The organism is Streptomyces sp. NPDC086549, assembly GCF_044746205.1.
In the GTDB taxonomy this organism is placed as follows: domain Bacteria; phylum Actinomycetota; class Actinomycetes; order Streptomycetales; family Streptomycetaceae; genus Streptomyces.
On sequence record NZ_JBIVBS010000001.1, the window covers coordinates 168,818 to 394,649 of the forward strand.

Annotated in this window: 207 protein-coding genes, 1 tRNA gene, 3 pseudogenes and 2 riboswitches (2 of these 213 cut by a window edge); of the genes and pseudogenes, 77 read left to right on the forward strand and 134 right to left on the reverse strand. The window is 71.0% G+C overall.

Features of this window, described 5'->3' with window-relative positions:
- On the forward strand, positions 1–645 hold the 3' portion of the coding sequence (gene hrpB / locus ACIPSA_RS00785) for an ATP-dependent helicase HrpB (protein WP_402627097.1). It extends 1,884 nt beyond the left edge of the window; the window shows 645 of its 2,529 coding nt (coding positions 1,885–2,529); its start codon lies off the left edge, out of view; it ends in the stop codon at positions 643–645.
- Here hrpB and ACIPSA_RS00790 read toward each other — a convergent pair.
- From ACIPSA_RS00790 to ACIPSA_RS00800, 3 genes are all read right to left on the reverse strand, one after another.
- On the reverse strand, positions 635–1,627 hold the full coding sequence (locus ACIPSA_RS00790) for a DUF3068 domain-containing protein (RefSeq protein ID WP_402627100.1): 993 nt from the start codon (positions 1,625–1,627) through the stop codon (positions 635–637). The genes hrpB and ACIPSA_RS00790 overlap by 11 nt on opposite strands.
- A gap of 25 nt (positions 1,628–1,652) precedes the next feature.
- The gene (locus ACIPSA_RS00795) at positions 1,653–1,787 is read right to left on the reverse strand and encodes an SPW_0924 family protein (RefSeq protein WP_402627103.1); all 135 of its coding nucleotides are present in this window, start codon (positions 1,785–1,787) and stop codon (positions 1,653–1,655) included.
- Positions 1,788–1,930: 143 nt separating this feature from the next.
- Positions 1,931–3,664: a lytic transglycosylase domain-containing protein gene (locus tag ACIPSA_RS00800; RefSeq protein WP_402627106.1), complete on the reverse strand. Its 1,734-nt coding sequence runs from the start codon at positions 3,662–3,664 to the stop codon at positions 1,931–1,933.
- 307 nt (positions 3,665–3,971) lie between these two features.
- On the opposite strand from ACIPSA_RS00800, the gene ACIPSA_RS00805 reads away from it, so the two are divergent.
- Complete coding sequence (locus ACIPSA_RS00805; RefSeq protein WP_402629403.1) at positions 3,972–4,829, forward strand: DUF4184 family protein; 858 nt, start codon at positions 3,972–3,974, stop codon at positions 4,827–4,829.
- Here ACIPSA_RS00805 and ACIPSA_RS00810 read toward each other — a convergent pair.
- The 3 genes from ACIPSA_RS00810 to ACIPSA_RS00820 form a co-directional block, all read right to left on the reverse strand.
- The gene (locus ACIPSA_RS00810) at positions 4,750–5,157 is read right to left on the reverse strand and encodes a hypothetical protein (protein WP_402627108.1); all 408 of its coding nucleotides are present in this window, start codon (positions 5,155–5,157) and stop codon (positions 4,750–4,752) included. The two genes, ACIPSA_RS00805 and ACIPSA_RS00810, sit on opposite strands and share 80 nt — an antisense overlap.
- 523 nt (positions 5,158–5,680) lie before the next feature.
- Complete coding sequence (polA, locus tag ACIPSA_RS00815; RefSeq protein WP_402627110.1) at positions 5,681–8,407, reverse strand: DNA polymerase I; 2,727 nt, start codon at positions 8,405–8,407, stop codon at positions 5,681–5,683.
- A complete protein-coding gene (locus tag ACIPSA_RS00820; protein ID WP_402627113.1) occupies positions 8,347–8,997 on the reverse strand; it encodes an ATP-binding cassette domain-containing protein in 651 nt (216 codons plus the stop codon). Before ACIPSA_RS00820 ends, polA begins: the two co-directional genes overlap by 61 nt.
- A 324-nt stretch (positions 8,998–9,321) precedes the next feature.
- On the opposite strand from ACIPSA_RS00820, the gene ACIPSA_RS00825 reads away from it, so the two are divergent.
- From ACIPSA_RS00825 to ACIPSA_RS00855, 7 genes are all read left to right on the forward strand, one after another.
- Complete coding sequence (locus ACIPSA_RS00825; protein ID WP_402627116.1) at positions 9,322–11,601, forward strand: FdhF/YdeP family oxidoreductase; 2,280 nt, start codon at positions 9,322–9,324, stop codon at positions 11,599–11,601.
- A 49-nt stretch (positions 11,602–11,650) separates the two neighbouring features.
- Positions 11,651–12,142, forward strand: coding sequence for a PaaI family thioesterase (locus ACIPSA_RS00830; RefSeq protein ID WP_402627119.1), 492 nt, complete (start codon positions 11,651–11,653; stop codon positions 12,140–12,142).
- A gap of 1,188 nt (positions 12,143–13,330) precedes the next feature.
- Positions 13,331–14,542, forward strand: coding sequence for a branched-chain amino acid ABC transporter substrate-binding protein (locus tag ACIPSA_RS00835; protein WP_402629405.1), 1,212 nt, complete (start codon positions 13,331–13,333; stop codon positions 14,540–14,542).
- Between the two features lie 109 nt (positions 14,543–14,651).
- Entirely contained in the window at positions 14,652–15,590 is a 939-nt protein-coding gene (locus ACIPSA_RS00840) for a branched-chain amino acid ABC transporter permease (RefSeq protein WP_402627122.1), read from the forward strand.
- 5 nt (positions 15,591–15,595) lie between these two features.
- Entirely contained in the window at positions 15,596–17,374 is a 1,779-nt protein-coding gene (locus ACIPSA_RS00845) for a branched-chain amino acid ABC transporter permease (protein ID WP_402627125.1), read from the forward strand.
- Between the two features lie 6 nt (positions 17,375–17,380).
- Positions 17,381–18,361: an ABC transporter ATP-binding protein gene (locus ACIPSA_RS00850; protein WP_402627128.1), complete on the forward strand. Its 981-nt coding sequence runs from the start codon at positions 17,381–17,383 to the stop codon at positions 18,359–18,361.
- On the forward strand, positions 18,358–19,074 hold the full coding sequence (locus ACIPSA_RS00855; RefSeq protein WP_402627130.1) for an ABC transporter ATP-binding protein: 717 nt from the start codon (positions 18,358–18,360) through the stop codon (positions 19,072–19,074). The genes ACIPSA_RS00850 and ACIPSA_RS00855 overlap by 4 nt, the downstream gene beginning before the upstream one ends.
- A gap of 71 nt (positions 19,075–19,145) precedes the next feature.
- Here the strand turns inward: ACIPSA_RS00855 and ACIPSA_RS00860 are convergent, their stop codons facing one another.
- Positions 19,146–19,799, reverse strand: a complete 654-nt coding sequence (locus ACIPSA_RS00860; protein ID WP_402627133.1) for an ANTAR domain-containing response regulator — start codon at positions 19,797–19,799, stop codon at positions 19,146–19,148.
- A 102-nt stretch (positions 19,800–19,901) separates the two neighbouring features.
- Here ACIPSA_RS00860 and ACIPSA_RS00865 point away from each other — a divergent pair.
- Positions 19,902–19,974, forward strand: a tRNA-Leu gene (locus tag ACIPSA_RS00865).
- A 105-nt stretch (positions 19,975–20,079) separates the two neighbouring features.
- Positions 20,080–20,835, forward strand: coding sequence for a transcriptional regulator (locus ACIPSA_RS00870; protein WP_402627135.1), 756 nt, complete (start codon positions 20,080–20,082; stop codon positions 20,833–20,835).
- A 7-nt stretch (positions 20,836–20,842) separates the two neighbouring features.
- Here the strand turns inward: ACIPSA_RS00870 and pyk are convergent, their stop codons facing one another.
- From pyk to ACIPSA_RS00885, 3 genes are all read right to left on the reverse strand, one after another.
- A complete protein-coding gene (gene pyk, locus ACIPSA_RS00875; protein ID WP_402627138.1) occupies positions 20,843–22,279 on the reverse strand; it encodes a pyruvate kinase in 1,437 nt (478 codons plus the stop codon).
- Positions 22,280–22,428: 149 nt separating this feature from the next.
- Positions 22,429–23,019, reverse strand: coding sequence for a maleylpyruvate isomerase N-terminal domain-containing protein (locus tag ACIPSA_RS00880; RefSeq protein WP_402627140.1), 591 nt, complete (start codon positions 23,017–23,019; stop codon positions 22,429–22,431).
- Positions 23,020–23,037: 18 nt separating this feature from the next.
- Entirely contained in the window at positions 23,038–23,721 is a 684-nt protein-coding gene (locus ACIPSA_RS00885) for an SIMPL domain-containing protein (RefSeq protein ID WP_402627143.1), read from the reverse strand.
- Positions 23,722–23,871: 150 nt separating this feature from the next.
- Here ACIPSA_RS00885 and ACIPSA_RS00890 point away from each other — a divergent pair, with 150 nt between their 5' ends.
- A complete protein-coding gene (locus tag ACIPSA_RS00890) occupies positions 23,872–25,677 on the forward strand; it encodes a bifunctional metallophosphatase/5'-nucleotidase (RefSeq protein WP_402627146.1) in 1,806 nt (601 codons plus the stop codon).
- Positions 25,678–25,729: 52 nt separating this feature from the next.
- Here the strand turns inward: ACIPSA_RS00890 and ACIPSA_RS00895 are convergent, their stop codons facing one another.
- From ACIPSA_RS00895 to ACIPSA_RS00930, 8 genes are all read right to left on the reverse strand, one after another.
- On the reverse strand, positions 25,730–26,116 hold the full coding sequence (locus ACIPSA_RS00895) for a hypothetical protein (RefSeq protein WP_402627148.1): 387 nt from the start codon (positions 26,114–26,116) through the stop codon (positions 25,730–25,732).
- A 4-nt stretch (positions 26,117–26,120) separates the two neighbouring features.
- A complete protein-coding gene (locus tag ACIPSA_RS00900) occupies positions 26,121–27,845 on the reverse strand; it encodes a TFIIB-type zinc ribbon-containing protein (RefSeq protein ID WP_402627151.1) in 1,725 nt (574 codons plus the stop codon).
- A 51-nt stretch (positions 27,846–27,896) separates the two neighbouring features.
- Positions 27,897–28,184 (reverse strand): hypothetical protein, encoded by a 288-nt coding sequence (locus tag ACIPSA_RS00905; RefSeq protein ID WP_402627154.1) that lies wholly within the window; start codon positions 28,182–28,184, stop codon positions 27,897–27,899.
- Positions 28,185–28,189: 5 nt separating this feature from the next.
- Entirely contained in the window at positions 28,190–28,918 is a 729-nt protein-coding gene (locus ACIPSA_RS00910) for a VWA domain-containing protein (RefSeq protein ID WP_402627156.1), read from the reverse strand.
- Between the two features lie 93 nt (positions 28,919–29,011).
- On the reverse strand, positions 29,012–30,076 hold the full coding sequence (locus ACIPSA_RS00915) for a hypothetical protein (protein WP_402627159.1): 1,065 nt from the start codon (positions 30,074–30,076) through the stop codon (positions 29,012–29,014).
- A gap of 32 nt (positions 30,077–30,108) precedes the next feature.
- Positions 30,109–31,074: a protein phosphatase 2C domain-containing protein gene (locus tag ACIPSA_RS00920; protein ID WP_402627162.1), complete on the reverse strand. Its 966-nt coding sequence runs from the start codon at positions 31,072–31,074 to the stop codon at positions 30,109–30,111.
- A 423-nt stretch (positions 31,075–31,497) separates the two neighbouring features.
- On the reverse strand, positions 31,498–32,910 hold the full coding sequence (locus tag ACIPSA_RS00925; RefSeq protein ID WP_402627165.1) for a lysine N(6)-hydroxylase/L-ornithine N(5)-oxygenase family protein: 1,413 nt from the start codon (positions 32,908–32,910) through the stop codon (positions 31,498–31,500).
- Positions 32,907–34,268 carry a pyridoxal phosphate-dependent decarboxylase family protein gene (locus ACIPSA_RS00930; RefSeq protein WP_402627168.1) on the reverse strand — a complete coding sequence of 454 codons (1,362 nt, stop codon included), beginning with the start codon at positions 34,266–34,268 and terminating at the stop codon, positions 32,907–32,909. Before ACIPSA_RS00930 ends, ACIPSA_RS00925 begins: the two co-directional genes overlap by 4 nt.
- Before the next feature lie 208 nt (positions 34,269–34,476).
- Here ACIPSA_RS00930 and ACIPSA_RS00935 point away from each other — a divergent pair, with 208 nt between their 5' ends.
- Positions 34,477–35,028 (forward strand): GNAT family N-acetyltransferase, encoded by a 552-nt coding sequence (locus tag ACIPSA_RS00935; RefSeq protein WP_402627171.1) that lies wholly within the window; start codon positions 34,477–34,479, stop codon positions 35,026–35,028.
- Between the two features lie 414 nt (positions 35,029–35,442).
- Here the strand turns inward: ACIPSA_RS00935 and ACIPSA_RS00940 are convergent, their stop codons facing one another.
- The 5 genes and pseudogenes from ACIPSA_RS00940 to ACIPSA_RS00960 all read right to left on the reverse strand — a co-directional run.
- Positions 35,443–36,279, reverse strand: a complete 837-nt coding sequence (locus tag ACIPSA_RS00940) for an NAD(P)H-binding protein (RefSeq protein ID WP_402627174.1) — start codon at positions 36,277–36,279, stop codon at positions 35,443–35,445.
- A 134-nt stretch (positions 36,280–36,413) separates the two neighbouring features.
- Complete coding sequence (pepN, locus tag ACIPSA_RS00945; protein ID WP_402627177.1) at positions 36,414–38,906, reverse strand: aminopeptidase N; 2,493 nt, start codon at positions 38,904–38,906, stop codon at positions 36,414–36,416.
- A gap of 56 nt (positions 38,907–38,962) precedes the next feature.
- On the reverse strand, positions 38,963–39,505 hold the full coding sequence (locus tag ACIPSA_RS00950) for a two-component system response regulator (RefSeq protein ID WP_402627179.1): 543 nt from the start codon (positions 39,503–39,505) through the stop codon (positions 38,963–38,965).
- Between the two features lie 139 nt (positions 39,506–39,644).
- Entirely contained in the window at positions 39,645–39,995 is a 351-nt protein-coding gene (locus tag ACIPSA_RS00955; protein WP_402627181.1) for a chorismate mutase, read from the reverse strand.
- Between the two features lie 11 nt (positions 39,996–40,006).
- Positions 40,007–40,324 (reverse strand): annotated as a pseudogene (locus ACIPSA_RS00960) (helix-turn-helix transcriptional regulator); the annotation flags it as partial.
- On the opposite strand from ACIPSA_RS00960, the pseudogene ACIPSA_RS00965 reads away from it, so the two are divergent.
- A pseudogene (locus tag ACIPSA_RS00965) lies at positions 40,261–41,202 on the forward strand (beta-galactosidase); the annotation flags it as partial. The pseudogenes ACIPSA_RS00960 and ACIPSA_RS00965 sit on opposite strands and share 64 nt — an antisense overlap.
- Before the next feature lie 110 nt (positions 41,203–41,312).
- The gene (locus ACIPSA_RS00970; RefSeq protein WP_402627184.1) at positions 41,313–42,194 is read left to right on the forward strand and encodes a hypothetical protein; all 882 of its coding nucleotides are present in this window, start codon (positions 41,313–41,315) and stop codon (positions 42,192–42,194) included.
- 75 nt (positions 42,195–42,269) lie between these two features.
- Here ACIPSA_RS00970 and ACIPSA_RS00975 read toward each other — a convergent pair whose 3' ends face one another.
- The gene (locus ACIPSA_RS00975; RefSeq protein WP_402627186.1) at positions 42,270–43,175 is read right to left on the reverse strand and encodes an SDR family oxidoreductase; all 906 of its coding nucleotides are present in this window, start codon (positions 43,173–43,175) and stop codon (positions 42,270–42,272) included.
- A gap of 1 nt (position 43,176) precedes the next feature.
- The gene (locus ACIPSA_RS00980; protein WP_402627189.1) at positions 43,177–43,935 is read right to left on the reverse strand and encodes an SDR family oxidoreductase; all 759 of its coding nucleotides are present in this window, start codon (positions 43,933–43,935) and stop codon (positions 43,177–43,179) included.
- Between the two features lie 101 nt (positions 43,936–44,036).
- Here ACIPSA_RS00980 and ACIPSA_RS00985 point away from each other — a divergent pair, with 101 nt between their 5' ends.
- From ACIPSA_RS00985 to ACIPSA_RS01000, 4 genes are read left to right on the forward strand one after another with little or no spacing between them, the layout of a single operon-like run.
- Complete coding sequence (locus ACIPSA_RS00985; protein ID WP_402627191.1) at positions 44,037–44,780, forward strand: enoyl-CoA hydratase family protein; 744 nt, start codon at positions 44,037–44,039, stop codon at positions 44,778–44,780.
- Complete coding sequence (locus tag ACIPSA_RS00990) at positions 44,781–45,629, forward strand: CoA transferase subunit A (RefSeq protein ID WP_402627193.1); 849 nt, start codon at positions 44,781–44,783, stop codon at positions 45,627–45,629.
- Positions 45,629–46,369: a CoA-transferase subunit beta gene (locus tag ACIPSA_RS00995; protein WP_402627196.1), complete on the forward strand. Its 741-nt coding sequence runs from the start codon at positions 45,629–45,631 to the stop codon at positions 46,367–46,369. Before ACIPSA_RS00990 ends, ACIPSA_RS00995 begins: the two co-directional genes overlap by 1 nt.
- On the forward strand, positions 46,369–47,418 hold the full coding sequence (locus tag ACIPSA_RS01000; RefSeq protein WP_402627198.1) for an NAD(P)H-dependent flavin oxidoreductase: 1,050 nt from the start codon (positions 46,369–46,371) through the stop codon (positions 47,416–47,418). Before ACIPSA_RS00995 ends, ACIPSA_RS01000 begins: the two co-directional genes overlap by 1 nt.
- A gap of 54 nt (positions 47,419–47,472) precedes the next feature.
- On the opposite strand, the gene ACIPSA_RS01005 is transcribed toward ACIPSA_RS01000, so the two are convergent.
- The 3 genes from ACIPSA_RS01005 to ACIPSA_RS01015 are packed head-to-tail and all read right to left on the reverse strand — an operon-like array spanning position 47,473 to position 50,121.
- Positions 47,473–48,630, reverse strand: coding sequence for an acetyl-CoA C-acetyltransferase (locus ACIPSA_RS01005; protein WP_402627201.1), 1,158 nt, complete (start codon positions 48,628–48,630; stop codon positions 47,473–47,475).
- A gap of 42 nt (positions 48,631–48,672) precedes the next feature.
- On the reverse strand, positions 48,673–49,308 hold the full coding sequence (locus ACIPSA_RS01010) for a TetR/AcrR family transcriptional regulator (RefSeq protein ID WP_402627204.1): 636 nt from the start codon (positions 49,306–49,308) through the stop codon (positions 48,673–48,675).
- Positions 49,309–49,335: 27 nt separating this feature from the next.
- The gene (locus tag ACIPSA_RS01015) at positions 49,336–50,121 is read right to left on the reverse strand and encodes an SDR family oxidoreductase (protein WP_402627206.1); all 786 of its coding nucleotides are present in this window, start codon (positions 50,119–50,121) and stop codon (positions 49,336–49,338) included.
- A gap of 72 nt (positions 50,122–50,193) precedes the next feature.
- Here ACIPSA_RS01015 and ACIPSA_RS01020 point away from each other — a divergent pair, with 72 nt between their 5' ends.
- Both ACIPSA_RS01020 and ACIPSA_RS01025 read left to right on the forward strand, forming a co-directional pair.
- On the forward strand, positions 50,194–51,333 hold the full coding sequence (locus ACIPSA_RS01020) for an acyl-CoA dehydrogenase family protein (RefSeq protein ID WP_402627209.1): 1,140 nt from the start codon (positions 50,194–50,196) through the stop codon (positions 51,331–51,333).
- Positions 51,333–52,298: an acyl-CoA dehydrogenase family protein gene (locus ACIPSA_RS01025; RefSeq protein WP_402627211.1), complete on the forward strand. Its 966-nt coding sequence runs from the start codon at positions 51,333–51,335 to the stop codon at positions 52,296–52,298. The genes ACIPSA_RS01020 and ACIPSA_RS01025 overlap by 1 nt, the downstream gene beginning before the upstream one ends.
- Here ACIPSA_RS01025 and ACIPSA_RS01030 read toward each other — a convergent pair.
- Positions 52,273–53,925, reverse strand: coding sequence for a cytochrome bc complex cytochrome b subunit (locus ACIPSA_RS01030; RefSeq protein WP_402627214.1), 1,653 nt, complete (start codon positions 53,923–53,925; stop codon positions 52,273–52,275). The genes ACIPSA_RS01025 and ACIPSA_RS01030 overlap by 26 nt on opposite strands.
- Before the next feature lie 74 nt (positions 53,926–53,999).
- Positions 54,000–54,722, reverse strand: coding sequence for a vWA domain-containing protein (locus ACIPSA_RS01035; protein ID WP_402627217.1), 723 nt, complete (start codon positions 54,720–54,722; stop codon positions 54,000–54,002).
- A 96-nt stretch (positions 54,723–54,818) separates the two neighbouring features.
- Here ACIPSA_RS01035 and ACIPSA_RS01040 point away from each other — a divergent pair, with 96 nt between their 5' ends.
- Positions 54,819–55,721 (forward strand): rhomboid family intramembrane serine protease, encoded by a 903-nt coding sequence (locus tag ACIPSA_RS01040; RefSeq protein ID WP_402627220.1) that lies wholly within the window; start codon positions 54,819–54,821, stop codon positions 55,719–55,721.
- An 11-nt stretch (positions 55,722–55,732) separates the two neighbouring features.
- Here the strand turns inward: ACIPSA_RS01040 and ACIPSA_RS01045 are convergent, their stop codons facing one another.
- Both ACIPSA_RS01045 and ACIPSA_RS01050 read right to left on the reverse strand, forming a co-directional pair.
- Positions 55,733–56,758: a glycoside hydrolase family 113 gene (locus ACIPSA_RS01045; protein ID WP_402627223.1), complete on the reverse strand. Its 1,026-nt coding sequence runs from the start codon at positions 56,756–56,758 to the stop codon at positions 55,733–55,735.
- A 35-nt stretch (positions 56,759–56,793) separates the two neighbouring features.
- Entirely contained in the window at positions 56,794–58,593 is a 1,800-nt protein-coding gene (locus tag ACIPSA_RS01050; RefSeq protein WP_402627226.1) for a DUF2334 domain-containing protein, read from the reverse strand.
- A 494-nt stretch (positions 58,594–59,087) separates the two neighbouring features.
- On the opposite strand from ACIPSA_RS01050, the gene ACIPSA_RS01055 reads away from it, so the two are divergent.
- The 3 genes from ACIPSA_RS01055 (at position 59,088) to ACIPSA_RS01065 (ending at position 62,255) form a co-directional block, all read left to right on the forward strand.
- Complete coding sequence (locus ACIPSA_RS01055; RefSeq protein WP_402629408.1) at positions 59,088–60,287, forward strand: glycosyltransferase; 1,200 nt, start codon at positions 59,088–59,090, stop codon at positions 60,285–60,287.
- Between the two features lie 97 nt (positions 60,288–60,384).
- The gene (wecB, locus tag ACIPSA_RS01060) at positions 60,385–61,548 is read left to right on the forward strand and encodes a non-hydrolyzing UDP-N-acetylglucosamine 2-epimerase (protein ID WP_402627229.1); all 1,164 of its coding nucleotides are present in this window, start codon (positions 60,385–60,387) and stop codon (positions 61,546–61,548) included.
- Positions 61,545–62,255 (forward strand): family 16 glycoside hydrolase, encoded by a 711-nt coding sequence (locus ACIPSA_RS01065; RefSeq protein ID WP_402627232.1) that lies wholly within the window; start codon positions 61,545–61,547, stop codon positions 62,253–62,255. The genes wecB and ACIPSA_RS01065 overlap by 4 nt, the downstream gene beginning before the upstream one ends.
- Before the next feature lie 124 nt (positions 62,256–62,379).
- On the opposite strand, the gene ACIPSA_RS01070 is transcribed toward ACIPSA_RS01065, so the two are convergent.
- From ACIPSA_RS01070 to ACIPSA_RS01080, 3 genes are all read right to left on the reverse strand, one after another.
- On the reverse strand, positions 62,380–63,843 hold the full coding sequence (locus tag ACIPSA_RS01070; RefSeq protein ID WP_402627235.1) for a glutamate synthase subunit beta: 1,464 nt from the start codon (positions 63,841–63,843) through the stop codon (positions 62,380–62,382).
- Positions 63,836–68,428 (reverse strand): glutamate synthase large subunit, encoded by a 4,593-nt coding sequence (gene gltB, locus ACIPSA_RS01075; protein WP_402629410.1) that lies wholly within the window; start codon positions 68,426–68,428, stop codon positions 63,836–63,838. Before gltB ends, ACIPSA_RS01070 begins: the two co-directional genes overlap by 8 nt.
- A 380-nt stretch (positions 68,429–68,808) precedes the next feature.
- Positions 68,809–69,540 (reverse strand): VIT1/CCC1 transporter family protein, encoded by a 732-nt coding sequence (locus ACIPSA_RS01080; RefSeq protein WP_402627238.1) that lies wholly within the window; start codon positions 69,538–69,540, stop codon positions 68,809–68,811.
- A gap of 228 nt (positions 69,541–69,768) precedes the next feature.
- On the opposite strand from ACIPSA_RS01080, the pseudogene ACIPSA_RS01085 reads away from it, so the two are divergent.
- From ACIPSA_RS01085 to ACIPSA_RS01115, 7 genes and pseudogenes are all read left to right on the forward strand, one after another.
- A pseudogene (locus ACIPSA_RS01085) lies at positions 69,769–70,794 on the forward strand (ADP-ribosylglycohydrolase family protein); the annotation flags it as partial.
- Positions 70,773–72,089, forward strand: coding sequence for an ADP-ribosylglycohydrolase family protein (locus tag ACIPSA_RS01090; RefSeq protein ID WP_402627241.1), 1,317 nt, complete (start codon positions 70,773–70,775; stop codon positions 72,087–72,089). The pseudogene ACIPSA_RS01085 and the gene ACIPSA_RS01090, both read left to right, overlap by 22 nt.
- A gap of 8 nt (positions 72,090–72,097) precedes the next feature.
- A complete protein-coding gene (locus tag ACIPSA_RS01095; protein ID WP_402627244.1) occupies positions 72,098–73,273 on the forward strand; it encodes an ADP-ribosylglycohydrolase family protein in 1,176 nt (391 codons plus the stop codon).
- A complete protein-coding gene (locus tag ACIPSA_RS01100) occupies positions 73,261–74,697 on the forward strand; it encodes an ADP-ribosylglycohydrolase family protein (protein WP_402627247.1) in 1,437 nt (478 codons plus the stop codon). Before ACIPSA_RS01095 ends, ACIPSA_RS01100 begins: the two co-directional genes overlap by 13 nt.
- Positions 74,694–75,587, forward strand: coding sequence for a ribokinase (rbsK, locus tag ACIPSA_RS01105; RefSeq protein ID WP_402627250.1), 894 nt, complete (start codon positions 74,694–74,696; stop codon positions 75,585–75,587). Before ACIPSA_RS01100 ends, rbsK begins: the two co-directional genes overlap by 4 nt.
- Positions 75,584–76,780, forward strand: coding sequence for a CaiB/BaiF CoA transferase family protein (locus ACIPSA_RS01110; protein WP_402627253.1), 1,197 nt, complete (start codon positions 75,584–75,586; stop codon positions 76,778–76,780). The genes rbsK and ACIPSA_RS01110 overlap by 4 nt, the downstream gene beginning before the upstream one ends.
- The gene (locus ACIPSA_RS01115) at positions 76,777–77,589 is read left to right on the forward strand and encodes an HpcH/HpaI aldolase/citrate lyase family protein (protein ID WP_402627256.1); all 813 of its coding nucleotides are present in this window, start codon (positions 76,777–76,779) and stop codon (positions 77,587–77,589) included. The genes ACIPSA_RS01110 and ACIPSA_RS01115 overlap by 4 nt, the downstream gene beginning before the upstream one ends.
- Before the next feature lie 118 nt (positions 77,590–77,707).
- Here the strand turns inward: ACIPSA_RS01115 and lgt are convergent, their stop codons facing one another.
- From lgt to hisI, 11 genes are all read right to left on the reverse strand, one after another.
- Positions 77,708–78,679 carry a prolipoprotein diacylglyceryl transferase gene (gene lgt, locus ACIPSA_RS01120; protein ID WP_402627259.1) on the reverse strand — a complete coding sequence of 324 codons (972 nt, stop codon included), beginning with the start codon at positions 78,677–78,679 and terminating at the stop codon, positions 77,708–77,710.
- Between the two features lie 96 nt (positions 78,680–78,775).
- The gene (locus tag ACIPSA_RS01125) at positions 78,776–79,552 is read right to left on the reverse strand and encodes a DsbA family protein (protein WP_402627262.1); all 777 of its coding nucleotides are present in this window, start codon (positions 79,550–79,552) and stop codon (positions 78,776–78,778) included.
- A gap of 90 nt (positions 79,553–79,642) precedes the next feature.
- Positions 79,643–80,461: a tryptophan synthase subunit alpha gene (trpA, locus tag ACIPSA_RS01130; RefSeq protein ID WP_402627265.1), complete on the reverse strand. Its 819-nt coding sequence runs from the start codon at positions 80,459–80,461 to the stop codon at positions 79,643–79,645.
- Positions 80,458–81,741: a tryptophan synthase subunit beta gene (gene trpB / locus ACIPSA_RS01135; RefSeq protein WP_402627268.1), complete on the reverse strand. Its 1,284-nt coding sequence runs from the start codon at positions 81,739–81,741 to the stop codon at positions 80,458–80,460. Before trpB ends, trpA begins: the two co-directional genes overlap by 4 nt.
- A gap of 59 nt (positions 81,742–81,800) precedes the next feature.
- Positions 81,801–82,049, reverse strand: coding sequence for a tryptophan biosynthesis modulator TrpM (gene trpM / locus ACIPSA_RS01140; protein WP_402627271.1), 249 nt, complete (start codon positions 82,047–82,049; stop codon positions 81,801–81,803).
- Positions 82,050–82,071: 22 nt separating this feature from the next.
- Positions 82,072–82,881: an indole-3-glycerol phosphate synthase TrpC gene (trpC, locus tag ACIPSA_RS01145; RefSeq protein ID WP_402627274.1), complete on the reverse strand. Its 810-nt coding sequence runs from the start codon at positions 82,879–82,881 to the stop codon at positions 82,072–82,074.
- A 119-nt stretch (positions 82,882–83,000) separates the two neighbouring features.
- Positions 83,001–83,450 carry a DUF2752 domain-containing protein gene (locus ACIPSA_RS01150; protein WP_402629413.1) on the reverse strand — a complete coding sequence of 150 codons (450 nt, stop codon included), beginning with the start codon at positions 83,448–83,450 and terminating at the stop codon, positions 83,001–83,003.
- Between the two features lie 85 nt (positions 83,451–83,535).
- Positions 83,536–83,799, reverse strand: coding sequence for an HGxxPAAW family protein (locus ACIPSA_RS01155; RefSeq protein ID WP_402627277.1), 264 nt, complete (start codon positions 83,797–83,799; stop codon positions 83,536–83,538).
- Positions 83,800–83,988: 189 nt separating this feature from the next.
- A complete protein-coding gene (locus ACIPSA_RS01160; protein WP_402627279.1) occupies positions 83,989–84,627 on the reverse strand; it encodes a TIGR02234 family membrane protein in 639 nt (212 codons plus the stop codon).
- 53 nt (positions 84,628–84,680) lie between these two features.
- Positions 84,681–86,168: an anthranilate synthase component I gene (locus tag ACIPSA_RS01165; RefSeq protein ID WP_402627282.1), complete on the reverse strand. Its 1,488-nt coding sequence runs from the start codon at positions 86,166–86,168 to the stop codon at positions 84,681–84,683.
- A gap of 11 nt (positions 86,169–86,179) precedes the next feature.
- Positions 86,180–86,572 (reverse strand): phosphoribosyl-AMP cyclohydrolase, encoded by a 393-nt coding sequence (hisI, locus tag ACIPSA_RS01170; protein WP_402627284.1) that lies wholly within the window; start codon positions 86,570–86,572, stop codon positions 86,180–86,182.
- 82 nt (positions 86,573–86,654) lie between these two features.
- Between hisI and ACIPSA_RS01175 the strand changes: the two genes are divergently transcribed.
- Both ACIPSA_RS01175 and ACIPSA_RS01180 read left to right on the forward strand, forming a co-directional pair.
- Positions 86,655–87,290, forward strand: a complete 636-nt coding sequence (locus ACIPSA_RS01175; protein WP_402627287.1) for a TIGR03085 family metal-binding protein — start codon at positions 86,655–86,657, stop codon at positions 87,288–87,290.
- Positions 87,291–87,330: 40 nt separating this feature from the next.
- Positions 87,331–87,738 carry a VOC family protein gene (locus tag ACIPSA_RS01180; RefSeq protein WP_402627289.1) on the forward strand — a complete coding sequence of 136 codons (408 nt, stop codon included), beginning with the start codon at positions 87,331–87,333 and terminating at the stop codon, positions 87,736–87,738.
- A gap of 3 nt (positions 87,739–87,741) precedes the next feature.
- On the opposite strand, the gene ACIPSA_RS01185 is transcribed toward ACIPSA_RS01180, so the two are convergent.
- The 12 genes from ACIPSA_RS01185 to hisD form a co-directional block, all read right to left on the reverse strand.
- Positions 87,742–88,989, reverse strand: coding sequence for an MFS transporter (locus ACIPSA_RS01185; protein ID WP_402627292.1), 1,248 nt, complete (start codon positions 88,987–88,989; stop codon positions 87,742–87,744).
- 23 nt (positions 88,990–89,012) lie between these two features.
- On the reverse strand, positions 89,013–89,600 hold the full coding sequence (locus ACIPSA_RS01190; RefSeq protein ID WP_402627295.1) for an ArsR/SmtB family transcription factor: 588 nt from the start codon (positions 89,598–89,600) through the stop codon (positions 89,013–89,015).
- A 128-nt stretch (positions 89,601–89,728) separates the two neighbouring features.
- Entirely contained in the window at positions 89,729–90,103 is a 375-nt protein-coding gene (locus ACIPSA_RS01195; protein WP_402627297.1) for a Fic family protein, read from the reverse strand.
- A complete protein-coding gene (locus tag ACIPSA_RS01200; protein ID WP_402627300.1) occupies positions 90,100–90,318 on the reverse strand; it encodes a hypothetical protein in 219 nt (72 codons plus the stop codon). Before ACIPSA_RS01200 ends, ACIPSA_RS01195 begins: the two co-directional genes overlap by 4 nt.
- Positions 90,319–90,385: 67 nt before the next feature.
- Positions 90,386–91,141, reverse strand: a complete 756-nt coding sequence (gene hisF, locus ACIPSA_RS01205) for an imidazole glycerol phosphate synthase subunit HisF (protein ID WP_402627303.1) — start codon at positions 91,139–91,141, stop codon at positions 90,386–90,388.
- The gene (locus tag ACIPSA_RS01210; protein ID WP_402627308.1) at positions 91,138–91,542 is read right to left on the reverse strand and encodes a RidA family protein; all 405 of its coding nucleotides are present in this window, start codon (positions 91,540–91,542) and stop codon (positions 91,138–91,140) included. The genes hisF and ACIPSA_RS01210 overlap by 4 nt, the downstream gene beginning before the upstream one ends.
- A complete protein-coding gene (gene priA / locus ACIPSA_RS01215) occupies positions 91,539–92,264 on the reverse strand; it encodes a bifunctional 1-(5-phosphoribosyl)-5-((5-phosphoribosylamino)methylideneamino)imidazole-4-carboxamide isomerase/phosphoribosylanthranilate isomerase PriA (protein ID WP_402627311.1) in 726 nt (241 codons plus the stop codon). The genes ACIPSA_RS01210 and priA overlap by 4 nt, the downstream gene beginning before the upstream one ends.
- Positions 92,261–92,902: an imidazole glycerol phosphate synthase subunit HisH gene (gene hisH, locus ACIPSA_RS01220; protein ID WP_402627314.1), complete on the reverse strand. Its 642-nt coding sequence runs from the start codon at positions 92,900–92,902 to the stop codon at positions 92,261–92,263. Before hisH ends, priA begins: the two co-directional genes overlap by 4 nt.
- Positions 92,899–93,063, reverse strand: a complete 165-nt coding sequence (locus ACIPSA_RS01225) for a hypothetical protein (RefSeq protein WP_402627317.1) — start codon at positions 93,061–93,063, stop codon at positions 92,899–92,901. Before ACIPSA_RS01225 ends, hisH begins: the two co-directional genes overlap by 4 nt.
- A 3-nt stretch (positions 93,064–93,066) precedes the next feature.
- On the reverse strand, positions 93,067–93,660 hold the full coding sequence (gene hisB, locus ACIPSA_RS01230; protein ID WP_402627319.1) for an imidazoleglycerol-phosphate dehydratase HisB: 594 nt from the start codon (positions 93,658–93,660) through the stop codon (positions 93,067–93,069).
- Positions 93,657–94,766 carry a histidinol-phosphate transaminase gene (locus ACIPSA_RS01235; RefSeq protein ID WP_402627322.1) on the reverse strand — a complete coding sequence of 370 codons (1,110 nt, stop codon included), beginning with the start codon at positions 94,764–94,766 and terminating at the stop codon, positions 93,657–93,659. The genes hisB and ACIPSA_RS01235 overlap by 4 nt, the downstream gene beginning before the upstream one ends.
- Positions 94,763–96,088, reverse strand: coding sequence for a histidinol dehydrogenase (gene hisD, locus ACIPSA_RS01240; RefSeq protein WP_402627325.1), 1,326 nt, complete (start codon positions 96,086–96,088; stop codon positions 94,763–94,765). The genes ACIPSA_RS01235 and hisD overlap by 4 nt, the downstream gene beginning before the upstream one ends.
- Positions 96,089–96,264: 176 nt before the next feature.
- Here hisD and ACIPSA_RS01245 point away from each other — a divergent pair, with 176 nt between their 5' ends.
- The 4 genes from ACIPSA_RS01245 to ybaK all read left to right on the forward strand — a co-directional run bounded on the left by ACIPSA_RS01245 (position 96,265) and on the right by ybaK (position 100,329).
- Positions 96,265–97,842, forward strand: coding sequence for an oxidoreductase (locus tag ACIPSA_RS01245; protein WP_402627327.1), 1,578 nt, complete (start codon positions 96,265–96,267; stop codon positions 97,840–97,842).
- Between the two features lie 139 nt (positions 97,843–97,981).
- Positions 97,982–99,064, forward strand: a complete 1,083-nt coding sequence (locus tag ACIPSA_RS01250) for a hypothetical protein (RefSeq protein ID WP_402627330.1) — start codon at positions 97,982–97,984, stop codon at positions 99,062–99,064.
- Positions 99,065–99,073: 9 nt separating this feature from the next.
- A complete protein-coding gene (locus ACIPSA_RS01255) occupies positions 99,074–99,814 on the forward strand; it encodes an LON peptidase substrate-binding domain-containing protein (protein ID WP_402627333.1) in 741 nt (246 codons plus the stop codon).
- 11 nt (positions 99,815–99,825) lie between these two features.
- On the forward strand, positions 99,826–100,329 hold the full coding sequence (ybaK, locus tag ACIPSA_RS01260) for a Cys-tRNA(Pro) deacylase (protein WP_402627335.1): 504 nt from the start codon (positions 99,826–99,828) through the stop codon (positions 100,327–100,329).
- A gap of 250 nt (positions 100,330–100,579) precedes the next feature.
- Here the strand turns inward: ybaK and ACIPSA_RS01265 are convergent, their stop codons facing one another.
- The 4 genes from ACIPSA_RS01265 to ACIPSA_RS01280 all read right to left on the reverse strand — a co-directional run bounded on the left by ACIPSA_RS01265 (position 100,580) and on the right by ACIPSA_RS01280 (position 104,448).
- Complete coding sequence (locus tag ACIPSA_RS01265) at positions 100,580–101,233, reverse strand: AAA family ATPase (RefSeq protein WP_402627338.1); 654 nt, start codon at positions 101,231–101,233, stop codon at positions 100,580–100,582.
- 34 nt (positions 101,234–101,267) lie between these two features.
- Complete coding sequence (locus tag ACIPSA_RS01270) at positions 101,268–102,077, reverse strand: ABC transporter permease (RefSeq protein ID WP_402627340.1); 810 nt, start codon at positions 102,075–102,077, stop codon at positions 101,268–101,270.
- Between the two features lie 74 nt (positions 102,078–102,151).
- Positions 102,152–103,126 (reverse strand): ABC transporter ATP-binding protein, encoded by a 975-nt coding sequence (locus ACIPSA_RS01275; RefSeq protein WP_402629415.1) that lies wholly within the window; start codon positions 103,124–103,126, stop codon positions 102,152–102,154.
- A 104-nt stretch (positions 103,127–103,230) separates the two neighbouring features.
- Positions 103,231–104,448, reverse strand: a complete 1,218-nt coding sequence (locus ACIPSA_RS01280) for an NYN domain-containing protein (RefSeq protein WP_402627342.1) — start codon at positions 104,446–104,448, stop codon at positions 103,231–103,233.
- Positions 104,449–104,672: 224 nt separating this feature from the next.
- Between ACIPSA_RS01280 and ACIPSA_RS01285 the strand changes: the two genes are divergently transcribed.
- Positions 104,673–104,852 carry a hypothetical protein gene (locus tag ACIPSA_RS01285; RefSeq protein WP_402627345.1) on the forward strand — a complete coding sequence of 60 codons (180 nt, stop codon included), beginning with the start codon at positions 104,673–104,675 and terminating at the stop codon, positions 104,850–104,852.
- Positions 104,853–104,949: 97 nt separating this feature from the next.
- Here ACIPSA_RS01285 and dnaE read toward each other — a convergent pair whose 3' ends face one another.
- Positions 104,950–108,486 carry a DNA polymerase III subunit alpha gene (gene dnaE / locus ACIPSA_RS01290; RefSeq protein WP_402627347.1) on the reverse strand — a complete coding sequence of 1,179 codons (3,537 nt, stop codon included), beginning with the start codon at positions 108,484–108,486 and terminating at the stop codon, positions 104,950–104,952.
- Between the two features lie 212 nt (positions 108,487–108,698).
- On the opposite strand from dnaE, the gene ACIPSA_RS01295 reads away from it, so the two are divergent.
- The 4 genes from ACIPSA_RS01295 (at position 108,699) to ACIPSA_RS01310 (ending at position 113,452) form a co-directional block, all read left to right on the forward strand.
- Complete coding sequence (locus ACIPSA_RS01295) at positions 108,699–110,024, forward strand: DUF2252 domain-containing protein (RefSeq protein ID WP_402627350.1); 1,326 nt, start codon at positions 108,699–108,701, stop codon at positions 110,022–110,024.
- Between the two features lie 78 nt (positions 110,025–110,102).
- Positions 110,103–110,792, forward strand: coding sequence for a hypothetical protein (locus ACIPSA_RS01300; RefSeq protein WP_402627353.1), 690 nt, complete (start codon positions 110,103–110,105; stop codon positions 110,790–110,792).
- 66 nt (positions 110,793–110,858) lie between these two features.
- Complete coding sequence (locus ACIPSA_RS01305) at positions 110,859–111,698, forward strand: thioredoxin domain-containing protein (RefSeq protein WP_402627355.1); 840 nt, start codon at positions 110,859–110,861, stop codon at positions 111,696–111,698.
- A 92-nt stretch (positions 111,699–111,790) separates the two neighbouring features.
- Complete coding sequence (locus tag ACIPSA_RS01310) at positions 111,791–113,452, forward strand: alkaline phosphatase D family protein (protein WP_402627357.1); 1,662 nt, start codon at positions 111,791–111,793, stop codon at positions 113,450–113,452.
- A 7-nt stretch (positions 113,453–113,459) separates the two neighbouring features.
- Here the strand turns inward: ACIPSA_RS01310 and ACIPSA_RS01315 are convergent, their stop codons facing one another.
- Positions 113,460–114,029, reverse strand: a complete 570-nt coding sequence (locus tag ACIPSA_RS01315; RefSeq protein WP_402627360.1) for a dienelactone hydrolase family protein — start codon at positions 114,027–114,029, stop codon at positions 113,460–113,462.
- Between the two features lie 119 nt (positions 114,030–114,148).
- Here ACIPSA_RS01315 and ACIPSA_RS01320 point away from each other — a divergent pair, with 119 nt between their 5' ends.
- A complete protein-coding gene (locus ACIPSA_RS01320; protein WP_402627363.1) occupies positions 114,149–115,252 on the forward strand; it encodes a mechanosensitive ion channel family protein in 1,104 nt (367 codons plus the stop codon).
- A 9-nt stretch (positions 115,253–115,261) separates the two neighbouring features.
- Here ACIPSA_RS01320 and ACIPSA_RS01325 read toward each other — a convergent pair whose 3' ends face one another.
- From ACIPSA_RS01325 to ACIPSA_RS01350, 6 genes are all read right to left on the reverse strand, one after another.
- Positions 115,262–116,002, reverse strand: coding sequence for an SDR family NAD(P)-dependent oxidoreductase (locus tag ACIPSA_RS01325; protein ID WP_402627366.1), 741 nt, complete (start codon positions 116,000–116,002; stop codon positions 115,262–115,264).
- A gap of 120 nt (positions 116,003–116,122) precedes the next feature.
- A complete protein-coding gene (locus ACIPSA_RS01330; RefSeq protein WP_402627369.1) occupies positions 116,123–117,709 on the reverse strand; it encodes a Na+/H+ antiporter in 1,587 nt (528 codons plus the stop codon).
- A gap of 88 nt (positions 117,710–117,797) precedes the next feature.
- The gene (locus tag ACIPSA_RS01335) at positions 117,798–118,265 is read right to left on the reverse strand and encodes a GNAT family N-acetyltransferase (RefSeq protein ID WP_402627371.1); all 468 of its coding nucleotides are present in this window, start codon (positions 118,263–118,265) and stop codon (positions 117,798–117,800) included.
- Positions 118,262–119,206 (reverse strand): RluA family pseudouridine synthase, encoded by a 945-nt coding sequence (locus tag ACIPSA_RS01340; RefSeq protein ID WP_402627374.1) that lies wholly within the window; start codon positions 119,204–119,206, stop codon positions 118,262–118,264. Before ACIPSA_RS01340 ends, ACIPSA_RS01335 begins: the two co-directional genes overlap by 4 nt.
- A 52-nt stretch (positions 119,207–119,258) precedes the next feature.
- Positions 119,259–119,870 carry a signal peptidase II gene (gene lspA, locus ACIPSA_RS01345; protein WP_402627376.1) on the reverse strand — a complete coding sequence of 204 codons (612 nt, stop codon included), beginning with the start codon at positions 119,868–119,870 and terminating at the stop codon, positions 119,259–119,261.
- A 67-nt stretch (positions 119,871–119,937) separates the two neighbouring features.
- On the reverse strand, positions 119,938–121,215 hold the full coding sequence (locus ACIPSA_RS01350; protein ID WP_402627379.1) for a TraR/DksA C4-type zinc finger protein: 1,278 nt from the start codon (positions 121,213–121,215) through the stop codon (positions 119,938–119,940).
- 603 nt (positions 121,216–121,818) lie between these two features.
- On the opposite strand from ACIPSA_RS01350, the gene ileS reads away from it, so the two are divergent.
- Positions 121,819–124,956 carry an isoleucine--tRNA ligase gene (gene ileS / locus ACIPSA_RS01355; RefSeq protein ID WP_402627382.1) on the forward strand — a complete coding sequence of 1,046 codons (3,138 nt, stop codon included), beginning with the start codon at positions 121,819–121,821 and terminating at the stop codon, positions 124,954–124,956.
- A gap of 69 nt (positions 124,957–125,025) precedes the next feature.
- Here the strand turns inward: ileS and ACIPSA_RS01360 are convergent, their stop codons facing one another.
- The 17 genes from ACIPSA_RS01360 to rsmH all read right to left on the reverse strand — a co-directional run bounded on the left by ACIPSA_RS01360 (position 125,026) and on the right by rsmH (position 143,713).
- A complete protein-coding gene (locus ACIPSA_RS01360) occupies positions 125,026–125,229 on the reverse strand; it encodes a hypothetical protein (RefSeq protein ID WP_402627385.1) in 204 nt (67 codons plus the stop codon).
- A 289-nt stretch (positions 125,230–125,518) separates the two neighbouring features.
- Positions 125,519–126,745: a DivIVA domain-containing protein gene (locus ACIPSA_RS01365; RefSeq protein ID WP_402627388.1), complete on the reverse strand. Its 1,227-nt coding sequence runs from the start codon at positions 126,743–126,745 to the stop codon at positions 125,519–125,521.
- A gap of 52 nt (positions 126,746–126,797) precedes the next feature.
- Positions 126,798–127,082 (reverse strand): YggT family protein, encoded by a 285-nt coding sequence (locus ACIPSA_RS01370; protein WP_016435858.1) that lies wholly within the window; start codon positions 127,080–127,082, stop codon positions 126,798–126,800.
- Positions 127,083–127,144: 62 nt separating this feature from the next.
- Entirely contained in the window at positions 127,145–127,786 is a 642-nt protein-coding gene (locus tag ACIPSA_RS01375; protein ID WP_402627391.1) for a cell division protein SepF, read from the reverse strand.
- Between the two features lie 128 nt (positions 127,787–127,914).
- On the reverse strand, positions 127,915–128,634 hold the full coding sequence (locus ACIPSA_RS01380) for a YggS family pyridoxal phosphate-dependent enzyme (protein WP_402627394.1): 720 nt from the start codon (positions 128,632–128,634) through the stop codon (positions 127,915–127,917).
- Positions 128,635–128,640: 6 nt separating this feature from the next.
- Positions 128,641–129,372, reverse strand: a complete 732-nt coding sequence (gene pgeF / locus ACIPSA_RS01385; protein WP_402627397.1) for a peptidoglycan editing factor PgeF — start codon at positions 129,370–129,372, stop codon at positions 128,641–128,643.
- On the reverse strand, positions 129,369–130,568 hold the full coding sequence (gene ftsZ / locus ACIPSA_RS01390) for a cell division protein FtsZ (protein ID WP_402627400.1): 1,200 nt from the start codon (positions 130,566–130,568) through the stop codon (positions 129,369–129,371). The genes pgeF and ftsZ overlap by 4 nt, the downstream gene beginning before the upstream one ends.
- 279 nt (positions 130,569–130,847) lie before the next feature.
- Positions 130,848–131,642, reverse strand: coding sequence for a cell division protein FtsQ (gene ftsQ / locus ACIPSA_RS01395; RefSeq protein ID WP_402627403.1), 795 nt, complete (start codon positions 131,640–131,642; stop codon positions 130,848–130,850).
- Positions 131,643–131,989: 347 nt separating this feature from the next.
- Positions 131,990–133,081: an undecaprenyldiphospho-muramoylpentapeptide beta-N-acetylglucosaminyltransferase gene (gene murG, locus ACIPSA_RS01400; protein WP_402627406.1), complete on the reverse strand. Its 1,092-nt coding sequence runs from the start codon at positions 133,079–133,081 to the stop codon at positions 131,990–131,992.
- A gap of 6 nt (positions 133,082–133,087) precedes the next feature.
- A complete protein-coding gene (gene ftsW / locus ACIPSA_RS01405; RefSeq protein ID WP_402627408.1) occupies positions 133,088–134,452 on the reverse strand; it encodes a putative lipid II flippase FtsW in 1,365 nt (454 codons plus the stop codon).
- A gap of 73 nt (positions 134,453–134,525) precedes the next feature.
- Complete coding sequence (gene murD / locus ACIPSA_RS01410; RefSeq protein WP_402627410.1) at positions 134,526–135,986, reverse strand: UDP-N-acetylmuramoyl-L-alanine--D-glutamate ligase; 1,461 nt, start codon at positions 135,984–135,986, stop codon at positions 134,526–134,528.
- Positions 135,968–137,038 carry a phospho-N-acetylmuramoyl-pentapeptide-transferase gene (mraY, locus tag ACIPSA_RS01415; RefSeq protein ID WP_402629417.1) on the reverse strand — a complete coding sequence of 357 codons (1,071 nt, stop codon included), beginning with the start codon at positions 137,036–137,038 and terminating at the stop codon, positions 135,968–135,970. Before mraY ends, murD begins: the two co-directional genes overlap by 19 nt.
- Positions 137,038–138,444 carry a UDP-N-acetylmuramoyl-tripeptide--D-alanyl-D-alanine ligase gene (gene murF / locus ACIPSA_RS01420; protein WP_402627413.1) on the reverse strand — a complete coding sequence of 469 codons (1,407 nt, stop codon included), beginning with the start codon at positions 138,442–138,444 and terminating at the stop codon, positions 137,038–137,040. Before murF ends, mraY begins: the two co-directional genes overlap by 1 nt.
- Before the next feature lie 4 nt (positions 138,445–138,448).
- Complete coding sequence (locus ACIPSA_RS01425) at positions 138,449–140,104, reverse strand: UDP-N-acetylmuramoyl-L-alanyl-D-glutamate--2,6-diaminopimelate ligase (protein ID WP_402627415.1); 1,656 nt, start codon at positions 140,102–140,104, stop codon at positions 138,449–138,451.
- A 40-nt stretch (positions 140,105–140,144) separates the two neighbouring features.
- A complete protein-coding gene (locus ACIPSA_RS01430; RefSeq protein WP_402627418.1) occupies positions 140,145–142,124 on the reverse strand; it encodes a peptidoglycan D,D-transpeptidase FtsI family protein in 1,980 nt (659 codons plus the stop codon).
- Between the two features lie 5 nt (positions 142,125–142,129).
- Complete coding sequence (locus ACIPSA_RS01435) at positions 142,130–142,714, reverse strand: septum formation initiator family protein (protein ID WP_402627421.1); 585 nt, start codon at positions 142,712–142,714, stop codon at positions 142,130–142,132.
- Positions 142,715–142,756: 42 nt separating this feature from the next.
- Positions 142,757–143,713 (reverse strand): 16S rRNA (cytosine(1402)-N(4))-methyltransferase RsmH, encoded by a 957-nt coding sequence (rsmH, locus tag ACIPSA_RS01440; protein ID WP_402627424.1) that lies wholly within the window; start codon positions 143,711–143,713, stop codon positions 142,757–142,759.
- A 423-nt stretch (positions 143,714–144,136) separates the two neighbouring features.
- Between rsmH and ACIPSA_RS01445 the strand changes: the two genes are divergently transcribed.
- The 4 genes from ACIPSA_RS01445 to ACIPSA_RS01460 all read left to right on the forward strand — a co-directional run bounded on the left by ACIPSA_RS01445 (position 144,137) and on the right by ACIPSA_RS01460 (position 149,902).
- The gene (locus ACIPSA_RS01445) at positions 144,137–144,685 is read left to right on the forward strand and encodes a beta-class carbonic anhydrase (RefSeq protein ID WP_402627426.1); all 549 of its coding nucleotides are present in this window, start codon (positions 144,137–144,139) and stop codon (positions 144,683–144,685) included.
- 237 nt (positions 144,686–144,922) lie between these two features.
- Positions 144,923–145,963, forward strand: coding sequence for an AAA family ATPase (locus ACIPSA_RS01450; RefSeq protein ID WP_402627428.1), 1,041 nt, complete (start codon positions 144,923–144,925; stop codon positions 145,961–145,963).
- Positions 145,963–147,327, forward strand: coding sequence for a DUF58 domain-containing protein (locus ACIPSA_RS01455; RefSeq protein ID WP_402627431.1), 1,365 nt, complete (start codon positions 145,963–145,965; stop codon positions 147,325–147,327). Before ACIPSA_RS01450 ends, ACIPSA_RS01455 begins: the two co-directional genes overlap by 1 nt.
- A 190-nt stretch (positions 147,328–147,517) precedes the next feature.
- Positions 147,518–149,902: a DUF3488 and DUF4129 domain-containing transglutaminase family protein gene (locus ACIPSA_RS01460; RefSeq protein ID WP_402627434.1), complete on the forward strand. Its 2,385-nt coding sequence runs from the start codon at positions 147,518–147,520 to the stop codon at positions 149,900–149,902.
- Between the two features lie 98 nt (positions 149,903–150,000).
- Here the strand turns inward: ACIPSA_RS01460 and ACIPSA_RS01465 are convergent, their stop codons facing one another.
- From ACIPSA_RS01465 to ACIPSA_RS01475, 3 genes are all read right to left on the reverse strand, one after another.
- Positions 150,001–150,393, reverse strand: a complete 393-nt coding sequence (locus ACIPSA_RS01465; protein ID WP_402627437.1) for a DUF3040 domain-containing protein — start codon at positions 150,391–150,393, stop codon at positions 150,001–150,003.
- Between the two features lie 278 nt (positions 150,394–150,671).
- Positions 150,672–151,493, reverse strand: a complete 822-nt coding sequence (locus ACIPSA_RS01470) for a methyltransferase (RefSeq protein WP_402627439.1) — start codon at positions 151,491–151,493, stop codon at positions 150,672–150,674.
- Positions 151,494–151,701: 208 nt separating this feature from the next.
- Positions 151,702–152,265, reverse strand: a complete 564-nt coding sequence (locus ACIPSA_RS01475) for an SAV_6107 family HEPN domain-containing protein (protein ID WP_402627442.1) — start codon at positions 152,263–152,265, stop codon at positions 151,702–151,704.
- Positions 152,266–152,473: 208 nt separating this feature from the next.
- On the opposite strand from ACIPSA_RS01475, the gene ACIPSA_RS01480 reads away from it, so the two are divergent.
- The 4 genes from ACIPSA_RS01480 (at position 152,474) to ACIPSA_RS01495 (ending at position 158,053) form a co-directional block, all read left to right on the forward strand.
- Positions 152,474–153,310 (forward strand): ATP-binding cassette domain-containing protein, encoded by an 837-nt coding sequence (locus ACIPSA_RS01480; protein ID WP_402627445.1) that lies wholly within the window; start codon positions 152,474–152,476, stop codon positions 153,308–153,310.
- A complete protein-coding gene (locus tag ACIPSA_RS01485; RefSeq protein WP_402627448.1) occupies positions 153,282–155,366 on the forward strand; it encodes a YhgE/Pip family protein in 2,085 nt (694 codons plus the stop codon). The genes ACIPSA_RS01480 and ACIPSA_RS01485 overlap by 29 nt, the downstream gene beginning before the upstream one ends.
- Before the next feature lie 61 nt (positions 155,367–155,427).
- Positions 155,428–156,057 carry a TetR/AcrR family transcriptional regulator gene (locus ACIPSA_RS01490; RefSeq protein WP_402627451.1) on the forward strand — a complete coding sequence of 210 codons (630 nt, stop codon included), beginning with the start codon at positions 155,428–155,430 and terminating at the stop codon, positions 156,055–156,057.
- A gap of 487 nt (positions 156,058–156,544) precedes the next feature.
- Positions 156,545–158,053, forward strand: coding sequence for a phytoene desaturase family protein (locus ACIPSA_RS01495; protein ID WP_402627454.1), 1,509 nt, complete (start codon positions 156,545–156,547; stop codon positions 158,051–158,053).
- A gap of 38 nt (positions 158,054–158,091) precedes the next feature.
- On the opposite strand, the gene ACIPSA_RS01500 is transcribed toward ACIPSA_RS01495, so the two are convergent.
- From ACIPSA_RS01500 to ACIPSA_RS01520, 5 genes are all read right to left on the reverse strand, one after another.
- Positions 158,092–159,045 (reverse strand): hypothetical protein, encoded by a 954-nt coding sequence (locus tag ACIPSA_RS01500; RefSeq protein ID WP_402627457.1) that lies wholly within the window; start codon positions 159,043–159,045, stop codon positions 158,092–158,094.
- Positions 159,046–159,101: 56 nt separating this feature from the next.
- Positions 159,102–160,025 carry a methylenetetrahydrofolate reductase [NAD(P)H] gene (metF, locus tag ACIPSA_RS01505; RefSeq protein WP_402627460.1) on the reverse strand — a complete coding sequence of 308 codons (924 nt, stop codon included), beginning with the start codon at positions 160,023–160,025 and terminating at the stop codon, positions 159,102–159,104.
- A 154-nt stretch (positions 160,026–160,179) separates the two neighbouring features.
- Positions 160,180–160,833, reverse strand: a complete 654-nt coding sequence (thiE, locus tag ACIPSA_RS01510) for a thiamine phosphate synthase (protein ID WP_402627463.1) — start codon at positions 160,831–160,833, stop codon at positions 160,180–160,182.
- 281 nt (positions 160,834–161,114) lie between these two features.
- The gene (locus ACIPSA_RS01515; protein WP_402627465.1) at positions 161,115–161,480 is read right to left on the reverse strand and encodes an Rv2175c family DNA-binding protein; all 366 of its coding nucleotides are present in this window, start codon (positions 161,478–161,480) and stop codon (positions 161,115–161,117) included.
- 64 nt (positions 161,481–161,544) lie between these two features.
- Entirely contained in the window at positions 161,545–162,777 is a 1,233-nt protein-coding gene (locus ACIPSA_RS01520; protein ID WP_402627468.1) for an NAD(P)/FAD-dependent oxidoreductase, read from the reverse strand.
- A gap of 144 nt (positions 162,778–162,921) precedes the next feature.
- A riboswitch (TPP riboswitch) is annotated at positions 162,922–163,033 on the forward strand.
- Here ACIPSA_RS01520 and thiO point away from each other — a divergent pair.
- The 6 genes from thiO to ACIPSA_RS01550 all read left to right on the forward strand — a co-directional run bounded on the left by thiO (position 163,031) and on the right by ACIPSA_RS01550 (position 168,800).
- A complete protein-coding gene (thiO, locus tag ACIPSA_RS01525) occupies positions 163,031–164,215 on the forward strand; it encodes a glycine oxidase ThiO (protein ID WP_402627471.1) in 1,185 nt (394 codons plus the stop codon). Its footprint overlaps the riboswitch before it by 3 nt.
- Positions 164,212–164,412: a sulfur carrier protein ThiS gene (thiS, locus tag ACIPSA_RS01530; RefSeq protein ID WP_402627474.1), complete on the forward strand. Its 201-nt coding sequence runs from the start codon at positions 164,212–164,214 to the stop codon at positions 164,410–164,412. Before thiO ends, thiS begins: the two co-directional genes overlap by 4 nt.
- A gap of 3 nt (positions 164,413–164,415) precedes the next feature.
- Positions 164,416–165,210, forward strand: a complete 795-nt coding sequence (locus ACIPSA_RS01535) for a thiazole synthase (RefSeq protein ID WP_402627477.1) — start codon at positions 164,416–164,418, stop codon at positions 165,208–165,210.
- A gap of 88 nt (positions 165,211–165,298) precedes the next feature.
- Positions 165,299–167,221, forward strand: coding sequence for a Stk1 family PASTA domain-containing Ser/Thr kinase (gene pknB, locus ACIPSA_RS01540; RefSeq protein ID WP_402627480.1), 1,923 nt, complete (start codon positions 165,299–165,301; stop codon positions 167,219–167,221).
- 104 nt (positions 167,222–167,325) lie between these two features.
- On the forward strand, positions 167,326–168,216 hold the full coding sequence (locus ACIPSA_RS01545; protein WP_402627482.1) for a deoxyribonuclease IV: 891 nt from the start codon (positions 167,326–167,328) through the stop codon (positions 168,214–168,216).
- Positions 168,217–168,293: 77 nt separating this feature from the next.
- Positions 168,294–168,800 (forward strand): DUF4396 domain-containing protein, encoded by a 507-nt coding sequence (locus ACIPSA_RS01550; protein WP_402627485.1) that lies wholly within the window; start codon positions 168,294–168,296, stop codon positions 168,798–168,800.
- Between the two features lie 28 nt (positions 168,801–168,828).
- Here ACIPSA_RS01550 and ACIPSA_RS01555 read toward each other — a convergent pair whose 3' ends face one another.
- Complete coding sequence (locus tag ACIPSA_RS01555) at positions 168,829–169,461, reverse strand: sulfite oxidase-like oxidoreductase (RefSeq protein ID WP_402627488.1); 633 nt, start codon at positions 169,459–169,461, stop codon at positions 168,829–168,831.
- A 176-nt stretch (positions 169,462–169,637) separates the two neighbouring features.
- On the opposite strand from ACIPSA_RS01555, the gene bfr reads away from it, so the two are divergent.
- Positions 169,638–170,117 carry a bacterioferritin gene (gene bfr / locus ACIPSA_RS01560; protein ID WP_402627491.1) on the forward strand — a complete coding sequence of 160 codons (480 nt, stop codon included), beginning with the start codon at positions 169,638–169,640 and terminating at the stop codon, positions 170,115–170,117.
- Here bfr and ACIPSA_RS01565 read toward each other — a convergent pair.
- Both ACIPSA_RS01565 and ACIPSA_RS01570 read right to left on the reverse strand, forming a co-directional pair.
- Positions 170,114–170,374, reverse strand: coding sequence for a bacterioferritin-associated ferredoxin (locus ACIPSA_RS01565; protein ID WP_402627494.1), 261 nt, complete (start codon positions 170,372–170,374; stop codon positions 170,114–170,116). The two genes, bfr and ACIPSA_RS01565, sit on opposite strands and share 4 nt — an antisense overlap.
- Positions 170,375–170,534: 160 nt before the next feature.
- A complete protein-coding gene (locus ACIPSA_RS01570; RefSeq protein ID WP_402627497.1) occupies positions 170,535–171,887 on the reverse strand; it encodes a class II 3-deoxy-7-phosphoheptulonate synthase in 1,353 nt (450 codons plus the stop codon).
- Between the two features lie 107 nt (positions 171,888–171,994).
- Between ACIPSA_RS01570 and ACIPSA_RS01575 the strand changes: the two genes are divergently transcribed.
- Together ACIPSA_RS01575 and ACIPSA_RS01580 are read left to right on the forward strand one after the other, a co-directional pair.
- The gene (locus ACIPSA_RS01575; RefSeq protein ID WP_078912442.1) at positions 171,995–172,051 is read left to right on the forward strand and encodes a trp operon leader peptide; all 57 of its coding nucleotides are present in this window, start codon (positions 171,995–171,997) and stop codon (positions 172,049–172,051) included.
- A gap of 105 nt (positions 172,052–172,156) precedes the next feature.
- Positions 172,157–174,028, forward strand: coding sequence for an anthranilate synthase family protein (locus tag ACIPSA_RS01580; protein ID WP_402627499.1), 1,872 nt, complete (start codon positions 172,157–172,159; stop codon positions 174,026–174,028).
- Positions 174,029–174,119: 91 nt separating this feature from the next.
- On the opposite strand, the gene ACIPSA_RS01585 is transcribed toward ACIPSA_RS01580, so the two are convergent.
- The 4 genes from ACIPSA_RS01585 to ACIPSA_RS01600 all read right to left on the reverse strand — a co-directional run bounded on the left by ACIPSA_RS01585 (position 174,120) and on the right by ACIPSA_RS01600 (position 177,971).
- Positions 174,120–175,148 carry a 6-phosphofructokinase gene (locus tag ACIPSA_RS01585; RefSeq protein ID WP_402627501.1) on the reverse strand — a complete coding sequence of 343 codons (1,029 nt, stop codon included), beginning with the start codon at positions 175,146–175,148 and terminating at the stop codon, positions 174,120–174,122.
- Positions 175,149–175,273: 125 nt separating this feature from the next.
- The gene (locus ACIPSA_RS01590) at positions 175,274–175,951 is read right to left on the reverse strand and encodes a response regulator (RefSeq protein WP_402627504.1); all 678 of its coding nucleotides are present in this window, start codon (positions 175,949–175,951) and stop codon (positions 175,274–175,276) included.
- Positions 175,948–177,183 (reverse strand): MacS family sensor histidine kinase, encoded by a 1,236-nt coding sequence (gene macS, locus ACIPSA_RS01595; RefSeq protein WP_402627506.1) that lies wholly within the window; start codon positions 177,181–177,183, stop codon positions 175,948–175,950. Before macS ends, ACIPSA_RS01590 begins: the two co-directional genes overlap by 4 nt.
- 53 nt (positions 177,184–177,236) lie before the next feature.
- Positions 177,237–177,971 (reverse strand): lysophospholipid acyltransferase family protein, encoded by a 735-nt coding sequence (locus ACIPSA_RS01600; protein ID WP_402627509.1) that lies wholly within the window; start codon positions 177,969–177,971, stop codon positions 177,237–177,239.
- A gap of 152 nt (positions 177,972–178,123) precedes the next feature.
- On the opposite strand from ACIPSA_RS01600, the gene ACIPSA_RS01605 reads away from it, so the two are divergent.
- Positions 178,124–178,903, forward strand: coding sequence for an alpha/beta hydrolase (locus tag ACIPSA_RS01605; protein ID WP_402627511.1), 780 nt, complete (start codon positions 178,124–178,126; stop codon positions 178,901–178,903).
- A complete protein-coding gene (locus ACIPSA_RS01610) occupies positions 178,896–179,453 on the forward strand; it encodes a hypothetical protein (RefSeq protein ID WP_402627514.1) in 558 nt (185 codons plus the stop codon). Before ACIPSA_RS01605 ends, ACIPSA_RS01610 begins: the two co-directional genes overlap by 8 nt.
- Before the next feature lie 13 nt (positions 179,454–179,466).
- Here the strand turns inward: ACIPSA_RS01610 and ACIPSA_RS01615 are convergent, their stop codons facing one another.
- The 6 genes from ACIPSA_RS01615 to ACIPSA_RS01640 all read right to left on the reverse strand — a co-directional run bounded on the left by ACIPSA_RS01615 (position 179,467) and on the right by ACIPSA_RS01640 (position 184,551).
- On the reverse strand, positions 179,467–180,213 hold the full coding sequence (locus ACIPSA_RS01615; RefSeq protein ID WP_402627516.1) for an endonuclease/exonuclease/phosphatase family protein: 747 nt from the start codon (positions 180,211–180,213) through the stop codon (positions 179,467–179,469).
- 152 nt (positions 180,214–180,365) lie between these two features.
- The gene (locus ACIPSA_RS01620) at positions 180,366–181,319 is read right to left on the reverse strand and encodes an ROK family glucokinase (protein WP_402627518.1); all 954 of its coding nucleotides are present in this window, start codon (positions 181,317–181,319) and stop codon (positions 180,366–180,368) included.
- Between the two features lie 67 nt (positions 181,320–181,386).
- On the reverse strand, positions 181,387–181,863 hold the full coding sequence (locus tag ACIPSA_RS01625; RefSeq protein WP_402627521.1) for a DUF5304 domain-containing protein: 477 nt from the start codon (positions 181,861–181,863) through the stop codon (positions 181,387–181,389).
- Positions 181,864–181,974: 111 nt separating this feature from the next.
- Complete coding sequence (locus tag ACIPSA_RS01630; RefSeq protein ID WP_402627523.1) at positions 181,975–183,144, reverse strand: ArsA family ATPase; 1,170 nt, start codon at positions 183,142–183,144, stop codon at positions 181,975–181,977.
- 43 nt (positions 183,145–183,187) lie between these two features.
- Complete coding sequence (locus tag ACIPSA_RS01635) at positions 183,188–183,631, reverse strand: SRPBCC family protein (protein ID WP_402627526.1); 444 nt, start codon at positions 183,629–183,631, stop codon at positions 183,188–183,190.
- 122 nt (positions 183,632–183,753) lie between these two features.
- Positions 183,754–184,551: a metallophosphoesterase gene (locus ACIPSA_RS01640; protein ID WP_402627529.1), complete on the reverse strand. Its 798-nt coding sequence runs from the start codon at positions 184,549–184,551 to the stop codon at positions 183,754–183,756.
- A gap of 304 nt (positions 184,552–184,855) precedes the next feature.
- Here ACIPSA_RS01640 and ACIPSA_RS01645 point away from each other — a divergent pair, with 304 nt between their 5' ends.
- The gene (locus ACIPSA_RS01645) at positions 184,856–186,652 is read left to right on the forward strand and encodes an AMP-dependent synthetase/ligase (RefSeq protein ID WP_402627532.1); all 1,797 of its coding nucleotides are present in this window, start codon (positions 184,856–184,858) and stop codon (positions 186,650–186,652) included.
- A gap of 19 nt (positions 186,653–186,671) precedes the next feature.
- Here the strand turns inward: ACIPSA_RS01645 and ACIPSA_RS01650 are convergent, their stop codons facing one another.
- Both ACIPSA_RS01650 and ACIPSA_RS01655 read right to left on the reverse strand, forming a co-directional pair.
- Positions 186,672–188,258, reverse strand: coding sequence for a GMC oxidoreductase (locus ACIPSA_RS01650; RefSeq protein ID WP_402627534.1), 1,587 nt, complete (start codon positions 188,256–188,258; stop codon positions 186,672–186,674).
- A gap of 127 nt (positions 188,259–188,385) precedes the next feature.
- A complete protein-coding gene (locus ACIPSA_RS01655; RefSeq protein WP_402627537.1) occupies positions 188,386–189,528 on the reverse strand; it encodes a glycosyltransferase family 4 protein in 1,143 nt (380 codons plus the stop codon).
- 132 nt (positions 189,529–189,660) lie between these two features.
- Here ACIPSA_RS01655 and ACIPSA_RS01660 point away from each other — a divergent pair, with 132 nt between their 5' ends.
- Complete coding sequence (locus ACIPSA_RS01660) at positions 189,661–190,905, forward strand: glycosyltransferase 87 family protein (RefSeq protein WP_402627539.1); 1,245 nt, start codon at positions 189,661–189,663, stop codon at positions 190,903–190,905.
- A 185-nt stretch (positions 190,906–191,090) separates the two neighbouring features.
- Here the strand turns inward: ACIPSA_RS01660 and ACIPSA_RS01665 are convergent, their stop codons facing one another.
- A complete protein-coding gene (locus ACIPSA_RS01665) occupies positions 191,091–192,413 on the reverse strand; it encodes an MATE family efflux transporter (RefSeq protein WP_402627542.1) in 1,323 nt (440 codons plus the stop codon).
- Positions 192,414–192,504: 91 nt separating this feature from the next.
- Between ACIPSA_RS01665 and ACIPSA_RS01670 the strand changes: the two genes are divergently transcribed.
- Positions 192,505–193,035: a helix-turn-helix transcriptional regulator gene (locus ACIPSA_RS01670; RefSeq protein ID WP_402627545.1), complete on the forward strand. Its 531-nt coding sequence runs from the start codon at positions 192,505–192,507 to the stop codon at positions 193,033–193,035.
- On the opposite strand, the gene ACIPSA_RS01675 is transcribed toward ACIPSA_RS01670, so the two are convergent.
- The 5 genes from ACIPSA_RS01675 to ACIPSA_RS01695 form a co-directional block, all read right to left on the reverse strand.
- The gene (locus tag ACIPSA_RS01675; protein ID WP_402627548.1) at positions 193,023–194,222 is read right to left on the reverse strand and encodes a hypothetical protein; all 1,200 of its coding nucleotides are present in this window, start codon (positions 194,220–194,222) and stop codon (positions 193,023–193,025) included. The two genes, ACIPSA_RS01670 and ACIPSA_RS01675, sit on opposite strands and share 13 nt — an antisense overlap.
- 29 nt (positions 194,223–194,251) lie before the next feature.
- Positions 194,252–195,262 (reverse strand): NlpC/P60 family protein, encoded by a 1,011-nt coding sequence (locus ACIPSA_RS01680; RefSeq protein ID WP_402627551.1) that lies wholly within the window; start codon positions 195,260–195,262, stop codon positions 194,252–194,254.
- A 197-nt stretch (positions 195,263–195,459) separates the two neighbouring features.
- On the reverse strand, positions 195,460–196,491 hold the full coding sequence (locus ACIPSA_RS01685) for an NlpC/P60 family protein (RefSeq protein WP_402627554.1): 1,032 nt from the start codon (positions 196,489–196,491) through the stop codon (positions 195,460–195,462).
- Positions 196,492–196,701: 210 nt separating this feature from the next.
- The gene (locus ACIPSA_RS01690; protein ID WP_402627556.1) at positions 196,702–198,045 is read right to left on the reverse strand and encodes an NYN domain-containing protein; all 1,344 of its coding nucleotides are present in this window, start codon (positions 198,043–198,045) and stop codon (positions 196,702–196,704) included.
- A 36-nt stretch (positions 198,046–198,081) separates the two neighbouring features.
- Positions 198,082–198,321 (reverse strand): hypothetical protein, encoded by a 240-nt coding sequence (locus tag ACIPSA_RS01695; protein WP_402627559.1) that lies wholly within the window; start codon positions 198,319–198,321, stop codon positions 198,082–198,084.
- A 155-nt stretch (positions 198,322–198,476) separates the two neighbouring features.
- On the opposite strand from ACIPSA_RS01695, the gene ACIPSA_RS01700 reads away from it, so the two are divergent.
- Together ACIPSA_RS01700 and ACIPSA_RS01705 are read left to right on the forward strand one after the other, a co-directional pair.
- Positions 198,477–199,238 carry a rhomboid family intramembrane serine protease gene (locus tag ACIPSA_RS01700; protein ID WP_402627562.1) on the forward strand — a complete coding sequence of 254 codons (762 nt, stop codon included), beginning with the start codon at positions 198,477–198,479 and terminating at the stop codon, positions 199,236–199,238.
- A gap of 41 nt (positions 199,239–199,279) precedes the next feature.
- On the forward strand, positions 199,280–199,561 hold the full coding sequence (locus ACIPSA_RS01705; protein ID WP_402627564.1) for an Lrp/AsnC family transcriptional regulator: 282 nt from the start codon (positions 199,280–199,282) through the stop codon (positions 199,559–199,561).
- Positions 199,562–199,653: 92 nt separating this feature from the next.
- Here ACIPSA_RS01705 and ACIPSA_RS01710 read toward each other — a convergent pair whose 3' ends face one another.
- The 6 genes from ACIPSA_RS01710 to ACIPSA_RS01735 form a co-directional block, all read right to left on the reverse strand.
- Entirely contained in the window at positions 199,654–201,015 is a 1,362-nt protein-coding gene (locus tag ACIPSA_RS01710; protein ID WP_402627566.1) for an aminotransferase class V-fold PLP-dependent enzyme, read from the reverse strand.
- Between the two features lie 183 nt (positions 201,016–201,198).
- A riboswitch (SAM riboswitch) is annotated at positions 201,199–201,315 on the reverse strand.
- 75 nt (positions 201,316–201,390) lie between these two features.
- Positions 201,391–202,455, reverse strand: coding sequence for an anthranilate phosphoribosyltransferase (gene trpD, locus ACIPSA_RS01715; RefSeq protein ID WP_402627569.1), 1,065 nt, complete (start codon positions 202,453–202,455; stop codon positions 201,391–201,393).
- Positions 202,456–202,592: 137 nt separating this feature from the next.
- Positions 202,593–204,230: a cytochrome bc complex cytochrome b subunit gene (locus tag ACIPSA_RS01720; protein ID WP_402627571.1), complete on the reverse strand. Its 1,638-nt coding sequence runs from the start codon at positions 204,228–204,230 to the stop codon at positions 202,593–202,595.
- Positions 204,227–205,285, reverse strand: coding sequence for a Rieske 2Fe-2S domain-containing protein (locus ACIPSA_RS01725; protein ID WP_402627574.1), 1,059 nt, complete (start codon positions 205,283–205,285; stop codon positions 204,227–204,229). Before ACIPSA_RS01725 ends, ACIPSA_RS01720 begins: the two co-directional genes overlap by 4 nt.
- Positions 205,282–206,094, reverse strand: a complete 813-nt coding sequence (locus ACIPSA_RS01730) for a c-type cytochrome (RefSeq protein WP_402627576.1) — start codon at positions 206,092–206,094, stop codon at positions 205,282–205,284. Before ACIPSA_RS01730 ends, ACIPSA_RS01725 begins: the two co-directional genes overlap by 4 nt.
- An 80-nt stretch (positions 206,095–206,174) precedes the next feature.
- Positions 206,175–206,795, reverse strand: a complete 621-nt coding sequence (locus tag ACIPSA_RS01735) for a heme-copper oxidase subunit III (RefSeq protein WP_402627579.1) — start codon at positions 206,793–206,795, stop codon at positions 206,175–206,177.
- Between the two features lie 190 nt (positions 206,796–206,985).
- On the opposite strand from ACIPSA_RS01735, the gene ACIPSA_RS01740 reads away from it, so the two are divergent.
- Positions 206,986–207,387, forward strand: coding sequence for a hypothetical protein (locus tag ACIPSA_RS01740; protein WP_402627581.1), 402 nt, complete (start codon positions 206,986–206,988; stop codon positions 207,385–207,387).
- A gap of 43 nt (positions 207,388–207,430) precedes the next feature.
- Here the strand turns inward: ACIPSA_RS01740 and ACIPSA_RS01745 are convergent, their stop codons facing one another.
- From ACIPSA_RS01745 to coxB, 4 genes are all read right to left on the reverse strand, one after another.
- The gene (locus tag ACIPSA_RS01745; protein WP_402627584.1) at positions 207,431–208,687 is read right to left on the reverse strand and encodes an Ig-like domain-containing protein; all 1,257 of its coding nucleotides are present in this window, start codon (positions 208,685–208,687) and stop codon (positions 207,431–207,433) included.
- Positions 208,688–208,853: 166 nt separating this feature from the next.
- Positions 208,854–209,252, reverse strand: a complete 399-nt coding sequence (locus ACIPSA_RS01750) for a cytochrome c oxidase subunit 4 (RefSeq protein ID WP_402627587.1) — start codon at positions 209,250–209,252, stop codon at positions 208,854–208,856.
- A complete protein-coding gene (gene ctaD / locus ACIPSA_RS01755; RefSeq protein ID WP_402627589.1) occupies positions 209,249–210,985 on the reverse strand; it encodes a cytochrome c oxidase subunit I in 1,737 nt (578 codons plus the stop codon). The genes ACIPSA_RS01750 and ctaD overlap by 4 nt, the downstream gene beginning before the upstream one ends.
- Positions 210,982–211,941 (reverse strand): cytochrome c oxidase subunit II, encoded by a 960-nt coding sequence (coxB, locus tag ACIPSA_RS01760; RefSeq protein ID WP_402627592.1) that lies wholly within the window; start codon positions 211,939–211,941, stop codon positions 210,982–210,984. The genes ctaD and coxB overlap by 4 nt, the downstream gene beginning before the upstream one ends.
- 303 nt (positions 211,942–212,244) lie before the next feature.
- Here coxB and ACIPSA_RS01765 point away from each other — a divergent pair, with 303 nt between their 5' ends.
- On the forward strand, positions 212,245–213,621 hold the full coding sequence (locus tag ACIPSA_RS01765) for a cysteine desulfurase/sulfurtransferase TusA family protein (RefSeq protein WP_402627594.1): 1,377 nt from the start codon (positions 212,245–212,247) through the stop codon (positions 213,619–213,621).
- Here the strand turns inward: ACIPSA_RS01765 and ACIPSA_RS01770 are convergent, their stop codons facing one another.
- The gene (locus ACIPSA_RS01770) at positions 213,622–214,596 is read right to left on the reverse strand and encodes a carbohydrate kinase family protein (RefSeq protein WP_402627597.1); all 975 of its coding nucleotides are present in this window, start codon (positions 214,594–214,596) and stop codon (positions 213,622–213,624) included.
- Positions 214,597–214,726: 130 nt separating this feature from the next.
- Between ACIPSA_RS01770 and ACIPSA_RS01775 the strand changes: the two genes are divergently transcribed.
- Positions 214,727–214,936: a hypothetical protein gene (locus ACIPSA_RS01775; protein WP_402627600.1), complete on the forward strand. Its 210-nt coding sequence runs from the start codon at positions 214,727–214,729 to the stop codon at positions 214,934–214,936.
- An 810-nt stretch (positions 214,937–215,746) separates the two neighbouring features.
- Entirely contained in the window at positions 215,747–217,312 is a 1,566-nt protein-coding gene (locus tag ACIPSA_RS01780) for a hypothetical protein (protein ID WP_402629420.1), read from the forward strand.
- A gap of 76 nt (positions 217,313–217,388) precedes the next feature.
- Here ACIPSA_RS01780 and erpA read toward each other — a convergent pair whose 3' ends face one another.
- Positions 217,389–217,745 carry an iron-sulfur cluster insertion protein ErpA gene (gene erpA, locus ACIPSA_RS01785; RefSeq protein WP_402627603.1) on the reverse strand — a complete coding sequence of 119 codons (357 nt, stop codon included), beginning with the start codon at positions 217,743–217,745 and terminating at the stop codon, positions 217,389–217,391.
- Positions 217,746–217,998: 253 nt separating this feature from the next.
- Here erpA and nadA point away from each other — a divergent pair, with 253 nt between their 5' ends.
- The gene (gene nadA / locus ACIPSA_RS01790) at positions 217,999–219,183 is read left to right on the forward strand and encodes a quinolinate synthase NadA (protein WP_402627606.1); all 1,185 of its coding nucleotides are present in this window, start codon (positions 217,999–218,001) and stop codon (positions 219,181–219,183) included.
- A 171-nt stretch (positions 219,184–219,354) separates the two neighbouring features.
- Here the strand turns inward: nadA and ACIPSA_RS01795 are convergent, their stop codons facing one another.
- From ACIPSA_RS01795 to ACIPSA_RS01810, 4 genes are all read right to left on the reverse strand, one after another.
- On the reverse strand, positions 219,355–220,038 hold the full coding sequence (locus ACIPSA_RS01795) for a response regulator (RefSeq protein WP_402627608.1): 684 nt from the start codon (positions 220,036–220,038) through the stop codon (positions 219,355–219,357).
- Positions 220,035–221,255 (reverse strand): sensor histidine kinase, encoded by a 1,221-nt coding sequence (locus tag ACIPSA_RS01800; RefSeq protein WP_402627611.1) that lies wholly within the window; start codon positions 221,253–221,255, stop codon positions 220,035–220,037. The genes ACIPSA_RS01795 and ACIPSA_RS01800 overlap by 4 nt, the downstream gene beginning before the upstream one ends.
- 79 nt (positions 221,256–221,334) lie before the next feature.
- Positions 221,335–221,613, reverse strand: coding sequence for a hypothetical protein (locus ACIPSA_RS01805; RefSeq protein ID WP_402629422.1), 279 nt, complete (start codon positions 221,611–221,613; stop codon positions 221,335–221,337).
- Positions 221,614–221,642: 29 nt separating this feature from the next.
- A complete protein-coding gene (locus ACIPSA_RS01810; protein ID WP_402627613.1) occupies positions 221,643–222,434 on the reverse strand; it encodes a PspA/IM30 family protein in 792 nt (263 codons plus the stop codon).
- Between the two features lie 269 nt (positions 222,435–222,703).
- Here ACIPSA_RS01810 and ACIPSA_RS01815 point away from each other — a divergent pair, with 269 nt between their 5' ends.
- Together ACIPSA_RS01815 and ACIPSA_RS01820 are read left to right on the forward strand one after the other, a co-directional pair.
- Positions 222,704–223,330, forward strand: coding sequence for a DUF3043 domain-containing protein (locus tag ACIPSA_RS01815; RefSeq protein WP_402627616.1), 627 nt, complete (start codon positions 222,704–222,706; stop codon positions 223,328–223,330).
- Positions 223,331–223,413: 83 nt separating this feature from the next.
- Positions 223,414–224,115, forward strand: coding sequence for a class I SAM-dependent methyltransferase (locus ACIPSA_RS01820; protein WP_402627618.1), 702 nt, complete (start codon positions 223,414–223,416; stop codon positions 224,113–224,115).
- A 41-nt stretch (positions 224,116–224,156) separates the two neighbouring features.
- Here the strand turns inward: ACIPSA_RS01820 and ACIPSA_RS01825 are convergent, their stop codons facing one another.
- A complete protein-coding gene (locus tag ACIPSA_RS01825; protein WP_402627621.1) occupies positions 224,157–224,369 on the reverse strand; it encodes a hypothetical protein in 213 nt (70 codons plus the stop codon).
- 207 nt (positions 224,370–224,576) lie between these two features.
- Between ACIPSA_RS01825 and ACIPSA_RS01830 the strand changes: the two genes are divergently transcribed.
- Positions 224,577–225,785, forward strand: coding sequence for a bifunctional adenosylcobinamide kinase/adenosylcobinamide-phosphate guanylyltransferase (locus ACIPSA_RS01830; RefSeq protein ID WP_402627624.1), 1,209 nt, complete (start codon positions 224,577–224,579; stop codon positions 225,783–225,785).
- 9 nt (positions 225,786–225,794) lie between these two features.
- Here ACIPSA_RS01830 and ACIPSA_RS01835 read toward each other — a convergent pair whose 3' ends face one another.
- On the reverse strand, positions 225,795–225,832 hold the 3' portion of the coding sequence (locus ACIPSA_RS01835; RefSeq protein WP_402627626.1) for a class I SAM-dependent methyltransferase. Its footprint extends 967 nt past the window's final position; only the last 38 of its 1,005 coding nucleotides appear in the window; the start codon falls outside the window, past its right edge; it ends in the stop codon at positions 225,795–225,797.

Here is a 225,832-nt window from a genome sequence, read left to right on the forward strand (position 1 = left end):
GTGCGCCCGCTGCGGGACGCCGCCCCCGCGCTCGTACGCGAAGCGCTTCTCGAAGGGCTGCGGCAGGAAGGGTTCGGGCTGCTGCGCCGGCCGGCGGAGGGCGGTGTGCTGCGGCAGCGGCTGGCCTTTCTGCGACTGCATCTGGGGGAGCCCTGGCCGGACGTGTCGGACCGTGCCCTCCACGCGCGCGTGGACGAATGGCTGGAGCCCGAGCTGGGGCGGGCCCGGCGTCGGGCCGATCTCGCGCGGATCGACGCCGGGGAGGCGCTCGGGCGGCTGCTGCCCTGGGCGAGCGGGGAGGCCGCACGGCTCGACGAACTCGCCCCCGAGCGGATCACCGTACCCAGTGGATCCAGTATCCGGATCGACTACGCGAATCCCGAGCAGCCCGTCCTCGCCGTGAAGCTGCAGGAGATGTTCGGGCTGCAGGAGTCGCCGCGCGTGGCCGGGGTGCCGCTGCTCGTGCATCTCCTCTCCCCCGCCGGACGGCCCGCCGCCGTCACGGCCGACCTCGCCTCCTTCTGGAAGGACGGCTACAAGGGCGTACGGGCGGAGCTGCGCGGCCGTTATCCGAAGCATCCGTGGCCCGAGGACCCGGCCGGCGCGGAGCCCACCCGGCACACCAACGCCCGGCTCAGGCGCTGACCGGCTCCGGTTCCGCGGCCCGGGCCGGCGCGGGGTCTCCCGGTCGGCGGCCGCGCGCCTCCAGGTACAGGGAGAGCGCCAGCAGCACGATGCCCAGGGTGAGGAAGCCCCAGGGCAGGTAGGACGTGAGCAGCAGGACGATGGTGCGGTTGTGCTTGACCAGCGCCACGGTGTGCTCGATGTAGTCCTCGCGCATCTTCACGTCGCCCGCGAAGGCCGTCACCCGGTCGCGGCCGCCCAGCAGGCTGCCGCCGCGCAGCTCCTCCTTGTGGATCTCCTCCCCGTAGACGGGGGCGCCGGTGACGGGCTCGACCCAGAACCTGCGGACCGTGGTGTACCAGCGCGTCGTACCCGTCCTGGCGACCGACTCGGGGGTGATGCCCTGCACGGGCATGGTCTTGGGGAAGGGGACCTTGGTCCAGGGGATGGTCTGCTCGAAGTAGTAGACCTTCACGCCGCGGAAGGTCCGGGTGCCCTCGTAGTGGATGGGGTTGGTGGTCCGGGTCTGCGCGTCGAAGTACTCGTAGTCCCGTTTCTCCGTCAGGAAGGGCCACTTGAACTCGATGCCCTCCCGCTTGACCGGATCGCCGTCGACCATCTCGCCGGTGGCGTGGACGGGTTCCTGGGAGTGGGCGTCGAAGATGTAGCGCTCGGGGATCCTGGAGACCATCTTGCCGTCGGGGCCCCGGACGTAGGACAGGCCGTCCCAGACGACCACGTCCTTTCCCGCGGTCCTCTCGATCCGGTCGGAGGCCTCCACGTTGCCCTTGAGGGTCTGCACGATGGTGACCTCGGGGACCTTCTTCGCCCTCATCGTGCCGTAGTCGAGGAGAGTGGCGTCCTTGGCCTCCAGGACCACGTCCTGGTACTGGTTCGCGGGGATCTTGGCCAGGCGCGGGAAGGCGTACCAGCGCAGCAGCGGGGACAGCGCCGTGAAGAACACGGCGAGGGCGAGCAGGATCAGGCTGGTCGTGCGGCGCATCTCGGCCTCCCTCCCGGACGGACGGTTACGGGTGTGCGGGCACCGTCGTGAGGAGCGGTTTCGGGGACGTCCTGCCCTCCGGTGAGCCCATGGCGGTGATCGCGAGGACCAGGGCGAGCGCGAGGGCGAGGCCGCTCGCGGCGGCGATCAGGGCGCGCATGCGGGGCCTCCCGGCGAACGGTTCCTGATAGGTCGTCAGGTCGGGCACCGTAGCAACGGCCGGGCGAGATGAGAACACGTTGCACACAGACGAGGGCGCCCCTCCGCCGAAGCGGAGGGGCGCCCTGTGGCGCGAGGCCGGTCCTACGCCGAGGGGCTGGCCGAGGCGACGGCGGACGGACTGGCGGACGAGCTCGCGGAGGGGCTGGGCGACGGGCTCGGCGACGGGTCGGCCGCGGCGACCGTCAGTTCGACGGTCAGCGTCGCGCCACCGGTGGTGGTGATGCGGAGCAGGAAGGTCCCGGTGGTGTCGTCCGCGTACAGCTTCGGCAGCTTGATCAGGCCGTTCGCGTCCGTCTGGAGGTCCGTCAGGGTGCGGACGGCCTTGCCGTCGGCGTCCTTGAAGTAGGGACCCTTGTCGTTCTCGGTCGCGTCGTCCGCCGACTTGACGAGCGTCGCGGTGGCCGCGACCTTGTCCGCGACGGCGCCCTGGTACGTGGCCTTCACCTCGACCTGGTCGGCGAACTCGCCGCCCGGGGTACAGGTCAGCGCGGTGTCGCTGGTGCGGGCGAGGGTGTCGGCGGCGCGCGCGGTGACCGTGGCCCGGTAGTCGACGCCGCTGACCGAGCGGCCCACGACGGCCGCGTGGATCTTGAAGTCGCCGGTCTCCTCGCCCGCCTGGAGGGCGGGCGCGAGGGCCACGCCCTTGCTGTCGGTGGCGATCGTGGCGACCTTCTCGCCACCGGTGAAAGTGGCGTCCGTGTCCCCGGTGATGGTGAACCGGACCCTGACCTTGCCGACGGTCTTGCCCGCCTTGGTCTCGGCGCGCGTGCTGATCCTCTTGTCGAACGCGTCCCCGGCCATCGTGGTGAGCTTGGCGGTGCCCGCGTCCTCCAGGTGGTCCACCGTGTCGGTGGGGGTCTGCGGGGGCGTGGACGGGTCCGTGCTCGGGATCTCGCGGGGCTTGCCGGGCTTCGGCTTGGGCTTGGGCTTCGCCTCCTTGCCCGGCTTCGAGTTCTTCCCGGTGTGGTCGTCGCTGCGGCCCGAGGGCAGGCTGCCGGTGCCGTCGGGGACGGAGTGGGTGCCCTTGCGGTAGTACTCGAACCACGACAGGACCGTGTTGAGGTAGTCCTGCGAGTTGTTGTAGCTGAGGATCGCGCGGTTCACGTCCGCCTGGGCGGACAGGTCCCAGCCGTTGCGGCACAGGTAGTGGCCGGCCGCGAGCGCGGCGTCGTAGACGTTGTTGGGGTCCTTGACGCCGTCGCCGTTGCCGTCGCGGCCCGCCCAGGCCCAGGTCGACGGGATGAACTGCATCGGACCGACGGCCTGGTCGTACGCGCTGTTGCCGTCGTACCGGCCGTTGTCGGTGTCCTTGATCAGCGCGAAGCCGTTGCCGTCGAGCTGCGGGCCGAGGATCGGGCTGAGGGTGGTGCCGTTCGCGTCGACGCGGCCGCCGCGGGCCTGGCCCGACTCGACCTTGCCGATGGCGGCGAGCAGCTGCCAGGGCAGGTTGCAGCCCGGCTTGGAGTCGCGCAGCTCCGCCGCGGCCTTCTTGTACGCGTCGAGGACGGTCGCGGGGATGCCCGCCTCGCCCTCGCCCTGGGCGACCGGGGTGCCGCCGGCCGACGACGATGATGACGGGCTGGGGTTGGGGCTGTCGAGCGGCGGAAGGTCCGTGTAGTACGGCGAGTTGCCGGTGGCGTTGTCGTCGGACTCCACGTCCGGTGCCGGGAGGGACGCGCCGGCGGCGGCCTGTCTGCCCTGGTCGTCGGTCGTCACGCCCGGAGCCTGGGACGCGGACAGAGCCGCGACCGCTGCCGCGGCCACGGCGGTCGTCGCCGCCCCCTTGCGCAGCCGCCTGCCGATATGCGCCGTCATGGAGTGAACCCCTCCCGTGGACGCCCGAGCGCCCGTCTCTGTCTGTCTGCTCGCCTTGTTCTGACGGTTGACCCGGTGCTGTGGTTGCCCCCGTTGCTCTGTTCGATGGATGTGGCGGCGTCCTCGACCATGCGTCCGGGCACCGTGGCCCAGGTGACCCTACGACAACTTCCTTTTCGGGGGCACCCGGTGGCGACCGGTATTCACCAGTTGGCCATATGCCGTTGTACTGGGTGGCCGTCACCCATACTGGACGGACGTGATCACCGGCCGGCGGCCCGGCCGACAAGCGTTCCTGGGGGACCAGTTGCCGTTCACTCTCAGCCATGCGGCCGCCGTCCTGCCCGCGGTGCGCGGGGACGGATCCGGCCGGGGCCGGCTGGTTCCCGCGGTGCTCGTCGCGGGCTCCTTCTCCCCCGACATGACCTATTTCGCGGCGAGTGTCCGGCCGGACGCGATGGAGTTCGGGAATGTCACCCACTCGTTCGCCGGGGTTTTCACCGTCGACGTGCTCGTCGCGTCGGCGCTGGTGGGACTGTGGCTGCTGGCGCGGGAGCCGCTGGTGGCGCTGCTGCCGCGGGCCCGGCAGGGGCGGGTGGCGGCGCTGTCGCGCTGCGGGGCGCCACGCGCGCGCGTGCGGCCCTCTTCGGTGGCGTGGTGGTACGTCTCGGCGGCGCTCGGCGCGCTGACCCACGTCGTGTGGGACGCGTTCACGCACCACGACCGGTGGGGCATGCGGCTGTTCCCGGTCCTGGGCCGTGAACTGGCGGGAGTGCCGCTGTACTGGTACCTGCAGTACGGCGGTTCCGCGGTGGCCGCGATGGTGATCGCCGCGTTCCTCGCGTACGCGGTACGGCGGGCGCCCGCGGGCGAACCGGTGGGGGTGCCGCTGTTGTCGGTACGGGACAGGTGGTGGGCCGGGGCCGTGATCGGCGCCTGTGCGGCGGCCGGGGCGGTACAGCGGGTGGCGCGGTCGTGGGTGTACCTCGGCCGGGGCGAGGTCAAGCCCTGGGAGGTGGTGCCGACGGTGTGCTTCGGGGCGGGCGCGGGACTGGTGCTGGGGCTGCTTCTGTACGCCGCCTGGGTCAGGGTCTGGCGTCCGGCCCGGGTTCCTGCCGCTCCCGGCCAAGGCCGTGCGGAGCCGAGCCGTACGGTCGCTCGGTGAGGGGCGCCACGAACACGGTCATCCTGCGTGGCGGGCGTGGTCTCGGGAGCAGGGTGAGCAGCAGCGCGAGGTAGCCGCGGCCCAGGTCGGCCCAGTGGCGCCAGGCGAGCGCCCGGTCCGCCCCGAAGGCCCTGGTGGTGAGCCGGCGCCTGAGGTTCGCCGCCGCCTTGCGCACGGCGGTCGTCAGGTCGGTGGGAATGCGGGCGGTGCTTGCGTCGGCCGCGAGGGCCGGGATCCGCGAGGGCGGCATGGACGGGGCCGCGGCGGTGTCCGCCTGTGCCGTGGTCCGTGCCTGGGCCGTCCGGCGGTGGAGCATGCGTATACCCATGCCCGCATCCTTGCGGCCGGGAGTGCCGGGGGCGTTTTGGCGGGGGCCACGTGAGTGACATGCCCTGCGGGGCCGGGGCCGGGGCCGGGGCCGGGGGGTGGTGCGGGTGAGCTGGTGTGATGGGTTCCGGCCGGTTCGGCACCGTCGGACTGCGCCGTGGTGGATGCCCGCCGTTGCGGCGGGAGCCGGCCGACGCCGGAACAGGAGAGCCAGGGCCCTGTCTGCCGTGGGCGGCAGGGCTGCGGAGAGGGCGTTGTCGCACCGCTGGCCGAAACGCCCCCTCCGCCGTACCGCCGGAGACTAGGGCCTGTCCGGCGGATCATGCCGCAGACGCGGGGTCTGGCACGCCCATCTGCGGCGTTGTCGTCGGTTGCCGACTCCCCCACGCTCGGCTGCGCTCGCGCGGGGGGACCCCCATCGCGTCGACGCCCTCCTCCGCCTTGCAGCTGGACGCACCAGACCCCGCTCACCTGGGCTGATGAGGCGCCGTTGCTTTCCTGCGACCTGATCCGCCGGACAGGCCCTAGTGCGCGGCCGACTCCCAGTCCGGGCCCACGCCCACGGACACGTCCAGGGGTGCCCTCAGCTGGACCGCGCCCGCCATTTCGCGGCGGACGATCTCCTCCGTGGCCGCGCGCTCGCCGGGGGCGATCTCCAGGACGATTTCGTCGTGGACCTGGAGGAGCATGCGGGACTTGAGGTCCGCCTCCCGCAGAGCCCGGCCGACGTTGAGCATGGCGATCTTGACGATGTCCGCCGCCGTGCCCTGGATGGGCGCGTTGAGGGCCATCCTCTCCGCCGCCTCCCGGCGCTGGCGGTTGTCGCTGTTGAGGTCGGGGAGGTAGCGACGACGCCCGAAGAGCGTCGCCGTGTAGCCGGTCGCCCTGGCCTCGTCGACCACCCGCCGCAGATAGTCCCGTACACCGCCGAAGCGCTCGAAGTACGTGTCCATCAGGGCGCGGGCCTCGGCCGCCTCGATGTTCAGCTGCTGGGAGAGGCCGAAGGCCGACAGGCCGTACGCCAGGCCGTACGACATCGCCTTGATCTTGCGGCGCATCTCCGCGTCGACGGCGGAGCGCTCGACGGCGAACACCTGCGAGGCGACCGTGGTGTGCAGGTCCTCGCCGGAGGTGAACGCCTCGATCAGGCCCTCGTCCTCGGAGAGGTGGGCCATCACGCGCAGTTCGATCTGGCTGTAGTCGGCGGTCATGAGGGACTCGAAGCCCTCGCCGACGACGAAGCCGCGACGGATCGCCCGGCCCTCGTCCGTGCGGACCGGGATGTTCTGCAGGTTCGGGTCGGTGGAGGAGAGCCGGCCGGTCGCCGCCACCGTCTGGTTGAACGTGGTGTGGATACGGCCGTCACCGGCGACCGTCTTGATCAGGCCCTCGACCGTGACGCGCAGCTTGGCCTGCTCACGGTGGCGCAGCATGATCACCGGCAGCTCGTTGTCGGTCTGTGTGGCGAGCCAGGCCAGGGCGTCCGCGTCGGTCGTGTAGCCGGTCTTGGTCTTCTTGGTCCTGGGCAGGGCCAGCTCGCCGAAGAGGACCTCCTGGAGCTGCTTGGGCGAGCCCAGGTTGAACTCGTGCCCGGCCGCGGCGTGCGCCTCCTTCACGGCCTGCTGCACGGCGCCCGCGAACATCTGCTCCATGGCCTCCAGGTGTGCCCGGTCGGCCGCGATGCCGTGCCGCTCCATACGGGCGAGCAGGGCCGAGGTGGGCAGCTCCATGTCCCGCAGGAGGTCCGCCGCGCCGACTTCCTGGAGACGGGCGTCGAAGGCCTGGCCCAGGTCGAGGACGGCGCGGGCCTGGATCATGAGGGACTCGGCCTCGGCGCCGTCGTCCACGCCGAAGGCCAGCTGGCCGTCGGCCGCCGCGGCGGGGGCCAGCTCCCGGCCCAGGTACTCCAGGGACAGGGCGTCCAGGTCGAAGGAGCGGCGGCCCGGCTTGACCAGATAGGCGGCGAGGGCGGTGTCCATGGTGACGCCCTCGACGCTCCAGCCGTGCTCGGCGAGGACCCGCATGGCGCCCTTGGCGTTGTGGAAGACCTTGGGCTTCTCCGCGTCGGCCAGCCAGGTCGCGAGCGCGTTCTCGTCGGCCTCGTCCAGCTGGGACGGGTCGAACCAGGCGGCCGCCCCGCCGGCGGCGGCGAGCGCGATCTCGGCGACCGAGCCGGTGCCCAGCGCCCAGGTGGCGACGGTGGCGACGCCGAGGCGCTCCGTGCCGTGCTCGGCGAGCCACGGGGCCAGCTCGCCCGTGCCGAGCACGGCGGCGTCCAGCTCCACGCCCTGCGCCACGACCGGGGTGGGCTCGGCCTCCTCGCCGCCGGGGTCGACGGCGAGCAGCCGCTCCCGCAGGGAGGGGTTCCTGATCTCCAGGGTGTCCAGGACCATCGCGAGGGCCTTGCGGTCGTACGGGGCGCGCTCCAGGTCGGTGACCGTCCTCGGCAGCTCGACGGTGCGCACCATCTCCGTCAGCCGGCGGTTGAGCTTGACCGCCTCGAGGTGGTCACGCAGGTTCTGTCCGGCCTTGCCCTTGACCTCGTCGACGCGCTCGACCAGCTCCGCGAACGAACCGAACTGGTTGATCCACTTCGCGGCCGTCTTCTCGCCGACGCCGGGGATGCCCGGGAGGTTGTCGGACGGGTCGCCGCGCAGCGCGGCAAAATCGGGGTACTGGGCAGGCGTCAACCCGTACTTCTCGACAACCTTCTCCGGGGTGAACCGGGTCAGCTCCGAGACGCCCTTCGTCGGATACAGCACCGTCGTGTGCTCGGTGACCAGCTGGAAGGAGTCGCGGTCGCCGGTGACGATCAGCACCTCGAAGCCCTCGGCCTCGGCCTGGGTGGCGAGCGTGGCGATGATGTCGTCCGCCTCGTACCCGTCGACCGCGAAGCGCTGGGCGTGCATCGCGTCCAGGAGCTCGCCGATCAGCTCGACCTGGCCCTTGAACTCGTCCGGGGTCTTGGAGCGGTTCGCCTTGTACTCGGTGAACTCCTCGGAGCGCCAGGTCTTGCGGGAGACGTCGAACGCCACCGCGAAGTGCGTGGGCGCCTCGTCACGCAGGGTGTTGGCCAGCATCGACGCGAAGCCGTAGATCGCGTTCGTCGGCTGGCCGGTCGCGGTGGTGAAGTTCTCCGCGGGCAGCGCGAAGAACGCGCGGTAGGCCAGCGAGTGCCCGTCCATGAGCATCAGCCGGGGACGGTTTCCGCCGGGGGTCTTGTCGGTCTTCTGCGATGCTGTCTCTGCCACGCCCCCGATCCTGCCACGAGCCACTGACAGCCGGACGCCCCGTCGGGGGCACTCGTCGTGCTGCGAGGCGGCGCCCCCGGAGTTCCGGCTACGCAGCGTGGCACCCGGTGCCGAAGTGCGGTATCCGTGGTGTCCGCCTGTCCGACCGCCGCGAGGCGGTGCGGGACCAGCAGGCTGGTGCGGCCCGACCGGTGGTCGCGAAGACGGCGGTGGATCTCGTGCTCCGCCTCGGCGTCGAGTCCGGAGCTGGGCTCGTCGAGGATGAGCAGGTCGCTGTCCTCGCGCAGGAGGGTGCGCGCCGGAGCGACGCGCTGCCATTGGCCGCCGGACAGCACGACTCCGGTGTGCGCGTCGTACTCGGCGTCGCCTTCGAAGAAGATCCGGCTGAGGAGTGTGCCGTAGCCGTGCGGCAGTTGGCGGAGTCTGGTGTCGATGTCGGCCGGCCGGGCGGCCTCGGTGATGCGCGTCTCGTCGGTGAGCCGGGCCAGGTCGCCGACTCCGACGTTCTCGGCCGCGGTGAGGTCGTAGCGCATGAAGTCCTGGAACAGGACGGTCATCCGGCCGTCTTCGGCGGACGAGAACCCGGTCACCGTCCGTCATGGCGGGCGCCATGCTCATGCCCTCGACGGTGGCGACCACCAGATTCCTGCGGCACCGGAGCAGGGCGGCAGCGACGATTCACACTCCCGAAATCACCGATGCCAGGATCACGTCATGATCCTGGGCTCGGGCAGTGGGAAGTCGACCGATCATGTCCGGCAGGCCACCGGCCGGCCCTGCGCGCGCGACCACCGCTCCCGGCCCTGGCACGCCCGGACTGCCTCACGGTCACTGACACGTGCGAGGATCGGTGCGGTCGGGCGCCCTGGGCCCCGGTGATCACAGCACACGCGCCAGCGAAGGAGAACGCCACGATGGCAAAGAAGCCGCCCAAGGCTGATCCGGTCCAGGACGCGCCGCAGGTCGCCGAACCGAAGCACGCGGCGGCCGGCCTCCCGGCGATCGGGCACACGCTGCGCATGGCCCAGCAGCAGATGGGAGTGAAGCGCACCGCGCTGACGCTGCTGCGCGTCAACCAGAAGGACGGCTTCGACTGCCCGGGCTGTGCCTGGCCGGAAGGGGACCACCGGCACAAGGCGGAGTTCTGCGAGAACGGCGCGAAGGCGGTGGCCGAGGAGGCGACGCTGCGCCGGGTCACCCCGGAGTTCTTCGCCGCGCACACCGTGGCCGACCTGGCGAACCGCAGCGGCTACTGGCTGGGCCAGCAGGGCCGGCTCACACACCCCATGTACCTCCCCGAAGGCGGCGAGCGCTACGAGCCCGTCTCCTGGGAGCGCGCCTTCGACATCATCGCCGAGGAGATCGCCGACCTCGGCTCCCCCGACGAGGCCGTCTTCTACACCTCAGGGCGCACGAGCAACGAGGCCGCGTTCCTGTACCAGCTGTTCGCGCGCCGGCTGGGCACGAACAACCTCCCGGACTGCTCGAACATGTGCCACGAGTCCTCCGGCTCGGCGCTGGTCGAGACGATCGGCATCGGCAAGGGCAGCGTCCGGCTGGAAGACCTCTACAAAGCCGACCTGATCGTCGTCGCCGGGCAGAACCCCGGCACCAACCACCCGCGCATGCTCTCCGCCCTGGAGAAGGCCAAGGCCAACGGTGCGAAGATCATCAGTGTGAACCCGCTGCCCGAGGCGGGCCTGGAGTGCTTCAAGAACCCGCAGACCCCGCAGGGCCTGCTCAAGGGCGCCGCGCTGACCGATCTCTTCCTGCAGATCCGCATCGGCGGCGACCAGGCCCTCTTCCGTCTCCTCAACAAGCTGGTCCTGGAGACGGAGGGCGCGGTCGACGAGGAGTTCGTCCGCGAACACACCCACGGGTACGAGGAGTTCGCCGCGGCCGCCCGAGCCGCCGACTGGGACGAAACGCTGACGGCGACCGGCCTCACGCGCGCGGAGATCGACCAGGCCCTGGACATGGTGCTCGCCTCGAAGCGGACCATCGTCTGCTGGGCGATGGGTCTCACCCAGCACAAGCACTCCGTCCCGACCATCCGCGAGGTGGTCAACTTCCTCCTTCTGCGCGGCAACATCGGCCGCCCGGGAGCGGGCGTGTGCCCGGTGCGCGGTCACTCGAACGTGCAGGGCGACCGCACGATGGGCATCTTCGAGCGGCCCGCCCCGGCCTTCCTGGACGCCCTGGAGAAGGAGTTCGGGTTCGCGCCCCCGCGCGCGCACGGCTTCGACGTCGTACACGCCATCCGTGCGCTGCGCGACGGCGAGGCCAAGGTGTTCTTCGCCATGGGCGGCAACTTCGTCTCCGCCTCCCCCGACACGGAGGTCACCGAGGCGGCCATGCGGCGTGCGCGGCTCACCGTGCACGTGTCGACCAAGCTGAACCGCTCGCACGTCGTCACGGGCGCGCGTGCGCTGATCCTGCCGACGCTCGGGCGCACCGAGCGCGACCTGCAGGACGGTGGCGAGCAGTTCGTGACCGTCGAGGACTCGATGGGCATGGTGCACGCCTCCCGTGGCCGGCTGGACCCCGCGAGCGCGCACCTGCTGTCCGAGCCGGCCATCGTGTGCCGTCTCGCGCGCCGGGTGCTGGGCGAGGACAGCAAGGTGCCGTGGGAGGAGTTCGAGAAGAACTACGCGGCGATCCGTGACCGCATCGCGCGGGTGATCACCGGCTTCGAGGACTTCAACGCGCGCGTGGCCCGCCCCGGAGGTTTCGCGCTGCCGCACGCCCCGCGGGACGAACGGCGCTTCCCGACGGCCACCGGCAAGGCGAACTTCACGGCGGCACCGGTCGAGTTTCCCCAGCTGCCGGAGGGCCGGCTGCTGCTCCAGACGCTGCGTTCGCACGACCAGTACAACACCACCATCTATGGCCTGAGCGACCGTTACCGGGGCATCACGAACGGCCGCCGGGTGATACTGGTGCACCCCGAGGACGCGCGGGCGCTCAAGGTCGCGGACGGGTCGTACGTGGACCTGGTGAGCGAGTGGCGGGACGGCGTGGAGCGGCGGGCGCCCGGTTTCCGGGTCGTGCACTACCCGACGGCCCGGGGGTGTGCGGCGGCGTACTACCCGGAGACCAACGTGCTCGTGCCACTGGACGCCACCGCGGACACCAGCAACACCCCGGCCAGCAAGTCCGTCGTCGTCCGTCTGGAACAATCGGCAACCGACTGAGCGTTTGCTCAGCCGACAGACAGGTGTATGACGAACGGAGCCGGGTCCCATGGGTGAACAGCAGAACGCGAAGTTCCCGCAGGAGGTCATCGACGAGTACGCCGCGCTCGGGGTCGACCTGCCGGGGCTGTTCTCCGCGGGGCACCTCGGTACGCGGATGGGTGTGGAGATCGTCGAAGCGTCCGCCGAACGGGTCGTCGGGACGATGCCGGTGGAGGGGAACACGCAGCCGTACGGACTGCTCCACGGGGGCGCGTCCGCCGTGCTGGCGGAGACCCTGGGCTCGGTGGGCTCGATGCTGCACGGAGGCAGCTCCAAGATCGCGGTCGGTGTGGACCTCAACTGCACGCATCACCGCGGGGTGCGCTCGGGCCTGGTGACCGGCGTGGCCACGCCTGTGCACCGGGGGCGGTCGACGGCGACGTACGAGATCGTGATCAGCGACGAGGAGGGGCGCCGGGTGTGCACCGCCCGGCTGACCTGTCTGCTGCGGGACGTGAAGCCGGGCGACGAGGCACACGTGCAGCCCGCCCAGGGCTGAGCCCGGCTCTTTCGGCCACCGCCGCGGCCACCGCTCCCCGCCGTCGCTCCCCGCCGTCGCGTCGGCCCGGCGTCGGCACACGGGACGGCCAGGAGGCCCACGGCCGCGGGTGGCCGCAGTGAGGCCCGGACTGGCGCTGTCGGCACGCGTGTTGGCGTCGGGGCGCGACGGGTCCGGGCCCTCCGCCGGCGGGTCCGGTCGCCGCGCCGGCTCCCCCGCCCACTCCGCTCGTCGTCGGCGGCCTCCGACGACGACGGCAACGCCGACAGCGACGGCGACTACCAGTCAATGGGCTGTCCAATGGGCAGTACGAGATCCCGCGGAAGGCCGTGGGCGCCACGCCGGCCATGAGGCGGCGTCAAGGTGCCTGCCATCGCAGGCGAATTGATTGTCCGTCAGAACGTGGGGCACCCACGGCGCGGAGTCCGTCCACCCGCCGGGGTGCACGCGCACCCACCCCTCACCTGGCAGCCGCTCCCCTCACAGGCGGCGGACACGACGCACCCCGGCCGCAGCAACCGCCTCTGCCCGAACCGCCGCATTCCGCCCAGGTGGTGGAGATGGCCTTCCCGAACGGACCCTCCCGAACGGCCGGTCCACCATCCGGACCGCCGGCCACCGTGACCCGGGCGGCCCAGCCGTACGCCGTGCTCTCGCGGGCCGCGACGCCGCGTGCCCTTCAGGCGGAGGCGGGCCGTGCCCGCAGGATCACGACAGCCGCACGTGACCGAACGCGGAAAGGTTCCTAAGGGCGCCTGGCCGAAATTCGCGGAAGTAACTCTACGTAATACGCGCGCAATACGAGTCCAGGGTTTCGCCCCTGGGTCCCACTACGCACAGCACCTGCCGAAGACCCCTCAGGTCGCCCGCGGCAACGGTTCGACGTAACCACCAAAACCCCTGAGACACCTGAACGGATCAGGTCGCGTCCTGCGGTTTCTCAGAATGCGGACAGGGCGAATCGGACCGAAATCCTGCTTTCCCCCCACGCAGTACCGCTCTGCATTACCTCGTGTCATAACAAGAGCGTCACAGCCTTGGTCAAGCCCTCCTCCACGTTCCACACACACGCTTAGAGTCACGGCCAGTCACCGCTCCATCGGGAGTTCGGTATCGGCACGGCATCCGTCGTTCCCCGAGAGGGAGCGAACATGCCTGCGGAAAGGATCGATTGTGCGACAGCGTTCTCTGGTGATTCTTACCTCCGTGCTGACCACCGGAGCTCTGACCCTCACCGCCTGTGGCTCCCGCGACAAGGACAGCAAGGGCAGTGACAGCGGCAACGTGACGGTCACGATCGGCGTCGACGCCCCGCTGACCGGCGCGAACTCCGCGACGGGCCTGGGCATTCAGTACGGCGCCCAGATCGCCGTCGACGACGCCAACAAGAACAAGACCGTCCCCGGCGTCACCTTCAAGATCAAGGCGCTGGACGACAAGGCGATCCCCGCCACCGGCCAGCAGAACGCCTCCGGCCTCGTCGCCGACAAGAGCGTCCTCGGCGTCGTCGGCCCGCTCAACTCCGGTGTGGCCACGCAGATGCAGCAGGTCTTCGCCACCGCCAACCTGGTGGAGATCTCCCCGTCCAACACCAACCCCGAGCTGACCATGGGCAAGAACTGGCAGACCAGCAAGTCCCGCCCGTTCAAGACCTACTTCCGCACCGCGACCACCGACGAGCTGCAGGGTGCCTACGCGGCGGACTACGCCTACAACGGCATCCACAAGAAGAAGGCCTTCGTCGTCGACGACAAGCAGACCTACGGCGCGGGTCTCGCCAAGATCTTCAAGGAGCAGTTCGCCAAGCAGGGCGGCAAGGTCATCGGCACCGACCACGTCAACACCGGCGACCGCGACTTCTCCACCCTGGTCACCAAGATCAAGAACTCGGGCGCTGACCTGCTCTACTACGGCGGCCAGTACGACGAGTCCGAGGTGCTGACCAAGCAGCTCAAGGAAGCCGGCGCCAAGATCCCGCTGTTCGGCGGCGACGGCATGTTCACCCCCACCTACATCAAGACCGCCGGCAAGGCCGCCGAGGGCGACCTGGTGACGTCGATCGGCGTCCCGGTCGACACCCTGCCCGCCGCCAAGACGTTCGTGGACACCTACAAGGCCAAGAAGTACCCCGGTGACTACGGCACCTACGGCTCCTACGCCTACGACGCCACCACCGCGATCATCAAGGCCGTCGCCCAGGTCGTGAAGGACGGCAAGGTTCCGTCCGACGCCCGCGCCCAGATCGTCGACGCCGTCCAGAAGAGCTCCTTCGACGGCATCTCCGGCAAGATCGCCTTCGACGAGTACGGCGACACCACCAACAAGCAGCTGACCGTCTACCAGGTCACCAGCGGCGAGTGGAAGTCCGTCAAGAGCGGCGTCGCCACCCCGAAGAAGTAACCAAACCGAACACTCCGCACCACCAGGGCCGCGCGGCACAGACCACCGTCACCGCGCGGCCCGCCTTCTACCGCCCCCCTGACTCTCCCCACCACATGGAGGCCATGCGGTGAACACCCTGCCGCAGCAGCTGGCCAACGGGCTGTTCCTCGGCTCGATGTACGGGCTGATCGCCATCGGTTACACGATGGTGTACGGCATCGTCCAGCTCATCAACTTCGCCCACGGCGAGATCTTCATGACCGGAGGCTTCGGCGCCCTCTCGGTCTACCTCGTCCTGCCGGACGGCACATCCATGTGGATTGCCCTGCCGGCGATGCTCCTCGGCGGCGCACTGGTCTCCGTGCTCATCGCCGTCGGCGCCGAACGCTTCGCCTACCGTCCGCTGCGCGGCGCGCCACGCCTCGCTCCGCTGATCACCGCGATCGGCCTGTCGCTCGCCCTGCAGCAGGCGGTCTTCAACTGGTACAACATCGACGGCGACGCCAAGTCCGCCCGGGTCTTCCCGCAGTTGCCGTTCGGCCCGCTGCACATCGGCTCCGTGACCGTGCAGAGCGGTGACGTCTTCCTGATCATCGCCGCCCCGCTGTGCATGGCCGTCCTCGCCTTCTTCGTCCGGCTCTCCCGCACCGGCCGTGCCATGCAGGCCACCGCCCAGGACCCGGACACCGCCCAGCTGATGGGCATCGACACCAACCGCATCATCGTCATCGCCTTCGCCATCGGCGGCTTCTTCGCGGCCGTCGCCGGTGTGTCGTACGGCCTCAAGTACGGCTCCGTCTCCTACGACATGGGCTTCCTCGCCGGTCTGAAGGCGTTCACCGCGGCCGTCCTCGGCGGCATCGGCAACATCTACGGCGCCATGCTCGGCGGCCTCGTCCTCGGCCTCGCCGAGGCCATGGCCACCGCGTACATCGCGGACATCCCCGGCATGCACCAGCTCGGCGGCGGCAGCTGGGCCCCGGTGTGGGCCTTCGTCCTCCTCATCCTCGTACTTCTCTTCAGGCCACAGGGCCTGCTCGGCGAACGCGTCGCGGACAGGGCGTGAGCAGCATGACCGACACCACCACCGAGGCCCCGGCCACGGCTGCGCGCGGCCCCGTGCCGCTGCCGTCCGCCATCGCCCGTCTGCTCATCGCCGTCGGCGCCGTGGGCACCATCGCCAGCACCTTCCTCAGCTGGACCTGGACGTCCGATTTCCCCGGCAATCTGACCGTCTACGGCTACCCGGCGGGCCTGCAGATCCTCGCCCTCGTGGGCGGCGCCCTCACCCTGCTGTTCGGGCTCACCCTGTGGGACGTGAAGGGGCTGCGCTGGCTGAACCCGGCGAACGCCACCTCCCCCGTTCTGCTGACGGCCCTGTCGGCGTTCGCCGTCTGCTGGTTCACCGGCATCGCCATCGCCGTCGACCTCGGCGGCCTGGTCAACCTCGACCCCGGCGCCTTCGTGGCCATGGCGGCCTCCGCGCTGCCCGTCCTCGGCGCGCTCGCCCTGCCCCACCCGGCTCCGGGCACCGGCCTCCGCGGCTACTTCACCAAGCCCCAGCAGCCCCGCCCCGGCAAGGTGTCCCCGCTCGCCGAGCGCGGCATCATCACCGTCGGCACCGCGATCGGCCTGGTGGCCTTCACCTACGGCATCGGCATCGACAACGAAGCGAGCGAGACCTTCATCGGCTTCCTGCTGCTCGTCGTCTTCGCCGCCTGGGGTCTGATCCACACCGGTCTCGTCGACCGCTACGCGACGATCTCGGCCCAGCACAAGGCGTTCGCCTCGACGCTCGCCTTCGTCGCCGCCGTGATCTTCCCCTTCACCCAGAGCGACGACCACAACGCCAACGTCGGCGTGAACATCCTGATCTTCGCCACCGTCGCCCTCGGCCTGAACATCGTCGTCGGCCTCACCGGTCTGCTCGACCTCGGTTACGTCGCGTTCCTCGGCGTCGGCGCCTACGCGGCCGCGCTGGTGTCCGGCTCCGAGTACTCCCCCTTCTCCGTCCACTTCCCGTTCTGGGCGGCGGCCCTCACCGGCATGGCCGCCTCGCTGGTCTTCGGCGTGCTCATCGGCGGCCCCACGCTGCGACTGCGCGGCGACTACCTGGCCATCGTGACCCTCGGCTTCGGAGAGATCTTCCGCATCACCGTCAACAGCCTGGACGGCGACTCCGGACCGAACGTCACCCGCGGCCCCAACGGCATCACCCAGATCCCCGACATCAACATCTTCGGGTTCAACCTCGGCGTCTCCCACGACGTCGGCGGCTTCACCCTGGGCCGCTTCGCCAACTACCTGTTCCTGATGCTCATCGTCACGGCGATCGTCGTGCTCGTCTTCACCCGCGCCGCCGACTCCCGCATCGGCCGTTCCTGGATCGCCATCCGCGAGGACGAGACCGCGGCCACCGCCATGGGCATCAACGGCTTCCGCGTCAAGCTGATCGCCTTCGCCCTCGGCGCCTCCCTCGCGGGCCTCGCCGGCACCGTGATGGCGCACGTCAACTACAGCGTGAACCCGCAGCCGTACCAGTTCGCCGGCGCCGCCCCGCCCAACTCGGCCTTCCTGCTGGCCGCCGTCGTCCTCGGCGGCATGGGCACCGTCAGCGGCCCGCTGCTCGGCGCGAGCGTGCTCTACCTGGTCCCGGAGAAGCTCCAGTTCCTGCAGAACTACGAGCTGTTCGCCTTCGGCGTCGCGCTGATCCTGCTGATGCGCTTCCGGCCGGAGGGCATCATCGCCAACCGCCGCCGCCAGCTGGAGTTCCACGAAACCGGCCAGCTCGACGTACCGGCCCAGCAGACGCTGACCGACGAGCCGGCTGTCACCAAGGCAGGGGCGTAAGGAGCCATGACGACACCTGTACTCGAAGCCCGTGACGTCACGATGCGCTTCGGCGGTCTCACCGCCGTCCGGTCCGTCGACTTCACGGTCAACAGCGGCGAGATCGTCGGCCTCATCGGCCCGAACGGCGCCGGCAAGACCACCTTCTTCAACTGCCTGACCGGTCTGTACGTCCCCACCGAGGGCACGGTCGCGTACCAGGGCAAGGTCCTGCCGCCCAAGCCGCACCTGGTGACGCAGGCGGGCATCGCCCGAACGTTCCAGAACATCCGGCTCTTCGCCAACATGACTGTCCTGGAGAACGTCCTCGTGGGCCGCCACACGCGGACCAAGGAGGGCCTGTGGTCCGCGCTGCTGCGCGGCCCCGGTTTCCGCAAGGCCGAGAAGGAGTCCGAGGCGAAGGCCATGGAACTCCTGGAGTTCGTCGGCCTCGCCGCCAAGCGCGACCACCTCGCGCGTAACCTGCCCTACGGCGAGCAGCGCAAGCTGGAGATCGCGCGGGCACTGGCGAGCGAGCCGGGCCTGCTGCTGCTCGACGAGCCGACGGCCGGCATGAACCCGCAGGAGACCCGGACCACCGAGGAACTGGTCTTCGCCATCCGGGACAAGGGCATCGCCGTGCTCGTCATCGAGCACGACATGCGCTTCATCTTCAACCTGTGCGACCGCGTCGCCGTGCTCGTCCAGGGCGAGAAGCTCGTCGAGGGCACCTCCGACGTCGTACAGGCCGACGAGCGAGTCGTCGCCGCCTATCTGGGCGAGCCCTTCGAGGGCGATCCCGGGGAGGCGGAGGCCGCCGAGGTCGAGGCCGCCGAGGCGGCTGCCGAGGCCGCTGCCGAATCCGACGACGCGTCCGCCGAGTCCGAGGAAGCCGCTGCCGAATCCGACGAGGCCGTCGCCGATACGGTGGCCGACGCCGAACCGTCCGGCGAGGAGAGCTCCGAGGCGGACAGCACCACCGGCACCACCAAGGGAGAGGCCCAGTGACCGCACTGCTGGAGGTCGAGGACCTCAGGGTGGCCTACGGCAAGATCGAGGCCGTCAAGGGCATCTCGTTCAGCGTCGAGGCCGGCCAGGTCGTCACCCTCATCGGCACCAACGGCGCCGGCAAGACGACGACCCTGCGCACCCTGTCGGGTCTGCTCAAGCCCACTTCGGGCAGGATCGTCTTCGACGGCAAGCCGCTCACCAGTGTCCCGGCGCACAAGATCGTCGCGCTCGGGCTGGCCCACTCCCCCGAGGGCCGGCACATCTTCCCGCGCCTGACCATCGCCGAGAACCTCCAGCTCGGCGCCTTCCTCCGCAAGGACAAGGAGGGCATCGAGAAGGACATCCAGCGCGCCTACGACCTCTTCCCCATCCTCGGGGAGCGCAGGAAGCAGGCCGCCGGCACCCTCTCGGGCGGTGAGCAGCAGATGCTGGCGATGGGCAGGGCCCTGATGTCCCAGCCGAAGCTGCTCATGCTGGACGAGCCGTCGATGGGTCTGTCGCCGATCATGATGCAGAAGATCATGGCGACCATCGTTGAGCTGAAGTCCCAAGGCACAACGATTCTGCTGGTCGAGCAGAACGCCCAGGCGGCGCTCTCGCTCGCCGACCAGGGCCATGTCATGGAGGTCGGCAGCATCGTCCTGTCGGGCACCGGCCAGGACCTGCTGCACGACGAGTCCGTGCGCAAGGCCTACCTCGGCGAGGACTGATCCCGCATACGACGAGGCCCGCGCCCTTTCTCCGGGGCGCGGGCCTCGTCGTGCGTTGCGTGCGGAGCGGATCAGCCCTTGGCGGCCTTCTTCTCCTCGTTGTCCGCGATGACGGCCTCGGCGACCTGCTGCATGGACATCCGGCGGTCCATGGAGGTCTTCTGGATCCATCGGAAGGCGGCCGGCTCGGTCAGCCCGTACTCGGTCTGGAGGACGGACTTGGCCCGGTCGACGAGCTTGCGCGTCTCCAGCCGCTGGCTGAGGTCGGCGACCTCCTGCTCCAGCTGCTTGAGCTCGGTGAAGCGCGAGACGGCCATCTCGATGGCGGGCACGACGTCGCTCTTGCTGAACGGCTTCACGAGGTAGGCCATGGCGCCCGCGTCGCGGGCCCGCTCGACGAGGTCGCGCTGCGAGAAGGCGGTCAGCATGAGGACGGGCGCGATGGACTCCTCGGCGATCTTCTCCGCGGCCGAGATGCCGTCGAGCTTGGGCATCTTCACGTCGAGGATGACCAGGTCCGGCCGATGCTCGCGGGCGAGCTCCACGGCCTGCTCACCGTCACCGGCCTCACCGACGACGGTGTACCCCTCCTCCTCCAGCATCTCCTTCAGGTCGAGGCGGATCAGGGCCTCGTCCTCGGCGATGACGACTCGGGTCGTCAGCGGAGGCACGTGCGACTTGTCGTCGTCGGGCGCGTCTACGGGCTGGGGCGACTCGGGGGTCACGGGTGGCTCCTCGTTCAGGGCAGGGGTACTGCTGACAAGAGCCTACCCAGCTGCGGTATGGTGGTGACACAGCGGGTGACCGCTGACCTTCATATCGAAGGGGCCCCGGTAGCCCAGCGGTAGAGGCCATGGATTCAAAACCCATACAGCGTCGGTTCGAATCCGACTCGGGGCACTTTTCCTTGGATTCCAAGGTCACACTAATTAGCGGATGTCCACGTTCTCGTGAACATCCGCTTATTGCCGCGTGTCGTCGCGATCAGTCCCACAGAGTGGCCGCATGTACGACATCAGCACGCGCAAGCGAGCATTGGCACTGGTCGCACAGGGTCGCAGCCTGAATTCGGTAAGCTGGGAGACGGGCATTTCACGTGCCGCGATCCGGTCCTGGAAGGACCGTTTGGAGCCGCTGCCCCGGATGGCGCCTCCTCCCGCCGGGCCACCCGCCGATGAACCGGCTTACGCCTACCTCCTCGGGCTCTATCTCGGCGATGGCTGCATCAGCGCACACCCGCGTTCCGGTTACTACCTCAGGATCGTGTGCGCAGATGCATGGCCCGGCCTCCTCCAACAGTGCCGCGACGCCATCACAAAGGTCCGCCCCGGCGTTGGCGTCTACACCCTGCCCAGAGAGGGCTGCGCAACGGTAACCAGCTACTCACGTCACTGGCCCAGCCTGTTCCCCCAGCACGGCCCTGGCAAGAAGCACGAGCGTGTCATCGCCCTCGAACCCTGGCAGCAGGAAATCATCGACGCACACGCCTGGGAATTCATCCGAGGCCTCATCCACTCCGACGGATGCCGCATCACCAACTGGACGACCCGCATGGTCGCCGGTGAGCGCAAGCGCTACGAGTACCCCCGGTACTTCTTCACCAACGTGTCCGACGACATCCGCCGCCTCTACACCGACACCCTCGACAAGCTGGGAGTCGAGTGGACCTGCTGCACCCGCAACGGAATCCCTTTCAACATCTCCGTCGCCAAGAAAGCCTCCGTAGCCCTCCTCGACGCCCATGTGGGTCCCAAGTACTGACCAAGCCCTACTTGGGACTGTCGTCCTCCCCGATGTGGTGCACCCGAACCAGGTTCGTCGAGCCGGACACCCCCGGAGGCGAGCCCGCCGTGATGACCACGACGTCACCCTTCTGGCAGCGGCCGTACTTCAGGAGCAGTTCGTCCACCTGGTCGACCATCGCGTCCGTCGAACCGACGTGCGGGCCGAGGAAGGTCTCGACGCCCCAGGTGAGGCTGAGCTGGGAGCGGGTGGCCGGCTCCGGGGTGAAGGCCAGCAGCGGGATGGGCGAGCGGTAGCGGGAGAGGCGGCGGACGGTGTCGCCGGACTCGGTGAAGGCGACCAGGAACTTCGCGCTGAGGAAGTCGCCCATCTCGGCCGCGGCGCGCGCGACCGCGCCGCCCTGGGTGCGGGGCTTGTTCCGCTCGGTCAGCGGCGGGAGGCCCTTGGCGAGGATGTCCTCCTCGGCCGCCTCGACGATCCGGGCCATCGTGCGCACCGTCTCCACGGCGTACTTGCCGACGCTCGTCTCGCCGGACAGCATCACCGCGTCCGTGCCGTCGATGACCGCGTTGGCGACGTCGGAGGCCTCCGCCCGGGTCGGGCGCGAGTTGTCGATCATGGAGTCGAGCATCTGCGTCGCCACGATGACCGGCTTGGCGTTGCGCTTGGCCAGCTTGACGGCCCGCTTCTGGACGATCGGGACCTGCTCCAGGGGCATCTCCACGCCCAGGTCGCCGCGCGCCACCATGATCCCGTCGAAGGCTGCGACGATGTCGTCGATCGCCTCGACCGCCTGCGGCTTCTCCACCTTGGCGATCACCGGGAGGCGCCGGCCCTCCTCGTCCATGATGCGGTGCACGTCCTGGATGTCCTTGCCGCTGCGGACGAAGGACAGCGCGATGACGTCGAAGCCGGTGCGCAGCGCCCAGCGGAGGTCGGCCTCGTCCTTCTCGGAGAGGGCGGGGACGGAGACGGCGACACCCGGCAGGTTCAGACCCTTGTGGTCGGAGATCACGCCGCCCTCGACCACGGTGGTGTGCACCCTGGGGCCGTCGACGGAGGTGACCTCAAGGCACACCTTGCCGTCGTCGACGAGGACACGCTCACCCGGAGTGACGTCAGCGGCGAGGCCGGCGTAGGTGGTGCCGCACTGGTCGCGGTCGCCCTCGGCGCCCGGCTCCACCGTGATGGTGAAGGTGTCGCCGCGTTCAAGGAGTACGGGTCCTTCGGTGAAACGGCCGAGCCGGATCTTCGGGCCCTGAAGGTCGGCGAGGAGTCCGACGCTGCGGCCGGTCTCGTCGGCGGCCTTCCGCACGCGCTCGTAACGCTCCTCGTGCTCCGCGTAGCCGCCGTGGCTGAGGTTGAAGCGGGCGACGTCCATTCCGGCGTCGACCAGTGCCTTGATCTGGTCGTACGAGTCGGTGGCGGGCCCCAGAGTGCAGACGATCTTTGCTCGGCGCATGAATCGAGCCTAGGCCTTACCCGCCGGTAGAGAATTGGTCGCACGTGACTACTCAACAACCTTTGCGTGAAGGGCTATTGACAAGTGTTGAATTGTGCGGGGCGGCGCTCCGATGAGCATACGGGGCATCGGTGAAGGCCCGACGCCGGTCACGTACGGCCGTAGAGAATGAGCAGACGGTCACCCGGCGTGGCATTTTCGGAAAGAGGCGTTCCGCTCTCCTGAAAGGTCCGAATGATCGCGGCCGCCCATTCGAAATCCGGAACATGCTCATACAGTTCCGCGATGAGATCCTCGGCTACGACGGAACCGATCACCGGCCGCCGGTCGAGCGCGATCTCGGCGTCGGCCCGGTGCACGGCGGCCTCGGCGAGCAGGCGGCGCGCGAAGAACCGTACGTGCCGGTCGGCGCCGTGGGTCCAGACCGGGGTGTCCGGGTCCGTGGCGCGCAGCACCTTCAGGGACGTACGGGCGCTGTCGGCCAGCCACTCCGGCATGACACGGACGTCGTCGGGGAGGTCGAGCGGGACGTCGCGGGACCAGACGCGGTCGGTGGCGCGGACCCGGATCAGGTGGGTGATCCAGCGGTGGGTGGTGCCGTGGTGCCGCGCGAGGTCGGCGAGGTTCCAGCCGGGGCAGGTCGGGACGGGGGTGGCGGGGTCGGCGTCGGTGACGACGGCGAGGAAGCGGGCCACTTCGGCTTCCACGGCGTCACAGCGCTCGGCGTAGGTCAGGGCCATGGACGCCGACCTTAGGGTTCACAAGCGGGGTGGCGCCATCGTAAATCGGGCGTTGACCTGCGCGTATACGTGCTGGCGTTGGGGTTCGAGGTCGAGCGGCGCCGCCTCCTCCGTGGCTGCGGCGAAGGCCATGGAACGGGCGCGGCCGCCGGGCCGGGCGCCATAGGTCTCGGCACTCTCCGCGCCGATGTCGGCGAGTTCCACCAGCGCTGCCAGCGAGGTACCGAGCGCCTCCGCGTACTCCCGGGCGCGCTGGACCGCCTCGCGCACCGCCTGCTGACGGACCTCCCGGTGGACCGGCGAGTCGGGGCGCAGCGCCCACCAGGGGCCGTCGACCCGGGTCAGCTCCAAGTCGGCCAGACGCGTGGTGAGTTCGCCGAGGGCGGTGAAGTCGGAGAGCTCGACGCCGATATGGACACGGCCGTGGTAGGTGCGGACACGTTCGCCGCGCCCGTGCGAGGACAGTTCGGGGGTGATGGAGAAGAAGCCCGTCTCCAGGCGCTCCGCCGCTTCGCCGTAGGACTTGACGAGGTCGAGGACGGCGGCGTTGCGGCGGGTGAGGTCGTCCAGGGCCGAACGCCGGTCCCGCCCCCGTGCGTTGACGGTGACGCCGATCCGGGCGATCTCGGGGTCGACTTCGAGGTGGGCCTCGCCTCGGACGGCGATGCGGGGGGCGTCGGCGGTGCCGTACGGGGCGGTCATACGCCCCACTCTGTCACGTCTTACCTCTTTGGGAACACCAGAGTTCACGGATTAGGTCACCAGATCGAAACCTCCTGGACCTGTTGCCGTCAGTCATGGCCAGGTCAGAATCTACGCGCGTTGTTGACCGTTCCCCTAGGAGACCTAGACATGCCGTTGAACCGTCGGAAGTTCCTGAAGAAGTCCGCCGCGACCGGGGCGGGGGTGGCGATCGCCGGTGCGGCAGCGGCTCCGGCGGCCGAGGCGGCGGAGGCGAATCTGCCTGCCGCGCAGCCCAAGCGGTACTCGCTCACGGTCATGGGCACCACCGACCTGCACGGGCACGTCTTCAACTGGGACTACTTCAAGAACGCGGAGTACACCGACAAGGCGGGCAACGCGCAGGGCCTGGCCCGTATCTCCACCCTGGTGAACCAGATCCGCACGGAGAAGGGCCACTGCAACACGCTGCTGCTGGACGCGGGCGACACGATCCAGGGCACCCCGCTGACGTACTACTACGCCAAGGTCGACCCGATCACCGCCAAGGGCGGCCCGGTGCACCCGATGGCGCAGGCCATGAACGCGATCGGCTACGACGCGGCGGCGATCGGTAACCACGAGTTCAACTACGGCATCGAGACCCTGCGCAAGTTCGAGAGCCAGTGTCACTTCCCGCTGCTCGGCGCCAACGCGGTCGACGCGAAGACGCTGAAGCCGGCCTTCCAGCCCTACTTCATCAAGAAGTTCCATGTGCCGGGCGCCCCGCCGGTGAAGGTCGCCGTCCTCGGACTGACCAACCCGGGCATCGCGATCTGGGACAAGGCCTACGTGCAGGGCAAGCTGGCGTTCCCCGGCCTGGAGGAGCAGGCCGCGAAGTGGGTGCCGAAGCTGAAGGCGATGGGTGCGGACGTCGTCGTCGTGTCGGCGCACTCCGGTTCGTCCGGCACGTCGTCGTACGGTGACCAGCTGCCGTACATCGAGAACTCGGCCGCGCTGGTCGCCCAGCAGGTGGCCGACATCGACGCGATCCTCGTCGGCCACGCGCACGTGGAGATCCCGGAGCTGAAGGTCACCAACGCCAAGACCGGCAGGACGGTCGTACTGTCGGAGCCGCTGGCGTACGCGGAGCGCCTGTCCGTCTTCGACATCGAGCTGGTCTTCGGGAAGGGCAGGTGGACCGTCGAGTCCGTCTCCTCGAAGGTGCTCAACTCGAACACGGTCGCCGACGACCCGAAGATCACCAAGCTGCTGACGGACGAGCACGCGAAGGTCGTCACGTACGTCAACCAGGTCGTCGGCTCCGCGACCGAGACCCTGACCACGGTCGAGGCCCGCTACAAGGACGCCCCGATCATCGACCTGATCACCAAGGTCCAGGAGGACGTGGTCAAGGCGGCCCTGGCGGGCACCGAGTACGCCGCGCTGCCGGTGGTCGCGCAGGCCTCGCCGTTCTCCCGCACCTCGGAGATCCCGGCCGGCAAGGTGACCATCCGGGACCTGTCGAGCCTGTACGTGTACGACAACACGCTGGTCGCCAAGCTGCTGACGGGCGCCCAGATCCGGGCGTACCTGGAGTACTCGGCCGAGTACTTCGTCCAGACGGCCGCCGACGCCGCCGTCGACGTCGAGAAGCTGACGAACGCCAACAACCGCCCGGACTACAACTACGACTATGTGTCGGGCTTCCAGTACGAGATCGACATCGCCCAGGCGGCCGGTTCGCGCATCAAGAACCTCACCTACAAGGGAGCCGCTCTGGACGACGCACAGCAGTTCGTGCTCGCGGTGAACAACTACCGTGCGAACGGCGGCGGCGCGTTCCCGCACGTCGCCTCGGCCAAGGAGCTGTGGTCGGAGTCGACGGAGATCCGTACCCGGATCGCGGAGTGGGTGACCGCGAAGGGTGTCCTGGACCCGAAGGACTTCGCGTCGGTGGACTGGAAGCTGACGCGGAACGGCACGCCGGTCTTCTAGGAAGATCCCGGGCGTCGCGGGGCATGCGTGCCTCCGCGGCGCCCGGTGGGTGTCACAGCAGGCTGGTCACCGTGTTCTGGATCGCCTCGACTTCTCCCGCGATCGCGGCCGTGGCCTGGACGGCGGGGGCGATGAAGCCCAGCCAGCGCAGCAGGGTGTTGCGGCGCGGTTCCTCACGGGTGAGCTCCGCCTCCACCTGTTCGGCGGCCGCCACGACCTGGTCGCCGTCCTCGTAGCGGTCCTGGTCGCGGCGGAGCTGGTCGAGCAGGAGGCGGGCGGCGGCGCGCAGTTCGGCGATGGCCGCGTCACGGTCGGGCTCGGCCGGGGCGCCGGTGGTCGCCGTCGCCGTGGAATGGTTGAGGGCGAGGGCGCTGTCGTTGATGCTCAGGTTTCCGCCCACGCTGATGCCGCTGTTGTCTCCGTTGCCGTTCTCTGCCATGGCGTCACGTTCCTCGGGTCGCGGTTGGGGCGGGAGGCGCGGCGGGCGCCGACGCCCCGGGCGAGCCGGCCGTCTCACCGCGCCGGAAGACCCCGGCCAGGCTGCCGCCGATACCCACGGCCGAGCCGTTGAGCGATGCGTTCCCGCCGACGTACAGGCCGTTGTTGTTGATGGTGGTCTGGCGCTGGACCAGTTCGCCGGTGTCGATGTTGTGGTCCTCCATGAACTCCACCAGCGCGTCCAGCACCCGGTGTTCGACCGTCTTGGCGTACAGCTCCCGGTCCAGTTGCTGGAAGTAGCGGTAGTAGAGCTGGTCGCTCGCGGCGTCCCTGATGCTGAAGGAGGCGCCGTAGTTGAAGGAGCGGTGCCGGATCTCGCGGGCCTGCCTGCGCTGCTTGCGGGCTTCGATGAAGGGCGAGAACAGGCCTGCGGCCACCGAGAACGGCGCCCCGACCAGCAGCTTCGGCGCGCGGAGGCCCGCGGCGCTCACCAGGGCCCACCACTGGCGGAAGGTGGGGGACCCGAGGAGCTGGTCCGCGATGCGGTACCGCTCGCGCACGGGAGTGAGCAGGGAGCTGCTGCCCTCGACGAAGAGCATCTTGCGGTCGGTCAGCAGGGCACAGCGCAGGAAGAGTGTGGCGGCCAGTTCACCGCTCCAGCCGGTGACCCGGATGGCCAGATAGGGGCGGGCGCGGCCCTGGCCGTCCTCGCGCAGGTCGCGCAGGAGGTCGGGTGAGACCCTCTCTCTGGGCGGCCCCGCGGTGTCGGGCAGCAGTTCGGTGCGAGTGCTGTCGTCCACCCCGTACAGCAGGTCCGCGCCGTTGACGAGCAGCAGGTTCTCGACGTGGACGCCGGGCAGCTTCAGGTCACCGACCCGGGCGGCGAGGTGGTCGTTGAGTTCGTGGACGGTGAAGGGCACGACCCGCTTGCCCTCCTGGGGCCGTGCCGTGTCGAGCGCGAACGACCAGGTGCTCATGGGTTGTCCGTAGCCGATGAAGGGCGAGTACGGCGAGAAGACGACGACATTGCCCCGGTCTCGTTTCTCGATGGCCTCGACGCGCTGTCGGTTCTCGGCGCTGAGCGGCTGTGGGGCCCGGTCCGGGGCGAAGTTCTCCCGCTTGAGCTGCGAGGCGACCACGCCGTAGTGCACGGTGAGCGATTCGACGGCGACGATGATCCAGGCAGCCAGGAAGCCCAGGAACAGGGTCGCGCCGAAGGTGAACGGCAGCGTGACGAGGACGACGAGGAACAGCAGGGCGAGCACGACGTCCCGGCGGACCTGCCGACGACGGGCGGCGAGCGCGTGGCGCAGTACGCAGCCGAGGTCCACTCCGGGCGAGGACGCGACGGAGCGGCGCGGTTCCTCCAGGATCTGCTCGACGGCCTGGCGGGCGAACTTGGTGTCGGTGTGCACGGCGGTGCACAGGTACCGGGTGACGTCGCGCGCGAAGCGAGGAGCGGAGGTCGCGGGAGGCCGAGTCAAGGGCGTGGGCGTGGGCGTAGGTGTGGGCGTGGGCCTGGACGGTGCGGGGACGGAGGGCCGGACCGAGTAGGGGGCGACCGTGGGGGGCGGGGAGTGGCGGGGCGGCGCGGCGGGCTGGGCGGCGGTGTACGGGTGCGTTCCGTCCACCGGGTTGAAGACCCGGACGGTGCCGCAGTGGGCGCAGACGGTGTAGTTACGGTCGTTGGCGGCTCCGCAGCGCGGGCACTGGAGGTTCTGAGAGGTCACGGTCGTCCTTCTCCGCTCGGCACGCGGGAGCGTGCGGTGGACGGCGGTCGGTCATTTCTGCGCGGGCGCGCAGCTTGCGGGCCGGAGGTACTCCGGAGGCAGTTGGTGGGAGGGCGGCGAGACGCCGGGCCGCGGACTCGGGGCGACGGGTGTGGGTGGATGCGGGCACGTGGTGTGGGCGGTGCTGTGCGAGGGCGTGGGCGACGGGCCGGGTCCCGCGTCGGTCCCGCCGCTCGGGGACGTCAGGCGCAGCAGGGCGGCGACCGCCGCCAGCGCCGTGGCGGTGAGCAGGAGCCGGGGGCGCGAGCGGGCCGGCTCCCGGTGCGTCGGTGGGGACACGGCCATCAGTCCATGTACTCGGCCGACACGGTCAGGTACTCCGCGCTCACCGGTTGCTCGGTGAAGCCGGGGGCGTGGCGGGGAATCTGCATCTCGCCGGCCCGCGAGGAGGCGACCAGGGAGTTGAGGAGACTGCCGAGCGCTTCCAGCAGGGCGTGGTCCTGGTCGACGCCGGCGTCGGCGAGGAAGGCGGCCTTCGTGGCGACCTTGCCGAGCACGTCCGGGTTGGCGGCGCCGAAGCCGTAGCTGATGACGTGCGGGTAGCGGGGCCAGGCGCGGTTGACCAGTCGTCGGAAGGCGTCGTGCCAGCCCTCGTCGGTCGGCGCGCCGTCGGTGAGGAGGAACATCACGGGGCGCAGCACGGCCATGCCCATGCCGCGGAGGTCGTCGACGTCCGTTTCGATGCGGCCGCGTACGAGATCGAATGCCGCGGAGTAATTCGTCAGCCCGTTGCACACGACTTCCGGCATCGCCTGAATGCGATCAAGGTCTGTCATCTCGATGATCAGGTGGGCGTCCGTGGAAAACGCTATGAGAGACATGTGTGCGAATTCCGAGACCCGGGGACTCTCGGAAATGGTCGCGTGGAGTTGCGCCAGGGTTCGGTTGAGCGTGTCCTGGTGCGGCTGCATCGAGCTCGACGCGTCGATCACCAAATAGGTCGGCAGGCATTTCTGCCGCAGCTGGTAGATGGTGGCGTCACGGCCCGGCGCCGCATCGTCAGGGATGTTCATATGCGTTCCTCTTCTGTTGTTCGAATTCGCGTGGCGTGCTCGCCTCTTCGCGTGACGTGCTCGCCTCGTCGCCCGTACTGCCGTGGCCCGGTTTCAGTGGGCGAGCGACAGGATGAGCACGGCCATCACGATCGCGATGAGCACGGCCGCTCCGGTCCATACCGCGGTCCAGTCGTCCTGCGGCTGCACGGGCGGCACCCCGGGCCGGGGCGGCACGGAGGGCTTCGCGGGCCTGGTGATGACGGACTGCAGCGGCTGTGCCGTGTCGCTGCGGGAGACGGCGGGCCGGGGCGGCAGCGGGGAGCGGACGACGGGGAAGCGGACCAGGGGCCCGCCGGACAGGGCGGCGAGCAGTGTCGAACTGCGGGGCCTGGCCTCGCGGTCCGTGGCCCAGAGCATGTCGAGCAGCAGCTCCGCCGCGTTCCGGGGGACGCCGGGGGGCGGGTCGGTGAGTGTGTGCAGCAGTTCGGCGAGGTTGCGGGTGCCCGTCAGACAGCGGGCGGTCAGCAGCGCGACCCGGTAGCGGTCGGTGTACAGGTCGGCGGCGGCACCCTGCCGGGCGAGGGGGTCTTCCCACCCCGGCTGGTGGATGTCGGGGCCGGTGTCCTCGGCGCATCCGTCCATGTCGATGAGGTGGACGGAGTAGTCGGCCGGGCTCCAGAAGGCGTTGGCGTAGTTCCAGTCGGAGTAGACGAGTTTGCGCTGCTCCAGTGCGGCGGCGATGCCGACGAGGGAGCGGCAGGCGGTGATCCGTTGCTCGGGCGTGGGCGGGATGCCGCCGCGGGCCAGCCGCCGGTCGGGCCGGGCGAGGGTGTCGATCTCCCGGTATCCCCCGCTCGGTGAGCGGAAGGTGTCCGGTGCCAGCGGGATGAGGCAGCCGACGGTGGCGGTGGTGTGGTTCGTGACCCGGGCGACCGGCCATGAGGTACGGCTCAGCAGCACCTCTCTGGTGGGGCGTCCGGCGGCGGCGTCCGAGCGGCCGAAGGCGACGAGCCGGTCCAGGCGGCGTGCGTCCGTGCTGTCGAGCGCTGCCTTGTAGCGCTTGAACAGCAGGTCGGGGCCGGCCGCGTACCCGGTCAGGCGGGTCACCTCGGAGCTCTGACCGTTGTTCGTGGCGATCTGTTCCCCGAGCACGCCCAGCGCGGTCAGCGGAGTCACGGGAGGGACGGGCCACGCCGACGGATGCGGCGTCACGACGCCCACCCTTCCCCGGCCCTGGGCGGCCGGGACCGGGCGTCGGGGGCGATCCAGACGGTCACCGACGTACGGTCGTCCAGGAAGCGTTCGGCATCGAAGCCGACATCGTTGAGGTACGAGGCGATGGGCAGCGGCAACTGCCAGCGGTCCGCCAGATAGGCGTTGAGCTCCTCGATGGTGGCGAGGCCGTCGCCGACGCCGTCGGACACGAGCGAGACCACATCGCCGGGGCGTACGGCAAGCCGGGCCTCACGCACCGCGTGCGGGTCGGCGGGCAGGGTGTGGGTCACCGCGTTGGAGTCGTAGCCGGCCGAGGCGCCCTTGCGGTCGCCCGCGGTGTAGACCCAGCGGTTCTCGTCGAGCAGCCACAGGGACGCGTCCCCGAGCCAGGCCGCCCACAGGGTGCGCTCGCCGGACGCGGGCGCCGGCCGGGCGGGGATCACCGCGGTGAACAGGACCGCGCAGACGTCCGACGGGTCCAGGCCGCGCCGCTTCGCCTCGTGCCTCATCGCCGTCGCGGTCTCCGCGAAGAGCTCGGTCGCGGAAAGGCGTGCCGCTCCGTCGGGTTCGTCGAGTCTGCGCCTGAGGACGTTGACGGCTGTACCGGCCGCCACCGCGGCCCCGAGTTCGGCGTAGGCGCTGCTGGAGACCCCGTCGGCCACGGCCAGCAGCAGATGGTCGCCCCTGACGTCCCGCGCGATGCGGTAGGCGTCCTGGCGGGCCGTGGCCGGCTCCGCGCAGCGGTGCCCCGGACCGACGAGCGAGGCCGCCCGCACGGTGAGGTCGCCGAGTTGTGCCTCGTCGGCCGCGACTCCGGGCGTGGCCGGCCGTACCGGCAGCAGCCAGGGCAGACGCTGCGCCTTCGACCCCGCTCCGAAGCGCGGCACGGGACCGGCGGGCAACGGCCGGTGGGCGGGCGGGGTGCCGATCGTGGAAGGCGGGTGCCACCCGTCCGCCACGAGCGGCACCTGCCGAGGCACGGGCGTGCTCTCCGGATGCGGTGGCGGAAGTGGTCCCGGACGTGATGCCGACAGTGGTGCCGGATGCGGTGCCGGATGCGGTGCCGGAACCACTGTCGAGTCACTCGTCCACGTACGTATCTCCAGAAACGTGATGCCCGTGGCCACCAGAGCCAATAAATCGATCACGAATCGAAAGAAAAGATCATCCGCCTGGAAATAGATCACGGTGAATAAGGCCCCTAAAAGAGACACCACCCAGACCAGACGCCCCCGTTGTAGCGACATACAACGAAGGTATCAGCGCGTTGGGGCGCAAGGGAGAGGTAAGTCATATTCAGGTGGCCTTTTTACGCCCCCTCCCATGATTCTCCATTCACGTCACACCATTTTCGGTGAAGCTGTGACCAGAGTTTCAGGAGGTTACCGTCTGTCGAGGAGGGGGGTGATGACCTTCGTCTGCCGTGCCTGCGGAATGTGTGTTACGTCCCGTTCCAGACCGAAGGTCGTGAAGGCGGTGCGCGCGGGCAGCGGGTACGGCTCCTTCCCGGTCAGGGAGTTGAGGATGGTCGCGCTGCGCCAGGCGGCGAGGCCGAGGTCGGGGGCACCGACGCCGTGGGTGTGGAGTTCGGCGTTCTGCACATACACCGATCCGGTGACGGACGGGTCGAGGACGAGCCGGAACCGCTCGTCGACACGCGGGCGTCCACTGCCGTCGCGGCGCAGGTAGGGATCGAGGCCGGCGAGGATGTGGCCGACGGGACGTTCCCGGTAGCCGGTGGCGAGGACGACCGCGTCGGTAGTGAGCCGGGACCGGCTGTCCTGCTGGACGTGTTCCAGATGGAGCTCGATCTTGGTGGTGGCGATGCGCCCCGCCGTACGGACCCGGACGCCCGGGGTGAGGACGGCGTCGGGCCAGCCTCCGTGCAGGGTGCGGCGGTAGAGCTCGTCGTGGATCGCGGCGATGGTGTCGGCGTCGATGCCCTTGTGGAGCTGCCACTGGGCGGCGACGAGCCCGTCGCGAACGCCTTCCGTGAGGGAGTGGAAGTAGCGCGTGTAGTCGGGCGTGAAGTGCTCCAGGCCGAGCTTGGAGTACTCCATGGGCGCGAAGGCCTCGCTGCGGCCGATCCAGTGGAGCTGCTCGCGGCCGACGGGGCGGTGGCGCAGCAGGTCGAGGAAGACCTCGGCGCCGGACTGTCCCGAGCCGACGACGGTGACATGACCGGCGGCGAGGAAGGTCTCGCGGTGGTCGAGGTAGTCGGCGGCGTGGACGACCGGCACGCCGGGAGCCTCGACGAGGGGCTTGAGGGGGTCGGGGACGTGGGGGGCGGTGCCGACACCGAGGACGATGTTCCTCGCGTACGTGTGACCGAGGGCCTCGGCCTTGCCGTCGGCGTCGAGCCGGGTGAAGCCGACCTCGAAGACGCCGCGTCCGGGATTCCAGCTGACGGAGTCGACCTGGTGGGAGAAGTGCAGCCCGGGAAGGTTCTCGGAGACCCAGCGGCAGTAGGAGTCGTACTCGGCGCGCTGGATGTGGAAGCGCTCGGCGAAGTAGAAGGGGAACAGCCGGTCGCGGGCCCTGAGGTAGTTGAGGAAACTCCAGCGGCTGACCGGGTCGGCGAGGGTCACCAGGTCGGCGAGGAAGGGGACCTGGATGGTGGCGCCCGCGATGAGCAGGCCGGGGTGCCAGTCGAAGCCGGGGCGCTGTTCGTAGAAGACGGCGTCGAGTTCGGCGAGCGGGTGGGCGAGGGCGGCGAGGGAGAGGTTGAACGGTCCGATGCCGATGCCGACCAGGTCCCGGGGTGCTTCGGGCTCGTGGTGTGGGGAGTTGATCATCTGGGGGTGGTTCCTTCCACGAGTTTCAGGAGGTCGGCCAGTTCGTCCGGCCTGGTGTGGGGGTTGAGGAGGGTGGCCTTGAGCCAGAGGCTGCCGTCGAGGCGGGCCCGGCCGAGGACGGCGCGGCCTTCGTGCAGCAGGGTGCGCCGTACGTCGGCGACGGCGTCGTCGGTGGCCCCGGCGGGCCGGAACAGGACCGTGCTGATGACCGGCCGGTCGTACAGTTCGAAGCAGGGGTGGCCCTGGACGAGGGCCGCGAACTCCCGTGCTCGTGCGCACACCTGGTCGACGAGGGCGCCCAGGCCGGAGCGGCCGAGGGTCTTCAGGGTGACGGCGATCTTGAGGACATCGGGGCGGCGCGTGGTGCGCAGGGACCGGCCGAGCAGGTCGGGGAGTCCGGCCTCGGTGTCGTCGTCGGCGTTGAGGTAGTCGGCGCGCTGGTCCAGGACGGCGAGGTCGCGGGGGCGGGAGACGGCGAGGAGGCCCGCGGCGACCGGCTGCCAGCCGAGTTTGTGCAGGTCGAGGGTGACGGTGTGGGCTGCTTCGAGACCGGCGAGCTTCTCGCGGTGCCGGTCGCTGAAGACGAGTCCGCCGCCGTACGCGGCGTCGATGTGCAGGCGTGCGCCGTGCGCGGCGCACAGTCCGGCGATCTCGGGCAGCGGGTCGATGAGGCCGGCGTCGGTGGTGCCGGCGGTGGCGGCGACCAGCAGCGGGCGGGGGAAGCGGGTGAGGACCTCGTCGAGGGCGGCGGGGTCGAGGGTGCCGTTGGGCGCGGGCACGACGACCGGATCGGGCAGGCCGAGCAGCCAGGCGGCGCGGGGCAGCGAGTGGTGGGCGTTGGCCCCGCACACGAGTCGGACGCTGCCGCCGAACGCCTCGCGGGCGAGCAGCAGGGCGAGCTGGTTGGACTCGGTACCGCCGGTGGTGACGAGCGAGTCCGCGAGGCCGATCTCGTGGGCGAGCTCACGGGCGACGAGTGCCTCCAGGGCGGAGGCGGCCGGTGCCTGGTCCCAGGAGTCCAGGGAGGGATTGAGGACGCTCGCGGCGAGGTCGGCGGCGGTGGCGACGGCGAGCGGCGGGCAGTGCAGGTGGGCCGCGCACAGCGGGTCGGCGGGGTCGGCGGAGCCCACGGCGAGGGCGTGCACGAGGGTGCGCAGCGCGTCCGGGTCGCCCTCGTCCGGGAGTACGTCCCCCACGGCGTCCGCGACGGCCGCGGCGACGGCCTCCGGCCCGCCCGCGGGCAGCGGTCCGCCGCGCGCCCGCCCGCCCTGCCGCAGCGCGTCCAGCACGGTGTCGATCAACGGCCGCAAGGTGTCGGGCCCTTCGGGGCCCGAGGCCAGGGGCGACGGCGTGCTCATGGGCTCTCCTCCGGGACGCGGGACAGGGGACATCCCTATGGGGATTCCGTGTGGGGATTCCACGTGGGGACATCCATGTGGGGACATCCAGCTTGTACGCAATTAGGTCTGCGCGCCCGGAAAGCCAACGATCAGAACCCGAAAGTGGGTACTCCCGTGCGGAGAAAGCGTGTTGGGGCCGGGGACGGGGAGGGGTAGCGTCGGACGGATGGTTGACGCGATCCCGATCGACGTGCCCGGCGGGCGGATGCTGATGCGGGAGCCCGGCCCCGCCGACGAGGCGCGGCTGCTGGCTCTGTTCGATGCCTGCGAGGACTGGTTCGTGGCGGCGACGGGACTGCCGTCCGGGCCGGGTGACGTGCAGAGCCTCTTCTACTCACTGCCGGAGGGCGCGGCCCCCGACGACAAGGTGCTGCTGGTGGTGGAACGGTCCGGCGCGGTCGTGGGCCTGGTGGACGCGGTCCGCAACCATCCGGCGCCGGGTGCCGTCGCGGTGGGCCTGTTCCTGCTGGCGCCGTCCGCGCGGGGCCTGGGACTCGGCCGCGCGGTCGCCGACGCGCTCCTCGCCCGGGCGGAGGGCCTGTCGTCGGTGACGGCGACCGTGCCGCCGGGCTGGAAACGCGGTGAACGCTTCCTGGAACGGCTCGGCTTCGCCCTGGACGCGGAGGCGCCGACGGGACCGGTTGCCGGAAACCGCCGGACGGGTCCACGGGAAGGGGGCGTGCGGCGAGCGGAGCTGCGTCTGGCCCCACGGCCCTGACAAGGGGCGCGCCGCGCCCGCCGGCACCTCCGGCCCGGCGGAGGCACCCGGGGCGCGAGGTTCCGGTCCCCAGCCGTCCACCACGGCCCGCCCACCGACTCGGCTCAGACCGCCCACCCCGAGGCTCCGGCCCACGGTCATCCGCCACAGCCCGGCCGCCCGCGCTCAGACCGCTCCGGCCCGAGGCCCCGGCCCACGACCGTCCGCCGCAGGTCGGCCGCCGGCTCCGACCGAGCCGCCCACCCAAGAACCCGGTCCACGGTCATCCACCACAGCCCGGCCGCCAGGCCGGCTCACCCCCCGGCCCGAGGACCCGGTCCGCAGGGACCCGATCCGCAGGGACCCGATCCGCAGGGACCCGATCCGCAGGGATCCGGCGCGGCCCGGTCGGCGTCAGGCATCCGCCGTTTGCGCTCAGGCCGCCCGGAAGTCGTCGGCGTGGTCCTCGGCCCAGTGGGCGAAGGTGCGGGCCGGGACGCCGGTGATCTGCTCCACCGTGGTGGTGATCTCCGGGGGTACGCCCACGGTGGCGGCGAAGGTCTTCAGGAGTGCCTGTACGATCGCCGGCGGCACGCCCGGGAACTGTGCGGGGCCCGCCTCCTCCGGCGACACCTCGACGAAGGTCAGGTCGCGGCCGACCGCCCGGCCGATCGCGGCGATCTGGTCCGTGTTGGTGGTCGCCCCGGGACCGGTCAGCCGGTGGGCGACGCCCTCGTGGCCGTCGTCGAGGAGGGCGCGTTCGGCGACGGCGGCGATGTCGTCCTCGTGGATGGGCGCCGTGAGCATGTCGGCGAAGACACCGCGGACGGTGTTCCCGGTACGGATCTGGGGCGCCCACTGGAGGGCGTTGGTGGCGAACGCGTTGGGGCGCAGGAAGGTCCACTCCAGGCCGCTGTCGCGGATCTGCCGCTCGGCCGTGGCGTGCATGACGTGGATGGGGTGGGTCTCGCCGGAGCCCTCCTGGATGATCCCGGAGGAGAGCAGGACCACGTGCCTCACCCCGGCCGCACGGGCGGCGGCGAGCAGCTCGGGGGTCCGCTCACCGGCCGCCTGGACATAGAGGAAGAGCTTGGTCGCTCCCTCGAACAGGGCGGCCGGCTCGTCCAGCCGGAGCTTCGTCACCTCGGCCTTCTCGGGCAGCCCGGCCCGCTCCGGGTCGCGGGTGAGCGCCCGGACGGGACGGCCCGCCGCGAGGAGCCGGTCGACGAGGGCTCGGCCGACGTTGCCTGTGGCGCCGGTCACTACGATCACTGAAGTGCCTCCTCGGGGGCTGGGTCCTGCCCGGCCGTTCGAGCCTGCGAAGGACTCGAGCCTAGGAAGGAATCCTCAGCCCCCGCATCGTCGTCAGGGACCAGCCGCGCCGACGACGTCCTACCTCCGGAGGACTAGGCCTCCCGTACCCGCAACGCCCGCGCCAGGTCGTCGAGTTCGTCGACGAGGCGGCGTCGCAGGGCGGTGATCGGGTCGGCGTCGCGCAGACAGGCCTCGCCCAGGGCGAGGTTCTCCGCGTCCACGGCGTACGACGGGAAGGCGTAACGGCCGGTGGCGACGGCGATCGCGGGGCCGCGGCGGGCGGCGACGGCGAGCGCGTCCTCGTAGTACCGCGCCACGTACTCCCGTACCAGGTCGGCCTGCTCGGGCTGCCAGAAACCCTGGGCGGTGGCCGTGAAGAGGTAGTTGGACAGGTCGTCCGTCGCGAACATCGCCTCCCAGGCCGCGCGCTTGGCCTCGGGGTCGGGCAGCGCGGCCCGGCAGCGGGCTGCGCCTTCCTGGCCGGTGGCGCTCGGGTCGCGCTCCAGCTCGGTGGCGATGGCGGCCTCGTCGGTGGCGCCGAGGACGGCGAGGCGGCCGAGGACGCGCCAGCGCAGCTCGGGGTCGAGCTCCGGCCCGCCGGGCACCGTGTCGTCGGCGAGCCAGGCGGCGATGGTGTCCGGGTGGGCGGCGACGTCGATGAAGTGGCGGACGGAGATCAGACGCAGGCCCGGGTTGTCACCGTCCTCGGTGCGGCGAATGAGGTCGCGGCACAGCGAGGAGAGGGTGGCCAGGGCCGCCGGACGCTCCTCGGGCTTGAGGTAGCGGTCGGCGATGTGCGTGGTGGCGAAGGCCAGCACGCCCTCGACGAGGGCCAGGTCCGTCTCCCGGGGAAGGTGGGCGCGGGCGGTCTCCAGGAAGGCGGCGGGCGGGAGTTCGCCGTCGCGGACCGCGTCCCTGAGGGCGTTCCACACGATCGCGCGGGTGAGCGGCTCGGGCAGGCCGGACAGGCCCTTGCGGACCGTCTCGAAGGACTCGGCGTCGAACCGGACCTTGGCGTAGGTCAGGTCCCCGTCGTTGAGGAGGAGCAGCGCGGGGCGCTTGCCGATCGGCTGCGGTGCGGTCTGCGGGACGTCGAGGTCGACGCGCTCGCGCAGGACGAGCCCGCCCTCGTCGGCGACGTCGTGGTCGTACAGGCCGACGGTGATGCGGTGCGGGCGGCTGCCCTCGCGGTCGACGGTGAGCGTGTGCGTGTGCGTGCCATTGTCGCTGCCCGCGGTGACGACCGGGGTGAGCGTGTCGACCCCGGTGGTGCGCAGCCAGGCGTCCGCCCAGGCATGGACGTCGCGGTCGGTGGCGGCGGCCAGGGAGTCGATGAAGTCGTCGAGGGTGGCGTTGCCGAACTTGTGCCGGGCGAAGTGGATGTTGATGCCGGCCAGGAAGTCCTTCTCGCCGAGCCAGGCCACCAGCTGGCGCAGCGCCGACGCGCCCTTGGCGTAGGAGATGCCGTCGAAGTTGAGCAGGGCGGCGGCCGTGTCGTCGACGGCCTCGGGGGCGACCGGGTGGGTGGAGGGGCGCTGGTCGGCGTCGTAGCCCCAGGCCTTGCGGGCCACGCCGAAGTCGACCCAGGTGTCGGTGAAGCGGGTCGCCTCGATGGTGGTCTGGTAGCCCATGTACTCGGCGAACGACTCGTTCAGCCAGATGTCGTCCCACCACTTGAGGGTGACGAGGTCGCCGAACCACATGTGCGCCATCTCGTGGGCGATGACCATCGCGCGGGTCTGCCGCTCGGTGTCGGTGACGGCGGAGCGGTAGACGAACTCGTCACGGAAGGTGACCAGGCCGGGGTTCTCCATGGCGCCCGAGTTGAACTCGGGGACGAAGGCCTGGTCGTAGGAGTCGAAGGGGTAGGGCTCCTCGAACTTCTCGTGGAACCGGTCGAAGCACGCGCGCGTGACGTCGAGGATCTCGTCGGCGTCGGCGTCGAGGTGCGGCGCGAGGGAGCGGCGGCAGTGGATGCCGAAGGGCAGGCCGCGGTGCTCGGTGCGCACGGAGTGCCAGGGGCCGGCGGCAACGGCGACGAGGTACGTGGAGATCAGCGGGGTGGGGGCGGCCTGCCAGCGGCCCTCGCCCAGGTGCTCGGTGATGCCGTTGGCGAGGACGGTCCAGCCCTCGGGGGCCTTGACGGAGAGGTCGAAGACGGCCTTCAGGTCGGGCTGGTCGAAGGCGGCGAAGACGCGCTGCACGTCGTCCAGGAACAGCTGCGAGTAGACGTACGTCTCGCCGTCGGCGGGATCGGTGAAGCGGTGCATGCCCTCCCCGGTGCGGGAGTAGCGCATGACGGCGTCGACGCGCAGTTCGTGCTCGCCGGCGGTGAGGTTCTTCAGCGGCAGCCGGTCCTGGTCCAGGGTCTCCGGATCGAGGGGCTGTCCGTCGAGGGTGACGGAGCGCAGCTCGGCGGGCTTGAGCTCGACGAATGTGTCCCCGTCCGTCCGCACACCGAACCGGATCACGGTACGCGAGTCGAAGGTCTCGTCCCCGGTGGTCAGGTCGAGCTCGATCGTGTAGCGGCGGACATCGAGGAGCTGTGCTCGGGTCTGCGCTTCGTTGCGCGTCAGTACGGACATGCAGGACATGCTGCCTGATGGCACCGACGGCGGACAGACGCGGATCGGTACGCGGCTTATGTCCGGTCCTGCGCCGGGGTGCGCCGGGAGGCGTCCCGCTGGGGCGGAACCAGGGCGTCCCCGTGGGCCCGGACGGCTCGCCGGGGGCTCGCCCGGTCCTCGTGCTCCTCGACGAGGGCGCGCAGTTCGCGGACCTCCCGCTCCAGGGCGAGATGGCGCTGGTGAGCGTCGTACAGGTAGCGGACCTTGGTGCGCAGGGCCCAGGGGTCGACGGGCTTGAGGACGAGGTCGGCGACGCCCAGGCCGAACGCGGCGGAGGTCAGTTCGTGGTCGGGGCCGAATCCGGTGAGCAGGACGACGGGGATGTGCTGGGTCTGCTCCAGACCGCGCATGTATCGCACCACTTCCAGGCCGCTGACGCCGGGCATGCGCACGTCGAGCAGCAGGAGGCCGACCCGGCCGCGGATCACCTGCTTGAGCGCCTCGTCGCCGCTGGTGGCGCGGCCGAGCTGGTAGCCCAGCGGGGCGAGGGCGCTCTCCAGCGCGTAGAGCGTGTCCTTGTGGTCGTCGACGATGAGGATCTTGGCATCCGACGGCATGGCCCGAGGTCCCTCCCGCGTGGACGACCAGCTTACGTCCCCGCACTGACACGGAGTGCTCACCGGCTGACAAGGAGTGCACAGCGCAGCATGCCCCGTCCGGGCCCCGCTGTCACGACCGCGTCCGGCTCGGCCCAGGTCAGTCGGCTTCCGGCGCCTGGCCGTTGACCGTGTCCCCGGCGATGCGCTCGTGGTGTCTGATCACCTCGGCGATGATGAAATTGAGGAACTTCTCAGCGAAGGCCGGGTCGAGTTTGGCGTTCTCCGCGAGGGTGCGCAGCCGGGCGATCTGCCGTGCCTCGCGGGCCTGGTCGGCGGGCGGCAGCTGGTGGACGGCCTTGAGGCGGCCGACCTGCTGGGTGCACTTGAAGCGCTCGGCGAGCATGTGGACGACGGCCGCGTCGATGTTGTCGATGCTGTCGCGCAGGCGGTCGAGTTCCTCGCGCACGGCGGGGTCGACGTCGCCGGTACCGGTGTGGCTGATGGTCATGGATGTCAACCCTAAGGGGCAGGCACGCTCTCGATCATCGGCGGATCGTCGGGGCCGGGGACCCGGTCGCTCCGGCCTCCGGGCACGGCGCGGCCCTGTTGGGCGCGGAAGCGGACCGGGGGCATGCCGACGCGACGGGTGAACAGGCGGGAGAAGTAGGCGGGGTCGTCGTAGCCGACGCGGCGGGCGACGGCGGCGACGGGCAGTTCGGTGGCCGCGAGGAACTCCTTGGCGCGGCCCAGGCGGATGCCGAGCAGGTAGTCCTTGGGGGTGCGGCCGGCGCTGCGGCGGACGGCGGTGCGCAGTTCGGCGGGCGTCATGCCGCGCGGGTCCGCTGGAGCCGGACGTGACGTCGTACGACTACGACGCGCCGATCGACGAGTACGGTCGCCCCACGGAGAAGTTCCGGCGCTTCCGCGAGGTGCTCGCCGGGTACGCCACCGATCCGCTGCCCGAACTGCCGCCACCGCCTCCGTCGTTGGGTTCTCCAACGGACGTAAGGCTCACCCACTGGGCTCCCTTGGGCGACGTGCTGGACGCGCTGGGCGGTCCGGAGACCCTCGGGCCCGTCCCGCCCACCTTCGAGGAGCTGGACGTCGACCGGGGCGTCGTCCGCTACGGGGTGACGGTGCCGGGTCCGCGGCAGCCGTACCCGCTCACCCTGCGAGGACTGCGCGATCTGGCGGTGGTGTACGTGGACGGCGAGCGGGCCGGGGTGCTCACCGAGGACGACCCGTGGCTCAAGGAGCCGGTGGCTGGGCACGCGCGCGTGGAGGTGTGGGTGGAGTCCCTGGGAAGGGTCAACTACGGGCCGCGCGGCGGCGAGACCAAGGGCATCACCGGCGGCATCCTGCACGAGCGGCAGTTCCTGCACGGGGTACGCGCGCGTGGGCTTCGGCTCGACGCCCTCGACGACGGCGTGGATGCGGTGCCTTTCGGGGCCCTGCCGGCCGACGGCACCCCGGGTCTGTACCGGGGCACCGTCACGGTGCGCGGAGCCGGGGACGCGCGGCTCGAACTGCCGGGCTGGACCCGCGGATTCGTCTGGGTCAACGGCTTCGGCCTCGGCCGCTACTGGTCCGTGGGACCGCAGCGCTCGCTGTACGTCCCCGGGCCGGTCCTGCGGGAGGGCGACAACGTCGTATGGGTGCTGGAGCTCCAGGAGACGGACCCTGCCGGGTCCGGCCCGCGGCTGCGGCCCGTCTGACACCTCCGGAAGCCGGCCGGCCGACGCGACCCGGGCGGCCGGACCGGCGAAAATCGGCTCGCATCCGCATAGAGTGGAATGGAGTTCAGGGCGTCTTTGGGGGTCAGGGCGTGGCGAACGGCGGACCGGTCGAGCACGGCTACCCGCATCTGGAGACGGTGCGGGCCGCCATCACCGCGCTCTACAAACGTCTCTCGTACGACACCATCCACACCTTCTCGACCAGCGTGGCCCCCGCCGACGTGGCCTTCTGCGACACCGACGACCTGCATCTGGGCGCGCAGCGCGTGGCCCGCGAGATGGTGCGGCACTTCCGGCTGCCCGACGCACACGTGATCATCAGCTTCCGCGAGATGACACACGCGGCGAACGTCGAACTCGCGGCGGGCCCCGAGTACTTCGTCGAGCTGAACGACCGGTTCCGCACCCACCGCAGGGACATCGGCGCGGCGCTGGCCCACGAGGTCATGCACGTCTATCTGCACCGGCTGGACCTGTCGTTCCCCAGCACGCCGGAGAACGAGATCCTCACGGACACGGCGACCACGTATCTGGGTGCGGGCTGGCTCCTCCTGGACGCCTACCGCGAGGACGCGGCGTCGTCCCAGAAGCTCGGTTACCTCACCCCGGAGGAGTTCGGCTACGTCCTGGCGAAACGCTCCCTGGTCTTCGACGAGGACCCGTCGGTGTGGTTCACCAGCCCGCAGGCCTACACGGCGTACGTCAAGGGCATGGCCCAGGCCCGCCACGACGAACAGCAGCCGCCGCTGACCGGGGCCGGCTGGGCGGGCCGCCGCCGCTACGCCCGCGACCGCCGGCACGCTCCCGGGCCGCAGCCCGGGGTCCCGTACACGTTCACCCCCGACGGAGGTGGCCGGCTGCGGGTCTCCTTCCCGTGCCCGACCTGCCACCAGCGGATCAGGGTGCCGGTGCGGGGGCGCGTCCGCGCGCGGTGCGGGTTGTGCCGCACGGTGCTGGAGTGCGACACATAGCGTGTGTGCCGCCCTGGGGGATCCGGTGTGCACGGCGGACGCGCGTCCCGGCCGAGCAGCCGAGCTCACCGGCGGCTACGCCCCGTACACCGCCCCGGGCACCTCCGCCTCCGCCAGCAGCTTCAGCGCCGCCTCTCCCGTCTCGGCCGGCTCCCACCGCTCCCCCTTGTCTACGGTGGGGCCCGGCCGCCAGCCCTCCATGACGGTGATCCGGCCGCCCTCCGCCTCGAAGACCCGGCCGGTGACACCAGTGCTGGCGGCGGAGCCCAGCCAGACCACCAACGGGGACACGTTTCCGGGCGCCATGGCGTCGAAGCCGGAGCCGGGGGCCGCCATCGTCTCGGCGAAGGTGCGTTCCGTCATACGGGTACGGGCCGCGGGGGCGACGGCGTTGACCTGGACGCCGTACCGGCGCAGCTCGGCCGCCGCGACCAGGGTCAGCCCGACGATCCCGGCCTTGGCGGCGCTGTAGTTCCCCTGCCCGACCGAGCCCAGCAGACCGGCGCCGCTGCTCGTGTTGACGATCCTGGCCACCGGTGTCCGGCCCGCCTTGGCCTCGGCCCGCCAGTGCGCGGCGGCATGTTTCAGGGGCAGGAAGTGTCCCTTGAGGTGGACCCGGAGCACGGCGTCCCAGTCGTCCTCGTCCAGGTTGACGAGCATCCGGTCACGCAGGAATCCGGCGTTGTTGACGAGCGTGTCGAGCCGGCCGTACGTCTCCAGGGCCGCCCCCACCAGGGACTCGGCCCCGGCGCTGGTCGCGATGTCGCCGCCGTGGGCGACCGCCTCGCCGCCCGCCGCGCGGATCTCCTCGACGACCCGGCCGGCCGGGCTGCCGGACCCCGGCGCCCCGTCCAGCCCGACGCCCAGGTCGTTCACGACGACCCGCGCGCCCTCGGCGGCGAACGCGAGCGCGTGGGCCCGCCCGAGCCCGCGCCCGGCGCCGGTGACGACGACGACCCGTCCCACGCAGATTCCGCTCATCTCACTCCTCCTTGTCGGGGGGCCTGTTGGCAGTCGCGGCGTCCAGGAACGCGGGCCGCTCCCCGCCTCCGTGCACGAGCAGGCTGGACCCGCTGATGTAGGCGGCGGCGTCGGAGGCGAGGAAGACGGCGGCGGCGCCGACATCGGACGGAGCGGCCAGCCGTCCGAGCGGAACGGTGCGGGAGACCGCCGCGACGCCGTCCTCGCCGCCGTAGTGGAGGGAGGACAGCTCGGTGCCGACCATGCCGACGACGAGGGTGTTGACGCGGACCTCCGGCGCCCACTCCACCGCCATGGAACGGGCCAGGTTCTCCAGCCCGGCCTTGGCCGCGCCGTAGGCCGCCGAGCCGGGCGAGGGGCGGCCGCCGCTGACGCTGCCCACCATCACGACCGAGCCCCGGGCCCGTCGGAGGTGTTCGTAGGCGGCGAGGGAGACCGTCAGCGGGGTGACGAGGTTCAATTCGATCACCCGTGCGTGCCGCTCGGCGTCCGCGTCGGCCAGCCGCCGGTACGGCGTGCCGCCCGCGTTGTTGACGAGGACGTCGAGCCGGGGCAGGGCGTCGAAGAAGGCGCGCACGGCGGGCGGGTCGCGCAGGTCGAGGGGGGCGAACTCGACGCCCTCGGCCTGCACTTCGGGAGGTCGGCGGGCACAGGCGACGACATGGGCGCCGGACTCGGCGAAGGCCCTCGCGATCCCGGCGCCGACACCCCGGGTGCCGCCCGTGACAACGACGGTTCTGCCGCGCGGCGAGTTATCCACAGGCCCTCCCACTCGTCTGCGCCGACTGCTAGCTTCGAAGCCTCACACCTAACAAATGTTTGGTGGAAAGGCAGCTGAGTGCGAAGGTAGCTGATGCGTCCATGGGTGTCTCCACCTCGTCCCCGGAAAAGGGGATTTCGCTCGTCACGGTCGACTTCCCACCGGTGAACGCGCTGCCGGTGGGCGGATGGTTCGCCCTGGCCGAGGCCGTGCGCACGGCCGGCCGCGATCCGGAGGTCCGGTGCGTGGTGCTGGCCGCGGAGGGGCGGGGCTTCAACGCGGGCGTGGACATCAAGGAGATACAGAGGGACGGGCAGGAGGCGCTGATCGGCGCCAACCGGGGCTGCGCCGAGGCCTTCGCGGCGGTCTACGAGTGCGAGACGCCCGTGGTCGCGGCGGTGCAGGGGTTCTGCCTGGGCGGCGGGATAGGCCTGGCGGGAAACGCGGACGCGATCGTGGCGAGCGACGACGCCACGTTCGGGCTGCCCGAGCTGGACCGGGGCGCGCTCGGTGCCGCCACCCATCTGGCCCGGCTCGTCCCGCAGCATCTGATGCGCGCGCTGTACTTCACCTCACGCACGGCGAGCGCGGCCGAGTTGCACGCGCACGGCTCGGTGTGGCGGGTGGTGCCACGCGAGGGGCTGCGGGCGGCCGCGCTGGAGCTGGCACGCGAGATCGCCGCCAAGGACGGGCGGCTGCTGCGGATGGCCAAGGCCGCGATCAACGGGATAGACCCCGTCGACGTGCGCCGCAGCTACCGCTTCGAACAGGGCTTCACCTTCGAGGCCAACCTCAGCGGGCTGGCCGACCGGGTCCGGGACACGTTCGGGAAGGAGGGGGCGTAGATGGGCGACAAGACGATGACCGCCGCCGAGGCGGTCTCCCGCCTGGAGAGCGGCATGACCCTCGGCATCGGCGGCTGGGGGTCCCGCCGCAAGCCGATGGCCCTGGTCAGAGCCCTGCTCCGGTCCGGGATCGGCGATCTCACCGTCGTCTCGTACGGCGGCCCGGACGTCGGCATGCTGGCGGCGGCCGGCCGTGTGCGCAAGCTGGTGACGGCCTTCGTCACCCTCGACTCGATCCCGCTCGAACCGCACTACCGCGCGGCACGCGAGCGCGGGGACTTCGAACTCATGGAGGTCGACGAGGGCATGTTCATGTGGGGGCTGCGCGCGGCCGCGCAGCGGCTGCCCTTCCTGCCGGTGCGGGCGGGGATCGGCTCGGACGTCATGCGGGTCAACCCCGGCCTGCGGACGGTCACCTCACCGTACGAGGACGGGGAGACGTTCGTGGCGATGCCCGCCCTGCGCCTGGACGCGGCCCTGGTGCACGTCAACCGCGCGGACCGACTGGGAAACGGGCAGTATCTGGGCCCCGACCCGTACTTCGACGACCTGTTCTGCGAGGCGGCGGACGCGGCCTACGTCTCGTGCGAACGGATCGTCGACACGGCCGAGCTGACGAAGGAGGCGGCACCACAGACGCTCCTGCTCAAACGGCATGTGGTGACGGGGGTGGTGGAGGCTCCGAACGGCGCGCACTTCACGTCCTGCGCGCCCGACTACGGGCGGGACGAGGTCTTCCAGAAGCAGTACGCGTCCACACCGTGGCCGCAGTTCGCCGGGCGGTTCCTCGGCGGGGACGAGCAGGCCTACCGGTCGGCGGTGCGGAACTGGCAGAGGGAGCAAGGGTGATGAGTGTCCTCCGCTCCGAGTACTGCGTGATCGCCTGCGCCGAGGCCTGGCGCGGCTCCGGTGAGGTCCTGGCGAGCCCGATGGGCCTGATCCCGTCGCTGGGCGCCCGGCTGGCCCGGCTGACCTTCGCACCCGACCTGCTGCTGACCGACGGGGAGGCGATGCTCGTCCGCGCGGACGGGACGCCCGAGGGCTGGCTGCCGTACCGGCAGCACCTGGCGCTGGTGGCCGGCGGGCGGCGGCACGTGATGATGGGCGCGAGCCAGATCGACCGGTACGGCAACCAGAACATCTCGTGCATCGGCGACTGGGCCCGGCCCGCGCGCCAGTTGCTCGGCGTGCGCGGGGCGCCGCTCAACACGTTGAACAACCCGACGAGTTACTGGATCCCGAGACACTCCCGGCGAATCTTCGTGGAGAAGGTCGACATGGTGTGCGGGGTGGGGTACGACCGCGCCGCCGAGCACCCGGGCTCGGCCCGCCACCACCGCATCGCACGTGTCGTCTCCGACCTCGGCGTCTTCGACTTCGCCACGCCCGACCGCGCCATGCGGCTGGCCTCGGTGCATCCCGGGGTGAGCGTCGAGCGGGTGCGGGAGGCGACGGGCTTCGCTCTCGCCGTCCCGGACGAGGTGCCGTTCACCCGCGAGCCCACCGCAGAGGAACTGCGTGTGATCCGCGAGGTGCTCGATCCCGGCGGCGCCCGAGCGCGCGAGGTGCCGGAGGGGGCGAGGGGCTGATGGAGACCGCGCTCACCCGGCTGGTCGGGGTCCGGCACCCGATCGTGCAGACAGGGATGGGCTGGGTGGCGGGCCCGCGGCTGGTCTCGGCGGCGGCGAACGCGGGAGCGCTGGGCATCCTGGCGTCCGCGACGATGACCCTCGACCAGCTGCGCGGAGCGATACGCGAGGTCGGGTCCCGTACGGACGCGCCGTTCGGGGTGAACCTCCGGGCGGACGCGGGTGACGCCGGCGACCGGGTGCGCCTGATCATCGACGAGGGGGTGCGGGTGGCTTCCTTCGCGCTCGCTCCCTCCCGTGAGCTGATCGCCGAGCTCAAGGAGGCGGGGGTGGTCGTGATCCCGTCCGTCGGGGCGCGGCGGCACGCGGAGAAGGTCGCGGCGTGGGGCGCGGACGCGGTGGTCGTGCAGGGCGGGGAGGGCGGCGGGCACACCGGCGAGGTGGCGACGAGCGTGCTGCTGCCGCAGGTGGCGGACGCGGTGCGGATACCCGTCGTGGCGGCGGGCGGCTTCTTCGACGGCCGGGGCCTGGTGGCGGCGCTGGCGTACGGGGCGGCGGGGGTCGCGATGGGCACGCGGTTCCTGCTCACCTCGGACTCGACGGTGCCGGACGCGGTGAAGGCCAGGTACCTGGCGGCGACGGTCCGGGACGTCACCGTCACCACGGCGGTCGACGGCCTGCCGCACCGCATGCTGCGCACGGACCTGGTGGAGTCCCTGGAGCGCTCCGGCCGCGCCCGCGCCCTGGCGCACGCCGTGCGCCGGGCGGCCGGGTTCCGGAAGCTGTCGGGGCTCACCTGGCGGCGGATGGTCCGCGACGGGCTCGCTCTGAAGCACGGCAAGGAGCTGTCCTGGAGTCAGGTGCTGCTCGCCGCGAACACTCCGATGCTGCTGAGGTCCGCGATGGTGGACGGCCGCACGGACCTCGGAGTGATGGCGTCCGGGCAGGTCGCCGGGGTGATCGACGACCTGCCGTCGTGTGCGGAGCTGGTGGAGCGGATCATGGAGGAGGCGCAGGAGGTACGGGGAAGGCTCACGGCTCTCCGGTGACGGCTCAAAGCCGTTCGCTGATCGTCACGTTGGCCGCCCTCGTCGTCGCTCCGGTCACACGCGTTCGATGATCGTCACGTTGGCCTGGCCGCCGCCCTCGCACATGGTCTGCAGCCCGAACCGGCCGCCGGTGCGCTCCAGTTCGTGCAGCAGGGTCGTCATGAGTTTGACACCGGTGGCGCCCAGCGGATGGCCGAGGGCGATCGCGCCGCCGTTGACGTTGACCTTCTCCGGGTCGGCGCCGGTCTCCTTCAGCCAGGCCAGCACGACGGGCGCGAAGGCCTCGTTGATCTCGACGAGGTCGATGTCGTCGATGGTGAGGCCGATCTTCTTCAGGGCGTGCGCGGTGGCCGGGATGGGGGCGGAGAGCATGCGGATGGGGTCCTCGCCCCGGACGGAGAGGTGGTGCACGCGGGCACGTGGGCGCAGCCCGTGCTCCCGTACCGCCCGCTCCGAGGCCAGCAGCATGGCCGCCGCGCCGTCCGAGACCTGCGAGGAGCAGGCGGCGGTGATGGTGCCGCCGTCGATCACGGGCTTCAGCGCGGCCATCTTCTCCAGCGAGGTGTCCCGGCGCGGGCCTTCGTCGGCGACGACGCCCCCGTGGGGCACGAGTTCGCGGGCGAAGCGGCCCTCGTCGATCGCCCGTACCGCCCGCCGGTGCGAGCGCAGGGCGAACTCCTCCTGGTCCTGCCTGCTGATGCCCCACTTGGCGGCGATCATCTCGGCGCCGGCGAACTGGTTGACGGGCTGCCGTCCGTACCGGGCCCGCCAGCCCTCGCTGCCCAGGAAGGGGCCCTCGGTCAGCCCCAGCGGCTCGGCGGCCTGCCGGGAGGCGAAGGCGATGGGGATCTGCGACATGTTCTGGACGCCACCGGCGACCACCAGGTCCTGGGTGCCGGACAGCACGGCCTGGGCCGCGAAGTGGACGGCCTGCTGCGAGGAGCCGCACTGCCGGTCGACGGTGACGCCCGGCACTTCCTCGGGCAGCCCGGCCGCCAGCCAGCAGGTCCGGGCGATGTCCCCGGCCTGTGGCCCGACCGTGTCCAGGCAGCCGAAGACGACGTCCTCCACGGCGCCCGGGTCCACACCCGCACGCGCGACGAGCTCCTTGAGCACATGGGCGCCCAGGTCGGCCGGGTGGACCCCGCTCAGCCCGCCCCCGCGCCGCCCGACGGGCGTCCGCACCGCTTCGACTATGTAGGCCTCGGGCATGACAGCTCCCCCTATGAGAAAGGGTTGTTCAGGATGAAAGGGTCATTCGCGTACGGCGATCCCGTCCAGCACCATCGACAGGTACTGCCGGGCGATCTCCTCCGGGCTGTGCCGGCCGCCGGGCCGGTACCAGGACGCGGCGACCCATACCGTGTCGCGGACGAAGCGGTAGGTGAGCCGGACGTCGAGGTCGGCGCGGAAGACGCGCGCGGCGACCCCGCGCTCCAGCGTGGACAGCCAGGCCTTCTCGAACCTGCGCTGGGACTCGGCGAGGAACGTGAACCGGTCCTGCGTGACCAGTTGCCTGTTCTCCTTCTGGTAGATCGCGACGGCGGCACGGTGCCGGTCGATCTCCCGGAACGACTCGGTGACCAGGGCCTCCAGTGTCTCGCGGGGTCCGAGACCGGCGGCCAGGACGGTGTCGTAGCCGTCCCACAGCTCGTCGAGGAAGGTGCGCAGGATCTCCTCCAGCATCGACTCCTTGGAGTCGAAGTGGTAGTAGAGGCTGCCCGCGAGCATGCCCGCGTGGTCCGCGATCTTGCGTACGGTGGTGGCGTTGTAGCCCTGCTCGGCGAAGACCTCGGCGGCGGTGTCGAGGAGTTCGCGGCGGCGCGCGTGGGCGGCGGCAGCCGCGGGCTTCTTCGCCGCGGTCACCTGGGGCTTCTTCTTGGTCGGCACGGGTCCATTGTGGGCTGCACCGTCCCCTCAGGGATGCTGACTGCTGACGGCGACGACCTCGCCGGTCAGGTACGAGGAGTAGCCGGAGGCCAGGAACACGATCACGTTGGCGACCTCCCAGGGCTCGGCGTACCGCCCGAAGGCCTCGTGTGCGGTGAGCTCCTCCAGCAGCTCGGGAGTCGTCACCTTCACCAGGTGCGGGTGCATGGCGAGGCTCGGCGCCACCGCGTTGACCCGCACACCGTATGCGGCGGCCTCGATGGCCGCGCACCTGGTCAGCGCCATCACCCCGGCCTTCGCGGCCGCGTAGTGCGCCTGCCCGGCCTGGGCGCGCCAGCCGACGACGGAGGCGTTGTTGACGATCACGCCCCCGCCGGTCTCCTTCATCGACCGCAGGGCCGCCCGGGTGCACCGGAAGGTGCCGCCCAGCGTCACGTCCAGGACGCGGGACCACTGCTCGTCGGTCATGTCGACCAGGGCGGAAGTGCCGCCCAGCCCGGCGTTGTTGACGACTATGTCCAGCCGCCCGTGGTCCTGTACGGCGGTGTCGAACAGGGCCCGCACCTGGGACTCGTCGGTGACGTCGCAGGGGACCGCGGTCACGGATCCCGGGTGCTCGCGGCCCAGTTCGGTCTCGCAGTCCTTCAGTCGCCGCGCGTGCGCGTCACTGATCAGCACGCGCGCGCCCTCCTCCAGGAAGCGGCGGGCGGTCGCGCCACCGATCCCCGCTCCGGCCGCCGCGGTGATGACGGCGGTGCGCCCCTTCAGCAGCCCGTGCCCGGGCACGTACGCCGGACTCTCGACGCCTGTCATGGGCTCACGCTAACCTACCAAACACTTGTTAGGGAAGGATCCGGGGAAGGTGTCCAGGGAAGGAGAACCGCCGTGGACCTCAGCCACTCGCCGGCCGACGAGGAGTTCCGCGCCGAGGCCCGTGCCTGGCTCGACGCGCACGTGCCCCGCGCTCCCCTCCCCTCCCTGGAGACCGAGGAGGGCTTCGCGGCGCACCGCGCCTGGGAGGCCGAACTGGCCGCGGACCGCTGGTCGGTGGTGTCCTGGCCCAAGGAGTACGGAGGCCGGGGCGCCGGGCTGATCCGGTGGCTGGTCTTCGAGGAGGAGTACTGGGCGGCGGGCGGGCCGGGCCGGGTGAGCCAGAACGGCATCAGCCTGCTCGCCCCGACCCTCCTCGACCACGGCACGGCGGACCAACGCGCGCGCGTGCTGCCGTCGATGGCGACCGGCGAGGTGGTCTGGGCGCAGGCCTGGTCCGAGCCGGAGGCGGGCTCCGACCTGGCCTCCCTCACCTCCCGGGCGGTGCGCACGGACGGCGGCTGGCTGCTGAGCGGACAGAAGACCTGGTCGTCGCGGGCCGCCTTCGCCGACCGCGCCTTCGGACTGTTCCGCAGCGATCCGGACGCCCCGAAACCCCACCAGGGCCTCACCTACCTCATGTTCGGCCTGCGGGCCCCCGGAGTCACGGTCCGCCCGATCGGGCGCCTCGACGGAAAGCCGGCGTTCGCCGAGCTGTTCCTGGACGAGGTGTTCGTGCCGGACGAGGACGTGATCGGCGAGCCCGGCCAGGGCTGGCGGATCGCGATGTCGACGGCCGGCAACGAACGCGGCCTCACCCTGCGCTCCCCCGGCCGCTTCCTCGCCTCCGCCGGCCGGCTGCGGGAACTCTGGCGCACACGCGGCGGCCCGGACTCCGCGCGCGCCCGGGTGGCCGACGCCCTGATCGGCGCCCGCGCCTACCAGCTGTTCACCTACGCGGCCGCCTCCCGCTTCCTGGACGGCGAGTCCCTCGGCCCCGAGTCCAGCCTGAACAAGGTCTTCTGGTCCGAGTACGACCTCGCGCTGCACGAGACCGCGCTCGATCTCCTGGGCGAGGAGGGCGAGCTGGCGGACACGGACTGGGCGGAGGGCTATGTCTTCTCCCTCGCCGGTCCCATCTACGCGGGCACGAACGAGATCCAGCGCGACATCATCGCCGAGCGCCTGCTCGGTCTGCCGAAGGGACGCCGCTGATGCGCTTCCTCCTCGACTCCGAGCAGCGCGCCTTCGCCGGCTCCCTGCACGCGATGCTCACGGCCTCGGACACGCCGTCGGTCATACGGGACTGGAGCCGCGGGGACCACACGAGCGGACGCGCGCTGTGGTCCCGTATCGGGGAGGCCGGGGTGTTCGGACTTGCGGTTCCCGAGGCGTACGACGGGCTGGGCCCCAGGCCGGTGGAGCTCGCGGTCGCCTTCGTGGAGTTGGGGAGGCACGCGGTGCCCGGCCCGCTGGTGGAGACGGTCACGGCGGCCGCCCTGCTCACCGAGCCCGGCCCGGCCAAGCGGTTCCTTCCCGCGCTCGCGGCGGGCGAGGCCATGGCGACGGTGGCGGCGTCCCCGTCCACCCGGTATGCCCTGGACGGAGACGCGGCGACCGTCCGTCTCGCCCTCGCCCCCGACGGCCTGTGGCTGTCCCCGGGCCCCGGCCCGGTGCGCCCCTCCCTCGACCCGGCCCGCCGCCTCACGCCCCTCTCCCCCGGCGGCGAGCTCCTCACGCCCGACCCGCCCGTCGGTCACGCCCTCGTCTGGGCCCGTCTCGCCACCGCCGCCCAGGCCCTCGGCGTCGGTCTCGCGCTCCTCGACAGAACGGTCGCCTACGTCCGGCAGCGCACCCAGTTCGGCGTCCCCGTCGGCTCCTTCCAGGCGGTGAAGCACCGGCTGGCCGACGCGAAGACGGCCCTGGAGTTCGCCCGCCCCCTGCTCTTCGGAGCGGCGCTGACGATGGACCCGGCGGACGTGGCCGGCGCCAAGCTGAAGGCGTGCGAGGCCGCGTACGCCACTGCCCGCACCGCGCTGCAACTGCACGGCGCGATCGGGTACACGGCCGAGTACGACCTGTCCCTGTGGCTGACCAGGGCCCGCGCGCTGCGCTTCGCCTGGGGCGGTCCGCAGGAGTGCCGCGAACTGGTCCTCAGTGGTGGTGGTCGCCGCTGGTGAGCTCCCGGTACTCCTCACGGGTCGGCTTCGGGATGTGCGACTCGGGTCCGAACATCGCCCGCGCGAGCCGCGCGCGCACCCGTTGGGACACGGTGACCGGCCGCCGTACGCCGTTGGTGTCCTCGCGGGGGCCGATCTCGTACGGCGGGTTCTGCTCGTGCTGGGTCAGGACGAACAGCCGGTCCTGCGCGAGGGGTTCGTGGACCTCGACGTACTCGCCGTGTGGCAGCATCTTGATGATGCCCGTCTCCCTGCCGTGCAGCACCTTGTCGCGGTCCCGGCGTTGCAGTCCGAGACAGACCCGCTTGGTCACCATGAAGGCGACGACCGGCACGACGAAGACGGAGACCCGCACGAACCAGGTGATCGAGTTGATCGACAGATACAGATGGGTGGCCACGATGTCGTTGCCGCCGCCGATCAGCAGCACCACGTACAGGCTCAGCCAGGCCACGCCCAGCCCGGTGCGCACGGGCACGTTGCGCGGCCGGTCCAGGATGTGGTGCTCCCGCTTGTCGCCGGTGATCCATGCCTCGACGAAGGGATAGAGCCCGAGCGCGAGCAGGATCAGCGGGAAGAGGGAGAAGGGGATGAAGACGCCCAGCTCCAGTGTGTGGCCCCAGGCGTCGATCTCCCATCCCGGCATCACCCGGATCAGGCCCTCGGAGAAGCCGAGGTACCAGTCGGGCTGGGCGCCCGTGGTGACGAGGTCCGGGCGGTACGGCCCGAAGGCCCACACGGGGTTGACGCTGGCGATCCCGCCCATCAGGGCGAGTACGCCGAAGGTGAGGAAGAAGAAGCCGCCCGCCTTGGCCATGTAGACGGGGAGGAAGGGCATCCCGACCACGCTCTTCTGGTCCCGTCCTGGCCCCGGGTACTGGGTGTGCTTGTGGTAGAAGACCAGGATCAGATGGGCCACGACCAGCCCCAGCATGATCCCGGGCAGCAGCAGGACGTGGATCGGGAAGAACCGCGAGATGATGTCGTGGCCGGGGAACTCCCCTCCGAACAGGAACATGGAGAGGTACGTCCCGACGATCGGGACGGACAGGATCGCGCCGTCGGCGAAGCGGATGCCGGTGCCGGAGAGCAGGTCGTCGGGGAGCGAGTAGCCGGTCAGGCCGGTGATGATGCCGAGCAGCAACAGGGTCCAGCCGAAGACCCAGTTGAGCTCGCGCGGCTTGCGGAACGCGCCGGTGAAGAACACCCGCATCATGTGCACGAGCATCCCGGTGACGAAGACCAGTGCCGACCAGTGGTGGATCTGCCGGATCAGCAGTCCGCCGCGCACGTCGAAGCTGATGTGCAGCGTCGACTCGTACGCCTTGGTCATGACGATGCCGTTGAGCGGGCCGTAGGAGCCGTGGTAGACGACCTCGGCGCCGCTCGGCTCGAAGAAGAGGGTGAGGTAGACGCCGGTGAGGATCAGGATGAGGAAGCTGTAGAGGCAGACCTCGCCGAGCATGAAGGACCAGTGGTCCGGGAACACCTTGCGCATGTTGGCCTTGGCCAGCGTGTAGAGCCCGAGCCGTCCGTCGGCCCAGTCGGCGAGCTTCTCGCCCTTGCCCGGGGGCTCGCCCCTGTGTGCGGCGGCCCCTTCGCCGTTCCCCGATCGTGCGCCGTCCATACGTCGTCGCCTCCCCCTCGGATCTCCCTCAGGGTGGCACGACGGTGCGGCTGAGCCAACGGGGCCGACACGATCTATGCCCGTACGATCCCCCGCGCCCGTGCGGCCGCCAGCCACTTCGGGAACTCGCCCACGAGACGGTCGTACAGCTCGGCGTCGGACACCTTCCGCGGATCCGCACCGGCGTGGAAGAAGCCCGCGTTGTCCACCACCCGCTTCTCAGGCACGGCCAGCTCGTCCAGCTTCCGCAGGAAGTCGAACTGCTTGCTGTCCGGATCGCCGAAGCCGATGAACTGCCAGAACAGCGGCAGGGGCGCCGCCTTGCACAGGTAGCGTTCCGCGGCGAGCTTGTCGATCGGGCCGCCGTCGGTCTGGAAGATCACGAGGGCGGGGTCGGTGGACCCGCTGTCGAGGTAGTGGTCGATGACGGCGTCCATCGCCAGGTGGTAGCTGGTCCTGCCCATGTGGCCCAGGCCGGACACGATCCGCTCGATGCGCCCCCGGTGCTCGGCGAGGGCGATGTCGGTGACGGCGTCCACGTCCGTGGAGAAGAACACGACCGGCACACTGCCGTCGTCGTCGAAGTGCGCGGACAGCCCGAGTACCCGGTCGGCGAGCGCCTGGACGCTGCCGTCCCGGTAGTACGGCTTCATGGAGCCCGAGTAGTCGACCACGAGGTACACGGCGGCCCGCTGTCCGTCCAGCCCGTGCTTCGTGAGGGACACCCCGGCGCTCTTGTACAGGCCGACCAGCGCGGGCGCGGTCTCCTGAACCTTGCTGAGACTGATCGCAACCATGGCCCCCACCCTCCCACGGACACCGGGGTTCGCTATTTTGTTCGCCGCCGTCCCCATCGGCTCACCCTGTCCCCAGACCCTTCCGAGGAGCCGGCCGTGGCCGCCGAATCCCCAGAGTCCGCCGAGTCCACCGAGTCCGCAGTCACCACCTGCTACCGCCATCCCAAGGTGGAGTCGTACGTCCGCTGCACCCGCTGCGACCGGTACATCTGCCCCGACTGCATGCACGAGGCCGCCGTCGGACACCAGTGCGTGGAGTGCGTGAAGGAGGGCGCGCGGTCGGTGCGGCAGGCGCGTACCGCGTTCGGCGGCCGGGTCACGGCGGTGCCGATGGTGACGTACACCCTCATCGGGCTCAACGTGCTCGCCTACCTCGCCGAGTTGGTGCGCCCGTCGGTCGTGGACCGGTTCGACATGCTGGGGACCGTGCCCGCCGGCTATCTACCGGAGGGCGTCGCCCACGGGGAGTGGTACCGGCTGCTGACGGGGGCGTTCCTGCACCTGCCGCCCACCGAGGGCACGTTCGGCATCGCGCACATCGTGATGAACATGGTGTCGCTGTGGAACCTGGGCCGGGTGGTGGAGGCGCAGCTGGGCCGTGTGCGGTTCACGGCCCTGTACCTGCTGTCGGCGCTCGGCGGTTCGGTCCTGGTACTGCTGATCGCGCCGGAGACGCCCACGCTCGGCGCGTCCGGCGCGATCTTCGGGCTCGGTGCCGCGTACTACGTGATGGCCCGCCGCCTGGGCGCCGACATGAGCGCCGTCAACCGGTTCATGGGCGGTCTGGTGCTGTGGCTGGTGATCTCCGCGTGGGCCACCTCCTGGCAGGGCCACCTCGGCGGTCTGCTGTCCGGCGGCGTGGTGGCGCTGGCCTACGCCTACGCGCCCCGGGACCGCCGCCGGGCTCTCGTGCAGACGGGTGTGTGCCTGGCGCTCCTTGCCCTGCTGGTGGTGCTGACGATCGCGAAGGTCACGGAGCTGACCGGGGCCGCTGCCTAGGTTTCAGGCAGTCAGCCGGCCCACTTCCGGCGCAGCACCTCCTCCGCCGGTTTGCCGTGCGGGGTGTACGCCAGGCGTACCGGTGTCTCTCCGCTGTCCGGCCAGTCGTCCCACATCCACCAGCAGACGCCGGCCCACCACTTCCGGCCCTCGAAGGAGTCGAGGAGCGCACGGTAGGCGGCGGCCTGTTCGGCGTCCGCCGGGCGTTTGCTGACCGTCCAGGAGTACGGGGCGGTCGTGGAGCCGCGCTGGCTGACGTAGCCGGCCTCGGTGAACAGGATCCGGCGGCCTTGGCGTCCGGCGTACGCGGCGAGCTGCTGCCGGATCGGGGCCCAGGCGCGGTTCAGGACGGCGGGGTCGGTGGTGGGCTTCTCGGTGAGCGGCCAGTAGGCGTCGATGCCGATCAGGTCGAGGGCCTTCCAGAAGTGGATGTGCTGGTACTCGTCGTAGTTGGCGGCGTAGGTCAGCGGGCCGTCGTAGTGGTCGCGGACCGCCTTGATCACCCCGGTCCAGGCGGCGGTGTCGCCGGACACTCCGGCGAGTTCGGTGCCGACCACGAGTTGTTCGGCTCCGGTGCCGGCGGCTATGTCCGCGTAGTGGGTGATGAAGCGGCGGTAGGCGGCGAACCAGGCGGCCCGGTCGCGGGGGCGGATCCCGGCACGGTCCACGTCGCCGGGCAGGTCCACATGCGGCTTGATCATCACCTTGAGGCCGGCCGCGTGGGCGCGCTCGACGATGCTGCGCAGGCTCGCGTCGCTCGCGGTCTCCTCCGTGGTGTGCAGGGCGGAGTCGGTGACGTGATTCTGGTACCAGGTCGGGGTGAAGGTGACCCAGCGTGCCCCGGTGGACTTGATTCCGCGCAGATAACGGGGCGCGGCCGGGCTGTCGTAGTCCGTGCGGTACCACGAGGGCAGGGTGATGCCGCGCATGGTCGAGGTCCCCGGTTCGGGACGGGAGGCGTGTGTGCTGTCGTGGGCGGCCCCCTTGCCGGTGCCGGTCGACACGCATCCGGTGACGGCGAGGAGGACCGCCGCCATGAAGGCGACGGTCCTCCTCCTCGGGGCGGGCGCCGTCACAGTGCCGCCGGGCTGACGAAGGTGTAGCCGAGTGCCTTCATGCCGTCGATGGTGTCCTTCAACGGCTGCACCGGGTAGTACGGGTGGTAGAAGAAGCTCGCCACTCCGTCCCGTACGGCCAGGTTCGCCTTCGCCGACGCGATGAGGTCGGCGGGCAGGCGTGCCGGGTGGTTGTTGTACGCCTCCGGCTCGTAGTTGCCGATGTTCTCGGGCAGCACCTTGGTGCCGTACACGTCCTTCACCACGTACGGGAAGAACTGGCCGATGAACCGGTTCGGGTCGGCCGAGGCCCCGCTCAGCGTCCCGGCGAAGTAGAGCGAACGCTCCAGGCGCGCCGAGAAGTTGGAGCTGAAGACCTTGTAGTCGGCCGCCGAGCCCGCGTAGTGCGGGGTGGTCCACAGCGTGGGCTTGGGCAGGCCCGCCAGGGTGAACTGGAGGAGCGCGCTGGTGACCCGGGCCTGCGCCCAGAGGGTGGAGTCCTCGGCGACCGGGCCGTCGTAGACGACGTTGTTCGCGGCGTCGACGTGTGCTCGGTAGAACTCGAAGTCGTCACCGGTCACGCCGTCGTAGGGGTTGGCCACGTTGCTGTACTGGTGCGTGTAGCCGTGGTCCATCAGGACCGCACCCCTCGCCAGCATGTACTTGATCGCGCTGACCACCTGCGGCCGCTGGGCGAGCGTGATCGTCTGCGGGACGCCGTTGTTGTAGGTGCCGTTGGGGTCCGTGTAGACGGGGATCACGTTGATGCCGTACGGGATGTTCTGCGAGTAGAGGTAGTCGGCCATGTCCCGCAGATCGTTGGGATCCGCGTCGGGGCTGATGTCCTCCAGGCGCATCATCGCCCGGTGCCGCTCGGCGGTGGCCGGGGCGAGCGCGTCGAAGAGGAGGTCCTCGAAGGCGAGGACACGGTCGCTCTCGGAGACGTAGGCGAACGGGATCTCACCGATGTAGGTGAGATTGGACGACCGCACCGCCCAGCCGAAGGTGTGCCCGTTGGAGCTGTCCAGGCCCTCTGCGAGCCGGGTGACGGCCGGATATCCCGCGCCCGTCAGGACGTTGGGGCGCAGCACGCCGCCGTCCTGTCCGGCCGGGATGGTGCGGGTGAGGTTCTGCCCCCGGTACGCCACCTGCGTGACGTTGCCGATCGAACCGCCGTCCTCGTAGTACGACGTCGTCGGGTCCCAGCCGTACTTCTGCGTGAACTGGTTCACTCCGACGGCGCCCGCCATGTTCCAGATGTTGGCGCCCATCCAGATCACCGGCTTGGCGCTCGCCGCCGCGTCGGCGTAGAACGCGGCCGGGACGGCGTCCGGGACGCTGCCGCCGTAGTAGGTGGAGCCGATGTAGACGACGGCCGAGTACGAGTTGATCATCCCGGCGGTGTACTGCTGGACCGGCTTGGACGTCACCGTGCCGAAGTGTCCGGCGAGGTTGGCCGTGGCCATCGCGTACAGCTCGCCCAGCTGCCCGTAGGGGCCGGCCGTGTCATAGAGGACGAGGGTGGTCGGGGTGGCGTCGGCCGCGGCGTCCGCCGGGGCGAGCAGGGCCGCCTGCCGGGTCACGGCGGTCGCGGTGCGGAGCCGGGAACCGGCCGCGGAGGCCAGTGTGGTCGGGGCGGTCTTCGGGTGCGGCCGCGCGCGCCGGGCCTCGTCCGCCTTGAGCTGGACCTTGGCCCAGCCCTTGAGGTCGACGCGGTTCATTCCGGAGCTGGTGCCGGCGGCCTCGCCCCGGTGGTGATGTCCCCCGGCGGCCTGCGCGTCCGTGGCCAGGAATGTGCCGCTCAGCAGAGCGGCCACGAGTGGTATAACGACGGTAATTCTGCTGCGTGCCCGTTTCCAGGGCGGGATCACACGTCTCACGATCTTCCCCCCACTTTGCCAAATGATTGACAAAGCATTTGGCGACATGAAGGCACCGATTGTTCTGAGATTCGCGGAGGCTGTCAAACGCGCTCCTCGCCCCTCGAAAGGTCTGCTAAGTTCACCTCCGCGCGTTGGGGACGCGCACGAATATGGGGGGAAAATGTACGGACGACCCGCCCTGGGGGCACTGTTGCCCCTGGCAGGAGCGATGGCCGCACCGGAAGCGATACCCGGCCTACCTTTGGCCAAAGTACTACAGGCGATAGCCGGAGCCGGATTCCTGTTCTATTGCCTGACAGCCGCCCTGATCCTGCTGGTCCGGATACCCCTGCGACGGCAGGGACACCGGGCACGGGAGATGCGGGCCCATACCGGGGGCGCTTGTGATCACTGAGTCGCTCCTGTGGTCGAGCATCGCCCTGATCGTCATGGCCGGCTGTTACAACACGAGTCTTTTCCTGCTCTCGCGACGCAGAATTCGCCGTTCCCGGACCGACCGGAGAGAACGGTTCTATGTATTTCTGCTCGCTTGTTTGAACGAAGAGAAAGTACTTTCGGAAAGCCTGGCGCGCATCACCTCGCTGCCCGCCGGGAATTTCATGGCTCTGGTCATAGACGACGGCTCCGACGATCGCACCAGCGAGATCGCACTGGCCGCCGATCCGAAACTGGTCCGGCTGCACCGGCGCACTCCGCCGAACGCACGCCGGGGAAAGGGTGCCGCACTCAACGACGGAGTGCGGCACCTCAGGGAGTCCGGTCTGCTCGCGGGCCGTGACCCGGCGGACGTGGTCCTGTGCGTGGTCGACGCGGACGGGCGGCTCGACCCGCACGTCATGCAGTCCGTCGACCCGTACTTCGACGACCCGGGTACGGGCGCGGTGCAGGTCTGCGTCCGCATGTACAACCGGCACCTGGGGCTGCTCGCCCGCATGCAGGACATGGAGTTCGTCGTCTACGGCGACGTCTTCCAGAGCGCACGGCGCTTCATCGGCAGCGTGGGCATGGGCGGCAACGGCCAGTTCATGCGGCTGTCGGCGCTCAACACGCTGGATGGGGACGGCCCGTGGAGCGACAGCCTCACCGAGGACCTCGACCTCGGGGTGCGGCTGATCGCCAAGGGCTGGACCAATATGCACTGCACCACCGCCGCGGTCTCCCAGCAGGCCGTGCTCAGCCTGCGACGCCTGGTCCGGCAGCGATCCCGCTGGTTCCAAGGGCACCTGCAGTCCGCCGGTCTCGTCCCGCTCATCCTGCGGGACGTCCCGACGCGTCCGGCGCTGGACATGCTCTACCACCTGTCCAGCCCGGTCCTGATCCTGCTGACCTCGCTGCTGCCCCTGTCCTTCCTGGTCGCCCTGGGGGCCACCATCGTGGCCTCCGTCCAGCTGGGACATGCGCTCGTGTCGCCCATGTGGCTGTTCGGGCCGTACATCCTGTCGTTCACGGCCGCCTACACATACGGCTTCGTGTACTTCAAGCGTGAGCGGCAGCTGGGGCTGGCGCGCTGTGTGCTGCTCGCCCATGTCTTCGTCTTCTACGGCTACATCTGGTTCTTCGCCGGCTGGTGGGGGTTCTGGCGGATGCTCACCGGCAAGAAGACCTGGCTGAAGACCGCGCGCACCTGACCTCTCCTCTCATCCGGCTCGTCTCTCTCATCTGACTTGTCTCTCTCTTCTTCCGTGCCTTCGCACGTTCTTTCCGCATGCCCTAGGGGGGCCTTCCATGTCCACAGCTCCGTCAACCGTGCCCGTACGCGCCATGCTCGTGCTCGGCACCCGGCCGGAAGCGATCAAACTGGCGCCGGTGGCGCGGGCGATGGCCGGCAGCGAGCAGTTCGAGCCGATCGTCGTCACCACCGGCCAGCACCGCGAGATGCTCCACCAGATGCTCGGTCTGCTCCGCGTCGACGTACGGATCGCGCTCGACGTGATGCGCAGCCGGCAGCAGCTGTCCGAGCTGACCGCCCGCCTGGTCGGCGAGCTCGGCGAGGCCATGCGGGATCAGCGGCCGGACCTGGTCGTGGTGCAGGGGGACACCACCACCGCGCTGGCCGGCGCCCTGGCCGCCTTCTACGAGAAGATCCCGGTCGCCCACGTCGAGGCGGGGCTGCGCACCGGGGTCATCGACAACCCCTTCCCGGAGGAGCTCAACCGCAGCCTCATCGGACGCATCGCCCGCTGGCACTTCGCCCCGACACCGCGCGCGGCAGGGAATCTGACCGACGAGGGTGTCCCGGCGGAGCAGGTGTTCACCACCGGCAACACGGTGATCGACAACCTGCTGTGGGTGCTGGCCGAGGGCACCGGCACCTCGGCGTTCCGCACCGGCGCCCGGCGGGTCCTGGTGACCCTGCACCGCCGGGAGAACCAGGGCGAGCGTATGCGCGGCATGGGCCGGGCGCTCACCCGGCTCGCCGGGCGCGGGGACGTGGAGATCGTGCTGCCGCTGCACAAGAGTCCCGCCGTACGGGACGCGCTGCTGCCCGAACTCGACGGCCACACCGGCATCTCGCTGGTCGAGCCGCTCGACTACCTGGACTTCGCGGCGACGCTGGCCGAGTGCGACCTCGTGCTCACCGACTCCGGCGGCATCCAGGAGGAGGCCCCGAGCCTGAGCAAGCCCGCGCTGGTGCTGCGCACCACCACCGAGCGCCCGGAGGCGGTCGAGGCCGGCGCGGCGAAGCTGATCGGCACCGACCCGGACGCCATCGTGACCTGGGCCGAAAGGCTGCTGGACGATCCGGCGGAGTACCGGCGGATGGCGGGCGCGGGCAACCCGTTCGGCGACGGACGGGCCGCCACCCGCGTACTCGCCCAACTCGCCGAGGACTTCGCCGCCGATGTGCCGGTCGGCCTCACCGCGTCCGGGCCATACTCGACGGCATGACTACGTCGCCCCTGCGTCACGTCCGCCGGATCCCGCTGATCCCGCCGGGGCGCAGGGGCCGCCTCCTCACCACCCTGGCACTGGCCCTCACCCTGGCCGCGCTCCTCTCGGTCGCCGTGAGCCAGTGCCGGGGCGCCCACTCGCCACCGCCCAAGCCCTGGATCGACGGTTCCACCCACGGCCGCTGGCTCTCGGTGTTCAACGGCCACGGCACCAACGTGGGCGACGACGCATCCCTGTCGCTCTCCCCCAGGGCCGCGGAGGACCGGGGTACGACACACGCGGGCCTCGTGGTGAGCACCGCCTCCTACACGGACGTGCGGTACGAGGCGCGGATGCGGACGGTGAAGCAGCTGCGCGATCCCGACCCGAACCCGTGGGAGGTCCCGTGGCTGGTCTGGGCGTACACCGATCCGGAGCACTTCTACTACATCACCCTCAAGCCCAACGGCTGGGAACTGGGCAAACGGGACCCCGCCTATCCGGGGGGCCAGCGCTTCCTGGCGACGGGGCGGACGAAGTACCCCGTGGGTGACTGGTACGGCGTGCGGGTCGAGCAGCGGGGTGCAGTGCTCGCGGTGTCGGTGGACGGCAAGCCGCTGGTGACCTTTACGGACACGGAACGCCCTTACAACCAGGGCAAGGTGGGGGCCTACACCGAGGACGCGACGGTCAAGTTCGAGGACCTGAAGGCGAGTTCACGCTGAAAGGGCAGCGGCGCCTGCCCAGTCCGGTCGGGGACTGCGGGCAGGCGCCGCCTACGGGGGTCTGGGGGAATCCCCCAGATGACCCGCCCGTACGCCGTTGTACGGGACGCTTTTTGTGGTGCCGTCAGACCATCAGCGAGCGGTCCGTCGGGCGGATCGGCGCCGGCAGGTCGCTGGCACCGGTCAGGAAGCGGTCGACGCCGCGGGCGGCCGAACGGCCCTCCGCGATCGCCCACACGATGAGCGACTGGCCGCGGCCGGCGTCACCGGCGACGAACACGCCCGGCACGTTGGTCTGGAAGTCGGCGTCACGGGCGACGTTGCCGCGCTCGTCGAGGTCGAGACCGAACTGCTCCACAAGACCGTTCTCCCGGTCGGTGCCGGTGAAGCCCATGGCGAGGGTGACCAGCTGGGCCGGGATCTTGCGCTCGGTGCCCGGCTTCTGGGTCAGCTTGCCGTCGACGAACTCGACCTCGGCCAGGTGCAGCCACTGGACGTTGCCGTCCTCGTCGCCCTCGAAGTGGGTCGTCGAGACGGAGTAGACCCGCTCGCCGCCCTCCTCGTGGGCGCTCGTCACCTTGTAGAGCATCGGGAAGGTCGGCCAGGGCTGGGCAACCGGGTTCCGCTCCTCACCCGGGCGCGGCATGATCTCCAGCTGGGTGACGGAGGCCGCGCCCTGGCGGTGGGCGGTGCCCACGCAGTCGGCGCCGGTGTCGCCACCACCGATGACGACGACGTGCTTGCCCTCGGCCGAGACCGGGGTGGTGACGTAGTCACCCTCCTGGACCTTGTTGGCCAGCGGCAGGTACTCCATCGCCTGGTAGACGCCCTTGAGCTCGCGGCCGGGGACCGGGAGGTCACGGGCGGTCGTGGCGCCGGCGGCGATGACGACCGCGTCGTACCGCTTCTTCAGGTCGGTCGCCTTGAGGTCGCGGCCGATCTCGATGCCGGTACGGAAGCGGGTACCCTCCGCGCGCATCTGCTCGATACGGCGGTTGATGTGCCGCTTCTCCATCTTGAACTCGGGGATGCCGTAGCGCAGCAGACCGCCGACGCGGTCGGCGCGCTCGTACACCGCCACGGTGTGGCCCGCCCGCGTGAGCTGCTGGGCGGCGGCCAGGCCCGCTGGGCCCGAGCCGATGACCGCGACCGTCTTGCCCGACAGGCGCTCGGGCGCCTGCGGGGCGACGTCACCGGTCTCCCACGCCTTGTCGATGATCGAGACCTCGACGTTCTTGATGGTGACCGGCGACTGGTTGATGCCCAGCACGCACGCCGACTCACAGGGGGCCGGGCAGAGGCGACCGGTGAACTCCGGGAAGTTGTTGGTCGCGTGCAGGCGCTCCTGGGCGGCCGCCCAGTCCTCGCGGTAGGCGTAGTCGTTCCACTCGGGGATCAGGTTCCCCAGCGGACAGCCGTTGTGGCAGAACGGGATGCCGCAGTCCATGCACCGGCTGGCCTGCTTGCTGATGATCGGCAGCAGGGAGCCCGGAACGTAGACCTCGTTCCAGTCCTTGACGCGCTCGCTGACGGGACGGGTCTTGGCGACCTCACGGCCGTGGTTCAGGAAGCCCTTCGGGTCAGCCATTGATCGCCGCCTCCATCATCTTCTCGTGGGTCTCGGTCTCGGAGAGACCGGCTCGCTCGGCGGCGTCCTTGGCGGCGAGCACTGCCTTGTAGGTGCTGGGGATGATCTTGCTGAAGCGGTCGGCCGCCGTGTCCCACTCGGCCAGGAGCCTCTCGGCGACCGTCGAGCCGGTCTCCTCCTGGTGGCGGCGCACCACGTCGTGCAGCCACTGCTTGTCGGCGTCGTCCAGCGCCTCGACCGCGTCGAGGTTGCCGACGTTGACGTTGTCCCGGTCGAGGTCGATGACGTACGCGACACCGCCGGACATGCCGGCCGCGAAGTTGCGGCCCGTCTCGCCGAGGACCACCGCGTGACCGCCGGTCATGTACTCGCAGCCGTGGTCGCCCACACCCTCCGAGACCACCAGCGCACCGGAGTTTCGGACGCAGAACCGCTCGCCCGTACGACCGCGCAGGAACAGCTCACCGCCGGTCGCGCCGTACGCGATGGTGTTGCCCGCGATCGTCGAGTACTCGGCGAGGTGGTCGGCGGCCCGGTCCGGGCGGACGATCACACGGCCGCCGGAGAGACCCTTGCCGACGTAGTCGTTGGCGTCGCCCTCCAGGCGCAGCGTGACACCGCGCGGCAGGAAGGCACCGAAGGACTGGCCCGCCGAGCCCGTGAAGGTGATGTCGATGGTGTCGTCGGGCAGACCCGCGCCGCCGAACTTCTTCGTCACCTCGTGGCCGAGCATGGTGCCGACCGTGCGGTTGATGTTGCGGATGGCGACCTGGGCACGCACCGGCTGGGCGTCGGTCGCCGAGTCGGCGGCCAGGGCGTCGGCGGCGAGCTTGATCAGCTCGTTGTCCAGGGCCTTCGCCAGGCCGTGGTCCTGCTCGACGATCCGGTGGCGCACCGCGCCCTCGGGCAGCTCGGGCACGTGGAACAGCGGCTCCAGGTCCAGGCCCTGCGCCTTCCAGTGGTCGACGGCACGGGCCACGTCGAGCGCCTCGGCGTGGCCGACGGCCTCCTCGATGGAGCGGAAGCCCAGCTCGGCGAGGATCTCGCGGACCTCCTCGGCGATGAACCGGAAGAAGTTCACCACGTACTCGGCCTTGCCGTTGAAGCGGTCGCGCAGCACCGGGTTCTGGGTGGCGACGCCGACCGGGCAGGTGTCCAGGTGGCAGACGCGCATCATGATGCAGCCGGAGACGACGAGCGGAGCGGTCGCGAAACCGAACTCCTCGGCGCCGAGCAGCGCGGCGATGACGACGTCACGGCCGGTCTTCAGCTGGCCGTCGGTCTGCACGACGATGCGGTCGCGCAGGCCGTTGAGCAGCAGGGTCTGCTGGGTCTCGGCGAGGCCGAGCTCCCAGGGGCCGCCGGCGTGCTTCAGCGACGTCAGCGGGGACGCGCCGGTGCCGCCGTCGTGACCGGAGATCAGCACCACGTCCGCGTGCGCCTTGGACACACCGGCCGCGACCGTGCCGACGCCGACCTCGGAGACCAGCTTCACGTGAATCCGCGCCTGCGGGTTCGCGTTCTTCAGGTCGTGGATCAGCTGTGCCAGGTCCTCGATCGAGTAGATGTCGTGGTGCGGCGGCGGGGAGATCAGTCCGACACCCGGGGTCGAGTGACGGGTCTTGGCCACCCACGGGTAGACCTTGTGGCCGGGCAGCTGGCCGCCCTCGCCGGGCTTGGCGCCCTGGGCCATCTTGATCTGGATGTCGTCCGCGTTGACCAGGTACTCGGAGGTCACACCGAAGCGGCCGGAGGCGACCTGCTTGATGCTGGACCGGCGCGCCGGGTCGTACAGGCGCTCCGGGTCCTCGCCGCCCTCACCGGTGTTGGACTTGCCGCCCAGCTGGTTCATGGCGATGGCGAGGGTCTCGTGCGCCTCCTTGGAGATGGAGCCGTACGACATGGCGCCGGTGGAGAAGCGCTTGACGATCTCGCTCGCCGGCTCGACCTCGTCGATCGGGATCGGCTGCCGGTCGGACTTGAAGCCGAACAGGCCGCGCAGCGTCATCAGGCGCTCGGACTGCTCGTTCACGCGGTCCGTGTACTTCTTGAAGATGTCGTAGCGGTTGCTGCGCGTGGAGTGCTGGAGGCGGAAGACCGTCTCCGGGTCGAACAGGTGCGGCTCGCCCTCGCGGCGCCACTGGTACTCGCCACCGATCTCAAGGGCGCGGTGCGCGGGAGCGATACCCGATGCGGGGTACGCCTTGGCGTGGCGGGCGGCGACCTCCTTGGCGATGACGTCGATGCCGACGCCGCCGATCTTGGTGGCCGTGCCGTTGAAGTACTTCTCGACGAAGCCCTCGTCGAGACCGACGGCCTCGAAGACCTGGGCGCCGCGGTAGGAGGCGACGGTCGAGATGCCCATCTTGGACATGACCTTCAGGACGCCCTTGCCGAGGGCGTAGATCAGGTTCCGGATCGCCTTCTCGGCCTCCATGCCCGGCAGGAAGGTGCCCGCGCGGACCAGGTCCTCGACGGACTCCATCGCCAGGTACGGGTTGACGGCGGCGGCGCCGAAACCGATGAGCAGGGCGACGTGGTGGACCTCGCGGACGTCGCCGGCCTCGACCAGCAGGCCCACCTCGGTGCGCTGCTTGGTGCGGATGAGGTGGTGGTGGACGGCCGCGGTGAGCAGCAGCGACGGGATCGGGGCGTGCTCGGCGTCCGAGTGGCGGTCCGACAGGACGATCAGACGGGCGCCGTTCTCGATGGCGGCGTCGGCCTCGGCGCAGATCTCCTCGATGCGCGCGGCGAGCGCGTCACCGCCGCCGCTCACCCGGTACAGGCCGGAGAGGGTCGCGGCCTTGAAGCCGGGCATGTCGCCGTCGGCGTTGATGTGGATGAGCTTGGCCAGCTCGTCGTTGTCGATGACCGGGAAGGGCAGGGTCACGCTGCGGCAGGACGCCGCGGTCGGCTCCAGGAGGTTGCCCTCCGGGCCGAGCGAGGAGCGCAGCGAGGTGACCAGCTCCTCGCGGATGGCGTCCAGCGGCGGGTTGGTGACCTGCGCGAACAGCTGGGTGAAGTAGTCGAAGAGCAGCCGCGGGCGCTCGGAGAGGGCCGCGATCGGGGAGTCCGTACCCATCGAACCGATCGGCTCGGCAGCGGCCTTGGCCATCGGCGCCAGGATGACGCGCAGCTCCTCCTCGGTGTAGCCGAAGGTCTGCTGACGGCGGGTGACCGAGGCGTGGGTGTGGACGATGTGCTCGCGCTCGGGCAGGTCGCCGAGCTCGATCTCGCCGGCCTCCAGCCACTCCGCGTAGGGCTGCTCGGCGGCGAGGGTCGCCTTGATCTCGTCGTCCTCGATGATGCGGTGCTCGGCGGTGTCGACGAGGAACATCTTGCCGGGCTGCAGGCGGCCCTTGCGGACGACCCTGGCGGGGTCGATGTCGAGGACGCCGACCTCGGAGCCGAGGACGACCAGGCCCTCGTCGGTGACCCAGTAGCGGCCGGGGCGCAGACCGTTGCGGTCGAGCACGGCGCCGACCTGGGTGCCGTCGGTGAAGGTGACACAGGCCGGGCCGTCCCAGGGCTCCATCATCGTGGAGTGGAACTGGTAGAAGGCGCGCCGGGCCGAATCCATGGAGTCGTGGTTCTCCCACGCCTCCGGGATCATCATCAGCACGGAGTGGGGCAGCGAACGGCCGCCGAGGTGCAGGAGTTCGAGCACCTCGTCGAAGGACGCCGAGTCGGAGGCGTCCGGCGTACAGACCGGGAAGATCCGCTCGAGGTCGCGGTCACCGAAAAGGTCCGAGACCAGCTGCGACTCGCGGGCCCGCATCCAGTTGCGGTTGCCCTTGACGGTGTTGATCTCACCGTTGTGCGCGACGAAGCGATACGGGTGCGCGAGCGGCCACGACGGGAAGGTGTTCGTGGAGAAGCGCGAGTGGACGAGCGCGACGGCCGACGCGAAGCGGCGGTCGGACAGGTCCGGGAAGAAGGGCTCCAGCTGACCGGTGGTCAGCATGCCCTTGTAGACGATCGTCCGCGCGGACAGCGACGGGAAGTAGACACCGGCCTCGCGCTCGGCGCGCTTGCGCAGCACGAACGCCTTGCGGTCCAGCGCGATGCCCTCGCTGGCGCCGTCGGTGACGAAGACCTGCCGGAAGGCCGGCATGGTCGAACGGGCGGTGGCGCCCAGCAGCTCGGGGGCGACCGGGACCTCGCGCCAGCCGAGGACCGTCAGGCCCTCCTCACCGGCGATCGTCTCGATACGTGAGACGGCGTCCTCGGTCCCCTCCTCCGGCAGGAAGGCGATGCCGACGGCGTACGAGCCCGCCGCGGGGAGTTCGAATCCGGCCACCTCGCGGAAGAAGGCGTCCGGCACCTGCGAGAGGATGCCCGCGCCGTCGCCGGAGTCGGGCTCGGAGCCGGTGGCGCCGCGGTGCTCCAGGTTACGCAGAACCGTGAGCGCCTGCTCGACCAGCGCGTGGCTCGCCTCGCCGGTGAGGGTGGCCACGAAGCCGACGCCGCAGGCGTCGCGCTCGTTGCGGGGGTCGTACATACCCTGCGCAGCAGGGCGAGCATCCATGAACGACCAGTTCTGGCCATTCGCGGAATGCTGGGACGGCTGGCGCGGCGTACGCATCGGCTCTCCCGTCGTCGTCATCTGGCATGTGATGGTGCCGAGGGACGACGTTGGCCCTCTGCGGAGTGCAAAATTTCGTGCAGGTTACATGATGGAGTGGCGCTCGGGAACCGGATACTCCGTTCCAACATGCGGACGCCATGGGGTGCGGCGAGGGTGCCGCGCGCGGGCGGCGGAAGTATGGGGGGACCGAACCCGACAAGATCGATCAGATCGGCGTCGGTCGGCCCGAGGGTCGGAGGGAGCGTCGTCGCCCCTCCCACGGGTGCACGGCAGGCGTCATTGCCCGCAGCGCTTACGGCTCATGCCCAGTGGTTAAGCATTCGAAACCAGCGAGTAACGGCTACTTATTCGGCCCAACGCATAAGTAGCGGCCCTATCTATCCTACGGCCGTTCCGAACAAGCTGCCCAGGGCGTATGTCACACCGGCCGCGGCGCCGCCGAGCGCGAGCTGCCGGAGCCCGCTGAACCACCAGGTGCGCGCCGTCACCCTGGCCACCACGGCACCGCACCCGAAGAGTCCGGCGAGCGCGAGCAGCACGCCGGGCCACAGGACGGTCGCACCCAGCAGGAACGGCAGCACGGGCAGCAGGGCACCCAGTGCGAAGGAGCCGAACGACGACACGGCCGCGACCAGCGGCGACGGCAGATCTCCGGGGTCGATGCCCAGCTCCTCACGGGCGTGTATCTCCAGGGCCTGCTCGGGGTCCCTGGACAGCTGCCGGGCCACCTCACGAGCCAGTTCCGGCTCGACACCGCGGGCCTCGTAGAGGGCGGCGAGCTCCTCCTCCTCGTCCTCGGGGTGCTTGCGCAGCTCCCGCCGCTCGACATCCAGCTCCGCCTCGACGAGCTCACGCTGCGAGGCCACGGAGGTGTACTCGCCGGCCGCCATGGAGAAGGCCCCGGCGGCAAGGCCGGCAAGGCCGGTGATCACAATGGTCTGGTGACCGACGGAGCCGCCCGCGACGCCGGTCAGCAGGGCGAGGTTGGAGACCAGGCCGTCCATGGCACCGAAGACGGCGGGGCGCAGCCAGCCGCCGTTCACGTCGCGGTGCGTGTGGTTGTCGCGGTGCGCCTCGTGCAGTGGCGCCTCGATGTCGATGATGGCCATGAGGGTCCCCCAATGAGCTTAGGCAAAGCTAACTTTTGGACTAGTTCTACTTTTCGACAACACCGAACGTACGCCTTGAATTTCCGTCCCGCCAGCAAGGAAAGGCTGGGCTAACCTGCGGCTTTACCTTGAAACGCTCATCCGAGTTGATGTATGCACACATGTCGACCGGGTGACGCTGGGCTTCAAGAGGCTCAGGTGAACCGTTCAGGTGGCAGACATCCCCGCATGGCATCGATCGCCTGTATTCCCTCGGTCCCGGCGCCGGGGGGCGCCGCCGCACTCCGCGAGCGGGCGCGCGGCGCGCTGCTCGGCCTCGCCGTCGGAGACGCCCTCGGCGCCCCGGCGGAGAACATGAAGCCCTCCGAGATCCGCGCCCGCTGGGGCCGTATCACCGGGTACGTCGCCGAGAAGCCGTCGGGCACGGACGACACCGAGTACGCGATCTTCTCGGGACTGCTGCTCGCACGGCACGGCTCGGCGCTCACCCCGGCCCATGTCGAGGCGGCCTGGCACCAGTGGATCGCCGACCGCGACGAGGGCCCCTTCCGCGGCGCGGGCTTCAGCGAGCGCGGCACCCTGGAGAACCTCCGGCGGGGCCTGGCAGCGCCCATCTCGGCCCAGCACCGGCACGCCTGGAGCGACGGCCTCGCGATGCGGGCGGCCCCCTTCGGGGTGTTCGCGGCGGGCCGCCCCGCCGAGGCGGCCCGCCTGGTGGCGATCGACGGCTCGGTGAGCCACGACGGCGAGGGCATCTACGGCGGCCAGGCGGTGGCGGCCGGGGTCGCGGCGGCGATGGCGGGAGCCCCGCCGAGCGCGGTCGTCGCCTCGGCCCTCGCGGTCGTCCCGGACGACTCCTGGACGGCCCGCTCGCTGCGCCGGGCGGTGACAGTGGCCCACCGCGGCGAGCGAGCCGTCCGCTCCGCCGTGGTCATCGGCGGCTACCCGTGGACCGACCTGGCCCCCGAGGCGGTGGCCCTGGCCTTCGGGGCGTTCGCGGCGGCCGACGGCGACTTCAAGGAGGCCGTCCTGACCGCGGTGAACATGGGCCGCGACGCCGACACCACCGCCGCGGTGGCGGGCGCCCTGGCCGGCGCGACCCAGGGCGTGTCCGCCGTCCCGGCGGAGTGGGCCGCGGCGATCGGCCCGGCCAGGGGCAGCTGCCTGCCCTCCATGGCGGGCCACCACGTGCTGGACGTGGCCGAGCTGCTGGTGCCGGGCGAGGGCGGCAAATGGGGGGCGGACGTGGTCGTACCGGACTACCTGCCGGGGGTGGTGCGGGACCTCGGCGACCTCGGCGACCTTGCGCCGGAGGACATGAGGACACCCCTCGCGCCGGCCTCCCGGCCCACCGGGTCGGCCGCCGGACGGGCGGAGGTCCGCGGGGCCGGCGGGCGCAGACCCCTGGTGGCCGGCATCAACGAGATCCTGCCATGACCCGCCGTGTCGAAGGCCTCCTGCTGGGCCTGGCCGCGGGTGACGCCGCCGGATGGCCCGCCGCCCGGCACCGGGCCGCGCGGATGCCCGAGTGGACCCGGCGCCTCACCCGCGAGCTGGACACCTTCGCCGAGCAGAACGCGACGACCACCCTGCCCGTCCCCATCGCGCTCAACCAGCCCCCGGAGCCGCTCCGGCTCGGCCCCTCCGACGACGCCGAGTGGGCGGTGTTCGCGGCGGAGGCCGTGCTGCGGGCCGGGGACGACAGTGTGCTCGGGGACCTGAGCCGGGAGCGCAGAACCCGGGCCGCCATCGACCTCACCTGGAGCGCCGTCGCCTCCGAGGTGGCGGCGGCCGCCGACCGCGCCCCCGAGGTCGAGTCGGCGGTGCTGCCCCTGCGCGCCCGCATCTCGGTCCGCGCCGGACTCGGCAACCTCGCCACCGGCCTGCGCCCGCCCGCCACCGGCCACGACAACCCGCACTATTTCGACGACGCGGCCTGCGTGCGCGCCTGTGTCCTGGCCGTGGCCCACCCCGGCGACGCCCGGCGCGCCGCCGACCTGGCCGAGTTCGACGCCCGCTACACCCAGGACGGCGACGGCGTGCACGGCGCCCGGGCGATGGCGGCGGCACTCGCACTTGCGCTGGCCGGGGCGGAGGCCGAGGCGTGTGTGACGGCCGCGCTCGCCGAGCTGCCCGGGGAGACGGAGATCGGCCGCAACGCCCGCCAGGCACTGGCCCTGGCCCAGGACACGGACACCGCCTTCGCCCTCATCCCCCTCCTCGAACACCAGATCGTCGACCACGTCTACAGCTACGGCATCGCCGCCGCCGAGACGGTCCCGGTCGCCCTCGCCCTGGCCACGGCGGCGAACGGCCGGATCGCCGAGGCCGTCCCCGCCGCGGCCTGCCTCTCCCGGGTCGCCGACTCGGCGCCCGCCCTGGCGGGTGCGCTGACCGGCGCCCTGGGCGGCGGCGAGTCGATCCCGCCCGCCTGGCGGGACGCCTGCCGCACTCTCCCCGGCTGCACACTCCCCCGTCTCACCGGCACCGACCTCGTGGAACTCGCCGAGCTCCTGGAAGCCACACAACCGGCCCGACCAGGAGGATGATTCGGGGCATGACGCCCAAAGGAGAAGAAAACAGCGGGGCGGGTCTGGACGAACGAATCACCGGTGCCCTCGTCGGAGCCGCCGTCGGCGACGCCCTCGGCGGCCCCGTCGAGGGCTACTCCCCCGACCAGATCCTCGAACGCCACGGGGGCCGCGTCACCGGCGTCGTCGGCCCCTGGAACGGCGACGCCTGGCGCACCGCCCGCCCCATCGCGCCGTACCACAAGGGCGACGGCCACGTCACCGACGACACCCTGATGACCCATGCGCTGGTACGGGTGTACGCGCGGGTCCGCGACCATCTCGACGCGTACGCGATCTCCGACCACCTGGTCCCGGACCTGATGACGAACCCGCGCTGGATCCCGGAGCTGGAGGCCGAGGCGCTGCCGTTGCAGAGGATCTTCCTGGCGGAGAAGTGGCTGGTGGCGCGGCTGGCGTACGGCCATGTGGACCCCCGGGAGGCCGGCACGGGCAACATCGTCAACTGCGGCGCGGCGATGTACATGGCTCCCGTCGGACTGGTCAACGCGGCCAACCCGGCGGCCGCGTACGCCGAGGCACTGGACATCGCGGGCGCCCATCAGTCGTCGTACGGCCGTGAGGCGGCCGGTGTCTTCGCGGCGGCGGTCGCCGCGGCGTGCGCGCCGGGGGCCACACCGGAGTCGGTGGTGGCGGCCTGTCTGTCGCTGGCGAAGGACGGCACGCGGGAGGCGATCGAGCGGGTCCGTGAAGCGGCGGCCGCGCACCGGGACTTCGAGTCGGCGCTGGTCCCGGTCCGGGAGGCGGTGGCCCCCTACGACACGGTCGGCGCCGACTACCGCTCTCCTTCCCTCGCGGCCCGCCGCCCGTCCCGCCTCCACTCGATCGAGGAACTCCCCGTCGCCCTGGGCATGTTGATCGTCTCCGGTGGTGACTACCGGCAGGCGGTCCTCGGCTCGGTCAACTACGGCCGGGACTGCGACTCGATCGCGACGATGGCAGGAGCGCTGGCCGGGGCTCTGGGCTCACCGGTCCCGGACGACTGGTCCAAGACGGTCTCCGAGGCCAGCCGGCTGGACTTGTGGGAACCCGCGCGGACGCTCACCGAGGTGACCCGCGAGGTCTTCGACCGGGACGTACGGCACCGGCGCGCGCACGAGCGGGCGTTCGCCGAGCTCGGGGGCCCGAGATGCTCCGGCTGACCTGGGTCCAGCCGGAGGATCTGCTCGGCCACGAACTGCGCCAGGCATGCCAGGACGGCCGCGAGCCTTCGGCGATCGAGGCGCGGTGGAGGGCGGCGGGGGGCACGGAGACTCCGGCGCGGGCGGGCGCTTCGGCGGGACGGGCGTCGCGGTACCTGCGGTTGCTGGCGGAGGACCTGCTGGACGAACTGGCCGACCTGCCGAGCAGGTTGGCGGACGAGGAACCGACGGACCTGGCGAAGATCAAGGCCCGCTGTCCGCATTGGCCTGTCCGAACCGCGGGCGGTCGTGCCGCTGGGGCGGCACGGGCGGGCGCGGGCGGCACCCCGCCGGCGCGGGCAAGCGTCCCCACCCCCGCGCAAGCCCCCACCCCGCTCAGCCTCGAAGCGGCCTGGCTCGGCCGCGCCGCCGGCTGTCTCCTCGGCAAGCCCGTCGAGAAGCTCCCGCTGCACGCCATCCGCGAACTCGCCAGAGCCACAGGCAACTGGCCCCTCAACACCTGGTTCACGGCAAGAGGCGTCCCCGCGGAACTCCTCGAAGCCCACCCCTGGAACCGCCGCTCGGCCGCCACCTCCCTCGCCGAGAACATCGACGGAATGCCCGAGGACGACGACCTCAACTACCCCCTCCTCAACCTCCTCCTGCTCCGGCGCCACGGCAGGGCCTTCACCACCACCGACGTGGCCCGGCTCTGGCTCGACGAACTCCCGGCGGGCCGCACGTTCACCGCCGAACGCATCGCCTACCGCAATCTCCTCACCGGCATCGAACCCCCGTACACCGCCCGCCGGCGCAACCCCTTCCGCGAATGGATCGGTGCCCTGATCCGCGCGGACGTCCACGGCTGGACGAACCCGGGCGACCCGGCGGCCGCCGCCGAGCAGGCGCACCGCGACGCCACCCTCACCCACACCGCGAACGGCGTCTACGCGGCGATGTTCGCCGCGGCCGCCATCGCCACCGCGGCCACCGGCACCCACGACGTCCACGCCTGTCTGCGGGCCGGCCGCGCGGTGGTCCCGGGCCGTTCCCGGCTGGCCGCGGCCCTCGACCACGCCGTCCGTCTCGCCGAATCCCAGGAGGACTTCGACGCAGTCGTGGACGAACTCCACGCCGTCCACTCCCCCACCCACCACTGGGTCCATGCCATCCCCAACACCGCCCTGATCGCCGCCGCCCTCACCCACGCGAACGGCGACTTCACCGGCTCCGTCTGCCGCGCGGTGTCGGGCGGCTGGGACACCGACTCCAACGGCGCCACGGCGGGAAGCATCACCGGACTGCTCGCCGGTACCCCCGCCGCCCTCCCCGACCGCTGGACGACCCCTCTGAAGAACCGCCTCGCCACCTCCGTCGCCGACTTCGACGGCACCGGCTTCGACACCCTCGCCCACCTCACCCACCTGGAGGCGACCCGCCCATGACCCATATCGCCGTGCTCGGCAGCTTGAACATGGACCTCGTCGCGTACGTCGAGAAGGCCCCGCAGCTCGGAGAGACCGTCACGGGGCGGGAGTTCCGGACGATCCCCGGCGGCAAGGGCGCCAACCAGGCGATCGCCGCGGCGCGCGCCGGCGCCACCGTCTCGATGATCGGCGCGGTCGGCAACGACGCCTTCGGCACCCGGCTGCGCGAGACCCTGGAGCACTCCGGCGTGGACACCGACTCCCTGCGCACCATGGAGGGCTCGTCCGGCACCGCGCACATCGTGGTGGACGACGAGGGCGGGAACTCGATCGTCGTGATCCCGGGCGCGAACGGCACCGTGGACCACCTCTCCCCGGGCGACGAGGGCGTGATCGCCTCCGCGGACGCGCTGCTGCTGCAACTGGAGATCCCGCTGAAGGCGGTGCTCGCGGGCGCCGAGGCGGCCCGTCGGCACGGTGTCCGTACGATCCTCACCCCCGCGCCCGCACAACCGCTGCCGTCCGAACTCCTCGCCGCCACCAGCCTGCTGGTTCCCAACGAGCACGAGGCCGCCGCCCTCACCGGCCGCCCCGACCCGCGCGAGGCGGCGGCCGCCCTGCTCGACCAGGTGCCGGAGGTGGTCGTGACCCTGGGCGCGGTCGGTGCCCTGTACATGACCCGGGGCGCCGAACCGCTCGTGGTCCCCGCGCCCCGGGTGTCCGCCGTGGACTCGACGGGCGCGGGCGACACGTTCGTCGGCGCCCTCGCGGTGGCCCTCGGCGAGGAACGGCCGATCCGGGAGGCGCTGACCTGGGCCGCCGCGGCGGCCGCCGTCTCCGTGCAACGGGAGGGGGCGTCGGCGTCGATGCCGTACCGCCCGGAGATCGAGGCGCAGTACACCGCATGAGTACCTCACCCCAACCCCTCGCCGGCCTGCGCGTCCTCGATCTCGCCACCCTCTTCGCCGGTCCGCTCGCCGCGACCCTGCTCGGCGACTTCGGCGCCGAGGTGATCAAGGTCGAGCACCCGGCCAAGCCCGACCCCTGCCGGGGTCACGGTCCCTCGAAGCACGGTGTCGGCCTGTGGTGGAAGCTGCTCGGCCGCAACAAGCGCACCATCACCCTCGACCTGTCCAAGCCCGGCGGCCGCACCACCCTGCTGAGGCTGGCGGCCACCGCCGACGTCGTCGTCGAGAACTTCCGCCCCGGCACCCTGGAGAAGTGGGACCTGGGCTGGGCGGAGCTGTCCGCCGCCAACCCGCGGCTGATCCTCACCCGGGTCACCGCCTTCGGCCAGTTCGGCCCCTACGCGCACCGCCCCGGCTTCGGGACCCTGGCCGAGGCCATGAGCGGTTTCGCCGCTATCACCGGCGAGCCCGACGCGCCGCCGACGCTCCCGCCCTTCGGCCTCGCCGACTCCATCGCGGGCCTGGCCACCGCGTACGCGGTGATGACGGCGCTCGCGGCCCGGGAACACACCGGCGAGGGCCAGGTCGTCGACATGGCGATCATCGAGCCGATCCTGACCGTGCTCGGCCCACAGCCCGTCTGGTACGACCAGCTGGGCCACGTCCAGCCGCGCACCGGCAACCGCTCCCAGAACAACGCCCCGCGCAACGCCTATCGCACGGCGGACGGCACCTGGGTCGCGGTCTCCACGTCCGCGCAGTCGGTCGCCGAGCGCGTGATGCACCTGGTCGGGCGTCCGGAGCTGATCGACGAGCCGTGGTTCGCGACGGGTGCCGACCGGGCGGCGCACGCCGACGTCCTCGACAGGGCGGTCGGCACCTGGATCGCCGCCCGCACCCGCGACGAGGTGCTGGCGGCCTTCGAGAAGGCGGAGGCCGCCGCGGCCCCGATCCAGGACGTACGGGACGTGATGGCGGACCCGCAGTACCAGGCCCTGGACACCATCACCGCCGTCGACGACCCGGAGCTGGGCCTTCTGCGCATGCAGAACGTGCTCTTCCGGCTCTCCGCCACCCCCGGCGCGATCCGCTGGGCGGGCCGCCCGCACGGCGCGGACACGGAGGCCGTCCTGACCGAGCTGGGCCTGACCCCGGCGGAGCTCGGCTCCCTGCGCGCGGAGGGCGCCCTGTGACCCCCTTCCCGCTCACCTGGCTGTATGTGCCCGGCGACCGTCCGCACGTCGTGGCCAAGGCACTGGCCTGCGGCGCGGACGTCGTGGTGATCGATCTGGAGGACGCGGTCGCCCCCGACCGCAAGGAGTACGCCCGCGCGGCGACGGCCGACCTGCTGTCCGAACCCCGCTCGGCCCGCGTCCACGTCCGCGTCAACGCCCTGGAGGCACCGTGGGCCGCGGCCGACCTCCGGGCGGTGGCCGCGCTTCCGGGTGTGTCCGGGCTGCGCCTCCCGAAGGTGACGTCCGCGTCGGACGTGGTGCGGGTGGCGGAGGGAACCGGGCTCGCCCTCTACGCCCTCCTCGAAACGGCCCTCGGCATCGAGCACGCCTACGCGATCGCCTCCGCCCACCCGTCTCTGCGGGGGGTCTCGCTCGGCGAGGCGGATCTCCGGGCCGACCTGGGCGTACGCGACGACGCGGGCCTGGACTGGTGCCGTTCCCGGGTCGTGGTCGCCGCGCGAGCGGCCGGGCTCGCCCCGCCGCCGCAGTCGGTCCACCCCGACATCCGCGACCTGGAAGGCCTGGCCGCGTCCTGCGCCCACGGCCGCTCCCTGGGCTTCCTCGGGCGCGCCGCCATCCACCCCCGGCAGCTCCCGATCATCGAGCGGGCCTACCTGCCCACGGAGCTGGAGCTGGAGCAGGCCGAGACGATCATCAAGGCGGCGACGGAAGAACAGGGCGCGCAGGCGCTGCCCGACGGCAGATTCATCGACGCGGCGGTGGTGGCGGCGGCCCAGCGGACGCTGTCGCTGGTCCGGAGCCGGTGAGACGCGGGACGCGGAACGCAAGAGACGAGACACGAGACGCGACGAGGGCGCCCAGCGGTTTCCATGTGCGGCTACCGCCGCATGGCTCCGGGCGCCCTCGTCGTCGTACGGCCTGGGATCAGCCCTTCTTGGTCGCCGACTCCGCCTCGTCCTTCGTCTCGGCCGACGCAGTCTTGGCGTCGGCCTCGTCCCCGGCCTTGTCTCTGCCCTCGGCCTTGTCGTCGGCGTCGGTCTCCGCCGCGGCCTCGGCCTCGCCGCCGGGAGTGTCGTCGGCGGCGCCCGGCTCCACGACCTCTTCGCGCCCGGGCCGCTTCTTCGATGACACCACGATGTAGACCACCGCGAGCAGGAACACGATCATCGCGGTCCAGTCGTTGAGGCGGAGGCCCAGGATGTGGTGGGCGTCGTCGACGCGCATGTACTCGATCCAGCCGCGGCCCACGCAGTACGCGGCGACGTACAGGGCGAACGCCCGGCCGTGGCCCAGCGTGAAGCGGCGGTCGGCCCAGATCACCAGGAAGCCGACGCCGACGCACCACAGGGACTCGTACAGGAACGTCGGGTGGTAGTAGCCCGGCACCCGGCCGCCCTCGGAGGACGTGATGTGCAGCGCCCACGGAACGTGCGTCTCACGGCCGTACAGCTCCTGGTTGAACCAGTTGCCCCAGCGGCCGATGGCCTGGGCGAAGGCGATGCCGGGGGCGATGGCGTCGGCGTAGGCGGGCAGCGGGATGCCCCGGCGTCGGCAGCCGATCCACGCGCCGACCGCGCCGAGCGCGATCGCGCCCCAGATACCGAGGCCGCCCTCCCACACCTTGAAGGCGTCCACCCAGTCGCGGCCCTCGCTGAAGTACAGCTCGTAGTCCGTGATCACGTGGTAGAGCCGGCCGCCGACGAGGCCGAAGGGCACGGCCCAGACCGCGATGTCGGCCACCGTGCCGGCCCGGCCGCCGCGGGCGATCCAGCGCTTGTTGCCGAGCCAGACGGCTACGAAGACGCCGATGATGATGCAGAACGCGTAGCCGCGCAGCGGAATCGGGCCGAGGTGAATGACCCCGCGCGACGGGCTGGGAATGTAGGCAAGTTCCATGGCAAGGTCGACGCTACCGTGCCGGGCCCGGCACACGGCAGGCAGCCCGGCTACGGGTCCATAACGGGGGTGTGAGAAACACTTACCCGTGGTCGGTCACCCCTGGTCGGCCGCCTCCACCATCTGCTTCAGCTTCTGCGGGGTCATCGTCGTGTCCGCGTAGATGTTCTTGCCGTTCAGCAGCACGGTCGGCGTGCCGCCGAAGTTGCCGGTCTTGAAGGCCGCGTGGGACTTGTCGACCCAGCTGTCGTGCTTGCCGTCGTTGACGCAGGCGCGGAAGGCCGGGGTGTCGAGGCCCGGTACCTTGCCCGCCAGCTCGATCAGCTTGGCGTTGTCCGCGAAGGCGTCGTCCGTCTCCTTGGGCTGGTTCGTGTAGAGGACGTCGTGGTAGTCGCGGAACTTGCCGGCGTCCTGGGCACAGGCCGCCGCGTTCGCCGCGCGCAGCGAGCCGGTGCCGCCGAGGTTGCCGTCGATGAGTCTGACCAGGTGGTACTCCACCCTGAGCTTGCCGGCGTCGGTGAGCTCGTGGATCGTCGGGCTGTACGCCGTCTCGAAGGCCTTGCAGGCCGGGCAGCGGAAGTCCTCCCACACCGTGATCGTGGTCCTGGCTCCGTCCTTGCCCACCGGGATCGCGAGGCTGTCCTTGCCCTGCGCGCCCGAGGGCGCCACTGCGGGGCCCGCGTTCTTGCCGCCCTTGTTCTTGCCCGCGTTCGCGGCGATCACGCCGATCACCGCCGCGAGTCCCAGGACGCAGACGACGCTCGCGCCCACGATCAACGCACGGCGTCGCTTCTCCGCGGCCTTCTGCTTCTCGCGCTCGACCGCCATCCGCTCCCGGGCGGTGCGCTTTCCGTCACGGTTCTTCTCGCTCACACCCCCAGAACGAACCGGGGAGGCGCACCGCGCCTCCCCGGTCCCAGGTCCACCCGTTCGAGTGACCGAATATTCCGTTATGCCTGATGACTAGGCCTGTCCGCGCACGCCCTTCGCCAGCTCACCGGCGAGCTCACGGACCGCCTCGACACCGGCCGCGTCGTCCGGCGCGTCCAGCATCCGCTTGACGAAGGCCGAGCCGACGATCACCCCGTCGGCGAAGCCGGCGACCTCGGCGGCCTGGGCGCGGCTGGAGACGCCGAGCCCGACGCAGACCGGCAGGTCGGAGCCGGTGGCCCGGGTGCGCCCCACCAGGTTCTGTGCCTGCGCGCCGACCGACTCACGGGTACCGGTGACGCCCATCAGCGAGGCGGCGTAGACGAAGCCGCTGCCCGCCGCGGTGATCTCGGCGAGCCGCGCGTCCTTGCTGCTGGGGGCGACCACGAAGACCGTCGCGAGCCCGTGCTTCTCGGCGTGCTCCCTCCACAGCGCCGACTCCTGGACGGGCAGGTCGGGCAGGATGCAGCCCGCTCCGCCCGCCTCCGCCAGCTCGGCGGTGAAGCGCTCGACTCCGTAGCGGTCGATGGGGTTCCAGTACGTCATCACGAGCACCGGCTTCCCGGTGGCCGCGTGGGCCTCCCGGACCGTGCGCATGACGTCGGCGATCTTCACGCCGCCCCGCAGGGCGATGTCGTCGGCGGTCTGGATGACCGGACCGTCGAGAACGGGGTCGCTGTGCGGCAGCCCGACCTCGACGACGTCGGCGCCACCGTCGAGGACGGCCTTGATCGCCTCGATGCCGCCGTCCACGGTCGGGAACCCGGCCGGGAGATAGGCGATGAGCGCGGACCGGCCCTCGGCCTTCGCGGCCGCGAGGGTGTCGGTCAACAGGTCGATGTTCCCGCTCACTTGGCGTCCCCCTCGATCTCGGCGGTGTCGGCGGCGTTGGCGGCGACCTCGGCGTCGGTGTCGTACAGGCCGAAGTAGCGGGCGGCCGTGTCCATGTCCTTGTCGCCGCGGCCGGACAGGTTGATCACGATCAGCCCGTCCTTGCCGAGCTCCTTGCCGACCTCCAGGGCACCGGCGAGGGCGTGGGCGCTCTCGATGGCCGGGATGATCCCCTCGGTGCGCGACAGCAGGCGCAGGGCCTGCATGGCGGCGTCGTCGGTGACCGCGCGGTACTCGCCGCGGCCGCTGTCCTTGAGGTAGGAGTGCTCGGGCCCGATGCCCGGGTAGTCCAGACCGGCGGAGATGGAGTACGGCTCGGTGATCTGGCCCTCCTCGTCCTGCAGGACGTACGACCGGGAGCCGTGCAGGATGCCGGGCTCGCCGGCGGTGAGGGTGGCCGCGTGCTCGCCGGTCTCGACGCCGTGCCCGGCGGGCTCGCAGCCGATGAGGCGGACCGAGGTGTCCGGGATGAAGGCGTGGAAGAGGCCGATGGCGTTGGAGCCGCCGCCGACGCAGGCAACCGCGGCGTCGGGCAGCCGTCCGGCGCGCTCCAGGAGCTGGCGGCGGGCCTCCACACCGATCACCCGGTGGAAGTCGCGGACCATGGCCGGGAAGGGGTGCGGACCGGCGACCGTACCGAACAGGTAGTGGGTGTGGTCGACGTTGGCGACCCAGTCCCGGAAGGCCTCGTTGATGGCGTCCTTCAGGGTGCGGCTGCCGGACTTCACGGCGACGACCTCGGCGCCGAGCATGCGCATGCGGGCCACGTTGAGGGCCTGGCGCTGGGTGTCGATCTCGCCCATGTAGACGGTGCATTCGAGGCCGAACAGCGCGCACGCCGTGGCGGTGGCGACGCCGTGCTGGCCGGCGCCCGTCTCCGCGATGACGCGGGTCTTGCCCATCCGCTTGGTGAGCAGGGCCTGGCCGAGCACGTTGTTGATCTTGTGGGACCCGGTGTGGTTGAGGTCCTCGCGCTTGAGGAACATCCGGGCGCCACCGGCGTGTTCGGCGAACCGCGGCACCTCGGTGAGGGCGCTGGGGCGGCCGGTGTAGTTGACGAGCAGGTCGTCGAGTTCACGGGCGAACTCGGGGTCGGCCTTCGCCTTGTCGTACTCGACGGCGACCTCGTCCACGGCGGCGACGAGCGCCTCCGGGATGAACTTGCCGCCGTAGGCTCCGAAGTAGCCTTCGGCGCTGGGGACTTGACCCTCCGGGTCGGGGATGAAGAACTCGCTGGGCATGCGGAAACCTCACGGTGAGTTTGTGGAAAGTCACTAAATCGCCGTGGGGGCGGGGATTGTCAGTCGGCCGCCGACACGCTGTGGCCGGTCGCGCTCACGCGGCGGAGCCGCATGTCGGGCACTGCCCCGCGCCCCTGAAAGGGGCGCTGCCATCGCCGCCCGTTTACCTGCCCAGGCTCGTCGCCGATGACGTACCGCACCCTCCGCCCGTGCACCCGTCGCGCGGGCGCGCGGCAGCCGCGGGGCCGGCAGCCGCGCGCGAGGCGGGCGTACCGGTCCGTGGCCGTCGTGGTGATCGGAAGCGTCATCGTCGCCAACCCTACCGGTGTGTCAGCTCCGGCCGTGCCGCAATGCGGGATGTGCGCCCGCGGCGACCAGGTCGGCGACCGCCGTCTTCGGGTCGCGGCCGGTGACGAGGGACTCGCCGACCAGGACCGCGTCGGCGCCCGCGTTGGCGTAGGCGATCAGGTCGTGCGGGCCGCGGACGCCGGACTCGGCGACCTTGATGATGCCGTCGGGGATCTCCGGCGCGACCCGCTCGAAGGTGCCGCGGTCGACCTCCAGTGTCTTCAGGTTGCGGGCGTTGACGCCGATCACCTTGGCGCCCGCGTCCACCGCGCGTTCGGCCTCCTCCTCGTCGTGCACCTCGACGAGGGGGGTGAGGCCGATGGAGACGGCGCGTTCGATCAGCGACTCCAGGGCCGGCTGGTCGAGGGCCGCCACGATCAGCAGCGCGAGGTCGGCGCCGTACGCGCGGGCCTCCCACAGCTGGTACGACGTGACGATGAAGTCCTTGCGCAGGACCGGGATGTCCACGCGGGCACGGACTGCCTCCAGGTCCGCCAGCGAGCCGCCGAAACGGCGCTGCTCGGTCAGGACCGAGATGACGGCGGCACCGCCTGCCTCGTAGTCCGCGGCGAGCCCGGCCGGATCCGCGATCGCGGCCAGCGCGCCCTTGGACGGGCTGGAGCGCTTGACCTCGCAGATCACCTTGACGCCGTCGCCGCGCAGCGCGGCCACGCCGTCCTTGGCTGCGGGCGCCTTCGCCGCGCGCTCCTTGAGCTCGTCGAGGCTGACGCGCGCCTGCCGCTCAGCGAGGTCGGCACGGACTCCGTCGATGATCTCGTCGAGCACACTCACGCGAGCGGCCCCCTTCCGAACGATCGAAAACCCATGGTCACTGCGATGGTATCCGGAGGACGGCGCAGGCCTCGCATCGGTTGGTCAGCGGTCCCACTACCTGGACGTTCGCCAGGCGATCAAGGATGCAGCCAGCCACCGAACGGCAGGTTCCGGACAATGGCGAAAGCCAGCAGCAGCGCCCCCAGGCTCCACAGGTGCACGGGCCCCGGATCGATGCGCAACGGCCGTCCACGCACCGCCGCAACCACCCACAGGGTCCACAGCACCGCGAAGCCCGCATACGCGATCACGGCCATGGCGTTGTCCTGGAGCGCGGTGAGGAAGTCCCCGTGCACGAAGGCGTGCGCGCTGCGCAGACCGCCGCAGCCGGGGCAGTAGACACCGGCGTAGGCCAGCAGGGGGCACACCGGGTAGTGGCCGGGCTCGTTGGGGTCGACGGCGCCGACGTACGCGAAGGCCCCGACGACGGCCGCGAGGATCCCGGCGGGCACGGCCAGCCGTCCCGGCAGGGTGGCGGACGGTTTGATCCGCTGAGCTCTCTGGCTGTCGGCGTTCACGTCTCGCATTGTGCCGGGCACGGGCCGCACGCGCGCGGAGGGGCGGCCCGCACCTCTTCGGTGCCGGGCCGCCCCTCCGCGAGAGACGTGCTGGTCAGCCCTCGACGCCGGCCGGCTCGGGGGTCACCGCGACCCGGGGCTGCGGCTGGGGCACCGTGTGCACGTCCTTCGGCTGACCGAGGCCCATGGAGCGCATGACCGCGCCGACGACACCGCCGAGCGCCACGATCACCATGCCGGCCCAGAAGCCCAGCGGCTGGGCCATCACCATGAACGCGCCCGCGACGCAGAAACCGATGAAGGCGATGATGACACCGGTCCACGCGGCCGGGGTGTGTCCGTGGCTGCTGCCCGCCATTGCTTGCTCCTCATTGCTGTGTGCGTGCGCCGCCGAATGCGCGCGTCGCTTGGTGCGTGTCGCTTGGTGCGTGTGAGCCGGACGCTCACACTTCATTGTTCCGTACTCGGGCGCCCGCCGTGAGCTGGGGTCGCGTCTGGTTCGCCACATCGGTCCCGCTGGACCGCGGGACCGACGGACGGTCCGCGGCTAGGCCCCCGTCGGGTCCTCGCCGCGGTCCAGGGCCTTCCAGATGTCCTCGGGGCGGTCGGGGTCCGCGGCCTTGGGTGTGCGGCGCGGGCGGGCGGTGCCGCGCTCGTAGCGGCCGGACATGGCGGGCCACAGGCGTCCGTAGCGCAGGGCGAGGAGCCCGGCGAGCAGGAGCAGGACACCGCCGGCCGCGGCGACGTAGGGCCAGCCGGTGTGGGTCAGCGCGGCCGCCGTGGCGGAGGTGTCGCCGGTGGCCTTGGCGGCCTCGCCGTCGAGCGCGGAGTCGTCGGAGGCGCCGGCCAGGGCCGCGGCGACCGTGCCCGCGCCGGAGAGGGCGAGGAGCCCGGCGACCAGGAGGCGGCCGCCCCGGCGGACGGCGAAGACGGCGACGAGCGCGGCGAGGCCCACTATGGCGAGGGCCGCGGGGACGCCCGTGACGTCGCTGCCCTTCGCGGTCAGCGGGAAGGTGCCGCCCGCCACCGTCGCGGTGCCCTCCGCCCAGCGTTGCCGGGTGGCCAGCAGGACCACGGCAGCGCCGAGCGCACCGCTCAACAGGGCGACAGCGAGGCTCCGGCGGCCGGACCGTGCGGATCCCGCGGCCTCGGAAGGGGGGGTAGGTACAGCAGTCACGTACACCACTATCGCCCGAACCCCGGGCGAACCGTCACCCGGGGTTCACGTGAGCCTCGCCTCTACTTGCCGGTCCCGCCCAGCCGGTTGGCCGTGTGCACCGCGCGCAGGACCGCCGCCGCCTTGTTGCGGCACTCCTGGTCCTCGGCGGCCGGGTCGGAGTCGGCGACGATGCCCGCGCCCGCCTGGACGTAGGCGGTGCCGTCGCGCAGCAGGGCCGTACGGATGGCGATGGCGGTGTCGGAGTCGCCCGCGAAGTCGAGGTAGCCGACGCAGCCGCCGTACAGTCCGCGCCGGGACGGTTCCAGTTCGTCGATGATCTGCATGGCGCGCGGCTTGGGCGCACCCGACAGGGTGCCCGCCGGGAAGCAGGCCGTCAGGACGTCGAAGGCCGTACGGCCCTCCGCCACCCGGCCGGTGACCGTCGAGACGATGTGCATCACGTGCGAGTACCGCTCGACGGACATGAAGTCGACCACCTCGACCGAGCCGGGCGCGCAGACCCGTCCCAGGTCGTTGCGGCCGAGGTCGACGAGCATCAGGTGCTCGGCGCGCTCCTTCGGGTCGGCGAGCAGTTCGTCGGCGAGGGCCTGGTCCTCCTGCGGGGTGGCGCCGCGGTGCCGGGTGCCGGCGATGGGGTGGACCATGGCCTGCCCGTCCTCGACCTTGACGAGGGCCTCGGGGGACGAGCCGACGACGTCGAATCCGTCGAAGCGGAACAGGTACATGTACGGCGAGGGGTTGGTCGCCCTGAGGACCCGGTACACGTCCAGCGCGCTTGCCGTGCACGGCGTCTCGAAGCGCTGCGAGGGCACGACCTGGAAGGCCTCGCCCGCGCGGATGCGCTCCTTGACGTCCTCGACGGCCTCCCGGAAGTCCGGGCCGCCCCACAGCGCCGTGTACTCGGGGAGCTCGGAGGGCGGGAGGACGGCCGGGGGCTGGGCGACCGCGCGCGAGAGGTCGGCCTCCATGGCGTCGAGGCGGGCCACGGCGTCCGTGTAGGCCTCGTCGACGCCGGTGTCGAGGTCGTTGTGGTTGATCGCGTTGGCGATCAGCAGGACGGAGCCCTCCCAGTGGTCCATGACCGCGAGATCGCTGGTGAGGAGCATGGTCAGCTCGGGCAGCCGGAGGTCGTCCCGCTCGCCGGGGCCGATCTTCTCCAGGCGGCGCACGATGTCGTAGCCGAGGTAGCCGACCATGCCGCCGGTGAAGGGCGGCATGCCCTCCTGGTGCGGGGTGTGGAGGGTCTCGATGGTGGCGCGCAGGGCGGCCAGCGGGTCGCCGTCGACGGGGACGCCGACCGGCGGGGCGCCGAGCCAGTGGGCCTGGCCGTCGCGCTCGGTCAGGGTCGCGGCCGACCGCACGCCCACGAAGGAGTAACGGGACCAGGAACGACCGTTCTCCGCGGACTCCAGCAGGAACGTGCCGGGGCGCTCGGCGGCGAGCTTGCGGTAGAGCGCGACCGGGGTGTCGCCGTCGGCGAGGAGCTTGCGGGTGACCGGAATGACGCGGCGGTCGGTGGCCAGCTTGCGGAACGTCTCGAGGTCCATGGCGGCTGACCTTACTGATCCGGGGTGTGTACGCCGGAATCGGCGTCCTTGAGCAGCACGTCCTCGTCGAAACAGGTGCGCGCGCCGGTGTGGCAGGCGGCGCCGACCTGGTCGACCTTGACCAGCAAGGTGTCGGCGTCGCAGTCGAGGGCGACGGACTTGACCCACTGGAAGTGGCCGGAGGTGTCGCCCTTGACCCAGTACTCCTGGCGGCTGCGCGACCAGTAGGTGCAGCGGCCGGTGGTCAGCGTGCGGTGCAGCGCCTCGTCGTCCATCCAGCCGAGCATCAGCACCTCTCCGGTGTCGTGCTGCTGGGCGATGGCGGGGACGAGTCCCTCGGCGCTGCGCTTGAGGCGCACGGCGATCTCCGGGTCGAGGCTGCTGGGCTCAGGCGTGCTGGTCATGCGGCCATTGTGCCGCGCGCCACTGACAGTGACGGCGTGGTGTCCACTGGGCGGACCGGATACCCGGTCGTAGGCTGACACCATGTCGACCTTCGCCAAGCGTGAACGGCTCCTGCTCGCCGACCTCTTGGAAACCTGCGGTCCGGAGGCCCCGACCCTCTGTGAGGGCTGGCAGACCCGTGACCTGGCCGCGCACGTGGTGGTGCGGGAGCGCCGGCCGGATGCCGCCGGGGGCACACTGATCAAGCCGCTGGTACCGCGTCTGGAAAAGGTGATGGCGGAGTACGCGGCGAAGCCGTACGAGGAGCTGATCCAGCTGATCCGTACCGGCCCGCCGCGTTTCTCGCCGTTCCAGCTCAAGCAGATCGACGAGGCGGCCAACACCGTCGAGTTCTACGTCCACACGGAGGACGTCCGCCGTGCCCACCCCGACTGGACTCCGCGCGAGCTCGACCCGGTCTTCCAGGACGCCCTGTGGTCCCGTCTGGAGCGCACCGCCCGCCTGCTGGGCCGGGGTGCGCCGACGGGGCTGGTGCTGCGGCGCCCGGACGGCCAGACGGCCGTCGCGCACCGGGGCTCGCCCGTCGTGACGGTGACGGGCGAGCCGTCGGAGCTGCTGCTGTTCACGTTCGGCCGGCAGAACGCCGCCAAGGTCGAACTGGACGGCGACGAGAACGCGATCGCCAAACTGCACGAGTCGAAGCAGCTCGGCATCTGATCGGCATCCGAGATCTGATCGGCACCCGAGAGGACTCCTCATGATCAAGGTCGCGATGACCAGCGTCTTCGTCGACGACGTGGCCAAGGCGCACACCTTCTACACGGATGTCCTCGGCTTCGAGACCCGCATCGACCTCAACCTGGGCGACGGCATACTGTTCATCACGGTCGGCGCGCCGGGCGGAGCCCAGCCGGATCTCCAGCTGCTGCTGGAGCCCGGCGACGGCCCCATCGCGGAGCCGTACCGCACGGCCCTGTACGAGGCCGGGATCCCCGCCATCGTCTTCTCCGTGGACGACATCGGGGCGGAGTACGAGCGGCTGCGCGGCCTCGGTGTGCGGTTCACCCATGAGCCGCAGCCGCAGGGGCCGGTGATCGCGGCGGTGCTCGACGACACGGTCGGCAACTACGTGCAGCTGACGCAGCCGCAGCGGCCGGACGGGTGAGCGTCAGCGGGGCAGCTCGGCGCGGCGCAGACCCGGGACGCCCAGGGCGACGACTCCGCCCAGCCCGCACACGGCGGCGCTGACGACGTACACCGGTCCGAGGCCCCAGGCCCCGATCGCGGCGGCCGCGAACGGCATGCCCAGCGGGGCGAGTCCGAGGCTGACCAGGCTGGAGACGGCGGTGACGCGGCCCAGGTAGGCGGGGTCGGCCTGGGTCTGCAGCAGGGCGCCGCACATGGCGCCGCTGAGCCCCGCGAGCAGCCCGACGAGCAGGGCCACGCCTACAGCCCCGACGAGGCTCGGTACGAAGGCCAGGGCGCCGATCGCGACCGATCCGGCGAGGATCGTGACGGCGGCGACCAGTCCCGCACGCGGGAGCCGTCCCCGGACGGTGAGCAGCAGCGAGGCGGCCCCGGCTCCGGCACCGAACCCGGCGAGCACCCAGCCCATCCCGGAGGCACCCCAGCCGCGCCGGTCGGCGAGCAGGGTCAGGCCGACATTGAACGGGCCGACGAAGCCGAGGTCGCCGAGGGCGACGGCCAGCATCAGGGGAGCCAGGACGCGATGGCGGCGGATGTAGGACAGCCCGGCCTTCAGGTCCCGCCAGGCGGTTCCCCGCTGTCCGCCGGTCCTGTCGTCCGCCGGCAGCTCCCGGACCCGTACGGCCAGCAGCAGGGGCACCGAGACCGCGATGAGCAGCCCGGCGAGCCCGAACGCGGCCGCCGCGCCGCCGACCGCCACGCCGAGGCCGCCGAGCGGGGCGCCGACGACGCTCGCGAAGCGGATCGCGAGGCCGCGCATGCCCTGGACCCGGGCCAGCTGGTCCTTGGTGGTGATCCGTGCCGGGAGGGCGCCCACCGCAGGCATGAACACGGCGTCGACGGTGCCGAAGACCAGGGCGAGCGCCGCCAGCGGCCACAGGGCCGGGCTGGTCAGGAACAGCAGAGCGGCCACCGCGAGGACGGCCGCGCAGCGCACCGCGTCGCTGCCGATGACGACCCGGCGCGGTCCCAGCCGGTCGGCGATCACTCCGCCGCCCAGCATCAGCAGGGCCCTCGGCAGGGCGGACGTCGCCATCACGATTCCGGCCTGCGCGGGGCTTCCGGCCTGTACGGCGGCCCAGGACAGGGCGATGTAGTAGACGTTGTCGCCGAGCATGGAGGAGGCGTAGGCCCCGAGCCAGCGCAGGACGTTGGGGTCGCGGTGGGCGGGGCGGGACGGGACGTGCTCCTCGACGGGTATCTCGGACACGGTGGACACGGCGGTTGCCTCTCTCAGATACGGAAGGGGAAGCCGTACATGTACAGCGCGACGTGTTCGCGCCCCTCGGTCTCGCCTGCGGTTTCAGCGGCCCGGCCCTGCTCGTCGTACCTGCGCAGGATCGCCTCCAGCTCCCGCTTCAGCGCGGTGAGTTCCGCCGGGGTGAGTCGCATCCAGGCCTCGATGTCCCCGGACGCGGTGTTCCACTCGGCGCCCCAGGTGGGGCGTTCGTCCAGGTAGCGGTGGTAGCGGTCGGCGCGCTGGTCGTGGAAGAGGCGGGTGGCCGCCAGGTGGGCGGCGGCCTTGCCCGGTTCGCCCCGGAAGTCCTCGTCTCGGATGCTGACTCCGTCCGACGCGGGCTGCCACCACCGCTCCCGCCCGTCCGCGGTCTGCGGTTCCGCCTCCTCGATCAGCCCGTGCTCAGCGAGCTTGCGCAGGTGGTAGCTGACCAGGGATACGGCCTCGTCCACGTGTTCGGCCAGCTGCGAGGCCGTGGCGACCCGCTCGACGCACAGCAGCCGGTACAGGTTCGCTCGCAACGGATGCGCGAGAGCCTTCAGCGTCCCCACGTCCGCGATCCGGCGGTTCTCCTTGCCTGTCATGCCTCCAGGCTAGACATGAAAGAAAAGTTGCACAATATATTTTGCGCAACTTCCCTTTCGCGTCTGGCCAGAACGAAGCCCCGGCAACCCAGAAGGGTGACCGGGGCTCATGCTCTGCGATCTCCGGGTCAGGCGGCCCAGTCGCTCAGGCTCCGTGCAACCTGCTGCAAACCGGCCTTCTCGCTCCGGATGTCCCGGACGAGTTGACTCATCGCACCGGGCGGCGGGCTGATCGGGCTCCCGGACTGCTCCATGTACTCCCAGGCGCACATGGCTCCGATCAGACCGTTGCAGTCCTCGAAGGGGGCGAGCCTCACGATGGTGTGCAACAGGACGGCAGCGCGCGTAGGCGCCTCATCGTAGTAGGCCTCGCCGGCGAAGCGCTCGAACTTGTGCCGCTCCACGGCAGCCTGCAGCGCGCCCCAGTCACGCAATGCGGGGTCGGTGGGCGTGCCGCTGTACTGAACGCCGAGGATCCAGTCGGCGTCGATCCGGAGGATCACCGGTCCCCCTCCGGAAAGGCCTCCATGAACTCGGGGGCGAGCAGCCTGAACTTGGCGCTCGCGCCCTCGGTGAACTTCTGCCGCTGCCGCCGACGCACGACGCCCTCGGTCAGTATGTCGTGCGCCAGCCGCTTGATCGCGATGCCCCGCTCCTTGGCCTCCGCACGCAGCTCGGCCAGCTCTTCCTCGGTGAGCTCGATCGTGATCCCAGGCATACGAGCAGCTCAGAGAGGCGGCAACCATGATCACTACCGCGTTCGCTACCGAAGGTGATACCTCGAACTAGCGAACGGGATGTCCCGCCTCCCGCAACGTCTCCTTGACCTGGCCGATCCGCAGGTCGCCGAAGTGGAAGACGGAGGCCGCGAGCACCGCGTCCGCGCCCGCCTCGACGGCCGGCGCGAAGTCGGCGAGCTTGCCGGCTCCGCCCGAGGCGATGACCGGGACCGTGACGTGCTTGCGCACGGCCGTGATCATCTCCAGGTCGTAGCCGTCCTTGGTGCCGTCCGCGTCCATGGAGTTCAGCAGGATCTCGCCCGCGCCCAGCTCGGCGGCCCGGTGCGCCCATTCGACGGCGTCCATGCCGGTGCCGCGACGGCCACCGTGGGTGGTGACCTCGAAGGTGCCTTCGGGAGTCCGCCGCGCGTCGACGGACAGCACCAGTACCTGACGCCCGAACCGCTCGGCGATCTCCCGGATCAGGTCGGGGCGGGCGATCGCGGCCGTGTTGACGCCCACCTTGTCGGCGCCCGCCCGCAGCAGCTTGTCCACGTCCTCGGCCGTACGGACCCCGCCGCCGACGGTCAGCGGGATGAACACCTGCTCGGCGGTGCGGCGCACCACGTCGTAGGTCGTCTCACGGTTGCCCGAGGACGCGGTGATGTCCAGGAACGTCAGCTCGTCGGCGCCCTCGGCGTCGTACACCTTGGCCATCTCGACGGGGTCGCCCGCGTCGCGCAGGTTCTGGAAGTTGACGCCCTTGACGACCCGGCCGTTGTCCACGTCCAGGCAGGGAATGACTCGGACCGCCAGGGTCATGAATTCACGGCTCCTCTGAATGCTTCCAGTTCCACTTCGACCAGGATGCGCGGGTCGACGAAGCCCTCCACGACCAGCAGGGTCGAGGCCGGGCGCACGGAGTCGAAGAACTCCTTGTGGGCCCGGCCCACCTCGTCGACGTCCCGCAGATGGGTCAGGTACATCCGGGTCCTGAGCACCGACTCGGGGCCGAGCCCGAACTCGGCGATCGCCTCGAGCGCGCTGGTGAACGCCATCTTCGCCTGTTCGTACGGGTCGCCCTCCCCGTGCAGCACCCGCCCTCTGAAGGCCGACGTGCCTGCCACCAGGACACGGTCGCCCGCCGCGACGGCACGTGCGAAACCGAAGGACTCCTCCCAGGGGCTCCCGCTCTGCGCGCGCCGTACGGCTTCGGATGTCATGACGACACAGCCTCCAAGGCCTCTTCCAGGGTGAACGCCTTCGCGTACAGGGCCTTCCCGACGATGGCACCCTCGACACCGAGGGGTACCAGCTCGGCGATGGCCCGGAGGTCGTCCAGCGACGACACGCCGCCGGAGGCCACGACCGGGCGGTCCGTGGCCGCGCACACGTTCCTCAGCAGCTCCAGGTTCGGGCCCTGGAGGGTGCCGTCCTTGGCGATGTCCGTGACGACGTACCGCGCGCAGCCCTCCTTGTCGAGGCGCTCCAGCGTCTCGTAGAGGTCGCCGCCGTCGCGGGTCCAGCCGCGGCCGCGCAGCGTCGTGCCGCGGACGTCGAGGCCGACGGCGATCTTGTCGCCGTGCTCGGCGATGACCTTGGCGACCCACTCCGGGGTCTCCAGGGCGGCCGTGCCCAGGTTCACGCGCGTGCAGCCGGTGGCGAGGGCGGCGGCGAGGGTGTCGTCGTCACGGATGCCGCCGGACAGCTCCACCTTGATGTCCATCGCCCTGGCCACCTCGGCGATCAGCGCGCGGTTGTCGCCGGTGCCGAACGCGGCGTCCAGGTCCACGAGGTGCAGCCACTCGGCGCCGGAACGCTGCCAGGCGAGAGCCGCCTCCAGCGGGGAGCCGTACGAGGTCTCCGTACCGGACTCGCCGTGCACGAGACGGACGGCCTGGCCGTCACGGACGTCGACGGCGGGGAGGAGTTCGAGCTTGCTCACAGTGTTCCGATCCAGTTGGTGAGGAGCTGGGCTCCGGCGTCGCCGGACTTCTCAGGGTGGAACTGCGTGGCCCACAGCGGGCCGTTCTCCACGGCCGCCACGAAGGGCTTGCCGTGCGTCGACCAGGTCACCTTGGGGGCCCGCATGGCCGGGTTGTGCACCTCCAGGCTCCAGTCGTGGACGGCGTAGGAGTGCACGAAGTAGAAGCGCGCGTCCGCGTCCAGGCCGGCGAACAGCTCGGAGCCGGCGGCCGCATCGACCGTGTTCCAGCCCATGTGGGGCACGATGTCGGCCTGGAGCGGCTCGACGGAGCCGGGCCACTCGTCGAGGCCCTCGGTCTCGACGCCGTGTTCGATGCCGCGCGCGAACAGGATCTGCATGCCGACGCAGATGCCCATCACCGGCCGCCCGCCGGACAGCCGGCGGTCGATGATCCAGTCACCGCGCGCCCCGCGCAGGCCCTGCATGCAGGCGGCGAAGGCGCCGACGCCGGGCACCAGCAGGCCGTCGGCGTTCATGGCCTTGTCGAAGTCGCGTGTGATCTCGACGTCGGCTCCCGCGCGCGAGAGGGCACGCTCGGCGGAGCGGACGTTGCCGAAGCCGTAGTCGAAGACCACGACGCTCTTGGGTGCGCTCAATTCCACACCTCCAGCCGCAGGACCCCGGCGACGAGACACATCGCCGCGCTGATCGAGAGCAGCACGATCAGACTCGTGGGCATCTTCTGCTTCACGAAGGAGACGATGCCGCCGACCAGGAAGAGGCCGACGACGATCAGGACGGTGGACAGACCGGTCATGGTTTACAGCGCGCCCTTCGTGGAGGGGAGGATGCCGGCCGCGCGCGGGTCGCGCTCGCTGGCGTAGCGCAGCGCCCGGGCCAGCGCCTTGAACTGGCACTCCACGATGTGGTGCGCGTTGCGCCCGTAGGGCACGTGCACGTGCAGCGCGACCTGCGCCTGAGCGACGAAGGACTCCAGTATGTGCCGGGTCATCGTCGTGTCGTACTCGCCGATCATCGGCGCCATGTTCTCGGGCTCGGTGTGCACGAGGTACGGGCGGCCGGACAGGTCGACGGTGACCTGGGCGAGGGACTCGTCCAGCGGGACCGTGCAGTTGCCGAAGCGGTAGATCCCGACCTTGTCGCCGAGCGCCTGCTTGAAGGCGGCGCCGAGCGCGAGAGCGGTGTCCTCGATCGTGTGGTGCGAGTCGATGTGCAGGTCACCGTCGGTCTTCACGGTCAGGTCGAACAGACCGTGCCGGCCGAGCTGGTCGAGCATGTGGTCGTAGAAGCCGACGCCGGTCGCGATGTCGGTCTTCCCGCTGCCGTCGAGGTCGATCTCGACCAGGACGGAGGTCTCCTTGGTGGTGCGCTCCACGCGCCCTACGCGGGTCATGCGTCCAGCTCCTTCTTCAGTGCGCGTACCGCGTCGAGGAACGCGTCGTTCTCCTCCGGGGTTCCGGCGGACACCCGCAACCACCCCGGTACGCCGTTGTCCCGGACCAGGACGCCCCGGTCGAGGATCTTCTGCCAGGCCTCGTGGGTGTCGGCGAAGCGCCCGAACTGTACGAAGTTCGCGTCGGACTCGGTCACGTCGTAACCGGTCGCCCGCAGCTCGCTCACCAGCCGGTCCCGCTCCGACTTGAGCTGTTCGACGTACTTCAGCAGTGTGTCGGTGTACTCCAGGGCCGCCAGGGCGGTCGCCTGGGTGATCGCCGACAGGTGGTACGGCAGTCGTACGAGCTGTACGGCGTCCACGACCGCCGGGTGCGCGGCGAGGTAGCCGAGCCGCAGGCCCGCCACCCCGAACGCCTTCGACATGGTCCGGGAGACGACAAGATTCGGCCGACCTTCGAGCAGCGGCAGCAGCGAGTCGCCGTGGCTGAACTCGATGTAGGCCTCGTCCACGATCACCATCGACGGCTTGGCCGCCTGCGCCGCGTCGTACAGCGCGCGCACGGTCCCGGGCGGGACCGCGTTGCCCGTGGGGTTGTTGGGGGTGGTGATGAAGACGACGTCGGGCCGGTGCTCGGCGATGACCCGCTCGGCCGCGGCGAGGTCGATGGTGAAGTCCTCGCCCCGGGGGCCGGAGATCCAGCCGGTGCCCGTGCCGCGCGCGATGAGGGAGTGCATCGAGTACGACGGCTCGAAGCCGATCGCCGTACGGCCCGGTCCGCCGAAGGTCTGGAGCAGCTGCTGGATGACCTCGTTGGAGCCGTTGGCGGCCCAGACGTTCTCGGTCCCGAGGTGGTACTTGCCGGTCTTCGTCAGGTATGCGGCCAGCTCGGAGCGGAGCTGGACCGCGTCCCGGTCGGGGTAGCGGTTCAGGTTCCGGGCGGCCTCGCGCACCCGCTCCGTGATCCGCTCGACCAGCGGCTCGGGCAGCGGGTACGGGTTCTCGTTGGTGTTCAGCCGGACGGGGACGTCCAGCTGGGGCGCGCCGTAGGGGGACTGGCCGCGCAGCTCGTCCCGTACGGGCAGATCGTCGATTCCGAAGTTCACTTGCTCGTCGGTACCTTCCACCCGAACCTCGCCTTGATCGCCGCGCCGTGCGCGGGCAGGTCCTCCGCCTCCGCCAGCGTCACCACGTGGTGCGCGACCTCGGCCAGCGCGTCCTTCGTGTAGTCGACGATGTGGATGCCGCGCAGGAAGGACTGGACGGACAGTCCGGAGGAGTGGCAGGCACAGCCGCCGGTGGGCAGGACGTGGTTGGAGCCGGCCGCGTAGTCGCCCAGCGAGACCGGGGCCCAGGGGCCGATGAAGATCGCGCCCGCGTTCCTGACCCGGTCGGCGACGGCCGCCGCGTCCGCCGTCTGGATCTCCAGGTGCTCGGCGCCGTACGCGTCGACCACCCTGAGGCCCTCGTCGACGCCGTCGACCAGCACGATCGCGGACTGCCTGCCGCGCAGCGCCGGGACGATCCGGTCGTCGATGTGCTTGGTGGCCGCGATCTGCGGTTCCAGCTCCTTCTCCACCGCGTCGGCCAGCTCGACCGAGTCGGTGACCAGGACGGCTGCGGCGAGCGGGTCGTGCTCGGCCTGGCTGATCAGGTCGGCGGCGATGTGCACCGGGTCGGCGGTGTCGTCCGCGAGGACGGCGATTTCCGTCGGGCCGGCCTCCGCGTCGATGCCGATCTTGCCGGTGAAGAAGCGCTTGGCGGCGGCGACCCAGATGTTGCCGGGGCCGGTGACCATGTTGGCGGGGGCGCAGGACTCGGTGCCGTAGGCGAACATCGCCACGGCGGTGGCGCCGCCCGCCGCGTAGACCTCGTCGACGCCGAGCAGCGCGCACGCCGCGAGGATCGTCGGGTGCGGCAGGCCGCCGAACTCCGCCTGGGCCGGTGAGGCCAGTGCGATCGACTCGACTCCCGCCTCCTGCGCGGGCACCACGTTCATGATCACGGAGGAGGGGTAGACGGAACGGCCGCCGGGCGCGTACAGGCCGACGCGCTCCACGGGCACCCACTTCTCGGTCACCGAGCCGCCGGGCACGACCTGGGTCGTGTGGGTCGTACGGCGCTGGGCGCGGTGCACGAGGCGGGCCCGGCGGATGGACTCCTCCAGGGCCGCCCGTACGGCCGGGTCGAGGGCCGCCAGCGCGTCGGCGAGCGCCTGCGCGGGGACCCGTACGGATTCGAGCCGTACGCCGTCGAACCTCTCCGCGAAGTCGATCAGCGCCGCGTCGCCCCGATGATGCACGGCTTCGCAGATCGGACGCACCTTCTCCAGGGCGGCCTGAACGTCGAAGTCGGCTCGGGGCAGCAGGTCGCGCAGGGCGGGGCCCTCGGGGAGGGCGTCGCCGCGCAGATCGATTCGGGAGATCACAGCCTCAATTCTCTCAGACCGGGGTCGGGCGCCGTCCGCGCGTATCAATGGCTGATACAGAACGTGGCCGAACCCGGAAGATCCCCTTCACCTCTAGCGTTCGGGACGTCACGCAGCGGGCATGAACGGTTGTACAAAAGTCCGACTCGCGAGTAGCTGAGGAAGAAGGAAGAGCAGTGACCGAGGGGGCCGGCCTGCGCGCCGGGGACCTGCCGGACGATCTGACCGCGGCCGAGGCCGGCATGTGGCAGGCATTCCGCAACGGCAGTGTGTACGACCTGAGCAGCGGGGACGCCGTCGTGGACGACCCGCACGGCGGTCATCCCTGGGGGCCGGAGCGGACCGTGCGGGCGCGGATCGTGTGCTGGCTGCTGCTGGACGGTCCGCCCGCGCTGGCCGGCCGGGTGTCCTCGCTCAAGCTCGCCGGTGTGCGGATCACCGGCACCCTGGACCTGGCGGGCGGCACGGTCATGCCGTACCTGGAGCTGCGGGACTGCCGCTTCGACCGGGAGGTCCTGCTGCCGGAGGCCCGCTTCACCACCGCTCGGTTCGTGAACTGCTCGGTGCCCCGCCTGGAGGCCGCCCGGGTGCACACCGAGGGCGATCTGCACCTGCCGCGCTGCCGCTTCCACAACGGCGTCCGGCTGACCGACGCGCACATCGGTACGGATCTGCTGCTCAACCAGGCGGTCGTGTACCGGGACCGCAGCGGCCGCTCGATCGCCGGGGACGGGATGACCGTCGGCCAGGACTTACAGGCGGAGCTCCTGGAGTCGCATGGCGAGCTGAGCCTGCGCGGCGCCAAGGTCGGCGTCTCGCTGAGCCTGCGCGGGGCCCGGCTGCTCAACCCGTACTCGCGGTTCGCCCTGAACGCGCCCCAGCTGACGGTCGGGCGCACGCTGTACCTGACCCCGGCCGGAGTGGGCAGCGCGCTGCTGAGCGGCACGACCCCCGCGCGCGGGACGCGGATCCAGCGGTTCGAGAGCCAGGGCGGGGTGCGGCTGGACGACGGGCGATTCGGGGACGCGGTCGACCTGGAGCGGGCACGGTTCGTCCTCACCGACGACCAGGAGCTGGCGCTGCGCCGGGTGCAGACGCCCGAGCTGCGCTTCCTCGGGGACCAGCCGCAGCGCGGCAAGGTGGTGCTGTCGGGTGCGCGGTCCGTCAACCTCGTGGACCGTGCGGGCAGCTGGCCCGGGCCGGGCAGTCTGCACATGGGCGGCTTCGCGTACGAGAACCTGGTGCCGCAGGGCCCGTTCCCGCTGAACCGGCGGCTGGACTGGGTGGCGGCGGCGACCGCCGAGTACAACCCGGAGCCGTACGAGCGGCTGGCCGCCGTGCTGCGCGGTGCCGGTGAGGACGAGGACGCCCGCGAGGTGCTGCTCGCCAAGCAGCGCCGGCGCCGCGAGACGCTGCCGCTGGCCGCCAAGCTGTGGGGGTACGCGCAGGACTGGACGGTGGCCTACGGGTACCGGCCGGGCCGGGCCGCCGTGTGGATGGCGGTGCTGTGGGCGGCGGGCACGCTCGCCTTCGCGCACGCCGGCCATCCGCCGATGAACCCGGGCGGGCATCCGGTCTGGAACCCGGCCCTGTTCACCCTCGACCTGCTGCTGCCGGTGATCGATCTGGGCCAGGTGGGGCAGTGGCAGCTGCGCAGCGGCTGGCAGTGGCTGTCCGCGGTGATGATCCTGCTGGGCTGGATCCTGGCGACGACGGTGGCGGCGGGGGCGACACGGCTGCTGAGGCGCGGATAGCGCACCGTGGCGCCCAGTTTTCTGACAGGTACCCAACAATAGTTGAACAGTCACCTTTTACCCGGCCTTGACCGGTGCGCGTACAACTTTCCACGGGTTGGGCATACCCCCTGGCGCGTCCCGGACCTGCGGACTTTCAATGGTCGACACCATGGCTCTGCTGCCCGCTTTCATCCGCCCCACCCGGATGAAGAGGATCGCCTCGCGCCCGGCCGTACCGCCGGCCGATGACGAGGTGCTGCTCGACGCGCCCGACGACCGCCTCGGCCCCGCCCTCGTCGCGGCCGGCAGAGGTGAGTACGGGGCCGCCGCCGAGCTGCTGGCCGCCACCCGCGCGGCCGCCGAGTGGGAGAACCGCGACCGGTACGCACGGCGCCTGGCCGCCTTCGCCCGCTCCCGCGCCGAATGGTTCGGGCAGTGGCGCTCGGAGGCCCCGGACGACCCCGACGGGCTGCTGGTCGGGGCCCAGCTGGCGGTGGACCGCGCCTGGCCGTCGCCGGCCCGCGCCGAACTGCTGCGGGACGTCAGCCCCCTGATCACGGCCGCCGCGCGCGCCGACGAGCGCGACCCCGTGCCGTGGCGGATCGCGCTGGATCACGCACGCGGCTCGAACGCCGGGCCCAGGTACTTCGAGGAGCTGTGGGCCGCGGCCGTCCGCCGTGCCCCGCACCACTACGGCTGCCATGTGGCGGCGCTGCGCTATCTGGCCGCCTCCTGCTGCGTCCTGTGGGGGGACACCCCCCACACCCCCCGTGGCTCCCACCGCGAGTGCTTCGACTTCGCCGACCTGGCCGCGCAGGACGCCCCGCCGGACTCGCTCGTCCAGGCGCTGCCCGCGCGGGCGGCCCTCGGCTATCTGACCGACGGCTGCGGCCCCGAGGTGGAGCGGGAGCGGCTGGACGCGGCGGCCGACCGGGCGATCGTGTTCTGCGCCCGCTTCCCGGCGGCGGACCCCTGGCCGGCCGAGATCCGCAACAAACTGATGTACGTCCTCGTCAGGCTCGGCCGCCACCAGGACGCCCTGGCCCAGCTGCGCCTGATCGGCCCGTACGCCACGTCCTTCCCCTGGGACCGGCTGTCGGACGACCCGCTGGGCCACTTCCTGCGGCTGCGCGCGGAACTCCTCACGACGGCACGCCCGGCGCCGGAGACCCGGCTGATCCCGCCCCCGCGACAACCACTGACCGGGCGCGGCGGACATGCCCACGCCGGTGACCATTAGGGTGGCGCCGTGACCACCGTCCGTCTCCCCCTCTTTCCGCTGAACTCGGTGCTGTTCCCGGGGCTGGTGCTCCCTCTGAACATCTTCGAGGAGCGCTACCGCGCCATGATGCGCGAACTGCTGAAGACCCCCGAGGACGAGCCGCGCCGGTTCGCCGTCGTGGCGATCCGCGACGGCCACGAGGTGGCTCTGAGCGCGCCGGGCATGCCGGACCCGACGAGCATGCCCGAGCGCGGCCCGGCGGCGGGCTTCGGCCCCGACCCGGCCAAGGCCTTCAACGGGGTGGGCTGTGTGGCGGACGCGGCGACCATCCGGGAACGGGCGGGCGGCACCTTCGAGGTACTGGCGACCGGCACGACCCGGGTGCGGCTGCTGTCGGTGGACGCGTCGGGCCCGTTCCTGACGGCCGAGCTGGAGGAACTGCCGGAGGACCCGGGCGACGAGGCGGGCGCCCTGGCGGAGGGCGTGCTGCGCGCGTTCCGCCAGTACCAGAAGCGCCTGGCAGGCGCACGGGAACGCTCCCTGTCCACGGGCGCCGACCTCCCGGACGAGCCGGCGGTGGTCTCCTACCTCGTGGCGGCGGCGATGATGCTGGACACCCCGACGAAGCAGCACCTGCTGCAGGCCCCGGACACGGCGTCACGGCTGCGGGAGGAGCTGAAACTCCTTCGCTCGGAGACGGCGATCATCCGTAATCTGCCGTCGTTGCCGGCGTCGGAACTGACGCGCGGCCCGATGAGTCTGAACTGAGGCCGGACCCCATGGCGAAGAAGCCGAAGAAGCAGCAGCAGTCCGGAGGCACCCCCGCGACGGTGGCGCTGACGGCCGCGGGCGTGGACTACACGGTCCACTCCTACGACCACGACCCCGGCCACCCCTCCTACGGCGAGGAGGCCGCAGAGGCGATGGGCGTCTCCCCCGACCGGGTCTTCAAGACACTGGTGGCGGACGTCGACGGCGCGCTGACGGTGGCCGTGGTCCCCGTGGCGGGCTCCCTGGACCTCAAGGCCCTGGCGACCGCCGTGGGCGGCAAGCGGGCGTCCATGGCGGACCCGGCCCTCGCGGAGCGCACGACGGGCTACGTCCGCGGCGGCATCTCCCCGCTGGGCCAGCGCAAGAAGCTCCCCACGGTCCTGGACGAGTCGGCCTCGGCCCACACCACGATCTGCGTATCGGCGGGCCGCCGCGGCCTGGAGGTCGAGCTGTCTCCCGCCGCCCTGGCCGACCTCACCCGGGCGACCCTGGCGCCCATCGGACGCGCGTGACCCCTCGACGGACGTCCGTTCCTCGGTTAAGTACGAGGGACATGTCGAAGAGAACCCGGAAACGCAAGTGGCGCATCAAGAAGGGCCGCTCCAACCACGGGAGGCGACCGGCGTAGGGGGCTGCCTGGCCTGTTCTCGGCGCCGTCGGCACCATCCGGCGGGGGTCCAGGGGGCCCAGCCCCCTGGCGAGGTCGAAGGGGCAGAGCCTCTGGGACGGACGGGTGGGGGCGGCGGGGGCGAAAGAACCCGGCTACGCCGGAGGCGCCCCGTACGGCCCCTGCTCGTACGGATCCGGATCCCGGGGACCGAACAGCGCCGTGAGCCCGAGGTGCACCACCAGCGCGGCCACCGGCCACGCCAGCAACACCCCCTTCGCCCCCAGCTTCAGCGGCGCCGAGAAGGTCACCCCCTTGCCCACCTCCTTGGCGTGGGCGAGGACGTCATGGTCGGGCCCGAGGGACACCCCGATCCGCCAAGCGAGGAACGACCCGAGCAGCCCCCCGACGGTCAGCGCCACCACCAGCGGCACGCCCCCGCGCCGCCGCAGCAGGAAGACGACGGCCGCGCCGACGGCCCCGAAGGCCAGGGCGAGCAGCGTGAACGTTCCGTCCACCCCGGCCGCCTGCTCCCCCTCGGCGTCCTTGAGGTAGACGGCCCAGTTCTTGCCCACATGCTCCCCGACCAGCGGCACATGAGGAGCCATCCACAGCCACAGCAGCCCGAGCAGCACCCCGCCGAGCGCCATCGCCAGCGTGATCACGGCGGCATCGCGCAGTTCGGTCTTCATCCCGGGACCGTCCTGTTCGTACGCCCCGCCCACCGTCCCGGCAGGCGGCGGCGCCTGCCAGGCCTGGTGCGGGGACTGGTCGTGCGGCGGCGGAGGCGGAGTCAGCGGTGCGGTCACCCTGACATCGTGCCAGGTCGGGCTGTGCGGCGCGTCACCGGACGGCAGCCCGCCGGTAGGCCCAGGTAGCCACGGCCAGCGAGACCACCCCGACACCCGCGCACACGCCCAGGTCAGCGGCGACGAACGTCCAGTCGGGATGCGCCCCGAAGGTCCGCGCGTAGGCCTCCACGCCGTACGTCGAGGGCAGCAGGTCCCGGGCCAGCCGGATGATCTCCGGCATCCGGTCGGGCGGCAGCACGCCGAGCAGCAGCGCCGCCGACATGCCCAACTGGCCGAGCAGCGTGGCCAGTTCGGGACGCGGCGCGAGCAGTCCGAAGGCGGCGCCGAGCCCGGAGAGCGCGGCGCCCGCGAGCGGGATCACGGCGACGAGGATCCAGAGGTTGGTCAGCGGCAGCCCGAAGAGCACGCATCCGAACACGGCCGTCACCAGCGTCCCCGGCACGGTGAAGGACGCGTACGCCCCCGCCGCCCCCAGCACCACCGCGGCCGGCGGCACCGGCAGGGTCGCGTAGTGATCGAGCCCGCCGCTGGCCCGCAGCTGCCCGAAGTACTGGGCGAGCAGGTTCAGCGCGACGTAGGCGACGACCACGACCGACGACCCCGCCACCACGGACTGGGCCTCGCCCCGGGTGTCCACCACCCCGCGCATCATGATCATGATGCCGACCGACTGGAAGGTCGCCACGAACAGCAGCGGGATCCGCGCCACCCGCGCGCGGGACAGCTGCGCCCGGTACACGGCCGCCAGCGACGGCCACAGCCGGGCGGCAGGCGCGAGCTCGGCCGTCACCTCCACCGGCCGGACGCTCCCCGGGGGAGACTGCGCGGATACGACACTCACGTCGAGCTGCTCCTCTTCCCTACGGCGGCCGAACCGCCCTTCAGGGGACCCTACGGATGCGACACCCCGCGCATTCACGCCTTCACCAGACCCTGTCGCGCGGCGCCGCCCAGCGCCAGGTACACGTCCTCCAGGCTGGGCGTGGCGAGCGTGAAGTCGTCGAGGGCGGCGAACGCGGCCCCGCCGGTGACCGTGGCGACGGCCGCACGGGCCTCCTCGGGCGCGAGCCGCAGCGTCCAGCGGCGCCCCGCCTCCACGGCCCGTTCCCGCAGCACGGCGACCTCCGGCACCTCCAGCGGCGCCTGCTCCCGCCACACCAGGTCCACCCGCACCTCGCCGGCCACCCGTTCCTTGAGCCCGGTGGGGGTGTCGCAGGCGATGACCCGGCCCTGGTCGAGAACGGCGACCCGGTCGAGCACGGTCTCGGCCTCGATGACGTTGTGGGTGACCAGCAGCACGGTCGTGCCGCGCTCGGCGCGCCGCCGGTCGACGGCCGCCCAGACCGCGCGCCGGGCCACCGGGTCCATCCCGGTGGTCGGCTCGTCGAGCACGAGCAGGGGGCGCTCGCCGACCAGGACGGCGGCGAAGCAGGCGAGCCGCCGCTGGCCGCCGGAGAGCTTCTTCAGCGCCCGCCCGGCGATCGGCCCGAGCCCCAGTTCGTCGAGCACGGCGTCCCGCTCGGCGCGCGCCCGCGGCACGTCCAGGCCGCGCAGGCGTCCGGTGGTCTCGACGGCGAGGGACACGGTCAGTTCGTCCAGGGCGGTGGACTCCTGGCCTAGGTAGGCGAGGATCCGCGCGGCCCGCTCCGGGTGGCGCACGATGTCGTGGCCGAGGATCCGGACGCTGCCGGTGTCCGGCCGCAGCAGCCCGGTCAGCTGTCGTACGAGAGTGGACTTGCCGGCCCCGTTCGGGCCGAGCAGTCCGAAGATCTCCCCGCGCCGGACGTCCAGCTCCACCCCGTCGGTGGCCCGCACCTCGGACGCCCCCGGCGCCCCGCGCCGCCCCTTGACGGCCGGATATGTCTTGGCCAGCCCGCGCACCGCGCACACGACGTCACCGGGATGCCGAAGAGCCTGTGCCGAGCGCGTATTCACAATGCACGAGAGTACGGGGTCCGCGGGCTTTACTCGCCTTTGGGGCCTCCCACCTCGGTTCATTCCCCCGCGGGAGCATGCTCCGCCGACGAGGGGACGTCGATCTCCCGCCAGAAGCCGGCCCGGATGGCGTACCGGTCGTGCTCGTCGATCTGGTCGTCCTTGTGGGCGAGCAGTCCGAAGCGGGCCGCGTAGCGCAGCAGCTCGCCGTCGATGCGGTGCGGGATGCGCGGGTACATGCCGGACAGCCTCTGCAGATGGCCCTGGTCGTTCAGCCGGGAGATCCACCGCCGCGCGAAGACCTGTCCCACCTCGTAGGGGTCACCGCCGACCGTGGTGATGTCCTCCTCCCGGTCGGCCCACCGCTGCTCGGCGGTGGTCAGCTGCGCCAGCGTCGGCATGGAGGAGGCCTCGGGCGACTCCGCGGCCACGCCCGGCCGGTCCACCCAGCCCTTGTCCGAGGACCAGCGCAGGGTCGCCGTCGTCGGGTGCTGGACGGCCTGGGTGCCGGGGGCGCGGAGTGCGGCGAGGTCCTTGGGGGTGGGCACGCCCTTGGGCGCGGGCACCCGCTCCTGGCTGCCGTTCTCCGAGACCGCGGAGGCCTGGGCGTGTTCGCCCTCCTCGGACGGCCGCTCCGCCGCCGCGAGCGAGGACTCGGGCAGCGGCGCGGAGAGGATCGCGGCGATCTCGGGGCGGGGCACGGGCGGAGGCGCGCAGATTCCGGTGAGCTCCTTGGCGCGTACGGCCTTGGTGATCCACGTACGGTCCAGGACGCGCCGTTCGTCGGCCTCGGCGACCAGGTCCTCGGACTGGTTGTAGTCGCCGTCGGCGGCCTGTACGGCCCACAGGTGGACGGCGACGCCGTGCTCCTTCGCGGCCATCATGCCGGGCAGCAGGTCTCCGTCGCCGGTGACGAGAACGACGTCGGAGCAGGCGCGGTTGCGGGCGAGTTCGGTCAGCTCGGCGTGCATGGCGGCGTCCACGCCCTTCTGGGCCCAGCGTCCGTCGCTGCGGGTCAGGGCACCGAGCCGGACGGTGACCCGGGGCATCACGCGCAGCCTGCGGTGCTCCGGCTGCGGGACGCGGTCGGGAGCACCGTCGAACCAGTAGATGCGCAGCAGCGGCCGCTCCGTGTCGGCCTCGGCGCACTCCCGCAGGGCGTGGATGAGCGCGGCGTGGTCGACGGTGATGCGGGATCGGGAGGGCTCGCCGGCGAGGAGGCTTGCCGCGGCCCCCAGCAGATACCCGGCGTCCACCAGGACAATGCAGCGGTCCACACGACTCACCCTCTTCCCGGGAGGTTTGCTTCGGGCTTGCTTCGAGTCTGCCCGACCGCGCGGGGGTTAACGGCCGGAACTCGATCTTCGGCGTGGCGTTTCGGGGCTTCGCTCGCCGACCAGCCCTGTTACAGACGGTAATTATCCGACATGCGTCTCTTGTCAGGCTATGTGAATCTGATTCCGGCCCTGGCCCCTAGATCCCCCTCAGGAGGCAGATCACCATGGCCAAGAACAAGAACCGCAAGCAGGGTGGCTCGCAGAACCGCGCCTCGCAGGCCGAACAGGCCCGCGAGCAGGCCCAGCGGACGTCGAACGAGGCACACGAGTCTCCGGCGGCGAACATCCAGGGCAGCCCTGCGGATGTTGCCCGTAAGCAGAAGAAGAGCTTCGGCCACAACTGAAGCCGGGGCTGTTGAGCCCAGGTACTGACGAGGGGCGTACCCGATGCCGGGTACGCCCCTCGTCATCGCCTGGGCGTGCCGGCTGCCCGGCGACCGCTCAACCCGCCAGGCAGGACGGGCCGAGCAGCACCTTCAGGTCTCCGAACAGGGCCGGGTCCGGCTTCACCCGGTGCCGGTCGAGGCGCAGGACCGTGGTCTTGCGCGGGCCCTGGAGCCTGATGCGGACCTCGCTGTCGCCCTTGTGGTGGCTGAGGATCTCGCCGAGGCGGCTGACCATGGGCGGGGTGACCCTGGTGGCCGGGATGGTCAGGATCACGGGGGCGTTGGTGCCCGCGTTGGAAAGGTCCGGGACCATCAGCTCCATCGCGACGAGCCTCGGCACGTCCTCGCGCTTGTCGAGGCGGCCCTTGACGAACACGACCGCGTCCTCGACGAGTTGGGTCGAGACGAGCTGGTAGGTCGCCGGGAAGAACATGCACTCGATGGAACCGGCGAGGTCCTCCACCGTGGCGATGGCCCAGGCGTTGCCCTGCTTGGTCATCTTGCGCTGCAGGCCCGAGATGATGCCGCCGATCGTCACGACCGCGCCGTCCGCGTGCTCACCTCCGGTGAGCTGGGCGATGCCCGCGTCGGCCTTGTCGGACAGCACGTGCTCCAGCCCGAAGAGGGGGTGGTCGGAGACGTACAGACCGAGCATCTCCCGCTCCTGGGCGAGCAGATAGGTCTTGTCCCACTCCTCGTCGGTGAAGGTGACGTCGAGTCCGAAGCCGGGCTCGCTGCTCTCCTCCTCCATGCCCCCGAAGAGATCGAACTGGCCCTCGGCCTCCTTGCGCTTGACCGCCACCACGTTGTCGATCATCGGCTCGTACTGCGCGGTGAGCCCCTTGCGCGTGTGCCCCATCGAGTCGAAGGCACCGGCCTTGATCAGCGATTCCGTGGTGCGCTTGTTGCAGACCACCGCCTCGACCTTGTCGAGGTAGTCCGGGAAGGTGGCGTACTTCCCCTTGGCCTTGCGGCTCTTGATGATCGACTCGACGACGTTCGTACCGACGTTGCGGACGGCGGAGAGGCCGAAGAGGATCACGTCGTCGCCCTGGGCGGCGAAGTTCGACTCGGACTCGTTGACGTTCGGCGGGAGCACCTTGATGCCCATGCGGCGGCACTCGTTGAGGTAGATCGCCGACTTGTCCTTGTCGTCCTTGACGGAGGTGAGGAGCCCGGCCATGTACTCGGCGGGGTAGTTCGCCTTGAGGTACGCGGTCCAGTAGGAGACCAGGCCGTACGCGGCCGAGTGGGCCTTGTTGAAGGCGTAGCCGGCGAAGGGGACCAGCACGTCCCACAGGGCCTGGATGGCCTCGTCGCTGTAGCCGTTCTTCTGGGCGCCGGCCTGGAAGATGGTGAAGTTCTTGGCCAGTTCGTCGGGCTTCTTCTTACCCATGACCCGCCGGAGGATGTCGGCCTCGCCGAGCGAGTAGCCGGCGATGATCTGGGCGGCCTTCTGCACCTGCTCCTGGTAGACGATCAGACCGTAGGTGACGTCCAGGACCTCCCTGAGGGGCTCCTCGAGCTCCTTGTGGATCGGCGTGATCTCCTGCAGCTTGTTCTTGCGGAGCGCGTAGTTCGTGTGCGAGTCCATGCCCATCGGGCCCGGACGGTAGAGAGCCGACACGGCGGAGATGTCTTCGAAGTTGTCGGGCTTCATCAGGCGCAGCAGCGAGCGCATGGGACCGCCGTCGAACTGGAAGACGCCGAGGGTGTCGCCGCGCTGGAGCAGTTCGAAGGTCTTCGGATCGTCGAGCGGGAGGCCCAGGAGGTCGATGTCGACCCCCTTGTTGGCCTTCACCATCTTGACGGCGTCGTCCATGATCGTGAGGTTGCGCAGGCCCAGGAAGTCCATCTTCAGCAGGCCGAGCGACTCGCAGCTCGGGTAGTCCCACTGCGTGATGGTCACGCCGTCGGTGTGCCTCACCCAGACCGGGACGTGCTCGGTGATGGTCTCGCTGGACATGATCACGCCGGCGGCGTGCACGCCCATCTGCCGGACCAGGCCCTCGACGCCCTTGGCGGTGTCGATGACCTTCTTCACGTCCTGCTCGTTCTCGTACATCGAGCGGATCTCGCCCGCCTCGCTGTAGCGCGGGTGCGAGGGGTCCGTGATGCCGTTCAGGTCGATGCCCTTGCCGAGGACGTCGGCGGGCATCGCCTTGGTGAGGCGGTCGCCCATGGCGTACGGGTAGCCCAGCACGCGCGCGGAGTCCTTGATGGCGTTCTTCGCCTTGATCTTGCCGTAGGTGCCGATCATGGCGACCTTGTCGGCGCCGTACTTCTCGGTCACGTACCTGATCACCTCGACGCGCCTGCGCTCGTCGAAGTCGATGTCGACGTCGGGCATGGAGACGCGCTCGGGGTTGAGGAACCGCTCGAAGATCAGGCCGTGCGGAATCGGGTCGAGGTCGGTGATGCCCATGGCGTACGCGACGATCGAACCGGCCGCGGAACCACGCCCCGGGCCGACCGCGATGCCCTGCTTCTTGGCCCACATGATGAAGTCGGCGACCACGAGGAAGTAGCCCGGGAACCCCATCTGGATGATGACGTCCATCTCGTACTCGGCCTGCTTCTGGCGGTCCTCCGGGACGCCGCCGGGGAAGCGGCGCTCCATGCCGCGGCGGACCTCCTCCTGGAACCAGGTGACCTCGGTGTAGCCCTCGGGGATGTCGAACTTGGGCATGAGGTTCTTCGCCTCGAACATCCCGGTGGTGTCGATCTGCTCGGCCACCAGCAGTGTGTTGCGGCAGCCCTCCTGCCAGGCGTCCGAGGAGTCGATGGCGTACATCTCGTCCGTGGACTTCAGGTAGTAGCCGGTGCCGTCGAACTTGAAGCGGTCGGGGTCGGAGAGGTTCTTGCCGGTCTGGATGCACAGCAGGGCGTCGTGGGCTCCCGCCTCGTGCGCGTACGTGTAGTGGGAGTCGTTGGTGACCAGCGGCGGGATGCCGAGCTTCTTGCCGATCTCCAGCAGGCCGTCGCGGACGCGGTGCTCGATGTCGATGCCGTGGTCCATCAGCTCCAGGAAGTAGCGGTCCTTGCCGAAGATGTCCTGGTAGTCGGCGGCCGCCTTCAGTGCCTCGTCGTACTGCCCGAGGCGCAGCCTCGTCTGGAGTTCGCCGGAGGGGCAGCCGGTGGAGGCGATGAGCCCCTCGGACCACTGGGCGATGGTCTCCTTGTCCATCCTGGGCCACTTCTGCAGCCAGCCCTCGGCGTACGCGTCCGAGGAGAGCCGGAAGAGATTGTGCAGGCCCGTCCTGTTGGCCGCCCAGATCGTCTTGTGGGTGTAACCGCCGGAGCCGGAGACGTCGTCCCGCTTCTGGTGCGGCTGGCCCCACTGGATCTTGCGCTTGTTGCGCCGGGACTCGGGGGCGACATAGGCCTCGATCCCGATGATCGGGGTGACTCCGGCCTTCTTCGCGGAGTGGAAGAAGTCGTACGCCCCGTGGAGGTTGCCGTGGTCGGACATGGCGATGTGCGTCATGCCCATCTCATTGCAGGCATTGAACATGTCCTTGAGCCGCGCGGCACCGTCCAGCAGCGAGTACTGGGTGTGGACGTGCAGGTGCGTGAAGGGCGGCTTGGACACGGTTTCGGCCTCCGAGGGAAACAGGCGTCGACGATCTTCCGACCGGCTGCGGACAGTCTGGGGGACAGCGTCGAAGTCTATGCCCCGGCACTGACACACGCCGGGCACTCGCGCGTACCTTCGTCCGTTGGGACAGGTCGGAAGACCCGTCCGGACGGATATCCCGTCCGCCCCATACGTCACGCATCACCTGCACCAGGAGGCACCCAGCGATGTCGGTACCCCAGCTCAAGGACGAGCAGCGCGGCGAGGAGATCCTCGCCGTCTTCGACACCGCCTTCGGCCAGCTCCTTGCCGCCGACCCGGCCGCGTTCCGCGTGAAGTTCCGGAAGATGGCGGCCTCGGCCTTCGCGTTCTACCGGGGCACGGCGGCCCTCTTCTACCACGACCTCGACGCCGAGAAGCGCGGCGGGCCGTACCTGGACGAGCGCACCTCGCGCGTGTGGATCCACGGCGACCTGCACGCCGAGAACTTCGGCACGTACATGGACTCCAACGGCCGCCTGGTCTTCAACGTCAACGACTTCGACGAGGCGTACGTCGGCCCCTTCACCTGGGACCTGAAGCGCTTCGCCGCCTCCGTCGCCCTCATCGGCTACGCGAAGGCACTCAGCGACGAGCAGATCACCGAGCTGGTGCAGGTGTACGCGGGCGCGTACCGCGAGCGCATCCACGCGCTGGCCACCGGTGCCAAGAGGGACGAGGTCCCGCCGTTCACCCTGGACACCGCGCAGGGTCCCCTCCTGGACGCGCTGCGTGACGCCCGCTCGCTGACCCGCTTCGAGCTGCTGGACTCGATGACCGAGATCCGGGACTTCGAGCGCCGCTTCGCGCCGGGCGGCGGCTCCATCGAGCTGGACGCGGCCACCCGCTACAAGGTGCTCGCCGCCTTCGACGGCTACCTGGAGACGCTGCCGGAGACCTCCCTGGCCCACCCGGACTCCTACCGGGTGAAGGACGTCGTGGGCCGCCGCGGCATCGGTATCGGCTCGGCCGGCCTGCCGTCATACAACATCCTCCTGGAGGGCCACAGCGACGCGTTGGAGAACGACGTCGTGATCTACATCAAGCAGGCCCAGACCCCGGCCGTCTCCCGGCACATCACGGACCCGGCGATCCGCGACTACTTCCAGCACGAGGGCCACCGCACGGTGATCTCGCAGCGCGCCCTGCAGGCGCACGCCGACCCGTGGCTGGGCTGGACCGAGCTGGACGGCGCGGGCCAGCTGGTCGCCGAGGTCTCGCCGTACGCCGTGGACCTGGACTGGGGCGACATCGACGACCCGGAGGAGATCGCGACCGTCGTCGCCGACCTCGGCCGGGCCACCGCCACCATGCACGCGGCGGCGGACGACACCTCCGGCGAGTCCCTGGTGCCGTTCTCCACCGAGCGGGCCATCGACGCGGCCATCGCGGCCGACGAGGAGGGCTTCGCGGGCCTGCTGTCCGACTTCGCCCACAGCTACGGCGCACGCGCGCGTGCCGACCACCAGATCTTCGTGGACCTGTTCCGCAACGGCCGGATTCCGGGCCTGTAACCATCAGCACTCGCAGGGGCCTTTTAAGGGACCTTTTAGGGGTCTCTTACATGAGTACGTGACAGACTCTCCCCCGCTATGAACACATCCGGGACCCAGCTCAGAGCCGTGCGCGCGGCGCTGTTCACGGCCTTCGTCGTGACGCTCAGCACCGCGTCGCACGTTCTGCTGTCCCGGGCGCCGCTGCCGTTCACGACGGTGGCCGCGGTCGCCGCCGGCGTCTACGCCACCGCGTACGCGCTGGCGGGCCGCGAGCGCGGCTTCGGCCTCATCGCGGCGCTGCTGATCCCGCTGGAACTGGCCGCCGACACGGTGTTCACCACCGGCCAGCATGCCTGCTACGGCAGGGCGGGCGGCCCGATCGCCGGGCCGCTGCGCGCGGTCGGCCTGGACGTGCTGTGCCGCGGCGGTGCCGTCGGCACCCCGCTGGCCCAGGTGACCGACGGCTCCGGCCACCCCTCCGCGCTGCTCGCGCACGCCGACCCGGCCGCCGCCTGGCTACTGCTCGCCGCGCACGTCGGCGTCGGCCTCCTCGCGGCCGCCTGGCTGCGCCGCGGCGAGCGGGCGCTGACCCAGCTGCTGCGCGCGATGGCCGCGACCACGTTCCGCCCACTGCTGGTGGCGGTGGCCGCGGTGGCGGTACGGCTGGCTCCGGTACGCCGGCTGCCCCGCCCCGCGCCGCGCACGGCCACCGCCCGCGACCTGATCCTCGTGCACTCCCTGGGACGGCGTGGACCGCCGTGCTCCTGGGCGCTCGCCCGCGTCTGAGCACGACCAGTCCCCCACACGTATCCCGCGTACGGCATGTGCGCGTCCCACACGGAGATAACCAACATGAGCAAGCGGAACAGCCAGGATGCAAAGAACGCGGCGCGAGAGCGGCTGCGCCTGGAGCGCGAGAAGCAGGCCAAGCGCGCCAAGGTCAAGCGGCAGGTCATCGTGGCCTGCTCGGTGGTGGCCGTACTGGCCGCCGCGGGCGGCATAGGCTACGCCGTCGTCCAGGCCAACAAGCCCAGCTACTGGGAGGGCCTGAAGGACGCCAAGGTCGTCGCTCCGGCCAACACCACGGGCAGCGACGGCACCACGGTCGTCTTCGGCAAGGACACGGCGAAGAAGACCCTCAAGGTCTACGAGGACCCGCGCTGCCCGGTGTGCGCCTCGTTCGAGCAGACCGTCGGTTCGACGGTGAAGAAGGACATAGACGACGGCAAGTTCAAGGTCCAGTACATCGGCGGCACGTTCCTCGACGGCGACTCGCTGGGCAAAGGCAAGATCGGCTCGCGCGGCGAGGGCTCCAAGAACGCGATGAGCGCGATGGGCGCCGCACTGAACGTCAGCCCGGAGGCGTTCCTCGAGTACAAGACGGCGCTGTACTCGAAGCAGTGGCACCCGGAGGAGACGGACGACAAGTTCAAGAACGACGACTACCTCATCAAGGTCGCGAACACCGTCTCCGCCCTGAAGAACAACACCGCGTTCCAGACCGCGGTGAAGAAGGGCACCTACGACGCCTGGGCCCTTGCCATGTCGAAGACCTGGGACACCAACAAGGACGGCGTGACGGGCACCCCGAGCTTCGTGATGAACGGCAAGCAGCTCACCACCTCCGACGGCAACCCGCCGATGTCGGTGGCCGACTTCAACTCCTTGGTGGACGCGGCCCTCAAGGTCTGACAGCCGGTCAGAGACCTACCGCCGAATGAAGAGCGGGCGAACTTTACGAGTTCGCCCGCTCCCGTTCATACCGATCAGTAACCTGATCGGTCGTGACCAGTCGATACCGATCCTCCGAGGGCACCAACTCCCTCTCGCCCCGCCGCCGTACGGTCGTCAAGGCCGCGGCGGCGACCGCTGTTCTGGCCGGCCCGCTCGCCGCCGCGCTGCCCGCCCGCGCCGCCGACCAGGCCCCCGCCTTCCTGCACGGCGTCGCCTCCGGTGACCCGCTGCCCGACGGCGTCCTGCTGTGGACCCGCGTGACCCCCACCGCCGAGGCGGTACCCGGCTCCGGGCTCGGCCCGGACACCGAGGTGAGCTGGGTCGTCGCCACGGACAAGGCGCTGACGAACATAGTCTCCAAGGGCTCCACGACCGCCACGGCCGCCTCCGACCACACCGTCAAGGCCGACATACGCGGCCTGGCCCCGGCCACCGACTACTGGTTCCGCTTCTCGGCGGGCGGCACCGACTCCCCGGTGGCGCGCACCCGCACCGCGCCGGCGGCGGACGCGGCCGTGTCGGGCCTGCGCTTCGGCGTGGTCTCCTGCGCCAACTGGGAGGCGGGCTACTTCTCCTCCTACCGCCACCTCGCGGCCCGGGGCGACCTCGACGCCTGGCTGCACCTCGGCGACTACATCTACGAGTACGGCACCGGCGAGTACGGCACCCGCGGCACCGTCGTAAGGCAGCACGCGCCCACCCACGAGATCCTCACGCTCGCCGACTACCGCACCCGGCACGGCAAGTACAAGACCGACCCGGACCTGCAGACCCTGCACACCAAGGCACCCGTCATCGCGATCTGGGACGACCACGAGTTCGCCAACGACTCCTGGTCCGGCGGTGCCGAGAACCACACCGAGGGCGCCGAGGGCGCCTGGAGCAACCGTCAGGCGGCCGCCAAGCAGGCCTACTTCGAGTGGATGCCGGTCCGCCCGGCGATCGCCGGCACCACCTACCGCCGGCTGCGCTTCGGCAAGCTCGCCGATCTCTCGCTGCTGGACCTGAGGTCCTTCCGCTCCCAGCAGGTCAAGGTCGGCAACGGCTCGGTCGACGACCCGGACCGCACCATCACCGGGCGCGCGCAACTCGACTGGCTGAAGGCCGGGTTGAAGGCCTCCGACACCACCTGGCGGCTGGTCGGCAACTCGGTGATGATCTCGCCGTTCTCCTTCGGCTCCCTCTCCGCCGACCTGTTCAAGCCGCTCGCCAAGCTGCTCGGGCTGCCGCAGGAGGGCATCGCCGCCAACACCGACCAGTGGGACGGCTACACCGACGACCGCCGCGAACTGCTGGCCCACCTGCGCTCCAACGCCATCGGCAACACCGTCTTCCTGACCGGTGACATCCACATGGCGTGGGCCAACGACGTGCCGGTGGACGCGGGTACCTACCCGCTCTCGGCCTCGGCCGCCACGGAGTTCGTGGTCACCTCGGTCACCTCGGACAACCTCGACGACATCGTCAAGGTCCCCGAGGGCACCCTCACCGCGGTCGCCTCGCCGCTCATCCGCGCCGCCAACCGGCACGTCCACTGGGTCGACACCGACCGCCACGGCTACGGCGTCCTGGACATCACCGCCGACCGCGCGCAGATGGACTACTACGTCCTGTCCGACCGCACGGACGCGAACGCCACCTCGTCCTGGTCGCGTTCGTACCGCACGCGCACCGGCACGCAGAAGGTCGAGCGCACCTACGACCCGGTGTAGCGACCCGCTAGAGCGATTCGAGGAAGCCGAGCGCCACCCGCCAGGTGGCCTCGGCCGCCTCCTCGTCGTAGTCCGGGAGGCCGGGGTCGGTGTAGAGGTGGCCCGCCCCGGCGTATCTGTAGACCTCCACGTCGGCGCCCGCCCTGCCCAGCTGCAGGTACCAGGCGCTCAGCCAGTCGTCCGTCTCGAACGGGTCCGGCTCGGCCACGTGCAGCTGGACCGGCAGGTCGTCCACCGAGGCGTTCGGCGCGATGTCCGACGTGCCGTGCAGGAGCAGCAGTCCCCGCGCCTTGTCGTCGCCGAGGGCCAGGGTCTGCGCGACGGAGGCGCCCAGGGAGAACCCGGCGTACACGAGCCCGCGCTCCGAGTAGGGCGCGGCCGCCAGGACGGCCCGCTTCAGCAGCTCGTCCTTGCCGATCTCCTCGTTGAACGCCATGCCCTCCTCGACCGTCTCGAACGTGCGCCCCTCGAAGAGGTCCGGCGTCCACACCTCGTGCCCCGCCGCCCGCAGGCGGTCCGCCGCCGCGCGCACCGCGGGCCTGAGGCCATAGGTCGAGTGAAAAAGCATGATGTTCATGGGGCCATGGTGCCAGCCCGGTACGACAGCGCCGGCGCCGGACCGCGGACGTCGGCCGTACCCGTCCCGCGCCGGAACACACATGTTCATGACCGCCCGGTGCCGGTTACGTTCGGAGCATGGAGAACGTACTGCGCCCCCTGATCGTGGTCGGCGGCGCCGTCGTCCTGACCCTGCTGATCGGGTGGGCCACGGATCTGCTGCTGCGCAAGGCCGACGAACGGCACAGCGAGACGCCGCTGTGGGGCCTGCTGCGCCGGGCCCGCGTCCCCTACCAGCTGGTGCTGTGCGCGGCCCTGCTCAGAGGCTCCTACGGCCAGGCGAAGCTCCTGGAGGAGCACCGCGTCGGCATCGGCCGGGCACTGACTCTGGTGCTGATCGGGTCGGCGGCCTGGCTGGTGGTCCGCATCGCGGCGGCCGTCGTCGAGACCTCCTACAGCCGCTACGCCCGCGCGCACCGCGACCCGGCCCGGCTCCGCCGGGTCCGCACCCAGGTGTCGCTGATCATGCGTGTGGTCTCGGCGATCGTCGGTGTGGTCGCCGTGGCCGCGATGCTGCTGACGTTCCCCGCGATGCGCGCGGCCGGTGCCTCGCTGCTGGCCTCCGCCGGCATCCTGGGCATCGTCGCCGGTGTCGCCGCCCAGTCCACGCTCGCCAACCTGTTCGCCGGGCTCCAGATCGCCTTCGGCGACATGGTGCGGCTCGGCGACACCGTGGTGGTGGACGGCGAGTGGGGCACCGTCGAGGAGATCACGCTGACCTTCCTGACCGTACGCACCTGGGACGAGCGCCGGATCACCATGCCGGTGTCGTACTTCACCTCCAAACCCTTCGAGAACTGGTCGCGCGGCACCCCGCAGATGACCGGCATCGTCTACTGGCACCTCGACCACTCGGCCCCCGTCGAGGCGATGCGCGAGAAGCTCCGGGACATCCTGCGCGAGTCCCCCGCCTGGGACGGCCGTGACCACGGGCTCGCGGTCACCGACTCCACGCCGAACACCCTGCAGGTACGCGCGCTGGTGACCGCCAAGGACGCGGACGACGTGTGGAAGGTACGGGTCACGGTCCGCGAGCAGATGATCCGCTGGCTGTGCGCGGAGCATCCGTACGCGCTGCCCCGGGTCAACACCGCCGACGCGGTCCTGCCGCCGGGCGGGATCCCGTCCCCCGACGGCGCGGCACACCGCGTGCACGAGCCGCCGCGCACCGGCCGGGGGTGAGACCGGCGCTCAGTGGCCCCGCTCGGCACCCCCGTTGACCTGGATGATCTGCGAGGTGATGTGCCCGGCGCCCGGGGAGGCCAGCCAGTGCAGGGTGGCGGCGACGTCCCCGGGTTCGCCGGCCCGGCCGGTGGACGTCTCCGCGACGAGCCCGTCCCGCCGCGCCTCCTCGATCGGTCCGCCGAAGAAGTCGGTGTCCTCGATGTACCCCGGCGCCACCACGTTCACCGTGATGCCGCGCGGGCCCAGCTGCCGGGCCAGGTCGTGCGCGTACGGGTGGAGGGCGGCCTTGGAGGCCGCGTAGGCCCCGCTGCCGGAGCCCCGGAACGCGGCTATGGAGCTCAGGAACAGCACCCTGCCGCCCGGCTCCGCGAGCCGCTGCTTGAGCGCCTCCGTGAGCAGTACGGCCGTGAGGGTGTTGAGACGGAAGTTGACGGTCCAGTCGTGCGCGACGGCGTCGAGCGGATCTTCGGGCCCGCTCCCGGGCTCCAGTCCCCCGTTGCCTCCGGCGCTGTGGACGAGCACGTCCACGGTGCCCAGCTCCTCGGCGACGAACCGGGCCACGCGCCGCACGTCCGCCGGGTCGCGGAGGTCGGCGGCACAGGTGAGCGCCCCTGGCACCCCGGCCTTCTCCAGCACGTGCGCGCGCCGCCCGAGCAGCAGCACCCGGTCCCCGTCCGCCGCGAAGACCTGCGCCGTCGCGAGCCCGATGCCCGTACCACCACCACTGATCACAATGTTGCGAGCCATGATCCGAGCGTACGAGCGGGGCGACGACCCGGCCTCCGGATATCCACAGCCGCCATACGTTTGTATGACCGCCATTGCGCAGTGCACGTGAGCACCGTCGCACCGTCGCGCAGCGCGGCCTCAGCGGAGGCTCCGCTCGTCCAGATGCCGCAGCACCCGGTCCACGATCTCCGGGTCCGCACCCGGCTCGCTCCGCGCCGCCAGCACCTCGTGCCGAGCCGCGCTGAGCATCTCCCCCTGGATCCGCCGCACCCGTTTCAGCCGCCGGACCCGCTGCTGATGCGCCTCCCGCCGCTCCTCCTCCCCGATGTCCGGACTGATCCGCACCCCGATGTCGAAGGCCCGCCGCAGCATCTGCTCGGACAGTTCCTCCGGCAGGTCCTCGACCTGCTCGATCTCCCGGAGCCTGCGCTTCGCCGCCTTCGCCGCCCGCACGGCCAGCTGCTTCTCGAACTCCTTCTCCCGCTCGTTGTCGGCCCGCACCCCCAGCCGCTTCACCAGCCACGGCAGGGTCAGCCCCTGCAGCACCAGCGTCCCCATGATCACCCCGAACGCGATGAACACGATCTCGTCCCGGTCGGGGAAGGGGGACCCGTCGTCGGTCTTCAGCGGAATGGCCAGCGCCAGTGCCACCGAGGCCACCCCGCGCATCCCCGACCACCACATGACGACGGTCTCGCGCCAGCTCATCGGGATGTCCTCGTCGTAGTCCCGCATGGCGTGCAGCCGCTTGGTCAGCCAGGTGGCGGGGAGCAGCCACAGCAGCCGTACGAGGACCACCACGGCCACGATCGTGGCCGCCCGGCCGAGCATCTCGCCCCACCGCCCGGACGCCGTCCGGATCGCGCTGTGCAGTTCGAGGCCGATCAGCCCGAAGGCGACGCCCGTGACGAGCGTGTCCACGATGTCCCAGAAAGTGTGCCCGGCGAGCCGTGTCATCACGTCGTCGGCGCCCAGGGCGTACTCGGCGAGGAACAGGGCCGTGGTGAGCACGGCGAGCACCCCGGACCCGTGCAGCTGCTCGGCGAGCACGTACGACGCGTACGGCACCAGCAGCGTCAGACCGATCTGCAGGGTCGGGTCCCCGAGCAGGTCGAGCAACTTGTTCGAGCCCCAGCCCATTGCGAGCCCCACGGCCACCGCGACCACCGCGGACAGCACGAGGTCGAGACCGGCCCGCCACGGCGAGAAGGTGCCGCTGACGACGGCGGCGATCGCCACGTGGTACAGCACGATCGCCGTGACGTCGTTGAACAGGCCTTCGCCCTCCAGGATCGACACCAGCCTGCGTGGCAGCCCGAGCTGCCCGGCGACGGCGGTCGCGGCGACCGGGTCGGGCGGGGCGACCAGCGCGCCCAGCGCCAGGGCGGCGGCGATCGGCAGCCCCGGCACGATCGCGCCGGCGACCGCGGCCACGCACGCCGTGGTGACGAACACGAGGGCCACGGCCAGCAGGAAGATCGGCCGCTTGTTGGCCGCGAACTGCCGCCACGAGGTCCGTCTCACCGCCGCGTAGAGCAGCGGCGGCAGCAGCAACGGCAGGATCAGCTCGGGCGGGAAGTTCACGTTCGGCACGAAGGCCGCCACCGCGAGGGCGATCCCGAGCAGTGTCATCAGCACCGGTGCGGGCACCCCGAGCCGGTCCCCCACCGGGACGCTCACCAGGGCCCCCAGCAGCAGCACGAACAACAGCGCCAACTGATCCACGGCCGACGCTCCGGGAGTCGACGATGACACGGCAGGCCTCAAGCCTGCCACGGCCCCCTTCCCACCGGCCTGTCGGCGGACCCGGCCGCTACAGAGCGCGCCGCATCGCCCGGTGCGGGATCCCCGCCTCCGGGTACTCCGGGCCGTACGCCTCGTACCCCAGCCGCTCGTAGAAGGCCAGCGCGTGCGTCTGGGCGTGCAGGTCCACCGCAGTCAGCCCACGCGCGCGTGCCGCCTCCTCGATGGCCCGTACGAGCGCGACGCCGACACCGAGCCCGCGCGCCTCCCGCGCGACGGCGAGCCGCCCCAGCGAGCCCACCGACGGGTCGCCGCCGGTCTTCGAGGCGGCCGCCTCACCGAACAGCAGCCGCCCGGTGCCGAGCGGTACGCCGTCCTCCCGGACGGCCAGCACATGCACGGCCACGGCGTCGTACTCGTCGTACTCGATGTCCTGCGGGACGCCCTGCTCGACGACGAAGACCTCCTTGCGCACCGCGAAGCACGCCTCGCGGTCGGCGGGGTCCTCGGCAATCCGCACGGTGTGGGCGTCGCTCATGCCCAGGTCTCCTCGCGGACCTGGTCCAGGGCCTGCTGAAGGTCCTCGGGGTACTCGCACTCGAACTCGACCCACTGCCCGTCCCCGGGGTGCTCGAAGCCGAGCCGCACCGCGTGCAGCCACTGGCGGGTGAGGCGGAGGCGCTTGGCGAGGGTCGGGTCGGCGCCGTAGGTCAGGTCGCCGACGCACGGGTGGCGGTGGGCGGCCATGTGGACGCGGATCTGGTGGGTGCGGCCCGTCTCCAGCTTCACGTCGAGCAGCGAGGCGGCGCGGAAGGCCTCGATGAGGTCGTAGTGGGTGACCGAGGGCTTGCCGTCGGCCGTGACCGCCCACTTGTAGTCGTGGTTGGGGTGGCGGCCGATGGGCGCGTCGATCGTGCCGCTGGTCGGGTCGGGGTGGCCCTGGACGAGCGTGTGGTAGCGCTTGTCGACCGTGCGCTCCTTGAACTGGCGCTTGAGCGACGTGTACGCGTACTCCGACTTGGCGACCACCATCAGGCCCGACGTACCGACGTCGAGGCGGTGCACGATGCCCTGGCGCTCGGCGGCGCCCGAGGTCGAGATCCGGTAGCCCGCGGCGGCCAGGCCGCCGATCACGGTCGGGCCGGTCCAGCCCGGTGACGGGTGCGCGGCCACGCCGACCGGCTTGACGATCACGACCACGTCGTCGTCGTCGTGCACGATCTCCATGCCCTCGACCGGCTCGGCCACCACCTGCACCGGGGCGGGCGCCCCCGGCATCTCTACCTCCAGCCAGGCGCCGCCGCGCACTCGCTCGGACTTGCCGACCACCGTGCCGTCGACCTGCACCTTGCCTGCTGCGGCCAGCTCGGCCGCCTTCGTACGGGAGAAGCCGAACATGCGGGAGATGGCGGCGTCGACGCGCTCGCCCTCCAGGCCGTCGGGCACGGGCAGGGTACGGATCTCGGGAATCGTGCTCACCCGTCGAGTATGCCGGACGGGTGAGACAGCCCCGTACGAGAGCCCCGCTGCCTCAGTCCTTGTGGACGGTGCCGTCCGGGTCCAGACCGCGGAAGGACAGCAGCACGATCAGGATGCCGCCGCAGACGATCGCCGAGTCGGCCAGGTTGAAGACCGCGAAGCCCTTGGGCGCGATGAAGTCGACGACCTCGCCCCTGAAGATCCCCGGCCAGCGGAAGATCCGGTCGGTGAGGTTGCCCAGGGCGCCGCCGAGCAGCAGACCGAGGGCGATCGCCCAGGGCAGGCTGTAGAGCTTGCGGGCCAGGCGGACGATCACCACGATCACGGCCGCCGCGATCACCGTGAAGATGATCGTGAAGGCCTGTCCGAAGCCGAAGGCCGCACCGGGGTTGCGGAGGGCGTTGAGCTCCAGCCAGTCCCCGACGATCTCGATCGGCGCGTGGTGCTCCAGCTTCGCGACCACGATCATCTTGCTGATGAGGTCGAGGGCGTACGCGAAGGCGGCCACCGCGAACAGCACGGCGATCCGGCGCCTGCCCCGGGGCCGCTCGGCCGCGGCCGCCCCGGACGCCCCGGAGACGCCGGGCGCTCCGGCCACCGCCGCCTTCTCGTCCCTGTCGTCCGGGATGTCCGGCATACCGATGATGCGCTCCGCCTCTGCCACGTGAGTCCCTCAACCTAGGTGCCTGACTGAGGACGAGACTACGGCACGCCCCGGACGACCCACATGCTCAGGAGCGGCGTTCCTGCTTCTGCTTGCACTCCATGCACAGGGTGGCGCGCGGGAAGGCCTGCATCCGGGCCTTGCCGATGGGGTTGCCGCAGTTCTCGCACAGGCCGTAGGTGCCCGCGTCCAGGCGTTCCAGGGCGCGCTCGGTCTGGATGAGCATCTCGCGCGCGTTGGCGGCCAGGGCCATCTCGTGCTCGCGCGTGATGTTCTTGGTGCCGGTGTCCGCCTGGTCGTCGCCCGCGCCGTCCCCGGAGTCCCGCATCAGGCCGACGATGGACTCCTCGGACGAGGTGATCTCGGCGCGCAGCCGCACGTCCTCGGACTGCAGCTCCGCGCGCGCCTCCTCGACCTGCTCGTGCGTCCAGGGGTCCTCCCCGGGGCGCACCGCGAGCTCGCCGGGCTCCACCGCGGCAACCCGCGCCTTGGGGACGGCGGTCTTCGCCGCCGTGGCCGTGCCAGGAGTCTTCTTCGCAACCACCGTCGTGGCTCCCGTCTGCTCCGCGGCCCGCGCCGCGCCCGCTTTCTTGGCCGTGCTCTTCTTGGCCGCCCTCTTGGCGGAGGTGCTCTCGGCACCCTCCTTCTCCGCGGCCGCCCGCTTGGCCACGGTCTTCTTCGCGGTGGCCCTGCCGGTCACCGCCTCTTCGGACACCGCCTCCTTCGTGGCCGCCCTCCCGGCGGCCGCCCTCTTCGTCGGCCTCTCCTGGGGGGCCTGAGGGGCCTTGGGAGCCGCCTTCTCCGCAGTGGACCTCTTGGCGGCGGGCTTCTTCGCGGCCTCCCCCTCGGCGGCCTCCTCGGCGGCCCTCGCGACGGCAGCCGCCTTCCCGGTGGTGGCCTTCTTGGACGTGCTGTTCCTGGACGTGCTGTTCCTGGACGTGCCCTTCGCGGCCGCCATCTTCCCCGCCGCCGCCCTGCGGCCCGTCTCTCCCTCGCCCCTCTCCCCCTCGACCGCCTTCCCGGCAGGAGCCGCTCTCGAAGCCGTCGCCTTCTTGACGGCGCCCTTCTTCACGGCGCTCTTCCCGCCGCCGGCCTTCGCCGTGGCCGCTCCCCCACCGGCCGCGCCGCTCCCGTCGACATCGGCCGGCCTCACCGTCTTCACCGGTTTCACCGGCTTCGCCGGCTTCACGGAGTTCGCAGTCCGCGACGCGGCACCTCCCTGCGTGCTCTTCTTCCCCCCTATGCCCCTGGCCGTACCGTCGGCGGCATCAGCAGCGCCGGAGGCCGCCGCGCCCCTGGATCTGCTGGACGCCGCCTGCTGTACGGCGGTCTCTTTCACCACCATGGCCGCGGCCCCTTCACATATTGTGACCTTGCACGCGAATCGTGCTGGGACGATAAATCGACTTGAGTCCCGCGGCAACGGGGCACGCCGCCCGAATCGCCCGCCCCGCGCCCCCGCACGGCAGGGATGCATGCGTTGTGCCCAGCTCCCCGCCGGGTAATCCGTCTGGCCGGGCATCCCAGGATGCGAACACACGTACCTCGCCATTCGGGTCATCTCGGCAGCGGCCGGACCGCCGGACCCCAGAGCCCGAAAACCGGTCGGCCGCTGTCCCCGGGGCGCCGTACACTGGGCGGAGCGAAAAGCGTGGATGGGGACGAGTAGCGACGTACGCAGCCCAGAGCGACCCGGGGACGGTGGAAGCCCGGGGGCGAGCGCGACGTGAAGATCACCCCGGAGCCGCCGGAAGAAAGCCCCCGGAACAGCACCAGGGGCCGCTAGAACCGGTATCGCGACCCCAATGAGGGGGCTCACCGGCGCGTACGGCGCACGGGGAGCCAAGGAGGGTGGTACCGCGGGAGCGCGCCGCACACGGCGTACGTAGCACATACGGCTCTCGTCCCTCCGACGGAAGGCAGCAAGTCCGTTGGAGGAAGCTCGCAGATGACAGCGCCGACGTACCGCCAGGTACCCGCCCAGGTCGACCTGCCCGCGCTCGAGCACGCGGTGCTCGACTTCTGGCGCGATCAGAAGATCTTCGCCAAGAGCCTGGAACAGTCCGAGGGCCGCCCGGAGTGGGTGTTCTACGAGGGCCCGCCCACCGCGAACGGCATGCCCGGCGCCCACCACATCGAGGCGCGGGTCTTCAAGGACGTCTTCCCCCGCTTCCGCACCATGCGCGGCTACCACGTGGCCCGCAAGGCGGGCTGGGACTGCCACGGCCTGCCCGTGGAGCTCACGGTCGAGAAGGAGCTGGGCTTCAGCGGCAAGCAGGACATCGAGGCGTACGGCATCGCCGAGTTCAACGCCAAGTGCCGCGACTCCGTGCTGCGCCATACCGACGCCTTCAAAGAGCTCACGACCCGCATGGGCTACTGGGTCGACCTCGACGACGCCTACGTCACGATGGACCCCGAGTACATCGAGTCGGTCTGGTGGTCGCTGAAGGAGATCTTCAACAAGGGCCTGCTGGTCCAGGACCACCGCGTCGCCCCCTGGTGCCCGCGCTGCGGCACCGGCCTGTCGGACCACGAGCTCGCCCAGGGCTACGAGACGGTCGTCGACCCGTCCGTGTACGTCCGTTTCCCGCTCACCTCCGGTCCGCTCGCCGGCCAGGCCTCGCTCCTGGTGTGGACGACGACCCCCTGGACCCTGGTCTCCAACACGGCGGTCGCCGCGCACCCCGAGGTCACCTACGTCGTCGCGACCGACGGCGAGGAGAAGCTCGTCGTCGCCGAGCCGCTCGTCGAGAAGGCGCTCGGCGAGGGCTGGGAGCGCACGGGCCAGACCTTCACGGGCGCCGAGATGGAGCGCTGGACGTATCAACGTCCGTTCGAGCTCGTGGAGTTCCCGGAGCCCGCCCACTTCGTGGTGAACGCCGAGTACGTCACGACCGAGGACGGCACGGGTCTGGTCCACCAGTCCCCCGCCTTCGGTGAGGACGACCTCAAGGTCTGCCGGGCGTACGGTCTGCCGGTGATCAACCCGGTCCGCCCGGACGGCACCTTCGAGGAGGACGTCCCGCTGGTAGGCGGCATCTTCTTCAAGAAGGCGGACGAAAAGCTCACCGAGGACCTCCAGCAGCGCGGCCGGCTCTTCAAGCACCTGCCGTACGAGCACAGCTACCCGCACTGCTGGCGCTGCCACACCGCGCTCCTCTACTACGCGCAGCCGTCCTGGTACATCCGCACGACGGCCGTCAAGGACCGCCTCCTCGAAGAGAACGAGAAGACCAACTGGTTCCCGGAGACGGTCAAGCACGGCCGCTTCGGCGACTGGCTGAACAACAACATCGACTGGGCGCTGTCCCGCAACCGCTACTGGGGCACCCCGCTGCCCATCTGGCGCTGCGAGGACGACCACCTCACCGTCGTGGGCTCCCGCGCGGAGCTGACCGAGCTGACCGGCACCGACCAGTCCCAGCTGGACCCGCACCGCCCGTTCATCGACGACGTCACCTTCGACTGCCCGCAGTGCGCGAAGACGGCCACGCGCGTGCCGGAGGTCATCGACGCCTGGTACGACTCGGGATCGATGCCGTTCGCGCAGTGGGGCTACCCGTACAAGAACAAGGAGCTGTTCGAGAGCCGCTACCCGGCGCAGTTCATCTCCGAGGCGATCGACCAGACCCGCGGCTGGTTCTACACGCTGATGGCCGTCGGCACGCTGGTCTTCGACAAGTCGTCGTACGAGAACGTCGTGTGCCTGGGCCACATCCTCGCCGAGGACGGCCGCAAGATGTCCAAGCACCTGGGCAACATCCTGCAGCCGATCCCGCTCATGGACCAGCACGGCGCCGACGCGGTCCGCTGGTTCATGGCGGCCGGCGGCTCCCCCTGGGCGGCCCGCCGGGTCGGCCACGGCACCATCCAGGAGGTCGTCCGCAAGACGCTCCTCACGTACTGGAACACGGTCGCCTTCCAGGCCCTGTACGCCCGTACGTCGAACTGGGCGCCCAGCGAGGCCGACCCGGACCCGGCCGACCGCCCGGTCCTGGACCGCTGGCTCCTCTCCGAACTGCACGCGCTCACCGACCAGGTGACGCAGGCGCTGGAGGCGTACGACACGCAGCGCGCCGGCAAGCTCCTGTCGGCGTTCGTCGACGACCTGTCGAACTGGTACGTCCGCCGCTCGCGCCGCCGCTTCTGGCAGGGCGACAAGGCCGCGCTGCGCACGCTGCACGAGGTCGTCGAGACGGTCACCAAGCTGATGGCCCCGCTGACCCCGTTCATCACCGAGCGGGTCTGGCAGGACCTGGTCGTTCCCGTGACCCCGGGCGCCCCGGACTCCGTCCACCTGGCCTCCTGGCCGGAGGCCGACCTGTCCGCCATCGACCCGGAACTGTCGAAGCAGATGGTCATGGTCCGCCGCCTGGTGGAGCTGGGCCGCGCCACGCGCGCGGAGTCGGGCGTCAAGACCCGCCAGCCGCTCTCCCGTGCCCTGGTGGCGGTCGCGGGCTTCGACTCCCTCGACCCTGAACTACACACGCAGATCACGGAGGAGCTGAACGTCAGCTCCCTGGCGTCGCTGTCCGAGGTAGGCGGCTCCCTGGTGGACACCACGGCCAAGGCGAACTTCCGCGCCCTGGGCAAGCGGTTCGGCAAGCGGGTCCAGGAGGTGGCCAAGGCCATCGCCGCCGCCGACGCGGCCGCGCTGTCCCTGGCGCTGCGCGAGGGCACGGCGTCGGTGGAGGTCGACGGCGAGACGGTCGCGCTCGCCCCGGACGAGGTGATCATCACTGAGACCCCGCGCGAGGGCTGGTCGGTGGCGTCCGACTCCGGCGCCACGGTCGCCCTCGACCTGGAGATCACGGAGGAGCTGCGGCAGGCGGGCCTGGCCCGTGACGCGATCCGGCTGATCCAGGAGGCCCGCAAGAACAGCGGCCTCGACGTCGCCGACCGCATCGCGCTGCGCTGGACCTCAACTGACCCGGCGGTCATCGCGGCCCTGAGCGAGCACACCGGACTGATCTCCGACGAGGTCCTGGCGACCGACTTCGCCCAGGGTGAGGCGGACGGCACCTACGGTGAGCCCTTCACCGACGAGGGCCTGTCGCTCACGTTCCGTCTGCGCAAGGCATAAGCGACGCGGCTGCTCGGGGCCCGGTCCTCCTACGGGGGCCGGGCCCCGACCCGTGTCGGACACTCCCGCTCAGCCCAGTGCGTCCAGCCCCGGTGACTCCAGCAGCCGCCGACCCGGGGGACGGATCACCAACACCGCGCCCTCCGCGAAGTCGCCGAGGCTCTCGCCGATCACGAACCCGCCCGCGGTGAGTACGGCGCTGATCGCCTCGGTCATAGCCCCGTAGACCGCGCGTATGTGCCCGAAGACGGGGTCGTCGGACCGCTGCTCCATGGCACAGCGCATCCCGGCCACCCGCAGCACCGGCGCCGGACGCCATCCGACATGGGCCCCACCCGCCTCGTACGTCCCCGCCTCGCACGCTCCGCCTCCCGGCGCCGCGGCCTCTCGGTGCCGGCCTGCCGGTAACCGTTGAACTCGTGATCCCCCACGGCCGGCACACGGCAACCCCCGCCGACACCACCCTCAACACGCGTAAAAAGGGCGGGGCCCCGGACCGAAGTCCGGGGCCCCGCCCTGAACGCTGCCGACGCCTACGGCGTACTACTGACCATGCCGACCGTCAGTTGTCGTCCTCGTCGATCAGAAACCCGCGCATCGGCGAGGGAGCCTGGCCCATCGGGGACGGACCCTGCGGACGGACGGGAGCCATCGGCTGGGTCATCGCCGGGGTCATCTGCTGCTGGCCGCCGTAGGACGGAGCAGGCGGGGCCGGAGGGCCACCCATCGGCTGGTTGCCGCCGTAGGACGGGGCACTCGCGCCTGCCGGAGCCATGGAAGGCGCCGGGGACGGCGGCAGAGAGGCCGTGGCCGGGGTACGCGGCGGGGCGAGCGAGTCGTCGGCCTGGGTCTCCAGCTGACGCAGCTGCGACTCCAGGTACGACTTCAGGCGCGTGCGGTACTCGCGCTCGAAGCCACGCAGGTCCTCGACCTTGCGCTCCAGCGTGGCGCGGGCGGACTCCAGGGAGCCCATCGCGACACGGTGCTTCTCCTGCGCGTCCCGCTCCAGGGCGTCGGCCTTGGCACGGGCGTCACGCTCCAGACCCTCGGCGCGGCTGCGGGCCTCGCCGACGATCTTGTTCGCCTCGGAGCGGGCCTCGGCGATCGCCTGGTCGGCGGTCTGCTGGGCCAGCGAGAGGACACGGGCGGCGCTGTCGCCACCGGGGCCCTGACCGGGGCCGCCCATCGGACCGCCCATGGGGCCGCCCATCGGACCGCCCATCTGCTGCGGCATGGGGGGCTGACCACCCATCGGACCCTGGCCCATACCCTGGCCCATACCCTGACCCATGCCGGGGCCCTGACCCATGCCGGGACCCTGGCCCATCGGACCCTGACCCATCGGACCCTGACCCATCGGACCCTGACCCATCGGACCCTGACCCATGGGGCCCTGACCCATCGGACCGCCCTGGCCGCTGGGACCGGCAGGCAGCTGCGGAGCACCGCTGGGCAGCTGGGGCGGACCACCCATGGGGCCACCCATCTGCTGCTGCGGCGGGCCCGATATGCCGGCGGGCACCGGAGCGCCGGGACCTCGCATCCCCTGCTGAGGCATGCCGGGAGGCCCATCCTGCTCCGGAGGTTTGCGCATGTTCTGCTGGTTCTGGGCAGCAGCACGCGTGGCTGCGGCCAGCTTGGCGCGCAGGTCCTCGTTTTCGCGGAGCAGGCGGGTCAGCTCGGCTTCGACCTCGTCGAGGAAGGCATCGACCTCGTCCTCGTCATAGCCTTCTCGGAGGCGGACGGTCGTGAACTGCTTGTTCCGCACGTCCTCGGGGGTCAACGGCATCTCTTCACCTCAACGTAGTCGTCGGCATCGGCAAGACGGTAGTTCACATCGCTCACAGCCGGCTCACGATCGAGATCAGGATGTAAACAATGATCATCAGTACGAAGAAGGACAGGTCGAGCGCCACGCCCCCGAGACGCAGCGGCGGAATGAACCGCCGCAGAAGCTTGAGCGGTGGATCGGTGACAGTGTAGGTGGCCTCCAGAACGACCACCATCGCCTTGCCGGGTTGCCACGAGCGGGCGAACTGGAAGACGTAGTCCATGACCAACCGGAAGATGAGCACGATGAGGAAGCACATCAGCGCGATATAGATGACATCCAGGACCACGCTCATGACCCGTGCTTCCCTCTCCCCTGTTTCCGTACTGCTGGTACTGCTGTTTCCGGTCTTGCGTCTCAGCTCTGGTTGAAGAACCCGCCCTCTGCGATGCGGGCCTTGTCCTCCGCCGTGACATCGACGTTAGCAGGCGACAACAGAAACACCTTCTGCGTCACCCGCTCGATGCTGCCGTGAAGACCAAACACCAAACCAGCCGCAAAGTCGACAAGTCGCTTCGCGTCTGTGTCGTCCATCTCAGTCAGATTCATGATCACCGGGGTGCCCTCCCGGAAGTGTTCCCCGATGGTACGGGCCTCGTTGTAGGTCCGGGGGTGAAGCGTGGTGATCCGGTAAGGCTCTCGTTCCGACACGACCTTGGGCATGATCACCGGTGCGTTCTTCTCCAGGGACTGGCGTTCTTGTGTGATGGACGCCACGGGCGCGATGCGCGCCGGGCGTCCGGATTCCGCGGGCAGCGAAGCCGAACGGGAGACCGGGTCGCGCTGCGCGGGGGGTTGCACCACTCGCACCGATTCGTCCCTCTGGGGCTGGTGTGAGCCGTGCGACTGGTGTGACGGCTCGTGCCGCCGGTGGTCCCGCTCCGGCTCCGGGTCCAGTTCGGGCTCGAAGTCGTCGTCGGGGTCGAATCCGCGGCCGTCGTACCCGTCGTCCTCCACGAGGCCGAGGTAGACCGCCATCTTGCGCATCGCGCCGGCCATTCTCTGAGTCCTCCGCTCTGTGGTGGATCGACTGACGACTGCCAAGTCCCTGCGATCCACGAGGTCGTTGTGCCCGCTTTCTGCGGCATTGACCATATTTTCTGCTGTGGTCCGACTTCCTGGCGACGTTACCCGAGCCTGGGGCGGACTCCGAGTACCGCGGTACCGACGCGCACATGTGTCGCTCCGGCCGCCACGGCCTGTTCGAGGTCCGCACTCATCCCTGCAGAGACCATGTTCGCAGCAGGATGGACTCGGCGCAGGTCGGTCGACAAATCCATCAGCCGCTCGAACGCCGCCTGTTGACGTCCGGCATACTCCCCGGTGAGCGGGGCGACGGTCATCAGCCCGTCGAGCCGCAGCCCCGGAGCCCGGGAGACAAGGTCGGCCAACTCTTCGATTCCGCCGGGCCCCACGCCGCCTCGCTCCCCTCTTCCCGCCGCGCCCGCGTCAAGTGCCACCTGAATGAGGCACCCCACCTCGCGTCCCGCCCGCTCCGCCTCCCCCGACAGAGCCGTGACGAGCCTGGAACGGTCGACGGACTGCACGACATCCGCGTAACCGACCACGGATCGCACCTTGTTGGTCTGCAATTGACCGACAAAGTGCCAATTAAGGGGCAGATCCGAGCAAGCGGCGGCCTTGGGCGCCGCGTCCTGGTCCCGGTTCTCGGCCACGTGGCGCACACCGAGCTCCGACAGGATCCGCACATCGCTCGCCGGGTAGGTCTTGGTGACCACGATCAGGGTCACTTCCTCCCGCTCACGCCCGGCGGCCGCGCACGCGGCGGCGATGCGCTCCTCCACCTTCGCCAGATTTCCGGCGAGTTCACCCGTACGGTCCGTCATGTCCCATCAGTCCAGCCATACATAGCCCGCGAGCCGACCGGTGGTGCGGTCTCGGCGGTACGAGAAGTGGTCGCCCGACTCCAACGTGCACACCGGCGACTGCGCCCGGTCGTGCACCCCGAGCCGTTCGAGCTGCGCGTGCACTCCGGCGCTCACGTCGACCGCCGGTGTGCCCCAGCTCGTCTCGGAATGCGCCGCCGGCTCGACGGCGGCCACCTCGGCGCGCATCGCCTCCGGCACTTCGTAACACCGGCCACACACGGCGGGCCCGGTGCGGGCGACGATCCGGGACGGCTCGGCGCCGAGTTCGATCATGGCCCGTACGGCGGCGGGGACGACCCCGGCGACCATCCCGGGCCGGCCCGCGTGGGCCGCGGCGGCGACCCCCGCGACGGGGTCGGCCAGCAGCACCGGCACGCAGTCGGCGGTGAGCACGGCGAGGGCGAGTCCGCGGCGGGCGGTGACGACCGCGTCGACCGACGGGATCTCCGCGGCGGAGCCCCAGGGGCTGTCCACCACGGCCACGTCGGCGCCGTGCACCTGGTTCATCCAGACCACCCGGACCGGGTCGATCCCCAGGGCCCCGGCCGCCAGTTCTCGATTGGTCCGCACGGCGGCGGGGTCGTCGCCGACCGCTCCGCCGAGGTTGAGCTCTTCGTACGGAACGGCGCTCACCCCGCCCCACCTGTCGGTGAAGGCGAAGTGCGCGCCGCTCACAGTGTCGCTCTGTCCTATCACTTCAGGAAGTCCGGCACGTCCAGTTCCTCGGCCGAGCTGTCCGAGTAGGTCCGCGGGGCCGGCGTGACCGGCGGAACGACCGGGGTGTCGATCACCGCGGCCGGGGCGGGCTCGGGCTCCTCCTTCGGCGTCACGCTGCCGAGCGAGCCGAAGGTGGGGCGGCTCTCCGGCTGCCGCACCGGAGCGGGCTCATCACGGCGGGAGGAGGCCGAGGACGAGCCGATCACGTTGTCCCGGCGGGCCGGCGGCTGACCGCCGTCGAAGCCGGCCGCGATCACGGTGACCCGCACCTCGTCACCGAGGGCGTCGTCGATGACCGCGCCGAAGATGATGTTGGCCTCCGGGTGGGCGGCCTCGCTGACCAGCTGGGCGGCCTCGTTGATCTCGAACAGGCCGAGGTCCGAGCCGCCGGAGATGGAGAGCAGCACACCCCGGGCGCCGTCGATGGAGGCCTCCAGGAGCGGCGAGGAGATCGCCATCTCGGCCGCGGCCACCGCGCGGTCGTCGCCGCGGGCCGAGCCGATGCCCATGAGGGCCGAACCGGCCTCGGACATGACCGACTTCACATCAGCGAAGTCGAGGTTGATCAGGCCGGGGGTGGTGATGAGGTCGGTGATGCCCTGGACACCGGAGAGCAGGACCTGGTCCGCGGACTTGAAGGCGTCCAGGACCGAGACCTGGCGGTCCGAGATGGACAGCAGCCGGTCGTTCGGGATGACGATGAGGGTGTCGACCTCTTCGCGGAGCTCGGCGATACCGTCCTCGGCCTGGTTCGCGCGGCGCCGTCCCTCGAAGGTGAACGGGCGCGTGACCACGCCGATGGTCAGGGCGCCCAGGGAGCGGGCGATGTTGGCCACGACGGGCGCGCCGCCGGTGCCGGTGCCGCCTCCTTCACCAGCCGTCACGAAGACCATGTCGGCCCCCTTGAGGACCTCCTCGATCTCCTCGCGGTGGTCCTCGGCGGCCTTCCGGCCGACGGCCGGGTTGGCGCCGGCGCCGAGTCCGCGGGTCAGTTCGCGGCCGACGTCGAGCTTGACGTCGGCGTCGCTCATCAACAGCGCCTGCGCGTCGGTGTTGATGGCGATGAACTCGACGCCCTTGAGACCGACCTCGATCATCCGGTTGATGGCATTGACACCACCGCCGCCGACACCGATGACCTTGATGACTGCGAGGTAGTTCTGCGGTGCTGCCACGTCGAAGGCCTCTCGCCTCGAATTACGTTGCCGTCGTCTCGCGGGTGCGCCGCGCTCCGCCGGCTGATGCCGAATGGGACGGTCCGAGCGCCGACCCGAACCCTAACGCTGAAGTTTAGGGTTACCAGTGTGTCCGTTCCTTGGAGTCTTCTGAACAGGACACTAAGTCGACAAGTGGCGCACGTACAACGAACACGCCGAACCTCCCGTTTTTCTTTTCACCCTATGTGATCAGCCGTAGCAGTGCCCAACCAGGGTGCTGGCCTGCGCTGATGTGCGTCAACTTCCCGCTGACGCAGGGGCGGTGGGAACGCTGACATCGAAGTGCCGTGCGCCGGGCGCGGCTTTCATCAGGGCGGTGAGCGTACGAGCCTTGACGCGGCCGCTCTCGGCGCTGCCCCAGGCGACCGTGCGGCCGCCGCTCAGCTCCAGCGAGATGTCGTCGTACGAACGGACCTTGACGACCCGGGTGTCGCGGGCGACGGCGGCCGGAATGTCACCGGCAACCCGCCCCGCCTCCCGCACGAGCCGGTCCGGCCCGAAACGCCGCAGGCTCGCGGAGGCCGAACCCTGCCGAGCCACCGTCAATTCCAGACTCGGCACACCTTTCGGCGCCTGCGAAACCACGGCGAAACGGACACCGTCGTCGTCCACTTCGACAAACTTTCCGCCCTTTTGGACAAGCAGAACCGGAGTACGCTCGGTCACTTTCAGTCCGATTCCATGGGGCCAGGAACGGACGACGTCAACCACGTCAATTCGGGGCAATTTCCGGCGAAGTCGGGCCTCGATCGCATCGGTGTCCACGGAAATCAGCGGTGCCCCGACCGGCACGTCCGCGGCCTCGCGTACCTGCGCGGGCGTCAGGACGAGCGTTCCGGAGACCGACACGCTTTCCACGCGCAGCCAGGGCGAGCCGTACACCAGCCAGACGGAACCAGCGCCGAGAAGCACGAGGGCGACGGCCAGGATGACGATCGTACGAAGGCGGGACGTGCGCAGCCTCCGGACGAGTGGCGGGCCGGACGACTCCTGTTGACGGTCACCGCGCTCGGCGGTGGTCGGTCCGGCCACGCGCGCTCCTTTCAGGGCTCGGTTCTCCCCCGGCCTTCGGTCGGGGGTACCCCACCGGGGCGACCCGGCCGGTGCCGAGAGGCCGACCGCGCTCAGCCCTGCCGGCCTCCGCGCGCCCCCAAGCTCTCAACTTCGTTCGAGCAGGGGGCACCCCATGCCCTCTCGGCACCGGCGCGCCCCTTCGGCTCACTCGCCGATGCTAGGGCCTGTCCGGCGGATCATGCCGCAGACGCGGGGCCCGGCACGCCCTCCCCCAAGCTCTTCGAGCAGGGGGACCCCCATGGCCCCGCTCACCTGGGTTGACGAGGCGCCGTTGCTTTCCTGCGACCTGATCCGCCGGACAGGCCTCAGCGACGGTGCGAAGCGATCGCCTCGTACACCATGCCGACGAGCAGGTCGTCGGCGTCCCGGCGGCCGAACTCGCTGGCGGCACGGGACATCTCGTACAACCGGTGCGGATCGCCGAGCACGGGCAGGACGGTCCGCTGGAGCCACTCGGGGGTGAGTTCCGCGTCGTCGACCAGCAGTCCGCCGCCGGCCTTGACCACCGGCTGGGCGTTGAGCCGCTGTTCGCCGTTGCCGATGGGCAGCGGGACATAAGCGGCCGGGAGCCCGACGGCGGAGAGTTCGGCGACGGTCATCGCGCCCGCGCGGCAGAGCATCATGTCGGCCGCGGCGTACGCGAGGTCCATCCGATCCAGGTAACTTACCGGGATATAGGGGGGCATTCCCGGCATCTGGTGTACCTGTGGCAGTTCGTTCTTGGGACCGACCGCGTGCAGGATCTGGATGCCCGCCTGCTGGAGCCAGGGCGCGACCTGCTGGACCACCTCGTTGAGGCGGCGGGCGCCCTGCGAGCCTCCGGAGACGAGCAGCGTGGGCAGGTTCGGGTCGAGACCGAAGCGGGCGCGGGCCTCGGGGCGGACGGCGGCGCGGTCCAGGGTGGCGATGGAGCGGCGCAGCGGGATGCCGATGTAGCGGGCGTTGCGCAGCTTGCTGTCGGGCGTGGAGACGGCGACCTGGGCGGCGTACCGGGAGCCGATCTTGTTGGCGAGTCCGGGCCGGGCGTTGGCCTCATGGATCACGATCGGCACGCCGAGGCGCTTGGCGGCGAGGTAGGCGGGCAGGGCCACGTAGCCGCCGAAGCCGACCACACAGTCGGCCTTGGTGCGCTCCAGGATCTGCTCGGTCGCCTTGATCGTGCCGCGCAGCCGGCCCGGGACGGTGATCAGCTCGGGAGTGGGCTTGCGCGGCAGCGGCACCGCCGGAATCAGCGCGAGCTCGTAGCCGCGCTCCGGTACGAGCCTGGTCTCCAGGCCGCGCTCCGTGCCCAGGGCCGTGATCCCCACGGTCGGGTCCTGCCTACGCAGGGCGTCCGCGAGGGCGAGCGCGGGCTCGATGTGGCCGGCGGTCCCTCCACCGGCGAGTACGACATGCACCGAAATTCACCGCTCTCCGGACGAACGCGCCACCGAGGCACGCCGTCGCATCGTGTTCCATCTCCGAGACCGCCGGCCGAGGCCGGAGTCTCCCGCCCGCTTTCTACCAAAGCGGGACTGCCGCATGGCAAGCGCCGCCCGTGCTGCGGGCTCGTCGCGCGCGAAGGCGATCAGCAGCCCGATGGCGAACATGGTCGGCAGCAGGGCGGACCCTCCGTAGGAGAACAGCGGGAGGGGGACGCCGGCGATCGGCAGCAGACCGAGCACCGCACCGATGTTGATCACTGCCTGGGCGGTGATCCAGGTGGTCACGCCTCCCGCGGCATACCTCACGAAGGGGTCCTCCGTGCGTCCGGCCACGCGGATACCCGCATAGCCTAGAGCCGCGAAGAGGGCGAGCACCGACAGCGTCCCCGCGAGGCCCAGTTCCTCACCGGTGACGGCGAAGATGAAGTCGGTGTGGGCTTCGGGCAGTTGGCCCCATTTTTCCACGCTTGCGCCCAGGCCGGAACCGAAGAGTCCGCCGGAGGCGAGGGCGTAGATCCCGTGCACGGCCTGCCAGCAGTCGGCGACCCCGGAGCGGGGCTCGGTGGCACCGATACAGGCGAGCCGGGCCATGCGGTTCGGGCTGGTCTTGATCAGGACCACACCGATCGCGGAAGCGACCGACAGCACGCCGACGAACAGCCGGGTGGGCGCTCCCGCCAGCCACAGCAGGCCGAACAGGATCGCCGTCAGGATGATCGCCGTACCCATGTCGCCGCCGAGCATGATCAGCCCAAGCAGCAGGAACGCGACCGGGACCAGCGGCACCAGCATGTGCTTCCACTGCATCAGCAGCTTCTTCTCCTGCTTGCGCGCCATCAGGTCGGCACCCCACAGCACCAGCGCGAGCTTGCCGAACTCGCTGGGCTGGATCTGGAAGGATCCACCGAGGGAGATCCAGTTCTGGTTGCCGTTGACCGCCATCCCTATCCCCGGCACCTGCACCAGGGCCATCAGGAACACGGCGCCCGCGAGGATCGGGTACGCCAGCGCCCGGTGCAGCTTCACCGGCATGCGGGAAGCGGCGAACATCAGACCGCCGCCGATGGCCGCCGCCATGAACTGCTTGCGGAAGAAATAGGACCCGGGCAGCGACAGCTGGAGCGCGGTGATCTGGGAGGCCGAGTAGACCATCACGAGGCCCAGCACGGTGATCAGCAGGCTGCCGCCGAGGATCAGGTAGTACGCGGTCAGCGGCCGGTCCCAGGCCTTCCGCGCGCGCGTGTAGAGCCGTCGTACGGGGTTGTCGGACGAGCTCCCGGGGGCCGCGGGCCGTCTGACGGCCCGCTGCACGGGCGGCCGGCCGCCGGTGCGGCTACCGGGCATGGTCGCCTCCGCTGTACGTCGGCCCTGACGGTCCCACGCGTCCCTCCCAAGGTCCGCCCGGCAGGCGGCCGGGTCAGGCGCCGAGTTCGCGAACCGCCTCCGCGAACGCGTCACCGCGCTTGTTGTAGTTGGTGAACATGTCCATGGAAGCGCAGGCCGGGGCAAGGAGCACCGTGTCACCGGGGACCGCCAGTCGCTTCGCCTCCTGGACCGCCTGGAGCATCGCCCCAGTGTCGGTCCGGTCGAGGTCGACGACAGGTACTTCCGGCGCGTGTCGCGCCAGGGCGTCCCGGATCAGGGCGCGGTCGGCGCCGATGAGGACGGCACCCCGAAGTCGCTTCGCCGACTTGGCGACGAGCTCGTCGAAGGTCGCCCCCTTCGCCAGACCGCCCGCAATCCATACGATCGACTCATATGCCGCCAACGAGGCTTCCGCCGCGTGGGTGTTGGTGGCCTTGGAGTCGTCGACGTAGGCCACACCGTCCACGTCGGCCACGTGCGCGATGCGGTGCGCGTCCGGCCGGAAGGCCCGCAGGCCGTCCCGTACGGCCGTGGCGGGCACCCCGAAGGCCCGCGCCAGGGCCGCCGCGGCAAGGGCGTTGGCGATGTTGTGCGGTGCGGGCGGGTTGACGTCCGAGACCTCGGCCAGCTCCTGCGCGTTCTTGTGCCGGTTCTCGACGAAGGCGCGGTCGACCAGGATGCCGTCCACGACGCCGAGTTGGGAGGGTCCCGGGGAGCCGAGGGTGAAGCCGATGGCCCGGCAGCCCTCCTCGACGTCCGCCTCGCGCACCAGGTCCTCGGTGAGCTTGTCGGCCACGTTGTAGACGCAGGCGACCCGATTGCCCTCGTAGATACGGCCCTTGTCGGCGGCGTACGCCTCCATGGAGCCGTGCCAGTCGAGGTGGTCCGGCGCCAGGTTCAGGACGACGGCCGAGTGGGCGCGCAGGGAGGGCGCCCAGTGGAGCTGGTAGCTGGAGAGCTCGACGGCCAGGACGTCGTACTCTTCCTCGCCGAGGACGGCGTCGAGCAGCGAGACGCCGATGTTCCCGACCGCGGCCGTGCGCAGGCCCGCCGCCCTGAGGATGGAGGCGAGCATCTGGACGGTCGTGGTCTTGCCGTTGGTGCCCGTGACCGCAAGCCAGGGAGCGGCGTCCGGGCCGCGGAGCCGCCAGGCCAGTTCGACGTCGCCCCAGATCGGCACGCCCGCCTCGGCCGCCGCCGTGAAGAGCGGCTTGTCCGGCTTCCAGCCGGGCGCGGTGACGATGAGCTCGGTGCCCTCCGGCAGGGTCTCGCCGTCGCCGAGGCGCACGGTGATGCCGAGCGCCTCCAGTTCGGCGGCCTGGGCGCGGGCACGCTCGTCGTCGCCGTCGTTGACGACCGTCACGACCGCGCCGAGGCCGTGCAGCACCTTGGCCGCCGGGACGCCGGAGACACCGAGCCCGGCGACGGTGACGTGCTTGCCCTGGAAGTCGAAGAACCCCGAAGGCACTGATGACACCGAGGACACCGATGAGGTCACTTGTCCGCTGCCCATCCCGCGTAGAAGAGGCCAAGTCCGACGATGACACAGATGCCCTGAATGATCCAGAACCGGACCACTACAAGGACTTCGGACCAGCCCTTGAGTTCGAAGTGATGCTGGAGTGGCGCCATCCGGAAGACGCGCTTGCCGGTGAGCTTGAAGGAGCCGACCTGGATGACGACGGACATGGTGATGAGGACGAACAGGCCGCCGAGGATGGCGATCAGCAGCTCGGTGCGGGAGCAGATCGCGAGACCCGCGAGCACACCGCCGAGCGCGAGCGAACCGGTGTCACCCATGAAGATCTTGGCGGGCGAGGTGTTCCACCACAGGAAGCCGAGGCAGGCGCCCATCAGCGCGGACGAGACGACCGCGAGGTCGAGCGGGTCGCGCACCTCGTAGCAGGCGTTCGGGTTGGTCAGCGTCGTCGCGTTGGCGCAGGACTCCTGGAACTGCCACACGCCGATGAACGTGTACGCGCCGAAGACGAGCACGGAGGCACCGGTGGCGAGGCCGTCCAGACCGTCGGTCAGGTTCACGCCGTTCGACATCGCCAGGATCATGAACAGCGCCCAGACCACGAACAGCACCGGGCCGATCGTCCAGCCGAAGTCGGTGATGAACGACAGCTTGGTGGAGGCCGGGGTGTTGCCGCGGGCGTCCGCGAACTGGAGCGAGAGCACGGCGAACGCGATGCCGCCGAGCAACTGGCCGGCCATCTTCGCCTTGGCCCGCAGACCCAGCGAACGCCGCTTGACGATCTTGATGTAGTCGTCGAGGAAGCCGACCAGGCCCATGCCGGACATGAGACCGAGCACCAGCAGGCCCGAGTACGTCGGCGCGTAGCCGGTGATCACCTTGGCCAGGAAGTAGGCGGCGATCGTCGCCAGGATGAAGGCGATACCGCCCATGGTCGGCGTACCGCGCTTGCTGGCGTGCTCGCGCGGTCCGTCGTCGCGGATGTACTGGCCGTAGCCCTTGCGCGCGAGGAGCTTGATCAGCAGCGGGGTGCCGATCAGGGTGAGGAACAGACCAATGACTCCTGCGAACAGGATCTGCTTCATCATCGGGCGGCAACCTCACCCTCGGCACCGGACTCGAGCAGCGCCTGGGCAACGCTCTCGAGACCTACCGAACGGGACGCCTTCACGAGCACGACGTCCCCCGGGCGCAACTCGCTGCGCAACAGGTCGACCGCCGCCTGTGCGTCGGACACGTGCACCGACTCCTCACCCCACGAACCCTCGTTATATGCGCCCAATTGCAGCCAGGACGCTTCCCTGCCCCCGACCGCGACGAGCTTGCTGACGTTGAGCCGGACGGCGAGCCGCCCGACCGCGTCGTGCTCGGCGAGCGCCTCGTCCCCGAGCTCGGCCATCTTGCCGAGCACCGCCCAGGTCCGCCTCCCCTTGCCCATGGCCGCGAGCGCGCGCAGGGCGGCCCGCATGGACTCGGGATTGGCGTTGTAGGCGTCGTTGACGATGGTCACGCCGTCCGGGCGCTCGGTGACCTCCATCCGCCAGCGGGAGAGGGTGCCCGCCTCGGAGAGCGCGGTGGCGATCTCTTTCGCGGACATGCCCAGCTCATGAGCGACGGCGGCCGCGGCGAGCGCGTTCGACACGTGGTGCTCACCGTACAGGCGCATGGTCACATCGCTTGCACCGGAGGGTGTGTGAAGTCTGAAGGAGGGCTGTCCGCTGTCCGTGAGTCGTACGTTCTCGGCGCGTACGTCCGCTTCGGCCGACTCTCCGAAAAGGATCACCTTCGCCTTGGTACGGGAGGCCATGGCCCGGACCAACGGATCGTCGGCGTTGAGGATCGCCGCGCCGTCCTCCGGGAGGGCCTCCACGAGCTCGCCCTTCGCCTGGGCGATCTGCTCGCGGCCGCCGAACTCGCCGATGTGGGCGGTGCCGACGTTGAGGACGAGGCCGACCCTGGGGGGCGTGAGGCTCGTGAGGTAGCGGATGTCGCCGATGTAGCGCGCGCCCATCTCCAGCACGAGGTACCGCGTGTCGTGCGTGACCCGGAGCGCGGTCAGCGGAAGGCCGATCTCGTTGTTGAGGTTGCCTTCCGGCCAGATCGTGGGCGCCTTGCTGTTCAGCACCTGGGCGATGAGGTCCTTGGTGCTCGTCTTGCCGGCCGACCCGGTGAGCGCGACGAGGGTCGCGCCCGCCTTCGCCACGACGTGGCGCGCGAGGGCGCCCAGCGCCTTGGTGACGTCGTCCACGACGATCGCGGGCACACCGACGGGGCGCGACGCCAGTACGGCGACCGCGCCCGCCTCGACGACCGCCGCCGCGAAGTCGTGGCCGTCCACGCGTTCGCCGGCGAAGGCGGCGAAGAGGCTGCCGGGCACCACTTCACGCGAGTCCCGGACGACTGGTCCGGTGACCTGGACGGACGGATCCGGTATGTCGTGCGTCTGCCCGCCGACGACTGCTGCGATCTCGGCGAGGGAGAGGGCGATCACAAGTTCATCCCTGGGTCTTCTGGATAGCTTCGCGAAGCACCTGGCGGTCGTCGAAGGGACGGACCACTCCGGCGATGTCCTGGCCCTGCTCATGGCCCTTGCCCGCGACCAGCACGGTGTCCCCGGGCTGCGCGCGGGCGACGACGGCGGCGATCGCGGCGGCCCGGTCCTCGAAGAGGAGCACCTCGCCGCGCTCGTGCGCGGGCACCGACGCCGCGCCCTGGAGCATCGTCGCGAGGATCGCCAGGGGATCCTCGGAGCGGGGGTTGTCGGAGGTCAGCACGGCCGTGTCGGCGAGCCGGGCCGCGGCCGCGCCCATCGGGGCGCGTTTGGTCCGGTCGCGGTCGCCGCCGCAGCCGAGGACGACGTGCAGATGGCCCTTGGTGACCTTGCGCAGCGCCTTGAGCACTGATTCGACCGCGTCGGTCTTGTGGGCGTAGTCGACGACCGCGAGGTACGGCTGTCCGGCGTCCACCCGCTCCAGGCGCCCCGGCACGCCCGGCACGGCGGCGACGCCGTCGGCGGCGGTCTGCGGGTCGAGGCCCGCGGCGGCGAGGGCGACGACGGCGGCGAGGGTGTTCGCCACGTTGAAGGGGCCCGGCAGCGGCGACCGGGCGTCGATCCGCTCGCCCCCGGGGCCGACGATGGTGAACGCCGAGTCCATCGGACCGATCCGGACGTCCTCGGCGCGCCAGTCGGCGTCGGGGTGGCCCTCGGCGGAGAAGGTGACCACCGGGACGGTGGCTTCCTCGGCGAGCCGGCGGCCGTACTCGTCGTCGGCGTTGATCACACCGCGTCTGCTGCGTTCCGGCGTGAAAAGTTGTGCCTTGGCCCGGTAGTAGTCCTCCATGTCGGAGTGGAACTCCATGTGTTCCGGGCTGAGGTTGGTGAAGACGGCGACGTCGAAGACGCAGCCGTCGACCCGGCCGAGGACCAGGGCGTGGCTGGAGACCTCCATGGCGACCGCCTCGACGCCTCGCTCGCGCATGACGGCGAACAGGGCCTGGAGGTCGGTGGCTTCGGGGGTGGTGCGCTCGGACTTGATGCGCTCGTCGCCGATGCGCATCTCGACCGTTCCGACCAGGCCGGTGGACTTGGCCGTCCGCAGACCGCCCTCGACGAGGTAGGCGGTGGTGGTCTTGCCGGAGGTGCCGGTGATGCCGATCTGGAGGAGATCGCGGCCGGGACGGCCGTAGATCGTGGCCGCCAGCTCGCCCATCCGCGCGCGCGGGTCGTCGACGACCAGGACCGGCAGGCCGGTCGCGGCGGCGCGCTCGGCGCCCGTCGGATCGGTCAGCACGGCGACCGCGCCGAGGCCGGCGGCCTGGGTGACGAAGTCGGCGCCGTGCAGCCGGGCGCCCGGGAGAGCGGCGTACAGGTCACCGGGGCGGACGGCGCGCGAATCGTGGGTGATGCCCGTGACATCGGCGGCGCGGTCCGGCGTGGCGGCACCCAGCTGATCGGCGAGCTCCGCGAGGGGTGTGGCGGAGACCTGAACCGGCCGTGGCGACCCCGGATATGTCACGGAAGCGCCCTTCTGGGTGGTTTGGGACTGATCAGCGTGTGGCACGGCGGTGAGCGTACCGGGCGCACCCGCTCCGGAGCGAAGCGAGGGGCCGGAGGGGCCGTGGTTCCCGGGATCGGGAGTGATCGTTCTCACGAGCTCGTTCCTGGTGGTCTGTACGGGGTACCGGTGCCGGTCAGGGCTTGTAGGAGACGGGCAGGTTCGCGGCCTGGGCCCCGGTCGGCGGGATCTGGAGGGTCTTCAGGGCGAACTCCATCACCTGCTTGTAGATGGGGCCGCAGATCTGGCCGCCGAAGTAGCTGCCGCTGGTTGCGTTCTGGATGGCGCAGTAGACGGTGATCCGCGGGTTGTCCGCGGGTGCGAATCCGGCGAACGACGACGTGTAGCCGTGGTACTTGCCGGTGGCCGGATCCACGCGGTTGGCCGTACCCGTCTTGCCCGCGACGCGGTAGCCGGGGATACGCGCCTTGGTGCCGGTGCCCTCCCGGTCGTCCACCACGGACTCCAGCATCTGAGCCACGGCCTTCGCCGTCTTCTCACTGACCACCCGGGTCTTCTTGGGCTTGGGTGCGGGAGTGAAGAGCCCGTCGGCGCCCTTGGTCCCGCGCACCAGGGTCGGCTCGACGCGGACGCCGCCGTTGGCGATCGTCGAGTAGACGGAGGCCGCCTGCATGGCGTTGAGGGACATGCCCTGGCCGAAAGGGATCGTGTACTGCTGCGACGTCGACCACGTGGCTGCGGGCGCGAGGATGCCCTTGGTCTCGCCGGGGAAGCCGAGCCCGGTGTAGCTGCCGATGCCGAACTTGCGCAGGTACGAGTAGAGGGCCTTGTTGGCCTCCGGCTGGGTCCTGCCGAGCTGACCAGCGGCCAGGATGGTGCCGATGTTGCTGGACTTCGCGAGCACGCCGTTGAGCGTGAGGTGCCAGGTCGCGTGGTCGACGTCGTCCTGGAAGAGGCGGTCGCCGCGGTGCAGCCGGTTGGGCACGACGACGTGGGTGAGCGGGGTGGCGACGTTCTCCTCCAGTACGGCCGCCATCGACATGACCTTGGCGGTGGAACCGGGCTCGTAGGCATCCTGGAGGGCCGGGTTTCCCATGGCGGTGGAGTCCGCCTTGGTCAGGTCGTTGGGGTCAAAGCCGGGTGAGTCGGCCATGGCCAGGATCTCGCCGGTGCGGGTGTCCTGGACGATCACGTAGCCGCGGTCGGCCTTGGACTTCTTCACCTGCTCGGTGATCGCGTTCTGCGCGGCCCACTGGATGTCGCGGTCGATGGTGAGCTCGACGTCGGAGCCGGCGACCGCGGGGGTCTCGGTGGAGCCCACGGTGGGCACCTCGCGGCCGCCGGACTGGGCGTAGCGGATCTTGCCGTCCTTGCCGGTCAGCGTCTTGTTCAGCTGCTGTTCGACGCCTCCGCCGCCCTTGCCCTCGGCATTGACCCAGCCCAGTATCCCGGCGGCCAGGTCGCCGTTCGGGTACACGCGCTTGCTGCTGGGGTCGGCGAAGACGCCGGCCAGGACGTTGACGGTGGTCTTGTCCGTGGCCGCCTTCTTGGTGAGCGCCGTCCTCAGGTCCTTGATCTGGTTCCAGACCTGCGGGGTCTGGCGACTGGCGAGCTTGACGTAGCGCAGGTCCTTGTTCGCGGGCCGCAGCTTCCTGACGAGCTTGTCCTGGTCCTGCCCGAGGATCGGCGCGAGCAGCGCGGCCGCCTGCTCGGGGCCGTCGTCGACGGCCAGCTGCTTGCGCGTGAACATCGTCGGGTCGGCCGTGATGTCGTACGCGTCGTCGCTGATCGCCAGTGCCACGCCGTTGCGGTCGGTGATCCCGCCGCGTTCGGCGGCCAGGGTGTGGACGACATACCGGTCCTGTTCGGCCCTGGCGGCGTACGCGCTCGCGTCGACGGCCTGCACCTGGAGCAGCCGCACGACGAAGGCGAGCAGCACCAGGGTCAGCGCGAGACTGACCATGCGCAGGCGGGGGCGGGGGCTGCCGAGCCGCAGAGCGCGCGAGGCCGACGCAGGGCGGACCTGCTGCGGGCGCCGGACCGGGCGGGCCCCGGGGCCGGGCTGCCGCCGAGCGCCGTTCCCGGGCCTGGGCGGCTTGGCGGGGCCGGGCACGCGGCGGCGCGGCGGTTGCCTTTTTCCAGAAGTGTCTGACACTTCCGTCACCTGCCGGGGGTCGTGGTCGTGGCGGGCTGGGGGGTGGAGGCGGGCGTCGGTGACGCCGGGGAGGTGAAGGCCGGGGAGCCGGGGATCGGTGAGGCAGGGGCCGGGGAGGCAGGGGCCGGGGTGCTCGGCGTCGCCTGCCTGGCCGGGGACGCGGGAGCGCCGCGGAGGATCACCTCGGGCGGGAGGGGCACGATCGTGCTGGTGGTGGACTGCCGGAGAGCGGCGGGGCCGGGTACACCCCTGACGGTGCCGTCAGGGTTGAGGAAGGCCGGGTCGCCGCCGGGCACCATGCCGAGTTCGTGGGCGCGGCGCTGGAGGGCGTCGGGGGCGGAGTAGGCGTCGATGTCCCGCTGGAGTGCCTGTTCCTCGTCGCTGAGGTTCTTCGTCTGCTTCTGGAGGTCGTCGAGTTGGAAAGAGCCTTCGCTGAGCGCCGAGTTCAGCACCAGCAGTGCGATGAGGCCGCCGCCGAGGAGCAGGACGACGAGGAGGACGAACGGCGTGCGGGCCGCCTGTTTGCGGCCGGCCGGGAAGAGCCGCGCGAGCCGGGCGGCCCTCCCCTTCAGTTCGGGTTTCCTACTCACATGCCCTCCGGTGAGTTCGGGTACCCAACTCACTCACGCACCTCATACGGCGTCTTCCCTGATGCGCTGGGCCCCGCGCAGCCGTGCCGGAGCCGCCCGGCGGTTCTCGGCGACCTCTTCCTCGGTGGGAAGTTCGGCACCGCGCGTGAGCAGCTTGAGCCGGGGCTGGTAGCGCTCGGGCACGACGGGGAGCCCGGGCGGGGCGGTGGACGCGGCGCCGGCCGCGAACACCTGCTTGACCAGGCGGTCCTCCAGCGACTGGTACGACAGGACGGCGATCCGTCCGCCCACGTCGAGCGCCTTCACCGCGGCCGGGATCGCGCGCTCCAGGACGGACAGTTCGCCGTTGACCTCGATCCGCAGTGCCTGGAAGGTGCGCTTGGCCGGGTTGCCGCCGGTGCGCTTGGCGGCCTGCGGCAGCGCGTCCCGGATCAGCTCCACGAGCCGCGCGCTGGTGCTGAACGGCTCCTTCTCGCGCTCGCGCACGATCGCGCCCACGATCCGCTTGGCCTGCTTCTCCTCGCCGTACGCCCGCAGGATCCGGACGAGTTCGCCCGCCGGGTAGGTGTTGAGGACCTCGGCCGCGCTGATGCCGGTCGTCTGGTCCATCCGCATGTCGAGGGGGGCGTCCTGGGCGTAGGCGAAGCCCCGGTCGGCCTCGTCGAGCTGCATGGAGGAGACACCGAGGTCGAACAGGACGCCCTGCACGCGCGGGACGCCGAGTCTCTCCAGTACGTCCGGGAGCTCGTCGTACACGGCGTGCACGAGGGTGGCCCGCTCACCGAAGGGCGCGAGCCGCTCGGCGGACAGCCGCAGGGCCTCCTTGTCCCGGTCGAGCGCGACGAGCCGGGCCTCGGGGAACCGGGTCAGCAGCGCCTCGCTGTGGCCGCCCAGGCCGAGTGTGCAGTCGACGACCACCGCTCCCGGGCGCTCCAGGGCGGGCGCCAGCAGGTCCAGGCACCGCTGGAGCATCACCGGGACGTGTCGACTCTGGCTCAAGGGGGCCTCTCAGGTCCGGCGCGGGCCGTACGCACGCCGGGTCCCCGCCCTCCCCCGGTGAAGGGGCGGCCTGCCGGCGCCGGAAGCGTCAGCCGACCGGGAGCGGGAGGAGGCCGAGCCGTACGTACGCGCCGCGCACGTGGGGAGACGGTCCGGGCGGGTGCCGGGGTCTCCGGGGAATTCAGTCCAGCGGGGAGAGTCTCGCCTCCCGCTTCGCGTCACTTTAGTCCACCCTGTCTCGCGGTCAATCAACCGGCCTGCGCGTCGCGCACCGCACCTCGGGAGGCGTCGTAATTCGGCGGGAATCACCCGTCCGGCGCGCGTTTGCCCTCCGTGTGGGTTAGCTCACAACAAGCCACGATGACGTTCTTTGTCCACTCTCACAACAGGCTCGGACCGGAGGTGACCAGTACCGTCGTGGGTATGACGACTTCCGCAGCAGTTCCCACTGGATCCGAAGGCGCCATAACCAGCGACGGCACCGTGACGGATCGCCTGGTCGAGGCGAACCAGCGATACTCCGCCGCCTTCACCGACCCCGGTATGGACGCCCGGCCGGTTCTGCACGTCGCCGTCGTGGCCTGCATGGACGCGCGGCTCGACCTGCACGCCGCGCTCGGCCTGGAACTCGGCGACTGCCACACCATCCGCAACGCGGGCGGCGTGGTGACCGACGACGTGATCCGCTCGCTCACGATCAGCCAGCGCAAGCTGGGGACACGCAGCATCGTCCTCATCCACCACACCGGCTGCGGCCTGGAGGCCCTCACCGAGGACTTCCGCACCGAGCTGGAGATGGAGGTCGGCCAGCGTCCGGCATGGGCCGTGGAGTCCTTCCGGGACGTCGACCAGGACGTACGGCAGTCCATGCAGCGGGTGCGCACCTCGCCGTTCCTGCTGCACGCCGACGACGTGCGCGGCTTCGTGTTCGACGTCAGGACGGGTCTGCTGCGCGAGATCGACCCGGCCTGACGGCCCGCCCGCTCCGAAAAATCCCGCAGTCCGGCATCGAAAGGCCGGTCGAAAAAGCCGTAAGACCGACATAGTGCGGGCAGTTGTCCACAGGCGAGTGACACGAATCGGTAACGGCAGCAAGAATGCGGGTGTGGCGTCACGCGGAACTTTCCACGCGTGGTGTCCGTGTTTCGGGGTGGGCCGGTCCGCATCGCAGAGCGACGGCCCGAGCAATAACGGGCCGAGGAGGGCCGGGTGACGACCTATGACGATCGAGCGAGCCTCACTGATCTGACCGCCACTGTGGAGCGTGTCCGCAGTTCGGTGGAAGGAGTGATCGAGGGCAAGCCCGAGGTCGTACGGCTTTCGCTGACCGTGCTGCTCGCCGAGGGGCATCTTCTGATCGAGGATGTCCCCGGGGTGGGCAAGACGATGCTGGCCAAGGCGCTGGCGCGGTCCATCGACTGCACGGTGCGGCGTATCCAGTTCACGCCCGACCTGCTGCCGTCGGACATCACCGGCGTGTCCATCTGGGACCAGCAGCGCCGGGACTTCGAGTTCAAGCCGGGCGCCATCTTCGCGCAGATCGTGATCGGCGACGAGATCAACCGCGCCTCGCCCAAGACGCAGTCCGCGCTGCTGGAGTCGATGGAGGAGCGGCAGGTCACCATCGACGGGCAGACCTACGAACTGCCCAGCCCCTTCATGGTGGTGGCCACGCAGAACCCGGTCGAGATGGAGGGCACGTACCCGCTGCCCGAGGCCCAGCGCGACCGCTTCATGGCCCGTGTCTCCGTGGGCTACCCCAGCGTGGAGGCCGAGTTGCAGATGCTCGACATCCACGGCGGGGTGAGCCCGTTGGAGGACCTGCAGCCGGTGGCGCACGCGCACGACATCGTGAAGCTGATCGAGGCGGTGCGGGGCGTCCACGTCGCCGAGCCGGTCCGGCGGTACGCGGTGGATCTGGTGGCCGCCACGCGCACCCACGCCGACCTCAGACTCGGCGCCTCCCCCCGCGCGACGCTGCACCTGCTGCGTGCGGCGAAGGCGTCCGCCGCCCTCAGCGGCCGGGAGTACGCGCTGCCGGACGATGTGCAGGCCCTGGCCGTGGCCGTCCTGGCGCACCGCCTGCTGCCCACGGCCCAGGCCCAGCTCAACCGGCGTACGTCGGAGCAGGTCGTGCAGGAGATCCTGCAGCGCACCCCGGTACCCGCGGCGTCGCAGCAGCAGAGCGGCTTCGGCGGCCTGGGCCGGGGCGTGCCGGCCTATCCCCAGCAGCCCCCGCGGAGTCTGTGATGAGCGCCGGGGGGGCCGGGCCGGCGGAGGCCGACCGCGGGGAGCACAGCGGCGTCCGCACGGCCCTTGCGGGGCTGACCACTCGCGGGCGTTCCTTCCTGGCGGCCGGGATCGCGGCCGCGATCTGCGCGTACGTCCTCGGCCAGAGCGACCTGCTGCGGGTCGGGCTCCTGCTGGCCGCGCTGCCGCTGATCTGCGTGACCGTGCTCTACCGCACCCGTTACCGGGTGGCCGGCAGCCGTCGGCTCTCCCCCTCGCGGGTGCCGGCCGGCAGTGAGGCGCGGGTCCATCTGCGGATGGACAACGTCTCGCGGCTGCCCACGGGACTGCTGATGCTCCAGGACCGGGTGCCGTACGTACTCGGCCCGCGGCCTCGTTTCGTCCTGGACCGGGTGGAGCCGGGCGGCCGCCGCGAGGTGTCCTACCGGGTCCGCTCGGACCTGCGCGGACGCTACCCGCTGGGCCCGCTCCAACTGCGTCTGACGGACCCGTTCGGAATGTGCGAACTGACCCGTGCCTTCTCGACGTTCGACACGCTGACCGTGATCCCGCGCGTGGAGCCGCTGCCGCCGGTCCGGTTCAGCGGTGAGGCGAAGGGCTACGGCGACGGGCGGCAGCGCTCGCTGGCCCTGGCGGGCGAGGACGACGTGATCCCGCGCGAGTACCGGTACGGCGACGACCTGCGCCGCGTCCACTGGCGCTCCACCGCCCGCTACGGCGAGCTGATGGTGCGCCGCGAGGAACAGCCGCAGCGCTCCCGCTGCACGGTTCTCCTCGACACGCGCGGCATCGCCTTCGAGGGGGCGGGTCCGGACTCGGCGTTCGAGTGGGCGGTCTCGGGTACCGCGTCGACCCTGGTCCACATGCTCGAACGCGGCTTCTCGGTACGCCTGTTGACCGACACCGGCAGCACGGTGCCCGGCGAGGGCGGCGACGGGTTCGCGGGGGCCAGCCAGGAGGCCGCGGACGCGGCCGGGCTGATGATGGACACCCTCGCCGTGATCGACCACTCGGACGGCACGGGCCTGTCCCGGGCCTACGACGTGCTGCGCGGCGGCAACGAGGGACTGCTGGTGGCCTTCCTGGGCGACCTCGACGACGAACAGGCCGCGGTGGTCGCCAAGATGCGTCAGCGCAGCGGCGGCGCGATCGCCTTCCTCCTGGACGGCGAGGCGTGGATCCGCGAGCCAGCCGATGTGCCCGGCCCCACGAACAGACACGGGGAGCGGCTGCGCATGCTGCGCGAGGCGGGCTGGACCGCCGTGAGCGTCCCACGCGGCGCCTCACTGGACGAACTGTGGCGCCAGGCGGACCGCGAACGCACGGGCGTCGCGGCACTGAGCGGCCGGGAGGCACTGTCATGAGCCGGCCGACGCGGCCGCACATCGGTGCCCCGGACGACCAGGACGACCGGCGTCACGGGCAGGCCGACGCTCCGGTGCGTCGCCGCGGGGCCCGACGGGCTGCCACGGCTGTGCGCGCTCCCGGGCGACCGGACGCGCAGGGGCGGGCATACGCATGCGTCACCACGACCAAGGGCCGGGAGGCACTGTCATGAGCGGGCGGGCTCGGCTTGCGTTGTGTGCGGCCGCGGCAACGCTGATGGCGTCGTGTGCGCTGCTGCCCCTGGTCGACAAGCCCACATGGCTGTTGCAGGCGACCTTCCTGGTGGCGGTGCAGACGGGAGTGGGCGCGGCGACCCGGCGGGTGCCGCTGGCCCGGCCGCTCACGGTGGCGGCGCAGGCGCTCGTGACGCTGATGCTGCTGACCCTGGTCTTCGCCCGGGAGTACGCCGTCATCGGGCTGGTCCCCGGCCCGGACGCCTTCCGTCACTTGGCCGACCTGCTCCAGCAGGGCTCGGACGACGTCAGCCGGTACGCGATCCCGGCACCGCTGTCCGCCGGCATACGGCTGATGCTCATCGGCGGCGTCCTGGTGATCGGGCTGCTCGTGGACACCCTCGCGGTGACCTTCCGCAGCGCGGCCCCGGCGGGGCTCCCGCTGCTCGCGCTGTACTCGGTGGCCGCGGGGCTGTCCCACGGCAGCGCCGACTGGCTGTGGTTCCTGGTCGCGGCGGCCGGCTATCTGATGCTGCTCCTGGCCGAGAGCCGGGACCGGCTCTCGCAGTGGGGCCGGGTCTTCGGCGGCGGGCCGCGTGCCCCGGGCGACCGGCCGGGCAGCGCCGTGGCGCCGGTCCGGACCGGGCGGCGGATCGGCGCGGTCGCGCTCGGCGTCGCCCTGTTCGTGCCACTCACCCTGCCCGCGATGCAGGGCGGCCTCCTGGACGGCACCGGGGCCGGTGTGGGCGCGGGCAACGGGAACGGCGGCACGATCTCCGCGGTCAACCCCCTGGTGTCGCTGCGCGACAGTCTGAACGTGGACCAGGACCGCCAGGTCCTGTCCGTGAAGACCAGTTCCAACGACATCTCCGACCTCTACCTGCGGATCGTCTCCCTGGACGACTTCGACGGCGTCACCTGGAAGCCGTCCCAGCGGCACATCGTCGGCGTACCGGACCAGTTCCCGACGCCGGCCGGTCTGGGCCCCCAGATCAAGCGCACCACGGTCAAGACCACCGTCTCGGCGGCGAACTGGTACGCGCAGGACTGGCTGCCGATGCCCTACCCGCCCAGCAGTGTGCGGGTCGGCGGCAGCTGGCGCTACGAACCCGTGGGCATGACGCTCGTGGGTGATCACGGCCAGAACACGCGCGGCGCGACGTACCAGGTGAACAGCCTGCACGTGCAGCCGACCGCGGGACAGCTGGCCGCGGCGCCGGAGCCGGCGGCGGCGCTGAAGCGCGACTACACCGAGGTCCCGTCCTCACTGCCGTCGGTCGTGGCCAAGACCGCCAAGGAGGTCACCGCGGGCGCGACGAGCCACTACGGCCAGGCGGTCAAGCTCCAGAACTACTTCGCCGTGACGGGCGGCTTCCAGTACGACACCCAGGTGGAGGTCGGCAGGGGCCGCAACGCGATAGCGAACTTCCTGGAGAAGAAGCAGGGCTTCTGCGTCCACTTCTCCTTCGCCATGGCCGCCATGGCCCGCACGCTGGGCATCCCGGCCCGGGTCGCGGTGGGCTTCGCGCCCGGTACCCCGCAGGCGGACGGCTCGGTGTCGGTCGGTCTGAAGGACGCGCACGCCTGGCCGGAGCTGTACTTCGAGGGCGTGGGCTGGACCCGCTTCGAGCCGACCCCGACCCGGGGCGTCGCGCCGTCGTACACCCAGCCCGAGTCGTCCGGCTCCTCCCTGCCGGACGAGGTGCTCCCCTCCCACGCGGCGAGCACGGCACCCTCGGCGGAGGCCTCGCAGAGCGAGACCTGCACGGCCCAGCAGCGGAAGCAGGACGCGTGCTCCAGCCCGTCCGCGGCGGCCACGCTGCACGAGGACGACAATGGTCCGAGTCGGTGGGAGTACACGCTGTGGGTCCTCGGCGCGCTGGCCGCCGTGGCGATCCCGCTGGCGCCGATGCTGTGGCGGATGCGCCTGCGTGCCGTACGGCTCGGCGGGCATGCCCGCACCGACGAGGGCGCGGCGGCCCACGCGCTGGCGGTCTGGCAGGAACTGACCGACACCGCTTGGGACTTCGGCATCCTGCCCGACGAGTCGCAGACCCCGCGCAAGGCAGCCGCCCGGATCGTCCGGCTCGGGCACCTCGACCCGGCGGCCGGGGCGTCGGTGCACCGGGTGGCCGACGCCGTGGAGCAGGTCCTCTACGCACCCCGGCCGCGCCCGACGGCGGGCCTCGCGGAAGACGTGCGCCGGGTGGTCGGCGGTCTGAGCAGCACGGTCAGCCGCCGTACCCGGCTGCGCGCGCTGCTCGCTCCGCGGTCCAGCGTGCGGGTGGTGTGGGCGGTGTCCGCCTGGTGGGCAGCGCTCAGGACCCGGACGGAGGCGACCCGGCCGACCCTGCGCAAGCCGTCGGGCCAGCAGGGCTGAGGCCCCGCCCCGACGCGGGACCGGGACAGGACTGAGGGGTGACCACCCGGCGGGTGGTCACCCCTCAGTCCTGTCCCGGTGGAATCACCGGCGAAGTACTAGTGGCCCTGTTCGTCTCGGCGGCGCTGCCAGCGCTGCTCGATGCGGTCCATCATGGAGCGCTTCGGCCGTCCCTGACGGCGTGTGTGCGCGGCACCCGCGGGCTGTTCGCCCGGCTTGGGGGCCTTGCGCCACCCCGTTACGGCGAGTACCGCACAGCCCAGCATGACGAGGAAGCCCACCACGCTGACCCAAATAATCTGCTGCGCGACCATTCCGGCCATGAGGAGCGCGATACCTACGAGGAAGCCCACGGCCGCCGTGTAGACCCGTCGCCGGGTGTACGTGCGCAGCCCGTTTCCCTCAAGCGCTGTCGCGAACTTGGGATCTTCGGCGTACAGCGCTCGCTCCATCTGCTCGAGCATGCGCTGCTCGTGCTCCGAGAGCGGCACGGAGTCCTCCTCATCGTGCAGTCGCCGGGGCGACCCGGGGGGTCCCTTCAGGATAGGCAGGGAATCGCCCCCGTGAAACCCGCCCCTCTACGCCAATTGGCCAACCGGAGTCCCGCCATGGCCGGCCCGGCTCGCTGAGGCTTCCATTCCCCGGCGGCCGACCCGTCATGCCGGGCGGTCTCCCTCGATCATACGGCGCAAACCCCTCGATCGGGGGGCCTGTGGCGTACTCCATGTGCGGCCGAGGCGCTGATCAGCCGTGTGACTCGGGAGGCGGCTCAGACCTCGGTGGCACCCTGGGTCTCGCCGAGGACGTGCAGCTGGGTGGCGACGGAGTGGAACGCCGGCAGCTCGGCCGCTGCGGCCTCCAACTGCAGCAGGGCGTCGAGGGCTCCGGGCTCGGTGTCCACCAGGACGCCGGGCACCAGGTCGGCGAAGACCCGGACGCCGTGCACGGCGCCCACCTGGAGGCCCGCGGCCTCGACGAGCGCGGTGAGCTGCTCGGCGGTGAAGCGCCGCGGCATCGGGTCGCCGGCACCCCAGCGGCCGGCCGGGTCCTCGAGGGCTTGCTTGGCCTCCTTGAAGTGACCCGCGAGGGCGCGTGCGAGCACGGCGCCGCCGAGGCCGGCCGCGAGCAGGCTGAGGACGCCCTCGGAGCGCAGGGCGGCCACCGCGTTGCGGATCCCCTCGGCCGGGTCGTCCACGTACTCCAGTACGCCGTGGCACAGCACCACGTCGTAGCCGCCGCGCTCGACCACGTCGAAGAGCCCGTGGGCGTCGCCCTGCACGCCCCGGACCCGCTCCGCGACCCCGGCCTCGGCGGCCCGGCGCTCCAGCGCGAACAACGCGTTCGGGCTGGGGTCGACGACGGTGACACGGTGGCCGAGGCGGGCCAGGGGCACGGCGAAGTTGCCGCTGCCGCCGCCGGTGTCGAGCACGTCCAGCGAGTCCCGGCCCGTGGCCTTGATCCGACGGTCGAGGGCGTCCTGGAGGACCTCCCAGACCACGGCGGTACGGAGAGAGGCGCGAGGCCGATCGGAGCGCAGCGACGCCGGTTGAGCGTGGTGGTGGGAGACGGGCGGGCGCATCGGGTCCGACACGGCAGTTGACTCCTCGGCGCGGCGCCGCCTGTTGCCCGGCGGCGCGAACGGGGGTGCCTCCCCGGCCCGGGGCACGGGGAAAGGGAAGGCTGCAGGCGCTCTCCACCCTATTGCGTCCGGTGCCGTACCTGGTCATTGCGGTGATATACCGCCGCGTGCGTCTCGCACAGCGGACAGCCGTGCCGCCGGCCCGCTCTCCGGCGGGTGGTCAGCCCGCGTCCGGGAGCTCCCCGCGGGGGTGCGGGCGGTCCGGCTCGTCCGTGTCCTGGCGGGGCTGCGGCAGGACCGGCTGGAGCACCAGCATCCGCTCGACGAGGCGGACGAACATGGCCACGTCCCGTATCAGGTCGTCGGCGTCCCGTTGGCTCGCCGCCCCCTGGATGCCGGCCTCGGCCCGCGCGCGGCGCCGGGCGCCGGAGGCGAACAGCGCGCTCCACTCGGTGAGCTCGGGCGCGATCTCGGGGAGCACTTCCCAGGCGCTCCTGATGCGTGCGCGGCGCCGGGGCGAGGTCTCCGGGCGGCCCCGCGCGGCGAGGACGGCGGCGGCCGTCCGCAAGGCGGCGAGGTGGGCCGTCGCATAGCGCTCGTTCGGCGTTTCGAGGACGGTGGCCTCGTCGAGTCCGGCGCGGGCCTGGGCGAGCAGGTCGAGGGCGGCGGGCGGGGCCGTGGCCCGGCGGAGCACGGGGTGCACATCGCTCGCCCGGCCGGTCAGTGAGGGGGCAGGGCCGGTGGCGCTGTGCCGGCGTGCGGCGGCTGCGGACGAGTTGGCCATGACGAACCTCCTGTCGTCTGAACGGCACGACCTGTCCAGTGGTGCCGTATGTGCCCATCGTGAGGTATGCCACTGACAATCCGTTCTGACCTGGGCCTTTGCTTCGATCGAGAGTTCGGGATAGTTTTTGCACTGACCAGTCAGTTCAAATTGGGGAACCGCTCGGGGATGTGGGGACATCCCCGAGCCCCCAGGGGATGGGGAAGCTGTGAGCAGTCCGTCAGGACTCGCCGTCAACGCCCGGGGCTTCGGGCTCAAGGGCCCCCGGGGCTGGGCGTTCCGGGGGGTCTCCGTCGACGCGGAGCCCGGTTCGCTGATCGCCGTCGAGGGGCCGTCCGGTTCCGGCCGTACCTGCCTCCTGCTCGCGCTCACCGGCCGGATGAAGGCCACCGAGGGGGCGGCGGCCGTGGGCGAGGCGCGGCTGCCGAAGCAGCTCTCGGCGGTGCGCCGGGTCAGCGCGGTGGCCAATGTCGCCGGGGTCACCGACCTCGACCCGGCCCTGACCGTCGGGGAGCACCTGCGTGAACGGGCCCTGCTGCAGCGGCGGTTCGGGGACTCGCTGCGCGGCCTGATGCGGCCGCACCGGGAGCGGACGCTCGACGCGAAGCTGCGCATCGACGCGGCGCTGGGCGCGGCCGGACTCGACCGGGAGGCCCTGCCCAAGGGTTCCCGCACCGCCGTACGCGACCTGGAACGCCTGGAGGCCCTGCGCCTGTCCGTGGCCCTGGCCCTCATCGGCCGGCCCCGGCTGCTCGGTGTGGACGACGTCGACCTGAAGCTCTCGGACGCCGAACGGGCCGAGGTCTGGGCCCTCCTGAAGTCCCTCGCCGAATCCGGGACGACGGTCGTCGCGGCGTGCAGCGAGGCCCCGGACGGCGCCGTCATCGTCTCCACCGCGAGCGCAGGCCCCAGAACCCGCACCGAAAGCCCCACGCCCACCGGCACCGCCACCGCCACCGCCACCAAGGCCGACATCGAGCCCGACACCGACGACAAGACGAAGGAGGACGAGGCCGATGCGCTCGCCGAGACTGGCCGCGCTTGAGCTGAGGCGCTTCGGCCGGGGGAAGCTGCCGCGCGCCGCCCTGGTCGCGCTCCTGGTGCTGCCGCTGCTGTACGGCGCGCTGTACCTGTGGTCCTTCTGGGACCCCTACGGCCGCCTGGACCGCATTCCCGTGGCGCTCGTGAACGACGACAAGGGGACGACCACGGGCGGCAAGAGGATCACGGCCGGCGACGACATCGTCGAGGGGCTGCGCGACAGCGAGACCTTCGAGTGGCACGAGGTGAGCGCCGCCGAGGCGCGCAAGGGCGTCGAGGACGGCACGTACTACCTGTCGCTGACCATGCCGGCCGACTTCAGCCGGCGCGTCGCCTCCAGCTCGGGCGGCTCTCCCGAGACGGGCGCCCTCCAGGTGCGGACGAACGACGCGAACAACTACATCGTCGGGCAGATATCCCGGACGGTCTTCAGCCAGGTGCGCACGGCCGCCTCCACCAAGACCTCCCGGTCCTTCCTCGACCGGATCTTCATCTCGTTCTCCGACATCCACGGGCAGACCGTGAAGGCCGCCGAGGGCGCAGACCGGCTCAAGGGCGGCATCGGAAAGGCGGAGCAGGGCTCCAAGGACCTCGCGGACGGTCTGAAGGACGCCAAGAGCGGCAGCGGCAAGCTGGCCCACGGCCTGAAGAAGCTCGACAAGGGGGCCGGTGACCTGGAGGACGGATCGCAGCAGGTGTCGGAGGGCACGCAGACGCTCGCCGACAACGTCAACGGGGTCTATCAGAAGGCCGGCCCGTTCCTGAAGGACAACGAGAAGACAATCGGGGACACGGCCCAGCTGGTCGCCGACTCCGCCGCGGCGGTCGGCCACAACCTCGACGTCCTGGTGAAGGCCGCCCCGGGCGCCGCCAAGGCCGCGCACGCGGCCTCCGAGACGCTGGACGAGCTCTACAGCACGCGCTGCGCGACGGCGCCGCTGCCCGACGACATCTGCCCCGCCCTGAAGAAGGCGAAGCAGGCCGCCGACGACGTGGCCACGGTGGCCGACGACCTCAACGCACTGATCGCCGACCAGAACGGCGACCTGAAGACGCTGCGCACCAATCTCACCACGCTCCAGAAGCAGGCCCAGGCCCTCGCCGACCGCGCACCGCACCTCTCCGAGGACGTCGAGGACGCCGTCAAGAAGATCAACAAGCTGAACGACGGCGCGGCGCGGGTCGCCGCGGGCGCCGAGAAGCTGCACACCGGGCTCGGCACGGCCAGGACCGGCGCGTCCGACCTGGACGAGGGCGTCGGCAAGCTGGAGACGGGCGCCGAGGACCTCAACGGCGGGATGTACAAGCTCGTCGACGGCTCGGGGAAGCTCGCCGGCGGACTGCACGACGGAGCCGCGCAGATCCCCGACTACGACAAGAAGGACCGCGACCGGCGCACCGGGGTGATGGCCGACCCCGTCCAGCTCGCCTCCAAGGACCTGCACAAGGCGCCCAACTACGGCACCGGGTTCGCCCCGTACTTCATCCCGCTGTCCCTGTGGGTGGGCGCGATGGTGGCGTACATGCTGATCCAGCCGCTCAACCGGCGGGCCCTCGCGGCCGGTTCGGCCGCCTGGCGGATCGCGCTGGCGGGCTGGCTGCCGGTGGTCGCGGTCGGCGTGCTGCAGACGACGGCCCTGATGGCGGTACTGCACTGGGCGATCGGCCTGCAGATGGCCCGGGCGGCCGGGACGGTGGGCTTCCTGTTCCTGGTGACGGCGTGCTTCGCGGCGCTCGTGCAGTGGCTGAACGCGCGCTTCGGAGCAGCGGGCCGGATTCTCGTGCTCGCCCTGCTGATGCTCCAGCTGACGTCGGCCGGCGGCACCTACCCGGTGCAGACGAGCCCCGGCTTCTTCAACGCGATCCACCCCTTCCTGCCGATGAGCTACATCGTCGCGGCGCTCCGAAGGCTGATCACGGGAGGCGGCCTCGGCCCGGTGTGGCAGGCGTGCGGCGTGCTGATCGCGTTCACGGCGGGCGCCCTCGCGCTCACCGCGCTCTCGGCCCGCCGCCGCCAGGTGTGGACGCTGGACCGGCTGCACCCGGAGCTGAGCCTGTGATCTCACCTCTGACCTCGTCCTCCGCGCCCGCCGGGGCCCGGTTCCTGTGAGAATCGGGCGCATGGAAAGCAGCAGCACCGCGTCGGGCGGCAGCACGCGCCGCGAGGCCACCCGGCAGAAGCTCTACGAGGCGGCCGTCACGCTCATCGCCGAGCAGGGCTTCTCCGCCACCACCGTGGACGAGATCGCCGAGCGCGCCGGGGTCGCGAAGGGCACGGTCTACTACAACTTCGCGAGCAAGTCCGTCCTCTTCGAGGAGCTGCTGCGGCACGGAGTGGGACTTCTCGCCGCCTCCCTGCGGGAGGCGGCCGAGCGGACCGAGCGCGAGGGCGGCAGCAAGGTCGACGCGCTGGACGCGATGGTCCGCGCCGGGCTCGTCTTCATCGACCGCTATCCGGCCTTCACCCAGCTGTACGTGGCCGAGCTGTGGCGCACCAACCGGGCCTGGCAGTCCACGCTGATGGTGGTCCGGCGGGAGGCCGTCGCGGTCGTCGAGGACGTGCTGCGCAAGGGTGTGGCGAACGGCGAGTTCAGCGCGGAGATCGATGTGCAGCTGACGGCGTCCGCGCTGGTCGGCATGGTGCTGGTGGCCGCGCTCGACTGGCAGTCGTTCCAGCCGGAGCGGTCCCTGGACGACGTCCACGCGGCCCTGTCGCGGCTGCTCCAGGGGCGGGTGAGCGGGAAGGGCTGAACGCGAAGACGCCGGTCCCGGGTGGCCGCGTCCTCCGCGGGCCACCGTCGGACCGGCGCCTTCCGTACTCCCCCGTTACCTCCCGTACCCCCCGCACGGTCTTCCGTACGGTCCCCGACGGAAACCCCCGTTCCGGTCTTCCCCCGGGCCCCTTTGCTCCCCCCGTGTCTCGCTTCCGCCGACGGATCGGCGGAAGGAGCGGTCGAGGGCGCGGGTTCCGTTCCGCCGCCCCGTGTCGGCGGTGCCGGAGGTCGCGCCCCTTTCCGTGTCTCCACTTTCTCGTCCACGCGGGTCGTTCCCCATCCGCGCGCGTACTCATCTCACTTCCTAGGTACGGATACTCAGCCCTGCGCGCTCATGCCCACGACGCACCGTCGCCGACTGGTCACGAGCGCGTCCGTGTCCGTGCTCACGGGTGCCGGATGCCGGATGCCTGACGTGCCGCCCGCGGGCGGCACTGTCAGTGGCGGTCGATAAAGTCGCAGGCATGGCACGGATTGCGGTGATCGGCGCCGGGATGGGCGCGATGGCGGCTGCCGCCCGGCTGGCCGTCGCGGGCCACCGGGTGGTGGTGTACGAGCGCACGGAGACGTACGGCGGAGCGGTGCGCCGGTTCGAGCGGGACGGGTTCCGCTTCGACACCGGTCCCGGACTGCTGCCCCTGCCCGCCGTCTACCGCGACCTGTTCGTCAAGACCGGCAAGGAGCCACTGGAGGCCTGCGTCGAGCTGGTGCAGGTCGATCCGTCGTCGCGGCACGTGTTCGCGGACGGCACGGAGGTGTCCCTGCCGAACGCCTCGCGCTCGGGTGTCGTCTCGGCCCTGGACGAGGCGCTCGGGTCGGGCGCGGGGCAGCGCTGGGGCGACTTCCTCGTACGGGCCCGGGAGGCCTGGGACCGCACTCGCCGGCCCCTGCTGGAGGAGCCCCTGTGGCCCAACTGGTCCGTGCTGGCGGACCGCGAGCCCTATCCGTCCGTCCCGCACAAGCGCCTGCTGCGCACCCGCCGGGCCGGCACGCTCGCCGAGGTCGGCGCCTGGGAACTGCGCGACCCCCGTCTCGCGGCGCTCCTGGAGAGCCACGCGCTCGCGTACGGCCTCGATCCCCGGGTCGCTCCGGCGAGCGCGGCCGTGCTGCCGTACATGGAGCATGCCTTCGGCACCTGGTATGTCCGTGGCGGCGTGAGGGAGTTGGCGCGTGCGGTGTACGAGCGGTGCCTGGCCCGCAAGGTCGAGTTCGTCTTCGGTGCGGAGGTCACCGGGATCCTGGAGAAGGAAGGGCGGGCGGCGGGCCTGGAGCTCGCCGGGGGGAAGCCGGCCGAGGCGGACCACGTGGTGGCGGACGTGGATCCGGTACGGCTGCGGGGGCTGACGGAGCATCTCCTCGACGGGGACGGTGACGTACACGCCGAGACGGTGACCTCCCGGGCCGGACGGTTCAGCGTGCTGTTGGCCCTCGCCGGCGCCCGCGAGGCCGGTGCCGCGCACCGCACGGTCGTGCACACCCCGGACCGGGACGCCGAGTTGGACCACCTGGCCTCGCCGGGCGCGGAGCCGGTGCGGCCCACGGTGACCGTGTTGCGGCCCGACGACCCCGCCCTGCGGCCGGACGACGCGCACGAGTCGGTGGTCGTGTCCGCCGTGGTGTCGACGGAGGCCGGCTGGGAGGTGGAGGCGACGGCCGAGCGCCTCGCCGACCTCGTCGTGGCGGCCGCCGGGGCCGCGGTCCCCGGGCTGCGCGAGCGGATCCTCTGGCGCGAGGTCCGCACGCCCCACCACGGCGAGGAGGAGACGGGCGCCTGGTTCGGGGCCGTGCCCGCTCCCGCACTGGCCGCCGGCGGGGGACGTTTCCTGCATCCGGCGAACACCACGCGGCTCCCGGGCCTGTACCGGGTGGGCGGCTGGTCACACCCCGGCGGCGGACTGCCCCACGCGGGCATGTCGGGCGCGCTGGTCGCGGGGCTGATCGTGGAAGGGGCGGAGTTCCGGGGCTCGCAGTGAGCCGCCGGTAGCGGCCGGATCGTCAGTCCGTCGGATCGTCAGAAACGGTACTGCTCGTCGTAGCCGTTCCCCGGCTGCTGCGGCTGCTGCTGCCCGTTGCCCTGGTACGGGTACTGCTGCTCCTGCGGGAGCTCGCCGCCGTAGGTCTCGTCGGTGCGCTGCTGCGGGACCCAGACGCCTCCGGCCGGGGTCTCGCCGTAGCCGCCGGTGGCGTACTGGTCCTGGCCGTAGGACTGCTGGCCGCCGTAGCCGGTGTCGTACGAGGCGCCGCCGCCGTAGGTCTGGGTGCCGGCGTACGGGTCGGAGTAGTTCGCGTACTGCTGCTGGCCGGTGGTGTCATAGCCGTACTGCTGCTGGCCGTAGCCGGAGTAGTCGTACGCGTAGGCCTGGTCGGTGCCCTGGGCGGCCGTCGCGTAGTTCTGGTCCTGGGACTGGCCGGCGGTCGCGTAGGCGGGGTCGCCGTATATGCCGTACGTGCCCGTCTCGTCGGGGAGGGGCTGCGGCGAGTAGACGGCGGCCGTCTCGGCGGCGCCGGCGGGCGTGAACACGTCGTCGCGGTCGTAGCCGTCGTCGCCGTACGCGGGGACGTTGTCGCGGCCGTAGGCGCCGTCCCGGTCCCCCTGGCCGTCGTAGTCGTCCTCGGCCGCCTCCGGGTCGGAGGCCGTGAGGACGGGATCCTGATGGTCCGCCTTGCCGCGACGGCGCTTGCTGCTGCCGTCGGTGTCGGCGTCGTCGTCCGGGCGCTTGACGGCCCACCCGGCGGCGAAGCCCTGGCGGAACGACAGCGTGACGTAGGTCTGGCCGACCGCGAAGGCGGCCGCGCCCAGCCCGATGACGACGACGGACGGAATCAGGACACCCAGCACGACGCCGAGGAATCCGGCGAAGGCCAGCAGCCGCCAGCGCAGACGCGCCTTGTACTGCAGCAGCACCTCACCGAGCAACCACAGCGCGACGATGCCGAACGCGATGTAGAGGACCGTCCTGCCCATGTACGCCCCTCTCCCAGTGACCGCTACGCAGTGTGTCGTATACCGGTGCGGCCGGTCTAGGCCTGCGGGGGGTGGTGCAGGCCCAGGTTCTCGTAGATTTCCAGCGTAGCCGTGGAGTTGTTGAGCGTGATGAAGTGCAGTCCGGGCACTCCCTCGGCCAGCAGCCGTGCGCAGAACTCCGTGGCGAAGTCGATGCCAATGGAGCGTACCGCCGCCGGATCGTCTTTGGCTGTGAGGATCCGCTCTTTCAGGGCGGCGGGGAAAACGGCATTGCTGAGTTTGGGCAACCGTTCCAGCATCTTCACACTCGTGACCGGCAGGACCTCGGGGATGACCGGGGTCTCGCAGCCCGCGGCCGCGACCCGGTCGCGCAGGCGCAGGTACGACTCCGGCTGGAAGAACATCTGCGTGATGGCATAGTCGGCGCCCGCACGGCACTTGTCGACGAAGTGCTCGACGTCCGTGTCCCAGTCGCCGGAGCGCGGGTGCATCTCCGGGAAGGCGGCGACGCCCACACAGAAGTCGCCCGACTCCTTGATGAGCCGGACGAGTTCGGCCGCGTAGGTCAGGCCCCGGGGGTGCGGCACCCACTCGCCCATCGGGTCGCCGGGCGGGTCGCCGCGCACGGCGAGCATGTTCCGGATCCCGGCGTCCGCGTACTGGCCGATGATGTTGCGCAGTTCCGCGACGGAGTGGTCGACCGCGGTGAGATGGGCGACCGGGGTGAGCGTCGTGTCGACGACGATCTGCTGGGTCTCCTTGACCGTGCCCGCCCGGGTGGAGCCGCCGGCGCCGTACGTCACGGAGACGAAGTCGGGTGCGACCGCCTCGACCCTGCGCAGCGCGCTCCACAGGTTCCGCTCGCCCTTGGGGGTCTTTGGCGCCGAGAACTCGAACGAGTACGTCGTCTTGCCGGTACCGAGGATGTCACGCACGGTACGTGCGCGATCCGTCCTGGTCGATGCGGTTCCGAGGGCCATACCCGCAGGTTAGCCAGGGGCGGCCGGAGGCCCAACCGGGCGCCGGGCATTTGCCCGTATTGTCGACTTCCTGTCCACCCCTTGGACAGGAATACGGCAGGAGCACGGCAGGAACACGCCAGGAACATGGCCGGATCACGGACAGTGACGGGTGTCAGACCTGCCGCAGTCGCTTGCGGAACTCCGCCGCCGCGGCCCCTGGGTCGTCCGCCTCCGTGATCGCACGGACGACGACCACCCGGCGGGCGCCTGCCTCCAGCACCTGGTCGAGGTTGCCGAGGTCGATGCCGCCAATGGCGAACCACGGGCGGTCGGTGCCGAGGGAGGCGGTGGAGCGCACCAGGTCGAGGCCGGGGGCGTGGCGGCCGGGCTTCGTCGGGGTCGGCCAGCAGGGGCCCGTGCAGAAGTAGTCCACACCCTCCTGCACGGCGGCCGCGGCGGCCTCGCTCTCGGCGTGTGTGGACCGGCCGATCAGCACGTCGTCGCCGAGCACGGCCCGGGCCGCGGGCACCGGGAGGTCGCCCTGGCCCAGGTGCAGCACGTCGGAGCGGGCGGCGTGGGCGACGTCCGCGCGGTCGTTGACCGCGAGCAGCTTGCCGTGCCGGGCACAGGCCTCCGCGAACACCTGGAGGTGCTCCAGCTCCTCGGCGGCCTCCATGCCCTTGTCCCGCAACTGCACGATGTCGACCCCGCCGGCCAGTACCGCGTCCAGGAACTCGGCAAGGTCGCCCTGGCGCTTGCGGGCGTCGGTGCACAGGTAGACACGGGCGTCGGCGAGGAGGGCACGTGCGGTGGTGGTGTCGGACATGGGAAGGGTCCCCCCGTTGTTCGGTGCGATGCGATGACGGTGCCCGCGGCCGACACGGCTCCGGAGCGGCGACTCACGCGGGCTGCCGAGGCGGACTCCGACGCGGACCCGAGGCCGCCCCATCGGCACGCCCCCGGGCCTGCGCCCCGGACCTTACGCCGTCCTCGGCGTCTTCCGGCCCGCGCCCCGGAAGACGCCGCGGGGCCGCGGCCGGCCTCGGCCACGGCCCCGTGGTCCTGCCCCGGGCGCGGGCACCGGTGCGTCGGATCGGTCGGTTCGGGTCAGACGGCGAGCGCCTGGGCGCGGCGCTTCACCTCCGTGCCACGGTTCTCGCTCAGGGCCTGGGCGGGGGTGCCGGGCAGGCTGGGGTCGGGTGTGAAGAGCCACTCCAGCATCTCTTCGTCCGTGAAGCCGTCGTCCCGCAGCAGCGTCAGGGTCCCGGACAGGCCCTTGACGACCTTGTCCCCGTCGATGAAGGCGGCGGGGACGTGCAGCGCGCGGTTCTCGCCACGGCGTACGGCGATGAGCTGGCCCTCCTTGACCAGCTGCCGCACACGTGTCACCTCGACGTCGAGTTGTTCGGCGATGTCGGGCAGCGTGAGCCAGGCGGAAACGAGAGCATCGGTCTTTGCGTCAATCTCGGTCACGGAAACAGCGTGCCATCCCTGACTGACAGTAGGAAGTCGGGCCCGTCCGAGCTGGGCGTTTTCACTACCGTACCGTCGCCTCCTTCAGGGGCCGTGCCGGGTCCGTCAGGAGCTCCGGGTCCACCGGCGTGCCCGCCTCGATCAGCCGCCGCCCCTGCGCCAGGTCCCGCGGCCTGCCCACCGCCAGCAGGGCGACGAGCCGGCCCTCCCGGAGCCAGCACACGGTCCAGGCCGGCCCGAGGGGGTCGCCGCGCCACAGCAGCGTGTCGGCCGACGCGTGGTGGCCGACGTACTGGACGAAGCGGCCGAACTGCTCGGACCAGAAGTACGGGACCGGGTCGTAGACGGCCGGGGCCTCGCCGATGATGTTGGCGGCCACGGTGCGCGGGCCCTGGAGCGCGTTGTCCCAGTGGTGGACGACCAGGCGCTCGCCGTACCGGGCCGACGGGAAGGAGGCGCAGTCACCGACCGCGTACACGTCGGGGGCGGAGGTGCGAAGGTGGTCGTCGGCCACGACCTCGCGGTGCGCGCCGAGCTCGATGCCCGAGCCGGCGAGCCAGTCGGTGGCGGGACGCGCGCCGATGCCGACCACGACGGCGCCCGCGGCCAGCCGTGCGCCGTCGTCGAGCACCACAGCGCCCGGCTCGACGCGCTCCACGCGCGCGTGGGTGCGCAGAGTGGCGCCGCTGTCCGCGTACCAGGCGGCCATCGGCGCGGCCACCTCGGCCGGGAGCGCTCCCGCGAGCGGGCGGTCGGCGGCCTCGACGACCGTCACCGCACAGCCCGCCTCGCGGGCCGCCGTGGCGAACTCGGCGCCGATCCAGCCCGCACCGACGACCACGATGTCGTGCTGCCGGGAGAGCACCGGCCGCAGCCGTTCCGCGTCGTCCAGGGTGCGCAGCAGGTGCACACCGGGGACGCCCTCCGTGCCGGGCAGCCGGATCGGTTCGGCGCCGGTCGCGAGGACCAGGACGTCGTACGGTACGGGCCCCGACTCGGTGTCCAGCTCATGGCCGGCGGGGCGCACGCCCAGCGCCTCGCGGCCCAGCTGGAGTTCGATGCCGAGCGACTCGAAGTCGACCTCGAAGGCGGAACCCTCGGCCTTGCCGAGCAGTACTGCCTTGGACAGCGGCGGACGGTCGTACGGCTGGTGCGGCTCCGCGCCGATCAGCGTGATCGTGCCGGTGAAGCCCTGCTCCCGCAGGGCGACCGCGGTCTGTACCCCGGCCATCCCCGCGCCGACGACGACCACGCGCCGCCCTTGTGACGTGCCCCGTTGCTGTGTCTGCTCGCTCACCCGATCACCATAGACAACTGACAAACTGTCAGTCAGGGGGCGTGCTGAGTGAGCTATTCCACAGCGCCGGACAACACTCGGTCTGCTGCCCCGCCGCGACCCCCACTCCCAGGGCGGAGCCCCGCGGGCTAGGGTGGCCGACGTACAAGCACTCGCGGGAGCCCGGACGCACCGGGCTGAGAGGGAGGCTGGCGGCCTCCGACCGTACGAACCTGATCCGGGTCATGCCGGCGAAGGGAGGGGCTGGACGCCCATGTCGTCACGTACGTCAGACGTCCTCGTCATCGGGGGCGGAATCATCGGCCTGGTCACGGCCTGGCGTGCCGCGCAACGCGGCTTCAGCACGGCCGTGGTGGACCCGGAACCGGGCGGCGGAGCCGCGTGGGTGGCTGCCGGGATGCTGGCCGCGGTCACGGAACTGCACTACGGCGAGGAGACCCTGCTCGGTCTGAACCTCGCGTCCGCCCGCCGTTACCCGGACTTCGCGGCCGAGCTCACCGAGCTGACCGGCCACGACCTCGGCTATCGCCGCTGCGGCACGCTCGCCGTCGCGCTGGATGCCGACGACCGCGCCCATCTGCGTGAACTGCACGCCCTGCAGCAGCGGTCGGGTCTGCAGTCCGAGTGGCTGTCGGGGCGGGAGTGCCGGCGTCTGGAGCCGATGCTCGCCCCGGGTGTGCGCGGGGGGCTGCGGGTCGACGGCGACGACCAGATCGATCCGCGGCGGCTGGCGGGCGCGCTGGTGGCCGCGTGCGAGCGCGCGGGAGTGGTGTTCCACCGCACATGGGCGGACCGGCTGTCGGTCGTACGCGAACGGGCCGCCGGTGTCGTCACACGCGAGGGCGACGCGCTGGACGCGGGCCAGGTGGTGCTCGCGGCCGGGAGCACGAGCGGGCGGCTCGCGGGCGTTCCGGACGACGTGCTGCCGCCGGTGCGGCCGGTGAAGGGGCAGGTGGTGCGTCTGACGGTGCCGGAGCGGCACGCGCCCTTCCTGAGCCGTACCGTGCGGGCCGTGGTGCGCGGCGGGCACGTGTACCTGGTGCCCCGGGAGAACGGCGAGCTGGTCGTGGGGGCGACGAGCGAGGAGCTGGGCTGGGACACGACGGTGACCGCGGGTGGCGTGTACGAACTGCTGCGGGACGCCCATGAACTGGTGCCGGGGATCACCGAACTGCCGCTGACGGAGACCCGGGCCGGACTGCGCCCCGGCTCCCCCGACAACGCGCCGCTGCTCGGCCCGACCGACCTCGACGGGCTGCTGCTGGCCACCGGGCACTTCCGCAACGGCGTGCTGCTCACCCCGGTCACCGGCGACGTCATGGCGCACGTCCTGGCCACCGGGGAACTCCCGGACGAGGCCCGCCCCTTCACCCCGAAGCGCTTCGGCGCCGCGCTCACCGCCTCCTCGGTCCACGTCCCCTCGGAGCAGCCCGCATGAACATCTCGGTCAACGGGGAGCGCCGGGAGATCGCGCCCGGCACGGCTCTCGACACCCTCGTGAAGTCCCTCACCGCGGCACCGGGCGGAGTGGCCGCCGCGCTCAACGAAACCGTCGTCCCGCGCGCGCAGTGGTCCGCCACGGCCCTCTCCGAGGGAGACCGCGTCGAAGTCCTCACCGCAGTGCAAGGAGGCTGACCCATGGCAGACGATCCCCTTGTCCTCGGCAACACGTCCTTCTCGTCCCGGCTGATCATGGGTACGGGCGGTGCGCCCAGCCTGGACGTGCTGGAGCGGGCGCTGGTCGCCTCCGGCACGGAGCTGACGACGGTGGCGATGCGGCGGGTCGATCCCGGTGTGCACGGTTCCGTGCTGTCGGTCCTCGATCGGCTCGGCATCCGGGTGCTGCCGAACACGGCGGGGTGTTTCACCGCGGGTGAGGCCGTGCTGACGGCCCGGCTGGCGCGGGAGGCGCTGGGCACCGATCTGATCAAGCTGGAGGTCATCGCCGACGAGCGGACGCTGCTGCCGGATCCGATCGAGCTGCTGGACGCGGCGGAGACGCTGGTGGACGACGGTTTCACGGTCCTGCCGTACACCAACGACGACCCGGTGCTGGCCCGGAAGCTGGAGGACGTCGGCTGTGCGGCGGTCATGCCGCTGGGCTCGCCGATCGGCTCCGGGCTCGGCATCCGCAACCCGCACAACTTCCGGCTGATCGTCGAGCACGCGCGCGTGCCGGTGATCCTGGACGCGGGGGCCGGCACCGCCTCGGACGCGGCGCTGGCGATGGAGCTGGGATGCGCGGGTGTGATGCTCGCCTCCGCGGTGACGCGGGCCCAGGAACCGGTGCTGATGGCGGAGGCGATGAGGCACGCGGTGGAGGCGGGACGGCTGGCGCGGCGGGCGGGCCGCATCCCGCCCCGGCACTTCGCCGAGCCCTCCTCGCCCACGGAGGGGCGCGCACACCTGGACCCCGAGCGCCCCGCCTTCTAGTCGCGCAACAGTCACAGCTCTGCTGCATTCCGTCCCCGGAACGGCGTAACCTCCGGCCCTGTCGGTCCCGGCTCGTACACTCACCTGCGTGGATACGACCCTTCAGGACCCCCTCGTCGGGCAGGTGCTCGACGGCCGTTATCGCGTCGACGCGCGGATCGCGGCCGGCGGGATGGCCACGGTCTACCGGGCCCTGGACACCCGTCTGGACCGGGTGCTCGCGCTCAAGGTGATGCATCCGGCGCTGGCGGCCGACGGGTCGTTCGTGGAGCGGTTCATCCGCGAGGCGAAGTCCGTCGCCCGGCTGGCGCACCCCAACGTCGTGCAGGTCTTCGACCAGGGTACCGACGGGTCGTACGTGTACCTCGCCATGGAGTACATCGCCGGATGCACCCTGCGCGACGTGCTGCGCGAGCGGGGCGCGCTGCAGCCGCGTGCCGCGCTGGACATCCTGGAACCGGTGCTCGCCGCGCTCGGCGGCGCGCACCGCGCCGGGTTCGTGCACCGGGACATGAAGCCCGAGAACGTGTTGATAGGGGACGACGGACGGGTCAAGGTCGCCGACTTCGGGCTGGTGCGGTCCGTGGACACGGTGACCAGCACCACGGGCGCCGTGCTGGGCACCGTCTCCTACCTCGCTCCGGAGCAGATCGAGCACGGCACCGCGGACCCGCGCGTCGACGTGTACGCCTGCGGTGTCGTCCTCTACGAGATGCTGACCGGCGAGAAGCCGCACGACGGTGACTCCCCCGCCGCGGTGCTCTACAAGCACCTCCACGAGGACGTGCCGCCACCCTCGGCCACCGTGCCCGGACTGCCGTACGAACTGGACGAGCTGGTGGCCGCGGCCACCGCGCGCGCCACCGACATCCGTCCGCACGACGCCGTGGCACTGCTGGCCCGGGTCCGGGAGGCCCGCGCGGGTCTCAGCGACGAGCAGCTGGACGCCGTGCCGCCGCAGGCGCTCTCCGCCGAACGCGACATCGCCGAGGACCGTACGAGCGTGATCCCGCGCTCGCTGACCGTGCCCCGGCTGCTTCCTGTCAACGAGGACGACGACCCGGCCGGGGCGGTCAACCGCACCAGCCGCCTCGAGGCGCCGCCCGTGCCCTCCGGACGGCGGCCGGACCGGCGCCTGCTCGTCACGGTCGTCGCCGCCGTGCTGCTGGTCCTCGGTGTCGGTGCCGGTGTCTGGTACATCAACTCCGGCCAGTTCACGAAGGTCCCGCCGCTGATAGCGAAGACCGAGGAGCAGGCGAGAGCACGGCTGAAGGCGGACGGGCTCCACGTCAAGCAGGTCAGGCACGCCTACAGCGACACGGTGAAGCGGGGCACGGTGATCAGCACCGACCCGGCGGCCAATGCCCGGATCCGCAGCAACGACTCGGTGACGCTGACCATCTCCGACGGCCCGGAGACCGTGAACGTGCCCGACGTCCAGGGCGCCGCGCTCGCGAAGGCCAGGGCACGGCTGAAGGCGGACGGGCTGGAGCCCGGGATGGTGACCCGGGAGTTCAGCGACAGCATCGCCAGGGGCTCTGTGATCAGCACGGACCCGAGGGCCGGTACGAAGCGGCACGCGGGTGCGGCCATCGCCCTCGTCGTCAGCAAGGGCAGCCGGGTCGACGTCCCGGACGTCACCGGCGAGGACCTGGACGCCGCCAAGCAGGAGCTGGAGGGCGCCGGTCTCAAGGTGGAGGTCTCCTCGCAGGAGGTCAACTCCGAGTTCGACAAGGGTCAGGTCGCCCGGCAGACGCCGGCGGGCGACAGCCAGGCCGCCGAGGGCGACACGGTGACCCTGACGATCTCCAAGGGTCCGGAGATGGTCGAGGTCCCGGACGTGGTCGGGGACAGCGTCGACGACGCGCACAAGGCGCTGGAGGGCGCCGGCTTCAAGGTCGACGAGGACCGCGGGATCCTCGGGTTGTTCGGGGACACGGTGAAGAAGCAGTCGGTCGAGGGCGGCGAGACGGCTCCCAAGGGATCGACGATCACGATCACCATCCGTTGACGGGAACGCGCTGCGGGGAACGTGCTGCGGGGAACGCGCTGCGGGGAACGTGCTGCCGGGAGCGCGCCGACGGGGCCAGTCCGGGAGCATGACACCCTGAACGGGTGAGCAGCGAGCATTCCGGTTCCGTCCCCGTCCCCTCCCGCAACCCCGTCGGCGGTCATGTCCCCGTTGCCGGGGGTCTGCACTCCGTCGGGCTGTCGTACGCCCGCGACCTCAAGGCCGAGACCGTGCAGGTCTTCGTCGCCAACCCGCGCGGCTGGGCGACCCCGCCCGGCAGCCCACGGCAGGACGAGGCGTTCCGGGCGGCGTGCGCCGAGGAGTCGATCCCCGCGTATGTGCACGCCCCGTACCTGATCAACTTCGGCTCGCACACCGAGGCGACCGTCGAGAGGTCGGTGGAGTCGCTGCGGCACTCGCTGCGACGCGGACGGGAGATCGGCGCGCTGGGTGTCGTCGTGCACACGGGAAGCGCGACCGGGGGCCGGGAGCGGGCCGTGGCGCTGAAGCAGGTGCGCGAGCACATGCTGCCGCTGCTGGACGAGCTCACCCACGACGACGACCCGTTCCTGCTGCTGGAGTCGACCGCCGGGCAGGGCGCCTCCCTCTGCTCCCGCACCTGGGACTTCGGGCCGTACTTCGAGGCGCTGGACGCGCATCCGAAGCTGGGCGTGTGCCTGGACACCTGTCACATCTTCGCCGCCGGACACGACCTGACCGGCCCGGACGGCATGCACCGGACGCTGGACCTGCTGGTCGGCACGGTCGGCGAGGGCCGACTGAAGCTGATCCACGCCAACGACTCCAAGGATGTGGCCGGCGCGCACAAGGACCGCCACGAGAACATCGGCTCCGGCCATATCGGCGAGGACCCGTTCCGGGCCCTGATGACCCACCCCGCGACCGAGGGCGTACCGCTGATCATCGAGACGCCCGGCGGCAAGGAGGGACACGCGGCGGACGTGGAACGGCTGAAGAAACTGCGGGATTCCTGATGCGTTGAGGAATACCCCCAGGGGGTATACGGTTCCTGCTCGACGGCAGGAACCGTTACCCGGCATTGGGGGCAGCCATGGAACACGAGGCGCACGCCGCGCACACTCACCACCACGAGGCGCATCCGCACGGGCCCGGCACGGCCCCCGGCGCCTGGGCCATGGCCGTACAGGCCACCCTGCACTGCCTCACCGGCTGCGCCATCGGCGAGGTGCTCGGCATGGTCGTGGGCACGGCGTTCGGGTGGGGGAACCTGCCGACGACGGTCCTGGCGATCGTGCTGGCCTTCTTCTTCGGCTACTCGCTCACCCTGCGCGGGGTGCTGAGGGCCGGCGTCGACCTCCGCACCGCCTTCCGGGTGGCGCTGGCCGCGGACACCCTGTCCATCGCGGTGATGGAGCTGATCGACAACGGTGTGATCGTGCTGTGGCCGGACGCGATGGACGCGCAGCTGGACGACGCGCTGTTCTGGGGCTCGCTGCTGATCTCGCTCGTGGTGGCCTTCGTGGTCACGACGCCGGTCAACAAGTGGACGATCGGCCGGGGCAAGGGCCACGCGGTGGTGCACCAGTACCACCACTGACCGGCACCGGCCGGTCCGCCGGGAGTTGTCAGAGCTCGGGGCCGTCCCCGGGCTCCTCCTGGTAGGAGTAGCGCTGTTCCTTCCAGGGGTCGCCGATGTTGTGGTAGCCGCGCTCCTCCCAGAAGCCGCGGCGGTCGGCGGTCATGTACTCCACGCCGCGGACCCACTTGGGCCCCTTCCAGGCGTACAGGTGGGGCACGACGAGCCGGACCGGGAAGCCGTGCTCGGCGGTGAGCAGTTCGCCGTCCTTGTGGGTGGCGAAGATCGTGCGGTCGGAAGCGAAGTCCGACAGGCGCAGGTTCGAGCTGAAGCCGTACTCCGCCCAGACCATCACATGGGTGACATCGGTCGCGGGCGGGGCGGTCTCCAGGATCGTGCGGGCCGGGATGCCGCCCCATTCCGCGCCGAGCATGCTGTACTTCGTCACGCAGTGCAGGTCGGCCATGACCGTGGTGTACGGCAGGGCCGTGAACTCCTCGTGATTCCAGCAGTGCTTCTCGCCGTCGGCGGTGGCGCCGAAGACCCTGAACTCCCAGCGCTCGGGCCGGAACTTGGGTACCGGGCCATAGTGCGTGACCGGCCAGCCGCGCTGCAGTCGCTGCCCCGGCGGAAGCTCGGACCCTGCCGCTTCGCCAGATTCGCGCTCCACCGGATGACCCATGACTCCATCCTGACAGACCCCGGGCAGTGCACTTGACCAGCCAGGTCCTGAATACCGACAAATGGCACCAAGCATGCACTTACCTACTAAGTACGCACTTACTGGACGATCTTCGTCGCCGGTGCAATCATGCGGCCGCAACCTCCCCATTCCCCCCTGTGGAAGGAGCCTCTGCGATGCAGGGCGACCCCGAGGTCATCGAATTCCTCAACGAGCAGCTCACCGGTGAGCTCACCGCGATCAACCAGTACTTCCTGCACGCGAAGATGCAGGAGAACCTCGGCTGGTACAAGCTCGCGAAGTACACCCGGCGCGAGTCGTTCGACGAGATGAAGCACGCCGAGGTGCTCACCGACCGGATCCTGTTCCTGGAGGGGCTGCCCAACTACCAGCGGCTGTTCCACGTGCGGGTGGGGCAGACCGTGAAGGAGATGTTCGAGGCCGACCGGCAGATCGAGGTGGAGGCGATCGACCGCCTCAAGCGTGGGATCAAGGTGATGCGCGAGAAGGGCGACATCACGTCCGCGAACATCTTCGAGGACATCCTCGCCGACGAGGAGCATCACATCGACTACCTGGACACCCAGCTGGAGCTGCTGGAGAAGCTCGGAGAGGCGCTCTACCTCGCACAGCTGATCGAGCAGCCCGAGAGCTAGGCGGCCTCGTCCAGTCCCGCCGACTCGTCCAGCTCGTCCGGTCCGGACACCGCGGAAAGGACCGGCTTGCCCTGATCGGCCAGCTCACGGCGGGGGCACGCGCCACGGCCGAGGAGCGCCTGAATACGCCGTACGCACGAACCGCAGTCGGTGCCCGCCTTGCAGGCCGAGGCGATCTGGCGCGGGGTGCACGCCCCGCCCTCCGCGTGCTTCTTGACCTGCGCCTCGGTCACGCCGAAACAGCTGCACACGTACACGCGGATTCACCTCCCGACGGGATCGATATCTGGCGCCGTCCCGCTTGATCGGTGAGGCAAACCTAACCTTACCCATCCCCCAGGAACCGCAAAAGTGGGAAGGGGCGCGGATCGTATGTGATCCGCGCCCCATTTCAGTTGTCCGTGGCAGGCAGACCCGTCACTGGTCCCGGTACATCTCGGCGACGAGGAACGCCAGGTCCAGCGACTGGCTGCGGTTCAGGCGCGGGTCGCAGGCCGTCTCGTAGCGCTGGTGCAGGTCGTCGACGAAGATCTCGTCGCCTCCGCCCACGCACTCGGTGACGTCGTCACCGGTGAGCTCGACGTGGATGCCGCCCGGGTGGGTGCCCAGGCCCTTGTGGACCTCGAAGAAGCCCTTGACCTCGTCGAGCACGTCGTCGAAGCGGCGGGTCTTGTGACCGGAGGCCGCCTCGAAGGTGTTGCCGTGCATCGGGTCGGTCACCCAGGCCACCGTCGTGCCGGACGCCGTGACCTTCTCGACCAGCTCGGGGAGCCGGTCGCGGATCTTGTCGGCGCCCATGCGGACGACGAAGGTGAGGCGTCCCGGCTCGCGCTCGGGGTCGAGGCGGTCGATGTACCGCAGCGCCTCCTCGGCCGTCGTGGTCGGGCCGAGCTTGATGCCGATCGGGTTGCTGATCTTCGAGGCGAACTCGATGTGCGCGCCGTCCATCTGGCGGGTGCGCTCGCCGATCCACACCATGTGCCCGGAGACGTCGTACAGCTTGCCGGTGCGAGAGTCGACCCTGGTCAGGGCGGACTCGTAGTCCAGCAGCAGCGCCTCGTGGGAGGCGTAGAACTCGACGGTCTTGAACTCCTCCGGGTCCGCCCCGCAGGCCTGCATGAAGTTGAGCGCGTTGTCGATCTCGCGGGCCAGCTGCTCGTAGCGCTGGCCGGACGGGGACGACCGCACGAAGTCCTGGTTCCAGGCGTGCACCTGGCGCAGGTCCGCGTAACCGCCGGTGGTGAAGGCGCGCACCAGGTTCAGCGTCGAGGCGGACGCGTTGTACATCCGCTTCAGCCGCTCGGGGTCCGGGATCCGGGCCGCCTCGTTGAAGTCGAAGCCGTTGACGGAGTCGCCGCGGTAGGTCGGCAGCGTCACGCCGTCGCGGGTCTCGGTCGGCTTGGAGCGCGGCTTGGAGTACTGGCCGGCGATGCGGCCGACCTTCACCACGGGCACGGACGCGGCGTACGTCAGCACGGCGCCCATCTGGAGGAGCGTCTTGAGCTTGTTGCGGATGTGGTCGGCGGACACCGCGTCGAACGCCTCGGCGCAGTCGCCGCCCTGGAGGAGGAACGCCTCTCCCTTGGCGACGGCCGCCAGCCGGGCGCGCAGCTGGTCGCACTCGCCCGCGAAGACGAGCGGCGGATACGACTCGAGGTCCGCGATCACTGCGCGCAGAGCCTCGGCGTCGGGGTACTCAGGCTGCTGCGCCGCGGGCAGGTTTCGCCAGGTGTTGCCAGCGCTTGCGCTGGTCTTAGCGTTCACGGTCACGCACCCAACATTACGGGGTCGTGTCGAGTCGTTTTCTCCCGGCTCGACAGGTGAGACGGATATGCGCTCACCTGTGGGCGCTCGGGCGATGGGGTAGGGTGCACCGCATGTTCGCGCTTTCGACCCAGAACTGGTGGTGGACCGCTCATCCGGCGGCCCACTGACTGCGCGTACGCAAGACTTCGCGAAGGCCGCCCGAGGGGCGGCCTTCGGCGTTTCCGGGGCCGTTCCTCACCGACATCGACACCGAGATCGACGGAAGAGGAACCATGGACCTGGACCGGCTCCTGCACGACGACCGCCCGTTCGCCCTGCTGCGCCGCCGCACTCCCGGCCACGACGAGAACACGGTGGAGGTGTTCCTCGGCCCGGTCTCCGTGCACGACCGCCTCGCCGATCTCCCCGACGAGGGTCTCGCGCTGATCCCGTTCCGGCAGATCCGCGAGCGCGGGTTCGACGTCCGGGACGACGGCACACCGCTGGCCGTGCTGGTCCCCGAGGAGACGCACACCCTGTCCCTGACAGACGCCCTGGCGCAGCTGCCCGCGCACGACGTGCGGGTCGAGGGCGGGGGCTTCGACGTCGGCGACGAGGAGTACGGCGAGATCGTCGGCCGGGTGCTGCGCGACGAGATCGGGCGGGGCGAGGGAGCGAACTTCGTCGTCCGGCGGACGTACGAGGGTGAGATCCCGGGGTTCGGCCGCGCGGACGCCCTCGCGCTGTTCCGGCGGCTGCTGGAGGGCGAGCGGGGCGCGTACTGGACGTTCGTCGTGCACACCGGGGACCGGACGCTGGTCGGGGCCAGCCCGGAGGTGCACGTGCGGATGTCGGGCGGCACCGTCGTCATGAACCCGATCAGCGGGACGTACCGCTACCCGGACGCGGGCCCGACGCCCGAGCACCTGCTGGACTTCCTGGCCGACGGGAAGGAGATCGAGGAGCTGTCGATGGTGGTCGACGAGGAGCTCAAGATGATGTGCACGGTCGGCGACATGGGCGGGGTGGTCGTCGGGCCGCGGCTGAAGGAGATGGCGCACCTCGCACACACCGAGTACGAGCTGCGCGGGAAGTCCTCGCTGGACGTGCGCGAGGTGCTGAAGGAGACGATGTTCGCGGCGACGGTCACCGGGTCGCCGGTGCAGAACGCGTGCCGGGTGATCGAGCGGTACGAGCCCCTCGGGCGGGACGGTGTCGGGCGGGGCTACTACGCGGGTGCGCTGGCGCTGCTCGGGCGGGACTCCGGCGGCGCCCAGACCCTCGACTCCCCCATCCTCATCCGCACCGCCGACATCGACGCGGCCGGGCGGCTGCGCGTCCCGGTCGGCGCCACGCTCGTGCGGGGGTCGGACCCGGCGGGCGAGGTGGCGGAGACGCACGCCAAGGCGGCGGGTGTGCTGGCGGCCCTCGGCGTACGGCCGTCCCGGCCGCGGGCGGAGCACACGCGCCCCCGGCTGGCCGACGACCCCCGGGTGCAGGCGGCACTGGACGGGCGCCGGGCCTCGCTGGCGCCGTTCTGGCTGCGGATGCAGGAGCGGTCGCAGGACCTCGAAGGGCACGCGCTCGTCGTCGACGGGGAGGACACCTTCACGGCGATGCTCGCGCACGTGCTGCGGGCCGCCGGCCTGGAGGTGACCGTGCGGCGGTACGACGAGCCGGGGCTGCGGGAGGCGGTACTCGCCCACGAGGGCCCGGTCGTCCTGGGCCCCGGCCCCGGTGACCCCGCGGACCTCGCCGACCCGAAGATGCGCTTCCTGCGGGAGCTCACCGCCGAGGTGCTCCGGGGGCACCGGCACGGCGTCCTCGGCGTCTGCCTGGGGCACGAGCTGATCGCGGCCGAGCTGGGGCTTCGGATCGTGCGCAAGGAGGTGCCGTACCAGGGGGCGCAGACGACCGTCGACCTGTTCGGGCGGGCCGAGACCGTCGGCTTCTACAACAGCTTCGTGGCGCACTGCGACGACGAGGCCTTCCGGGAGCTGGCCGCACACGGCGTCGAGGTGAGCCGCGCCGCGAACGGGGAGGTGCACGCCTTGCGGGGGCCCGGCTTCGCTTCGGTCCAGTTCCACCCGGAGTCGGTGCTGACGCTGAACGGTCAGGCGATCGTCACGGAGTTCCTGCGGGTGCCGCTGCTCCGGCGGCCGTGACCGGAGCCCGCGCACGCGGGATCGCGGGATCGACGCACGAGAACGCCGCCACGGAGCCCGTGGCGGCGTTCGCCCGTCCCCCGTCCGGGAGTCAGCCGAAGAACACGCCGACTTCCTCGTACAGCTTGGGGTCGACCGTCTTCAGCTTGGCCGTGGCCTCGGAGATCGGGACGCGGACGATGTCGGTGCCGCGCAGGGCGACCATCTTCCCGAAGTCGCCGTCGCGGACCGCGTCGATCGCGTGCAGTCCGAAGCGGGTGGCGAGCCAGCGGTCGAAGGCGCTCGGGGTGCCGCCGCGCTGGATGTGACCGAGGACGGTGGTCCGCGCCTCCTTGCCGGTGCGCTTCTCGATCTCCTTGGCCAGCCACTCGCCGACACCGGAGAGCCGCACGTGCCCGAAGGAGTCCAGCGACTCGTCCTTGAGCACGACGTCGCCGTCCTTCGGCATGGCGCCCTCGGCGATCACCACGATCGGGGCGTAGGACGCCTTGAAACGGGAGGTGATCCAGGCACACACCTGGTCGAGGTCGAAGCGCTGCTCGGGGATGAGGATGACGTTCGCGCCACCCGCGAGCCCGGAGTGGAGGGCGATCCAGCCGGCATGACGGCCCATCACCTCGCAGACGAGGACCCGCATATGGGACTCGGCGGTGGTGTGCAGCCGGTCGATGGCCTCCGTGGCGATGCCGACGGCGGTGTCGAAGCCGAAGGTGTAGTCGGTGGCGGAGAGGTCGTTGTCGATGGTCTTGGGCACGCCGACGCACGGCACGCCGTACTCGTCGGACAGCCGCGCGGCCACGCCCAGGGTGTCCTCGCCGCCGATCGCGACGAGCGCCTCGATCTCGTGCTTGGCGAGGTTGTCCTTGATCCGGCGGATGCCGTCCTCCTGCTTGAGCGGATTGGTCCGCGAGGAGCCGAGGATCGTGCCGCCGCGGGGCAGGATGCCGCGCACCGCGGGGATGTCGAGGCGGATGCTGTCGCCTTCGAGGGGTCCGCGCCAGCCGTCCCGGTAGCCGACGAACTCGTAGTGGTACTCCTGCACGCCCTTGCGCACGATGCCCCGGATGACGGCGTTGAGCCCGGGGCAGTCGCCGCCTCCGGTCAGTACTCCGACCCGCATGGAAATATCCCTTCGCCGCGGTTGCCTGATGCAGGTCACGCTAATGGTGATCCCCGTCACACAGGGATGGGCGGGAAGGGCAATTCCGGTGAATTGTCGGGCGGTTGGTTGACGGGTGGGTCCGGTCAGGCGTCGTCGAGTCCGCGCTCTATGGCGTACCGGACCAGCTCGACCCGGTTGTGCAACTGGAGCTTGCCGAGCGTGTTCTGGACGTGGTTCTGCACCGTGCGGTGGGAGATGACGAGGCGTTCGGCGATCTGCTTGTAGCTCAGGCCCTTGGCGACAAGGCGCAGCACCTCCGTCTCACGCTCGGTCAGCCGGGGCGCCCCCGGCTCGTCGGCGTCCGGGGCGGGCGCGGGTTCGGACGCCAGCCGGCGGTACTCGCCGAGGACCAGGCCGGCGAGGCCGGGGGTGAACACCGGGTCGCCCACGGCCGTACGGCGCACCGCGTCCAGCAGTTCCTCGGTCGAGGCCGACTTCAGGAGGTAGCCCGTCGCGCCCGACTTCACGGCCTCCAGCACGTCGGCGTGCTCACCGCTCGCCGACAGCACCAGGACGCGCAGCGCCGGGTTGGCGCCGACCAGTTCCTTGCAGACCTGGACGCCGGGCTTGGCGGGCAGGTTGAGGTCCAGCACGAGGACGTCCGGCGCGGCGGCCCTGGCCCGGCGCACCGCCTGCTCGCCGTCCCCGGCGGTGGCGACCACCTCGAAGCCGGACTCGGCCAGATCCCGGGCGACCGCGTCGCGCCACATGGGGTGGTCGTCGACCACCATGACCTTGATCGGGCCCTGCTGCTGTGTCATCGCTTCTCCGCCTTCCCCCGGGAGACGTCCGGGTCCTTCGGGACCTTGGGCACCTTCAGCTCGACTTCCGTGCCCTGCCCCGGCGTCGAGATCAGCTCGGCGCTGCCGCCGAGATCACGCAGCCGCCCCCGGATCGACAGGGCCACCCCGAGCCGCCCCTCGCCCTCCGCCTGGGCGAGCCGGCCCTCGGGGATTCCGGGTCCGTCGTCCCGGACGCTCACCACGACCTCGTCCGGCTCGTCCTCGACCAGGATCCAGGCCCGCGCGTCCGGGCCCGCGTGCCGGCGCACGTTGTCCAGGGCGGCGCCGACGGCGGCGGCCAGCTCCCTGGCGGCGCCGGGCTCCAGCGGCACGGGGGCACCGGGCTCGGCGAGGCTGACCCGGGCACCGGCGTACAGGACGAGCAGGGTGCGCAGGTCGACGGGACCGTCGATGTCGTCGGGCTCCTCCACGGTCCGTACGACCGCCCCCTCGGCCGCGTCCTCCGACACGCGCGCGACGGGCAGCAGACCGCCGGAGACGAGCGCGCGCAGCGCCACCTCCTGCTCCCCCGCCATGCGGCCCAGCTCGGCCGCCTCGCCGCCGATGACCGCGCCGCGCCGCTGCACCATCGCCAGCACCTGCAGCACGCTGTCGTGGATGTCCCGGGCGAGCCGCTCCCGCTCCCGGGTCGCGGCCTCGATCTCCAGCGCGCGGGCGAGGGTGCGCTCGGAGGCGCGGGCGACCTCCACGACGTACCCGATGGCGATGGAGGCGACCCAGACGAGGATCACGTTGTGGACGGTGTCGCGGGCCGGTTGGCCGCGCTCGATCAGGTTGGCGACGGCGACGGGCGTGGAGGCGAACGCGGCCCAGCGCCAGCCGCCCTTGATGGCGAAGGCGAGGACCGAGCCGGCCGTCCAGATCGAAGGCAGGGTGGGGCCGCCGCGGTCGATGTGGTGGGCGGTGACGACCCAGGGAGTGAGGACGATGCCGGTGAGCGCGATCGCGAGATCGACGGCGAGGAAGCGCTTGGTGCAGGCCACCGCGTTCTGCACCCGGGGCAGCGTGGCGAGCGTCCAGACGCACAGCACGGCGTAGTACGCGATGGCGACGGCGGGGCGGTCGTACTCGCCGTAGGCGGAGGCGAACAGACCGATCGCGTACAGCATCGTCAGGACGCGGTAGCCGGCGAGCGCACGCCACAGCGGCAGCTCGACCGACATCCTCATGACCTTCTCGCGCTTCGGCACGACCCCCGCCCCCGTTCCCCCCGGTCCCGGACTGCCCCGTGCGGGGCTCCCGTCTAGGACTCGGTCTTCTTCTTCTCCGCCTTCTCGGCTTCCTTCGAGGCCTTCGACGCCTCCGCGATCTGCCGCTTGGCGGCGGTCGCGTAGATGTCGACGTACTCCTGTCCGGAGAGCTTCATGATCTCGTACATGACCTCGTCGGTCACCGCGCGCAGCACGAAACGGTCGTGCTCCATCCCCTGGTAGCGGGTGAAGTCGAGGGGCTTGCCGATCCGGATCCCGGGCCGCATCAGCTTCGGGACGACCTTGCCGGGCGGCTGGATCTTCTCGGTGTCGATCATCGCGACCGGGATGACCGGAGCGCCGGTGGCGAGGGCCACGCGCGCGAGGCCGCCGGGCTTGCCCCGGTAGAGGCGGCCGTCGGGCGAGCGTGTGCCCTCCGGGTAGATGCCGAACAGCTCCCCGCGCTCCAGGACCTCTATGCCGCTCTTGATCGCCGCCTCACCCGCGCCGCGCGCGCCGGAGCGGTCCACCGGGAGCTGGCCGACGCCCTTGAAGAAGGCCGCCGTCAGCCGCCCCTTCACGCCGGGCGTGGTGAAGTACTCCGCCTTGGCGATGAAGGTGACCTTGCGGTCGAGGACCGCCGGCAGGAAGAACGAGTCCGAGAACGAGAGGTGGTTGCTCGCCAAGATGGCGGGGCCCTCGGCGGGAATGTTCTCCAGGCCTTCCACCCAGGGTCTGAAGGCGACCTTCAGCGGTCCCCCGATGGCGACCTTCATCGTGCCGTACAACAACCGAGTGCCTCCTGTTTCCGTCGATCAGACCTTAACCCGGAGCGCTGTCAAAGAGACCGACGGCCCTGGTCGGTGTCAGTGCGGTCGCGTACGGTGAAGGACATCTGGACTCGTCGTTCACGTCTCTCTCATGGACAGGAGACTGAAAGGTGCCGGTTCTCCCCGGAGCCGAGCCGTACCGCCACGAGGGCGGGGAGGTTGGTGTCCTCCTCTGCCACGGCTTCACCGGCTCGCCCCAGTCGCTGCGCCCCTGGGCAAAACATCATGCCCGGCACGGCCTGACCGTGTCGCTGCCGCTGCTGCCCGGCCACGGTACGCGCTGGGAGGACATGCAGCTCACGGGCTGGCAGGACTGGTACGCGGAGGTGGACCGCGAGCTGCGCGTGCTGCGCGAGCGCTGCGCGCGGGTGTTCGTGGCGGGCCTGTCGATGGGCGGCGCGCTGGCCCTGCGGCTGGCCGCGAAGCACGGCGAGGGCGTCGAGGGCGTCGTGGTCGTCAACCCGGCGAACAAGGTGCACGGCCTGGCCGCGTACGCCCTTCCGGTGGCCCGGCATCTCGTGCGGACGACGAAGGGCATCGCCAGCGACATCGCGAAGGGAGGCGCGGCGGAGCTGGGGTACGACAAGGTGCCACTGCACGCGGCGCACTCCCTGCGGAACTTCTTCCGCATGCTGGACGGCGAGCTCCCGCAGGTCACCCAGCCGCTGCTGGTCCTTCGCAGCGCGCGGGACCACGTGGTGCCGCCGGCCGACTCGGCCCGCGTGCTGAGCCGGGTGTCTTCCCTGGACGTAACGGAGGTCGTGCTGGAACAGAGTTACCACGTGGCGACGTTGGACAACGACGCGGACCGGATCTTCGAGGAGAGCCTCGCCTTCATCGGCCGGCTCGCACCCAGTGTCGGCAAGGAAGGGACGGCCGCAGTTGGCTGAGCACGACTCCGACCGCGAGGATCGCGAGCCGGACGAGAAGGGTGTGCCCTTCGACGAGGAGGCTGCCTGGGCGGCGATCGTCGCGGGGTACGGCGCCGAGCCGCCGGACCCGCCGGGCACCAGGCCTTACAGGCCGATCGAGGATCTCGCACTGCCCGAGACCGGGCCGGACGAGGACGACAGCACCGAGGAGCAGCCGCCCGCCAAGCCCCTGGGCAGCTCCGTGTCCTTCGCGCCCAGCGTCGGCCCGCGCGACTACACGGCGCCGGAACCGTCCGAGGACGACTTCGACGAGGACGACGAGGGCCACTTCGTGCCGCCCGAGCCGCCGCCGCTGCCCACCGCCGACACGACCGCCAAGTTCGCCTGGCTGGGTGTGGTCGGCGGCCCGATCCTGCTCCTGCTGGCCGTGCTGCTCGGCTGGGACATGACGTGGTGGCTGACGACGCTCGGCATAGGCGGTTTCCTCGGCGGCTTCGTCACGCTGGTGACCCGGATGAAGACGGACGACGACGAGGGCGACGATCCGGGGCGGGGCGCGGTCGTCTGAGCGACGCGGCGCGCTACGCCGACGGGATTCTGAGGGCGGCCAGGACCGGGAGATGATCCGTGGCCGCCCTCAAAGCTGCCTCGGTCACGCCGGGGTGGCCGAGGGGCACCCCGCAGCCGAGGACCTCGATGCCCTTGGTGGCGAAGATCGCGTCGATGCGCTGATGGGGGTGGACGGGGGTGGAGGTGTACTCGCCGCCCCAGGGGGCGGTGGCCCGGCAGTCCTGAAGGCCCTCGGTGAGACGCCGGAAGGTACGGCCGTCGGGGCGCTCGTTCAGGTCTCCGCCGGCGACGGCGTGCTCCACGCCCATTCCGGCCAATCGGTCGAGGAGCATGCCGGCCTGCTCGTAGCGCTCGTCCTTCTGCAGGCTGAGGTGACAGCTGAGGACGCCGAGGCGGGCTCCGCCGAACCGTACGACGGCGGTGGCGAAGCCCCTGCGGTGCAGGCCCGGGGTGAGCGGGAGGAGTACGTCCTCCGTTCGCTCGACGGTGGCCCGGAGACTGCACAGGATCGCCGGTCCCGCGGCCGTCGCCCCGCCGGTGAGGATCACCTGCCCGGACGCGGCCGCGAGCCGCGCCAGCTTCTTGCGCCAGCGGAAGAAACGGGGGGCTTCCTGGACGAGGACCAGGTCGGGGGCGCAGGCGGTGATCACGCGGGCCAGCGCGTCCGTGTCGTCGCGCATCGAGCGGATGTTGTAGCCGAGGACGCGGATGACGGCCGAACCGTCCGGCTCGGTGCGGGAGTTGGGGAGCGGCGCCATGTGGATCAATGTACGCCGAATAGCTCGGGGCGCGAGGTGCATGCGCGACTGCCGGTCGTTCGTGGCTTGTCGCGCCTACGCGGCGGAGCCGCATATCGATGCAGCCCCGCGCCCCTGGGTAGGCACAGTCGCCATACCTCGAAAAGTGAACGTCACATGATCGGGTCGGGCTCCCGGGCCAGGTCGGCTGCTCCGACCAGGCCCGCCTTGTTGCCCAGCCGGGCCGCGATCACCTCGGCGACCGGACGCCAGTTGCCGCCGACGAGCCAGCGCTTGTACGACTTGCGGATCGGGTCGAGGACCAGCTCGCCCTCGTCGGAGAGGCCGCCGCCGACGATGAACGCGGAGGGGTCGAAGAGGGAGGCCAGGTCGGCCAGGCCCGCGCCGGCCCACCGGGCGAGCTCACGGTAGGAGTCGACGGCGACCGGGTCGCCCTGGCGGGCGGCCATGGAGATGTGCTTGCCCTCGATGCCCTCGGGGGTGCCGTCACCCAGGCCGAGCAGGATCTCGGCGCTCTCGGGTGTGGCGTTGGCGCGCTGCTTGGCGTACCTCACCAGCGCGCGGCCCGACGCGTACTGCTCCCAGCAGCCCTGCGAGCCGCAGCCGCACAGCAGGCCGTCCGGGACCATCCGGATGTGCCCGAACTCGGCGGCCACGCCGAAGTGCCCGCGGCGCAGCTTGTTGCCGATGATGATGCCGCCGCCGAGGCCGGTGCCGAGCGTGATGCAGATGACGTTGCGGTGGCCCTTGCCCGCGCCGAACTTGTACTCGCCCCACGCGGCCGCGTTGGCGTCGTTCTCGACAACGACCGGGAGGCCCACGCGGGCCTCGACCTCCTGCTTCAGCGGCTCCTGGCGCCAGTCGATGTTGGGGGCGAAGTAGACCGTCGAGCGCTGCCGGTTCACGTAACCGGCCGCTCCGATGCCCACGCCGACGATGTCGTGACCGGCATGCGCGCCCTCCACGGCGGAGGCGATGGCGTCCACGATCGCCTCGGGCGTGCCCGGGGTCGGCACCTTGTACGTCGAGAGGATGTTGCCTTCCTCATCGACCACGCCGGCCGCGATCTTCGTGCCGCCGATGTCGACGCCGATGGTGAGTCCCATGAATCCCTCAGTTTCGGTCGAGCCCCGCTACGGCCAACCGTACCCGAGGCCCTGCCGGCGGAGGCTGTCAGTCCAAGTCGATGCGTTCTCCCGGGCCGGAGCCCTCGCCCCGGTCCTTCGGGTCTGCCGTGCGGGACGTCCAGCGCTGCTCCTGCGCCTGGACGGCGGAGCGGTATGCGGCGAGCAGTTCGTTGCCGGCCGCCGCCAGGTGGTCGAAGACATCCGGATTGCGCTCTATGACGGGCTCGACGGCGGCCTTGGCCTGCTGGACCACCTGTCGCACCACCTGCTGGGCGGCAGGCCCGGCGACCGCCCCGAGGAGCGGGGACTGGAGGCCGGACAGCTTGTCGGCGACGGCGTCGACGAGTTTGCGCAGTTCCTCGGCGGCCGAGCCCGGAGGCGGGCCGTACTCGGCTCGGCGGCGGGCCCGCTCGGCCTCCAGGTCCTCGGCGCAGGCCGTGGACCAGGCGTCGGCGTCGGTCGCCCGCACCTCTTCGGCCGCCTCCTTCTCGGAAGCGTCAGGTGTGGGGCGCTCTTCGCTCATGACGGACTCCTGACTACGGTTCGTCTCTACGACGTTACCCGAATGGGCGTACGGGGTTCACCGTCCGCGGGGCCGGACTCGGCCGCCGCTCCGGCGTCGGGCTAGCGGGAATCACTTCTCGCGCGGCCACAGGTCAGGGTCCGGCGCGAACCGGATGCGGAGCTCGTCGTCCCGCAGCGCCGCCCCCGCGACGGTACAGCGGCGCAGGGCGGACGGGAGCGCGACGATCCGGCGGAACCGGCCGGCCGTGATCACGAGTTCGTCGCCGCGCCGGACGAGATCGAGTTCGTCGCGTATCGCGCCGGGCAGCGGGATGTTCCAGACGAGCACGCCGTCCGCGGCGATCCGGTCGGTGACGGGCCACTCGACCGGGGCGGGAGTCGGGTTGACTCCGGGCACGGCGAGCGCGGCGAGGTCGTCATGGCCGTGCGGGTCGCGGCCCAGATGGGCGACCGCGTGGACGTCGTACGACTCCGCCCAGTCGGCCAGGGCCTTGCGCTGCTGGGCGGCGAGTCCGGCGAGCCAGCTGTCTGACGCGGTCTCGGGCAGGACACGGTTGGCGACCAGGGTCTCGGTGCGCAGGCCGCGCAGGGCGAGGCCGAGGGCGGCGGAGCGGACGGCGTCGGTGCCGCCCGGTCCCGGTTCGGCGACCAGCCGTACGGACGTGGCGCGGTCGGCCACGACGGCCTCCACGGCGGCCAGTTCGACATCCCAGCGGGCGGCCGTCTCGTACAGCCAGTCGGCGGGCATCGGGACGCCGGCGAGCCGGCCGAGGACGGGGCGCAGGGCGCGGGCGGCCTGCCGCTCGGGCGGGAGCAGCCTGCGCAGGTACCGGCGCAGTTCCTCGGGGAGGGCGAGGAGGGCGAGGGCCTGCGGGAGGGGCGGGAGGTCGACGACCAGGAGGTCGTAGCGCTCGGACAGGGCCGCGTCCCGCAGGGCGCGCAGGAAGGACAGCTCCTCGGCGCCGGGCAGCGGCGTGACTTCCTCGGCGTCGAGGCGGGAGGCGCCGAGGAGGTCCAGGACGTTCGCGGCGCGGGTCTGGAACGCGGTGAGGTCGTCCCGGAAGCGTTCGGCCGCGTCGGGGCGCCAGGCGGTGAGGTTCGGCGCGATCCGCGCCGGGACCGGTCCCGTCGCCGCGCCCAGCGCCGCCCCGAGGGTGTCCGTGCGGTCCGCGCTCAGCACGAGGGTGTCGCTTCCCTCGCGTGCGGCGCGCAGGGCGGTGGCGGCGGCGACGGTCGTGCGTCCGGAGCCGCCCGGGCCCGTGATCAGGATGGTGCGCATGGGGGTGAACGGTACCTCCGCGCGCCGCCGCGGAACGCCGCCCTTATTTCTCGCCCGACTCCACCCGCTTCTTCAGCCCCGCCAGCGCCCGGTCGATGATGACCTTCTCGGCCTTGCGCTTGATCATGCCGAGCATGGGGATCTTGACGTCGACGGTGAGCTGGTACGTCACCTCGGTGGCGCCCGCGCCGGCCGGCTTGAGGAGGTAGGAGCCGTCCAGGGAGCGCAGCATCTGGGACTTCACCAGGGTCCAGGAGACCTCGTTCTCCCCGGTCCAGGTGTAGCCCAGGGTCTGGTCGTCCTTGATGGCCCCGGCGTCCATGACGAGGCGGACCTGCTCTGCGCGGCCCCGGTCGTCGGTCTTGAGGACCTCCGCCTCCTTCACCTCGCCGGTCCAGTCCGGGTAGCGGGCGAAGTCGGCGATCACCGCCATGACGTCGGCCGGGGCCGCCTCGATCGTGATGCTCGAACTGGTGTGTTCCGCCATCGCCGTGGCTCCTCCAGATGCGGGCCGGTAGTCGGGTGCGCCGCGCGCGAGCGTGCGCACGTGTGTGCAGCGTGAAGGCTACCGCGCCCCCGACCAGCCGCCTTCACCCCGTCCGGGGTCGTTCACCATTCGAGCGCCCAGGGCCGTCCCGTCCCGGCGAAGTGCCCCACGTTCACGCACTCGGTCGCGCCGATCCGCATCCGCGGCACCAGGGGCTGGTGGACGTGCCCGAAGAGGGCGTAGCGGGGCCTGGTGCGGCGGATCGCGTCCAGCAGGGCGCGGCTGCCGCGCTCGAAGCGGCGCGCGACGGTGTCGTACACCAGTTCCGGGACCTCCGGGGGGATGTGCGTGCACAGCACGTCGACCTCGCCGACCGCCTCGATCTTCGCCGCGTACTCCTCGTCGCTGATCTCGTACGGCGTCCGCATGGGGGTGCGCAGGCCGCCGCCGACGAAGCCGAAGGTCCACCCCCCGATCTCCACCCGCTCGCCGTCCAGGACCGTGGTGCCCGGTCCGGCGTACTCCGGCCACAGGGTCGGTATGTCGACATTGCCGTACGTCGCGTACGTCGGCGCCGGGAACGCGGCGAACATCTCGGCGTACTGCTTGCGCACCGCCTTCTCTATCGCCGTGGCCCGGTCGGCGCCGATGCCGGCCCACAGCCGGGCCCCGAACTCCCGCGCCTCCTCGAAGCGGCGGGAGGTGCGCAGTTCCACGATGCGGTCGGCGTTCGCCTCGCCGAACAGGTCGGGGAAGATCCCGCGCGAGTGGTCGGCGTAGTCGAGGAAGAGGACCAGGTCACCCAGACAGATCAGGGCGTCGGCACCGTCACCGGCCCTGGCCAGGTCACGGGCGTTGCCGTGTACGTCACTGACCACGTGGACGCGCGCGCTTCGGTTGCCGACGGGTGTGGGTGCCATGGTGATTGAGAGTAGTCGGTGAACAGTGGCGGTCGGACCTGCGGTTACTGGCCAGTCAGTAAAGAGGTGGACTACCGTACGCGAAGAAACACCAACCTGTGTGACGCAGCGAACATCTCGCCGGGACCCCCTGTCGAAGAAGCCATACCGGCGGGTAACGTCCGGGCAGTCCAGTCGTGCTCTGGATTTCAACCACTGATCCTCGAGGTTCGTGGTGGACAACCGGAGTACCTGCCCGAGCCTTGGACCGCACCGTCGCATCGCACAACGTCGTGGCGCCGGCGCCCTATGAGGAGCAGCAGTCTTGCGCGAGTTCAGCCTTCCGGCTTTGTACGAGGTCCCTGCGGACGGCAATCTGACCGACATCGTCCGCAGAAACGCCGCGCAGCATCCCGACGTCGCCGTCATCGCCCGCAAGGTCGGCGGCGTCTGGCAGGACGTCACGGCCACGACGTTCCTGGCCGAGGTGCGCGCCGCCGCCAAGGGACTCATCGCCTCCGGCGTGCAGCCCGGCGACCGGGTCGGCCTGATGTCCCGTACCCGCTACGAGTGGACACTGCTCGACTTCGCGATCTGGAGCGCCGGCGCGATCACCGTGCCGGTGTACGAGACCAGCTCGCCGGAGCAGGTGCAGTGGATCCTGAGCGACTCCGGGGCCACCGCGTGCATCGTCGAGCTCGACAACCACGCGGCCGCCGTCGACTCGGTGCGCGACCACCTGCCCGCCCTCAAGCACGTCTGGCAGATCGAGGCCGGCGGCGTGGAGGAGCTGGGCCGGCTCGGCCAGGACGTCACGGACGCGACCGTCGAGGAGCGCAGCTCGCTCGCCAAGGCGGACGACCCGGCGACCATCGTCTACACCTCCGGCACCACTGGCCGGCCCAAGGGCTGTGTCCTGACCCACCGCAGCTTCTTCGCCGAGTGCGGGAACATCGTGGAGCGGCTGCGGCCGCTGTTCCGCACCGGCGAGTGTTCCGTCCTGCTCTTCCTGCCGCTCGCGCACGTCTTCGGGCGTCTGGTCCAGGTCGCGCCGATGATGGCGCCGATCAAGCTGGGCAACGTCCCGGACATCAAGAACCTCACCGACGAGCTGGCCGCGTACCGGCCGACCCTGATCCTCGGCGTCCCGCGCGTCTTCGAGAAGGTCTACAACTCGGCGCGCGCCAAGGCGCAGGCGGACGGCAAGGGCGCCATCTTCGACAAGGCGGCGGACACGGCGATCGCGTACAGCAAGGCGCTGGACACCCCGTCGGGCCCGTCCGTCGGTCTGAAGATCAAGCACAAGGTGTTCGACAAGCTCGTCTACAGCAAGCTGCGGGCGGTGCTCGGCGGCCGGGGCGAGTACGCCATCTCGGGCGGGGCTCCGCTGGGCGAGCGTCTGGGCCACTTCTTCCGGGGCATCGGCTTCACGGTCCTGGAGGGCTACGGCCTGACCGAGTCCTGTGCGGCGACCGCGTTCAACCCCTGGGACCGGCAGAAGATCGGCACGGTCGGCCAGCCGCTGCCCGGCTCGGTCGTGCGCATCGCCGACGACGGCGAGGTGCTGCTGCACGGCGAGCACCTGTTCAAGGGCTACTGGAACAACGAGGCCGCGACCGCCGAGGCGCTTGCCGACGGCTGGTTCCACACCGGTGACATCGGCACCCTCGACGAGGACGGCTACCTCAGGATCACCGGCCGCAAGAAGGAGATCATCGTCACCGCGGGCGGCAAGAACGTCGCCCCGGCCGTGATCGAGGACCGCATCCGGGCGCACGCGCTGGTCGCGGAGTGCATGGTGGTGGGCGACGGGCGGCCGTTCGTGGGCGCGCTGGTCACCATCGACGAGGAGTTCCTGGGCCGCTGGGCCGCCGAGCACGGCAAGCCGGCGGGTTCCACCGCGGCGTCGCTGCGCGCCGACCCGGATCTCATCGCTGCGGTCCAGGACGCGGTCGACGACGGCAACGCCGCGGTGTCGAAGGCGGAATCGGTGCGGAAGTTCCGCATTCTGTCCTCCCAGTTCTCGGAGGAGTCGGGCCACCTGACGCCGTCCCTGAAGCTCAAGCGCAATGTGGTGGCGAAGGACTACGCGGACGAGATCGAGGCGATCTACCAGAAGTAGTCCGGCCCCTGACGGTACGTCATGGCGCGGTGTCCTCGGCGAGGACCCGCGCCATCGTGCGTTCGGCGAGCGCGGTGATGGTGACGAAGGGGTTCACGCCGATCGATCCGGGCACCAGCGAGCCGTCGGTGATGTACAGCTTCGAATAGCCCTTCACCCGGCCGTAGTCGTCGGTCGCCCTTCCCAGCACGCAGCCGCCCAGCGGGTGGTACGTGAAGTCGTCGGCGAAGACCTTGCTGGCCGAACCGAACAGGTCGTACCGGTAGATGGTGGCGTTGGCCGAGTTGATCCGGTCGAACAGCTTCTTGGCCATGGCGACCGACACCGCGCTCTGGGCCGCGGTCCAGCCGAGCTTCACGGATCCGGAGGAGGCGTCGTAGGTGAAGCTCGCCCGCTCCGGGTTCTTGGTGATCGCCAGATAGAGGCTGATCCAGTGCTCGAAGCCCATGGGCAGCGGGGCGATCTCGGCGAAGACCGGGTTGTCGGTGTTGGCCCAGTCGTCGATGCCGAGGACGGGCATGGTCGCCTGGTTGGCGCCGACCGTGTCCCAGATGTGGTTGGCGCGGCCCAGCATGGTGTTGCCGTTGGTGCCCCAGCCCGCGCCCACACTGGGGTCGAGGTCCGGCAGGGTGCCGGTGGCCCGGGCACGGACCAGGAGTTCGGTGGTCCCGAGGCTGCCGCCGCCGAGGAACAGGTACGTGCAGCTGTACTGCTTGGTCTCGACGACCGCGCCTGTGTTGTCGATCCGGTCGGCGGTCAGGACGTACGTCCCGTCGCTCGCCCGGCTGATGGCCCGCACCTTCTCCAGCGTGTGGATGGTGACGTTGCCGGTGCCGAGCGCGGAGGCGAGATACGTCTTGTCGAGACTGCGCTTGCCGTAGTTGTTGCCGTAGATGACCTCACCCGCGAGGGCCGACCTGGTGGCCGTGCCTGCCGCCTCGCGCTGCATGTAGCCGAAGTCGTAGACGTTCGGCACGAAGGTGGTCTTCAGGCCCGCGTTGGAAGCGGCCTTCCGGGAGGTGCGGGCGAACTTGTACCACTCGGTCGACTCGAACCAGGCCGGGTCGACGGTGTTCACGCCGAGCATGGAGCGGGCGCGCGGGAAGTACGTGCCGTACATCTCCGTGGCGTCCACGGTCGGGAACTGCTCGGCGAAGTACGACTGGAGCGGGGTGACCGCCATCCCGCCGTTGACCAGGGAGCCGCCGCCGACACCCCGCCCGACGTAGACGGACATGTTGTCGAAGTGCACCCGGTCCAGGACTCCGGGATAGGCGCTGATGTCCTTGTTGACGAGGTCCAGCCACAGGAAGGTGGCCAGCGGCGCCTCGGTGCGCGTCCGGAACCACATGGAGCGCTGGTCCGGGGCGCTGGTGGAGCAGAAGACCTTGCCGTCGGAACCGGCGGTGTTCCAGAGCCGGCCCATCTCTAGCACCAGGGTGCGGATGCCGGCCTGGCCGAGGCGGAGGGCGGCCACGGCACCGCCGTAGCCGGAGCCGACGACGATCGCAGGGGCGCTCTCGACGGCGGCCGGTTCGGCGGCCCGGGCGGACTGGAGACCGATGCGGGTGAGACCGGCCGTGGCGGCGGTCTGGAGGGCGATCATGCCCAGGATTTGACGTCTCGTCAGCTGACGTTGCATCAGTTTTGCTGTCATGCGCGCAGCATGTGCGGATTTTCCGGTTCCGCCTAGAGCCGCGGCAGAGTTTGGCCCGGACCCTTGAACCAGCCTTTTACAGGAGCTCCTTGAGCCTCTCGGCGAGCAGGTCCCAGCGCCACTTCTCCTCGACCCACTGCCGCCCCCGCTCCCCCATCCGGCGGCGCAGTTCGGGGTCCCCGAGGAGCGTGACGATCCGGTCGGCGGCGTCCTGCGGTGAGCCGCCCCGCACCACCCAGCCGGTCTCCCCGTCGAGCACCGCGTCGGGTGCCCCGCCCGAGTCGCCGGCGACGACCGGCAGCCCGGTGGCCGAGGCCTCCAGATAGACGATCCCGAGCCCCTCGACGTCGAGCCCGCCCCGCCGGGTCCGGCACGGCATGGCGAAGACGTCCCCGGCGCCGTAGTGCGCGGGCAGCTCCGACCAGGGCACGGCGCCGGTGAAGCGCACCGAGTCGGCCACCCCGGTCTCCCGGGCCAGCCTGCGCAGCTCCTTCTCGTACGGCCCGCCGCCGACGATCAGCAGCACGGCGTCCGGCTCCTTGGCGAGGATCCTCGGCATGGCCAGGATCAGTGTGTCCTGCCCCTTGCGCGGCACGAGGCGCGAGACGCACACCACCACCGGCCGCTCGGTCAGGCCGAGCCGCGCCCGCACCTCGTCGCCGCCCGACTCCGGGTGGAAGGTCTTCTCGTCGACGCCCGGGGGCAGCTGCGCCATCCGCCCGGCGGCCTCCGGCGTCAGCGCGCCGGCGATCCGCGAGCGCGTGTACTCGCCGAGGTAGGTGATCGTGTCGGTGGACTCGCCGATCCGGCGCAGCAGCTGTCGCGCGGCGGGCAGCTGGGCCCAGCCGGCCTCGTGCCCGTGGGTGGTGGCGACCAGCCGCTCGGCGCCCGCCCTGCGCAGCGCCGGGGCCATCAGCCCGAGCGGTGCCGCCGCCCCGAACCACACCGAGGTGCACCCGTGCTCCCGCAGCAGCCCGGCCGCCTGCCGGGTCGCCCCCGGTGTGGGCAGCAGCATCGTCGTACGGTCACGCACGACGGTGAAGGGCTGGTCGGCGTCGAAGGCGGCCGTGGCCTCGACGCCCTCCCGGCTCCGCTTCCAGGTGGAGGCGTAGACGACGAGCCGGCCGGGTTCCAGGCGCAGCGCCATGTTGTGCAGGAACGCCTGGATGCCGCCCGGCCGGGGCGGGAAGTCGTTGGTCACGATCAGGGTCTTGTGCATCGCCGCCGACCCTACCCAACCCGCGCACGACCGGGCACGGGCGCCCGGCCGTGCTTCATGGCACCCGCACAGGCGGCCGGGGGATCATGAGTCCCCGAAGAGGGCAGGGCAGGCGGACGAAGAGGGGCTCAGGTGAACAGGACGGGCGCGGGACGGTCCCTGGCGTGGCCGCTGGGGGCCTGGGGCGTCACCCGGCTGGTGCTGCTGCTCTTCGTCTTCCGGGTGTTCGTCTTCCCGGGCGCGGACGTCACGACCGATGTGTCCGTGATCTACCACGGCTGGTACGACGTGCTGCGCCACGGCACGTTCCCGCTGCACGACGTGACCTGGCAGTACCCGCCGGCCGCCGCGCTCGCGATCCTCTCCCCCGCCACCCTGCCCTTCCTCGGCTACGCCACCGCCTTCTTCGTCCTGGCCTGCCTCGCCGATCTGGCCGTGCTGTCCCTGCTGCTGTACGCGGGCCGGCGTCCGGGCGCATCGCCGCGCGGTGCCTGGGTGTGGGTGGCCGGCGTCCCGCTGCTCGGCCCCACGGTGTACGCCCGCTACGACCTGATGGTGACGACGGTGGCGGTCGCCGGGCTGCTCGCGGGGGCCCGGCACCCCCGGGTGCTGGGCGCACTGGCGGGCTTCGGGGCGATGGTCAAGGTGTGGCCGGTGCTGATGCTCGCGGGGCTGTGGGGTGCGGCCAGGCGCCGGGCGTGGGCCGCGGCGACGGTGACCGCGGGCGCCCTGGCGGCGCTGTTCGCGGTGGCCATGCCCGGCGCGTTCGCCTTCCTCACCGCCCAGCGCGGCCGGGGCACCGAGGTGGAGTCTCTGGGCGCCCTGGTCTTCCACGTGGCGCGGCACTTCGGCTGGCGGGGCCAGGTGCTGCTGAACTACGGCTCGGTGGAGTTCCTCGGCCCGTACGTCGGCGTGGTGAGCACGGCCGCCCTGGCGCTCACCGGCGCCGCCTTCGGCTGGCTGCTGCTGTGGCGGCTGACGGCGCGGCGCTTCCCGCCGCCCGCGCCGGCGGACGCGGCCTTCACGGCGGTGCTGATGTTCACGGTGACCAGCCGGGTGATCAGCCCGCAGTACCTGGTCTGGCTGATCGGCCTGGCCGCCGTCTGCCTGTGCCACCGCGAGAGCCGGATGCGGCTGCCCGCCCTGATGCTCCTGGCGGCGGCCTTCGTGACGGTCCTGGAGTTCCCGATCGGCTTCGCACACGTCGTGGCCAGCGACCTGTACGGCACGAGCCTGCTGCTCCTGCGCAACGGCCTGCTGCTCACCGCCACACTCCTGGCCGCCCGCACCCTGTGGCACAGCACGGTCTCCGAGCCCGGCACCACACAGGTACCGAGCCAGACGACCCGCTCGAACGGAACCCGGGTCTCCTCCTGAGCGGTGGGCCGGCCGGCGGACCGGGCGGAGACCCCGGGCGGCGCACACGCCCCCGAAGTCCTCGCCCCGGCCCCCGGTCTCCTCGCGGGCGGAGGTCGTCCGGCAGGCCGAGGCGGAGGCTCAGGGACGGGCGCGCTACGGATTCCTCGGCCCCGCCCCTGGACCAGTGCCGCCACCCCGCCCGGTCAAGCCGCCCGGACGAGCGGGACCCCCGTCTCCTGCTGGCGTCGCGACCGGCTGAACAGTAGCGCGGCGACCCCGCACTGGATCGTCATGGCCAGCGCCAGGGCGAGGCAGATGCCGGGCAGGCCGAGGCCCGACAGGGCGTACGCGAGGGGCAGCTGGACGGCCGTGCCGAGCAGGGTCACGCGCAGCAGCGCCGGTGCTCCGCCGCTCCCCTCGAAGACTCCGCCGAGGGCGATGAAGCAGGCCATCAGGAGCAGGTAGGGGCCTGTGCAGCGAAGGAACAGGACGCCCTGGCCGGCGACGGCTGGTCCGGCGCCGAAGGCGGACATCACCCAGGGGGCGGTGACGGCGAGCAGAACCGCCGCCGTCAGGCCCAGCGTCCCGGAGACGAGCGTCGCCTGCCGCCCGATGTCCCGCCGCGCGTCCTGGCCGGCGCCCCGGGTGTGCGCGGTGTGGATCGAGGCGGCCTGGCGCACGGAGTAGAAGGCCATGGTGGCGACGTACATCACCTTGTACGCGATCGAGTAGGCGGCCACGGCGGTCACCCCGAGCCGCGCCACGATCGCCACCAGGACCAGCGCCCCGCCCTGCCGCACGGTGAAGTCGACGGACATGGGCAGCCCGGTGGCCAGCGTCCTGCGCAGGGCCGCGGGCACCGGCTCGGCGGGGCGGGCCTGCGCCGCGGTCCGCAGCAGCGCGTTCCGGCGCAGGGCGCGCACTCCCACCGCCAACGCCGCGCAACGGCACAGCACGGTCGAGGCGGCGGCGCCCCGGACGCCGTACAGATGGATGAGGACCGGGTCGCAGACCAGGATCAGCCCGTTGGCCAGCAGGGCGAGCCGCATCGGGGTGCGGGTGTCGCCGGAGCCCTTGAGAATGCCGTCGACGAGCTGCTGGGCGAAGAAGACCGCCATGCCCGGCATCGAGAGCGCGAAGTAGGCGCTCGCCAAGGAGGGCGCGGCACCGCCGTCCCCGCCGAGCACCAGCCGGGCCAGTGGCGCGCGCAGCAGCAGCCCGCCGGCCACGACCGCGGGGGTGACGAGCGCGAACAGCGCCCATCCGCCGCGCACCGCGGCCCGTACGGCGCCCGGATCCCGGGCCCCTCTGGCGTGGGCGACCAGCACGGTCGTACCGGAGGCGAAGACCAGGGCGACGCCGAGCAGCACGTTCTCGGTGTTGGTCGCGACCGCGACGGCGGCGACCGCGGCTCCGCCGAGCCGGGACACCCAGAGGGTGTTGATGATCCCTGAGGCGACGGAGGCCAGGAGCGAGAAGTACACGGGGCGGGCGAGCGATATGAGCTGCTTGCGATGGGCGTTCACGGTTCGGTACCCCCTCGAAGACTGGTACCTCTAATCGAGGTAGCTCGACTAGAGGTACCATGAGGGCACGACGTCCGCAAGGAGGATCCGCGTGCTCGAACTGTCGATCCTCGGCTTCCTGGCCGAGGAACCCCTGCACGGATACGAGCTGAAGGAGCGCATCAAGGCGCTGAGCGGTCACGTCCGCCCGGTCAGCGACGGCGCCCTCTACCCGGCGATCACGCGGCTGGTGACCGCGGGAAAGCTCGACCAGCGCATGGAGGAGGGCGCGAGCGCCGCCCCGCGCAGGGTGCTGTCGCTGACCGACGCCGGCCGCGAGGAGCTCCGTGAGCGGCTGCGGCACCCCAAGCAGGCGGACATCACCGACCAGGTCCGCTTCAACACGCTGCTGGCCTTCCTGCGGCATCTGCCGGACCGGGCCGAGCAGGCCGCCGTGCTGCGCCGTCGTCTGGACTTCCTGGAGACCCCGGCGAGCTTCTTCTACCGGGACGGCGAGCCCGTGCGGGCCGAGGAGGCCGGCGATCTGTTCCGGCAGGGCATGCTGCGGGTGGCGCGGGCGACGGGCCGCGCGGAGCGCGAGTGGCTCCGCGAGGCCCTCGACCTGCTCTCTCAGCCGAGCTGAGCCCGCACGTAGTCCTGCCACCGCGCGGTGAACTTCTCCGGCGTCGTGCCGAGCACCTTCCGCAGCGCGCCCTCGACCGCGCCCGCCCGCTTCCCGTGCGCTCCGACGGCCCGGTAGAACTCGCCGAGCCGGACCTCGCCCCAGCGGTCGGCGATCATCCGGCAGGCCAGCCAGCCGCTCTCGTAGGCCTGGGCCAGCCGGGTCGGGTCACTGTCGAAGCCGAAGTCCTTGTCGGCGGGCAGATCGGCCGGCACCCGGCCCTCCTGGACGGCCCGCGCCAGCTCCGGCGCGGCCTCGCCGGGCGTCCGGCCCGTGCCGAGGTAGCCGATCCAGTCCGCGTAGCCCTCGGAGAGCCACAGCGGGGTGGCCGGGGTCGTGTCCGCGCGGGTGGCCACATGGGTCGTCTCATGCGTGAGCACGACCTGCTTGCCGACGGCGCCCAGAAGGGCGTACGCCTCCGGATTGACGACGACCCGGTCCGCGGGCGCCCTGCCGGAGCCTCCCGCCTCGCCCGTGGTGACGGCGGCGATCCCGCGGTACGAGGAGGGAGGCGAGCCGAGGAGGCCCGCCATGCCCTGCAGGGACCGCGGTACGAGCACGACGACCCGCCGCGTCCAGTGCGTGCCCCACGCCTGGGACACGGCCGGCACCGCGCGCTCGGCGAGCCGCGCGTACGCGCGCAGCGCGCCGTCCGGCTGGCCGACCCCGAGGATCAGGCTGTGGCCGCCCTTGACGACCGTCACCGCGCCCTGGTCCCACAGCTGCTGGGCCGACTTCCTGGCGGGCTTGTCGGCGGCGACGTACCACCGCCCGTCGGCCGTGAGCCCGAGCGTGAGCGTGCGGTCCGCGGACACGGGGGCCTTGTCGTAGCCGCCGACGCGATAGCTGAGCTCGGCGTCGGCGGTGGCGGTGGCGCCGCTGCGGTGCAGGCCGGTCAGCCGGTACGCCCAGGACGCCAGCGGCACCGTGCGGAGGTTCTCGTACGGCGTGCGTGTGCCCGTCTCGCCGTACGCCGCCTCGTCGTGGCCGAGGAGCGCCGCCGCCCGCCGGTCGAGCACGTGCTGCACCTCGGTCCTCGCGGAGTCGGCCGCGGTCGGCCCGCCACAGCCGGACGATCCGGACAAGGGGACGAGCAGCAGACACAGTCCCACCACTCCCGAGCGCCACCCCCGCCTGCGACCAGCCACTTCCCGATCGTACGGCCCGACGCGCGAAGTCAGACCCGGGTGACCGACGAGACCGGCATCATCCCGACCGGGTCGTAGCGCACCGGCGCACCGGGGTGGGGCGCGTGGATCACCTGGCCATTGCCCACGTACATCGCCACATGGCTGGCGTCGGAGCGGTAGACGACCAGGTCACCGGGGCGCGCCTGGGAGAGCGGGACCTGCCGCCCGGCGTACCGCTGCTCCTGCGAGGTGCGGGGCAGTTGGATCCCGGCGTGCGAGTACGCCCACTGCATCAGCCCCGAGCAGTCGAAGCCGGAGGGGCCGTTGGCGCCCCAGACGTAGGGCCGGCCGAGCGCGGAGCGGGCGGCGGCGAGGGCCGCGGCCGTGCGGACGTCCGGGGCGACGGCTCCGGCGAGGTCCGGCATGCCGGAGCGGCCGCCGCGCGAAGCACGTTCATAGGCGGCGCGCTCCACGGCGGGCAGGGAGTTGAGCAGTTGCCGTGCCCTGGCGAGCTTCTTCTCCACGGACCGCTTGTGCGAGGCGACGGACCGGCGGTTCTTCTCCAGCTCGGCGAGCTTCCCGGAGGTCTCGGCCCGCTCCTGGGCGAGCTCGCGTATGGCCGTCTGGAGCTCCCTGAGCTGTCCGGCCTGGTGGGCGCCGATCCGGTCGAGCGTGGCCGCCTTGTCGAGGTAGTCGGCCGGGTCGTCGGAGAACAGCAGGGCCAGGGTGGGGTCGATGCCGCCGGAGCGGTACTGGGCGCCGGCCAGCGAACCGAGCGCCTCCCGCATGGTGTTGATGCGCTCCTGCTGCCGGGCGATGTGGTCCTGCGCCTGGCTCACCTGCCTGCGCAGCGCGCCGACGCGTTCGCCGGCCTCGTCGAAGGCCTCGGTGGCCTTCTCGGCCTCCTGGTAGAGGCGGTCCACCTCCGCGCGGGTGTTGTCGTGCGGCGCGGCGGCCGCCGGTACGGCGCCGAGGGCGGCGGCAGCGGCGGACAGTACGCACAGGGCGAGGGCGCCCCGGTCGAACCCTGACGGTACAAGGCGGCGATGGGACCCCACGTTGAGCCGCGCTCCTTCCGCTGGCGGATGTCTGACTGCTCGGAAACCCGCCAGACAGTAGCCGTACGGACACGCACCGTCCAAAGGCCTCTGCGGCCGCACCAACGCGACGACCCGCCGCCGACGCAGGTCAGCAGCGGGTCGTGGAGTCAGTTTTCGGTTGTCGCGAATCGCCCGTTCGGGCGGCAGCCGAAGCGTCAGACGCGGACGCCGAACTGGAACGGCATGTCGCTCATCGCCTCGTAGCGCACGACGGCACCGGTGTGCGGGGCGTGCAGCACCTGGCCGTTGCCGGCGTAGAGGCCGACGTGGTGCAGGTCGCCGTAGAAGAACACCAGGTCGCCGACCTGGAGCTGGCTCATGGAGAGGTGGGCGCCGTAGTTCGCCTGGGCCTCGGAGGTGCGCGGGATGGTGACACCGGCCTGGGCGTAGGCCCAGGAGGTCAGGCCCGAGCAGTCGAAGGAGGACGGGCCGGAGGCGCCGTAGACGTACGGCGTGCCTATCTTGCTCTGGGCGGCGGAGAAGGCCGCGGCGGCCCGGCCGTTGGCCGAGGAGTCGTTGCCGAGGTCCACGCGCTCGGTGGAGGAGCGGTTGGCGCGGGCCTGCTCGGCCGCGAGGTCCGCCTTCTCCTTCGCCGTCAGGGTGTTGAGCAGCTTCTGCGCCTCGGCGAGCTTGCCCTGGACTTCCTGCTTCTTCTTGCCCAGCTCGGTGCGGGTGGAGGCGAGGTCCTTGAGCTTGTCGGTGGCCTCTGCCCGCTCCTGGGCGAGTTCGCGCTGCTTGTCCTGGATCTTCTTCAGGCCCTCGACCTGCTGGCTGCTCAACTGGTCGAGCGTGGACGCCTTGTCGAGGTAGTCGTCCGGGTTCGAGGAAAGGAAGAGCTGGACGGACGGGTCTATGCCGCCCGAGCGGTACTGCGCGCTGGCCATCGACCCCAGGCCGTCGCGGAGCTTGTTGAGCTCCTCCTGGCCACGGGCGACGTTGTCCTGGATGGTGGAGATTTCCTTCTGCAGCTTCTGCTGCTTCTCCTTGGCTCCGTTGAACTTCTCGGTGGCCTGCTCCGCTTCCTCGTAGAGCTTGTCGACCTTGGCCTTGACCTCGCTCTTGCTGAGCTTCTCGCTGGGCGCCGCGTTGGCGGCGTTCGCGCTCAGGACGACGGCAGCGGCGGCTGCGGTGGTCAGCACGGTCACGCGCGTGCGGCTCTGCTGCTTCGGTCGACGGTGGGACGCCACGGAGACGGGCTCCTTCTTTTGAGTGATCACCCGTGTGGAGGTTCGAAGCCAGACCCTAGTGACCTTGCTGTGATCAGTTCAAATCCTCACACCAAAAAATCCCGTCACGACATGCATTCTTTGCACACAACTCACATGCAGTGAGGCCCGCTTGACGCAACGTTGCGCAGCAACCATGTCAATTCGGGCATTGCGCCCGCGCATTGACCTTCAGGACAGTCGCTTGAGGAGTACCGCAGAAGCGACAGGACGGGCACCCGCCTTGGCGACGCCGTCGGCGACCTCGCGGTCGGTCGAGGCGACGATGACCGGGCGGCCCGGCGGCTCGGCGCGGACCAGCTGGCGGATGAGCTCGTCGGCCGTGACACCCGGCTTGGAGAACAGCACCCGGACCCCGCGCGGCGGGGCGAGCAGGACGGGCGCGGCCAGTTCGGCGCCGTCGAAGACGCACGTCACCTCGGCGCCGGTCTGCGCGGCGAGCTGCGAGAGCTGACCGAGCAGCCGCAGACGCTGCTTCTCCAGCGGCATCTGCGGATAGCCGGTCTTGGTGACGTTGTAGCCGTCGACCACCAGGTGCGCCTGCGGCAGGGCGAGCAGCTGGTCGAGGATGGCCGGATCGTTTTCGGACAGCGCACGGGTGGCGATGTCCTTCGGGGTCATTCGTCCCGGTTCGACCGCGTCCACGGTCTCGGCCGGGCGTACGGACACGGGCGGCAACGCCAGTTCCCGGCGCAGCCCTTGGGCCGCGTCCAGTACGGTGTCGAGCAGCAGCCGTACGCGCATGTCCTCGACGCTGCGCCCCTCCCGAGCCGCCCTGCGGGTGGCCTCCAGGGCGGCCTCGGCCTCCCCCAGGCGGGCCTTGAGGCGCCGGGTCTCGCTCTCGGCGGCGGACACCTGCGCCTGCCCCTCGGCCCGCACGGCCTCGATCTCGCCCTGCACCTTGCGCAGGGCCGCCTCGCCGCGCTTGACGTCACTCTGGGCCGCACGGAGCTTGCGGTGCAGCGAGTCCGCCTCCTTCTTCGCCGCCTCCAGCTCGGCGCGCAGCCGCTCGGTCTCGCCCCGGGTCTGCTCCCGGGCCCGGTCGAGCTCCTCGCGCAGCCGCTCCAGCTCGGCCCGGCTCTCCTCGTCGGCGCGCTCGGCGTCCGCCCGCTGGGCCTCCTCGCCGGCCGCGGTGACCAGCTTCACCCAGCCCGTGGGCCGCAGCACATAGGCCGCGGCCGCCACATCGAGCGGATCCGCGGCCGGGGGCGGCGAGCCGGAGTCGAGGGCGCCGGCCAGTTCCGGCTGAGCCTCTCTCAGCTTCTCCCCGATGCGCTGCCGGAACAGCGGATCGGTCTCCAGGGCCGCCGCCATGGCGTTCCCGGCGAACTTGGCCCGACGATTCGGGGCGAACCGGGCGTACTGCCGCAACTGGGCGGGCAGTTCGCCGACGGTCAGCCCGCCGAAACCGTCCGAGACGATCTGTACGACACGCCGTCGCACACCGTCGGGCAGCGGACGGTCAAGCACCTCGGCGGTGCCGTCGCCCGGCCCCCCGCCTGCGGTCTCCACCATCCGTCACACCCCAATACCTGTGCGGGGCCGCTCCTGTCAGGAGTCGGCGCCCGGCCTGTCCACGAGTTCCACCTGGTCCACCGCGTTGCACCAGCGGCAGCGGACCGACTCGATGGTCTCACTGACGACCTCGCGCTCCTCCACCTTCGGCTCACCGGCCAGGTCGAGGTGGACGTACTCGACGACCTTCGACGCACGCGTCACGTCGAAGCGCGTGAGGTTGCCGCAGAGGGTGCAGCGCCACCGCGTCGTAGCGGTAGGCAGGGGAACCGTCATCGTGGCTGTTCGCTTCCTTCTAGTGTCCGTGACGCGCCATCTGCCCGACGCGTGTGGGTCGTAACCCTACGGCCTGGCGGGTACTCGCCGCTGGTCCGTCCACGGCGGCGAGGCGGTCTGTGCGACTGCGTCCCGTTACGTCATGCTCTGTGTTCATGATCAGCAACTGGAGCGCGGTGGCCGGCAGGACCTTCAGAGCGGTTCGGGGCACATCGGCGCCGATGACGTACGGCCTCATCGCCCTGTGCTGTCTGATCTTCTTGCTCGGGCCCGCGGCCGGGCTCGATCCGGCGTACGGCTCGGGGGACGCGCTGCTCGCCGCCCAGCGGGCGTACTTCCGGCACTGGGGTGTCGTCCCGGCGGACCTGTTCGCCGCCCCGGCGCGAGAGGCCCTCACCCCCGCCACCGCCCTCTTCGTGCACGGCAGCTGGGTGCATCTGCTCGGCAACATGCTCTTCCTCTACGTCTTCGGGGCGATGACCGAGGAGCGGATGGGCCGCGTGCAGTTCACCCTCTTCTACATCGGCTGCGGCTATCTCGCGCTGATCGGCTACGCCGCCGCCAACGACGCGTCCCAGCAGTCGCTGGTCGGCGCCTCCGGCGCGATCTCGGCGGTGCTCGGCGCGTTTCTGTACCTGTTCCCCGACGCCCGTGTCACCAGTCTCCTCCCCTTCCTGTTCTTCCTCCCCCTGCGCTTCCCCGCCTGGGTCGTCCTGCCCTTCTGGGCGGCCCTGCAGTGGCTGGCGGCGAGCCACGCCTCCCAGGGGCCGGGGGTGGCCTACCTCGCCCACCTGGTCGGCTTCTCGCTGGGCTTCCTCTTCGCGTGGGTGCGGTTCGGGCGGACGACTGCCGTGTCCTCCCGGGGGACAGCCTCCGGACCCCCGGCAGAACGACCGGGCCGGCTGGACCGCGAGTAGGGTGAGAGCCCAGCGACGGGCCCCGAGGGAGAGAACCAGCCGTGATCACCGCGATCGTGCTCATCAAGACCAGCGTGGACCGGATCCCCGAGATCGCGGAGCAGATCGCTTCGCTGGATTCGGTGAGCGAGGTCTTTTCCGTCACCGGTACGTACGACCTGATCGCCATGGTGAGGGTCAGGGAGCACGAGAATCTGGCGGACGTCATCCCGGGGCGGATCAGCAAGATCGCCGGCGTGGAGGCGACGGACACGCACGTGGCCTTCCGCACGTACTCGCAGCACGACCTCGAGGCGGCGTTCTCGATCGGGCTGGACAACTGAGGCTGACGTTGTACGTCCACGCGGTGGAGCCGTTCGCCGCACGCACCGCGTAGACACTTCCCTGTCCCGTACCGGGCGGTGCCGTACGGCGGTCAGACCGCCGGGACGCAGCGCCCGTCCTCGGTGCGGTACTGCCACTTGGCGCCGTCCAGGACCAGTTCCTTCACGGCGTTCACGAACCGCTCGACGTGCTCGTCCGGCGTGCCCGCGCCGAAGCTGACGCGGACGGCGTTGAGGGACTTCTCGCCGGGCGCGGCCTCCGGGGCACCGCACTCGCCCTGGGACTGCGGGTCGCTGCCCAGCAGGGTGCGGACGAGGGGGTGGGCGCAGAACAGGCCGTCGCGGACGCCGATGCCGTACTCGGCGGACAGGGCGGCCGCGAAGTGGGAGCTGTTCCAGCCCTCGACGACGAAGGAGATCACGCCGACGCGCGGGGCGTCGTCGCCGAAGAGGGAGAGCACCCTGGCCTCGGGGACCTCGGCGAGCCCGGCCCGGACCGTGTCGATCAGGTACTGCTCGCGGGCGACCAGGGTCTCGAAGCCCGCCTCCGTGAGCGCCTTGCACGCGGAGGCGATGGAGTAGGCGCCGATGACGTTCGGGGAGCCGGCCTCGTGGCGGGCGGCGCCGTCGTGCCACTCCACGGCCACTCCCCCGTCCTCGCGCCGCGTGACCGTGCGGCTGGCGCCGCCGCCCGCGAGGTACGGCTCGGCCGCGCGCAGCCAGTCGGCGCGGCCGGCCAGCACGCCCGAGCCGAACGGGGCGTACAGCTTGTGCCCGGAGAAGGCGACCCAGTCGACGTCGAGGTCCTTCAGGGACACCGGGTGGTGCGGGGCCAGCTGGGCGGCGTCCAGCACGATCCGGGCGCCGTGCGCATGCGCGGCGGCGGCCAGTTCGCGTACGGGCCACAGCTCGCCGGTGACGTTCGAAGCGCCGGTGACGCAGACGAGGGCCGGGCCGTGAGGGTCTCGGTCGGCGAGGGCCCGCTCCAGGGTCTCGACGGCCTCCCGCGGGCTGCGCGGGGCGTCGAGGTAGCTGACCCGGGCGTCCTTCCAGGGCAGCAGGGAGGCGTGGTGCTCGGTCTCGAAGACGAAGACCTGGCAGTCGGCGGGGAGCGCGGCGGCGAGCAGGTTCAGCGAGTCGGTGGTGGACCGGGTGAAGATCACCTGATCGGCCGTGCGGCAGTCGAGGAACTCGGCGACCGTCTTCCGGGCGTTCTCGAAGAGGTCGGTGGAGAGCTGGGAGAGGTAGCCGGCACCGCGGTGGACGCTGCCGTAGTAGGGGGCGTACGCGGCCACGTCGTCCCAGACCCGCTGGAGTGCGGGCGCGCTGGCCGCGTAGTCGAGGGCGGCGTAGGCGACTTCGCCGCCCGTGACGAGCGGGACGGTGACGTCATGACCCAGAACGGGCAGCGGGGCACAAATGGTCCGGACGGCGGCAGCGGTGGAGACAGACATGGCGAACTCCCGTGAGAGGCAAGGCGGAACCACCACGCGAGCGCGCACGGCTCGGGCATCGAGCGCGCACGGCTCAAGCGCGGGGACGAGAAAAGGGGTACGCGGAGGCGGGGCTCTACGCCCTATCGCATTCGCTTGCTCACAGAAGGCTCCCTCGACGACCAGGACCCCTGGTGTGCGAGGGGTCCGCGCTTGCCGTGGACCTTGCTGCCCACGGCCTGGTCCTCACCCGGGGCACCCCGCCACGGACGGAGGGTTGCCGGACAGTCGGCCGGGGCCTCATGACTGTCACTCATGACCTGAAAAGGAACGTACGTGAAGTGATCGCGGTCCCGCAACCCGTGTCCGGATCGCGGGACCGCTGCTCGGGTTCCGTTACGCGTTGCTGGCCGCCACCCAGCGCTCCAGCACCCGCTTGGCCGCGCCGGAGTCGATGGACTCCGCGGCCTTGTCCATGCCGGCCCGGAGCTGCTCGGCCAGCGTCCCGGGGCCCGGGTCGAGGGCCACGAGGGCCGCCGCCGAGTTCAGGAGCACCGCGTCCCGCACGGGGCCCGTCTCGCCGTCGAGGAGCCGCAGTGCCACCGCCGCGTTGTACGACGGGTCCCCGCCCCGCAGCGCCTCGACCGGCACCAGTTCGATCCCGACGTCCCGCGGGTCGAAGCTCTCCTCGGTGACCTTGCCGTCCCGGACGACCCAGACGTGGGAGGTGGACGTCGTGGTCAGCTCGTCGAGGCCGTCGTCGCCGCGGAAGACCAGGGAGGAGTTGCCCCGGTCGGCGAGCACGCCGGCGATCATCGGCGCCATGCGCGGGTCGGCGACGCCCACCGCCTGGGACTTGACCTTCGCCGGGTTGGTCAGCGGGCCGAGGGCGTTGAAGACCGTCCGGATGCCCAACTGGCCGCGGGCGGCGGCGACATGGCGCAGTGCCGGGTGGAACTTCACCGCGAAGCAGAAGGTGATGCCCGCCTCCTCCGCGACCTCGGCCACCCGCCGGGGCGTGAGGTCGAGGTTGACGCCCAGCTTCTCCAGGACGTCCGAGGAGCCCGACGCGGACGAGGCCGCCCGGTTGCCGTGCTTGACGACCTTCGCTCCCGTGCCGGCCACCACGAGCGCCGACATCGTGGAGATGTTCACCGTCTTCGCGCCGTCGCCGCCCGTGCCGACGATGTCGACCGTGCGGCCCGACACCTCGATCGTGTTGGCGTGCTCGTACATCGCCCGGACGACTCCGGTGATCTCCTCGACCGTCTCGCCCTTGGCCCGCAGTGCCACCACGAAACCGGCGATCTGCGCGTCGGTCGCCTCGCCCCGCATGATCCGGTCCATCGCCCAGGCCGTCGCGTCGGCGCTCTGGTCACGACCGTCCAGCAGGGCGTTCAGTACCTCGGGCCAGGAACGGCCCGCCGCGGTGTCGCCTCCAGCGGGGGTCACAGCGCTCATAAGCCGCTCCTGGGTGAGGTCCCGGATTCCGGGACGCCGATCTCGACGAGCTCCACCCTATCCAGCCGCCGGGCACGGCGAAGGGCCCCGTCCGAACACCGGACGGGGCCCCTGCCGTGGCGTGGCGTGCGCAGCGATCAGTGGTGGCCGTGGCCGCTCGTGATCTCCTTGTACTCCTCGACAGTCGGCTTCGGGATCTGGTTGTCCTCGCCGTAGAGCGAGTCGCTGAGCTTGGCGCGCAGCTTCTGCGTGCCCGGCACCTTGCGCTCGACACCGTTCTCGTCGACCAGCGGGCCGATCTCGGCCGGCTTGTACTGCTCGTGCGCCGTGAGGGTGTGCAGCTGCTCCTGGCTGAGCGGCTCGTGGACCTCGATGAACTCACCGTGCGGCAGGCGCTTGATGATGCCGGTCTCGCGACCGTGCAGCACCTTGTCCCGGTCGCGGCGCTGCAGGCCGAGGCAGATCCGCTTGGTGAGGAGGAACGCGAGGACCGGTCCGACGAAGACGAAGATCCGGACGAACCAGGTGACCGCGTTGATCGACAGGTTGAAGTGCGTGGCCCACAGGTCGTTGCCACCGCCGACCAGCAGGATCAGGTACACCGTCATCCAGGCGACACCGAGGCCGGTGCGCGTCGGGGCGTTGCGCGGGCGGTCCAGGATGTGGTGCTCGCGCTTGTCGCCGGTGACCCAGGACTCGATGAACGGGTACACCGCGATCGCCGCCAGGACCAGCGGGAAGATCATCAGCGGGATGAACACGCCCAGGACGAGCGTGTGACCCCAGAAGTTGATCTCCCAGCCCGGCATGAAGCGGATCAGGCCCTCGGAGAAGCCCATGTACCAGTCGGGCTGGGCGCCGGTGGACACCTGGTCCGGACGGTAGGGGCCCATGGCCCAGATCGGGTTGATCTGCGCGACCGCGGAGATCACCGCGATCACACCGAAGACCAGGAAGAAGAAGCCTCCGGCCTTGGCCATGTAGACCGGCAGCAGCGGCATGCCGACGACGTTCTTCTCGGACTTTCCGGGTCCCGCGAACTGCGTGTGCTTGTGGTAGAAGACCAGGATCAGGTGGCCCACCATCAGGCCGAGCATGATGCCCGGTAGCAGCAGGATGTGGATCGAGTAGAACCGGGCGACGAAGTCGTGGCCGGGGAACTGACCGCCGAAGAGGAAGAACGACAGGTACGTGCCGACGATCGGCACGGACAGGACCGCGCCCTCCATGAAGCGGACACCGGTGCCGGAGAGCAGGTCGTCCGGGAGCGAGTAACCGGTGAAGCCGGTGAACATGCCCAGGACGAACAGCAGGAAGCCGAACAGCCAGTTGATCTCACGCGGCTTGCGGAACGCGCCGGTGAAGAACACGCGCATCATGTGCACGAACATGCCGGCGAGGAAGATCAGCGCGGCCCAGTGGTGGATCTGCCGGATGAGCAGACCACCGCGCACGTCGAAGGAGATGTGCAGGGTCGAGCTGAACGCCTCGGACATCAGCTGGCCCTGCAGCGGGACGTAGCTGCCGTGGTACTCCACCTCGTTCATCGACGGGTGGAAGAACAGCGTCAGGTACACACCCGTGAGGATGATGATGATGAAGCTGTACATGCACACTTCGCCCAACATGAACGACCAGTGGTCGGGGAAGATCTTGCGCATGTTGGACTTGGCCAGGGAGTAGATCCCGAGTCGGCCGTCGGCCCAGTCGGCGACGCGCTCGCCGGCCGGTGCCTTCCCGCGCGAGCGGGACTCTTCGTTCGTCGCAGTGCTCATCCGCGCTCCCAGAATGCAGGACCGACGGGCTCTTCGAAGTCGCCGAGCGCCTCGAGGTAGCCCTCGTCGTTCACGCCGATGCGGAGCTGCGGCAGGGCGTGACCGGCGGGACCGAAGATCACTCGGGCACCGTCGGAGAGGTCGAAGGTGGACTGGTGGCAGGGGCACAGCACGTGGTGCGTCTGCTGCTCGTACAACGAGATCGGGCAACCGACGTGGGTGCAGATCTTCGAGTACGCCACGATGCCCTCGTGCGACCACTGGAGCTCGCGCTTGTCCTTGATGTTGTCCGGCTGCAGCCGGACGATCATCAGGGCCGCCTTGGCGATCTCGGTCTGGAACTCCTCGTCGGTCTCCTCCAGGCCCTCGGGCTTGGCGAAGGTGAGCGAGCCGACGGCGACGTCCTCGGGACGCAGCGGCTCGTTGGTGTTCATGTTGACGAGCAGCTTGCCCTTGGCCCACAGCGTGTGGCGCAGCGAGCTGTGGGGCAGCGGGCCGAGGTCGCGCAGCAGCATGACGCCGGACAGCGGCACCAGGGTGAGCGCGCCGAACATCGTGTTGCGAATCAGCTTGCGACGGCCGATCGCCGACTCCTTGGCGCCCTGCCTGAAGTCCGCGTGGACCTGCGCGCGGAGCTCGGGGGACGCCTCGATCGGGTGACGCTCGGCGGCGACCTCCACGTCGGACATCAGGGTGCGGGCCCAGTGGACCGCGCCCGCGCCGATGCAGAACAGCGCCGTACCGAGGGTCAGGCCCAGCGCGAAGTTCAGCGCGCTGAGGTGGCCGATCGGGAAGACGAAGATCGACTTGTCGTGCGGGATCGCCACGTACGAGGCGATGAAGGCGACGGTGGCCAGCATCGAGACCGTGAACAGCAGGGCGACGACGCGCTCGGACCGCTTGGCGGCCCGCTCGTCGATGTCCTGGATCCGGTGCTCGTGGGGCGGCAGGCCGGGGTCCGAGAACGGGTTCTTCTCGTCCGCGACGCTCACCGCGCCGTGCGCGGTCTCCTGCTCAGCGGGCAGGTTCTCTTCTGGAATGTCTTGGCTACTCATGACTTCTTGGCCTTTGCGGTCCGAGCGGCGACCCAGACGGCGACCGCGATCAGTGCGCCGAGCCCGAAGATCCACGCGAACAGGCCCTCGGTGACCGGCCCGAGGCCGCCCAGCTCGAGACCGCCCGGGTTCTCCGTCTTTTCGCTGTTGACCGAGTTCAGGTACGCGATGACGTCCTTCTTGTTCTTCTCCGACAGGGTCGTGTCGGGGAAGGACGGCATGTTCTGCGGGCCGGTGAGCATGGCCTCGTAGATGTGCTTCGGGGCGACGCCCTCAAGGGACGGCGCGTACTTGCCATCGGTCAGCGCACCGCCCTTGCCGGTGAAGTTGTGGCACTGCGCGCAGTTGGTGCGGAACAGTTCGCCGCCCTTGGCGATGTCCGCGCCGTCGGGGCTGTACTGCTCACTCGTCGGCACCTGCGGGCCGGCGCCCAGCGAGGCGACGAACGCCGCGAGCTGGTCGATCTGGGCCTGCGTGTAGATGGGCTTCTTGCGCGGGACCTGGGCGCCCTGGGAGGTGGCGGCAGGCATACGGCCGGTGCCGACCTGGAAGTCGACGGCGGCGGCGCCGACGCCCACCAGGCTCGGCCCGTCGGAGGAGCCCTGGCCACCGGTGCCGTGGCAGCTGGCGCAGCCGACCGAGTAGAGCTTCTTGCCCTCCTCGATGGTCAGGGACTGGGCGGTTTCATCGGCCTGCGCCTTGCTCGCGGGCGCGAACACGGCGTACAGCCCCCCAGTGGCCGCCAGCGCGAGGAGTAGGACGACGACCGCCGCCAGCGGATGGCGTCGTCGTGCGGAGAGCTTTTTCACGGATTACCCCGGTGTCAGGATCTTCTGCGTCGATGCTTCTTGGATGTGCGTCACGGGAACGCACGTGGGATCGGGCCCGGCTACTTGATCATGTAGATCGTGGCGAAGAGGCCGATCCAGACGACATCGACGAAGTGCCAGTAGTAGGACACGACGATGGCCGCGGTCGCCTGCTCGTGGGTGAACCTCTTCGCCGCGTAGGTGCGGCCGAGGACGAACAGGAAGGCGATGAGGCCGCCCGTCACATGCATGCCATGGAAGCCGGTGGTCAGGTAGAACACCGAGCCGTACGGGTCGGAGGAGAGCGAGAGGCCGTCCTCCTTGACCAGGCTCGTGTACTCGTAGATCTGACCGCCGATGAAGATCGCACCCATGATGAAGGTGACGATGAACCAGGCCCGGAGCTTCTTCACGTCGCCGCGTTCGGCGGCGAAGACGCCCATCTGGCAGGTGAAGGAGGAGAGCACCAGGATCGTGGTGTTCGTCGCCGAGAACGGGAAGTTGAGATGGTCGGCCATCTGCTTCCAGTGATCCGGCCCTGTCACCGATCGCAGGGTGAAGTACATCGCGAAGAGGGCCGCGAAGAACATCAGCTCGGAACTCAGCCAGATGATGGTTCCGACGCTGGTGAGGTTCGGCCGGTTGACCGACGGGTGCGCGTGCCCGGTTTCTACTGTCGTTGCTGTCGCCACGACCGACATTATGTCGGTCGCTTATCCCGCCCTCACTCCGGGGGGTGCCGTTCGGAGTGTCCGTACCGTGTGTACTGCCCGGATGGCCCATCGGATCCTTCTTCGAAGTCGTGTCCGAGCCAGTGTTGACAGGGTGTCGGAAGGGGTAGCATCCGCGGCATCGGTCCTGTCCGTACGACGCTGACGTCTCGGAGGAACAATGCAGCCGACCGCCACGGTGCTGGTCTACAGCGACGACTCCAACACCCGCGAGCAGGTCCGGCTCGCCACGGGACGCCGGCCGGCTCCCGACGTCCCCCTGGTCGAGTTCGTGGAGTGCGCCACGCCCGCCGCTGTCGTCAGCGAGCTGGACAAGGGCGGCATCGACGTCTGCGTGCTGGACGGCGAGGCCGTGCCGATGGGCGGCATGGGCCTGTGCCGTCAGATCAAGGACGAGGTGTTCAACTGCCCGCCGGTGCTCCTGCTGATCGGGCGGCCCCAGGACGCGTGGCTGGCCACGTGGAGCCGTGCGGACGCCGCTGTGACGCTGCCTGTGGAGCCCGTGGAGTTCGCGGCGGCGCTGGCGTCCCTGCTGCGGCAGAAGAGGCTGCAGAGCGCCTAGGAGGCCGGGGTGCGGAGGAGGCACGGCCCGCACCCCGGGTGAGTCATACCGCCGTCGGCCGGAGCCGGTCCGCGTCCTCCGGCTTCGGGCCGTCCTGCCTGCCGTTCGTCAGGGCGCTGCCGGTGCGCCACTTCGCCCAGTCGACGTTCCAGTCGCCGAAGCCGTTGCCGAACGGCTCCATCTCGTGCCCGTTGGAGTTGACGACCTTGACCAGGTCGCCGGGGCGGACCGTGTTGAAGAACCACTGGGCGTTGCTGTCGTTCATGCCGGTGCAGCCGTGGCTGACGTTCTCGTAGCCCTGGGAGCCGACGGACCAGGGGGCGGCGTGGACGTACTCGCCGGACCAGGTGACCCGGGTCGCGTAGTAGACCGGCAGGTCGTAGGAGTCCGAGGTGCCCTCGGCGATGCCGACGGTGGTGCCCTTCATGCGTACGAAGTACTGCTTCTCCAGCACGACCTTGACGCCGTTGCGGGTCTCGAAGCCCGGCTTTCCGGTGGTGACCGGGATCGTGTTGATCACCTTGCCGTTCTTGTAGACCGTCATGGAGTGCGCCGAGGCGTCCGTGACCGCGAGGAGCTGGTCACCCGTGGTGATCGTCAGCGGCTTGGCCTTCCCGCCCCACAGCCGGTCGCCGACCCTGATGCCCTCCAGGTTGCTGTGCACCTGGACGGTGGCGTGGATGGGCCAGTAGTCCTTGGGACGGAAGTGGAGTTGCTTGTCGCTCACCCAGTACCAGGTGCCGTCCACGGCGGGCGTGGAGTCCACCCTGAGGGCGCGTTCGACGACGGCGCGCTGGGCCTTGTCCTTGACGGGCTGGTTGAGGTCGGCGGTGATGGGCTGACCGACGCCGTATTCGCCCGCCTTGGGCCCGAAGGTGACGTCCAGGGTCTTCTTGCCGGTGGGCTTGGTGGTGTCGAAGGTGAGGACCTTGCGACCGGGTGCCCCGTCCTCGTCCTCGGTGCTGACCCGCACCGTGTAGCGGGAGTCGGCGGCGAGCGGTGAGGTGCTGTGCCACCGGCTGCCGTCGGCGGCGAGTTCGCCCACCACATAGCGCCCCGTCGCATCCGTGGCCGTGACGTCCGTGATGCGCTCGTCGCCCTCGGCCGTGACCTCCAGAGGCTTGTCCGGGTCGGCCTTCTTCCCTGCGCCGGCGGGGGTGTTGAAGGAGAGCTGGTCCGTCGCGTCGTACGGCGTCGCCGCCAGGGGATTGCCGTGCGAACCGCACGCGGTGGCGCCGACGGCGGTCACCAGCAGCGTGCAGCCGACGACGACGGTGCGGGTGCGCGATGAGGTTCTCATGAACTCACGCTAAGAAGAGTTGTCGGCCGCGGCGCGGTGGGTGAGGCGGACGGGGGAACGGCCCGTGGCGCGGTCGTGGCGCGGTCGTGGCGCGGTCGTGGCGCCCAAAGACAAGGAGCCCGGACCTCGTGACGAGGTCCGGGCTCCCTGAGCGCTCGGCGCCGTGCTACTGGGTGCGGTTCTCACCGTGGTAGTACTCGAAGACCCAGCCGAACAGGCCGATCATGATGAACGGTACGCCGAAGTACAGCAGCCACCAGCCGACCGCGACACCGAGGAAGGCCAGCGCGCCACCGAAGCCGAGGGCGAGCGGCTGCCAGCTGTGCGGGCTGAAGAAGCCCAGCTCGCCCGCGTCGTCCGCGACGTCGGCCTCCTTGTTGTCCTGGGCACCCGCGTCGACCCGCCGGGCGGTGAAGCCCAGGTAGAAGCCGACCATGATGCTCAGGCCGAAGGCCAGGAAGAGCGCCGTGGTACCGGCCGGCTCCTTCGACCACACGCCATAGACGATCGCAATGACGAGGAGGAAGACGCTCAGCCACATGAACATCCGGCCCTGGATCTTCACTTGCCGGCCTCCTTGTTGCCCGCGATGGCGCTGCTGCCGTGACCGGCGAACTCCAGCTGCTCCATGGCGGCGATCTCCGGGTGGTGCAGGTCGAACGCCGGGGATTCACTGCGGATCCGCGGCAGGGTGAGGAAGTTGTGGCGCGGCGGCGGGCAGGACGTCGCCCACTCCAGCGAACGGCCGTAGCCCCACGGGTCGTCGACCTCGACCTTCTTGCCGTACTTGGCCGTCTTCCACACGTTGTAGAGGAACGGCAGGATCGACAGGCCGAGCAGGAACGAGCTGATCGTCGAGACCGTGTTCAGCGCGGTGAAACCGTCGGCCGCGAGGTAGTCCGCGTAACGACGCGGCATGCCCTCGACACCCAGCCAGTGCTGCACCAGGAAGGTGCCGTGGAAGCCGACGAACAGCGTCCAGAAGGTGATCTTGCCGAGGCGCTCGTCGAGCATCTTGCCCGTCATCTTCGGCCACCAGAAGTGGAAGCCGGAGAACATCGCGAAGACGACCGTACCGAAGACCACGTAGTGGAAGTGCGCCACCACGAAGTACGAGTCGGAGACGTGGAAGTCCATCGGCGGCGACGCCAGGATGACACCGGTCAGACCACCGAACGTGAAGGTGATCAGGAAGCCGACGGCCCAGAGCATCGGGGTCTCGAAGGACAGCGAGCCCTTCCACATGGTGCCGATCCAGTTGAAGAACTTCACACCGGTCGGGACCGCGATCAGGAAGGTCATGAAGGAGAAGAACGGCAGCAGCACACCGCCGGTGACGTACATGTGGTGCGCCCACACGGTCACGGACAGGCCGGCGATCGAGATGGTCGCGGCGATCAGACCCATGTAGCCGAACATCGGCTTGCGGGAGAAGACCGGGATGACCTCGGAGATGATGCCGAAGAACGGCAGGGCGATGATGTACACCTCTGGATGGCCGAAGAACCAGAAGAGGTGTTGCCACAGTAGTGCTCCGCCGTTGGCGGCGTCGAAGACGTGTGCGCCGAACTTGCGGTCCGCCTCCAGGGCGAACAGCGCGGCCGCGAGGACCGGGAAGGCGAGCAGGACCAGGACGGCGGTCAGCAGCACGTTCCACACGAAGATCGGCATGCGGAACATGGTCATGCCCGGGGCACGCATGCAGATGATCGTGGTGATGAAGTTGACCGCGCCGAGGATGGTGCCGAAGCCGGAGAAGGCCAGACCCATGATCCACATGTCGGCGCCGATGCCCGGCGAGCGGACCGCGTCCGACAGCGGGGAGTAGGCGAACCAGCCGAAGTCGGCCGCGCCGTCCGGGGTGAGGAAGCCGCCGACGGCGATCGTCGAGCCGAACAGGTAGAGCCAGTAGGCGAACATGTTCAGCCGCGGGAAGGCGACGTCCGGGGCGCCGATCTGGAGCGGCATGATCCAGTTCGTGAAACCGGCGAACAGCGGCGTCGCGAACATCAGCAGCATGATCGTGCCGTGCATCGTGAACGCCTGGTTGAACTGCTCGTTCGACATGATCTGCAGGCCCGGACGGGCCAGCTCGGCACGCATGAGCAGTGCCATCACGCCGCCGATCAGGAAGAACGCGAACGACGTGACGAGGTACAGCGTTCCGATCGTCTTGTGGTCGGTGGTCGTCAGCCACTTCACCACGACGTTGCCGGGCTGCTTGCGCCTGACCGGCAGCTCGTTCTCGTAAGAGTCCTCAGCTGCCGCGGCACCCTGGGGTTCGTTGAGGATGCTCACAGGTTGTTCGTCTCCCGGTTCTTCTCGTGCGGCGTCTGCGCGATGCCGGCGGGAATGTAACCGGTCTGCCCCTTCTTGGCGAGGTCCTTGAGGTGCTGCTCGTAGCGCTCGGGGGAGACGACCTTCACGTTGAACAGCATCCGGGAGTGGTCGACGCCGCAGAGCTCGGCGCACTTGCCCAGGAAAGTGCCCTCATGGTTGGGGACCACCTGGAAGGCGTTGGTGTGGCCCGGGATGACGTCCTGCTTCATCAGGAACGGCACCACCCAGAAGGAGTGGATGACGTCACGCGAGGTGAGGACGAAGCGGACCGTCTTGCCCTCAGGGAGCCAGAGGGTCGGGCCGGGGTTGCCGGTCTGCTGGTTCTTCGTGCCCGGCGTACCGACGTCGTAGACACCGCCGGCGTTCGCCGGGAAGTCCTTCTTGAACCGGTCCGGAATGGCAAGCAGTTCCGGAGAGGTCTTGGCGTTGCCGGTGGAACCGGGGACGTCCTCGATGTAGTTGAAGCCCCAGCTCCACTGGAAGCCGACCACGTTGACCGTGACGTCGGGCTTCTTGGAGAGGTCCAGGAGCTTCGTCTCGTCCCGGGCCGTGAAGTAGAACAGGACCGAGATGATGATGATCGGGACCACCGTGTACAGCGCCTCGATCGGCATGTTGTACCGGGTCTGCGGAGGTACCTCGACCTTGGTGCGGCTGCGCCGGTGGAACAGGGCGCTCCACAGGATCAGGCCCCACACCAGCACGCCCACGGCGAGCGCGGCAGCCCAGGAGCCCTGCCAGAGGGAGAGGATCCGCGGAGCCTCTTCCGTGACCGGGGTGGGCATACCAAGGCGGGGGAAGTCCTTGTATGTGCAACCGGTAGCGGTCGCCAGGACCAGGCCCGCGGTCATTGCCTGCAGCAGCTTCCGCCGCATCGGGCGCCGCGGCGAGCGGTCGGAGCCGTTGGGACTCACGTAGCGCCTTCCCGAGAGTCTCGCCCGCGCGGTTGGCTGCGGCCTTCTCGCTGGTCGGTCGCCGTCCTGCGTCGGGCAGGGGTTTGATGTTTATGCGGACCAAACCCTAGCCGACGCCCTCCGGGGGTTCGCGGGGAGGGTGGCATACGCGCTACGGGTCACCCGAAAGCGCCTAGTTGCTCGGGGGTTCGGGTGGTTTGGCGAGTGCCGGATCGTCGTGGCTGGTCGCGCCCCGCGGCGGAGCCGCATATCGGCACAGTCCCGCGCCCCTTCGTGACTTGCCGGACGCTTTAACGTTGCCGTATGTCCTACTTCGATGCCGCCTCCGCCGCTCCTCTTCATCCTGTTGCCCGTCAGGCGCTGTTGGCCTCGCTCGACGAGGGGTGGGCCGATCCCTCTCGCCTGTACCGGGAAGGGCGGAAGGCGCGGATCCTGCTGGATGCCGCGCGGGAGGCGGCTGCCGAGGTTGTGGGGTGTCGGGCCGACGAGCTGGTGTTCACCTCATCGGGCACCCGTGCCGTGCACAGCGGTGTCGCGGGCGCGTTGGCGGGTCGTCGGCGGACCGGACGTCACCTGATCGTGTCAGCGGTCGAACACTCCTCGGTACTCCATTCGGCGGAGGTGTTCGAGGCGGACGGCGGGACGGTGACCCGGGTGCCGGTGCTGCGTACGGGCGCGGTGAGCGTCGAGTCGTACGCGAAGGCGCTGCGCCCGGACACCGCGCTGGCCTGTCTGCAGTCGGCCAACCACGAGGTGGGGACCGAGCAGCCGGTGGCGGCGGTGGCCGAGGTGTGCCGGGCGGCCGGGGTGCCGCTGCTGGTGGACGCGGCCCAGTCGCTCGGCTGGGGGCGGGTCGAGGGCGACTGGTCGCTGCTGGCGGCGAGTGCCCACAAATGGGGCGGGCCGTCCGGGGTCGGGCTGCTCGTGGTCCGCAAAGGTGTCCGGTTCGCGCCCCAAGGGGCCGTGGACGAGCGGGAGTCGGGGCGGGCGGCCGGGTTCGAGAACCTTCCGGCCATCGTGGCCGCGGCGGCCTCGCTGCGGGCGGTGCGCGCGGAGGCGGCCCGGGAGGCGGTACGGCTGCGGGAGCTGACGGAGCGGATCCGGGCGCGGGTACCGGAGTTGGTGCCGGACGTGGAGGTGGTCGGCGATCCGGACCGCCGGGTGCCAGGGGTCGTCACCTTCTCCTGTCTCTATGTCGACGGAGAGGCTCTGCTCCACGAGCTGGACCGGGAGGGCTTCTCCGTCTCGTCCGGATCGTCCTGCACGAGCAGCACGCTGACGCCGAGCCATGTGCTGAAGGCGATGGGGGTGCTGACCGAGGGGAACGTGCGGGTGTCGCTGCCGCCGGGGACGGCGGAGGAGGACGTCGAGCGGTTCCTGACGGTGCTTCCGGGGGCGGTGGCCGGGGTGCGGGAGAAGCTCGGGGCACCGGCTCCGGCGACCGTGGTGCGGGCCGAGGAGCTGGTGGTGGACGCGCTCGGCAAGCGGTGCCCGATCCCGGTGATCGAGCTGGCCAAGGTCATCGGGGACGTGCCGGTGGGCGGCACGGTGCGGGTCCTCTCGGACGACGAGGCCGCCCGGCTGGACATTCCCGCGTGGTGCGAGATGCGGGGGCAGGAGTACGTCGGTGAGGAACCGGCGGACCACGGGTCGGCGTACGTGGTCCGCCGGGTGTCCTGATCAGGCGAGGTGCGCCCGGACCTCGGCGGCGGCGTCGTGGCCGTACGCCTTGGTGAAGCGGTCCATGAAGTGGACGCGGCGCAGCTGGTACTCCTGGGTGCCGACCGTCTCGATGACGAGGGTGGCGAGCATGCAGCCGACCTGGGCGGCGCGCTCCAGGGAGACACCCCAGGCCAGGCCGGAGAGGAAGCCGGCGCGGAAGGCGTCGCCGACGCCGGTGGGGTCGGCCTTGCGCTCCTCCTCCGGGCAGCCGACCTCGACCGGGTCCTCACCCACCCGCTCGATCCGGACGCCGCGCGAGCCGAGGGTGGTGACGCGGTACCCGACCTTGGCCAGGATCTCCTCGTCGGTCCAGCCGGTCTTGGACTCGATGAGGCCCTTCTCGTACTCGTTGGAGAAGAGGTACGTCGCCCCGTCCAGCAGTATCCGGATCTCCTCGCCGTCCATGCGGGCGATCTGCTGGGAGAAGTCGGCGGCGAACGGGATGGAGCGGGAGCGGCACTCCTCGGTGTGGCGGAGCATCGCCTCCGGGTCGTCGGCGCCGATCAGGACCAGGTCGAGGCCGCCGACACGGTCCGCGACGGTCTTCAGCTCGATGAGGCGGGCCTCGCTCATCGCGCCCGTGTAGAAGGAGCCGATCTGGTTGTGGTCGGCGTCGGTGGTGCACACGAAGCGGGCGGTGTGCAGGGTCTCGGAGATGCGGACCGAGTCGGTGTCGACGCCGTGCCGGTCGAGCCAGGCGCGGTACTCGTCGAAGTCGAAGCCCGCGGCGCCGACCAGTATCGGCTTCGAGCCGAGCTGACCCATGCCGAAGGCGATGTTCGCAGCGACGCCGCCCCGGCGTACGTCCAGGTTGTCGACCAGGAAGGAGAGCGAGACCGTGTGCAGCTGGTCCGCGACGAACTGGTCGGCGAAACGGCCGGGGAAGGTCATGAGGTGGTCGGTGGCGATGGAGCCGGTGACTGCGATGCGCACGGCGGGGACTCTCCTGGAGGGAGGCGGATTGACAGTTCACGCTACCGGGTTCGGGCGGGGCTCTGAAGTTGGCAAAACTACCCGATAGTAGATCTTTCTTCGCGCGGCTCTACGTGCTTACGGTTCCGCCATGACGAACCTGAAGGTCCATGCCCCCTCTCCGGCCGACCTCGAGGGCGACCTGGCGTCGCTGCGCGGGGACTGTGCGCGGATGGCAGCCCACTGGGCAATTCCCGAGCACGTCGATGCCCGTCCGGTGTCTCCGTCACTCATCCACGGCGTGACCGTCCCGGCCAGGTCCGCCCGGCTGCTGGATGCCATGTCGGACTACGGCGACTGAGTGAAGTACGCCCCCTGATCCGCCCCGGCGCCTGTCAGGGAACCGCGCGCTCCCCCGCTGCGTCCCATCGCCGTCCCCCGTGCAGGGGATGCGGGATACGACCCAGCAAGGAGCGATGCGGTGAACACCGAGCGACCCGACAACGACGACGCGGAGGCCTCCGTCAGGCCGCGGCACACCGAGCCCGGCGTCGGAACCCCCGCGGGCGACTCGGAGACGGACCGGAAGCCGGACGTCGCCCTTGAGACCCCGGGCGGCGAGGCCGCCGAACCGGAGCCGGAAGCGTCGGGCGGCGCAACCCCTGAGCCGAAGGCCGGCCAGGGGCCGCCGGGCGACGAGACGCCCAGGGCGGAGACCGGGTCCCGAGCCCCGGAGGGCGCCCGCCCCGCTGCGGAGGCCGACACCGGGACACCCGACGACCAGCCCACCGAGCCGAAGACCGAGACCACGACGCCGGGCGGCGAGACCACCGACCAGGGGACCGGGGCCCAGGTCCCGGAGGGCGCCCGCCCCGCGGCGGAGGACGACACCGAGACACCGGACGACCAGGCCACCGAACCGAAGACCGAAACCGCGTCGCCGGGCGGCGAGACCACCGACCAGGAGACCGGGGCCCAGGTCCCCGAGGGTGCCCCGCACCCTGCTGAGGCCCATGCCGACGCACCCGGTGGCGAAGCCGCTGAGGCGGCGGCCGGGCGCCGGGGTGCGGACGGCAACGCCGTCACGCCGGCCGCCGAGGCCGAGGCGCGTAGCGGCGACGTCGCCGAGGCCGGGCGCGGAGCGGCGGGGGCGGAGGCGGACGTCCACGTACTGGAGGGTGCCGGCCCGGTGCCGGACGCCGGCCATGGACCGGTTCCGGAGATCGGTCGAGTCGCCGGGGACGACGACGAGCACGCCTCGCGGCGACGTTCCCCGGCGCTCGTCGCCTCCGTCGCGGCCGCCGTGCTGCTGATCGGGGGCGGTGGGGCATATCTGGCCACCACCGCCGGCGGCGGCTCGGCGGGTACGGGGTCGTCGGCGTCCGGTGGCGGGAACACTCCCCCGCCGCTCGCCCTCGACGGTTACACCGCCTCCTCGGGCGGCACGGAGGGCATCGCGCCCGGTGAGCCCAACCCGTACGGCGTGACCTACCAGGCGAACGGCACACTGCCCGACGGGCCCGGCTCGGCGGCGGTGTACCGGCCGACGGGCGAGGTCACCAAGGACGAGGTGGCCCGGCTGGCCGAGGCGTTCGGGGTCGAGGGGACTCCGGTGGCCGAGGGGCAGACCTGGCGGGTCGGCTCGGGGAAGGACGGCTCGGGGCCGGTCCTCCAGGTCAACAAGGAGGCGCCGGGTTCCTGGAGCTTCAGCCGGTACGCACCCGGCACGGACAACTGCAAGAAGATCACCGTCTGCACCCACGACCCCGGCGCCCCGGCCGGCGACCCGGTGAGCGTGGCGGCCGCGGAGAAGGCGGCGGCACCGATCCTGAAGGCGCTGGGCCAGGACGACGCGAAGATCGACGCCGGCCAGGTGATGGGCGCCCAGCGGGTGGTGAACGCCGACCCGGTGGTCGGCGGCCTGCCCACGTACGGCTGGACGACCGGGCTGACCGTCAGCAAGCAGGGCGAGGTGATCGGCGGCAGCGGGCTGCTGAAGGCGCCGGTGAAGGGGGACACGTATCCCGTCCTGAGCGCGCAGAAGACGCTGGACCTGATGAACGCGGCACCGCGGACCGACCACCGCATGGGCATCGGCGGCTGCGCCAGTCCCGTACCGCTGAAGAACCGGCTCGAACAGCCGTGCAGTTCGTCGACGCCGACGGCCGGACAGGACCCGGGTTCGTCGACGCCGACGCCGGGGCAGGAGCCGAACACGGTCACGGTCGAGCACGCGGTGTTCGGGCTGGCCGCGCACTCCGTCGAGGGACGGCAGACACTGGTGCCGTCCTGGCTGTTCGAGGTGCAGGGCTCGCAGGCCAGGGGCACCTTCACCGTGACGTATCCGGCGGTCGACCCGAAGTACCTGACCTCGTCGTCGACGCCCTCCGCGGAGCCGACCTCACCGGGCGACCAGCCGACCTCGGCGCCGAAGACGAAGAACGTCCCGGTGGACGGCTACACGGCCGACGACAAGGAACTGACCGTGCGCTTCACGGGCGGGGTGTGCGCCGACTACACGGCGTCCGCCGACGAGGGCTCGGAGCAGGTGACGGTCACGGTGACGGAGAAGCCCTGGCCGAACAAGATCTGCATCCTCATCGCCAAGCAGTACGAGCAGACCGTACAGCTGGACAAGCCCCTCGGCACCCGGAAGGTCGTCGGCTCCGACGGCAAGGAGATCCCGAAGGTGAAGCCGGGAGCGCGGCTCCCGGCACCGTCCTCGCAGGCGCGCTAGTCGCGGCCACCCGGACGCGCGAAGGCGGCGGCCCTGTCGGAGGGGGCCGCCGCCTTCGCGGTGTTCGCGGTGCGGGTCAGCTGAAGGAGTCGCCACAGGCGCAGGAGCCCGTCGCGTTCGGGTTGTCGATCGTGAAGCCCTGCTTCTCGATCGTGTCCACGAAGTCGACGGTCGCGCCCCCCAGGTACGGAGCGCTCATGCGGTCGGTGACGACCTTGACTCCGTCGAAGTCCTTCTCCACGTCGCCGTCGAGGGAACGCTCGTCGAAGAAGAGCTGGTAGCGCAGGCCGGAGCAGCCGCCGGGCTGGACGGCGACGCGCAGGGCGAGGTCGTCACGGCCTTCCTGGTCGAGCAGGGCCTTGACCTTGGACGCCGCGGCGTCGGTCAGAACGATGCCGTCGGTGACGGTGGTGGTCTCGTCCGATACGGACATCTACATCTCTCCCGGGTTGTACGGAGACTGCTTGCCGACAGTGCAACCGGCGGGCCCACGAATTCATTCCGGGCCGAGCACTTGCGTTTTCGGTTCCTCTTCATGCTCGCATATGCGTCCTTGAGCGAAAAGTGAGCCGTGCACGAACCCACCGGGATTCACGTCACATCGACGCTATGGCCATCGTCAAACTGACGTGAGCCGGTTATGATAGATAGCGTCAGATCGACGAAAAGAAGAAAGGGTGCGTGTCGTGACCACCGCCCAGACCCAGGAGCTCGACGTACAGCCGACTCCCCTCGCCCTGCTGCTCCTCGGCCGCGAAGCCGACCCGAAGAGCGAGCGCGGCGTCGAGTGCCCCGGTGACCTCCCCTCGCCGTCCGACCCGGACCTGGTCGAGCGCGCCCGCGCCGCCAAGGAGAAGCTCGGCGACAAGGTCTTCGTGCTCGGCCACCACTACCAGCGCGACGAGGTCATCCAGTTCGCCGACGTCACGGGCGACTCCTTCAAGCTGGCGCGGGACGCGGCGGCGCGCCCGGAGGCCGAGTACATCGTCTTCTGCGGCGTCCACTTCATGGCCGAGTCGGCCGACATCCTGACGTCCGGCGACCAGAAGGTCGTCCTGCCCGACCTCGCGGCCGGCTGCTCCATGGCCGACATGGCGACGGCCGAGCAGGTGGCGGAGTGCTGGGACGTGCTGACGGAGGCCGGCATAGCCGAGCAGGTCGTGCCCGTCTCGTACATGAACTCCTCCGCGGACATCAAGGCGTTCACAGGCAAGCACGGCGGCACGATCTGTACGTCGTCGAACGCCAAGCGTGCCCTGGAGTGGGCCTTCGAGCAGGGCGAAAAAGTCCTGTTCCTCCCCGACCAGCACCTGGGCCGCAACACCGCCGTCCGCGACATGGGCATGTCCCTCCAGGACTGCGTCGTCTACAACCCGCACAAGCCGAACGGCGGGCTGACCGCGGACGAGCTGCGCGCGGCCAAGATGATCCTGTGGCGCGGGCACTGCTCGGTCCACGGCCGCTTCAACCTGGACTCCGTGAACGACGTGCGCGCCCGGATCCCCGGCGTGAACGTCCTGGTCCACCCCGAGTGCACGCACGAGGTCGTGGCCGCCGCGGACCACGTCGGCTCGACGGAGCACATCATCAAGACCCTGGAGGCCGCCCCGGCCGGCTCCAAGTGGGCCATCGGCACGGAGCTGAACCTGGTCCGCCGCCTGGCGAACCGTTTCGCGCCCGAGGGCAAGGAGATCGTCTTCCTCGACAAGACGGTCTGCTTCTGCTCGACCATGAACCGCATCGACCTCCCCCACCTGGTCTGGACCCTGGAGTCCCTGGCCGAGGGCAACCTGGTCAACCGCATCGAGGTCGACCAGGAGACCGAGGCGTTCGCCAAGCTGGCGCTGGAGCGGATGCTCGCACTGCCGTAAAGCACCCCCGCACACACCGGAGCGGTGCCCCGCACACCGAGGGGCACCGCTCTTTCAGCGGTATCTCGTCTTTCGGCCATATCTCGGCGGGTCAGCCCACACCTCGGCGGATCAGCCCACACCTCGACGCGTCAGCCCGCACCTCGGCGGATCAGCCCGCACCTCGGCGCGTCAGTCCGTCCTAGGACGTACCAGGCCCGACTCGTACGCGATCACCACGAGCTGCGCCCGGTCCCGGGCCCTCAGCTTGGCCATGGCCCGGTTGACATGTGTCTTCACCGTCAACGGGCTGACCTCCAGACGCTCGGCGATCTCGTCGTTGGAGTGGCCGCCGGCGACCTGGACGAGCACCTCACGCTCCCGGCCGGTGAGCGCCTCCAGCCGCCCGGAGAGGGCGGGGTCGCGGTCGTCGCCCGCCGCGTCCCCCTGGGCGAGGAAGCGGGCGATCAGACCCTTGGTGGCCGTCGGGGACAGCAGGGCCTCGCCGCCCGCGGCGACCCGGATGGCGTTGAGGAGCTCCTCGGGCTCGGACCCCTTGCCGAGGAAGCCGGAGGCACCGGCCCGCAGCGCCCGCACCACGTAGTCGTCGACCTCGAAGGTCGTCAGGATCACCACACGGACGTCCGCGAGGGCCGGGTCGGCGCTGATCAGACGGGTGGCCGCGAGGCCGTCGGTGCCCGGCATCCGGATGTCCATGAGGACGACGTCGGGCTGCCGCTCCCCGGTCAGCCGCACCGCCTCCGCCCCGTCGGACGCCTCGCCCACGACCTCCATGTCCGGCTCGGAGTCCACGAGCACCCGGAAGGCGCTGCGGAGCAGTGCCTGGTCGTCGGCGAGCAGGACACGGATGGTCATGCGGGCTCCCCCGTGGCGACGGTGCGGGTCTTGACCGGCAGGATCGCATGGACGCGGAAGCCGCCTCCGTAGCGGGGACCGGTGGTGAGGGTGCCGCGCAGGGCGGTGACGCGTTCACGCATGCCGAGCAGGCCGTGGCCGCCGCCGGCCTCGGTGGCCGTCTCCTCCCCCGAACCGTCGTCGAGGACGGTGACCTCGATGTGCGGTCCCACGCGTACGACGCTGACCTCGGCCCTGGCGTCGGGGCCCGCGTGCTTCTGCACGTTGGTCAGAGCCTCCTGGATGATCCGGTACGCGGCCAGGTCGACGGCGGCGGGGAGCGTGGTGCCCTGGTCGGCGCGGGCGACCTCGACCCGGAGTCCGGCGCTGCGGAAGGTGCCGGCGAGCTCGTCGAGGCGGCTCAGGCCGGAGGCCGGTTCGGTGGGGGCCTCGGGGTCGCCGGACTGGCGGAGGAGGCCGACGGTGGCGCGGAGCTCGTTGAGTGCGGAGCGGCTGGCGTCGCGTACGTGCGCGAGGGCCTCCTTGGCCTGGTCGGGCCGCTTGTCCATGACATGGGCGGCGACTCCGGCCTGGACGTTGACCAGGGCGATGTGGTGGGCGACGACGTCGTGCAGGTCGCGGGCGATGCGCAGCCGCTCCTCGGCGACGCGCCGCCGAGCCTCCTCCTCCCGGGTGCGCTCCGCGCGCTCGGCCCGTTCCCGCATGGCCTGGACGACCGCGCGGCGGCTGCGGACGGCGTCGCCCGCGGTGGCACCTATGCCGGTCCAGGCGAAGATGGCGAGGTTCTCCTGGGCGTACCACGGGAGGGGTCCGGCGAGCATGGCGGCGCCGGTCAGCACGGTCATGGTGAGCAGGCCGGCCCGCCAGGTGGTGGGACGGTCGGTGGCGGACGCGACCGTGAAGAGGGCCACCACGGCGGCCATCGCGACCGGGGCCCGGGGGTCGCCGGTGACGCACTCGACGAGGGAGACGGTGCCGGTGATCGCGAGGACCGTCCTGGGCGCGCCGCGGCGGAAGACGAGCGCGGCGGCGCCGACCGTCATGAGGAGCAGGCTGAGGAGGTCCGGGCTGCGGACGCCCCAGGTGACGTCGCCCTCCCCCTGGGGGTCCACGAAGGACCCGACGACCATGCACACCAGCACGCCCGCCGCGATCGCCGCGTCGAGCGCGAGGGGGTGCGCCCTGGCCCGGCAGCGGGCCCGGTCGATAGTGCTCACGGAATGAACAGTACGTTCCTGGGGGCTGCCGCCCCCAGACCCGTTCTCCGGCCCGGACGGCCTCGTCGAGAGGTTCCCGTCATCCAGGGATCAGGCCGTCGTCGCTCAGCAGCGCCCTGACCTCCTCCAGGGTCGCGTCGGGCGACGGCAGGATGAGGTCGGAGGGGTCCAGGGAGTCGTCGGGCACGGGCTCGCCCAGGTCGCGGACCTTGGTCAGGAGGGACTGGAGGGTACGGCGGAAGCCGGGGCCGTCGCCGTTCTCCATCTCGGCCAAGAGTTCGTCGTCCAGCTTGTTCAGTTCGGTGAGGTGGCTGTCGGCCAGCCTCACCTGGCCCTCCCCCATGATCCGTACGATCATGTCCGCCATCTCGCCCTCCAGGCCGTCGGCTACTGCTTGTCGAAGCGCGGGGTGTCCTGCGGCTGCTGCTGGGACTGCGACTGGCCCGTGCCGCCCTCGATCGCCTGCTGGGGCGCGCCTCCGGCCAGCTCCGCCTTCATCCGCTGCAGTTCCAGCTCTACATCCGTACCACCGGAGAGCCGGTCCAGCTCGGCCGCGATGTCGTCCTTGGCCATGCCGGTCGGGTCGTCGAGGGCACCGGAGGCGAGCAGTTCGTCGATGGCGCCGGCGCGTGCCTGGAGCTGCTGCGTCTTGTCCTCGGCGCGCTGGATGGCCAGGCCGACGTCGCCCATCTCCTCGGAGATGCCGGAGAAGGCCTCGCCGATGCGGGTCTGGGCCTGGGCGGCGGTGTAGGTGGCCTTGATCGTCTCCTTCTTCGTACGGAAGGCATCGACCTTGGCCTGGAGGCGCTGGGCCGCGAGGGTGAGCTTCTCCTCCTCGCCCTGGAGCGTGGAGTGCTGCGTCTCCAGGTCCGTGACCTGCTGCTGGAGGGCGGCGCGACGGGACAACGCCTCGCGGGCCAGGTCCTCACGGCCCAGCGCGAGCGCCTTGCGGCCCTGGTCCTCCAGCTTGGAGGACTGCTGCTGGAGCTGGTTGAGCTGGAGTTCCAGCCGCTTGCGCGAGGTGGCCACGTCGGCGACGCCGCGACGGACCTTCTGGAGCAGCTCCAGCTGCTTCTGGTACGAGTAATCGAGGGTCTCGCGCGGGTCCTCGGCCCGGTCAAGGGCCTTGTTCGCCTTCGCGCGGAAGATCATCCCCATACGCTTCATGACACCGCTCATGGGCTTCGCGCGCCCCCTTCTGACGGACTCCAGCTCACAGATCCTGCGACAGAACCCACAGTACGGGCCCTGCCTCCATTACCGCACTGTTCGGGGGCGGATGCGCTCCTCCCCAAGGACGAGTACGGACGGTCCCGCTCCGGCGTAGGGAGTAGGTGGCCCCCCAAGTCACCTCCCGGGTGACCGCCGGGTGAACCGTCTGCAACATCCCCTCTGTCCCCCTACAGACGTCCGGTGTTGCCGGATCGTTCCCAGCCTGGCTGGGGTCCATGCGCCGTCACCCCGTACCCTTGGGTTTTGTGTTCCGTAGCCGTGCCAAGGAAGAGAAGGCCCCCGCCGACAAGGCGGCGGTGACCGACTCCAAGCAGCCCCGTGACCCGCAGGCCCCCAAGGGCAGGCCCACGCCCAAGCGCAGTGAGGCCCAGTCCCAGCGCCGCAGCGTCGCCAACACGCCGATGACGCGCAAGGACGCCGCCAAGCGGCAGCGCGACGAGCGCCGCGTCCAGATGGAGCGGCAGCGCCAGGCGCTGGCCGGCGGCGACGAGCGGTTCCTGCCCGCGCGCGACAAGGGCCCGGTCCGCAAGTTCGCCCGCGACTGGGTCGACTCGCGCATCAACGTGGCGGAGTTCTTCCTGCCACTGGCCGTGGTCATCCTGGTGCTGAGCGTGGTGCGGGTGCCCGCGCTGCAGAACGTCGCGCTGATGCTGTGGCTGGTCGTGATCGTGCTGATCGTGCTCGACTCGATCCTCTCGGGCTTCCGTCTGCGGAAGCAGCTGGGCGAGCGCTTCCCGGACCAGAACAGGCGGGGCGCGGTCGCCTACGCCCTGATGCGCTCCCTGCAAGTGCGCCGGCTCCGGCTGCCCAAGCCGCAGGTCAAGCGCGGAGAGCGGCCCTGAGCGCAGAGGCTTTCTCCGGGGGCGCGGCCGATGCCTGGCTGAGCAAGCTGGGCGGCCTGCGGGATGTCGTACGCCAGGAGCTGGTGGCCCGGCAGCTCGACGAGCAGATAGCCGGGCGGTTCCCGGTCGGGCAGCGACTGCGGGTGCTCGACGTGGGGATGGGCCAGGGCACGCAGGCGCTGCGGCTGGCCCGGGCCGGGCACCAGGTGACCGGCGTGGAGCGGGACGCCACGATGATCGCGGCCGCGCGGGAGGCCCTGTGCCGGCAGCCGGAGGGCATCCGCGAGCGGATGCGGATCGTCCAGGGCGACGGGCAGGACACCGGCGTGCACTTCCTGCCGGGCAGCTTCGACGTGGTGCTGTGCCACGGGGTGCTCATGTACGTCGAGGAACCGGACCCGCTGCTGGCCGGGCTGGCCCGGATGCTCGCCCCGGGCGGGCTGCTGTCGCTGCTGGTGCGGAACGGGGACGCGCTGGCCATGCGGCCCGGGCTGGACGGTGACTGGGCGGGTGCGCTCGGCGCGTTCGACACGACCGCCTACCGGAACCGGCTGGGGCTCGACGTGCGGGCCGACCGGCTGGAGTCGCTGACGGCCACGCTGGCCGGGATCGGGGCCCCGCTGCACGCCTGGTACGGGGTGCGCGTCTTCACCGACACGGCCGCGGACGGCGCGGAGATCCCGGCGGACCTGGACACGCTGCTGGCCGCCGAGGCGCGGGCCGGGCGGACCGATCCGTACCGGGGGGTCGCGGCGCTGCTGCATCTGTGCGGGGTGCGGGGCTGACCCTGGGCGGCCGTCGGCACGGCCGCCCCGCCGCACCCGTCCTACGACTCCTCGGCGTGCAGGCTCATCGGCCCGTAGATCTCCGTGGCGTCCTCGAAGAGCCGCACCTGGTCCGCGCCGCCCTCCATGAGCCCCTTCCAGTACTCGCCGATCCAGGACTCGGCATCGCCCTGCGTGGTGAACTCCTCGGGCTGCACCGCGGGCTGGACCTCCGTCCCGTCGGCCTTCTCGAACCGCCACGTCCATGCCGCCATGTACGCCTCCCTGGTGTCAGCACGTGCAGACCAGAAGCCGGATCTTGATCCGGCTCCTCTGCGCAGCCTATTCGCTCCGCTGGGTTGGCTGTGAGAGGCCGGGTCGTGGTTGTCTGCGGGTGAGTGGGGGCTGGTCGCGCCGTTCCCCGCGCCCCTAAGGGGCGCCACAGGTTCGCGGCACCAGCAGAGCCACGGGAACATTGGTACGTGGAAGTGACCTTGCTCGGTACCGGTGCCCCCGCGGGACTCCCCCGCCCCGACTGTCCCTGTGCTGTCTGCGCGAGCGCGCTCGGGCCGGATGCGCGGGCGGCCACCGCGCTGCTCGTGGACGGGGTCCTGCTGATCGACCTGATGCCCGGGGCGGCGTTCGCGGCGGCGCGGGCCGGGCGTTCGCTGGGCGGGGTACGGCAGGCGCTCCTCTCGCATCCGCACGACGGGCCGGCGGTGGAGGTTCCCGCCGGGCTGCCGCAGCCGGTGCGGGTGCCGGACGGGCGGGAGTTGGCGCTGCTGACGGGTCATCGGGTACGCGCGCTGGCGATGGACGCGGGTGGCACCGGATACGCGGTGACCGGGCCCGCCGGGCAGCGGCTGCTGTACCTGCCGCCGGGGGCCGCGCCGGCCGGGCTGGAGGAGGGGTCGGCTCCCGGCGAGGTGTACAACCTGGTCCTCGCGGACGTCGTGGGGCGGCCGGACGCGCTGGCCAAGCTGCGGGCGGTGGGGGCCGTCGGGCCGACGACCGACGTGGTTGCCGTGCATCTGGACCACGACGTGCCGCCGGGCGCGGAGTTGCGCCGGCGGCTGGCCGCCGCGGGGGCGCGTGCGGTGCCGGACGGGACGACGCTGGTGGTGGGGGCGTACGAGGAGGTGCCCGACGTGCCGCGGCGCACGCTGGTCCTCGGCGGCGCGCGCTCGGGGAAGTCGGTGGAGGCCGAGCGACGGCTGGAGACGTTTCCCGACGTGCTGTACGTGGCGACGGGCGGCTCACGCAGCGGCGACGCGGAGTGGGCTTCGCGGGTGGCCGCGCACCGGGAACGGCGTCCGGGGTCGTGGCGTACGACGGAGACGTGCAACCTGGTGCCCCTGCTCGCGGAGGACGGGCCGCCCCTGCTGATCGACTGTCTGTCGCTGTGGCTGACGGATGCGATGGACTCCGTCGGAGCGTGGGACGACGCGGAGTGGGCGGCCGGCGGTGAACGGGCGCTGAGGGAGCGGGTGCGGGAGCTGACGGCGGCGGTACGGGCCACCCGGCGGACCGTCGTCGCCGTGTCGAACGAGGTCGGGTCGGGCATCGTGCCGGCCACGGCGTCCGGGCGGCGCTACCGGGACGAACTCGGTCGGCTGAACTCGGCGTTCGCGGCCGAGTGCGAGCAGGTTCTGCTGGTGGTCGCCGGGCAGGCCGTGGTGCTGCGTGGGTGACGACAGGTCCTAGGGCGACTGCTCGGTCCAGGGCGACTGCTCGGTGC

Excerpts from the sequence above, each read along its gene's own strand:
- ACIPSA_RS00790 (WP_402627100.1), bottom strand. The coding sequence starts at position 1,627 with ATGCGCCGCACGACCAGCCTGATCCTGCTCGCCCTCGCCGTGTTCTTC.
- ACIPSA_RS00795 (WP_402627103.1), bottom strand. The coding sequence starts at position 1,787 with ATGCGCGCCCTGATCGCCGCCGCGAGCGGCCTCGCCCTCGCGCTCGCC.
- ACIPSA_RS00800 (WP_402627106.1), bottom strand. The coding sequence starts at position 3,664 with ATGACGGCGCATATCGGCAGGCGGCTGCGCAAGGGGGCGGCGACGACC.
- ACIPSA_RS00810 (WP_402627108.1), bottom strand. The coding sequence starts at position 5,157 with ATGGGTATACGCATGCTCCACCGCCGGACGGCCCAGGCACGGACCACG.
- ACIPSA_RS00825 (WP_402627116.1), top strand. The coding sequence starts at position 9,322 with ATGGCAAAGAAGCCGCCCAAGGCTGATCCGGTCCAGGACGCGCCGCAG.
- ACIPSA_RS00830 (WP_402627119.1), top strand. The coding sequence starts at position 11,651 with ATGGGTGAACAGCAGAACGCGAAGTTCCCGCAGGAGGTCATCGACGAG.
- ACIPSA_RS00845 (WP_402627125.1), top strand. The coding sequence starts at position 15,596 with ATGACCGACACCACCACCGAGGCCCCGGCCACGGCTGCGCGCGGCCCC.
- ACIPSA_RS00850 (WP_402627128.1), top strand. The coding sequence starts at position 17,381 with ATGACGACACCTGTACTCGAAGCCCGTGACGTCACGATGCGCTTCGGC.
- ACIPSA_RS00870 (WP_402627135.1), top strand. The coding sequence starts at position 20,080 with ATGTACGACATCAGCACGCGCAAGCGAGCATTGGCACTGGTCGCACAG.
- pyk (WP_402627138.1), bottom strand. The coding sequence starts at position 22,279 with ATGCGCCGAGCAAAGATCGTCTGCACTCTGGGGCCCGCCACCGACTCG.
- ACIPSA_RS00880 (WP_402627140.1), bottom strand. The coding sequence starts at position 23,019 with ATGGCCCTGACCTACGCCGAGCGCTGTGACGCCGTGGAAGCCGAAGTG.
- ACIPSA_RS00885 (WP_402627143.1), bottom strand. The coding sequence starts at position 23,721 with ATGACCGCCCCGTACGGCACCGCCGACGCCCCCCGCATCGCCGTCCGA.
- ACIPSA_RS00890 (WP_402627146.1), top strand. The coding sequence starts at position 23,872 with ATGCCGTTGAACCGTCGGAAGTTCCTGAAGAAGTCCGCCGCGACCGGG.
- ACIPSA_RS00895 (WP_402627148.1), bottom strand. The coding sequence starts at position 26,116 with ATGGCAGAGAACGGCAACGGAGACAACAGCGGCATCAGCGTGGGCGGA.
- ACIPSA_RS00910 (WP_402627156.1), bottom strand. The coding sequence starts at position 28,918 with ATGAACATCCCTGACGATGCGGCGCCGGGCCGTGACGCCACCATCTAC.
- ACIPSA_RS00925 (WP_402627165.1), bottom strand. The coding sequence starts at position 32,910 with ATGATCAACTCCCCACACCACGAGCCCGAAGCACCCCGGGACCTGGTC.
- ACIPSA_RS00930 (WP_402627168.1), bottom strand. The coding sequence starts at position 34,268 with ATGAGCACGCCGTCGCCCCTGGCCTCGGGCCCCGAAGGGCCCGACACC.
- ACIPSA_RS00935 (WP_402627171.1), top strand. The coding sequence starts at position 34,477 with ATGGTTGACGCGATCCCGATCGACGTGCCCGGCGGGCGGATGCTGATG.
- pepN (WP_402627177.1), bottom strand. The coding sequence starts at position 38,906 with ATGTCCGTACTGACGCGCAACGAAGCGCAGACCCGAGCACAGCTCCTC.
- ACIPSA_RS00950 (WP_402627179.1), bottom strand. The coding sequence starts at position 39,505 with ATGCCGTCGGATGCCAAGATCCTCATCGTCGACGACCACAAGGACACG.
- ACIPSA_RS00955 (WP_402627181.1), bottom strand. The coding sequence starts at position 39,995 with ATGACCATCAGCCACACCGGTACCGGCGACGTCGACCCCGCCGTGCGC.
- ACIPSA_RS00975 (WP_402627186.1), bottom strand. The coding sequence starts at position 43,175 with ATGAGCGGAATCTGCGTGGGACGGGTCGTCGTCGTCACCGGCGCCGGG.
- ACIPSA_RS00985 (WP_402627191.1), top strand. The coding sequence starts at position 44,037 with ATGGGTGTCTCCACCTCGTCCCCGGAAAAGGGGATTTCGCTCGTCACG.
- ACIPSA_RS00990 (WP_402627193.1), top strand. The coding sequence starts at position 44,781 with ATGGGCGACAAGACGATGACCGCCGCCGAGGCGGTCTCCCGCCTGGAG.
- ACIPSA_RS00995 (WP_402627196.1), top strand. The coding sequence starts at position 45,629 with ATGAGTGTCCTCCGCTCCGAGTACTGCGTGATCGCCTGCGCCGAGGCC.
- ACIPSA_RS01000 (WP_402627198.1), top strand. The coding sequence starts at position 46,369 with ATGGAGACCGCGCTCACCCGGCTGGTCGGGGTCCGGCACCCGATCGTG.
- ACIPSA_RS01005 (WP_402627201.1), bottom strand. The coding sequence starts at position 48,630 with ATGCCCGAGGCCTACATAGTCGAAGCGGTGCGGACGCCCGTCGGGCGG.
- ACIPSA_RS01015 (WP_402627206.1), bottom strand. The coding sequence starts at position 50,121 with ATGACAGGCGTCGAGAGTCCGGCGTACGTGCCCGGGCACGGGCTGCTG.
- ACIPSA_RS01025 (WP_402627211.1), top strand. The coding sequence starts at position 51,333 with ATGCGCTTCCTCCTCGACTCCGAGCAGCGCGCCTTCGCCGGCTCCCTG.
- ACIPSA_RS01030 (WP_402627214.1), bottom strand. The coding sequence starts at position 53,925 with ATGGACGGCGCACGATCGGGGAACGGCGAAGGGGCCGCCGCACACAGG.
- ACIPSA_RS01035 (WP_402627217.1), bottom strand. The coding sequence starts at position 54,722 with ATGGTTGCGATCAGTCTCAGCAAGGTTCAGGAGACCGCGCCCGCGCTG.
- ACIPSA_RS01045 (WP_402627223.1), bottom strand. The coding sequence starts at position 56,758 with ATGGCGGCGGTCCTCCTCGCCGTCACCGGATGCGTGTCGACCGGCACC.
- ACIPSA_RS01055 (WP_402629408.1), top strand. The coding sequence starts at position 59,088 with ATGGCCGGCTGTTACAACACGAGTCTTTTCCTGCTCTCGCGACGCAGA.
- wecB (WP_402627229.1), top strand. The coding sequence starts at position 60,385 with ATGTCCACAGCTCCGTCAACCGTGCCCGTACGCGCCATGCTCGTGCTC.
- ACIPSA_RS01065 (WP_402627232.1), top strand. The coding sequence starts at position 61,545 with ATGACTACGTCGCCCCTGCGTCACGTCCGCCGGATCCCGCTGATCCCG.
- ACIPSA_RS01070 (WP_402627235.1), bottom strand. The coding sequence starts at position 63,843 with ATGGCTGACCCGAAGGGCTTCCTGAACCACGGCCGTGAGGTCGCCAAG.
- gltB (WP_402629410.1), bottom strand. The coding sequence starts at position 68,428 with ATGCGTACGCCGCGCCAGCCGTCCCAGCATTCCGCGAATGGCCAGAAC.
- ACIPSA_RS01080 (WP_402627238.1), bottom strand. The coding sequence starts at position 69,540 with ATGGCCATCATCGACATCGAGGCGCCACTGCACGAGGCGCACCGCGAC.
- ACIPSA_RS01090 (WP_402627241.1), top strand. The coding sequence starts at position 70,773 with ATGGGGGGCGGACGTGGTCGTACCGGACTACCTGCCGGGGGTGGTGCG.
- ACIPSA_RS01095 (WP_402627244.1), top strand. The coding sequence starts at position 72,098 with ATGACGCCCAAAGGAGAAGAAAACAGCGGGGCGGGTCTGGACGAACGA.
- ACIPSA_RS01100 (WP_402627247.1), top strand. The coding sequence starts at position 73,261 with ATGCTCCGGCTGACCTGGGTCCAGCCGGAGGATCTGCTCGGCCACGAA.
- rbsK (WP_402627250.1), top strand. The coding sequence starts at position 74,694 with ATGACCCATATCGCCGTGCTCGGCAGCTTGAACATGGACCTCGTCGCG.
- ACIPSA_RS01110 (WP_402627253.1), top strand. The coding sequence starts at position 75,584 with ATGAGTACCTCACCCCAACCCCTCGCCGGCCTGCGCGTCCTCGATCTC.
- lgt (WP_402627259.1), bottom strand. The coding sequence starts at position 78,679 with ATGGAACTTGCCTACATTCCCAGCCCGTCGCGCGGGGTCATTCACCTC.
- trpB (WP_402627268.1), bottom strand. The coding sequence starts at position 81,741 with ATGCCCAGCGAGTTCTTCATCCCCGACCCGGAGGGTCAAGTCCCCAGC.
- trpM (WP_402627271.1), bottom strand. The coding sequence starts at position 82,049 with ATGACGCTTCCGATCACCACGACGGCCACGGACCGGTACGCCCGCCTC.
- ACIPSA_RS01150 (WP_402629413.1), bottom strand. The coding sequence starts at position 83,450 with ATGCGAGACGTGAACGCCGACAGCCAGAGAGCTCAGCGGATCAAACCG.
- ACIPSA_RS01155 (WP_402627277.1), bottom strand. The coding sequence starts at position 83,799 with ATGGCGGGCAGCAGCCACGGACACACCCCGGCCGCGTGGACCGGTGTC.
- ACIPSA_RS01165 (WP_402627282.1), bottom strand. The coding sequence starts at position 86,168 with ATGGACCTCGAGACGTTCCGCAAGCTGGCCACCGACCGCCGCGTCATT.
- hisI (WP_402627284.1), bottom strand. The coding sequence starts at position 86,572 with ATGACCAGCACGCCTGAGCCCAGCAGCCTCGACCCGGAGATCGCCGTG.
- ACIPSA_RS01175 (WP_402627287.1), top strand. The coding sequence starts at position 86,655 with ATGTCGACCTTCGCCAAGCGTGAACGGCTCCTGCTCGCCGACCTCTTG.
- ACIPSA_RS01180 (WP_402627289.1), top strand. The coding sequence starts at position 87,331 with ATGATCAAGGTCGCGATGACCAGCGTCTTCGTCGACGACGTGGCCAAG.
- ACIPSA_RS01190 (WP_402627295.1), bottom strand. The coding sequence starts at position 89,600 with ATGACAGGCAAGGAGAACCGCCGGATCGCGGACGTGGGGACGCTGAAG.
- ACIPSA_RS01200 (WP_402627300.1), bottom strand. The coding sequence starts at position 90,318 with ATGCCTGGGATCACGATCGAGCTCACCGAGGAAGAGCTGGCCGAGCTG.
- hisF (WP_402627303.1), bottom strand. The coding sequence starts at position 91,141 with ATGACCCTGGCGGTCCGAGTCATTCCCTGCCTGGACGTGGACAACGGC.
- ACIPSA_RS01210 (WP_402627308.1), bottom strand. The coding sequence starts at position 91,542 with ATGACATCCGAAGCCGTACGGCGCGCGCAGAGCGGGAGCCCCTGGGAG.
- ACIPSA_RS01225 (WP_402627317.1), bottom strand. The coding sequence starts at position 93,063 with ATGACCGGTCTGTCCACCGTCCTGATCGTCGTCGGCCTCTTCCTGGTC.
- hisB (WP_402627319.1), bottom strand. The coding sequence starts at position 93,660 with ATGACCCGCGTAGGGCGCGTGGAGCGCACCACCAAGGAGACCTCCGTC.
- ACIPSA_RS01250 (WP_402627330.1), top strand. The coding sequence starts at position 97,982 with ATGGTCGACACCATGGCTCTGCTGCCCGCTTTCATCCGCCCCACCCGG.
- ybaK (WP_402627335.1), top strand. The coding sequence starts at position 99,826 with ATGGCGAAGAAGCCGAAGAAGCAGCAGCAGTCCGGAGGCACCCCCGCG.
- ACIPSA_RS01285 (WP_402627345.1), top strand. The coding sequence starts at position 104,673 with ATGGCCAAGAACAAGAACCGCAAGCAGGGTGGCTCGCAGAACCGCGCC.
- ACIPSA_RS01295 (WP_402627350.1), top strand. The coding sequence starts at position 108,699 with ATGTCGGTACCCCAGCTCAAGGACGAGCAGCGCGGCGAGGAGATCCTC.
- ACIPSA_RS01300 (WP_402627353.1), top strand. The coding sequence starts at position 110,103 with ATGAACACATCCGGGACCCAGCTCAGAGCCGTGCGCGCGGCGCTGTTC.
- ACIPSA_RS01305 (WP_402627355.1), top strand. The coding sequence starts at position 110,859 with ATGAGCAAGCGGAACAGCCAGGATGCAAAGAACGCGGCGCGAGAGCGG.
- ACIPSA_RS01315 (WP_402627360.1), bottom strand. The coding sequence starts at position 114,029 with ATGAACATCATGCTTTTTCACTCGACCTATGGCCTCAGGCCCGCGGTG.
- ACIPSA_RS01320 (WP_402627363.1), top strand. The coding sequence starts at position 114,149 with ATGGAGAACGTACTGCGCCCCCTGATCGTGGTCGGCGGCGCCGTCGTC.
- ACIPSA_RS01325 (WP_402627366.1), bottom strand. The coding sequence starts at position 116,002 with ATGGCTCGCAACATTGTGATCAGTGGTGGTGGTACGGGCATCGGGCTC.
- ACIPSA_RS01335 (WP_402627371.1), bottom strand. The coding sequence starts at position 118,265 with ATGAGCGACGCCCACACCGTGCGGATTGCCGAGGACCCCGCCGACCGC.
- ACIPSA_RS01350 (WP_402627379.1), bottom strand. The coding sequence starts at position 121,215 with ATGGTGGTGAAAGAGACCGCCGTACAGCAGGCGGCGTCCAGCAGATCC.
- ileS (WP_402627382.1), top strand. The coding sequence starts at position 121,819 with ATGACAGCGCCGACGTACCGCCAGGTACCCGCCCAGGTCGACCTGCCC.
- ACIPSA_RS01360 (WP_402627385.1), bottom strand. The coding sequence starts at position 125,229 with ATGGAGCAGCGGTCCGACGACCCCGTCTTCGGGCACATACGCGCGGTC.
- ACIPSA_RS01365 (WP_402627388.1), bottom strand. The coding sequence starts at position 126,745 with ATGCCGTTGACCCCCGAGGACGTGCGGAACAAGCAGTTCACGACCGTC.
- ACIPSA_RS01370 (WP_016435858.1), bottom strand. The coding sequence starts at position 127,082 with ATGAGCGTGGTCCTGGATGTCATCTATATCGCGCTGATGTGCTTCCTC.
- ACIPSA_RS01375 (WP_402627391.1), bottom strand. The coding sequence starts at position 127,786 with ATGGCCGGCGCGATGCGCAAGATGGCGGTCTACCTCGGCCTCGTGGAG.
- ACIPSA_RS01380 (WP_402627394.1), bottom strand. The coding sequence starts at position 128,634 with ATGACGGACCGTACGGGTGAACTCGCCGGAAATCTGGCGAAGGTGGAG.
- ftsW (WP_402627408.1), bottom strand. The coding sequence starts at position 134,452 with ATGCCCGGTAGCCGCACCGGCGGCCGGCCGCCCGTGCAGCGGGCCGTC.
- murD (WP_402627410.1), bottom strand. The coding sequence starts at position 135,986 with ATGGGCAGCGGACAAGTGACCTCATCGGTGTCCTCGGTGTCATCAGTG.
- mraY (WP_402629417.1), bottom strand. The coding sequence starts at position 137,038 with ATGAAGCAGATCCTGTTCGCAGGAGTCATTGGTCTGTTCCTCACCCTG.
- ACIPSA_RS01445 (WP_402627426.1), top strand. The coding sequence starts at position 144,137 with ATGACGACTTCCGCAGCAGTTCCCACTGGATCCGAAGGCGCCATAACC.
- ACIPSA_RS01455 (WP_402627431.1), top strand. The coding sequence starts at position 145,963 with ATGAGCGCCGGGGGGGCCGGGCCGGCGGAGGCCGACCGCGGGGAGCAC.
- ACIPSA_RS01460 (WP_402627434.1), top strand. The coding sequence starts at position 147,518 with ATGAGCGGGCGGGCTCGGCTTGCGTTGTGTGCGGCCGCGGCAACGCTG.
- ACIPSA_RS01475 (WP_402627442.1), bottom strand. The coding sequence starts at position 152,265 with ATGGCCAACTCGTCCGCAGCCGCCGCACGCCGGCACAGCGCCACCGGC.
- ACIPSA_RS01485 (WP_402627448.1), top strand. The coding sequence starts at position 153,282 with ATGCGCTCGCCGAGACTGGCCGCGCTTGAGCTGAGGCGCTTCGGCCGG.
- ACIPSA_RS01490 (WP_402627451.1), top strand. The coding sequence starts at position 155,428 with ATGGAAAGCAGCAGCACCGCGTCGGGCGGCAGCACGCGCCGCGAGGCC.
- ACIPSA_RS01495 (WP_402627454.1), top strand. The coding sequence starts at position 156,545 with ATGGCACGGATTGCGGTGATCGGCGCCGGGATGGGCGCGATGGCGGCT.
- ACIPSA_RS01500 (WP_402627457.1), bottom strand. The coding sequence starts at position 159,045 with ATGGGCAGGACGGTCCTCTACATCGCGTTCGGCATCGTCGCGCTGTGG.
- metF (WP_402627460.1), bottom strand. The coding sequence starts at position 160,025 with ATGGCCCTCGGAACCGCATCGACCAGGACGGATCGCGCACGTACCGTG.
- thiE (WP_402627463.1), bottom strand. The coding sequence starts at position 160,833 with ATGTCCGACACCACCACCGCACGTGCCCTCCTCGCCGACGCCCGTGTC.
- thiO (WP_402627471.1), top strand. The coding sequence starts at position 163,031 with ATGTCGTCACGTACGTCAGACGTCCTCGTCATCGGGGGCGGAATCATC.
- thiS (WP_402627474.1), top strand. The coding sequence starts at position 164,212 with ATGAACATCTCGGTCAACGGGGAGCGCCGGGAGATCGCGCCCGGCACG.
- ACIPSA_RS01535 (WP_402627477.1), top strand. The coding sequence starts at position 164,416 with ATGGCAGACGATCCCCTTGTCCTCGGCAACACGTCCTTCTCGTCCCGG.
- ACIPSA_RS01550 (WP_402627485.1), top strand. The coding sequence starts at position 168,294 with ATGGAACACGAGGCGCACGCCGCGCACACTCACCACCACGAGGCGCAT.
- ACIPSA_RS01555 (WP_402627488.1), bottom strand. The coding sequence starts at position 169,461 with ATGGGTCATCCGGTGGAGCGCGAATCTGGCGAAGCGGCAGGGTCCGAG.
- bfr (WP_402627491.1), top strand. The coding sequence starts at position 169,638 with ATGCAGGGCGACCCCGAGGTCATCGAATTCCTCAACGAGCAGCTCACC.
- ACIPSA_RS01580 (WP_402627499.1), top strand. The coding sequence starts at position 172,157 with ATGGACCTGGACCGGCTCCTGCACGACGACCGCCCGTTCGCCCTGCTG.
- ACIPSA_RS01585 (WP_402627501.1), bottom strand. The coding sequence starts at position 175,148 with ATGCGGGTCGGAGTACTGACCGGAGGCGGCGACTGCCCCGGGCTCAAC.
- ACIPSA_RS01590 (WP_402627504.1), bottom strand. The coding sequence starts at position 175,951 with ATGACACAGCAGCAGGGCCCGATCAAGGTCATGGTGGTCGACGACCAC.
- ACIPSA_RS01615 (WP_402627516.1), bottom strand. The coding sequence starts at position 180,213 with ATGGCGCCGCTCCCCAACTCCCGCACCGAGCCGGACGGTTCGGCCGTC.
- ACIPSA_RS01620 (WP_402627518.1), bottom strand. The coding sequence starts at position 181,319 with ATGGGACTCACCATCGGCGTCGACATCGGCGGCACGAAGATCGCGGCC.
- ACIPSA_RS01625 (WP_402627521.1), bottom strand. The coding sequence starts at position 181,863 with ATGAGCGAAGAGCGCCCCACACCTGACGCTTCCGAGAAGGAGGCGGCC.
- ACIPSA_RS01630 (WP_402627523.1), bottom strand. The coding sequence starts at position 183,144 with ATGCGCACCATCCTGATCACGGGCCCGGGCGGCTCCGGACGCACGACC.
- ACIPSA_RS01635 (WP_402627526.1), bottom strand. The coding sequence starts at position 183,631 with ATGGCGGAACACACCAGTTCGAGCATCACGATCGAGGCGGCCCCGGCC.
- ACIPSA_RS01640 (WP_402627529.1), bottom strand. The coding sequence starts at position 184,551 with ATGGCACCCACACCCGTCGGCAACCGAAGCGCGCGCGTCCACGTGGTC.
- ACIPSA_RS01650 (WP_402627534.1), bottom strand. The coding sequence starts at position 188,258 with ATGATCGCCCTCCAGACCGCCGCCACGGCCGGTCTCACCCGCATCGGT.
- ACIPSA_RS01655 (WP_402627537.1), bottom strand. The coding sequence starts at position 189,528 with ATGCACAAGACCCTGATCGTGACCAACGACTTCCCGCCCCGGCCGGGC.
- ACIPSA_RS01690 (WP_402627556.1), bottom strand. The coding sequence starts at position 198,045 with ATGGTGGAGACCGCAGGCGGGGGGCCGGGCGACGGCACCGCCGAGGTG.
- ACIPSA_RS01695 (WP_402627559.1), bottom strand. The coding sequence starts at position 198,321 with ATGACGGTTCCCCTGCCTACCGCTACGACGCGGTGGCGCTGCACCCTC.
- ACIPSA_RS01700 (WP_402627562.1), top strand. The coding sequence starts at position 198,477 with ATGATCAGCAACTGGAGCGCGGTGGCCGGCAGGACCTTCAGAGCGGTT.
- ACIPSA_RS01710 (WP_402627566.1), bottom strand. The coding sequence starts at position 201,015 with ATGTCTGTCTCCACCGCTGCCGCCGTCCGGACCATTTGTGCCCCGCTG.
- trpD (WP_402627569.1), bottom strand. The coding sequence starts at position 202,455 with ATGAGCGCTGTGACCCCCGCTGGAGGCGACACCGCGGCGGGCCGTTCC.
- ACIPSA_RS01720 (WP_402627571.1), bottom strand. The coding sequence starts at position 204,230 with ATGAGCACTGCGACGAACGAAGAGTCCCGCTCGCGCGGGAAGGCACCG.
- ACIPSA_RS01725 (WP_402627574.1), bottom strand. The coding sequence starts at position 205,285 with ATGAGTAGCCAAGACATTCCAGAAGAGAACCTGCCCGCTGAGCAGGAG.
- ACIPSA_RS01735 (WP_402627579.1), bottom strand. The coding sequence starts at position 206,795 with ATGTCGGTCGTGGCGACAGCAACGACAGTAGAAACCGGGCACGCGCAC.
- ACIPSA_RS01740 (WP_402627581.1), top strand. The coding sequence starts at position 206,986 with ATGCAGCCGACCGCCACGGTGCTGGTCTACAGCGACGACTCCAACACC.
- ACIPSA_RS01745 (WP_402627584.1), bottom strand. The coding sequence starts at position 208,687 with ATGAGAACCTCATCGCGCACCCGCACCGTCGTCGTCGGCTGCACGCTG.
- ACIPSA_RS01765 (WP_402627594.1), top strand. The coding sequence starts at position 212,245 with ATGTCCTACTTCGATGCCGCCTCCGCCGCTCCTCTTCATCCTGTTGCC.
- ACIPSA_RS01775 (WP_402627600.1), top strand. The coding sequence starts at position 214,727 with ATGACGAACCTGAAGGTCCATGCCCCCTCTCCGGCCGACCTCGAGGGC.
- erpA (WP_402627603.1), bottom strand. The coding sequence starts at position 217,745 with ATGTCCGTATCGGACGAGACCACCACCGTCACCGACGGCATCGTTCTG.
- ACIPSA_RS01795 (WP_402627608.1), bottom strand. The coding sequence starts at position 220,038 with ATGACCATCCGTGTCCTGCTCGCCGACGACCAGGCACTGCTCCGCAGC.
- ACIPSA_RS01805 (WP_402629422.1), bottom strand. The coding sequence starts at position 221,613 with ATGATCGTACGGATCATGGGGGAGGGCCAGGTGAGGCTGGCCGACAGC.
- ACIPSA_RS01810 (WP_402627613.1), bottom strand. The coding sequence starts at position 222,434 with ATGAGCGGTGTCATGAAGCGTATGGGGATGATCTTCCGCGCGAAGGCG.
- ACIPSA_RS01815 (WP_402627616.1), top strand. The coding sequence starts at position 222,704 with ATGCGCCGTCACCCCGTACCCTTGGGTTTTGTGTTCCGTAGCCGTGCC.
- ACIPSA_RS01825 (WP_402627621.1), bottom strand. The coding sequence starts at position 224,369 with ATGGCGGCATGGACGTGGCGGTTCGAGAAGGCCGACGGGACGGAGGTC.